This is a genomic window from Sphingobium sp. TomMM7A, from assembly GCF_055397305.1.
Genome location: NZ_AP027311.1, coordinates 380,396 through 609,751, shown reverse-complemented (window position 1 = coordinate 609,751; position 229,356 = coordinate 380,396). Strand labels below are relative to the sequence as shown.

The 229,356-nt window shown below is 61.9% G+C and carries 208 protein-coding genes, 3 tRNA genes and 2 other RNA genes (2 of these 213 only partly in view); 61 read left to right on the top strand and 152 right to left on the bottom strand.

Annotation, left to right across the window (positions count from 1 at the left end; translation table 11 throughout):
• The 3 genes from ACZ5ZH_RS03170 to ACZ5ZH_RS03160 all read right to left on the bottom strand — a co-directional run.
• Positions 1–555, bottom strand: the 5' portion of a protein-coding gene (locus ACZ5ZH_RS03170; RefSeq protein WP_464772152.1) for a sigma-70 family RNA polymerase sigma factor. Its footprint begins 114 nt before the window's first position; 555 of the gene's 669 nt are visible here — the first part of the coding sequence; its start codon is at positions 553–555; its stop codon lies beyond the left edge, outside the window.
• A 107-nt stretch (positions 556–662) separates the two neighbouring features.
• On the bottom strand, positions 663–803 hold the full coding sequence (locus tag ACZ5ZH_RS03165; RefSeq protein ID WP_196226406.1) for a hypothetical protein: 141 nt from the start codon (positions 801–803) through the stop codon (positions 663–665).
• 95 nt (positions 804–898) lie between these two features.
• Complete coding sequence (locus tag ACZ5ZH_RS03160; RefSeq protein ID WP_196226407.1) at positions 899–1,693, bottom strand: response regulator; 795 nt, start codon at positions 1,691–1,693, stop codon at positions 899–901.
• Between the two features lie 297 nt (positions 1,694–1,990).
• On the opposite strand from ACZ5ZH_RS03160, the gene ACZ5ZH_RS03155 reads away from it, so the two are divergent.
• A complete protein-coding gene (locus ACZ5ZH_RS03155) occupies positions 1,991–2,215 on the top strand; it encodes a NepR family anti-sigma factor (RefSeq protein WP_449471862.1) in 225 nt (74 codons plus the stop codon).
• 191 nt (positions 2,216–2,406) lie between these two features.
• Positions 2,407–3,957 carry a sensor histidine kinase gene (locus ACZ5ZH_RS03150; RefSeq protein ID WP_464772151.1) on the top strand — a complete coding sequence of 517 codons (1,551 nt, stop codon included), beginning with the start codon at positions 2,407–2,409 and terminating at the stop codon, positions 3,955–3,957.
• Positions 3,958–3,960: 3 nt separating this feature from the next.
• Here the strand turns inward: ACZ5ZH_RS03150 and tgt are convergent, their stop codons facing one another.
• The gene (gene tgt / locus ACZ5ZH_RS03145) at positions 3,961–5,091 is read right to left on the bottom strand and encodes a tRNA guanosine(34) transglycosylase Tgt (protein ID WP_460987824.1); all 1,131 of its coding nucleotides are present in this window, start codon (positions 5,089–5,091) and stop codon (positions 3,961–3,963) included.
• Positions 5,092–5,152: 61 nt separating this feature from the next.
• On the bottom strand, positions 5,153–5,332 hold the full coding sequence (locus tag ACZ5ZH_RS03140; protein ID WP_449471859.1) for a hypothetical protein: 180 nt from the start codon (positions 5,330–5,332) through the stop codon (positions 5,153–5,155).
• 238 nt (positions 5,333–5,570) lie between these two features.
• On the opposite strand from ACZ5ZH_RS03140, the gene ACZ5ZH_RS03135 reads away from it, so the two are divergent.
• The gene (locus ACZ5ZH_RS03135) at positions 5,571–6,527 is read left to right on the top strand and encodes a crotonase/enoyl-CoA hydratase family protein (protein WP_460987823.1); all 957 of its coding nucleotides are present in this window, start codon (positions 5,571–5,573) and stop codon (positions 6,525–6,527) included.
• A gap of 3 nt (positions 6,528–6,530) precedes the next feature.
• Here the strand turns inward: ACZ5ZH_RS03135 and ACZ5ZH_RS03130 are convergent, their stop codons facing one another.
• From ACZ5ZH_RS03130 to groES, 3 genes are all read right to left on the bottom strand, one after another.
• Entirely contained in the window at positions 6,531–8,522 is a 1,992-nt protein-coding gene (locus ACZ5ZH_RS03130; RefSeq protein WP_460987822.1) for a putative bifunctional diguanylate cyclase/phosphodiesterase, read from the bottom strand.
• Positions 8,523–9,029: 507 nt separating this feature from the next.
• Positions 9,030–10,676: a chaperonin GroEL gene (gene groL, locus ACZ5ZH_RS03125; protein WP_460987821.1), complete on the bottom strand. Its 1,647-nt coding sequence runs from the start codon at positions 10,674–10,676 to the stop codon at positions 9,030–9,032.
• A 111-nt stretch (positions 10,677–10,787) separates the two neighbouring features.
• Entirely contained in the window at positions 10,788–11,075 is a 288-nt protein-coding gene (gene groES / locus ACZ5ZH_RS03120) for a co-chaperone GroES (RefSeq protein WP_167302842.1), read from the bottom strand.
• 95 nt (positions 11,076–11,170) lie between these two features.
• Between groES and ACZ5ZH_RS03115 the strand changes: the two genes are divergently transcribed.
• On the top strand, positions 11,171–11,434 hold the full coding sequence (locus ACZ5ZH_RS03115) for a hypothetical protein (RefSeq protein ID WP_460987820.1): 264 nt from the start codon (positions 11,171–11,173) through the stop codon (positions 11,432–11,434).
• A gap of 46 nt (positions 11,435–11,480) precedes the next feature.
• Positions 11,481–12,356, top strand: coding sequence for a glutathione-dependent disulfide-bond oxidoreductase (yghU, locus tag ACZ5ZH_RS03110; protein ID WP_464772150.1), 876 nt, complete (start codon positions 11,481–11,483; stop codon positions 12,354–12,356).
• Positions 12,357–12,473: 117 nt separating this feature from the next.
• On the opposite strand, the gene ligA is transcribed toward yghU, so the two are convergent.
• From ligA to rimP, 13 genes are all read right to left on the bottom strand, one after another.
• Positions 12,474–14,618 (bottom strand): NAD-dependent DNA ligase LigA, encoded by a 2,145-nt coding sequence (gene ligA / locus ACZ5ZH_RS03105; protein ID WP_464772149.1) that lies wholly within the window; start codon positions 14,616–14,618, stop codon positions 12,474–12,476.
• 60 nt (positions 14,619–14,678) lie between these two features.
• Entirely contained in the window at positions 14,679–16,340 is a 1,662-nt protein-coding gene (recN, locus tag ACZ5ZH_RS03100; RefSeq protein WP_464772148.1) for a DNA repair protein RecN, read from the bottom strand.
• 110 nt (positions 16,341–16,450) lie between these two features.
• The gene (locus tag ACZ5ZH_RS03095; RefSeq protein ID WP_196226413.1) at positions 16,451–17,236 is read right to left on the bottom strand and encodes an outer membrane protein assembly factor BamD; all 786 of its coding nucleotides are present in this window, start codon (positions 17,234–17,236) and stop codon (positions 16,451–16,453) included.
• Between the two features lie 67 nt (positions 17,237–17,303).
• Positions 17,304–18,320 (bottom strand): sensor histidine kinase, encoded by a 1,017-nt coding sequence (locus ACZ5ZH_RS03090; RefSeq protein ID WP_464772147.1) that lies wholly within the window; start codon positions 18,318–18,320, stop codon positions 17,304–17,306.
• A 145-nt stretch (positions 18,321–18,465) separates the two neighbouring features.
• Complete coding sequence (gene pnp, locus ACZ5ZH_RS03085; RefSeq protein WP_464772146.1) at positions 18,466–20,796, bottom strand: polyribonucleotide nucleotidyltransferase; 2,331 nt, start codon at positions 20,794–20,796, stop codon at positions 18,466–18,468.
• Between the two features lie 176 nt (positions 20,797–20,972).
• Positions 20,973–21,242: a 30S ribosomal protein S15 gene (rpsO, locus tag ACZ5ZH_RS03080; RefSeq protein ID WP_167302834.1), complete on the bottom strand. Its 270-nt coding sequence runs from the start codon at positions 21,240–21,242 to the stop codon at positions 20,973–20,975.
• Between the two features lie 19 nt (positions 21,243–21,261).
• Positions 21,262–22,284, bottom strand: a complete 1,023-nt coding sequence (gene truB / locus ACZ5ZH_RS03075; RefSeq protein WP_464772145.1) for a tRNA pseudouridine(55) synthase TruB — start codon at positions 22,282–22,284, stop codon at positions 21,262–21,264.
• 17 nt (positions 22,285–22,301) lie between these two features.
• Entirely contained in the window at positions 22,302–22,700 is a 399-nt protein-coding gene (gene rbfA, locus ACZ5ZH_RS03070) for a 30S ribosome-binding factor RbfA (protein WP_449471844.1), read from the bottom strand.
• 127 nt (positions 22,701–22,827) lie between these two features.
• On the bottom strand, positions 22,828–25,416 hold the full coding sequence (gene infB / locus ACZ5ZH_RS03065) for a translation initiation factor IF-2 (protein ID WP_464772144.1): 2,589 nt from the start codon (positions 25,414–25,416) through the stop codon (positions 22,828–22,830).
• Between the two features lie 68 nt (positions 25,417–25,484).
• Positions 25,485–26,141 (bottom strand): DUF448 domain-containing protein, encoded by a 657-nt coding sequence (locus ACZ5ZH_RS03060; RefSeq protein WP_460987811.1) that lies wholly within the window; start codon positions 26,139–26,141, stop codon positions 25,485–25,487.
• Between the two features lie 197 nt (positions 26,142–26,338).
• Positions 26,339–26,575 (bottom strand): tautomerase family protein, encoded by a 237-nt coding sequence (locus tag ACZ5ZH_RS03055; RefSeq protein ID WP_449471841.1) that lies wholly within the window; start codon positions 26,573–26,575, stop codon positions 26,339–26,341.
• Between the two features lie 7 nt (positions 26,576–26,582).
• Complete coding sequence (gene nusA / locus ACZ5ZH_RS03050) at positions 26,583–28,154, bottom strand: transcription termination factor NusA (protein ID WP_449471839.1); 1,572 nt, start codon at positions 28,152–28,154, stop codon at positions 26,583–26,585.
• Between the two features lie 12 nt (positions 28,155–28,166).
• Complete coding sequence (gene rimP / locus ACZ5ZH_RS03045; RefSeq protein WP_464772143.1) at positions 28,167–28,691, bottom strand: ribosome maturation protein RimP; 525 nt, start codon at positions 28,689–28,691, stop codon at positions 28,167–28,169.
• A 212-nt stretch (positions 28,692–28,903) separates the two neighbouring features.
• Here rimP and ACZ5ZH_RS03040 point away from each other — a divergent pair, with 212 nt between their 5' ends.
• Positions 28,904–30,175 (top strand): serine hydrolase domain-containing protein, encoded by a 1,272-nt coding sequence (locus tag ACZ5ZH_RS03040; RefSeq protein WP_464772142.1) that lies wholly within the window; start codon positions 28,904–28,906, stop codon positions 30,173–30,175.
• Positions 30,176–30,403: 228 nt separating this feature from the next.
• Here ACZ5ZH_RS03040 and ACZ5ZH_RS03035 read toward each other — a convergent pair whose 3' ends face one another.
• The 3 genes from ACZ5ZH_RS03035 to tpiA all read right to left on the bottom strand — a co-directional run bounded on the left by ACZ5ZH_RS03035 (position 30,404) and on the right by tpiA (position 33,472).
• On the bottom strand, positions 30,404–32,035 hold the full coding sequence (locus ACZ5ZH_RS03035; protein ID WP_464772141.1) for a CTP synthase: 1,632 nt from the start codon (positions 32,033–32,035) through the stop codon (positions 30,404–30,406).
• A 91-nt stretch (positions 32,036–32,126) separates the two neighbouring features.
• Complete coding sequence (secG, locus tag ACZ5ZH_RS03030; protein ID WP_449471833.1) at positions 32,127–32,504, bottom strand: preprotein translocase subunit SecG; 378 nt, start codon at positions 32,502–32,504, stop codon at positions 32,127–32,129.
• 224 nt (positions 32,505–32,728) lie between these two features.
• On the bottom strand, positions 32,729–33,472 hold the full coding sequence (gene tpiA / locus ACZ5ZH_RS03025; protein ID WP_464772140.1) for a triose-phosphate isomerase: 744 nt from the start codon (positions 33,470–33,472) through the stop codon (positions 32,729–32,731).
• Positions 33,473–33,643: 171 nt separating this feature from the next.
• On the opposite strand from tpiA, the gene ACZ5ZH_RS03020 reads away from it, so the two are divergent.
• Both ACZ5ZH_RS03020 and trpE read left to right on the top strand, forming a co-directional pair.
• A complete protein-coding gene (locus tag ACZ5ZH_RS03020) occupies positions 33,644–35,596 on the top strand; it encodes a peptidylprolyl isomerase (protein ID WP_464772139.1) in 1,953 nt (650 codons plus the stop codon).
• A gap of 1 nt (position 35,597) precedes the next feature.
• Positions 35,598–37,121, top strand: a complete 1,524-nt coding sequence (gene trpE / locus ACZ5ZH_RS03015) for an anthranilate synthase component I (protein WP_464775207.1) — start codon at positions 35,598–35,600, stop codon at positions 37,119–37,121.
• Here the strand turns inward: trpE and ACZ5ZH_RS03010 are convergent, their stop codons facing one another.
• From ACZ5ZH_RS03010 to ACZ5ZH_RS03000, 3 genes are all read right to left on the bottom strand, one after another.
• Complete coding sequence (locus tag ACZ5ZH_RS03010; protein WP_196224035.1) at positions 37,122–37,394, bottom strand: DUF4242 domain-containing protein; 273 nt, start codon at positions 37,392–37,394, stop codon at positions 37,122–37,124. It lies immediately after the preceding gene.
• Between the two features lie 160 nt (positions 37,395–37,554).
• Complete coding sequence (locus ACZ5ZH_RS03005; RefSeq protein WP_464772137.1) at positions 37,555–38,325, bottom strand: NUDIX hydrolase; 771 nt, start codon at positions 38,323–38,325, stop codon at positions 37,555–37,557.
• A gap of 68 nt (positions 38,326–38,393) precedes the next feature.
• Positions 38,394–38,469: transfer RNA gene (locus ACZ5ZH_RS03000), tRNA-Ala, on the bottom strand.
• A gap of 199 nt (positions 38,470–38,668) precedes the next feature.
• On the opposite strand from ACZ5ZH_RS03000, the gene ACZ5ZH_RS02995 reads away from it, so the two are divergent.
• Together ACZ5ZH_RS02995 and ACZ5ZH_RS02990 are read left to right on the top strand one after the other, a co-directional pair.
• Entirely contained in the window at positions 38,669–39,589 is a 921-nt protein-coding gene (locus tag ACZ5ZH_RS02995; protein WP_464772136.1) for a DUF2171 domain-containing protein, read from the top strand.
• Between the two features lie 199 nt (positions 39,590–39,788).
• Positions 39,789–40,127, top strand: coding sequence for a DMT family protein (locus ACZ5ZH_RS02990; protein WP_449471805.1), 339 nt, complete (start codon positions 39,789–39,791; stop codon positions 40,125–40,127).
• A gap of 14 nt (positions 40,128–40,141) precedes the next feature.
• Here the strand turns inward: ACZ5ZH_RS02990 and queA are convergent, their stop codons facing one another.
• The 5 genes from queA to ACZ5ZH_RS02965 form a co-directional block, all read right to left on the bottom strand.
• Positions 40,142–41,170 (bottom strand): tRNA preQ1(34) S-adenosylmethionine ribosyltransferase-isomerase QueA, encoded by a 1,029-nt coding sequence (queA, locus tag ACZ5ZH_RS02985; RefSeq protein WP_464772135.1) that lies wholly within the window; start codon positions 41,168–41,170, stop codon positions 40,142–40,144.
• A 69-nt stretch (positions 41,171–41,239) separates the two neighbouring features.
• Positions 41,240–41,998, bottom strand: a complete 759-nt coding sequence (locus ACZ5ZH_RS02980; RefSeq protein WP_460987798.1) for a peptidylprolyl isomerase — start codon at positions 41,996–41,998, stop codon at positions 41,240–41,242.
• A gap of 94 nt (positions 41,999–42,092) precedes the next feature.
• Positions 42,093–42,605 carry a pantetheine-phosphate adenylyltransferase gene (coaD, locus tag ACZ5ZH_RS02975; protein ID WP_464772134.1) on the bottom strand — a complete coding sequence of 171 codons (513 nt, stop codon included), beginning with the start codon at positions 42,603–42,605 and terminating at the stop codon, positions 42,093–42,095.
• 3 nt (positions 42,606–42,608) lie between these two features.
• The gene (locus tag ACZ5ZH_RS02970; protein WP_449471800.1) at positions 42,609–43,517 is read right to left on the bottom strand and encodes a polyprenyl synthetase family protein; all 909 of its coding nucleotides are present in this window, start codon (positions 43,515–43,517) and stop codon (positions 42,609–42,611) included.
• Between the two features lie 11 nt (positions 43,518–43,528).
• Positions 43,529–43,789, bottom strand: a complete 261-nt coding sequence (locus tag ACZ5ZH_RS02965; RefSeq protein ID WP_196224044.1) for an exodeoxyribonuclease VII small subunit — start codon at positions 43,787–43,789, stop codon at positions 43,529–43,531.
• A gap of 170 nt (positions 43,790–43,959) precedes the next feature.
• Here ACZ5ZH_RS02965 and ACZ5ZH_RS02960 point away from each other — a divergent pair, with 170 nt between their 5' ends.
• On the top strand, positions 43,960–44,343 hold the full coding sequence (locus tag ACZ5ZH_RS02960; protein WP_464772133.1) for a hypothetical protein: 384 nt from the start codon (positions 43,960–43,962) through the stop codon (positions 44,341–44,343).
• 49 nt (positions 44,344–44,392) lie between these two features.
• On the opposite strand, the gene ACZ5ZH_RS02955 is transcribed toward ACZ5ZH_RS02960, so the two are convergent.
• Positions 44,393–44,764, bottom strand: coding sequence for a DUF805 domain-containing protein (locus tag ACZ5ZH_RS02955; protein WP_464775206.1), 372 nt, complete (start codon positions 44,762–44,764; stop codon positions 44,393–44,395).
• A gap of 179 nt (positions 44,765–44,943) precedes the next feature.
• On the opposite strand from ACZ5ZH_RS02955, the gene purL reads away from it, so the two are divergent.
• Positions 44,944–47,121, top strand: coding sequence for a phosphoribosylformylglycinamidine synthase subunit PurL (gene purL, locus ACZ5ZH_RS02950; RefSeq protein WP_464772131.1), 2,178 nt, complete (start codon positions 44,944–44,946; stop codon positions 47,119–47,121).
• A 38-nt stretch (positions 47,122–47,159) separates the two neighbouring features.
• Here purL and ACZ5ZH_RS02945 read toward each other — a convergent pair whose 3' ends face one another.
• Complete coding sequence (locus tag ACZ5ZH_RS02945; protein WP_464772130.1) at positions 47,160–47,927, bottom strand: methyltransferase domain-containing protein; 768 nt, start codon at positions 47,925–47,927, stop codon at positions 47,160–47,162.
• A gap of 59 nt (positions 47,928–47,986) precedes the next feature.
• Between ACZ5ZH_RS02945 and ACZ5ZH_RS02940 the strand changes: the two genes are divergently transcribed.
• From ACZ5ZH_RS02940 to bfr, 3 genes are all read left to right on the top strand, one after another.
• On the top strand, positions 47,987–49,231 hold the full coding sequence (locus tag ACZ5ZH_RS02940) for a DUF418 domain-containing protein (protein ID WP_464772129.1): 1,245 nt from the start codon (positions 47,987–47,989) through the stop codon (positions 49,229–49,231).
• Positions 49,232–49,286: 55 nt separating this feature from the next.
• On the top strand, positions 49,287–49,457 hold the full coding sequence (locus ACZ5ZH_RS02935) for a (2Fe-2S)-binding protein (RefSeq protein WP_449471793.1): 171 nt from the start codon (positions 49,287–49,289) through the stop codon (positions 49,455–49,457).
• Positions 49,458–49,615: 158 nt separating this feature from the next.
• Positions 49,616–50,095, top strand: a complete 480-nt coding sequence (gene bfr, locus ACZ5ZH_RS02930; RefSeq protein WP_464772128.1) for a bacterioferritin — start codon at positions 49,616–49,618, stop codon at positions 50,093–50,095.
• A gap of 36 nt (positions 50,096–50,131) precedes the next feature.
• On the opposite strand, the gene ACZ5ZH_RS02925 is transcribed toward bfr, so the two are convergent.
• Positions 50,132–50,539 (bottom strand): (deoxy)nucleoside triphosphate pyrophosphohydrolase, encoded by a 408-nt coding sequence (locus tag ACZ5ZH_RS02925; RefSeq protein ID WP_449471791.1) that lies wholly within the window; start codon positions 50,537–50,539, stop codon positions 50,132–50,134.
• 80 nt (positions 50,540–50,619) lie between these two features.
• On the opposite strand from ACZ5ZH_RS02925, the gene ACZ5ZH_RS02920 reads away from it, so the two are divergent.
• Together ACZ5ZH_RS02920 and ACZ5ZH_RS02915 are read left to right on the top strand one after the other, a co-directional pair.
• Entirely contained in the window at positions 50,620–50,805 is a 186-nt protein-coding gene (locus ACZ5ZH_RS02920; RefSeq protein ID WP_449471790.1) for a Flp family type IVb pilin, read from the top strand.
• Positions 50,806–50,941: 136 nt separating this feature from the next.
• Complete coding sequence (locus tag ACZ5ZH_RS02915) at positions 50,942–51,100, top strand: Flp family type IVb pilin (RefSeq protein WP_464772127.1); 159 nt, start codon at positions 50,942–50,944, stop codon at positions 51,098–51,100.
• Positions 51,101–51,256: 156 nt separating this feature from the next.
• Here the strand turns inward: ACZ5ZH_RS02915 and ACZ5ZH_RS02910 are convergent, their stop codons facing one another.
• Genes ACZ5ZH_RS02910 through ACZ5ZH_RS02895 form a run of 4 tightly spaced genes read right to left on the bottom strand, consistent with a single transcriptional unit; the run spans position 51,257 to position 55,139 of the window.
• Entirely contained in the window at positions 51,257–52,201 is a 945-nt protein-coding gene (locus ACZ5ZH_RS02910) for an acetyl-CoA carboxylase carboxyltransferase subunit alpha (RefSeq protein ID WP_464772126.1), read from the bottom strand.
• Between the two features lie 11 nt (positions 52,202–52,212).
• On the bottom strand, positions 52,213–53,130 hold the full coding sequence (locus tag ACZ5ZH_RS02905) for a tyrosine recombinase (RefSeq protein ID WP_464772125.1): 918 nt from the start codon (positions 53,128–53,130) through the stop codon (positions 52,213–52,215).
• A gap of 4 nt (positions 53,131–53,134) precedes the next feature.
• Positions 53,135–54,946, bottom strand: coding sequence for a hypothetical protein (locus ACZ5ZH_RS02900; protein WP_464772124.1), 1,812 nt, complete (start codon positions 54,944–54,946; stop codon positions 53,135–53,137).
• 4 nt (positions 54,947–54,950) lie between these two features.
• Positions 54,951–55,139: a hypothetical protein gene (locus ACZ5ZH_RS02895; RefSeq protein WP_196224058.1), complete on the bottom strand. Its 189-nt coding sequence runs from the start codon at positions 55,137–55,139 to the stop codon at positions 54,951–54,953.
• Between the two features lie 82 nt (positions 55,140–55,221).
• Here ACZ5ZH_RS02895 and ACZ5ZH_RS02890 point away from each other — a divergent pair, with 82 nt between their 5' ends.
• Together ACZ5ZH_RS02890 and aroB are read left to right on the top strand one after the other, a co-directional pair.
• Positions 55,222–55,770, top strand: coding sequence for a shikimate kinase (locus ACZ5ZH_RS02890; RefSeq protein ID WP_464772123.1), 549 nt, complete (start codon positions 55,222–55,224; stop codon positions 55,768–55,770).
• Complete coding sequence (aroB, locus tag ACZ5ZH_RS02885) at positions 55,761–56,870, top strand: 3-dehydroquinate synthase (RefSeq protein ID WP_464772122.1); 1,110 nt, start codon at positions 55,761–55,763, stop codon at positions 56,868–56,870. Before ACZ5ZH_RS02890 ends, aroB begins: the two co-directional genes overlap by 10 nt.
• 210 nt (positions 56,871–57,080) lie before the next feature.
• Here the strand turns inward: aroB and rpmE are convergent, their stop codons facing one another.
• The 12 genes from rpmE to rpsB all read right to left on the bottom strand — a co-directional run bounded on the left by rpmE (position 57,081) and on the right by rpsB (position 68,399).
• Positions 57,081–57,305: a 50S ribosomal protein L31 gene (gene rpmE, locus ACZ5ZH_RS02880; RefSeq protein ID WP_066861944.1), complete on the bottom strand. Its 225-nt coding sequence runs from the start codon at positions 57,303–57,305 to the stop codon at positions 57,081–57,083.
• A gap of 104 nt (positions 57,306–57,409) precedes the next feature.
• A complete protein-coding gene (gene fabZ / locus ACZ5ZH_RS02875) occupies positions 57,410–57,892 on the bottom strand; it encodes a 3-hydroxyacyl-ACP dehydratase FabZ (protein WP_449471779.1) in 483 nt (160 codons plus the stop codon).
• An 8-nt stretch (positions 57,893–57,900) separates the two neighbouring features.
• Positions 57,901–58,563 carry an OmpH/Skp family outer membrane protein gene (locus tag ACZ5ZH_RS02870; RefSeq protein ID WP_464772121.1) on the bottom strand — a complete coding sequence of 221 codons (663 nt, stop codon included), beginning with the start codon at positions 58,561–58,563 and terminating at the stop codon, positions 57,901–57,903.
• Positions 58,563–61,199: an outer membrane protein assembly factor BamA gene (gene bamA, locus ACZ5ZH_RS02865; RefSeq protein ID WP_464772120.1), complete on the bottom strand. Its 2,637-nt coding sequence runs from the start codon at positions 61,197–61,199 to the stop codon at positions 58,563–58,565. The genes ACZ5ZH_RS02870 and bamA overlap by 1 nt, the downstream gene beginning before the upstream one ends.
• 93 nt (positions 61,200–61,292) lie before the next feature.
• Positions 61,293–62,426: an RIP metalloprotease RseP gene (gene rseP, locus ACZ5ZH_RS02860; RefSeq protein WP_464772119.1), complete on the bottom strand. Its 1,134-nt coding sequence runs from the start codon at positions 62,424–62,426 to the stop codon at positions 61,293–61,295.
• Entirely contained in the window at positions 62,423–63,583 is a 1,161-nt protein-coding gene (locus ACZ5ZH_RS02855; protein WP_464772118.1) for a 1-deoxy-D-xylulose-5-phosphate reductoisomerase, read from the bottom strand. The genes rseP and ACZ5ZH_RS02855 overlap by 4 nt, the downstream gene beginning before the upstream one ends.
• A complete protein-coding gene (locus tag ACZ5ZH_RS02850; protein ID WP_464772117.1) occupies positions 63,580–64,350 on the bottom strand; it encodes a phosphatidate cytidylyltransferase in 771 nt (256 codons plus the stop codon). The genes ACZ5ZH_RS02855 and ACZ5ZH_RS02850 overlap by 4 nt, the downstream gene beginning before the upstream one ends.
• A 3-nt stretch (positions 64,351–64,353) precedes the next feature.
• Positions 64,354–65,097: an isoprenyl transferase gene (locus tag ACZ5ZH_RS02845; protein ID WP_464772116.1), complete on the bottom strand. Its 744-nt coding sequence runs from the start codon at positions 65,095–65,097 to the stop codon at positions 64,354–64,356.
• A gap of 43 nt (positions 65,098–65,140) precedes the next feature.
• Positions 65,141–65,698, bottom strand: coding sequence for a ribosome recycling factor (frr, locus tag ACZ5ZH_RS02840; RefSeq protein ID WP_464772115.1), 558 nt, complete (start codon positions 65,696–65,698; stop codon positions 65,141–65,143).
• 6 nt (positions 65,699–65,704) lie between these two features.
• Complete coding sequence (gene pyrH, locus ACZ5ZH_RS02835; protein ID WP_196224070.1) at positions 65,705–66,430, bottom strand: UMP kinase; 726 nt, start codon at positions 66,428–66,430, stop codon at positions 65,705–65,707.
• 161 nt (positions 66,431–66,591) lie between these two features.
• Entirely contained in the window at positions 66,592–67,524 is a 933-nt protein-coding gene (gene tsf, locus ACZ5ZH_RS02830) for a translation elongation factor Ts (RefSeq protein WP_464772114.1), read from the bottom strand.
• Positions 67,525–67,640: 116 nt separating this feature from the next.
• Positions 67,641–68,399 (bottom strand): 30S ribosomal protein S2, encoded by a 759-nt coding sequence (rpsB, locus tag ACZ5ZH_RS02825; protein WP_196224072.1) that lies wholly within the window; start codon positions 68,397–68,399, stop codon positions 67,641–67,643.
• A 244-nt stretch (positions 68,400–68,643) separates the two neighbouring features.
• Here rpsB and ACZ5ZH_RS02820 point away from each other — a divergent pair, with 244 nt between their 5' ends.
• Entirely contained in the window at positions 68,644–68,871 is a 228-nt protein-coding gene (locus ACZ5ZH_RS02820; RefSeq protein ID WP_196226556.1) for a hypothetical protein, read from the top strand.
• Between the two features lie 12 nt (positions 68,872–68,883).
• On the opposite strand, the gene ACZ5ZH_RS02815 is transcribed toward ACZ5ZH_RS02820, so the two are convergent.
• Both ACZ5ZH_RS02815 and ACZ5ZH_RS02810 read right to left on the bottom strand, forming a co-directional pair.
• Entirely contained in the window at positions 68,884–69,660 is a 777-nt protein-coding gene (locus ACZ5ZH_RS02815) for a CDP-alcohol phosphatidyltransferase family protein (RefSeq protein WP_464772113.1), read from the bottom strand.
• Positions 69,657–70,391: a phosphatidylserine decarboxylase gene (locus ACZ5ZH_RS02810; protein ID WP_464772112.1), complete on the bottom strand. Its 735-nt coding sequence runs from the start codon at positions 70,389–70,391 to the stop codon at positions 69,657–69,659. The genes ACZ5ZH_RS02815 and ACZ5ZH_RS02810 overlap by 4 nt, the downstream gene beginning before the upstream one ends.
• A gap of 165 nt (positions 70,392–70,556) precedes the next feature.
• Here ACZ5ZH_RS02810 and ACZ5ZH_RS02805 point away from each other — a divergent pair, with 165 nt between their 5' ends.
• Together ACZ5ZH_RS02805 and ACZ5ZH_RS02800 are read left to right on the top strand one after the other, a co-directional pair.
• The gene (locus tag ACZ5ZH_RS02805; protein WP_464772111.1) at positions 70,557–71,777 is read left to right on the top strand and encodes an NADP-dependent isocitrate dehydrogenase; all 1,221 of its coding nucleotides are present in this window, start codon (positions 70,557–70,559) and stop codon (positions 71,775–71,777) included.
• Between the two features lie 85 nt (positions 71,778–71,862).
• On the top strand, positions 71,863–73,476 hold the full coding sequence (locus tag ACZ5ZH_RS02800; RefSeq protein ID WP_464772110.1) for a GNAT family N-acetyltransferase: 1,614 nt from the start codon (positions 71,863–71,865) through the stop codon (positions 73,474–73,476).
• Between the two features lie 175 nt (positions 73,477–73,651).
• On the opposite strand, the gene ACZ5ZH_RS02795 is transcribed toward ACZ5ZH_RS02800, so the two are convergent.
• The 4 genes from ACZ5ZH_RS02795 to ACZ5ZH_RS02780 are packed head-to-tail and all read right to left on the bottom strand — an operon-like array spanning position 73,652 to position 76,636.
• Entirely contained in the window at positions 73,652–74,005 is a 354-nt protein-coding gene (locus ACZ5ZH_RS02795; protein WP_464772109.1) for a dihydroneopterin aldolase, read from the bottom strand.
• Positions 73,998–74,903, bottom strand: a complete 906-nt coding sequence (locus ACZ5ZH_RS02790) for a bifunctional 5,10-methylenetetrahydrofolate dehydrogenase/5,10-methenyltetrahydrofolate cyclohydrolase (RefSeq protein ID WP_464772108.1) — start codon at positions 74,901–74,903, stop codon at positions 73,998–74,000. The genes ACZ5ZH_RS02795 and ACZ5ZH_RS02790 overlap by 8 nt, the downstream gene beginning before the upstream one ends.
• Positions 74,872–75,732, bottom strand: a complete 861-nt coding sequence (gene purU / locus ACZ5ZH_RS02785; RefSeq protein ID WP_464772107.1) for a formyltetrahydrofolate deformylase — start codon at positions 75,730–75,732, stop codon at positions 74,872–74,874. Before purU ends, ACZ5ZH_RS02790 begins: the two co-directional genes overlap by 32 nt.
• A gap of 25 nt (positions 75,733–75,757) precedes the next feature.
• Positions 75,758–76,636 carry a methylenetetrahydrofolate reductase gene (locus ACZ5ZH_RS02780; protein ID WP_464772106.1) on the bottom strand — a complete coding sequence of 293 codons (879 nt, stop codon included), beginning with the start codon at positions 76,634–76,636 and terminating at the stop codon, positions 75,758–75,760.
• A 134-nt stretch (positions 76,637–76,770) separates the two neighbouring features.
• Between ACZ5ZH_RS02780 and ACZ5ZH_RS02775 the strand changes: the two genes are divergently transcribed.
• Positions 76,771–77,505, top strand: a complete 735-nt coding sequence (locus ACZ5ZH_RS02775) for an alpha/beta fold hydrolase (protein ID WP_464772105.1) — start codon at positions 76,771–76,773, stop codon at positions 77,503–77,505.
• A complete protein-coding gene (gene desA, locus ACZ5ZH_RS02770; protein ID WP_449471745.1) occupies positions 77,502–78,896 on the top strand; it encodes a syringate O-demethylase in 1,395 nt (464 codons plus the stop codon). The genes ACZ5ZH_RS02775 and desA overlap by 4 nt, the downstream gene beginning before the upstream one ends.
• A gap of 191 nt (positions 78,897–79,087) precedes the next feature.
• On the opposite strand, the gene ACZ5ZH_RS02765 is transcribed toward desA, so the two are convergent.
• From ACZ5ZH_RS02765 to ACZ5ZH_RS02740, 6 genes are all read right to left on the bottom strand, one after another.
• A complete protein-coding gene (locus ACZ5ZH_RS02765; RefSeq protein ID WP_464772104.1) occupies positions 79,088–79,837 on the bottom strand; it encodes an IclR family transcriptional regulator in 750 nt (249 codons plus the stop codon).
• A gap of 37 nt (positions 79,838–79,874) precedes the next feature.
• Positions 79,875–80,279 carry a nuclear transport factor 2 family protein gene (locus ACZ5ZH_RS02760; RefSeq protein WP_464772103.1) on the bottom strand — a complete coding sequence of 135 codons (405 nt, stop codon included), beginning with the start codon at positions 80,277–80,279 and terminating at the stop codon, positions 79,875–79,877.
• Positions 80,280–80,382: 103 nt separating this feature from the next.
• The gene (locus ACZ5ZH_RS02755; protein WP_460987764.1) at positions 80,383–80,919 is read right to left on the bottom strand and encodes a 2,4'-dihydroxyacetophenone dioxygenase family protein; all 537 of its coding nucleotides are present in this window, start codon (positions 80,917–80,919) and stop codon (positions 80,383–80,385) included.
• 35 nt (positions 80,920–80,954) lie between these two features.
• Positions 80,955–83,552, bottom strand: coding sequence for a TonB-dependent receptor (locus tag ACZ5ZH_RS02750; RefSeq protein WP_464772102.1), 2,598 nt, complete (start codon positions 83,550–83,552; stop codon positions 80,955–80,957).
• Positions 83,553–83,706: 154 nt separating this feature from the next.
• Positions 83,707–84,465, bottom strand: a complete 759-nt coding sequence (locus ACZ5ZH_RS02745; protein WP_460987762.1) for an SDR family NAD(P)-dependent oxidoreductase — start codon at positions 84,463–84,465, stop codon at positions 83,707–83,709.
• Between the two features lie 82 nt (positions 84,466–84,547).
• Positions 84,548–85,480, bottom strand: a complete 933-nt coding sequence (locus ACZ5ZH_RS02740) for an AraC family transcriptional regulator (protein WP_449471735.1) — start codon at positions 85,478–85,480, stop codon at positions 84,548–84,550.
• 310 nt (positions 85,481–85,790) lie between these two features.
• Between ACZ5ZH_RS02740 and pabB the strand changes: the two genes are divergently transcribed.
• A complete protein-coding gene (pabB, locus tag ACZ5ZH_RS02735; protein ID WP_460987761.1) occupies positions 85,791–86,999 on the top strand; it encodes an aminodeoxychorismate synthase component I in 1,209 nt (402 codons plus the stop codon).
• A 222-nt stretch (positions 87,000–87,221) separates the two neighbouring features.
• Here pabB and ACZ5ZH_RS02730 read toward each other — a convergent pair whose 3' ends face one another.
• The 4 genes from ACZ5ZH_RS02730 to ACZ5ZH_RS02715 all read right to left on the bottom strand — a co-directional run bounded on the left by ACZ5ZH_RS02730 (position 87,222) and on the right by ACZ5ZH_RS02715 (position 92,505).
• Positions 87,222–89,399, bottom strand: coding sequence for a TonB-dependent receptor (locus ACZ5ZH_RS02730; protein WP_464772101.1), 2,178 nt, complete (start codon positions 89,397–89,399; stop codon positions 87,222–87,224).
• A 33-nt stretch (positions 89,400–89,432) separates the two neighbouring features.
• A complete protein-coding gene (locus ACZ5ZH_RS02725) occupies positions 89,433–90,656 on the bottom strand; it encodes a serine hydrolase domain-containing protein (RefSeq protein ID WP_464772100.1) in 1,224 nt (407 codons plus the stop codon).
• A gap of 136 nt (positions 90,657–90,792) precedes the next feature.
• Entirely contained in the window at positions 90,793–91,941 is a 1,149-nt protein-coding gene (locus tag ACZ5ZH_RS02720) for a helix-turn-helix transcriptional regulator (protein WP_464772099.1), read from the bottom strand.
• Positions 91,942–92,025: 84 nt separating this feature from the next.
• A complete protein-coding gene (locus ACZ5ZH_RS02715; protein WP_464772098.1) occupies positions 92,026–92,505 on the bottom strand; it encodes a MarR family winged helix-turn-helix transcriptional regulator in 480 nt (159 codons plus the stop codon).
• Between the two features lie 74 nt (positions 92,506–92,579).
• On the opposite strand from ACZ5ZH_RS02715, the gene ACZ5ZH_RS02710 reads away from it, so the two are divergent.
• From ACZ5ZH_RS02710 to ACZ5ZH_RS02680, 7 genes are all read left to right on the top strand, one after another.
• On the top strand, positions 92,580–94,031 hold the full coding sequence (locus ACZ5ZH_RS02710) for an aldehyde dehydrogenase (protein ID WP_464772097.1): 1,452 nt from the start codon (positions 92,580–92,582) through the stop codon (positions 94,029–94,031).
• Between the two features lie 114 nt (positions 94,032–94,145).
• The gene (locus ACZ5ZH_RS02705) at positions 94,146–95,006 is read left to right on the top strand and encodes a p-hydroxycinnamoyl CoA hydratase/lyase (RefSeq protein ID WP_449471723.1); all 861 of its coding nucleotides are present in this window, start codon (positions 94,146–94,148) and stop codon (positions 95,004–95,006) included.
• Positions 95,007–95,076: 70 nt separating this feature from the next.
• On the top strand, positions 95,077–97,227 hold the full coding sequence (locus tag ACZ5ZH_RS02700; protein WP_464772096.1) for an acetate--CoA ligase family protein: 2,151 nt from the start codon (positions 95,077–95,079) through the stop codon (positions 97,225–97,227).
• Between the two features lie 47 nt (positions 97,228–97,274).
• Positions 97,275–98,609, top strand: a complete 1,335-nt coding sequence (locus tag ACZ5ZH_RS02695) for an MFS transporter (RefSeq protein WP_464772095.1) — start codon at positions 97,275–97,277, stop codon at positions 98,607–98,609.
• Positions 98,610–98,670: 61 nt separating this feature from the next.
• Positions 98,671–99,924: a cytochrome b/b6 domain-containing protein gene (locus ACZ5ZH_RS02690; RefSeq protein WP_464772094.1), complete on the top strand. Its 1,254-nt coding sequence runs from the start codon at positions 98,671–98,673 to the stop codon at positions 99,922–99,924.
• A gap of 396 nt (positions 99,925–100,320) precedes the next feature.
• Positions 100,321–100,611, top strand: a complete 291-nt coding sequence (locus ACZ5ZH_RS02685; RefSeq protein ID WP_449471718.1) for a hypothetical protein — start codon at positions 100,321–100,323, stop codon at positions 100,609–100,611.
• 383 nt (positions 100,612–100,994) lie between these two features.
• On the top strand, positions 100,995–101,405 hold the full coding sequence (locus ACZ5ZH_RS02680) for an energy transducer TonB (RefSeq protein WP_464772093.1): 411 nt from the start codon (positions 100,995–100,997) through the stop codon (positions 101,403–101,405).
• A gap of 12 nt (positions 101,406–101,417) precedes the next feature.
• Here ACZ5ZH_RS02680 and ACZ5ZH_RS02675 read toward each other — a convergent pair whose 3' ends face one another.
• The 13 genes from ACZ5ZH_RS02675 to ACZ5ZH_RS02615 form a co-directional block, all read right to left on the bottom strand.
• Positions 101,418–102,167 (bottom strand): prepilin peptidase, encoded by a 750-nt coding sequence (locus tag ACZ5ZH_RS02675; protein WP_464772092.1) that lies wholly within the window; start codon positions 102,165–102,167, stop codon positions 101,418–101,420.
• On the bottom strand, positions 102,164–102,886 hold the full coding sequence (gene gspN, locus ACZ5ZH_RS02670) for a type II secretion system protein N (RefSeq protein WP_464772091.1): 723 nt from the start codon (positions 102,884–102,886) through the stop codon (positions 102,164–102,166). The genes ACZ5ZH_RS02675 and gspN overlap by 4 nt, the downstream gene beginning before the upstream one ends.
• Complete coding sequence (gene gspM, locus ACZ5ZH_RS02665; protein ID WP_464772090.1) at positions 102,883–103,368, bottom strand: type II secretion system protein GspM; 486 nt, start codon at positions 103,366–103,368, stop codon at positions 102,883–102,885. Before gspM ends, gspN begins: the two co-directional genes overlap by 4 nt.
• On the bottom strand, positions 103,365–104,474 hold the full coding sequence (gspL, locus tag ACZ5ZH_RS02660) for a type II secretion system protein GspL (RefSeq protein ID WP_464772089.1): 1,110 nt from the start codon (positions 104,472–104,474) through the stop codon (positions 103,365–103,367). The genes gspM and gspL overlap by 4 nt, the downstream gene beginning before the upstream one ends.
• A complete protein-coding gene (gene gspK / locus ACZ5ZH_RS02655; protein ID WP_464772088.1) occupies positions 104,471–105,460 on the bottom strand; it encodes a type II secretion system minor pseudopilin GspK in 990 nt (329 codons plus the stop codon). The genes gspL and gspK overlap by 4 nt, the downstream gene beginning before the upstream one ends.
• Positions 105,453–106,118 carry a type II secretion system minor pseudopilin GspJ gene (gene gspJ, locus ACZ5ZH_RS02650; RefSeq protein WP_464772087.1) on the bottom strand — a complete coding sequence of 222 codons (666 nt, stop codon included), beginning with the start codon at positions 106,116–106,118 and terminating at the stop codon, positions 105,453–105,455. Before gspJ ends, gspK begins: the two co-directional genes overlap by 8 nt.
• Positions 106,118–106,444: a type II secretion system minor pseudopilin GspI gene (gspI, locus tag ACZ5ZH_RS02645; RefSeq protein ID WP_464772581.1), complete on the bottom strand. Its 327-nt coding sequence runs from the start codon at positions 106,442–106,444 to the stop codon at positions 106,118–106,120. The genes gspJ and gspI overlap by 1 nt, the downstream gene beginning before the upstream one ends.
• A 91-nt stretch (positions 106,445–106,535) precedes the next feature.
• Positions 106,536–106,943 (bottom strand): GspH/FimT family pseudopilin, encoded by a 408-nt coding sequence (locus ACZ5ZH_RS02640; RefSeq protein ID WP_464772580.1) that lies wholly within the window; start codon positions 106,941–106,943, stop codon positions 106,536–106,538.
• A 118-nt stretch (positions 106,944–107,061) separates the two neighbouring features.
• Complete coding sequence (gene gspG / locus ACZ5ZH_RS02635) at positions 107,062–107,598, bottom strand: type II secretion system major pseudopilin GspG (protein WP_464772086.1); 537 nt, start codon at positions 107,596–107,598, stop codon at positions 107,062–107,064.
• A gap of 9 nt (positions 107,599–107,607) precedes the next feature.
• A complete protein-coding gene (gspF, locus tag ACZ5ZH_RS02630; protein ID WP_464772085.1) occupies positions 107,608–108,825 on the bottom strand; it encodes a type II secretion system inner membrane protein GspF in 1,218 nt (405 codons plus the stop codon).
• Positions 108,818–110,356 (bottom strand): type II secretion system ATPase GspE, encoded by a 1,539-nt coding sequence (gspE, locus tag ACZ5ZH_RS02625; RefSeq protein ID WP_464772084.1) that lies wholly within the window; start codon positions 110,354–110,356, stop codon positions 108,818–108,820. Before gspE ends, gspF begins: the two co-directional genes overlap by 8 nt.
• A 52-nt stretch (positions 110,357–110,408) precedes the next feature.
• Positions 110,409–112,592, bottom strand: a complete 2,184-nt coding sequence (gspD, locus tag ACZ5ZH_RS02620) for a type II secretion system secretin GspD (RefSeq protein WP_464772083.1) — start codon at positions 112,590–112,592, stop codon at positions 110,409–110,411.
• Entirely contained in the window at positions 112,589–113,413 is an 825-nt protein-coding gene (locus ACZ5ZH_RS02615; protein ID WP_464772082.1) for a type II secretion system protein N, read from the bottom strand. Before ACZ5ZH_RS02615 ends, gspD begins: the two co-directional genes overlap by 4 nt.
• A gap of 168 nt (positions 113,414–113,581) precedes the next feature.
• Here ACZ5ZH_RS02615 and ACZ5ZH_RS02610 point away from each other — a divergent pair, with 168 nt between their 5' ends.
• Positions 113,582–114,229: a prolyl hydroxylase family protein gene (locus tag ACZ5ZH_RS02610; RefSeq protein WP_464772081.1), complete on the top strand. Its 648-nt coding sequence runs from the start codon at positions 113,582–113,584 to the stop codon at positions 114,227–114,229.
• Positions 114,230–114,232: 3 nt separating this feature from the next.
• Here the strand turns inward: ACZ5ZH_RS02610 and ACZ5ZH_RS02605 are convergent, their stop codons facing one another.
• The 7 genes from ACZ5ZH_RS02605 to ACZ5ZH_RS02575 all read right to left on the bottom strand — a co-directional run bounded on the left by ACZ5ZH_RS02605 (position 114,233) and on the right by ACZ5ZH_RS02575 (position 122,465).
• On the bottom strand, positions 114,233–115,687 hold the full coding sequence (locus ACZ5ZH_RS02605) for a CYTH and CHAD domain-containing protein (protein WP_464775205.1): 1,455 nt from the start codon (positions 115,685–115,687) through the stop codon (positions 114,233–114,235).
• Between the two features lie 122 nt (positions 115,688–115,809).
• On the bottom strand, positions 115,810–118,488 hold the full coding sequence (locus tag ACZ5ZH_RS02600) for a TonB-dependent receptor domain-containing protein (RefSeq protein ID WP_464772079.1): 2,679 nt from the start codon (positions 118,486–118,488) through the stop codon (positions 115,810–115,812).
• 92 nt (positions 118,489–118,580) lie between these two features.
• Entirely contained in the window at positions 118,581–120,173 is a 1,593-nt protein-coding gene (locus tag ACZ5ZH_RS02595; RefSeq protein ID WP_464772078.1) for a hypothetical protein, read from the bottom strand.
• 270 nt (positions 120,174–120,443) lie between these two features.
• Positions 120,444–120,827: a tetratricopeptide repeat protein gene (locus tag ACZ5ZH_RS02590; protein WP_449471698.1), complete on the bottom strand. Its 384-nt coding sequence runs from the start codon at positions 120,825–120,827 to the stop codon at positions 120,444–120,446.
• 306 nt (positions 120,828–121,133) lie between these two features.
• Positions 121,134–121,478, bottom strand: a transfer-messenger RNA (tmRNA) gene (gene ssrA / locus ACZ5ZH_RS02585).
• Between the two features lie 5 nt (positions 121,479–121,483).
• Positions 121,484–121,996, bottom strand: a complete 513-nt coding sequence (locus tag ACZ5ZH_RS02580; RefSeq protein ID WP_464772077.1) for a hemerythrin domain-containing protein — start codon at positions 121,994–121,996, stop codon at positions 121,484–121,486.
• Between the two features lie 67 nt (positions 121,997–122,063).
• On the bottom strand, positions 122,064–122,465 hold the full coding sequence (locus ACZ5ZH_RS02575) for a DUF6766 family protein (RefSeq protein ID WP_464772076.1): 402 nt from the start codon (positions 122,463–122,465) through the stop codon (positions 122,064–122,066).
• 118 nt (positions 122,466–122,583) lie between these two features.
• Between ACZ5ZH_RS02575 and ACZ5ZH_RS02570 the strand changes: the two genes are divergently transcribed.
• The 5 genes from ACZ5ZH_RS02570 (at position 122,584) to ACZ5ZH_RS02550 (ending at position 126,711) form a co-directional block, all read left to right on the top strand.
• A complete protein-coding gene (locus ACZ5ZH_RS02570; protein WP_464772075.1) occupies positions 122,584–123,174 on the top strand; it encodes an anthranilate synthase component II in 591 nt (196 codons plus the stop codon).
• Positions 123,175–123,288: 114 nt separating this feature from the next.
• Positions 123,289–124,281, top strand: a complete 993-nt coding sequence (gene trpD, locus ACZ5ZH_RS02565) for an anthranilate phosphoribosyltransferase (RefSeq protein ID WP_464772579.1) — start codon at positions 123,289–123,291, stop codon at positions 124,279–124,281.
• Positions 124,278–125,069 carry an indole-3-glycerol phosphate synthase TrpC gene (gene trpC / locus ACZ5ZH_RS02560; RefSeq protein ID WP_464772074.1) on the top strand — a complete coding sequence of 264 codons (792 nt, stop codon included), beginning with the start codon at positions 124,278–124,280 and terminating at the stop codon, positions 125,067–125,069. The genes trpD and trpC overlap by 4 nt, the downstream gene beginning before the upstream one ends.
• The gene (gene moaC / locus ACZ5ZH_RS02555; protein ID WP_464772073.1) at positions 125,066–125,536 is read left to right on the top strand and encodes a cyclic pyranopterin monophosphate synthase MoaC; all 471 of its coding nucleotides are present in this window, start codon (positions 125,066–125,068) and stop codon (positions 125,534–125,536) included. The genes trpC and moaC overlap by 4 nt, the downstream gene beginning before the upstream one ends.
• On the top strand, positions 125,533–126,711 hold the full coding sequence (locus ACZ5ZH_RS02550) for a molybdopterin molybdotransferase MoeA (RefSeq protein ID WP_464772072.1): 1,179 nt from the start codon (positions 125,533–125,535) through the stop codon (positions 126,709–126,711). The genes moaC and ACZ5ZH_RS02550 overlap by 4 nt, the downstream gene beginning before the upstream one ends.
• Before the next feature lie 54 nt (positions 126,712–126,765).
• On the opposite strand, the gene ACZ5ZH_RS02545 is transcribed toward ACZ5ZH_RS02550, so the two are convergent.
• A complete protein-coding gene (locus tag ACZ5ZH_RS02545) occupies positions 126,766–126,918 on the bottom strand; it encodes a hypothetical protein (protein ID WP_196225777.1) in 153 nt (50 codons plus the stop codon).
• A 152-nt stretch (positions 126,919–127,070) separates the two neighbouring features.
• Between ACZ5ZH_RS02545 and lexA the strand changes: the two genes are divergently transcribed.
• Positions 127,071–127,742 carry a transcriptional repressor LexA gene (lexA, locus tag ACZ5ZH_RS02540; RefSeq protein WP_464772071.1) on the top strand — a complete coding sequence of 224 codons (672 nt, stop codon included), beginning with the start codon at positions 127,071–127,073 and terminating at the stop codon, positions 127,740–127,742.
• On the opposite strand, the gene ACZ5ZH_RS02535 is transcribed toward lexA, so the two are convergent.
• Positions 127,703–129,877, bottom strand: a complete 2,175-nt coding sequence (locus ACZ5ZH_RS02535; RefSeq protein ID WP_464772070.1) for a ComEC/Rec2 family competence protein — start codon at positions 129,875–129,877, stop codon at positions 127,703–127,705. The two genes, lexA and ACZ5ZH_RS02535, sit on opposite strands and share 40 nt — an antisense overlap.
• Before the next feature lie 35 nt (positions 129,878–129,912).
• Between ACZ5ZH_RS02535 and gltX the strand changes: the two genes are divergently transcribed.
• Both gltX and ACZ5ZH_RS02525 read left to right on the top strand, forming a co-directional pair.
• Positions 129,913–131,376: a glutamate--tRNA ligase gene (gltX, locus tag ACZ5ZH_RS02530; protein WP_464772069.1), complete on the top strand. Its 1,464-nt coding sequence runs from the start codon at positions 129,913–129,915 to the stop codon at positions 131,374–131,376.
• Positions 131,377–131,386: 10 nt separating this feature from the next.
• Positions 131,387–132,673: a citrate synthase gene (locus ACZ5ZH_RS02525; protein WP_449471612.1), complete on the top strand. Its 1,287-nt coding sequence runs from the start codon at positions 131,387–131,389 to the stop codon at positions 132,671–132,673.
• 53 nt (positions 132,674–132,726) lie between these two features.
• Here ACZ5ZH_RS02525 and ACZ5ZH_RS02520 read toward each other — a convergent pair whose 3' ends face one another.
• The 4 genes from ACZ5ZH_RS02520 to ACZ5ZH_RS02505 all read right to left on the bottom strand — a co-directional run bounded on the left by ACZ5ZH_RS02520 (position 132,727) and on the right by ACZ5ZH_RS02505 (position 136,793).
• On the bottom strand, positions 132,727–134,109 hold the full coding sequence (locus ACZ5ZH_RS02520; RefSeq protein WP_464772068.1) for a sensor histidine kinase: 1,383 nt from the start codon (positions 134,107–134,109) through the stop codon (positions 132,727–132,729).
• Positions 134,109–135,200 carry a DUF2336 domain-containing protein gene (locus tag ACZ5ZH_RS02515; RefSeq protein ID WP_464775204.1) on the bottom strand — a complete coding sequence of 364 codons (1,092 nt, stop codon included), beginning with the start codon at positions 135,198–135,200 and terminating at the stop codon, positions 134,109–134,111. The genes ACZ5ZH_RS02520 and ACZ5ZH_RS02515 overlap by 1 nt, the downstream gene beginning before the upstream one ends.
• Positions 135,201–135,245: 45 nt before the next feature.
• Positions 135,246–136,412 (bottom strand): hypothetical protein, encoded by a 1,167-nt coding sequence (locus ACZ5ZH_RS02510; RefSeq protein ID WP_460987728.1) that lies wholly within the window; start codon positions 136,410–136,412, stop codon positions 135,246–135,248.
• 78 nt (positions 136,413–136,490) lie between these two features.
• On the bottom strand, positions 136,491–136,793 hold the full coding sequence (locus tag ACZ5ZH_RS02505) for an Hpt domain-containing protein (protein WP_449471605.1): 303 nt from the start codon (positions 136,791–136,793) through the stop codon (positions 136,491–136,493).
• 79 nt (positions 136,794–136,872) lie between these two features.
• Between ACZ5ZH_RS02505 and ACZ5ZH_RS02500 the strand changes: the two genes are divergently transcribed.
• Complete coding sequence (locus ACZ5ZH_RS02500) at positions 136,873–139,545, top strand: coiled-coil domain-containing protein (protein ID WP_460987727.1); 2,673 nt, start codon at positions 136,873–136,875, stop codon at positions 139,543–139,545.
• Between the two features lie 135 nt (positions 139,546–139,680).
• Here the strand turns inward: ACZ5ZH_RS02500 and ACZ5ZH_RS02495 are convergent, their stop codons facing one another.
• From ACZ5ZH_RS02495 to wecB, 4 genes are all read right to left on the bottom strand, one after another.
• A complete protein-coding gene (locus ACZ5ZH_RS02495) occupies positions 139,681–141,792 on the bottom strand; it encodes a GumC family protein (protein WP_460987726.1) in 2,112 nt (703 codons plus the stop codon).
• Positions 141,792–142,502: a polysaccharide biosynthesis/export family protein gene (locus ACZ5ZH_RS02490; protein ID WP_460987725.1), complete on the bottom strand. Its 711-nt coding sequence runs from the start codon at positions 142,500–142,502 to the stop codon at positions 141,792–141,794. Before ACZ5ZH_RS02490 ends, ACZ5ZH_RS02495 begins: the two co-directional genes overlap by 1 nt.
• A 122-nt stretch (positions 142,503–142,624) precedes the next feature.
• Positions 142,625–143,920 (bottom strand): UDP-N-acetyl-D-mannosamine dehydrogenase, encoded by a 1,296-nt coding sequence (wecC, locus tag ACZ5ZH_RS02485; RefSeq protein WP_460987724.1) that lies wholly within the window; start codon positions 143,918–143,920, stop codon positions 142,625–142,627.
• 136 nt (positions 143,921–144,056) lie between these two features.
• Positions 144,057–145,202, bottom strand: coding sequence for a non-hydrolyzing UDP-N-acetylglucosamine 2-epimerase (wecB, locus tag ACZ5ZH_RS02480; protein ID WP_449471597.1), 1,146 nt, complete (start codon positions 145,200–145,202; stop codon positions 144,057–144,059).
• Positions 145,203–145,362: 160 nt separating this feature from the next.
• Between wecB and ACZ5ZH_RS02475 the strand changes: the two genes are divergently transcribed.
• Together ACZ5ZH_RS02475 and ACZ5ZH_RS02470 are read left to right on the top strand one after the other, a co-directional pair.
• A complete protein-coding gene (locus ACZ5ZH_RS02475; RefSeq protein ID WP_464772066.1) occupies positions 145,363–146,679 on the top strand; it encodes a UDP-glucose dehydrogenase family protein in 1,317 nt (438 codons plus the stop codon).
• On the top strand, positions 146,679–146,804 hold the full coding sequence (locus ACZ5ZH_RS02470) for a hypothetical protein (protein WP_460987722.1): 126 nt from the start codon (positions 146,679–146,681) through the stop codon (positions 146,802–146,804). The genes ACZ5ZH_RS02475 and ACZ5ZH_RS02470 overlap by 1 nt, the downstream gene beginning before the upstream one ends.
• Positions 146,805–146,825: 21 nt before the next feature.
• Here ACZ5ZH_RS02470 and ACZ5ZH_RS02465 read toward each other — a convergent pair whose 3' ends face one another.
• A complete protein-coding gene (locus tag ACZ5ZH_RS02465; RefSeq protein ID WP_464772065.1) occupies positions 146,826–147,674 on the bottom strand; it encodes an ABC transporter permease in 849 nt (282 codons plus the stop codon).
• Between the two features lie 115 nt (positions 147,675–147,789).
• Between ACZ5ZH_RS02465 and ACZ5ZH_RS02460 the strand changes: the two genes are divergently transcribed.
• From ACZ5ZH_RS02460 to ACZ5ZH_RS02450, 3 genes are all read left to right on the top strand, one after another.
• Positions 147,790–148,470 carry a GcrA family cell cycle regulator gene (locus ACZ5ZH_RS02460; RefSeq protein WP_449471591.1) on the top strand — a complete coding sequence of 227 codons (681 nt, stop codon included), beginning with the start codon at positions 147,790–147,792 and terminating at the stop codon, positions 148,468–148,470.
• A gap of 103 nt (positions 148,471–148,573) precedes the next feature.
• Positions 148,574–150,547 (top strand): DNA topoisomerase IV subunit B, encoded by a 1,974-nt coding sequence (gene parE / locus ACZ5ZH_RS02455; RefSeq protein ID WP_464772064.1) that lies wholly within the window; start codon positions 148,574–148,576, stop codon positions 150,545–150,547.
• Positions 150,548–150,663: 116 nt separating this feature from the next.
• Entirely contained in the window at positions 150,664–151,689 is a 1,026-nt protein-coding gene (locus ACZ5ZH_RS02450) for a transglutaminase-like cysteine peptidase (protein WP_464772063.1), read from the top strand.
• A gap of 13 nt (positions 151,690–151,702) precedes the next feature.
• On the opposite strand, the gene ACZ5ZH_RS02445 is transcribed toward ACZ5ZH_RS02450, so the two are convergent.
• The 12 genes from ACZ5ZH_RS02445 to recO form a co-directional block, all read right to left on the bottom strand.
• Positions 151,703–152,977, bottom strand: a complete 1,275-nt coding sequence (locus ACZ5ZH_RS02445; RefSeq protein ID WP_464772062.1) for an HlyD family type I secretion periplasmic adaptor subunit — start codon at positions 152,975–152,977, stop codon at positions 151,703–151,705.
• Positions 152,974–153,993, bottom strand: coding sequence for a cell wall hydrolase (locus ACZ5ZH_RS02440; protein ID WP_464775203.1), 1,020 nt, complete (start codon positions 153,991–153,993; stop codon positions 152,974–152,976). Before ACZ5ZH_RS02440 ends, ACZ5ZH_RS02445 begins: the two co-directional genes overlap by 4 nt.
• Positions 153,990–156,149: a type I secretion system permease/ATPase gene (locus ACZ5ZH_RS02435; RefSeq protein ID WP_464772060.1), complete on the bottom strand. Its 2,160-nt coding sequence runs from the start codon at positions 156,147–156,149 to the stop codon at positions 153,990–153,992. Before ACZ5ZH_RS02435 ends, ACZ5ZH_RS02440 begins: the two co-directional genes overlap by 4 nt.
• A 53-nt stretch (positions 156,150–156,202) precedes the next feature.
• Positions 156,203–157,597 carry a TolC family protein gene (locus tag ACZ5ZH_RS02430; protein WP_464772059.1) on the bottom strand — a complete coding sequence of 465 codons (1,395 nt, stop codon included), beginning with the start codon at positions 157,595–157,597 and terminating at the stop codon, positions 156,203–156,205.
• Positions 157,598–157,610: 13 nt separating this feature from the next.
• On the bottom strand, positions 157,611–158,318 hold the full coding sequence (locus ACZ5ZH_RS02425) for an OmpA family protein (RefSeq protein WP_464772058.1): 708 nt from the start codon (positions 158,316–158,318) through the stop codon (positions 157,611–157,613).
• Positions 158,319–158,365: 47 nt separating this feature from the next.
• A complete protein-coding gene (locus ACZ5ZH_RS02420) occupies positions 158,366–166,582 on the bottom strand; it encodes a VCBS domain-containing protein (protein WP_464772057.1) in 8,217 nt (2,738 codons plus the stop codon).
• 714 nt (positions 166,583–167,296) lie between these two features.
• Positions 167,297–167,860 carry a tetratricopeptide repeat protein gene (locus ACZ5ZH_RS02415; RefSeq protein WP_464772056.1) on the bottom strand — a complete coding sequence of 188 codons (564 nt, stop codon included), beginning with the start codon at positions 167,858–167,860 and terminating at the stop codon, positions 167,297–167,299.
• Between the two features lie 65 nt (positions 167,861–167,925).
• On the bottom strand, positions 167,926–168,717 hold the full coding sequence (locus ACZ5ZH_RS02410) for a LysR family transcriptional regulator (protein WP_464772055.1): 792 nt from the start codon (positions 168,715–168,717) through the stop codon (positions 167,926–167,928).
• Complete coding sequence (apaG, locus tag ACZ5ZH_RS02405; protein WP_449471576.1) at positions 168,714–169,112, bottom strand: Co2+/Mg2+ efflux protein ApaG; 399 nt, start codon at positions 169,110–169,112, stop codon at positions 168,714–168,716. The genes ACZ5ZH_RS02410 and apaG overlap by 4 nt, the downstream gene beginning before the upstream one ends.
• Positions 169,113–169,145: 33 nt before the next feature.
• A complete protein-coding gene (metZ, locus tag ACZ5ZH_RS02400; protein WP_464772054.1) occupies positions 169,146–170,354 on the bottom strand; it encodes an O-succinylhomoserine sulfhydrylase in 1,209 nt (402 codons plus the stop codon).
• Positions 170,355–170,364: 10 nt separating this feature from the next.
• Entirely contained in the window at positions 170,365–171,411 is a 1,047-nt protein-coding gene (gene leuB, locus ACZ5ZH_RS02395) for a 3-isopropylmalate dehydrogenase (protein WP_464772053.1), read from the bottom strand.
• Between the two features lie 52 nt (positions 171,412–171,463).
• Complete coding sequence (gene recO / locus ACZ5ZH_RS02390) at positions 171,464–172,198, bottom strand: DNA repair protein RecO (protein WP_464772052.1); 735 nt, start codon at positions 172,196–172,198, stop codon at positions 171,464–171,466.
• A 163-nt stretch (positions 172,199–172,361) separates the two neighbouring features.
• Here recO and ACZ5ZH_RS02385 point away from each other — a divergent pair, with 163 nt between their 5' ends.
• Both ACZ5ZH_RS02385 and ACZ5ZH_RS02380 read left to right on the top strand, forming a co-directional pair.
• Complete coding sequence (locus ACZ5ZH_RS02385; RefSeq protein ID WP_464775202.1) at positions 172,362–174,038, top strand: sensor histidine kinase; 1,677 nt, start codon at positions 172,362–172,364, stop codon at positions 174,036–174,038.
• Positions 174,035–174,691 (top strand): response regulator, encoded by a 657-nt coding sequence (locus ACZ5ZH_RS02380; RefSeq protein WP_449471570.1) that lies wholly within the window; start codon positions 174,035–174,037, stop codon positions 174,689–174,691. The genes ACZ5ZH_RS02385 and ACZ5ZH_RS02380 overlap by 4 nt, the downstream gene beginning before the upstream one ends.
• A 114-nt stretch (positions 174,692–174,805) precedes the next feature.
• On the opposite strand, the gene ACZ5ZH_RS02375 is transcribed toward ACZ5ZH_RS02380, so the two are convergent.
• The 25 genes from ACZ5ZH_RS02375 to ACZ5ZH_RS02255 form a co-directional block, all read right to left on the bottom strand.
• A complete protein-coding gene (locus tag ACZ5ZH_RS02375) occupies positions 174,806–175,066 on the bottom strand; it encodes a DUF1467 family protein (protein ID WP_460987705.1) in 261 nt (86 codons plus the stop codon).
• An 11-nt stretch (positions 175,067–175,077) separates the two neighbouring features.
• Entirely contained in the window at positions 175,078–176,715 is a 1,638-nt protein-coding gene (locus ACZ5ZH_RS02370; protein WP_460987704.1) for a ribonuclease J, read from the bottom strand.
• Positions 176,715–177,494 (bottom strand): type III pantothenate kinase, encoded by a 780-nt coding sequence (locus ACZ5ZH_RS02365; RefSeq protein WP_464772050.1) that lies wholly within the window; start codon positions 177,492–177,494, stop codon positions 176,715–176,717. Before ACZ5ZH_RS02365 ends, ACZ5ZH_RS02370 begins: the two co-directional genes overlap by 1 nt.
• Positions 177,495–177,510: 16 nt before the next feature.
• Positions 177,511–178,170, bottom strand: a complete 660-nt coding sequence (locus tag ACZ5ZH_RS02360) for a biotin--[acetyl-CoA-carboxylase] ligase (protein ID WP_464772049.1) — start codon at positions 178,168–178,170, stop codon at positions 177,511–177,513.
• Between the two features lie 44 nt (positions 178,171–178,214).
• Positions 178,215–179,651: an NADH-quinone oxidoreductase subunit NuoN gene (nuoN, locus tag ACZ5ZH_RS02355; protein ID WP_464772048.1), complete on the bottom strand. Its 1,437-nt coding sequence runs from the start codon at positions 179,649–179,651 to the stop codon at positions 178,215–178,217.
• On the bottom strand, positions 179,651–181,225 hold the full coding sequence (locus ACZ5ZH_RS02350; protein WP_449471562.1) for an NADH-quinone oxidoreductase subunit M: 1,575 nt from the start codon (positions 181,223–181,225) through the stop codon (positions 179,651–179,653). The genes nuoN and ACZ5ZH_RS02350 overlap by 1 nt, the downstream gene beginning before the upstream one ends.
• Positions 181,225–183,261 (bottom strand): NADH-quinone oxidoreductase subunit L, encoded by a 2,037-nt coding sequence (nuoL, locus tag ACZ5ZH_RS02345; protein ID WP_464772047.1) that lies wholly within the window; start codon positions 183,259–183,261, stop codon positions 181,225–181,227. Before nuoL ends, ACZ5ZH_RS02350 begins: the two co-directional genes overlap by 1 nt.
• A gap of 6 nt (positions 183,262–183,267) precedes the next feature.
• A complete protein-coding gene (gene nuoK, locus ACZ5ZH_RS02340) occupies positions 183,268–183,552 on the bottom strand; it encodes an NADH-quinone oxidoreductase subunit NuoK (protein ID WP_019053664.1) in 285 nt (94 codons plus the stop codon).
• Between the two features lie 17 nt (positions 183,553–183,569).
• Complete coding sequence (locus ACZ5ZH_RS02335) at positions 183,570–184,181, bottom strand: NADH-quinone oxidoreductase subunit J (protein ID WP_464772046.1); 612 nt, start codon at positions 184,179–184,181, stop codon at positions 183,570–183,572.
• Between the two features lie 33 nt (positions 184,182–184,214).
• Positions 184,215–184,700, bottom strand: a complete 486-nt coding sequence (gene nuoI, locus ACZ5ZH_RS02330; RefSeq protein WP_097091199.1) for an NADH-quinone oxidoreductase subunit NuoI — start codon at positions 184,698–184,700, stop codon at positions 184,215–184,217.
• On the bottom strand, positions 184,697–185,746 hold the full coding sequence (nuoH, locus tag ACZ5ZH_RS02325) for an NADH-quinone oxidoreductase subunit NuoH (RefSeq protein ID WP_464772045.1): 1,050 nt from the start codon (positions 185,744–185,746) through the stop codon (positions 184,697–184,699). Before nuoH ends, nuoI begins: the two co-directional genes overlap by 4 nt.
• Positions 185,743–187,749: an NADH-quinone oxidoreductase subunit NuoG gene (gene nuoG / locus ACZ5ZH_RS02320; protein ID WP_464772044.1), complete on the bottom strand. Its 2,007-nt coding sequence runs from the start codon at positions 187,747–187,749 to the stop codon at positions 185,743–185,745. The genes nuoH and nuoG overlap by 4 nt, the downstream gene beginning before the upstream one ends.
• Before the next feature lie 280 nt (positions 187,750–188,029).
• Complete coding sequence (gene nuoF / locus ACZ5ZH_RS02315; protein ID WP_464772043.1) at positions 188,030–189,340, bottom strand: NADH-quinone oxidoreductase subunit NuoF; 1,311 nt, start codon at positions 189,338–189,340, stop codon at positions 188,030–188,032.
• 109 nt (positions 189,341–189,449) lie between these two features.
• Complete coding sequence (gene nuoE / locus ACZ5ZH_RS02310) at positions 189,450–190,118, bottom strand: NADH-quinone oxidoreductase subunit NuoE (RefSeq protein WP_449471553.1); 669 nt, start codon at positions 190,116–190,118, stop codon at positions 189,450–189,452.
• Positions 190,118–191,353 carry an NADH-quinone oxidoreductase subunit D gene (locus tag ACZ5ZH_RS02305; RefSeq protein WP_449471551.1) on the bottom strand — a complete coding sequence of 412 codons (1,236 nt, stop codon included), beginning with the start codon at positions 191,351–191,353 and terminating at the stop codon, positions 190,118–190,120. Before ACZ5ZH_RS02305 ends, nuoE begins: the two co-directional genes overlap by 1 nt.
• On the bottom strand, positions 191,353–192,264 hold the full coding sequence (locus ACZ5ZH_RS02300; RefSeq protein WP_464772042.1) for an NADH-quinone oxidoreductase subunit C: 912 nt from the start codon (positions 192,262–192,264) through the stop codon (positions 191,353–191,355). Before ACZ5ZH_RS02300 ends, ACZ5ZH_RS02305 begins: the two co-directional genes overlap by 1 nt.
• Before the next feature lies 1 nt (position 192,265).
• Entirely contained in the window at positions 192,266–192,820 is a 555-nt protein-coding gene (locus ACZ5ZH_RS02295) for a NuoB/complex I 20 kDa subunit family protein (RefSeq protein WP_380800685.1), read from the bottom strand.
• The gene (locus ACZ5ZH_RS02290) at positions 192,811–193,185 is read right to left on the bottom strand and encodes an NADH-quinone oxidoreductase subunit A (RefSeq protein WP_097091191.1); all 375 of its coding nucleotides are present in this window, start codon (positions 193,183–193,185) and stop codon (positions 192,811–192,813) included. The genes ACZ5ZH_RS02295 and ACZ5ZH_RS02290 overlap by 10 nt, the downstream gene beginning before the upstream one ends.
• 126 nt (positions 193,186–193,311) lie before the next feature.
• Positions 193,312–194,127: an inositol monophosphatase family protein gene (locus tag ACZ5ZH_RS02285; protein ID WP_460987694.1), complete on the bottom strand. Its 816-nt coding sequence runs from the start codon at positions 194,125–194,127 to the stop codon at positions 193,312–193,314.
• 153 nt (positions 194,128–194,280) lie between these two features.
• Positions 194,281–194,844 carry an elongation factor P gene (gene efp / locus ACZ5ZH_RS02280; RefSeq protein WP_449471547.1) on the bottom strand — a complete coding sequence of 188 codons (564 nt, stop codon included), beginning with the start codon at positions 194,842–194,844 and terminating at the stop codon, positions 194,281–194,283.
• A gap of 98 nt (positions 194,845–194,942) precedes the next feature.
• Positions 194,943–195,527 carry a M23 family metallopeptidase gene (locus tag ACZ5ZH_RS02275; RefSeq protein ID WP_464772041.1) on the bottom strand — a complete coding sequence of 195 codons (585 nt, stop codon included), beginning with the start codon at positions 195,525–195,527 and terminating at the stop codon, positions 194,943–194,945.
• Positions 195,524–196,621: a L,D-transpeptidase family protein gene (locus ACZ5ZH_RS02270; RefSeq protein WP_464772040.1), complete on the bottom strand. Its 1,098-nt coding sequence runs from the start codon at positions 196,619–196,621 to the stop codon at positions 195,524–195,526. Before ACZ5ZH_RS02270 ends, ACZ5ZH_RS02275 begins: the two co-directional genes overlap by 4 nt.
• Positions 196,622–196,728: 107 nt before the next feature.
• Entirely contained in the window at positions 196,729–197,670 is a 942-nt protein-coding gene (locus tag ACZ5ZH_RS02265) for an IS110 family RNA-guided transposase (RefSeq protein WP_464771013.1), read from the bottom strand.
• Between the two features lie 292 nt (positions 197,671–197,962).
• The gene (gene thiE / locus ACZ5ZH_RS02260) at positions 197,963–198,655 is read right to left on the bottom strand and encodes a thiamine phosphate synthase (protein ID WP_464772039.1); all 693 of its coding nucleotides are present in this window, start codon (positions 198,653–198,655) and stop codon (positions 197,963–197,965) included.
• A 262-nt stretch (positions 198,656–198,917) separates the two neighbouring features.
• Positions 198,918–199,148, bottom strand: a complete 231-nt coding sequence (locus tag ACZ5ZH_RS02255; RefSeq protein ID WP_464772038.1) for a hypothetical protein — start codon at positions 199,146–199,148, stop codon at positions 198,918–198,920.
• Between the two features lie 548 nt (positions 199,149–199,696).
• On the opposite strand from ACZ5ZH_RS02255, the gene ACZ5ZH_RS02250 reads away from it, so the two are divergent.
• On the top strand, positions 199,697–199,936 hold the full coding sequence (locus ACZ5ZH_RS02250; protein ID WP_464772037.1) for a hypothetical protein: 240 nt from the start codon (positions 199,697–199,699) through the stop codon (positions 199,934–199,936).
• 422 nt (positions 199,937–200,358) lie between these two features.
• On the opposite strand, the gene ACZ5ZH_RS02245 is transcribed toward ACZ5ZH_RS02250, so the two are convergent.
• The 4 genes from ACZ5ZH_RS02245 to tkt all read right to left on the bottom strand — a co-directional run bounded on the left by ACZ5ZH_RS02245 (position 200,359) and on the right by tkt (position 205,700).
• Positions 200,359–201,255 (bottom strand): fructose bisphosphate aldolase, encoded by an 897-nt coding sequence (locus ACZ5ZH_RS02245; protein WP_464772578.1) that lies wholly within the window; start codon positions 201,253–201,255, stop codon positions 200,359–200,361.
• 93 nt (positions 201,256–201,348) lie between these two features.
• Complete coding sequence (locus ACZ5ZH_RS02240; protein WP_464772036.1) at positions 201,349–202,581, bottom strand: phosphoglycerate kinase; 1,233 nt, start codon at positions 202,579–202,581, stop codon at positions 201,349–201,351.
• Between the two features lie 111 nt (positions 202,582–202,692).
• A complete protein-coding gene (gap, locus tag ACZ5ZH_RS02235) occupies positions 202,693–203,703 on the bottom strand; it encodes a type I glyceraldehyde-3-phosphate dehydrogenase (protein WP_449471538.1) in 1,011 nt (336 codons plus the stop codon).
• Positions 203,704–203,732: 29 nt separating this feature from the next.
• Positions 203,733–205,700 (bottom strand): transketolase, encoded by a 1,968-nt coding sequence (gene tkt / locus ACZ5ZH_RS02230; protein ID WP_464772035.1) that lies wholly within the window; start codon positions 205,698–205,700, stop codon positions 203,733–203,735.
• A 174-nt stretch (positions 205,701–205,874) separates the two neighbouring features.
• Here tkt and ACZ5ZH_RS02225 point away from each other — a divergent pair, with 174 nt between their 5' ends.
• From ACZ5ZH_RS02225 to ACZ5ZH_RS02205, 5 genes are all read left to right on the top strand, one after another.
• Positions 205,875–206,072 carry a hypothetical protein gene (locus tag ACZ5ZH_RS02225; RefSeq protein WP_460987686.1) on the top strand — a complete coding sequence of 66 codons (198 nt, stop codon included), beginning with the start codon at positions 205,875–205,877 and terminating at the stop codon, positions 206,070–206,072.
• A complete protein-coding gene (locus tag ACZ5ZH_RS02220; RefSeq protein ID WP_449471534.1) occupies positions 206,065–206,400 on the top strand; it encodes a cell division protein ZapA in 336 nt (111 codons plus the stop codon). Before ACZ5ZH_RS02225 ends, ACZ5ZH_RS02220 begins: the two co-directional genes overlap by 8 nt.
• 11 nt (positions 206,401–206,411) lie before the next feature.
• A non-coding RNA gene (ssrS, locus tag ACZ5ZH_RS02215) (6S RNA) lies at positions 206,412–206,568 on the top strand.
• A gap of 86 nt (positions 206,569–206,654) precedes the next feature.
• Positions 206,655–207,233: a 5-formyltetrahydrofolate cyclo-ligase gene (locus ACZ5ZH_RS02210; protein ID WP_464772034.1), complete on the top strand. Its 579-nt coding sequence runs from the start codon at positions 206,655–206,657 to the stop codon at positions 207,231–207,233.
• A gap of 47 nt (positions 207,234–207,280) precedes the next feature.
• A complete protein-coding gene (locus tag ACZ5ZH_RS02205) occupies positions 207,281–207,469 on the top strand; it encodes a DUF2842 domain-containing protein (RefSeq protein WP_464772577.1) in 189 nt (62 codons plus the stop codon).
• Between the two features lie 197 nt (positions 207,470–207,666).
• Here ACZ5ZH_RS02205 and ACZ5ZH_RS02200 read toward each other — a convergent pair.
• Positions 207,667–207,743: transfer RNA gene (locus tag ACZ5ZH_RS02200), tRNA-Asp, on the bottom strand.
• A gap of 41 nt (positions 207,744–207,784) precedes the next feature.
• Entirely contained in the window at positions 207,785–208,939 is a 1,155-nt protein-coding gene (locus ACZ5ZH_RS02195) for an AI-2E family transporter (RefSeq protein WP_460987683.1), read from the bottom strand.
• Positions 208,940–209,098: 159 nt separating this feature from the next.
• Here ACZ5ZH_RS02195 and ACZ5ZH_RS02190 point away from each other — a divergent pair, with 159 nt between their 5' ends.
• A complete protein-coding gene (locus ACZ5ZH_RS02190) occupies positions 209,099–209,566 on the top strand; it encodes a hypothetical protein (RefSeq protein WP_449474600.1) in 468 nt (155 codons plus the stop codon).
• A 123-nt stretch (positions 209,567–209,689) separates the two neighbouring features.
• Here ACZ5ZH_RS02190 and ACZ5ZH_RS02185 read toward each other — a convergent pair whose 3' ends face one another.
• From ACZ5ZH_RS02185 to thyA, 4 genes are all read right to left on the bottom strand, one after another.
• Positions 209,690–211,123 (bottom strand): dihydrolipoamide acetyltransferase family protein, encoded by a 1,434-nt coding sequence (locus ACZ5ZH_RS02185; protein ID WP_464772033.1) that lies wholly within the window; start codon positions 211,121–211,123, stop codon positions 209,690–209,692.
• A gap of 3 nt (positions 211,124–211,126) precedes the next feature.
• Positions 211,127–212,131, bottom strand: a complete 1,005-nt coding sequence (locus tag ACZ5ZH_RS02180; protein WP_464772576.1) for an alpha-ketoacid dehydrogenase subunit beta — start codon at positions 212,129–212,131, stop codon at positions 211,127–211,129.
• A 217-nt stretch (positions 212,132–212,348) separates the two neighbouring features.
• Positions 212,349–213,701, bottom strand: a complete 1,353-nt coding sequence (locus ACZ5ZH_RS02175; RefSeq protein WP_464772032.1) for a thiamine pyrophosphate-dependent enzyme — start codon at positions 213,699–213,701, stop codon at positions 212,349–212,351.
• Between the two features lie 104 nt (positions 213,702–213,805).
• Entirely contained in the window at positions 213,806–214,696 is an 891-nt protein-coding gene (gene thyA / locus ACZ5ZH_RS02170; protein WP_464772575.1) for a thymidylate synthase, read from the bottom strand.
• 244 nt (positions 214,697–214,940) lie between these two features.
• On the opposite strand from thyA, the gene ACZ5ZH_RS02165 reads away from it, so the two are divergent.
• The gene (locus ACZ5ZH_RS02165) at positions 214,941–215,222 is read left to right on the top strand and encodes a JAB domain-containing protein (protein ID WP_464772031.1); all 282 of its coding nucleotides are present in this window, start codon (positions 214,941–214,943) and stop codon (positions 215,220–215,222) included.
• Between the two features lie 99 nt (positions 215,223–215,321).
• Positions 215,322–215,398 (top strand) — tRNA-Pro (locus tag ACZ5ZH_RS02160).
• 148 nt (positions 215,399–215,546) lie between these two features.
• On the opposite strand, the gene purB is transcribed toward ACZ5ZH_RS02160, so the two are convergent.
• Positions 215,547–216,863 (bottom strand): adenylosuccinate lyase, encoded by a 1,317-nt coding sequence (gene purB / locus ACZ5ZH_RS02155; protein WP_464772030.1) that lies wholly within the window; start codon positions 216,861–216,863, stop codon positions 215,547–215,549.
• Between the two features lie 267 nt (positions 216,864–217,130).
• On the opposite strand from purB, the gene ACZ5ZH_RS02150 reads away from it, so the two are divergent.
• Positions 217,131–217,517, top strand: a complete 387-nt coding sequence (locus tag ACZ5ZH_RS02150; protein WP_464772029.1) for an EF-hand domain-containing protein — start codon at positions 217,131–217,133, stop codon at positions 217,515–217,517.
• A 102-nt stretch (positions 217,518–217,619) separates the two neighbouring features.
• Here the strand turns inward: ACZ5ZH_RS02150 and ACZ5ZH_RS02145 are convergent, their stop codons facing one another.
• From ACZ5ZH_RS02145 to ku, 3 genes are read right to left on the bottom strand one after another with little or no spacing between them, the layout of a single operon-like run.
• A complete protein-coding gene (locus ACZ5ZH_RS02145) occupies positions 217,620–217,805 on the bottom strand; it encodes a hypothetical protein (RefSeq protein ID WP_464772028.1) in 186 nt (61 codons plus the stop codon).
• A gap of 59 nt (positions 217,806–217,864) precedes the next feature.
• Entirely contained in the window at positions 217,865–220,360 is a 2,496-nt protein-coding gene (gene ligD, locus ACZ5ZH_RS02140; protein ID WP_464772027.1) for a DNA ligase D, read from the bottom strand.
• A 3-nt stretch (positions 220,361–220,363) separates the two neighbouring features.
• Entirely contained in the window at positions 220,364–221,230 is an 867-nt protein-coding gene (gene ku, locus ACZ5ZH_RS02135; protein WP_464772026.1) for a non-homologous end joining protein Ku, read from the bottom strand.
• A 167-nt stretch (positions 221,231–221,397) separates the two neighbouring features.
• Here ku and ACZ5ZH_RS02130 point away from each other — a divergent pair, with 167 nt between their 5' ends.
• Entirely contained in the window at positions 221,398–221,733 is a 336-nt protein-coding gene (locus ACZ5ZH_RS02130; RefSeq protein ID WP_449471517.1) for a hypothetical protein, read from the top strand.
• Positions 221,730–222,404, top strand: a complete 675-nt coding sequence (gene pyrF, locus ACZ5ZH_RS02125; protein WP_196225707.1) for an orotidine-5'-phosphate decarboxylase — start codon at positions 221,730–221,732, stop codon at positions 222,402–222,404. The genes ACZ5ZH_RS02130 and pyrF overlap by 4 nt, the downstream gene beginning before the upstream one ends.
• Positions 222,405–222,452: 48 nt before the next feature.
• Here the strand turns inward: pyrF and ACZ5ZH_RS02120 are convergent, their stop codons facing one another.
• The 3 genes from ACZ5ZH_RS02120 to ACZ5ZH_RS02110 form a co-directional block, all read right to left on the bottom strand.
• Positions 222,453–223,106, bottom strand: coding sequence for an outer membrane protein (locus ACZ5ZH_RS02120; protein ID WP_460987673.1), 654 nt, complete (start codon positions 223,104–223,106; stop codon positions 222,453–222,455).
• Between the two features lie 131 nt (positions 223,107–223,237).
• Positions 223,238–227,413, bottom strand: a complete 4,176-nt coding sequence (locus ACZ5ZH_RS02115) for a translocation/assembly module TamB domain-containing protein (RefSeq protein WP_464772025.1) — start codon at positions 227,411–227,413, stop codon at positions 223,238–223,240.
• On the bottom strand, positions 227,413–229,356 hold the 3' portion of the coding sequence (locus ACZ5ZH_RS02110) for an autotransporter assembly complex protein TamA (RefSeq protein WP_464775217.1). Its footprint extends 66 nt past the window's final position; only the last 1,944 of its 2,010 coding nucleotides appear in the window; the start codon falls outside the window, past its right edge — the gene reads right to left on this strand; the stop codon is at positions 227,413–227,415. Before ACZ5ZH_RS02110 ends, ACZ5ZH_RS02115 begins: the two co-directional genes overlap by 1 nt.

The following is a 229,356-nucleotide window of genomic DNA, read 5'->3' as shown; positions in this document are numbered from 1 at the left end:
CCGCCGCGACGGCAGATCACCGCTTTCGAGAATCTGTTCCAGCGCGGCGCGTCCACGCGCCACCCGGCTCTTGATGGTTCCAACCGCGACGCCGCAGATTTCGGCGGCCTCTTCATAGGCAAAACCGCCCGCGCCGACGAGGATGAGAGCCTCACGCTGCGGCTGAGGCAATTGCAACAGGGCACGCTGCATGTCGGAAAGCTCGACATGCTTGTCCTGGCCAGCAGGCGCCGCCAATATGCGATCAGCCGTCAGGTCATCCCAATCGCCACGAAAGCGCGAGCGCCGCATCTGCGAAAGATAATGGTTTCGCAAAATTATGAACGTCCAGGCGCGCATGTTGGTGCCCGCCTGGAAACGGGCACGGGCCGCCCATGCTTTCAAAAGCGTTTCCTGAACGAGGTCATCGGCGACATCGCGATTACCCGAAAGGGACCGGCCAAACGCGCGCAAGTGCGGGATCACCGCAGCCAGTTCACGTTTGAAGTCCGAATCCGAGAGCGACTGCCGCTCCTCTTCCTGGTGCTCCGCCTCCTGGCCAAGCCCTTCGCTCATGGGAACAACCCTCTTACTGGCTGTCGCCCTCGCCTCATGAACCGAAGCCGTCAAAGCCATATGTGCGTCCGCATCCTATACCCATTGTTCCACGGAACCAATGTTGTTTACCCGTAATAGCTCCACAGCACGATCAGCATGCCAATAATTACCAGAGGCAGCGAAATGCCGAGAATGTAACGGACGATGTGTGGCGTCGATCCTGACCTGGCGTCTTCGGCAGCAACGTGCTTTTCCTCTTCCGCCATAATTCACCTCCCGATCGTTACGCATGAATAACGCGGGGGGATGAGCCGGGTTCCGCCACTCATTCAGTCTTTTATGGCACGTCGGCTTTGCCCCATCATACCGGGGCGGTAGCCTCGTCAAAGAAAAGGGCTTGCGAAATGGCCGCTTTGACCGTCGAACGCTGGAACGGCTTGGTGATGAGGAATGTCGGTTCGGGACGCTCGCCAGTCAGCAGGCGCTCGGGGAACGCGGTGATGAAAATGACCGGCACGGAGAACTCCGCCAGAATATCCTTCACCGCATCAATCCCACTGGAATCGTCCGCCAGCTGAATGTCGGCCAGCACCAGCCCCGGCCGCTCCGCCATCGCTTCACGCACCGCATCTTCACGCGTCACGGCAATCGCCGTCACTTCATGACCAAGGTCGCGGACAATCGTTTCGATGTCCATGGCAATGATCGGCTCGTCCTCGATGATCAGGACCTTGGCGCGCGTCTGCGCCTCGATCTCGCCCAGCGCTTCTTCCACTAGGGCTTCGACATCGGCCGGGTCCAGACCGATCAGATAGCCGACGTCATCGACCGTGAAACCTTCCAGCGCCGTCAGCAGCAGCGCCTGCCGGGGGAGCGGTGTCAACCTCGCGAGGCGTGCCTGCGCGACCGCTTCCTGCCCGTCATTGCCCGTCAGGACCGGACCATCTTCCAGATGGGATGACGACCAGATCGCGTGGAAGGTCCGGTAAAGGCCAAGCCGCGGATCGACATCGGCCGGAAACTCTTCGGGCGCCGCGACGATCGCTTCCAGCGTCGCGCGCACATAGGCGTCACCATGACCCTGGCTGCCCGTCAGGGCGCGGGCATAGCGGCGCAAGAAAGGAAGATGGGGGTGCAGTTGCTGTCCAAGCGACATCTGTAAATCTTCTCCCAGCCCATAGGGCGCATTGCTACTAAACACTCGCTGCGCGAAAGGATGGATTGCTGATGCCGATGTGGCAAGCCCCCGCCCCTCTCGGTCGCCTTTCACAAGGCCACAAAAAATGCTTCGAAGTGCGGAACCAACGACGAAAAGATTTGTTTCACTGCCGTTCGGTTTTTTAACTGAAATCTGGATTTTGATGTAAAGGTCCGCTGGCGGTCAATTGACGTCGTGCGGGAAAGCCGCAAAAGAAATGTCGATTGACATGTTAGCGTTGCAGAGGGGCGTATTTTGGTTGCTTCAACGACGGAACGGGATGTGAAGGGAGGGGACAAGAAAGATGTCGGCGCCAACACCCCGGATTCGGGCGTGACTGGCAGCGCCCCCCGAAAACGGCGGTCCTCCCCGGCCAAGGGTGACGGACAAGTCGCCAACGCGCTGCGCTCCGTTTATCAGCGTGCGGTGGATGAAGACATTCCCTCCGAAATGCTCGACCTACTGCGGAAGCTGGACTAAGCGTCGGTTCAAGGATCGACGTCATTGAGGCGTCCCGGACGGAGGGCAGACTGGTGCTTTTCGAAAATGGAATATGCGCGGGCCGACCCGTTGCTTGGGCGGTACGTGCTTGCGTGCGCCAGACCTTTCCTGTCGACACACTCCTGATTATCGCATGAACGGGACGGCCAGTCCCAGCCAGTTGATTGCTCATGCGTAACCTGAACAGCCTGATCCAGTCCACCGGCGTTAAGATGTTCCTCATCCTGACGCTTGCCCTGCTGCCGCTGGGCCTTATCGCCCTTGTCGCGTCGTTGCAGGCCATCCGGACGTCCGACCTGGAAAAGGAAGCGCTGCTTCGCGTGTCCGTGACGCAGAGCGCACGGAAGTTGACCGAAGATCTGGCTTCGGATCGAACGGCTTTGATGCTTACCGCCAACGCGCTGTCCACCGGCAGCGAGGGGCCGGAAATGTGCCAGCGGCTGTCGGTCTTCCTGACGTCCCACGACCGGGAAGGCGGCCGATATTATATCTACGATCGAAAGGGTCGCCGCATCTGCGGATCGTCCCAGCCAGAACCGCGCGGCCTGACCACGGCGGCACGTTTTCACACGGCTCCGGCGCTCCTGCTCCCAGCATCGGGCTATCTCGTCAGCCGCGTGGTCAGCGACAACAGGCAGGTGGCGGCAATCGCCTATTATTCGCGCTCCTATCTGGAAACGATCGCCAGCCCGACCACCGCGCTCCAGAACCGTCAGTTAAGCTTGCAGCAGGGCGATCAGCTTCTGGTGGTCAGTCGTCCAACAGGCAATCTGCGGGGCAAAAGCACCAGCCTGTCCGCGCGGCTTGATCCGCCGGACATCCTGCTCACCATGACCTTGCGCGATCCGCCGGTCACGCTTGCGCGCATGCTTTCGCTGTTCCTGCCGCTGGTAATGTGGTTCGCGGCGGCGGCGATCGGCTGGTTCGTGGTCAACCGATTGCTGATCCAGCCGCTAGTCGCGCTGCGCCGCGCCGTAGCCGCCTATCATCCCGGCGAAGTGCTGGAGCCGATGCGCCGTATACGCACTCCCGCGCAGGAAATAGTGGCGCTGGGCGAAACCTTCCGCGAAATCAGCGAGGATGTAGCAACGCATGAGGCCGAGATGGCCGAAGGGCTGGAGACCCAGCGCAAATTGACGCGAGAGGTGCATCATCGCGTCAAGAACAACCTCCAGATCATCGCCAGCCTCATCAGCCTGCACGCCCGCGCCGCGCACGAGCCTGAAGCTGTGGAGGCCTATGCGTCGATCCAGCGCCGCGTCGATGCATTGTCGGTCGTCCATCGCAACCATTATGCGGAATTGGAGGAGCATCGCGGCGTTGGCGTGCGGTCACTGGTCAGCGAATTGTCCGCCAGCCTGCGCGGCACTGCTCCCGCAGAAGCGCGTCGGTTCGGCATCCAGATTGACAGCGACAATCTGCACATCAGTCAGGACGTTGCCGTTCCCATCGCCTTCCTGCTGACAGAACTGGTAGAACTGGCGATGCTGTCCGATCCCAAGACAGGCATGCGCATAACGGTGCAGCTCGAACCCGGACGGGAAGACCGCGCGATCCTTCACGTCAGTTCCCCGGCATTGCGCGCTTCCGATACGATGGGCGAAAGGATCGAGGAACGTTATGGCCGGGTACTGACGGGCCTTTCCCGCCAGCTGCGCGCTCCGCTGGATCATGATCCCGTCGCTGGCGACTATGCCATCGCCATCACCGTCATTCCCTGATCATCAGACCCGCTGATAGTCGCGCCGGAAATCCGCCGCGAAAGCAGCGAACCGGCCTTGTGCGATATTGTCGCGGATCGCCTGCATCAATGACTGGTAAAAGTGGATGTTATGCTGGGTCATCAGCATCGCGCCCAGCATTTCTCCGGCTTTTACCAGATGATGCAGATAGGCGCGGCTCCATGTTGCGCAAACCGGGCAGGTGCAGCGCGGATCGAGCGGCGAAAGATCCTCGGCAAAGCGGGCGTTGCGAATATTGAGCGGGCCTGCCCAGGTAAAAGCCTGTCCGTTGCGCCCACTGCGCGTCGGCAGGACGCAATCGAACATGTCGATGCCGCGTTCGACGGCACCAACAATGTCGTCGGGTTTCCCCACCCCCATCAGGTAGCGGGGCTTGTCCTGCGGCAGCATATCGGGCGCATAGTCGAGGCAGCCGAACATCGCCTCCTGCCCCTCCCCGACCGCCAGGCCGCCGACAGCATAGCCGTCAAAGCCGATCTCGATCAGCTTCTGCGCCGAAATACGCCGGAGATTTTCGTCAAGCGACCCCTGCTGGATGCCGAACAGCGCGGCGCGCGCCGCATGTTCGCCGCCCGCGTCAAAGCCCTCGCGCGACCGCTTCGCCCACCGCATCGACCGCTCCATGCTGTTCGCGGCTTCGTCGTGAGTGCAGCCATTTTTCGTGCATTCGTCGAACGCCATGACGATGTCGCTGTCGAGCAGGCGCTGAATCTCCATCGAGCGTTCGGGCGTCAGCATATGACGGGACCCGTCGATATGGCTGGCGAAGGCCACCCCCTCCTCGCTCATCTTCGTGAGCGCGGACAGGCTCATCACCTGATAACCACCGCTGTCCGTCAAGATCGGCCGGTCCCAGCCCATGAAGCCATGCAGCCCGCCCAGCCTTGCCACACGTTCGGCGCCCGGACGCAGCATCAGATGATAGGTATTGCCCAGGATGATGTCGGCGCCAGTCGCGCGGACCTCGGCGGGTCGCATGGCCTTTACGGTCGCGGCGGTGCCCACCGGCATGAAGGCGGGGGTTCTGATCTCCCCACGGCGCATCTGGATCGTGCCCGTGCGGGCCTTGCCGTCCGTTGCGGCGATAGCGAAGGAAAAGCGGGATTGAGTCACGCTGCGCGCTCTAGAACATCGCGCGAAGAAGTGGGAACCGCTTTTTGAAAATTATGCGGGATCAACCAGCCTTGCGCAGGCCGTCGAACGCCACGATCGCATCGATGTCGAAACCCTCCACACGGCGGTAATTGCCGATGAAGCACAGGCAATCAGCCGCCAGGTTAAGAGTCCAGCTCGTCCCCTCTTCATCATGAAGCAGGAGCGTCACAATCTGTGGATCGGTGCGATGTCTGTCCATGCACCATTTCATAATTAATAAAGGTTAACAAAGCCCTGAGACGATCTTCATCTGCAAATTGGTTAACGGCATTTGTTGCATTAATACAACGTTAACCATAATGATCGCGTCATTTCTGCTACTTAGAGGCAACAGTCGGCGATAAAAAGGGTTAATGAAGCACTCTTCGGGTTCGCGGTGGTTGCATAGGTCTGACAATATTGTTTTCCTCGGCGTGTATCTAAATGCGGGGGCACAGATGATTGATTCCGGACGCTTTAATCCGGCACGTGATGAGGTGGAGGACGCTTCGCCCGTGCATCTGCATGTCGAAAGCATTCAGCCATTTGCCGCTACGGAAGCTGCGCCTCAGGCACGCGAAAACGGCCATTCGATGCTGTTCGACCTGGGTCAGGTCGACGTCAGCTTTGAAGAATCAACCGACACATTATGGGCGTTCATGACCCCCGCGAATCGGCCAAACTACAATTTGCCGATGCTGCGCGACATCCGGCTCTGGCAGACAGAGGCCAAGCGGCTGTTTGATGAAGGCGCTCTGCCGCTCAAATATATGGTGCTTGGCTCACGTTTTCCGGGCGTTTTCAACCTTGGCGGCGACCTTGAGCTGTTTGCTGGCTGCATCGAGCGGGGCGACCTGCCCGGACTCGTCAAATATGGCCATGCCTGCATCGACGTTGTCCATCGCGCCTGGCGCAATGCGGACATGCCGCTAATCTCTATCGCGTTGGCGCAGGGCGATGCACTTGGCGGCGGCTTCGAGGCGCTTCTCTGCTTCGACGTCGTCGTGGCCGAGCGGAGCGCTCGTTTCGGCTTGCCCGAAATGCTCTTCGGCCTCTTCCCCGGCATGGGCGCCTATTCCATTCTGGCGCGCAAGCTCGGCCGTCGCATGGCGGAGCGCATGATCCTGTCGGGCAAGGTCTATACCGCTGAAGAGATGTACGACATGGGCGTGGTCACCATCCTTGCCGAGGATGGAGAGGGCGAACAGGCCGTGCGTGACTATATCACCGGCAACCGTCCGCACCATGCGGGCCATGTCGGCGTGTTCGAAGCGGGCCGCCGCGTCGATCCCCTCGATTATGCCGAGCTTAAGGACATTGTGGAAAATTGGGCGGCAACCGCGCTCAAGCTCGATCCCAAGGACCTGCGCATGATGCGTCGGCTCGCTTCGGCCCAGACGCGCCTGACCAAATAGCCGTCAGGCGCGGCGACGGCTCTGCATGAGCGTGACGACGTTGCTTTTCTCACGCCGCATGTCACTCATCATCTTGAGCAGGTCCTCGGCTGGCATGGGGCGGCTGAGGACGAAGCCCTGCACATTGGTGAAGCCCATCTCACGCGCATAACGCAACTGCTCTTCGGTCTCGATACCTTCCGCCACCGTTTCGACGTCCAGCGAATGGGCCAGATAGGCAACCGACTGAGCGATCGCGCGATCCCGTCCCTCTTCACCCACGCTGCGCATGAAGCTCTGATCGACCTTCAGCGTGTCGAAGGAATAGTCGCGCAGATAGCCGAGCGACGAATAGCCCGTTCCAAAATCATCAAGGGCCAGCCGCAACCCGATACGCTGAAGCTCCGACAGGATGAGGCTGGTCCGGCCACTATCCTCCAGGAAGATGGATTCCGTCACTTCCAGTTCCAGCCGCTTGGCCTTCAGGCCCGATCCCATCAGCGCCGATATGACAGCGCGCGGAAGCCCGTCGCTCTTGATCAGCGCGGGCGAGATGTTGACGGCGACGCGGACATGATCGTCCCACAGCATGGCGTCACGGCACGCCTGCTCCAGCGCCCATGCAGTGATCGGTTCGATGAGGGAGCTGCTTTCGGCGACCGGTATGAATTCGGCCGGCGAAATCCGGCCCATGGTCGGATGATCCCACCGCATCAACGCTTCGCAGATGGCGATCTTGCCGGTGACGGTGTCAAAGATCGGCTGATAATGCAGTAGCAGCTCACCATTCGCCATGGCGCTGCGCAGCGCCATTTCCAGCTCATAGGTCCGGTTCTGGCGCTCCTTCATCGTCCAGTCGAACTGCGCATGGCGGTTCCGCCCTGTGCGTTTCGCCTCATACAGAGCCATGTCGGCGTGCTGGAGCAGTTCTTCGCTATCGCGCCCGTCATCGGGCGCAACCGCAATGCCCATCGATGCAGTGACCGTCAGATGATAGCCGCTAACGTCGAAGTCGTGGCTGAACTCTGTCATCACATCGTGCGCGATCTGCTCGGCAATGGAGCGATCCGCGCCGGGGCAAATCACGATAAATTCGTCTCCGCCAAAGCGCGCGACATGGCCACGGCTATCAAGCGCATGGGAAAGCCGGGCAGCTACCGTGCAAAGCAGCTGATCGCCAATGATATGGCCGAGCGAATCGTTGATCTCCTTGAACCGGTCCAGGTCCATCCAGAACACGGCCATCGGATCCTGATCGGACTGACGCTTATCGAACAGTTCCCGCAAGCGCATCTGCATCGCCATCCGGTTTTCGACGCCGGTCAGGCTGTCGAACCGCGCCAGCCGCTCGAACTTCGTCGCCAGCTGCGACTTTTCATAATTGCCCTGCAATGCCTCCACGACGATTCTGTGGGTGGTGCGCGTGATCTCAGCCATGGCGAAGATCATCAGGAACAGCATGGTCGCCAGAACCCAATAGCCGAGCCCGCCCGCGATGCAGAGACCAAGGGAGGTTGGCAGCAGCGCGAAACATGTCTGGCCGATGGCGATATGAATTCGGCCCGCATTGCGGCCCGCGATGCCGCCTGAATAGGCCGCGACCAACGTCACGCTCAATATGTGCAAAGATGCGTCGCCGGTGAGGACCAGAGTGGCAAAAGCGAGCAGACCAAGCAGCGCCGCATAGCCCCACGCACCCAGTTCATAGGCAAGGCCCCATATTTGCTGCGTGGGTCCTTGATGGTCTGCCAACTGCCGCAGAAAATAGACTGCGGAGATCGACCGGCTCACCGCAACCAGGAAAATCAACGCTGCGATCGTGGTGATTTCGGCGCGGCCAGCATGGTAGGCGACGACGAAACTGAGCGCTCCGCCAGCCAGTGCGCCGATCATCAGCGATTTGGGCGAGGCGTAGAGCGATTGGACAAGGCTGTCCTGCACCTCAGCGCTCTGCTGAGTATCGGGCGCGAGATGCGCGCGCAATTTTGCGCTCCAATGATGGAAGAGGCGTGACACGTCTCCGTCATCTTTGGCCAAACATGATTTCTATTTGGTAAATTCAGACCCGGTAAGATGCCCGAAATGGAGGTTTCGAGCGGCTGTCGGATGTGGGGCTGCTCCCTTCATTTTCCGTCCTTTTGTCGGGTCGCTTAACCTTCAGACTTCCCTACAGAATGCTCGGAAGGGCAATCCCGCCAGCCCTCCTGCGCAAGCTGGAGCAGCATAGCTTTTATCCGAATACCCTGCCCCGTTCGGGCTGAGCTTGTCGAAGCCCTCTTCTTCCTGAAAAAAAATAGAACCCTTCGATAGGCTCAGGGCGAACGGCAATAGGAGGCTATGCCGATTTGAAGCATGATGCCCTAACATGTCGCGAAATTGCGCCATGCCTCTTGCGGGAAATGCCAATTCTCGATGGCATCAGCCACGGCCCGACGCCTGAAATTTCCTCGCTCCGGCAGACCCAAAGAAAAAGGCCGGTGGATCGCTCCACCGGCCCTTCTCGTTTTCGCGTGAGCGAAGGACTTAGAAGTCCATGCCGCCCATGCCACCCATGCCGCCGCCGGGCATGCCCATCGGCGCCTTGTCGTCGGCGGGCGTTTCGGCGATGCACGCTTCGGTGGTGATCAGCAGACCGGCGACCGAAGCCGCGTCCTGCAGGGCAGCGCGAACGACCTTGGTGGGATCGATGACGCCAGCGGCGACAAGGTTCTCATAGGTGTCGGTCGCGGCGTTGAAGCCCTGGGTCTCGTCATTTTCGCGCAGCAGGTTGCCAGCGACAACCGCACCATCGACGCCCGCATTCTGGGCGATCTGGCGCAGCGGCGCTTCGATAGCCTTACGGATGATGTCGATACCACGGGTCTGGTCGTCGTTCACACCCTTGAGGCCTTCGAGAGCCTTGGTTGCGTACAGCAGAGCCGTGCCGCCACCGGGGACGATGCCTTCTTCAACGGCTGCGCGGGTTGCGTGCAGCGCGTCGTCGACGCGGTCCTTGCGCTCCTTGACTTCGACTTCCGAAGCACCGCCGACCTTGATAACTGCAACGCCGCCAGCCAGCTTGGCCAGACGTTCCTGCAGCTTTTCACGGTCATAGTCGGACGTCGTCGTCTCGATCTGCGCACGGATCTGCTCGGTACGGCCCTTGATCGCTTCGCCATCACCGGCGCCATCGACGATGGTCGTGTTGTCCTTGTCGATGGTGACGCGCTTGGCGGTGCCGAGCATGCCGAGCGTGACGTTCTCGAGCTTGATGCCGAGATCTTCGGAAATCACTTCGCCCTTGGTCAGGACGGCGATGTCTTCCAGCATGGCCTTGCGGCGGTCGCCGAAGCCAGGCGCCTTGACCGCAGCGACCTTCAGGCCACCGCGCAGCTTGTTGACGACCAGGGTCGCCAGCGCTTCGCCTTCAATGTCTTCGGCGATGATCAGCAGGGGACGGCCCGACTGAACAACAGCTTCGAGGATCGGCAGGATCGACTGAAGGTTGGACAGCTTCTTTTCGTGGATCAGGATGTAGGGATCAGCCAGTTCGACTGCCATCTTTTCCGGATTCGTGACGAAGTAAGGCGACAGGTAGCCGCGATCGAACTGCATGCCTTCTACGACGTCCAGCTCGAATTCGAGACCCTTGGCTTCCTCGACGGTGATCACGCCTTCCTTGCCGACGCGCTCCATCGCTTCGGCGATCTTTTCGCCAACGACGGTGTCGCCATTAGCCGAAATGATGCCGACCTGGGCGATTTCCTTCGTGCCGGCAACCGGCTTGGAACGGCCCTTGAGGTCCTCGACGACCTTGGTGACAGCGAGGTCGATGCCGCGCTTCAGGTCCATCGGGTTCATGCCAGCGGCAACCGACTTCATGCCTTCGCGAACGATGGCCTGGGCCAGAACGGTCGCGGTGGTGGTGCCGTCACCGGCGATGTCGTTGGTCTTCGAAGCGACTTCGCGGACCATCTGCGCGCCCATATTTTCGAACTTGTCCTTCAGTTCGATTTCCTTGGCGACGCTGACGCCGTCCTTGGTGATGCGGGGAGCGCCGAAGCTCTTGTCGATGACGACGTTGCGGCCCTTGGGGCCAAGGGTCACCTTGACCGCGTCGGCCAGGATGTCGACGCCGCGCAGGATGCGCTCACGAGCGTCACGCGAAAACTTTACGTCTTTTGCAGCCATGATTTTGTTCCTCTGTCCGTCATCCCAGCAGAAGCTGGGATCTGGTGCGGCTAGGTGCCGCGTTTAAAGGCCTGAAATCCCAGCTTTCGCCGGGATGACATCAATGATCGGTTAGGCGACGACGCCCAGAATGTCCGATTCCTTCATGATCAGCAGGTCTTCACCGTCGACCTTGACTTCGGTGCCCGACCACTTGCCGAACAGGATGCGGTCGCCAGCCTTGACGTCCAGCGGGGTCACCTTGCCATCTTCGGCCTTGGAGCCGGTGCCGACGGAAACGACTTCGCCTTCCTGCGGCTTTTCCTTGGCGGTGTCGGGGATGATGATGCCACCGGCAGTCTTCTCTTCCGCTTCTACGCGGCGAACGAGAACGCGGTCATGCAACGGACGAAATGCCATGTTGAGTTGCCTTTCCCTCTATTGGGTTGGGTCGGACGTCCAATCGCGGGGATTTCCCTATCCGCGAATCTGCTGAACGCCGTTCCTTCTCCCGTATGAACCAGATGCTGTTAGCACTCTCTTTTGAAGAGTGCCAGCGCCGCGGAATATGGAGCGATGAAATTGCCGGTCAAGAGATGGATGCAGATTTTTTATGCATTCCGTCACAGGCGGAAAGCGTGCGCTTTGTGCGCGTTGGGAGGCCATTTGTCACCTATGCAGCGCCAATGCGCGGGATTGTTGCGACCATTGGCGGGTCGAATGCGCGCGGCAAAACCGTTTCCCTTGAGCTCCCCCGTAACAGTTGCGGCACAGGATGATGCTTCCTACCTGCGGGGCGACATCGCCAAGGGAGCACTTTGCCAAATGATTGAAAGCTATACTCCGCCCCGCGTCTGGACATGGGACAAGGACAATGGCGGTGCCTTCGCCAACATAAACCGGCCGATCGCGGGCGCGACCCATGACAAGGAATTGCCGGTCGGAAAGCACCCGCTGCAACTCTACTCGCTGGGCACGCCCAATGGGCAAAAGGTCACGATCATGCTGGAGGAGCTGCTGGCGGCGGGCCATCCGGGCGCCGAATATGACGCCTGGCTCATCAACATCAGCGAGGGCGACCAGTTCGGCAGCGGCTTTGTCTCGGTCAATCCGAACAGCAAAATCCCTGCCCTGATGGACCACAGCGTGTCCCCACCCCAGCGGGTGTTCGAATCCGGCGCCATTCTGGTCTATCTGGCCGAGAAGTTCGGGGCGTTCCTGCCCTCGGACCCGGCGAAGCGTACCGCGACCCTGTCATGGCTGTTCTGGCAGATGGGCAGCGCACCCCTGTTGGGCGGCGGCTTTGGCCATTTCTTCGCCTATGCACCTGAAAAGATCGAATATGCCATCAACCGCTATGCGATGGAGGTCAAGCGGCAGTTTGACGTGCTGGACCGCCAGCTTAGCGAGAATGAATATGTCGCTGGCGATGAGTTTACGATCGCGGATATCGCGATCTGGCCCTGGTATGGCGGGGTGGCACTTGACCGGACCTATGTGGGGGCAGGCGAATTTCTGGACGTGCAGAGCTATGCCAATGTCCAGCGCTGGGCGAAGCAGGTCGATGCGCGCCCTGCCGTGAAACGCGGCCGGATCGTGAATCGTGCCAGTGGTCCGCTGGAGGAACAGCTTCGGGAACGGCACGACGCCAGTGATTTCGATACGAAGACGCAGGATAAGGTGGAAGGGGTGGGCAGCTAAGCATCGAGGCCTTCTTTTCCGTCACCCCAGCGAAAGCTGGGGTCTCGTTCGACCTTTGCCGTACCCTCCTGAGATCCCAGCGTCCGCTGGGATCTCAGGAGGTGGCTAGTGCTGCCCCTACCCCGCTGCCTTCACTATTTCAGCCCAAGCCGCTTCATCGATTACCTCGATCCCAAGCGAGGCTGCCTGTTTCAGCTTCGATCCCGCGCCGGGGCCAGCAACTACCAGGTCCGTCTTTGCGCTAACCGACCCTGCGGCCTTGGCGCCGAGGCGCTCGGCCTGCGCTTTGGCCTCATCCCGGCTCATGGTTTCGAGCTTGCCGGTGAAGACCACGATCTTGCCCGTCACCGCGCTGGCGGTGGTTTCAACCACATAGTCGGGCGGCGAAACTTCGGACAGCAGGTCATCCCACGCCTCCCGATTATGCGGTTCGTGGAAGAAGTCGGCGAGCGCATGGCCAACCGCCGAACCCACATTTTCGACGCCGATCATCTCCGCGATCGCCTTGTCCAGCCGATTGCGGAAGCGTGCTTCCTCCTCACCCTCGGCGCAGATGGTGGCATCGCGTAAGGCGATAATCTCCTCGGCCAGCGCTCTGACGCCGGGCAGGCTCGTGTAGCGTTTCAACAAATCGCGCGCCGTGACCGCACCGATGTGCCGGATGCCAAGGCCGAAGAGCAGGCGCGCAGCGTCCGGAACGCGCTTCGCCTCGATCGCGGCGAACAGGTTATCGACGGACTTCTCCTTCCATCCCTCGCGCCCGAGCAGCGCGGCGCGATGCTGTTTGAGGCGGAAGATGTCGGCCGGTTCCGTGATCCAGCCAAGATCGAGAAATTCCTGAATGGTTTTCTCGCCCAGCCCTTCAATGTCGAGCGCACCACGGCTGACGAAATGGCGCAGCCGCTCGAACCTTTGCGCGCCGCAGATCAGGCCGCCGGTGCAGCGGATATCGACCTCGCCCTCTTCGCGCACGGCTTCCGATCCGCATACGGGGCAATGATCGGGGAAGAGGAAAGCGGGGCGCGCTTCGTCGCGTGTCAGATTATCCACCACCTGCGGGATGACGTCGCCAGCACGCTGCACCACGATCCGGTCGCCCGGCCGCACGCCCAGACGCTCGATCTCGTCGGCATTATGCAGCGTCACGTTGGACACGACCACGCCGCCCACCGTTACGGGGGTCAGCCGCCCGACCGGCGTCAGCTTGCCCGTGCGGCCGACCTGAATGTCAATCGCCTCAAGCGTGGTTTGCGCCCGCTCCGCCGGGAATTTATGCGCGATCGCCCAGCGCGGCGCCTTGGCAACAAAGCCCAGCCGCTGTTGCCAATCGAGCCGGTCCACCTTGTAGACCACGCCATCAATGTCGAACGGAAGGTCGGCGCGCGCCGCCTCTATCCCGCGATAATGCGCGATCAATCCGTCAAGCGAGTCCACGCAGGTCAGCATGTCCGACACCGGCAGGCCCCAGCGGGCGATTGCCTGCATGACGCCAAGCTGAGTCTCTGCCGGAAGGCTACTCGCCTCGCCCCAACCATGGGCCAGGAAGCGCAGCAGGCGGCTGGCGGTGACAGTGGCGTCCTTCTGCCGCAGCGATCCCGCGGCAGCGTTGCGGGGGTTGGCGAATTGCCGCGCCTTTTCCGGGTCGTCAGCATCTGCCAGCAGGCGCTGATTGAGCGCCACGAAATCCGCCTTCGCCATATAGACCTCACCCCGGACCTCGAATAGGTCGGGTATGTCCTCGCCGGTCAGCCGGTCGGGAATGTCGCCGATGGTGCGCACATTGGCGGTCACATCCTCACCGGTCGTGCCGTCACCACGCGTCGCGGCGAGCCGTAGCTCTCCCCTTTCATAGCGGAGCGAGCAGGACAGACCGTCGATCTTCGGTTCAGCCGTCAGCGCGATAGGCTCACCGTCCGGCAGCGCCAGAAAACGCCGGACACGCGCCAGAAATTCGGCGATGTCCTCGTCCGAAAATCCGTTGTCGAGGCTCATCATGCGAACCGCATGCGGGACCTTCTTCAACCCCGAAGTCGGCGCGGCGCCGACCTGCGCATTGGGCGAATCAATGCGGACAAGCTGCGGAAAGGCAGCCTCCAGCGCTCCATTCTCGCGGATCAGCGCATCATAAGCAGCGTCCGTGATCTCGGGCTGATCCTGATCATGGTAGAGCCGATTATGCCGCGCAATTTCCCGGGCCAGCCGCATCAGGCGATTGGCAGCTTCAGCTTCAGTCATCTGGGTCGGGTCGATCGAGTCACTCATATCTGCTCCATCCCCGTTCAGGGCGGGCTTGTCGAGAAGCGATCATTTGCCCGCAGCAGTTCAGACTTCGAGCAGCCGCTCCGCCTGCGCCCGCGCCTCGGCGGTGATCTCTGCGCCGGAGAGCATTCGGGCAATTTCCTCGCGCCGCTCACCATCGCTCAGCGCATGGACGCCGGTGCGGGTCACGGTGCCGTCACTGGCCTTGGCGATCAGCATATGTCCAGCGCCGCGCGCGGCCACCTGAGGGCTGTGCGTGACGACAAGTATCTGGTTGCTCTGCGCCAGCCGCGCCAGACGGTCGCCAATGGCCGATGCCACCGCCCCACCGACGCCCCGGTCAATCTCGTCGAAGATCAACGTATCCGCCCCGCCCCGCTCCGCCAGCGCGACCTTGAGCGCCAGGATGAAGCGCGACAATTCGCCGCCCGATGCGATCTTCACCAAAGGCGCAAAGGGCGCGCCGGGATTGGTGGAAATTTCAAACTCCACCCGATCCATGCCCTGCGCGCTCCACTGCCCTTCATCGAGCGCGGCGACGGTGGTGCGGAAGCGGGCAGCGTCGAGCTTCAGCGGCGCGAGTTCCGCCGCCACGGCGGCATCGAGCCGCGCAGCAGCATCCTTGCGCTGAGCGGACAGCGCCTGCGCCGCCTCGCGATAGGCGGCGGCGCTGGCCGCAACGTCGGCTTCCAGCACGGCGATATGCTCCTCTCCGCCCTCGATGGCGGCCAGCTTTGCCGCCATCTCATCGCGTAAGGCAGCAAGGTCATCTGCGGCGACCTGATGCTTGCGCGCCAGTCCGCGCAGGTCGAACAGCCGCGTTTCGATCGCGTCCAACCGCGCCGGATCAAAGCTGAGCGCATCTGCTGCCTTGGCCAGCCGGTCCTCCGCCTCGCCCGCCTCAATCACCGCCCGGTCGAGGGCGGCGAGCACTTCGGCAAGTGGCTCATATTCACCCACCATGCGGTCGAGCCGCCGCGCCGCCTGCCGCAACTGCGCCAACCCACCGTCCGAGCCGGTGAGGCAATCCGTCACCGTCGACAGGTCATCGGACAACCGCGCGCCCTTTTGCATGGTCGCGCGCTCTTCAGCCAGCGCCGCTTCCTCGCCGGGTTCGGGGCCAAAACGCGCCAACTCTTCAACAGCATGCGTCAGATAGTCGCGATCCCGCGCCGCCACCTCGACCGCCGCGCGGCTTTCCGCTAGCCGGTCGGCCGCCGCACGCCAGGCAGAATGGGCAAATGCCACCGACGCGCTGTCGCAACGGCCATAGACGTCCAGCAACTGACGATGCCCACGCGGATTGAGCAGCCCGCGATCGTCATGCTGCCCATGTATCTCAACCAGCGTGCCGCCCAGGTCACGCAGCAATGCGGCCGAACAGGCCTGATCATTGATGAAGGCCCGGCTTCCCCCGTCAGCCTTCAGCGTGCGGCGAATGATGAGCGGTTCGCCCGCATCCAGTTCGATGCCATTGCTGCCGAGAAGTTCGGCTGCCCTGTGATCGGCGCGGGGAATATCGAAGGTCGCGGTAACGCTGGCCTGCGCCTCTCCGTTGCGGACGAGACCGCTGTCGGCCCTCGCACCCAGCGCCAGCCCAAGCGAATCGAGAAGGATAGACTTGCCCGCCCCGGTCTCCCCCGTCAGCACGCCAAGGCCCGTGCCGAACTCCAGGTCCAGCGCCTCGATCAGGACGACGTTGCGGATGGAAAGATTGGTCAGCAATGCGGCCGCTCTCCAGACGTCATCCCAGCGGAAGCTGGGATCTCGTGCCGCCGGGTCGTGCCCAATGGCCTGAGACCCCAGCTTCCGCTGGGGTGACGGTAAATCGGCAATTACGCCTTCGCGCCATGTTCCCGCATGAGCTTGTAGCTACGCTCATACCATTTGGAGCCAGGATAGTTCTTGCCCAGAACAGCTGCAGCCTTCTGCGCTTCCTCCGGAATGCCGAGCGAGAGATAGCTTTCGACCAGACGCTCCAGCGCCTCGGGCGTGTGGGTGGTCGTCTGATATTTGTCGATGACCACGCGGAAGCGTAGCGTCGCTGCCAACCACTGCCCTCGACGCTGGTAGAAACGGCCGACTTCCATTTCCTTGCCCGCCAGGTGATCGTTGACCAGGTCCAGCTTCAACCGCGCATCGGCGGCATAACGGGTGTCGGGATAGCGGCGGATCAATTCGCCCAGCGAATCCAGCGACTGCTGCGTGATCTTCTGGTCGCGGGTAACGTCGGCGATCTGCTCATAATAGCAGAGCGCGATCAGATAATAGGCGTAGGGCGCGTCCTTGTTGCCCGTATGAATCGCCAGAAAGCGCTGCGACGCCGCGATCGATTCACTATAGTCCTTGTTCATATAATAGCTGAACGCGGACATGAGCTGCGCCCGGCGCGCCCAGGGGGAATAGGGATGCTGGCGTTCCACCTCGTCAAACAGGGCGGCGGCCATCTTATATTGCCCGCGATCGAGCCGATATTTGCCCGCATTGTAAAGCGTGGACACGTCGCGGGCGACATATTGCGTGTCGGCCTTGTTCTTCGACGTGGCGCAGCCGGCGAGCAAGGCGGCAAGCAGAACCGGGGCGGTAGCAGCGCCAATGCGCGTCATGGTTTTCGTCAGCATGGCCGGGTCATAGCGGAGCGAATGGCACTCGCCAAGCGGCAGAATAGCGTGCGGACGCTTCAGGCTCTCAACGCGCCTGCGCGGGCAGGTCCAACCGGACGATCGCGCCGCCTTCCGGCCGCGCGTGCAGGCCGAACTGTCCGCTGAGCTGGCTCGCCAACGCACTTGCAATGCGCAGGCCGATGGAATTGCCCTTCTCGATCTCGAAATCGGGAGACAGGCCGTCGCCATCGTCAGCGATCTTCAGCGACAGCGTCCCGCTCGAATCCTCCAGAGACACCTCGATCGTCCCGCCACGATGGGGCAAGCCATGTTCAATGGCATTGCTCACCGCCTCCGCCACGATCAGCGCGAGCGGCACGGCGACATGGGATTCCAGCGTCAGGCCCGGTGGAGCGCTGACGGTAACGCGAATGTCATCCCGCCCGCTCGCCTCCAGCACATCCGCCGTCAGCCGCGTCAGAAAGGCATGCAGGTCCTGCCCATCCTCTGCCGGATCATATAATGCACGGCTGATCCGACCGATCAGCGCGAGGCGGCTGGCGGCATCGTCCAACGCCCTGCTCGCCAGCTCATCGTCTACATGGCGCCGCTGTAATGACAGCATCGCGGCCACGACCTGCAAATTGTTGGAAACGCGATGCTGCAATTCGTGGAACAGAAGTTCCCGGTTTTCCGCCAACGTACGGCTGCGTTCCCGTTCCACGGCAAGGTTGAAATTGGCCCGCTGCATCAGGTGAATGAGCGCGATGTCGATGGCGATCACGGCCGCATAGAAAATAAGCGCGAGGATGACGCCACCACTAAGGATGCCGCCAGCGCCCGCCGGGATGAAGAAATACCAGGACAATATTCCGCAAACTATGCCCGCAAATATCCCGGGACGCAGCCCGAACAAAAAGGTCGAAAGGATGACAGCGGGAAAGAAAGATACGAAAGGATAGCCGATCGGCAGGAAGTCCTGCGCGGACAGCCTGAGGGCAAGGGCGATGCCGCAAAACAGGGCCGATACGGCATAGGCATATACTGGCCGCCGAAGCACGAGAGGCAGGCGCTCGACGAACCTTTCATTGGAACGCTGCATCTTATCTCCCTGAAATCGCGCCGCACAGTAACAGAAGTTTGGCCATCTCCAATTGATCGAAGTCAAGGAGTTTGGGCTCTAACGAAAAAGGGCGCCCGGCGGGGGCGCCCTTCTCATTTTGCTTAACCTGATGGGTTGGAACCGATCAGTCCTGAGTCAGGAAGTCCGGCAGACCAGCGTTGGAGCCGTCGTCATCGCCGCCACGGCCTTCGCTGCGGGGGCCACGGTCACGGCGCGGACCGCGATCGCCACCGCGATCACCACCACGGCCACCACGGTCGCCGCCATCACGGCGCGGGCCACGGCCACGATCGCCACGGTCGCCGCGATCACCACGGGGTTCGCGCGGTTCGCGGGCAGGACGGGTGTCCTCCAGCTCTTCGCCGGTTTCCTGATCGACGACGCGCATCGACAGGCGAACCTTGCCGCGCGGATCGATCTCCAGGACCTTGACCTTCACTTCCTGGCCTTCCGACACGACGTCGGTTGGCTTTTCGACGCGCTCATTCTTCATTTCGGAGACGTGGACGAGACCGTCCTTGCCACCCATGAAGTTCACGAACGCACCGAAGTCAACGATGTTGACGACCTTGCCGTTGTAGATCTTGCCGACTTCCGCTTCCTCGACAATGCCGAGGATCCACTTCTTGGCGGCTTCGATCTGGTCGATGTCGGACGAGCTGATCTTGATGATGCCCTCGTCGTCGATGTCGACCTTGGCGCCGGTTTCCGCGACGATCTCGCGAATGACCTTGCCGCCGGTGCCGATGACGTCACGAATCTTCGACTTGTCGATCTGGATCGTCTCGATACGCGGGGCGTGAGCCGACAGCTCGGTGCGGGTCGAGGACAGGGCCTTGTTCATCTCACCCAGAATGTGGGCGCGGCCTTCCTTCGCCTGACGCAGAGCGACTTCGAAGATTTCCTGCGTGATGCCGGCAACCTTGATGTCCATCTGCATGGTGGTGATGCCCGCTTCCGTGCCCGCCACCTTGAAGTCCATGTCACCGAGGTGATCTTCGTCGCCCAGAATGTCGCTGAGAACAGCGAAATCCTTGCCGTCGAGGATCAGGCCCATCGCGATGCCCGACACTGGACGCTTGAGCGGAACGCCCGCGTCCATCATCGAGAGTGAACCGCCGCAGACCGTCGCCATCGACGACGAGCCGTTGGACTCGGTGATGTCCGACAGAACGCGGATCGTGTAGGGGAACTCATCCTTGCTGGGCAGCACGGGGTGCAGCGCACGCCATGCGAGCTTGCCATGACCCACTTCACGACGGCCCGGCGCGCCGAAGCGGCCGACTTCACCGACCGAATAGGGCGGGAAGTTATAGTGCAGCATGAAGTTTTCATAATAGACGCCGTTCAGGCCGTCGATCATCTGCTCAGCGTCCTTGGTGCCGAGCGTGGTGGTGCAGATCGCCTGCGTTTCACCGCGGGTGAACAGCGCCGAACCATGGGTGCGCGGCAGGAAGCCGACCATCGCTTCGATCGGGCGGATCTGCGTGGTGGTGCGGCCGTCGATGCGCTTGCCATCCTTGATGATGGCGCCACGGACGATTTCGGACTCCAGCTTCTTGGTCAGCTTGATGCCAGCCATGACGGTCTGGGCATCGAGACCTTCTTCGGTGAAGAATGCCTTCGCCTTGGCGCGGGCATCGTTGATCGCGTTCGAGCGTGCCGACTTGTCGGTCAGCTTGTAGGCAGCCGTGATGTCCTTGCCGATCAGCTTCTTGAGCTTCTTCTTCAGGTCGTCCAGGTCCTCGCCCTTGGCGACTTCCCACGGGTCCTTCGCAGCCTTTTCAGCCAGCTGGATGATCGCGTCGACAACCTTCTTGCTCGCTTCATGGGCGAACAGCACGGCGCCGAGCATCACGTCTTCCGAAAGCTCCTTGGCTTCGGATTCGACCATCATCACGGCGTTGCCAGTGGCGGCCAGGACCAGGTCGAGTTCGCCTTCCTTCACCACGTCCATCGACGGGTTCAGCTGATATTCTCCATCCTTGTAACCGACGCGAGCAGCGCCGATCGGACCCATGAAGGGCACGCCCGACAGGGTCAGCGCGGCCGAAGCGGCGATCATCGCAACGATATCGGGCTCGCTCTCGCCATCAAACGACAGCACCTGAGCGATGACGTTGATTTCGTTGTAGAAGCCTTCGGGGAAGAGCGGGCGGATCGGACGGTCGATCAGGCGGCTGGTCAGCGTTTCCTTTTCGGTCGCGCCACGCTCACGCTTGAAGAAGCCACCGGGGATACGGCCAGCTGCGGAATATTTTTCCTGATAATGGACGGTCAGCGGGAAGAAATCCTGTCCTTCCTTCACCGACTTGGCGGCGGTCACGGCGCACAGCACCACGGTTTCGCCATAGGTCGCCAGCACGGCGGCGTCAGCCTGACGCGCAATACGGCCGGTTTCGAGCGTGAGGGTCTTGCCGCCCAGCTCGATTGATACCTTCTTTACATCGAACATAATATTTTCCTTCGCCCGCCTGGCCCTATTGCCGGGCGGGGCCTGTGATGCGGGCTAAACCGGCCCGCAGCGGTTTCGGAGCATCGTCTGGCCCCTTGAATGAAACAGGGCGCCGAATTGCGCCCCATTCCAGAATCGGAAACGGCCCCGAATGGGGCCGTCCCTTTGTAGCAGGCTTACTTGCGCAGGCCCAGCTTGCCGATCAGGTCAGTATAACGCGACCCATCTTTTTTCTTCAGATAGTCCAGCAGCGAACGGCGCTTGTTGACCAGCATCAGCAGGCCGCGACGGCTGTGGTTATCCTTGTGGTGACCCTTGAAATGCTCGGTCAGGTTCGAAATGCGCTCCGAAAGGATCGCGACCTGTACTTCCGGCGAACCGGTGTCGCCTTCGGCGCGGGCATGTTCCTTGATCAGCGCTTCCTTGCGCTCAGCAGTAATCGACATCGGCTTCCTTTCGTAACATCTAGAGATTGAAGCCGCGCACCACCCGGATTTCCGGGCCACTGGCCTCCACCAGCGCGACGGGCGTGTCGCCCTCCATCGCCAGCATGAGACCGGTATGCGGTTTCCCCACAAGCACCTTCCCCTGTCGGAGAGCCAATGCATCGTCGGGAGAGACTGCGAGAGCCGGGATGTCGTCCAGCCCTGCGGTCAACGGCAGCATAAGACCGCCGAAGCCGCCGCCCTTAGCAGCATCGTCCAATTTGTCCAGCGAAATAGCGGATTCGAGGGTGAATGGCCCTGCCTTCACGCGGCGAAGCATGGTCACATGGCCGACCGTGCCGAGGGCGAGGGCGATGTCACGAGCGAGGGAGCGTATATAAGTACCCTTGGAGACATGGGCGCGAAGGGTGACTTCATCGATCCTCTCTCCCGAGAGGGGGAGAAGATACGCAGGCTTGGCAGCTCGCTGCCTAGCCGGAGTTGGAGAGGGGCTCGGCGCACCCTGCCCCTCTCCAACTCCGGCTAGGCCGCTTTGCGAGCAAACTTCGCTATCCTCTCCCCCTCGCGGGAGAGAGGATATGGTGAGCGCGTGGATAGTGACGGCGCGCGTCTTCATCTCAACATCCTGCCCAGCGCGCGCAAGATCATATGCTCGTTGCCCGTCGATCAGGATCGCTGAATAGGCTGGCGGCGCCTGCTCGATCGGGCCTGTAAAGCGGGGCAGTACCGCCTCCACTTCCACGAACGTAGGCAGCACGTCGCTCTCCGCAATCACCTTTCCTTCGAGGTCCAGCGTGTCCGTTTGTGCGCCAAATGCTATCGTGAAGTCGTAAATCTTATCGCTGTCGAGCATCCGCCCGGCGAGCTTCGTCGCTTCCCCCACCGCGATCGGCAGCACGCCGGTAGCGAGCGGATCAAGCGTGCCGCCATGGCCGACCTTCCACTTGCCAGCACCACTTTGGCGAAGGGCGCGCTTGACCGCGCTGACCGCCTGCGTCGAGCCAAGCCCGTGCGGTTTATCGAGGATGATCCAGCCGTGCATCGGATCAACGCAGCGCGTCAGCCCTCATCATCGGGCTGTTCAAGATCCTGCGCGACCTTGGGATCACGCAGCAGCTTGTCGATATGGCTACCCTCGTCAAAACTCTCATCCGCCAGGAATTTGAGCTTGGCCGCATATTTGAGGCGAATCCGGTGAGCCACCTCGCGCTGGAGATAGGCCGTATTGGTACGCAGCGCCTTCAGCACCGCCTCCTCATCCTGACCCAATAGCGACTTCACGAACACGGTGGCATGCCGCAGGTCTGGCGACATGCGAACCTCGGTCACGCTGACGACATGCTTGGCGAGAACATCGTCATGCACGTCGTCGCGCTGCAGAATGTCTGACAGCACATGGCGCACCTGTTCGCCCACACGCAGCAGGCGGACGGAGGGGCCTTCATTAGGAGCGGGCATTATATCCTCCCCTCCCGCAGGCGGGAGGGGCCGGGGGTGGGCTCTCCCCATCGGCCATTACAGTTCAGGAGAGGGCGAGCCCACCCCCTGCCCCCCTCCCGCTTGCGGGAAGGGGAAAGCTAGATCATCACAACGTCCGGGCGCGTTCCTCGACCTCGAACAGTTCCAGCGTATCGCCAGCCTTGATGTCGTTGGTGTCCTGAAGGACAGCACCGCACTCCATGCCCGCACGCACTTCGGACACATCGTCCTTGAAGCGGCGCAGCGAAGCGATGTGAGTACGCGACACGATGACATCATCGCGGGTAAGGCGCGCATTGAGCCCCTTGCGGATGATGCCGTCGAGGACGAGCAGACCAGCCGCCTTGTCCTTCTTGCCCGCCGGGAACACCTGAAGCACCTCGGCCCGGCCGACGATGGTTTCGATGCGCTCTGGAGCCAGCTGGCCCGCCATTTCGCCGCGAACTTCCTCAAGCAAGTCGTAGATCACGTCATAATAGCGCAGCGAAATCTTCTCGCGCTCCGCCAGCTGACGCGCCTTGGCATTGGGACGGACGTTGAAGCCGATCAGCGGCGCACGGCTGGCAGCGGCCAGCGTGACGTCGCTTTCGGTGATCGCGCCAACGCCTGAATGCAGGACGCGGACCTTGATCTCGTCGGTCGAAATGCGGTTGAGCGCCGTGACAATAGCTTCGACGGAACCCTGCACGTCGCCCTTCACCACCACCGGATATTCGATGACGGTCGTGTTGAGCGCCGAGAACATATGTTCAAAGCTGGTCGGGGCGCTGGTGGTGCGCTTCTTCGTCGCCTGTTCCTGACGATAGGCGGCAACTTCGCGAGCGCGAGCCTCATTCTCGACGACCGTGAGTTGATCGCCCGCCAGAGGAACACCCGACAGGCCCAGAACCTCAACCGGGGTCGAGGGACCGGCGATCTTCACATTCTGGCCCTTGTCATTGACCAGAGCGCGAACCTTGCCGCTCTCCGCGCCGATGACAAAGGTGTCGCCAACCTTGAGCGTGCCCTTGCGGACCAGCACGGTGGCAACCGCGCCACGGCCCTTGTCGAGCTGCGCCTCGATCACATTGCCTTCGGCAGGGCGATCGGGGTTGGCGCCCAGTTCCATGACTTCCGCCTGGAGCAGGATTTTCTCGATCAGTTCGTCAAGGCCGGTCTTTTTGAGCGCCGAAACCTCCACGTCCTGAACATCGCCGCCCATATCCTCGACGACAATCTCTTCGCTCAGCAGACGCTCGCGCACCTTCTGCGGATTGGCTTCCGGCTTGTCGCACTTATTGATCGCGACGATCATCGGGACGCCCGACGCCTTGGTATGGTTGATAGCCTCGATCGTCTGCGGCATCAGCCCGTCATCGGCCGCCACCACCAGGATGACGATGTCCGTGACGTTCGCGCCACGCGCACGCATTTCCGAGAAAGCCTCATGGCCCGGCGTGTCGAGGAAAGTGATGACGTCGCCACCCTTGGTCGTCACCTGATAGGCGCCGATATGCTGGGTGATGCCGCCGCTTTCGCCCGCGACCACATCTGTGCCGCGCAGTGCGTCAAGCAGCGATGTCTTGCCATGATCGACATGACCCATGATGGTCACGACTGGCGCGCGGGGCTTCAGCGTCTCTGCCGCATCGACTTCACCCTCGATGCCGATTTCAACGTCGGCATCGGAAACGCGCTGGATGCGGTGGCCGAATTCCTCGACCAGCAGTTCCGCCGTATCCTGATCGATCGGCTGATTCAGAGTGACGGCGGTGCCCATCTTGAACAGAGACTTCACCAGGTCCGCACCCTTTTCGGCCATGCGGTTGGCGAGTTCCTGCACCGTGATGCTTTCGGGCACGACGACGTCGCGAACCTGCTTTTCACGTTGCTGCGCGCCACCGGCATAGTGAGCGCGACGTTCCTTTTCGCGGGCACGCTTCAATGCGGCGAGCGAACGGGCACGAGCGCTGTCGTCGTCCGCAAGCGCGCGCGTTACGGTCAGCTTGCCCGACTGGCGGCGATTGTCCTCGCCCGCACGCTTGGTCCGATCCGGCTTGGCCGGTTCGGGACGCTTGATCGGGGTAACCGGCGTGAAGCGGCGCGGCGGCGGCGCAGCAGAAGCGGTAGCAGCCGGAGCGGCAGCGGGACGCGCTTCGGGGCTTTCCTCGGCGACAGGCGCCGCAGGAGCTTCGGGCTCGGGCTTCTGCTCGGCGACCTTGGCTTCTTCTTCGACACGGCGCGCGGCTTCAGCCTCAGCAGCTTCCGCAGCCAGGCGATTTTCCTCGGCGCGGCGCTTTTCATCCTCGCTCGCGGCATTACGCTGCGCGTCTTCGCGGCGACGCGCATCTTCCAGCGCGGTCATGCGGGCTTCTTCAGCCTCGCGCAGCAGCTTTACCTGCAATTCCTGACGCGACATCAGGCTCTGCGGCGGAGCGGGACGCGCGGGCGCGGCAGGCTGAGGCGCGCGAGCCTGCGGCTGCTGCGGCGCGGGTGCCGCTGCGGCGGGTGCCGGAGCCGGATCAGCCTGAGGCGCAGCCGCAGGCGCACCGGCTTCACCCGGCTTGCCCAGAATGCGGCGCCGCTTCACCTCAACCACGACCGTATTCTTGCGGCCATGGCTGAACTGCTGCTGCACCTGGCCGGATTCAACGGTCCGCTTGATGCCCAGCGGCTTGCGGCCCAGAACCGGCTTGTCTTCCTTGCTGTCACTCATACGACTGAACTGTACCCTTCACTTACATCCGACCGGCAAGGCCCGTCGGCGCCTTCATTCCATGCTCGTCAGGCGCCCAGCACACCGGCGGAGTCATGCTCCCCATGCACGGGCGCCTCGCTAGCGCAACCCAGATAGCTTTCCAAGCGGCCGATGGCCGTACGCAGACGCGACGCGGCACGCGAGTCGGTCACTGCGATATGGACGACATTGTCCCGCCCCATTGCCATAGATAGGGCCTGTCGGTCCACAGGCAAGACGACGCCCGCCAATTCGGTGCCTTCGGCTTCCTGTCCGACCCGCAGCGCCTGGTCGAGCTTTCGATTGCCGTCGGCTGCGGCATCACTGGCGTGGAGCAGCAGTTGAACCTTGGCCTGACGGCAGGCGACGTCGATCTTTTCCGATCCGGTGAGGACCATGGATGCCTTCGCCTCCAGCCCCAAGCGGTCCAGCAAAGCCTTGCGCAGGCCATCTTCGATCAGGTCCGGCAAATTGTCCGGGATCTGCAACTCACCCGTTTTGAATGCCCGCGCGAGTGCACCCGTCAGCTTACCCTTGGCGAGCGCCTGCTCAAGCTCAGCGCGCGGAACGCCGATCCACGCGCCACGGCCCGGCGCCTTCGCGCGAATGTCGGGAAGGACCTGACCTTCTGGTCCAACGGCGAGGCGGATCAGCGTCTCGGGATCGGCCCGATCGCCTGAGAGGATGCATTTGCGTTCGGTCACGACTTTAGCCCCTCCCTTTCAAGTTCAATCGAGGCACGTGACTCGATTGAAGGATGGGGGTGGGTCGCGCGAAGCGCGCTACGCCCTCAGCCCTAATACGGGTGCTAGCGATTGCTGCCGCGATCGTACCCGCCCCAACCTTTCTTTTGAAAGGGAAGAGCGAGGATAAGACAGCGCTATATGACGGCGTCAGCCTCTCATCGGGAAGTGACCGCGGCATTGGCGTCCTCCCCAGGGCTGGAGGCAGGCGCGCGGTCAGCGATCAGCTGCCCGCCCGACCCATAATTCTCCGTCGAGATTTCGGAAATCACCACCTGCACGGCAGCGGCCGACTTCCCCAGCCGCTCAACGAGCGACTGGGTGACGTCGGCAACGATCGCTGCCTTCTGTTCACGGGTGGCGTTTCCGGCCAGACGGATATCGACGAAAGGCATGGGGCGCTTAAGCTTCCTCGCCTTCGAACCAGTGTGCGCGGGCGGCCATGATGATCTCATTGCCCTGCTCTTCACTAAGGCCATATTCGGCGAGAATCCCGCCCTTATCCTCGGACGTCTCACTGCGGCGGCGGCGCTGATCGACGCGCTTCTTCGCGACCAGTTCGTCCGTCGCTAGATCGGCCAGATCATCCAACGTCTTGATGCCCGCCTTGCCCAGCGTCACCAGCATGGCTTCAGTGAGGTGTGGCATCTCTGCCAACGCATCCTCGACGCCGAGCGCCTGACGCTCCTCGCGGGCAGCGGCTTCGCGGCGGTCCAGCGCTTCCTGCGCACGGCTTTGCAGCTCGGCGGCCAGATCCTCGTCGAAGCCCTCGATCGCCGCCAGTTCCTCGACGCCGACATAGGCGACTTCTTCCAGCTCGCCAAAGCCTTCGGCCACCAGCAGCTGCGACAGCGTCTCGTCCACGTCCAGCTCGTTCTGGAACAGTTCGGAGCGGGAGACGAATTCCTTCTGGCGCTTTTCGGACGCGTCGGCCTCGGTCATGATGTCGATGGCCTTGCCCGTCAGCTGCGAGGCGAGACGGACATTCTGCCCGCGACGGCCGATGGCGAGCGACAACTGATCGTCGGGAACGACGACTTCGATACGCTCTTCTTCCTCGTCGATAACGACGCGAGCGACCTGCGCGGGCTGGAGCGCGTTGACGACGAAGGTCGCCGTATCTTCCGACCAGGGGATGATGTCGATCTTCTCGCCCTGCATTTCCTGCACGACGGCCTGCACGCGGCTGCCCTTCATGCCGACGCAGGCGCCGACGGGGTCGATGCTCGAATCGCGGCTGATAACGCCGATCTTGGCGCGCGAGCCCGGATCGCGGGCGGCTGCCATGATGGTGATGACGCCGTCGTAGATTTCGGGCACTTCCTGCGCGAACAGCTTCTTCATGAACTCGGGATGCGCGCGGCTGAGGAAAATCTGCGGCCCGCGATTTTCGCGGCGCACGTTCAGGATCACCGAGCGGATGCGGTCGCCGACGCGGACGACTTCGCGCGGGATCTGCTGGTCGCGGCGGATCACGCCCTCGGCGCGGCCAAGGTTCACCACGACATGGCCGAATTCGACCGACTTCACGACGCCGGTGATGATTTCACCGACGCGGTCCTTGAATTCCTCATGCTGACGCTCACGCTCAGCGTCGCGGACCTTCTGGAAGATCACCTGCTTGGCGGACTGGGCGTCAATACGGCCCAGGTCGATCGGGGGCAGCGGATCGACGATGAAGTCGCCGATCACGGCATCCTTCTTCAGCTTCTGCGCCTGCTTGAGGTCCACCTGTTTGAAATAGTCGTCCACGGCCTCGACCACCTCGACGACGCGCCACAGGCGCAGGTCGCCGCTGTCGGGGTCCAGCTTCGCGCGGATGTCATTCTCCGCACCATAGCGAGCGCGAGCGGCGCGCTGGATCGCGTCTTCCATCGCCTCGATGACGATCGCCTTGTCGATCATCTTCTCGGTGGCGACGCTGTTCGCGATCGCGAGCAGCTCGGCCTTATTGGCGGAAATGGCGTTGGCCATGGTCGTGAACCCTTACTCTTCGGTTTCGAACTCGTCCGCCCCATCGGAGGAGAGCGGCATGCTAGCAGAAATGAGCGCGTCGGTCAGTATCAGCTTGGCATCGCCGACCAGCGCGAAGGGGATGGAGACATCCCCGGCCTTGTTATCCTGGAACTGGACATCATCGCCCTCGACACCCTTCAGGATGCCGCGAAAGCTCTTGCGCCCCGCCACCGTTTCGCTGGTGGCGATCTTCGCCTCATGCCCGGCCCATTCCATGAAGTCATGGAGGCGGGTCAGCGGCCGATCGATACCCGGCGAGCTGACCTCCAGCCGATAGGCTTCCTCGATCGGGTCAGCCTCATCCAGCACATCGGACAGGCGGCGCGAGATGGTCGCGCAATCCTCGATGACGAGCTGCTTGGTCGCGGGATTTTCCGCCATGATCTGCAACGTATATTCATCGCCAGACCCGAACAGCTTCACGCGCACAAGGTCGAACCCCAAGGCTTTCACCTCCGGTTCGATCAGCGCGGTCAGTTCGGCGATGTCCGCCATGCAGTCTCCAACAGAATATGTGCGCTCCCGCCGCCGCAAGCGTTCCCACCTGCGACCCCGACATGTTTGACGATGTAAGGAAGCAAGGGCGATATAGGGGGGAAGATATAATGCTGCAACATTATTCGTGCGGGAGAATTTTGATGAAGCGTTGACCGCCCCTGTATACCATCTACACCGTAGAGAAAGCGACAATAAGGGGGAGGACGGCCATGCCACATTCGGTATTCTTACGGCGCGATCTGCTGAAGGGAGCAGCCTGCCTCGGTCTTATGAGTGCCGCGCCGGTACGCGCGCGCGCCGCTGCCGAACGCTTCCCCACGGTTAGGGGCATGGTGAACGGCGTGATCGGGGAACCAGCCGCCCCCGGAGCAATCGTGGCGATTGGTCGCGCAACTGATCGCCCAGCCTATGTGAGCAGCGGAACGATCGCCCTGGACAACCCGCGCCGGGTGGATGAGCACACGCTGTTCCGCGTTTATTCGATGACGAAACCCATCACCGGCATGGCGGTGATGCTGCTGATCGCCGAGGGCCGGATGAAGCTCGATCAGCCTGTTGCCGATTTCATCCCCGGCTTTGCGAATATGCGCGTCCTGACCAACCCCGGCCAAAGCCTCGAAACGCGCCCCGCCGCTTCTGTCATGACGATCCGTCACCTGTTGACCCACACTGCCGGCCTTGGTGGTGGGCCTTCGATGAGCGGGCCACTCAAGGCGGTATATCAACAGCTGGGACTGACGCAGAACCTGCTCAGCAACGCTGAACGGCTTGAGCAAGCGCCGCCCTCAAGCCTCAAGCAATTCGCCGAGCGGCTGGCGGCAGCTCCGCTTCTTTCAGACCCCGGCACAGCTTGGAGCTATTCGGTCGGGCTGGATTTGCTGGGCCGCATCATCGAGCTGGTGGCAGGCATGCCCTTTGAACAGTTTCTGGAGCAGCGGTTCTTCGCACCTCTTGGCATGAACAGCACCTTCTTCGATGTGCTAGCAGACAAGAAGGCGCGTCTCGTCACAAGCTATACGGGCAGAGGCGCCAAATTGGCCGTGGTCGATGCAGGTCCGACCTCCATCTTCCTGAACAAGCCCGCATTTCCTTCGGGCGGGGGCGGCCTCATCTCCTCGGCCCATGATTACGACCGTTTCCTGGCCATGCTGACGAATGAAGGCCGTTTGGGCAGAGCTGAGGTCCTGCCGCCTACCGCTGTGACGGTTGGAACCTCCAACCTCCTGCCGCAGGGCGTGAACATGCGCGGCTATGTCGGCATTCCTGGTGTGGTCGGATTCGGCGCGGGCGGCTGTCTTGCTGATCATGGCGGGTTCAAAGGCTTGTTCGGCTGGCTGGGCGCCGCCGGGACGATCGGCATCATCGCGCCCGCGCAGCGGCTTCGGGTGACCGGCTTGATCAACAACCTGTCCGTCTTCGACTTCGCGATCAATCTGCCAAAGGCCGTCCATGCGGATTTGGCCTCGGCCAGGACATTATAAGAGCTGACGAGCAAATAGCTGCTCGCTTGTCTAACCGCGGAGCTAGGCGGGACCCCGGATCAAGGTCCGGAGTGACGAAGTCAGAAAATCAGTAGCCCATATCGGCCAGACCTCGACCTGGAGCAGATCCCGATCCGATTACATCGGCCCAGATGCTCCAGGATTTTATTCTGCCGCATTTTCCGAGCCAGCAGATGATTCCATCTGCTTAGAAAAGGCTCGAGCCGATCACACCAACCGGCTCTGCTTCACCGCCGCCTCAATAAAGCTAGCAAACAGCGGATGCGGATCAAACGGCTTGGACTTCAGCTCCGGATGGAACTGCACGCCGACGAACCAGGGATGGTCCGGCCGCTCGACAATCTCCGGCAAGGTTCCGTCCGGCGACATACCCGAGAAGATGAGTCCGCCCTTCTCCAGCGCCTCGCGATAACCCGCGTTGACTTCGTAGCGATGGCGATGCCGTTCGCTGATCTCGCTCGTGCCATATATGCCCGCGACCACGCTGTTGCCGGTGAGCTTGGCGGGATAGGCGCCCAGCCGCATCGTGCCGCCAAGGTCGGTTTCGGCCGTGCGCTTCTGCAAGCCTTCGCTGCTCATCCATTCGGTGATGAGGCCAACGACAGGCTCTGACGTCTCGCCAAATTCGGTGGTGGACGCCTCGGCGATACCAGCCGTGTTCCGCGCGCCTTCGATGCAGGCCATCTGCATGCCAAGGCAGATGCCGAAAAAGGGCACGTTGCGCTCACGAGCGAACTTAACCGACGCGATCTTGCCCTCCGACCCGCGCACGCCAAAGCCGCCGGGGACCAGAATGCCGTGCATGGGCTCAAGGCTGGCGGCGACATCATCGCCCTTCTCGAACAATTCGGCGTCGATCCACTTGATCTTCACCTTCACCCGATTGGCGAAACCACCATGGGTCAGCGCCTCGTAGAGCGACTTGTAGGCGTCCGGCAGGCCGACATATTTGCCGACGACGCCGATCGTCACTTCGCCTTCGGGGTTCTGCTGGCGGTCCATGATGTCCATCCAGCGATCGAGCGTCGGCTTGCGCGCGTCGTCGATGCCGAAAGCGCGCAGCACTTCCTCGTCCAGCCCTTCGGCATGATATTGCGCGGGCACCGCATAGATGCTGCTGGCGTCGAGCGCGGGGATCACCGCTTCCTTGCGGACGTTGCAGAACAGCGCGATCTTCGCCCGCTCGCTGTCGGGCAGCGGATGTTCGCATCGGCACAGCAAAATATCGGGCTGGATGCCCAGCGACGTCAGTTCGCGCACGCTATGCTGCGTCGGCTTTGTCTTCAGCTCACCCGCCGCCGCGATATAGGGGACCAGCGTCACATGGACGAAGATCGACTGGCGGCGACCAAGGTCATTATGCAGCTGACGGATTGCTTCCATGAACGGCAGCGATTCGATGTCGCCGACCGTCCCGCCGATTTCGCACAGCACGAAATCCAGATCGTCTGACTCGGCTATCGCGAACGCCTTGATCTCATCCGTGACGTGCGGGATCACCTGCACCGTCGCGCCCAGATAATCGCCGCGCCGCTCGCGCTGGATGATCGTCTGATAGACGCGGCCCTGCGTCACGTTGTCCGATTGGCGCGCCGAAACCCCCGTAAACCGCTCATAATGGCCAAGGTCGAGGTCGGTTTCCGCCCCGTCATCGGTCACATAGACTTCGCCATGCTGATACGGACTCATCGTGCCCGGATCGACGTTGAGATAGGGATCGAACTTCCGGATACGCACACGGAAACCTCGCGCCTGCAGCAGTGCTGCGAGCGATGCGGCCATAAGGCCCTTGCCAAGCGAGGAGACCACGCCGCCGGTGATGAAAATATACCGCGCCATGGGAGAGGAGGCTTAGCCTTTTACAAACAAGTTGGGCAAGCGCGCGAATCCACGCGCGAGCAAAAAAAGATCGAAAATGTGATCGAAAAGATCAGTTGGCGAGCGGAACCGCGCCATTTGCCGCCTGGCCATTGCTCGCAGCGCCTGCTGCCCCGGCCAACGGATCGGCACTACCGGCAGGCGCAGGGGCCGACGGAGCCGCCGGAGCCTGCTTCACCAGCGAGGTATCGATATCGCTCGGCGCGTGCTGCACCGATGCGATCACCGCCAGAACGACCGACAGCAGCACGAAGATGGTGGCCAGCACCGTCGTCGACCGCGTCAGAAAGTCCGCCGCGCCCCGCGCAGACATCAACCCCGCCGGGCTACCCCCCACGCCCAGACCGCCGCCTTCCGACTTCTGCATCAGGATGACGGTGACAAGCAGAGCCGCGACAATGGCCTGCACGACGAGGATAAAGGTGAACATGCGAGAATATCTGTCCGAATGGGGTGCGTTGTGGAGCCCATAGCGTTGAAGCGCCGCCGGGGCAACCGGCGCTGGAGCATCGTGTGGCTCTGGAGATCACCTCAGGAGACGCCTCCGCTGAAAGTTACTCCTGCTGACCACCCTCTCCCCGTTCGGGCTGAGCCTGTCGAAGCCCTCTTCTTTCAGGCCCACCAGCTCCACCTCCAATCGCCTAGCGGCCCTTCCTAACCCGCAGCCGCAATCACCGGCCCGAATTTCGCCGCGGTCAGGCTCGCTCCGCCTACCAGACCGCCATCGACATCCTCGATCGCCATCAACTCGGCCGCATTCTCGCCATTCATCGACCCGCCATAGAGGATGCGCATGGCACCCGCTTCGCCATCGCCGATCCGGCCAGCCAACGCAGCCCGCAGCGCCTTATGCATGGTTTCGACCGCTTCCATCGTCGGGATGCGGCCCGTGCCGATCGCCCAGATCGGCTCATAAGCGATCGCCAGCCAGTCCGCCGCCGCGCCTTCCGGCAGCGAGGCCAGCAACTGCGCCGACACAATGCCTTCGGCCCCGCCAGCGTCGCGTACCTCAAGGCTTTCGCCGACGCACAGGATAACCTTCAGACCCGCAGCCTTAGCCGCCAGCGCCTTACCCGCGACATCGGCGTCCGTTTCGCCCTGATCCTGCCGCCGTTCGCTATGGCCAACAATCGTCCAGCTCGCACCCGCTTCGGCCAGCATCGCCGCCGACAGGCAGCCAGTATGCGCGCCGCTATCGTTCATGTGGCAATCCTGCGCGCCGACAAAGGCGCCGCCCTTCACCTGATCGGCCGCCGCAATCAGCGTCGCGGGCAGGCACAGCCCCACCTCGACCACCGGACGCTCAGCCGCCAGGGCGCCGATCGCTTCGACTTCGGGCAGCTGTGAACGGAGGCCGTTCATCTTCCAGTTGCCGACCACCAGCTTGCGCCTGCCCATCAATCCATACCCCTTCAGTCATTCGTCTATCCGCCAACCCGCGCCGAGCCAGCCCCGACAGGCCGATGGACAAAGGCACGGCATTTGTCCAGCCAAGCCGCACTTGCCGCCGCGACGATCCGCCCCTAAAGCGGGCCGCCCGTAAAAGTCTTTCTATTCTGGACTTACTTCATGCTTTCAAACTTCCGCCGCTTCATCCACTCGAAATTCGGCGCCCTCTTCGCGCTCCTTTTCCTAGGCGTCATCGCGGCGGCCTTCATCATGGGCGACGTCATGAGCGGCAAGTTTGGCACCTCTCTCGGCGGCGGCGGCGAGACTGTCGCGAAAGCAGGCGGCACCCGACTGACCCTGCCCCAGTTCCAGGAACGGGTTCAGCGCGTCTTCGAAAATGCCCGCCGCGCTACCCCGGGTCTTCAGATCGGCGATTTCCTCGCCCAAGGCGCCGCTGGCCAGATTTATGATCAGCTGGTCGCCGCGATGACGCTGAAAGAATATGCAAAGGATCAGGGCGTCCACATCTCCAAGCGTCTCGTCGATGCGCAGATCGCCCAAATCCCCGCCTTTCAGGACGCGGCAGGCAATTTCAGCCAGGATAATTTCCGCCAGCTTCTGCTCCGCGAACGCATCACCGAACAGGCCCTGCGCGAAGACATCACCCGCGAGATCCTCGAACGGCAAATGCTCGCTCCGCTCGGCCTTGGTGTGAAGCTGCCGAACAGCGTCATCCTGCCCTATGCCTCGCTGCTGCTGGAGGCGCGCCAGGGGACGATCGCCGCTGTCCCCGCCGCAGCCTTTGCGGACATTAAGGACCCCACGGACGCACAGCTCGCCACCTATTATCAGCAGAATGCCGGGCGCTTCACCATCCCAGAGCAGCGCCGCATTCGCTACGCCGTGATCGATGGCGAACGCTTCGCGCAAGCCTCGCAGCCGACTGACGCCGAAATTGCCGCATCCTATAATCAGAACAAAGCGAGCTACGCCGCCAAGGAAAGCCGCAATTTCGAGCAGCTCATCCTGCCCAGCGACGCCGCCGCGAAAAAGATCGCAGAGCAGGTAAAGGGCGGCAAGTCGCTCGCAGCCGCTGCGCAGGGCGCAGGGCTGGAAGCGTCGGCACTGGTGGATCAAAGCCGTGAAAGCCTGACCACCACAACGTCCGCCGCGATCGCAAATGCGGGCTTTGCGGCCAAGCAAGGCGAGCTTGTCGGCCCGATCCGGGGACCACTCGGATGGATTCTGCTGCGCGTATCGAACGTTAAGACCGTTCCCGCGCGGCCGCTGTCAGCCGTGCGCGACGAAATCGCAACGACGCTCCGCTCGCAAAAGCAAAAGCGCCTGCTGAGCGAATTCACCGGAAAGGTTGAAGATCAGATCGCCGATGGCGGCAGCTTTGAGGAAGTGGTGAAGGACAACGGCCTGAAGCTGGAAACGACGCCATTCCTGATCGCAAACGGCAAACAGGTCGAGGATCAGGCCTATCAGGCTCCGACTGATGTCCGTCCGCTCCTAGCTCCCGTGTTCCAGATGAGTCAGGATGATGACGCGCAACTTGTGCCCGTCACGCCCGACCAGCGCTACGCTCTCGCCGCGCCCGCCGAGATTCGCGCCGCCGCCCCGCCGCCGCTGGAAAAGGTGAAGCCCCTGGTACTGGCCCAGTATAAACTGGCGCAGGGCAACGCCAAGGCGAAGGCCGTGGCCGAGCAGATCCGCGCGAAGGTCGCCAAGGGCATGAAACTTGCCGATGCCGTGGCCCAGGCTGGCGTCCGCCTGCGCGCGCCGCAGACCGTGGGCGGGCGCCGCGCCGATATCATGCGGGAAGGTCAGCGTCCCCCCGCAGAGGTCGCGATCCTCTTCTCCATGGCAACGAACAGCGTCAAGACGATGCCGATCGGTCAGGATCGCGGCTATTTCGTCGTGCAGCTGAACGGTATTAAACATGGCGATGCGGGTGGCCAGACCGCCCTGCTTGATCAGGTCCGCAGCCAGCTTGGCGATGTCGTCGGTCAGGAATATGGGCAGCAGTTCGAACGGGCGGTCGAAAAGCAGCTTGGCGTGACCCGGAACCCGTCAGCTGTCGCCAGCGTCCAGCGCGCGCTTGCCAGCACCAATGGCGGCGCACAGTAACATGGTTGCGGGCAGCGCAGGCAATGACGGGATAGCGGCTGCTCATGCCGCACTGGCCGCTGGCAATTCGGCGCTGGTGTGGCGCCGCCAGATCGCGGACACGGACACGCCCATCTCCGCCGCGCTCAAGCTGTTCGTAGCCGATCGCGGCGATTTTCTGCTGGAATCGGTCGAAGGTGGTGCGGTTCGCGGCCGCTATAGCCTGATCGGCCTCGCGCCTGATCTTGTCTTCCGCGCGCAGGGACAGGCGGCGGAGATTAATCGTCATTGGGCGACTGACCCACAGGCATTTGTTCCGGAAGCAGCGGGGGCGCTTGATGCCTTGCGCGCGCTTGTGGCGGAATGCCGGGCTGATCTTGACCCCGCCCTTCCCCCTGCCCTCGCCTGCCTCGTGGGCTATTTCGGTTATGAGACGGTCGGCCTTGTCGAAAAGCTGCCCCGGCCAGCGCCCAATCCGCTTGAACTGCCTGACATGCTGTTCGTGCGGCCGACCATCATCCTTGTCTTCGATCGGCTGGCTGACGCGCTGTATCTTGTCGCCCCGGTCTGGAAGGGCAGCTTCAGCGATGCCGACGCGGCGATCGCGCAGGCTCTGGAGCGGATCGATGCAACGGCGGCGCGTCTGGCGGCGCCCTTGCCCCACGCGCCTGCTCCCCAGGACATTACCGATGTCGATGTGACCCCCGCACTGGAGCCGGGTCGCTACAAGGCCATGGTCGAGCGGGCCAAAGACTATATCGTGGCTGGCGACATATTTCAGGTGGTGCTCGCCCAGCGTTTCACCAGCCCCTTCACCCTTCCGCCAATCTCGCTTTACCGGGCGCTGCGACGGATAAATCCTTCGCCTTTTCTTTATTATCTCGATCTGCCCGGCTTTGCCCTGATCGGTTCCAGCCCCGAGATTTTGGTTCGTGCACGGGATGGTGAAGTCACCATCCGCCCGATCGCGGGAACGCGGCCACGCGGCAAAAATGCTGTCGAAGATGCTGCCAATCGCGAAAGTCTGCTCGCCGATCCCAAGGAACGGGCAGAACATCTGATGCTGCTCGACCTCGGGCGCAATGATGTGGGGCGGGTCGCTACCGCCGGATCGGTGACGGTCACCGACAGCTATAGCGTCGAATTTTACAGCCACGTCATGCACATCGTGTCGAATGTCGTCGGCCGTCTTTCGCCGGACAAGGATGCGCTGGACGCCCTTTTCGCGGGCTTCCCGGCAGGCACGGTTTCGGGTGCGCCCAAGGTCCGCGCTTGCGAGATCATCGCGGAACTGGAACCGGAAACGCGCGGCGCCTATGCAGGTGGCGTCGGCTATTTCGGACCCGACGGCAATATGGACAGCTGCATCGTGCTACGCACCGCCGTGCTCAAGGATGGCATCATGCACGTCCAGGCAGGCGCGGGCATCGTCGCCGACTCCACGCCGGAATATGAGCAGCGCGAATGCGAGGCGAAGAGTGGCGCACTCCTCGCGGCAGCGCGGGAGGCCGTCGATCTCGCGCGGCAGGCTGGCTTCGGGCAATAACTACTCGGCGGTCGTGGGATCAATCGTCGACCGAACTCTGGCGATGCTGTTGGCGGGAAGCCCCGCAAGCTCGGCATGCTGCCGGATCAACTCTTCGCTGGGCGCGCGGTAGAGACAATAGATCTTGTCGTCCGTCACATAGCTGTGGACCCACTGTATCTCGGGTCCAAGTTCGCGCAGCACATTGCACGAACCTTGTGACGCGTTCCTGAGCTCATCGCCCCGCAGCCTTCCCGCGCCGGGCATCTCTCTTTCTATCACGAACTGCGGCATGACCACCTCCATGCGTGAAGAGCGCCGAATCTATGCCTGTGTGCGGCGCGAGTCCATAACGGCGCTAACGGCATGGCCTCCCGCCAAACACGCGGCGATTTAGTCGCGCTGGAAGATCGCTGAAATAAGCGGGAATGCGCCAGCTGAGACAGCGCATGGCCTAACCACGCTGCACACGCTCCATCGGTTCCGACGTCACGGGATAGCCGAGATAATCGGGGATGCAGAGATGGCGCACGCCGCCTCTCTCTTCCAGCCAGGGACTGATCTTTTCGACGGGAAAGCACCCGGCGTGGGCCGCCATCGCGGCGAAGCTGTCGAACAAGGCCAATCGCTCAAGATTGCGGCGGGTCGGGAAAATGATGCGCCCCCCGCCCGCGTCGCATAGAGCAATCGTGTCACTCGCGCTCATCCAGAACAACCGGACATTCTCGGTCGTATCCGCACTTGCGACCTGCCCTTCTGGCGCCTGCACCAAATAGAAATGCGTGTCATAAATGCGCGCGGCCATTTCCGCATCCGCAGGATGCCAGCGGCTGAATGGCACCAATTGATCGAGGGCGAGCCTGATCCCATGCGCTTCGATGATCGCCGAAAGACCTGCGCCTCCCGTCAGGGCGCGCCGCATTTCGAACAATTGCGCCGGATCGGGCCGCACCCCAAAACCGATGCCAAGGCCGCTTTCCTCCAGCGTTTCACGGATCGCCGCCAGCCGAGCGGCGGTCTCCTCCACGTTGCCGGAAGCGTCCACGGCGCGGGCCAATTCCCGATCCGCCTCATCAACCGCGCCTCCCGGAAACACCAGCGCTCCCGCTGCAAAAGCCATGCTCCCAGCGCGTTCCATCATCAGGATATGCGGCGGCCCATCGGGCATGTCGCGAACGATTACAGCTGTCGCCGCTACCCGGCCTTCACTTTTGGTCGATGCCATGAGAGCCGCCATAGGCGCGTATAATGCTAATGGTAAAGTCCTTCTGGATCACCCCGTCACTGGAGGGGTGGTGGAGCCGAGGGGGATCGAACCCCTGACCTCGTCATTGCGAACGACGCGCTCTCCCAGCTGAGCTACGGCCCCAAAGGAGCGCTGCCTATAAGCGAGCGGAGATTCCCTTGCAACGGGCTTTTTCGGAAAAGCTCGGCCTTGCAGCAACATCGGCAGCACGGTGCGGAAGAGCGATGTTACCCGCACGTAACATCCGGAACGATGCGCCCTGCTGCTCATTGGTGATGCAACGGCTTTTATGCCGTAGCAACAGCAGCCAAGGAGAAGGACGATGGGCTATCAAGGCGGACGTCGCTATGGCGACGATGACAGGGCTCGGAGCGACTGGGATCGCGGATCCGACCGCCATCGCGGACAGCGTGACTGGCGCGATGATCGTAGCTATCGCTACGGCACGCGCGGCCAGTTCAGCGGTCCGGATTCTCGGCGGTCACCAGAACAGTATGATCCGGAAGAGCGCGGCTTTTTCGATCGCGCCGGAGATGAAATCCGCAGTTGGTTCGGCGATGAGGAAGCAGAACGCCGCCGCGAATATGACGAATATTATAATCGCCCCTATGGCGACCCGCGCGATGAAAGCAGCCGCATCGGGTTCGCCTCGGCATCACGCAGCAACCAATATCTGCCGAACCGCGGCTATGCGCCCTATACGGGGGAACGCAGTGGCTATGGCAGCGAGGATCATGGCAATCGCGTACGCGCCTACGGCCCCACGCATGATTATGGCGAGCATCATGACGCCAACTATTATGCGTGGCGACAACAGCGGATGAATGAGCTGGACCGCGACTATGCTGAATATCAGCGGGAGCATCGCGATCGTTTCAACAGTGAGTTCGGAACCTGGCGCACGCGGCGCACCGAACAGCGCCAGGCGGCGCAACAGGTCCGCGAACATATGGAAGTCGTCGGAAGCGACGGCGCTCATGTGGGTACGGTCGATCGGTTAAGTGGCGATCGCATCATCCTGACCAAGAATGATCAGGATGCCAGCGGCGTGCACCACTCCGTACCTTCGTCCTGGATCAGGTCGGTGGACGAACAAAGGGTGACACTGGAAAAGACGGCCGATGAAGCGCACCATGCTTGGCGAACCGAACGCGAGCAGAATGCTCTCTTTGGCGAAGGGCGCGAACAGAGCGGATGGAACGCTGGCGGCGTCAGTTCGCGCAATACGGAACGCAATCGCTAATCGAAGACAAAAATAGGCAAGGGGTCCGGCGGATGTCCGGACCCTTTGCTTGTCCGAACGCGCTCACGCGCAACGGTGCGCCGGCCCCACCTTCAATGCGTCCGGCATGGAGGGAGGATGATATAAGGTCGATCAAGCCCTTGCCCTTGGGCCTCAAGCAATGCCAGAGCGCAAACTGCAAGCGTTACGAGGCCCTTTCATGCCAACCATATTGCTGCTGGTCATTTCCAACCTTTTCATGACCATAGCTTGGTACTGGCATCTGAAGGGCGGGATGGGAAAGCCGATCCTGTTGGTCATCCTGATCAGTTGGGGCATCGCGCTCGTCGAATATTGTTTCGCCGTACCCGCAAATCGCATTGGGTTCGCCAGCGGCTGGAGCCCAGGTCAGTTGAAGATCGCACAGGAAGCAATCGCCCTGATCGTTTTCGGAGGCTTCATGGTGACGGTTTTGGGTGAACCACTCCATTGGCGCCACGCGGCCGCTTTTCTGTGCATAATGGCGGCGGTCGGCTTTCTGTTCGTAGGGCGATCCTAAAGCGAATCTGCGAGCTAAGGCAGGAGAAGCGACGAGTCCCCATAGGAGTAAAAGCGGTATCCGCTTTCTATCGCATGAGCATAAGCCGCCTGCATGCGCTCCCGCCCCATCAAGGCACTTACCAGCATAAACAGGGTCGATCGCGGTAGATGGAAGTTGGTCATTAGCCCATCCACTGCGCGGAACTGGTAGCCCGGTGTTATGAATATGCGGGTCTCGTCCGCGAACGGGCGGATCACTCCATCTTCCCCGCAGGCGCTCTCAAGCAGGCGCAAGCTGGTCGTGCCCACTGCTATAAGGCGACCGCCAGCTTGGCGCGCAGCATTCAGCCGGTCGGCGGCGGCTTGCTCAATCCGGCCCCATTCCGCATGCATGCGGTGATCATCGGTATCCTCCGCCTTCACGGGCAGAAACGTACCGGCCCCCACATGAAGCGTCAGCGTTTCAGACATGACGCCCGCCTTACTGAGCGCCGACATCAGCGCGGGCGTAAAATGCAAAGCCGCCGTCGGAGCCGCCACCGCCCCGTCCTCGCGAGCGAACATGGTCTGATAGTCACTGCGGTCTCGGGCATCCGTTGGCCGCTTGCTGGCAATATAGGGCGGCAACGGCATGTGCCCCGCCCGCTCCAATAGCACCTCGACAGGCTCATCGCCCTCGAAGGTCAGCGTGACCCCGCCATCGTCATCACGCGCGCCCGCCAGAGCGGTGACGTCTGCACCGAAATCTATCTGGTCCCCCTCGCGCACCCGCTTGGCATTGCGAAGGAACGCCTGCCATTGACGCAGGCCAAGGCGCTTGTGGAGCGTGGCGCCGATCTTCGCCTGGCCGCGAACGCCCTCCAATTGAGCGGGAATGACCTTGGTATCATTGAACACCAGCACATCACCGGCGCGCAGCAAGGCGGGCAAATCCCGAACGGTACGATCTTCGAAAGGCTTTTCGCCATCGACCAATAGCAGGCGCGCCGCGTCGCGTGGCGACGCGGGCCTTAGCGCGATGCTTTCAGGCGGCAGTTCGAAATCGAAAAGATCTACGCGCATGCGGGCGCTGTCCTCAAGGCACGGCCATCAGGCCGATGCGACATCGGCATGATCCACTTCAGGTGCGACTTATCGCTTCTTCTGTGATGACGCTTTCTTCACCGGTGCGGGTGCGGGCGCAATAATGGAAGGCGCGGGCGGCGTGGGAAGCGCCATGACTGGCGGCTTGCCGTCGCTTTCAATCGATGCCTGCAGGATCGTGGTCGGGTTTGCGGGGGGCTCGCCCGGCGTGATGGCATCGACATATTGCATGCCTTCGATCACGCGACCGAACACCGTATATTTCTTGTCGAGCTGCATGCGGGGCAGGAACAGGATGAAGAACTGGCTGTTGGCGCTGTTTTCGTCCTGCGCGCGGGCCATCGACACGGTACCGCGAAGGTGCGGCATCGGGTTGAATTCCGCCTGCAAGTCGGGAAGCGATGATCCGCCGGTTCCGTCATTCTTCGGGTCGCCGCCTTGCGCCATGAAGCCCGGGATTACACGGTGAAATTTCAGGCCGTTGTAAAAGCCCTGCCGCGTCAACTGCTTGATGCGTTCGACATGCTGGGGAGCGATGTCCGGACGCAGCTGGATGCGAACACGGCCGCCGCTCGACAGGTCAAGATCCCAGACATCCTGCGGGTCCACGGGCACCGAAGCAGGCGGCAGTTTCGCGCTGGGATCCTGTCCCATCGACTTGGCATTCTGCTCGGCCCGCGCGGCAGCCTCGGCCCTTTTTGCCTCTTCGGCATTAGCGCCGCCGCCACCCTGGGCCAGCGCCACGCCGCCCGACGCATAGAGAGCGATAGTGATCGCCACGGTCTTGAACGCCGAACTGAACCGCATGAATGAGCTTTCCCTAATATCTAAAGCCTGGTGGCGAAGCTGCTCTGATAACGCGCTCGTCGCGATTGGCAACTGAACGAAGGCTGAGCGGCCCTTATTGGTCGCCCTTCTTTCCGAGGCGCGCCACCCGGGCGACCACATCATCCCGCACGCTGGGGCTGACAAACTTGTCGATCGGCCCGCCGTAAAAGGCGATTTCCTTGACCAAACGAGATGCGATCGGCTGAAGCGAGACGTCGGCCATCAGAAAGGCGGTTTCGACCCGATGGTTGATCTGCCGGTTCATACCGGTGAGCTGATATTCATATTCGAAGTCGGTGACGCCCCGAATGCCGCGAATGATCACGCTGGCGCCTTGCGATTCGGCGAAATCCATAAGCAGTGAATTGAAGCCGGTGACCACGATGTCCGCGTCGATGCCAACGCATTCACGGCGCACCATCTCCAGCCGCTCTTCATCGGAGAACATGGGCGATTTGGAAATGTTGGTGGTCACGCCGATCACTAGCTTGTCGACCAGCTTGGCCCCTCGGCGAATAATGTCCATGTGACCCAAAGTGATCGGGTCGAACGTGCCGGGATAGACCCCCACCCGCTGCCTGCTCATGCCTTACCGGTCCCTTTCCACGATATAATCCGCGATCGATCGCAGCAAATCGGCCTCCCCGCCGAACCCATGAAGATGCGCCTTGGCCTGATCCACCAGCAAGCGCGCCTGCTCACGCGCGCGCTCCACTCCCAGCAGGGACACGAAGGTTTCCTTGCCCGCCGCCGCATCCTTGCCCAGCGCCTTGCCCGCCAGGTCCGCGTCACCTTCGACGTCCAGCAGATCGTCGGCAATCTGGAAAGCCAGGCCGATGTCGCGCGCATAGCCATGAAGGCTGGTGCGAGCATCGGCCGGAATGCGCGCCATGATTGCGGCCGCGTCGACGCAAAAGGCGATGAGCGCCCCGGTCTTGAGCTGTTGAAGGCGCGTTACGGTGACAAGGTCGAAGCTGGTACCTTCCGCCTCCAGATCCATCATCTGCCCACCCGCCATACCTGCGGGACCGCTGGACAGCGCCAGCGCCTTTACCAGCTCCACCCGCACGAAGGGGTCAGGATGAGTCTCTTCATCCGCCAATATTTCGAAGGCGAGATCATGAAGACAGTCCCCGGCCAGGATCGCCGTCGCCTCATCAAAGGCCTTGTGGATCGTCGGCTTGCCCCGCCGCATGTCATCATCATCCATCGCCGGCAGATCGTCATGCACCAGCGAATAGACATGGATGCATTCAACAGCCAGCCCGACACGAAGCAGCGAATCCTGGGAGATGTTAAACAACTCGCCCGCCGCTTGCACTAACAGAGGACGCAATCTCTTGCCGCCGCCTATGGCCGCATGGCGCATGGCCTCATAGAGACGCGCACGCGGATCATCGGGAACGGTCAGCAACAGCTCGAACGCGCGATCAATGTCTGCGGCGACGGCAGCCGCTCTAACAGTTACTACCGCTGAACCGGAGGTCAGCCCCTCCATGGCCACGGCGCTCAATCCGCGCCGAACGGCTGGGCGCCCGTGACGGCGCCGCTGGGATCGATGGTCAATTTCTGGATGCGGGCCTCTGCCGCCTGCAAGCGTTCAAGGCAGCGCTTGCGCAGCTCTTCACCCTGAGCATAGAGCGAGATCGACTCGTCGAGCGGCACGTCACCGCTTTCCAGCCGACGAACGATCGACTCCAGCGCCCGCAGCGCATCCTCAAACGACAATTGGGACAAATCGCCCGGCTCTGTCTTGCTGTCTTCGGCCATGCCCCCTGCATTGGCGGGCACCGGTGGCCGGGTCAAGTCTGCACCGCGCCATAAGGCGGATTCCGGGCCTGCTTGTAACAAAAGCGTCATCAAAACCCGCACAAAGCTGGCGGGATTTTGGCAGTTTTGCGTTGACGCTCGCGCCAGCAAGTGCACATAGAAGGACCGCTATGAAATATTATCTCCCCCTGATTTCCGCCGTTGCTCTCAGCATGCTCTCCGCTTGCAACAAAAATGATGAACCCGAAGTCGTCGGCGGCCCTGCCGATCCGATGGCTCAACAGCTCGCGAATGCCGCACCTGTCGAACTGCCGCCTTCGGTGAAGGTAAGTCGCCAGTATCGCTGCAAGGATAACAGCCTCATTTTCGTCGACTTCCTGAGCGACGACAAGACCGCGAACCTGCGCACTGAAAAGAATGGCGCGCCGACAAAGCTCGTCGCCCCCGAAGCTGGCAAGCCCTTCACGGCCGAAGGTGGCTATGTGGTCGATGGCAGCGGCAAGCAGATCACCGCCACCCTTCCGGGCAAAAGCGGCCTTAGCTGCAAAGCCTGATCAACATTTCCATGTCTTTCACAGGCCGGGCTCAACAGCCCGGCCTTTTTTATTTCCCTATCCGGCCCACCAGTTCGGGTTCACCAACCTCGACCGGGTCGGGACCAAAGCGGTTGGGACCACGCGTCCCGCTCATGATGAAAAAGACCAGCAGAACCAGGCTTCCGATCAGCGGGAAGAAAATTATCAGCAGCCAGAAACCGCTCCGATCCGTGTCATGCAACCGCCGCACCGCCACGGCGAGCCAAGGGATTAAAATAGCCAGGCCGAACAGGCCGGTGAGCGACCCTCCCCGCGTGTGATAGCCGGTATCGAACCACCAGGGACCGCGCCGTACCCAATGTTCGGTGGTGCTCAGGCCCAGCAGCCCTTCGACAATGCCGATCGCGATGAAGCAAAGCAGAAGGAAGAGGATGAACATCCAATACTCCTTTGGCCGCGCACGACCGGAAAAACGGGCATAGCGGCGCAGCGGCAACAACATCCATTCCATATGTCCCGTCCTCCGATCGGTGTTCCAACGCATATAAATAGCATGTTTTCCCGACTTGGGCTGGCCAAGGATTGTCTATCCGCCCCTCCCCGGTTAAAGGCGCGCTCATGTCGACCACAGCCACTCAGATCACCCCGGAAATCGTCGCCGAACATGGCCTTTCGCCGGAAGAATATGACCGCGTTCTGAACGCCCTCGGCCGCGAGCCGAATCTGACGGAACTGGGCATCTTCTCGGTCATGTGGTCGGAGCATTGCTCCTACAAGTCGAGCCGCATCCACCTGAAGAAGCTGCCGACGGAAGGCCCGCAAGTCATTTGTGGCCCCGGTGAGAATGCGGGCGTCGTCGACATTGGCGACGGACAGGCGGCGATCTTCAAGATGGAGAGCCACAACCACCCGTCCTACATCGAACCCTATCAGGGCGCGGCAACGGGCGTGGGCGGTATTCTACGCGATGTCTTCACCATGGGCGCGCGTCCAGTGGCGAACATGAACGCGCTGCGCTTTGGCCGCCCCGATCATCCGAAGATGAAGCATCTCATCAGCGGCGTGGTGCATGGCATCGGCGGCTACGGCAATTGCGTGGGCGTGCCCACCGTGGGCGGCGAGGTGAATTTCCACCCGGCCTATGACGGCAACATCCTGGTCAATGCGATGACCGTGGGCGTCGCGGATACCGACAAGATCTTCTATTCGGCCGCCAGCGGCATCGGCAATCCGATCGTCTATGTAGGATCGAAGACCGGCCGCGACGGCATTCATGGCGCGACCATGGCCTCTGCGGACTTCGGCGACGACGCCGACGCCAAGCGCCCGACCGTGCAGGTCGGCGATCCCTTCACTGAAAAGCTGCTGATCGAAGCATGCCTTGAACTCATGGCGTCCGACGCGATCGTCGCGATTCAGGACATGGGCGCGGCGGGCCTCACCTCTTCCTCGGTCGAAATGGCGTCCAAGGGCGGCGTCGGCATTCAGCTCAACATGGACGACGTGCCGCAGCGGGAAACCGGCATGACGGCCTATGAAATGATGCTGTCGGAGAGCCAGGAGCGCATGCTCATGGTACTCCAGCCGGGCAAGGAAGCTTTCGCCGAAGCCATTTTCCGCAAGTGGGAACTCGATTTCGCCGTCATCGGCCATGTAACCGACACGGGCCGCATGGTGCTGGTCCACAAGGGCGAAACGGTGTGCGACATTCCGCTCGCCCCGCTGGCCGACGATGCGCCGCTCTATGATCGCCCATCGATGCCGAAGGATGACTATAAAGCGTGGGCCAAGGTCCAGCCGCTGGGCGAGATCGCCGAAAGCGCCGACATTGGCGCCGATCTCGTCAAGCTGATGGGTTCTCCCGACATCGCCAGCCGCCGCTGGATCTGGGAGCAATATGACCACATGGTCGGCGCCGACACGGTGCAGCGCCCCGGCGGCGACGCGGCAGTGGTGCGCGTCCACGGCTCGCAAAAGGGCATCGCGATCAGCACCGACTGCACCCCGCGCTATTGCTATGCTGATCCCTATGAGGGCGGAAAGCAGGCGATCGCCGAATGCTATCGCAACATCTCGGCCGTCGGCGCGACACCGCTTGCCGTCACGAACTGCCTGAACTTCGCCAATCCGCAACGCCCGGAAATCATGGCGCAGCTGACCGGCTGTCTGGAAGGCATGGGCGACGCCTGCCGCGCGCTCGACTTCCCCATCGTGTCGGGCAACGTCTCCCTCTACAATGAATCCAAGGCGACGGGCGGCGGCTCGGCAATCCTGCCCACCCCCGCCATCGGCGGCATTGGTCTGTTGAAGGACGTCGATGTGATGGCGACCGTCGCCTTCAAGCAGGAAGGCGACGCAATCTGGCTGATCGGCGGCGAAGGCTCACATCTCGGCCAGTCCATTTGGCTGCGGGAAATTCAAGGCCGCGAAGCTGGTGACGCGCCGAAGGTAGACTTGACCGCCGAACGAACCAATGCCGAAGCTGTCCGCACGTTGATCGCGCAAGGCAAGGTCAATGCCGTTCATGATATTTCAGATGGCGGCCTGCTGGTCACCATCGCCGAAATGGCTCTGGCAGGCGGAATGGGCGCGCAGCTCGACATCGAATTGAACACCGCAGCGGCCTTTGGCGAGGATCAGGGCCGCTATGTCGTAACAGCGGCGGCGGGTACGGAGATCGCCGGGGCAGTCAGGATCGGGACGGTCGGAGGCGACAATGTGGCGGGCGTGAAGCTCGTCGACCTGCGCTCTGCGCACGAGGGTTTCTTCCCCAACCTGATGGACGCTGAACTGTAAGTGCCAACGAACATGGCTCCTGCCCAGCGGGAGCCATTTCAGGCGGGCCGGGTCACCCGTCCGAACAATATCTGATAGGCGTCAGCGCCATCTCCGGCGTCGAACGCCGCCATCACCTTCTTCAATTCTTTTGGCGAAAGCGGTTTCCGGCCCTCGCTCGACACTACCGCGCCAATGCCTTTCAAATGAGAAATCAGGCCACGCGCCCCGGTGCAGCTGAGCGGACAAGTTTCATCAAAGGCGAAGGCATCCTCATATCGGCGCAGCATTGAGGACAGTTCATCGAGCGAGGGATAATCGGGCACGCCGGGAACGAGGTCGCAAGCATGATGAGCTGCTCGCCATTGACCAAAACTCTCCTTTCCCATGGTAGAAAAGATCAGGCTGCCCCCCGGTCTCAACAACGCAACCAAGCGAGCGATGGCCTCTTCCAGATCATCGAACCATTGAAAGGCGAGGCTCGACAGGATGAGGTCGAACCACTCCCCCTCGAACGGCGGCGCTTCGCCATCCATGGCAAGAAACGTCCCCGCGACGAACGCCCCTGTAGCCGTTCGAGCAAGCATTTCCGGCGAAATGTCGGTGACCAGCAGCTCCGCCCTCGGCCAGCGCTGCTGAATATCGCGAGTCAGCAGGCCCGTGCCGCAACCGATCTCCAGGATGCGCCCCACCCCGCTGGGCTTCTGCCGCTGAGCAAGGTCGGCGACCAGCGCCGCCGCCGCGCGTTGGGGACCGGCATGATCTTCGTAATGGCCGACCGCCGCGCCGAACGCTTCGCTTATCCGTTGCTTGCGGCCGCTGTTCATGGCTAGTCGCATGACAGAGCCCCGCCGACTTTGCCAGCGTCTTTAAGGAACCTCGCCGCATGCCTCCTCCTTCATCCCGGATTGCCGCCATGGACGTGCTGCGCGGGTGCGCCGTCATGGGCATATTGTGGATGAACATCAGCGCCTTTGCCCTGCCGCAGACGGCCTATTTCAATCCGACCGCTGTTGGCCCGCTGTCCATCGGCGATAAACTGTTCTGGCTCATCAGCTTCCTGTTTTTCGACGGAAAGATGCGGGCTCTTTTTTCGATATTGTTCGGCGCTTCCATGCTGTTGTTGATTGATCGGGAAGAGATGGAGGGGCGTGATGGGCAGCGAGCGCAGATCATTCGGGCGGCTTGGTTGTTCATCTTCGGCCTTGCCCACTATCTGCTGCTATGGGCAGGCGACATATTGATGAACTATGCCCTGATCGGGCTGGTCGCGATGCTGTTCGTCCGCAAGGAACCGTTGGCGCTCATCAAATGGGCCTTCTTCTTCTTCCTCGCGCATTTTCTGATCTGCGCGCTGTTCATATTCAGCATCCACGGATGGGCAGACGCTGCCTTAGCGCCAAACGGAACCACCAGCATCCGGGATAGCTTCGCGCAATATATAGGGCCATTCGCCAACCCCGATGACCCCGCCATCCGGCAGGAGATCGCCACCTATCGCGGCAGCTTCGCAATTATCCTGACGCATCATTTGTACCTTTTAGTCCAGGATTGGTGGTGGACCTTCTTCATGAGCGCATTCGACACTCTTGGGTTCATGCTCATGGGCATGGCGATGTTGAAGGGCGGATTCCTGACCGGACGATGGGAAGCGGAGCAATATTGGCGCACTGCCCGCCATTGTTTCCTGGTCGGATTGCCACCCATGGCCGCGCTAGCAGGCTGGCTGCTCTGGCAAAACTTCCCTGTCGTTCCGTCCATAGGTGTGTCGCTTGCCTGGTCATTTCCTTTTCGCATCCCGCTTGCAGCCGGCTGGGCGGCACTGATCCTGTGGGTCTTCACGCGACATCGCCAGAGCCGCATGACGATGGCAGTCGCGCGCACGGGGCGCCTCGCTCTCAGCAACTATCTCGGCACCAGTCTCATCATGTGCGCTGTCTTCTATGGATGGGGACTAGGGCTATTTTCGCATCTCCGGCCGTTGGAACTGCCGCTGGTGGTGCTGTGTGGATGGCTGTTCATGCTTGCTTGGTCCACAGCCTGGCTATCCCGATTCGCCGTAGGACCCCTGGAATGGCTGTGGCGAAGCTTGGCTCGCGGCAAAGCGCAAAAGATTCGCAACAGCATCTAATATTCTATTGCGACCCATTATCACTTGAGATATTTCCCGAGTCAGGGAGAGCCTCATGGTCGTCTGTGTCTGCAATGCCATTCGCGAAAAGGATCTGAAGGAAGCCGTGCGGGGCGGTGCCGATACCCCTTGCAGCGCCTATGCTCGCCTCGGCCGTCGGCCCAAATGCGGCCAATGCGTACCTTTCGCCCGCACGCTGATAGCTGCCGAACGCGCTACCGCCTGATCCGATTGCGTGACATCCGCAGCGGGCGTCTCTCTTTTGCCGCGAACTCGACGCAATAGCTGCTTGCAAAATCCCCCTTTTCTGCGGCTTTCCGGTTAACAAAGCTCCGCGATGGCCCTATAGTTACGGCTTCATTCCAATAGCCCGAGGACAGCGCCATGAAGGGTGACTCAAAAGTCATCGACTATCTCAACGAGGTCCTCAAGAATGAGCTGACCGCGATCAATCAATATTTCCTGCATTACCGTATGCTCGATCATTGGGGCATCGAGAAGCTCGCCAAATTCGAATATGAAGAGTCGATCGATGAGATGAAGCATGCCGACAAGGTGGCGGCACGCATCCTCTTCCTCGACGGCTTGCCCAATTTCCAGCTGCTTGGCCGCCTGAAAATCGGCGAAACGGTCGAAGAAGTGCTGAAGGCCGATCTTGAGCTGGAATATGAAGCACTTCCCGTTCTGAAGGACGCCATCGCCCATTGCGAGACAGTGCGCGATTATGTCAGCCGCGACCTGTTCCAGTCGATCCTCGAAAGCGAGGAAGAGCATGTCGATACGCTGGAAACCCAGTTTGAAATGATCGAACGCATGGGCATTCAGAACTACATTCAGCTGCAGAGCAAAGCCAGGGAAGAGTGATTCGGCGGGCGGGCCATGCCGTTAGCCCGCCCTATTTTAGATCAGCGAATCGAGCAGGCCAATCAACGGCAGGTCCGCCGGCGGCATATCCAGCGCATACATCTGGTTGGGCCTGACCCATTTAAGTTCCGTGGCATGCCGCGCCTCGGGCAGGCCCTCCCATTTTCGGCAAACATAGAGCAGAAGCAACAAGTGCCGGTCTCCTAGCGCCTCACTGGCGAAAGCTGCGGGCGCAAGGCAACTTGTGTGCGTGCGGATGCCGAGTTCTTCTTCTAACTCTCGAACAAGTGCAGCCTCCGGGGTTTCGCTTTCCTCCAACTTGCCCCCAGGAAATTCCCACAGCCCCGCCATCGCCTTACCAGGCGGGCGTTGCTGAAGCAGCACCCGGCCATCGGCATCGACAAGTGCTGCAGCCACTACCAACAGGGGATGAATTGTCGTCATATTCGTCCAGCAAAGGGGTTTGTTAACTCTGGCTCTTTTACAAGGCTAAACGGGACTGTCTGCAATAAACGGGTGATGCAATGCGCGGGTTGATCAAACGCCTATCCCGATCGAGGTTGTTGCAGTGTCAACGGGGAGCAACCGCAGTTGAATATGGGCTGATCCTGGCCTTGGTCTGCCTGGCCGCACTCGCGGCGATATCGAATGTCGCAAACAAGACCGTAGGCATGTGGAACAACGTCGCCACAGAGGTTCTCGCGCATTAACCATCAATATCTGACACTTCCTTCGCGCCATTAAATCTTTGTCAACCTAACTCCCATAAACCGTCCATAGCTGACCTATTTCAAGCGGGGCGGCCGGGTAGTTAAACGGGATTTTTTCTAGTCAAGGAGACTTCACATGAAGTTCGTTCGCAAGATGCTGAAGAATGAAAAGGGTGCAACCGCCATCGAGTATGGCCTGATCGCAGCTCTGATCGCTGTCGCCGCCATCGGCGCAATGACCAGCCTCGGCGGCAAGCTCACCAACACTTTCAACAAAGTTTCGGGCAACATGTAATTAATTCCGAAACGGTAACAAAAAGGGCGGCCGGAGAAATCCCGCCGCCTTTTTTTGTGCATGTCCAAAACGAACGTCACACTAGCGCCAAGTGATGATCTGTTACCGAGACGAAACGACGATCCCGGATGCATGTTCCCAAAGAGCAGTCTTAGATCAAGCGCCGATGGCGAGGAACTTGTCGGCTCGGTCAGTACGAAGATCCTGCGGGCTCAATCCGGCAAGGGAATCCAACTCTTCGCCAATGGCAGCACCTAAACTGGCGATCGCCTGCACCGGCTCACGATGCGCACCGCCAATGGGCTCCGCGATGATCCGGTCGATGACGCCCAAATCCTTAAGATGCTGGGCGGTGACCTGCATGGCGGTGGCGGCATCGCTCGCCTTGTTGGCAGTGCGCCACAGGATGGACGCACAGCCTTCGGGCGATATGACCGAATAGACCGCATGTTCGAACATCAACACCCGGTTCGCAGCGGCCAACGCCACCGCGCCGCCGGAGCCCCCCTCACCCACTACCGCCGCGACCATGGGCACACCCAAGGCCAGACACTGTTCGGTCGAGCGTGCAATCGCCTCAGCCTGACCGCGCTCTTCCGCCTGTACGCCCGGGAACGCCCCCGATGTGTCCACCAATGTGACGACCGGCAGCCCAAAACGGTCAGCCAATTGCATCAGGCGGATCGCCTTGCGATAGCCTTCAGGCTTCGCCATCCCGAAATTGTGCCGAACGCGGCTGGCGGTGTCGTCACCCTTTTCATGACCGATCACCATGACGCGCCGGTCACCCAGCATCGCCAGACCACCAATGATCGCCTGATCATCCGAAAACGCCCGGTCACCGGCAAGGGGCATGAAATTGTCAAACATCCCCGCGACATAATCCTTGAAGTGCGGGCGGTCGGGATGCCGGGCCACCTGGGTCTTCTGCCAAGGCGTCAACTTGGCATATGTGTCCACAAGCACCTTGGTCGCGCGCTGTTCAAGCTTGTCGATCTCATCGCCGATATCGATGTCGCCGGCGCTAGCCGTAGCGCGCAATTCGATGACACGCGCCTCTAGCTCGGCGATAGGTTTTTCAAATTCCAAAAAGCTGACCATGGCCGACGGCGTTAGGGGGCAGACGCTTCTTCGTCAACGAAACGATGGCGCATTGTCGCCAGGGGATGACGGGTGTTGACCAGTTCGACCAACCGGCGGCTATCGACATGGGTGTAGATTTGGGTCGTTCCGATATCGGCATGGCCAAGCATCGACTGCAACGCGCGTAGGTCCGCTCCCCCTTCCAGCAGGTGCGTGGCGAAGGCATGGCGCAGCACGTGGGGACTGACCCGCTGCGGGGCGATGCCAGCGGCGGCGGCCAGCTGCTTCACCAGCTGATAGAGCCGAATGCGGCTGAGATAACTCCTCCCCGACGGAAACAGCCAGGGACTCTCAGCAGAGACATGCGGCAACCACTTGGAAACGGCGGCCCGCGCCCGATCCGATATCGGCACCAGTCGCTCGCGCGCGCCCTTGCCCTTCAAAATCAGGAACGGCCGATCCGCTGCCAGCGCGCGACGGGGCAAGGATACCAGTTCGGTAGCCCGTAAACCGGAACCATATAACAACTCGATCAGGGCGGACAGACGAAGATCCAACGCGCTGGGATGCTCGACCGCCAGTTTCTGTTCGATCAGGGCAAAGAGTGATTCGACTTCCTGCGCGGACAATATCTTCGGCAGGGACCTTCGCGTTGCGGGGCGTGGTAGCGCCGTGGAAGGATTGTCGGCCCGCAGCCCCTCTTCTTCCAGAAAGCCGTAAAATGCGCGCAGTGCCGAGACTTTGCGCGCAACGGACGAAGCCGCCAGCTCTGCCCAGGCTGTAGCCAAGCCCCCAACGTTTTCCTTAGTCGCGATCGAGAGGCCACCCAAAATCGCCGCCGCGCCTTCCAGATCGGCGCGGTAGGCCAGCAAGGTGTTGCGCGACGCCCCCCGTTCAGCCGCCATCATTTCCAGAAAACGACCGATCAGCGCGCCATCTTCTCCCATGAGATTAAATCCGCGTGATCGCCTCCGCCGCGATCATCCGCGCTTCGGGATCAAGCCCGACCTGATGCAGAGCAGCGACGATATGATAGAGATGAGCGGGCGGCAGACGATTCCACTCCGCCGTTTGCATGCCCACTGCCGCGAGCAGGGCGACGGTGGCTTTCTCCCCCCTCGCCGCCGCCTGATGGATCGCCCTCGCCCACCGGCTATTCACCGCCAGGTTGAGCCCCTTATCCTGCGCCAATGAAGCGCTTGCTTGCGAATTGATGCGAGCAAGGCCCGCCAGCGCAGCAATCAGCATCTGGCCTTTTTCCGCGCCCGCTTCGTCCGCGAAGGAAGAAATCCGGCCTTCGCTAATATCGACAACTGAACTGGGCGCGCCCACCGCCAGCAACGCCCAAAGGTCGCCAGCGCCGTCCCCCTCCGCCTGACGAGCCACCCCGCTCCAGCGCGCCGCGCTGCGATCATAGCCTGCGGTCAGCATGGCCGCGACCAGGTTGGCGGCCTCTCGCGCATCGACGTTGGCGACCGGCAAAGCGGCGGCGGCTTTGGCCGTGGCGATCAGGCCGACATAATCGGGCCTGCCATTGTCCCGCCAAAGCATCTGCATCGCCTGGACCCGCTCTTCGGGCGATCCACCCCGATAGGCGGTGCGCAGCGCGTCGATCCGGTCGGCAATCTCGGGCGACGCGTCGCCGTCAGCGCCAAGCTGACTGTAGAAACCTACCAAAGCCTGGCTTGAAAACACGCCAAGGCGCGCTGCCGCCTCACTGCCTGGCAGGCGACGAACCGCGCTAAGCGCGGGCGCGCGCGCTTCCCACGCGCGGACGTGGCGCCCGGCGGTGGCATAAAGCGGTTCGGGAATTTCGACATTGAGCGCGGTTGCCAGGCCAAAGCGCCATGCGGTCAGCCCATCGACCCCATCCCATTCGATCTTCACCGATCGCCGCGCGTCAAAGCCGGTGCCCACAACCTTTTCCGCGAGCCGATAATCTATACCGCGCACCACGCCGCGCCGCTGGGCCTGATTGAGCGCAGCGCTCGCCGACCCCTGATCGCCCGACAATGCCGGGCAGATCGCCCGCGTCATGTCCCACCCCGGCTCCTTGCTGTAACGCAGCGCGCCAGCCGACAGAGGGCACAGGCCAGCCGGGTCCGCCGTGGCCAGATAAGTCTGCATCGCCACCGCATAGAGGTGTGGCGTGAACTTGTCCGAATCGACGCTCTGCACCAGTAGCCGCGCACTGTCCGCCTCGCCCATGCGCAGCAGCAACCATGCCCGCTCCGCAACCCAGTCGGCACCGTCGATATCACGAGGCGTGTCGGTCGCGGAGAGCAGCGCACGCCGCAGCAGGATAGAGGCCCAACGCGACGTGATCGGCGCTCGCGTTTCCTTCATCAGCGTGGCGAGAAATTGCCCGGACTGTGCGCCGAAGGCATCAGGCGCCATGCCACGCCGTTCCGGCGTCAGCGGCCCAATTCGATCCAGCGACCGATGCGCGCCTTCAGGAAGGTCATATTTCTGCTTTTGCGCCGCCAGCTCTTCTTCTGAAAGCGCTTCGTCCGGGCCATTCCCCACTGCATTATTGGCAGGAGCCATAGCGCTGCCGGACGGCAAGGGCTGAATCATCGGCACGGGAGCAGCCGGACCCACCGGACGCGGCGTTTGCGATCCGGTGGCTGGCGGCGTCTCGGGCGCCTCTCCAAAGCCGGGGGGCAGAAGCGATTCAGGCGACTCCTGCGCAATCACCGGCAGCGTGAGAGCGAGCGCAAGCGTTCCAAGCGCCCATTTCGCATTCAACCGGCCTTGACGCATGCCTTTATTTGCCCAGCTTTTCGGCGGGAATGGCCTTTTCCACTCGCTGCTGCGGCCGTTCTCCGCCGCGCGACCAGAGCAGCGCGACCAGACCGATCACCAGGACGATCAGGACGATGGGAATGATGGGCAAGCGCGTGCCGCGACGACGCGAACCGCTCTCGAAGGTGCTGAAGGAACGATTGCTTCTCATGAATCCTTGTGCGGCCGAGCCGTGAAGTTGAGGAAAGTTGCGATTTGCCTCTGCGACGGGGGGATGTATAGCCCCCTCCGCAATGCAGCGAAACAGCAAATCCGTGCCTCCGCAGTCAAAGCGCGGTTCCATCGTCCTCATCGGGATGATGGGCGTCGGCAAATCGACGGTGGGGCGCCGGTTGGCGACGCGGCTTGGCCTTGCCTTCGTGGACGCGGACGAAGAGATCGAAAAGGCCGCTGGCATGACGATTTCGGAAATGTTCGAACGTTATGGCGAAGGATATTTTCGCGATGGCGAACGCCGGGTGATCGCCCGGCTGCTGGATGACGAGCCAAAGGTGATCGCAACAGGCGGCGGCGCGTTCATGCAGGAAGAGACACGCGCGCTTATCCTCGATCAGGGGACTGCGATATGGCTCGACGCCGACATCGACACTTTGGTCGATCGGGTGTCGCGGCGGGAAGGACGTCCGCTCTTGAAGGGCAAGGATCCTCGCGTCGTGCTGACCGAACTGGCGGCGGTGCGCAATCCTGTCTACGCGCTCGCGCCCATTCATGTGAAGAGCATCGCCGCCCCGCACGAAGTGGCGGTCGAGCGAATCCTGGAGAAACTGGCCGCATGGCAATAGTTCGCGTCGCGCTGGATGCGCGCAGTTACGATATCGTGATCGAACAAGGCGCGCTGGACCGGGCGGCCGATCATCTTGCGCCCTATGCCCGCGGCGGCCGGCTGATCGTCGTGACGGACGCCAATGTCGCAAAGGCGCAACTGCCCCGGCTCGAAACCAGCCTGCGCGGCGCCGGTATCGCCGTCGAACCTATCATCCTGCCCGCAGGCGAGCAGACGAAAAGCTGGCGACATCTTGAGCAATTGCTCGACCAATTGCTGGCCCTGGAAGTGGAACGTGGCGATCATGTCGTGGCGCTTGGCGGCGGGGTGATCGGTGATCTCGTCGGGTTCGCCGCGTCCATCCTGAAGCGCGGCTGCCACTTCATCCAGGTGCCAACGACGCTGCTCGCCCAGGTGGATAGCTCCGTCGGCGGCAAGACCGCGATCAACGCGAGCGCGGGGAAGAACCTGATTGGCAGCTTCTATCAACCCAGCCTTGTCCTCATCGACCCATCGACGCTCGACAGCTTGCCCGCGCGCGAGACCCGCGCAGGCTATGCCGAGGTCGTGAAATATGGGCTGATCGACGACCCGGATTTCTTCGCATGGTGTGAAGCCGAAGGGCAGAAACTGCTGGCGAGCGATCGCGACGCACGCGAATTCGCAATCGAACGAAGTGTTCGAGCAAAGGCCGCTATCGTGGCGGATGACGAAAGGGAAACATCCGGCCGCCGTGCGTTGCTGAACCTTGGCCATACTTTCGGGCATGCGCTGGAGGCGGATACGGGCTTCTCCGACACGCTGCTGCATGGCGAAGGCGTGGCGGCGGGCATGGCGCTCGCGTTCCGCTATTCGGCTCGGCTGGGTATATGCGCGATGGAGGATGCAGACCGGGTGACGGAACATCTGAAATCCGTTGGCCTGCCCCATGATCTTGAAAGTGCTCATGTGAAAGCCGACGGCGCCGCTTTGGTCGCCCACATGCTGCATGACAAGAAGATGGCAGCGGGAACGCTCCCCTTCCTGCTGGCGCGGGGGATTGGAAAGACATTCCTGTCAAAGGATGTGGCGCTGGATGATGTGGCCGCGTTCCTCGACGAGGACCGGGCGGCAGGCTGAGACTGACTGCTCCCCTCCCGCAAGCGGGAGGGGCCGGGGGTGGGCTAGCGCAAGGTAGCTTCTTTTAGGGCGAACTCAAAAGCTCACTCCTCTCGCGCCCTCCCCTAACCCCTCGCGCCTCAGGGAGGGGGACGTCTTGGAACACCGCCGCACCCAACAAAAAAGGGCGCCCATAAGGCGCCCTTCCCATTCGTTCCACGAAGGAACCGATTACTTCTTCAGCGTCAGGCCGCCAAAGCGCTTGTTGAAGCGCGCCACCTGGCCGCCGGTGTCCAGCTGGCGGTTGCCGCCCGTCCAGGCCGGGTGAGACTTGGGGTCGATGTCGAGCGCCAGCGTGTCGCCTTCCTTGCCCCAGGTCGAACGGGTCTGGAAGGTGGTGCCATCGGTCATCTGGACGGTGATCAGGTGGTAATCGGGGTGGGTATTGGCCTTCATGAGTCTGCTCCGTCAATGGGCCGGTTTCCGACCGGCCATGGATGCGAATTCTTGCGAAGGCGCGCGGTTACATGGGATCACGCGCGAAGGCAACCCCTCCCGGCCTAGTCCTCCGGCGGATCGGCGATCATCGCGACGAAGTTCGCCTCGGCGCACAGCTTGCCATCCACCGTTGCCTTGCCCACGAACTTGCAGACGCGGCCACGAATCTGAAGCAATTCGACGTGAAGGTCCAGCAAGCAACCCGGCTCCACCGGATTGCGGAACTTCGCCCCGTCGATGCTCATGAAATAAACGAGCTTGCCCGATCCTCGCAGATCGAGCGTTTCGACCGTCAGCACGCCCGCAGCCTGCGCCATCGCCTCGATGATCAACACGCCCGGCATGATTGGGCGGCCAGGAAAATGCCCTTGGAAGAACGATTCATTGATCGACACGGCTTTGACCGCATGGATCCTCTCTCGCACCACGAGAGAGGCCACGCGGTCGACGAGCAGCATCGGATAGCGGTGCGGCAGCGCCGCCATGATGCCACGAATATCGATGGCACCCACGGCGGCGGTGGCCGCTTCAACTTCCCCCGTCATCGCTGCGATCAGCGCGAGGTCGGCTGCTGCGACGGGTTGGCGGGAGCCGCTGCGGCAGGCGTCGGCGCCTGACCACGAGCGCCGCCGGGTTGCCAGCCAGCGGGCGGCACGATGCCGACGCTCGGCACCAGCGCGTTGAGTTCGGTCACGACCTGTTGCGTGATGTCGACGGTCGGCTGGTAGGACACGGTGGCGTCGGGCGCCAGGATCAGGTCAACCTTGGCCTTCGTCATCGCCGACTTGAGCGCGTCCGACAGCTTTGCCGAAATCTGCTCTTCGACATAGGCGTTGGCGAGCGCGATCGGCTGGCCCAGGCGCTGCAGTTCGGCCTGACCGCTCTGCCCGGCCTTCTGATAGGCTTCATACTGGGTCTGGATCGCGGGCGTAGGCTTGTTGCCCGCCGCCTTCATCGCTGCCTCAAGCGCCGTGCCCTTGGTCTTCAGGTCAGCGTCGATCGCATTCTTGCGCGCGGTGAAGCTGTCGATCTGCGCCTTGTAGGTCGTCTGAATCTGTGAGCGAGCCGTGGTGTAGGCCGAGCTGGTCGCTACCGCACGCTGAAGGTCTGCAACAGCGATCCCAATCTTCGACTGGGCTGCGGCAGGCACGCTGGTCAGCGCGATGGCAGTCATGGGCGCAAGAGCAAGCGCCGCGGCCTTGAGCATCTTATTCATTAGAATTGAGTCCCTACGTTAAAGCTGATGAGCTGAGTGTCGTCCCCTGGTTCCTTGAGCAGGGCCTTGGCAATGTCGATGCGGAACGGCCCGAACGGCGAGTTCCAGTTGACGCCAAAGCCCACGGAAACACGCGGCTTGAGCGTGTCGCCGAGATATTCTTCTGTAAAGCCCGTGCCGCTGACGTGCGTTGTTCCCGTGGGGCAAGTCGGCGCTTGCGGGGTGCCGCCAGCATCGGGAGGCGTGGTGCCCCCACTCGGCGTCGAACAATAACCAGCGAACGAAGTTGGAACAGGATCGCGAAGTCCGCCGACTGCACCCGCATCTACGAACACAGATGGACGAAGGCCCATCTCCCGTGCGCCAGAACCCAGTGGAATTTCAACCTCTGCACGAGCAAGATAATAAATCTTGCCACCTAGTGCGTCATCACGCCGGTTATTGTTGTCTGTCGATAGTACGCTGGTGATCACACCAGTCGTCGCGTCGGTTGTGGTGGTGTAATAGCGACGAACAACACGTGGCCCAATCCCGCGGATGTCAAAGCCACGAATTTGGGGATTACCCAAAAAGAAGCGGTCTGTCAGGCGAACTTTATCGACCAAATTTCCCGAGGCATCGCGACGCTCACCCTCCAGCGAGTGGATATAGCCTCCCTCGCCCGATATCGAGAAAATGAAGCCTCCACCTAACGGCCAATATTTCGAAGCATTCAGTCGCGTGCGAACATATTTAACGCTACCGCCCAGCCCGGCGAAATCCTGGTTCAGAACGACGTTTTGGCCCCGTGTCGGCCGAATGCGGTTATCACGATTGTCGTAAATCAGCGAATAGCCGAGAGAAGACGTGGTCCGTTTGCCGATGGCATCACACAGATAGCGGCCAGCAAGGATGGCGCTACAGACACCGTTTCTGTAATAAGTATCCTTATCCAGGCTCACATCATCCAGGTTGAGGCTGTAGCGCAGCGCCAGCGACATATATTCGGTGATCGGCACGCCCGCGCGAATTTGGAAGCCCGTCGTCGTCTGCTTATATGTCGTATCGCGATCGTTTCCATTACCCGTGTATCGGAAGCTGTTCAGGTCGCGACGATAAATATCGCCACCCAGCGCGATATTCTTGTCCATGAAATAGGGCTCGGTGAAGCCCACTTCGACAGACTTCGAATAGCTGGAATAATTGACGCTGGTGCGCAGTTCCTGGCCCTTGCCACGGAAATTGCGCTGCGTGATCGATGCCGAGACGATGAAGCGTTCGAGCGACGAGAAGCCCGCCGACAGCGACAGTTCACCCGTCGATTTTTCCTGGACGTTGGTTTCCAGCACGATGCGATCAGGCGCGGAGCCCGGCTTCTGCTCGATGTCGAGCTTCTCCTGGAAGAAACCGAGCGAGTTGATGCGGTCCTTCGAACGCTTGACGAGGAAGCTGTTGAACGCGTCACCTTCCGCCAGACGGAACTCGCGGCGGACCACCTTGTCCTGGGTCAGCGTATTGCCGTTGATGTCCACCCGCTCGACATAGACGCGCGGCGCATTGGCGATGCGGAAATTAATCCCCATCGTCAGGGTGTCCTTGTCGCGGTTGAAATCCGGCTGAACGTCGGCGAAGGCATAGCCGAACAGGCCCGCCGTCTCGCTCAGCGTGTCGACAGTATCCTCGACCTGCTTGGCGTTGTACCAATCGCCCTTTTTCATCGGCAGCGTCTTGGTAAGCGACGCACTCGACAGGTCGCGAATGTCGGATTCTACCTTCACGTCGCCGAACTTATAGCGCTTCCCTTCCTCAACCACATAAGTGATGATGAAGTCCTGCTTGTCCGGCGTCAGTTCCGCCACGGCTGAGATCACGCGGAAATCGGCATAGCCTTCGGTCAGATAATATTGACGCAGCTTCTGCTGGTCATAGGCGAGGCGGTCGGGATCGTAGCTGGTGCCCGAGGAGAAGACGCGGAACCAGCGCGACTGTTTCGTCACCATCTGGCTACGCAGGTCGCCGTCGCTGAACTTCTCGTTCCCGATGATGTTGATCTGGCGGACCTTGGACTTAGGCCCTTCGGAAATCTCGAAGACAATGTCGACGCGGTTCTGGTCGAGCTGCACCATCTTGGGCTCGACCGTCGCGGCAAAGCGGCCCTGACGACGATAGAGTTCGATGATGCGGGCGACGTCGGCGCGAACCTTCGACCGGGTGTAGATCTGGCGAGGTGCGAGCTTGATCTCGGGACGGATCTTGTCTTCCTTCAGCCGCTTGTTGCCTTCCAGCACGATGCGGTTGATGACCGGATTTTCCTTCACCTCCAGCGTCAGCGCACCATTGTCGTTGCGGATTTGGACGTCGGCGAACAGCTCGGTTTCATACAGGTCGCGCAGCGCCTGATCGAGCGACTCCTGCGTAAAGGGCTGGCCAATGCGCAGCTTGGTGTAAGACAGCACTGTATCGGGTTCGAGCCGCTGTTGCCCCACCACGCTGATGCTGCGGATGGTTCCCGCAGCCGGCGCCACGGCGGGGACAGGCGCGGGCGCGGCGGGCTGCGGCGCGTCCTGCGCCAGCACGGGAACCGCGGACAAGCCGCCGATCATCGTCGTTGCCAGAAGGGCCGCGACAACCGGGCGCTGTCTCTTGCTGCTCATCATCGCTGTCACCCGCTCTACCCTTTTACAAAAAAGCATATGTTCGTTCACGCCGGGAAACACGGCGCTAAATCGCGCCTCCCTGCCCGATACGGCTTAGCCGATCAAGCCGGACAGGCGTTCCCAGAGCCCGAAAGAAGATAAATCGTTGAAAGTCACCAGCATCATCATGGCCAGGAGTACCGCCAGACCCGAACGATACGCCCAATCCTGCACGCGCGGACTGACGGGCCTGCGCTGTATAGCCTCCACCCCGTAAAACAGCAGATGTCCGCCATCCAGCATGGGAATTGGCAACAGGTTGATGAACCCCAAGTTAATCGAAATGAGGGCCATGAAGAATACGAAACTTTCGACCCCCAAAGTCGCGGCCTGACCCGAAACCTCCGCGATCTTGAGTGGTCCGCCCAGTTCCTTATACGACCGGCCACCGCCCAATATCTGCCCCAGCGTCTCGACCATCGTACGAATGATCTGCCCCGTTTGCTTGAGAGCAACCGCAGGCGCGCGCCAAAGCTCGACAGGCTCAATTACCGGCTGTCCAGGAGCAATGCCCAGCCGTCCGACCTTGAAACTGTTGCCGAAGCCGTCACGCTCCTGAACGGCGCCGACGCTACCCTGCTTCTTGACGGTCTTACCCGCCCGCTCGAGCAGGATCGTCACCGGTTCACCGGGACGGATTTGCGCATAGAGGCGAAGGTCGTCGAAGGTCGCCATCTCCCGCCCATTGAGCGACAGGATACGATCTCCGGGCTGGATACCCGCCGCCGCCGCTGCGCTGGCTGGCTGCACCTTCCCCACGACCGCCGGGGTTCGGCTCTCGCCATAAGCGAAGGCGAATGTGGACAGGATCAGGATGGCAAACAGGAAATTGATGAATGGGCCTGCCGCGACGATTGCCGCCCTTTGCCACAGCGGCTTGGCTGGAAAGCTTTCGGCGCGCTCGCTCGCGGGAAGCTGCAACCATGCGGGGTCTATCTGGCTGGCGGCGTTCATATCGCCCTTAAAGCGGACATAGCCACCCAGCGGCAAAGCGCCGATGCGCCAGCGCGTTCCGCGCCGGTCTACCCATGCGGCAATCTCCGGGCCAAAGCCGATCGAAAAGGCTTCCGCCTTCACGCCGCACCAGCGACCGACCAGATAATGGCCGAGTTCATGCACGAAAACGAGCGGCCCGATGACCGCTACAAAGGCGAGGACCGTCAACAGGAACCCGGGATTTTGGATCAAGCCGTCAATCTTTCCATCACTTGGCCCGCCATGCGTCGAGCCTGTGCATCTGCTTCCAGCACATCGTCGATCCCGCTTGGCACTGGCGCGCTATAGCGGTTCAGAACGTCCTCCACAATCATGGCGATATCAAGGAAGCCGATGGCCTTATTCAGGAAGGCCGCCACCGCCACTTCATTGGCGGCATTCAGGATCGCAGGCGCCAGCCCACCCTGCTCCGCCGCCTGCCGCGCCAGACGAAGCGCAGGGAAACGGCTGTCGTCCGGAGCCTCAAAATCAAGCCGTCCTGCCTGTGCAAGGTTCAGTGGCTGGCAGGGCGTTTCCATCCGATTGGGCCATGCGAGAGCGCTGGCGATAGGAATACGCATATCCGGCGATCCAAGCTGCGCGAGGGTCGAGCGATCCCGATATTCGACCATCGAATGGATGATCGATTGGGGATGAACCAAAATCTCGATGCGCTCCAGCCCCACGGGGAACAGATGCGCCGCCTCGATCAGTTCCAGGCCCTTGTTCATCATCGTGGCGCTATCAACGCTGATCTTCGCGCCCATGGACCAATTGGGATGCGCCACGGCCTGCGCTGGCGTTATGTGACGCATCTCTTCACGGCTGCGCGTGCGGAACGGGCCGCCACTCGCCGTCAGGATGATCCTTGCTACATCATCCAAACGACTTCCGGCAAGGCACTGAAAAATAGCATTATGCTCGCTATCGACCGGCAGCAGTGTAACACCCGAATGCTCCGCCGCGTCCATCATCAGCGCGCCCGCTGATACAAGCGATTCCTTGTTGGCAAGGGCAACCGTGCCGCCCGCCTTCAGCGCCGCCATTGTAGGGCGCAGGCCCGCACAACCGACGATCGCAGCCATTGTCCAGTCCGCCCCCGCCTCTGCCGCCTCGACCAGAGCAGCTTCGCCCGCGGAGACCCTGATCCCGGACCCCTGCAACGCCGCCTTTAATGCATCGTAGCGCGCGGGGTCGCCTATCACAGCCATTTGGGCATTGCACCGGCGCGCCACCGTAGCCAGCCCGTCAACGTCGCTATGCGCGGTCAGCGCCACGACCTCAAACGCATCGCGATCACGCTCGATCAGATCGAGTGTCGACATGCCGACAGACCCTGTCGCACCAAAGATGGAAATCTTGCGCGTCATGGGAACACCAGCAAAAGATAGAGGGCAGCAGCGAGCGGCGCCGCCGCAACGACCCCGTCCAAACGGTCCATCACGCCGCCATGGCCCGGCAGCAGGCTTCCGCTGTCCTTGACACCCGCACGGCGCTTCATCGCGCTTTCCAGCAGGTCGCCGAGCTGCGCCGCCACCGCCAGCAGCCCGCTCGCAGCGGCAAGCTGGATCGGCAACCCTGCGAAACGATGCAGGACGAAACCCAGGATCAACGCCGCCAACACGCCCCCGCCCAGCCCCGCCCAGGTCTTGGACGGGCTTACCCTTGGCGCCAGCTTCGGGCCGCCGATCGAACGCCCCGCGAAATAAGCGCCGATGTCGGTCGCCCACACCAGCGACAATGTCCAGAAGGCGAGCAGAAGCCCGCCCGGCTGCTGCTGACGCAGAAAGATGAGCGCCATCACCGGCACGAAAACGTAGAAAATCCCCAGCGACAGCCGAACCGATCGCGTGACCAAAACCACAAAGAAGAAAGCGGCGACCGCAAGCGTGAAGGCTGTCCAAGACAGGCCCGCCGCCAGCGGACAGAGGAGCGCCAGCGGCACCGACACCGCAAACATCGAAAGCCGCCGATGCTCAGGCGAAGCGCCCGTAAGGTCTGCCCACTCCCCCTGTATCAGCACACCAGCGACGACGAGCAGCAACCAGAAGAAAAAGCCCCCGAAAAAAAGGGCTGCGGAAGCCAGGGCTATAAGCAGCAGTCCAACGACCGCGCGGGTGCGAAGCTCACTGGACATCGGTCAAAGCCCGCCGAAGCGGCGGTCCCTCAAACGGAAGGCGTCAAGCGCCTCGGCAAGCGCCCGCCCATCGAAATCGGGCCAAAGCATATCGGTAAAATATAGCTCGGCATACGCCGCCTGCCACAGCATGAAATTGCTCAGCCGCTGCTCTCCCGACGTCCGGATCAGCAGGTCGAGCGGCGGCAGATCGGCCGTGTCCAGCCCGGCTTCGACATCTTCCAATCTCACGGCTTCGGGATCGATTTCGCCAGCCCGCACCCGTCGCGCGATAGTCTGGACCGCCCGCACCATTTCATCCTGCGCGCCATAGTTAAGCGCGATCGCGATGATCGGTCCATTGTTGGACGCGGTTCGCGCCACTGCACGCTCAATCAGATCGACGAGAGACGGATCAAGCGCCTGATAGTTGCCGATCACCCGCAAGCGCACACCATTGGCGTGAAATTCGTCTAGGTCCGACTCGATGAAGCGCCGCAGCAGCCCCATAAGGTCCGCCACTTCATTTGCCGGCCGCTTCCAATTCTCCGAGGAGAAAGCGTAGAGCGTCAAACATTCCAGCCCAAGGTCTCGTGCGGCCCTAGCAACCCTGCGGACCGCTTCGACGCCAGCCCGATGCCCTGCGATGCGCGGTAGGAACCGTTTCTTCGCCCAGCGGCCATTACCATCCATGATGATGGCGACATGGCGCGCGCCATGACCGGACGCGCCGTCATGAGCGAAGTCGGATTTGGCTTGGCTGGCCATCAAAGTTGCGCGCGAGCGATGAGCACGGAGGGAGCGTCCCGGCTTACTGGCCGAGAATTTCCTTCTCCTTGGCCGCTGTGACCGCGTCGATATCCGCGATGGTGCTGTCCGTCAGCTTCTGCACCTCTGTCTCCAACCGCTTGCGTTCGTCCTCGCTGATTTCGCCCTTCTTTTCGTCGCCCTTGAGATGGTCCATGCCATCGCGGCGAACGTTGCGGACAGCGACGCGGGCGCCCTCGGCATATTTGCTGGCGAGCTTGGCCAGTTCCTTGCGCCGTTCCTCGGTCAGGTCGGGGATCGGCAGGCGCAGCGTCTGGCCGTCCATGATCGGATTAAGGCCAAGGCCCGCCGAACGGATCGCCTTGTCGCAGGGGCCGACATTGCTCTTGTCCCACACCTGCACCGACAGCATGCGCGGCTCGGGAGCGGAGACGGTGGCTACCTGGTTGAGCGGCATATGCGCGCCATACACTTCGACCGTGACCGGATCGAGCAACTGGATATTGGCCCGGCCGGTACGCAGACCCGCCAGATCACCTTTCAGCGATTCGACGGCGCCGTGCATGCGGCGTTCGAGGTCGGCCTTGTCATATTGAGCCATGGTATTTCAGCGCTCCTGATTTTGCACGATCGTCGCAACTCCGTCCCCGGCCAGCACCTTTGTCAGATTGCCGGTTTCGCGGATGTTGAAGACGACGATGGGGATATTGTTTTCGCGACAGAGAGCAATGGCACTTGCGTCCATGACCTTCAGATTGTCGTTCAGCACCTTGTCGAAGCTGATCTCATCATAACGCGCAGCGTCGGCTACCTTCTTGGGGTCGGCATTATAAATGCCGTCCACGCTGGTGCCCTTGAACAGCGCGTCGCAGTTCATCTCGGCCGCGCGCAGTGCCGCGGTCGTATCGGTGGTGAAGAAGGGGCTACCAGTGCCCGCCGCAAAGATGACGATCCGGCCCTTTTCCATGTGCCGCACCGCTTTGCGCCGAATATACGGCTCGCACACGGTCGCCATCGGGATCGCCGACTGCACGCGCGTGTCATAACCGATCTTTTCGAGCGCATTCTGCACCGCCAAAGCGTTCATGACGGTGGCGAGCATGCCCATATAATCGGCGCTTGTGCGGTCGAAGCCCTTGGCGGCTCCCGCCAGGCCACGAAAGATGTTGCCGCCGCCGACAACGACGCAGATTTCAAAGCCCGCATCCTTCGCCGCAGCGATTTCGGATGCGACACGGTTCACGGTTTCCGGCTCGATGCCGAATTGCCCCTGCCCCATCAGCACTTCGCCCGAGAGTTTCAGCAAGATGCGCTTGAACGGCGGACGAGTCATGCGGGGTAAAATTCCATCAATTGGAGCAGACAAAGGAATGGCGCGCACCTTAGGCAGCGCGCGCCATTCTGTGAAGTCCTTAGCGTGCTTGGGCAGCTTGTCGAGAAGCGTTGCTCCCCGCATGCCGCCCTAAGCGAACATTCTGTCGGATCAGGCCCGGATCAAACGCCCGCAGCCGCGGCGACTTCAGCGGCGAAGTCGCTCGTTTCCTTCTCAATGCCTTCGCCGAGCTGGAAGCGGACATAATTCTTCAGCGTGATCGAAGCACCTGCATCCTTCGCCGCCGCCGCGATGACGTCCTGTACCGGAGTTTTGCCATCCATCACAAAGGCCTGCGTCAGAAGAGCGTTTTCCTTGCGGAACTTTTCGACCGGTCCATTGATGATCTTGGCAGCGATCTCTTCGGACTTTCCAGCAATCTTATCGGCGTTCTTTTCACGCGCGATCGCAGCTTCGCGCTCGATGATCGCAGGATCGATGTCATCGGCCGAAAGCGCCAGCGGGAAGGCGGCGGCGATGTGCATCGCGATCTGCTTGCCGAGCGGCTCCAGCACGTCAGCAGGCGCATCGCCTTCCAGCGCGACCAGCACGCCGATCTTGCCGAGGCCCGGCGCAGCGGCGTTGTGAACGTAGGGAACAACAACACCCTGGCTCACTTCCAGCTGACCGATGCGGCGCAGGGTCTGGTTCTCACCAATGGTGGCGATGTTCGACACCAGCTTCTCGGAAATCGTGCCGCCAGCCGGGTGGGCCTGCGACGACAGCGCTTCGGCGTCGGTCGCGCCGCTGTTCAGGGCAACCTGAGCCACGGTCCGGACGAAGTCCTGGAACTGGTCGTTCTTCGCTACGAAGTCGGTTTCGCTGTTCACTTCGACGGCAACGCCCTTGGTGCCAGCGACGGCAACGCCGACCAGGCCTTCAGCAGCGGTGCGGCTCGACTTCTTCTGAGCGGCGGCGAGGCCCTTGGCGCGCAGCCAATCGACGGCGGCTTCCATGTCGCCATTGGCTTCAGCGAGCGCCTTTTTGCAGTCCATCATGCCCGCGCCCGAACGGTCGCGCAGTTCCTTGACGGCAGCAGCGGTAATCTCGGCCATGTTTCGGCTCCTAAATTTCGATGGGGTTCAAATAAACGGGGTTCGAATAAGCACTAGGGCGCGTTCCGGTGGAGCGCGCCCTAGCCTCTTAATCTTGCAGTTCGAAGACCGCGGGATCAGGCCTGAGCGGCGACCTCTTCAACTTCGGGCTCGTCCAGAGCACCGAGGTCAACGCCCGAAGCCTGCTGCGCACCGCGGTTGCCCTTGGTGGCTGCGGCGGCGATGGCGTCGCAATAGAGGCGGATCGCGCGGCTGGCGTCGTCATTCGCCGGAACCGGGAAAGCGATGCCGTCGGGCGAAACGTTCGAATCGAGGATCGCGACGACCGGGATACCCAGCGTGTTGGCTTCCTTGATCGCCAGCTCTTCCTTGTTGGCGTCGATCACGAACATGACATCGGGGATGCCGTTCATGTCGCGGATGCCGCCCAGCGACAGTTCGAGCTTCTCGCGCTCGCGGGTCATCTGAAGGACTTCCTTCTTGGTGAAGCCGTGGGTGTCGCCCGACAGCTTCTCTTCGAGGGTCTTCAGACGCTTGATCGAACCCGAAATGGTCTTCCAGTTGGTGAGCATGCCGCCCAACCAGCGATGGTTGACGAAATGCTGGCCCGACTTGCGGGCGGCTTCAGCGATCGGATCCTGCGCCTGGCGCTTGGTGCCGACGAACAGAACCTTACCACCGGCGGCGACGGTCGCCGACACGAAGTCCAGCGCGCGGCCGAAGAGCGGCACGGTCTGCGACAGGTCAAGGATGTGGATGCCGTTGCGCTCGCCGAAGATGTACGGCTTCATGCGCGGGTTCCAGCGGTGGGTCTGGTGGCCGAAGTGGGCGCCAGCCTCGATCAATTGGTGCATGGTGACGACAGGAGCCGCCATAATATTTCTCCTTCCGGTTTAACCTCTGGGAATCAGGAACTGGGGCGTCACGCCGTCAGCACCGGATATGTGCGATTCCCATGTGGAATGGCGCGGCCCTTAGCGCGGCGCCACGCGCGATGCAAGGGCTTGACGACGCCCGCGAAGTGGAACATATGGGGAACATGGGAACAAATCGGACGTTCGGCCGGTTTGGACTTCAATCAGGACCTACGGTTCTCAGCACAGGAAGAGTGAGCGATCTATGTTCACCATTGTTGCAGCTACGGTTTTCTTCGCGGCCTTTCTGCTCGCCGCCAGCGTGATAATCGGGATGTTCGCGCTCTATCATGAAAAGATGGTAGCCGCCCTGTTGTTTGAGCCCATCCCTCAAGAGCCGCCAGTATATCGCCTGCGGATCAGCCGCCGTCGTGCCGCGCCAAGCCGTCCGCTTGCTCCCACTGCAACACGGCCGCACGCTTTCGCCGCCTGATCCGGTTCGGCACTACCCGGTGGCGGTCGCTTGTTGTCGTCGGACCTTGGCGTAAGACATCATCCCAAACGGGATCGTCATGAGATATATGGCGCACAGGAATAGCAGCGTCAGCCAGGGATCGGTGATCAGCAACGCGGCGAGCAAGCCAGCGACGGCGATCGCCTCCAATCTGATCCTCTTGCGGAGCCGCAGCGCCGACCAGGTATAGGTCGCAATGCTGGAAATCATCAGGAAGGCAATGAAGGCCGTCCACGGCGCAACCACATACCAGGCCCGAAAAATTTCCTGCCCTGTGACCAGCCACAAATAAAGTGGCACGAACGCCAGTCCCGCTCCCGCAGGCGCTGGCACGCCCGTGAGGAACCCAGCCGATTTATGCGGCTGTATGTCGGCGTCGATATTGGCGTTGAAACGCGCAAGCCGCAGCGCGCACGACAGCGCATGTGCCAGCGCGAATATCCAGCCGAATTTCGGCATGGCATGCAGCGACCAGAGGTACAGGATCAGCGCTGGCGCAACACCAAAGGCGATGGAGTCGGAAAGCGAATCCAACTCCGCGCCGAATCGGCTTTCCCCACGCAGCAGCCGAGCGATGCGACCGTCGAGCCCGTCCAGCACGCCCGCGATCAGGATGGACAGGACTGCCCTCTCCCACTCTCCGGAAATGCCATAGCGCACGCCCGTCAGGCCGAAGCATAGCGCCATTGCAGTGACGGCATTGGGCGCGACCATCCGCAGCGTGATGCCCCGGCGAAGCCCACGCGGGATAGCGCGCCGCTGTCTCATTGCTGGATACTCGAAATGACCCGCATGTCGCCAATCTGGCCGAGGATGGTCTCGCCTGCAACGGTCCTTTGCCCCAGCACCACGCGCGGCGCCGTTCCAGCGGGCAGGTATACGTCCACGCGGCTGCCAAAGCGGATGAGCCCGATCCGCTGCCCCGCCGCGATCATGTCGCCCGGTTTCACGAACGGCACGATCCGTCGCGCCACGAGCCCCGCGATCTGGGTGAAGCCGACACGCACGCCGTCATGGCGCTCCACCAATATGTGCTGCCGCTCATTATCCTCGCTCGCCTTGTCGAGGTCAGCGTTCAGGAACTTGCCCGAAATATAGACGACCGACTTCACCGTCCCGCCGATCGGCGTGCGGTTGATGTGGACGTCGAAGACACTCATGAAGATCGACACGCGGATCATCGGCTGATCGCCAAGGCCGTCCGCCCCAGCCATCTCACGCGGCGGCGGCACGCGCTGGATCAGCGTCACCAGGCCGTCGGCGGGCGCCACGATCGCCCGCTCATCCTGCGGCACGGCGCGCACCGGGTCGCGGAAGAAAGCGAAAACCCAGATCGTCACCATCACCATCAGCCAGCCGGGTATTGTCCAGCCGACCAGGAACAGCACTATCGTAATCGCCGCAGCAATCAGGCCGAATTTCATCCCCTCCGGATGCACCGAAGGGAAGCGCCACTTCACATTGCCGCCCAAGGCGACGGAGATTTCGTCATTTTCCATGGCACCTGTCTTTAGGGACAGTCACTTGCAGTGACAACGGCCGATCCTGCACTGAACGCACGGCAAGCCTGACGTCCTGCGACCGCCAATGCGCAGTTGAACATTGCCGCCGCTTTCCCTAGGGCGTGTCGCAATTGCATCCAAACAAAGAAGGCGAAGAGGCGCATGGCGAAGATCAAGGTCAAAAACCCTGTCGTGGAGATCGACGGCGACGAAATGACGCGGATCATCTGGCAGTGGATTCGTGAGCGCCTCATTCTCCCCTATCTCGACATCGACCTCAAATATTATGACCTGAGCGTCGAAAAGCGCGACGAAACCAACGACCAGATCACCGTCGATTGCGCCAATGCCGTCAAGCAATATGGCGTCGGCGTGAAGTGCGCCACCATCACCCCGGACGAAGCGCGCGTCGAGGAATTCGGCCTCAAGGAAATGTGGAAGTCGCCCAATGGCACGATCCGCAACATCCTGGGCGGCGTCGTGTTCCGCGAACCGATCGTCATCAAGAACGTGCCCCGCCTGGTTCCCGGCTGGACCGACCCGATCGTCATCGGCCGTCACGCGTTCGGCGACCAGTATCGCGCCACCGACTTCCTGGTTCCCGGCCCCGGCAAGCTGCGCATGATCTGGGACGGCGCGAATGGCGAGAAGATCGAGAAGGACGTCTTCAACTTCCCCAGCCCGGGCGTCGCCATGGGCATGTACAATCTGGACGATTCGATCCGCGACTTCGCTCGCGCCAGCATGAACTATGCGCTCGATCGCGGATGGCCGCTGTACCTGTCGACCAAGAACACCATCCTCAAGGCTTATGACGGCCGCTTCAAGGATCTGTTCCAGGAAGTGTTCGACAATGAATTTGCCGATCAGTTCAAGGCGCAGGGCATCGTTTACGAACACCGCCTGATCGACGACATGGTCGCCTCCGCCCTCAAGTGGAGCGGCAAGTTCGTGTGGGCGTGCAAGAATTATGACGGCGACGTGCAGTCCGACACCGTCGCGCAGGGCTTCGGCTCGCTGGGCCTCATGACCTCCGTCCTCCTCTCGCCCGATGGCAAGACCGTCGAAGCGGAAGCCGCGCACGGCACCGTCACCCGCCACTATCGCCAGCACCAGCAGGGCAAGCAGACGTCGACCAACCCGATCGCGTCGATCTTCGCCTGGACGCAGGGTCTGGCCTATCGCGGCAAGTTCGACGACACGCCGGAAGTCACGAAGTTCGCCGAAACGCTGGAACGGGTCTGCATCGAAACCGTGGAAAGCGGCGCGATGACCAAGGATCTTGCCTTGCTGATCGGTCCGGATCAGGCATGGATGACCACCGAGCAGTTCTTCGAGGCGATCCGCGCGAACCTCGAAACCGCCATGGGCAATTGGAACTGATCCAGCCTTTTAGGCATTCAGTACGGAAACGGAATAAGGCGGCGCCGTCCAACGGCGCCGCCTTTTCCATGGCGGGAGATCGGCGATGACGACAGCAACACGCAAACGGCTGGAGGTCCGCACCGCGGTGCCCGCCGACGTTCGCGGCATCCAAAGGCTGATCGCCCGCGTCTATCCCGGCATGGCCAACTATTCGCTCGCAACCCTGCGCGGCCAGATCAACAATTTCCCGAACGGCTGCTTCGTCGCCCTCTACGACAACAAAATCGTCGGCTATTGCGCGACCATGCGCGTCAGCCGGTCGATGGCCTTTTCCTTCCATGATTGGGAAGAAATCACCGCCAATGGCTTTGGCACCCGGCACAGCGCGGCTGGTGAATGGCTCTACGGCTATGAAATGGCGGTCGATCCCAAGCTGCGCGGGCTTCGCATCGGCCAGCGCCTCTATGACGAACGCAAGGAACTGGCCGAAGAGCTGGACCTGCACGGCATCGTTATCGCCGGACGCATGCCGGGCTACATGCGCGCCAAGCGCCGCGTGGACGGTCCCGCCGATTATTTGGAAAAGGTGGTCCAGGGCAGGCTGCGCGACCAGGTCATCAGCTTCCAGCTCAAGAACCAGTTCGAACCGCTCGGCGTCCTCGAAAACTACCTCCCCGAAGACAAGCAATCCGACGGCCACGCCGCGCATCTTGTCTGGCGCAACCCCTATGTCGATCCCGACGAAGCGCCCGAAATGCGGGTGCCGCGCGGCGTTGAGAGCGTTCGCCTAGCCACCTGCCAGCTTCAGGCCCGCGCCGTTTCCGACTTCGATGAATTTATTCGCAACATCGAATATTTCGTTGATGTTGCAGCAGATTATCGTTCCGACTTCATCGTCTTTCCGGAACTGTTCACCCTCCCCCTGCTCTCATTCGAAACCAAGAAACTGTCCCCACTGGAGGCGATCGACAAACTCACCGGCTACACACCGCGTCTGACGAAAGAACTGACGCGCATGGCGCTGGAATATAATATCAACATCATAGGCGGCTCCCACCCGACGCGCGCCGACGATGGCGACATCCAGAACATCGCCTATGTCGCCCTGCGCGATGGATCGGTGCATACGCAGGAAAAAATCCACCCGACCCCCAACGAAGCTTTCTGGTGGAACATCAAGGGCGGCGATTCGCTCGACGTGATCCAGACCGATTGCGGCCCGATCGGCGTCCTCATCTGCTATGACAGCGAATTTCCGGAGCTAGCCCGCCGCCTCGTGGATCAGGGCGCGCGCATCATCTTCGTTCCCTTCTGTACCGACTCGCGCCTCGGCTATATGCGCGTGCGCTACTGCGCGCAGGCGCGGGCGATCGAAAACCAATGCTATGTCGTCATGTCCGGCAATGTCGGCAATCTGCCCAACGTCGACAACATGGACATCCAATATGCGCAAAGCGCCATCCTGACCCCCTGCGACCTACCCTTCGCCCGGGACGGCATAGCGGCGGAGTCCACCGAGAATGTCGAAACGCTGACCATGGCCGACGTCAACCTCGCCGACCTCAGTTGGGCGCGAGCGGAAGGCACGGTGCGCAACCTCCGCGATCGCCGGTTCGACCTTTATCATATCGACTGGGACAGCAGCCCCGATCATGCCCATGCCCCCAGCGGCGGCCCGGTGCCCGCTGGCGGCCACAATGCGCCTGGTGGTGGGTGAGAGGATCGAAGCTTGGCTACCTTTTCGCTCCCCACCTCATGCAAAGGAATGTCTCGAAGGGATGGTTTTGGGCTTTCCTGCCCTTAAGAACAAGAAAGGGGCTTCGACAAGCTCAGCCCGAACGGGGAGAATATGAGCTGTTTCAAGGCATGATAGTCTCACGCCTATCAGCTCCTCACTTCGACATCGATATTGTGACCGACGCCATCCCCGAAGGCAGCGCGCGGGGCTTGTCGATCACCACCTCGGCCTGCCGCACATGGTCGAAGGCGAGGCAGGATCGCGCCAGTTCCGCGCCGAACGTCTCGATCAGCCCGATGCGCTTTTCCGCCAGCATCCGCGCCAGTTCATGGACGCGGCGATAGTCGATCGTTGCGCCCAGCATGTCCTTGGTCACAGGATCGACCAACAGCGTGATGCTGACCACCAGCGGCTGGAACGTGCCAATCTCGTCGGGGTTGATGCCAATGTCCGCCATCAGCGGCAGTTCGCGCACGGCGACCCGCGTGGTGGAGCAGGACTCAGCCAAGAGCCGCCGCCCGCTTCGCCGCCTGCACCGTATTGGCAAGCAGGCAGGCGATGGTCATCGGCCCCACCCCGCCCGGCACTGGCGTCACCGCTCCAGCATGGCCGAGTTCGTCAAAGGCACAATCGCCCACTAGCTTTTCCTTCCCATCCTCGTCCATCACGCGGGTGATGCCGACATCGATCACGATCGCGCCAGGCTTTATCCAATCACCTCGCACCAAACGCGGGCTGCCAGCCGCGGCGACGACGATGTCGGCGGTGCGCACGATATCGGCCAGGCCCTTGGTCGCGATATGGGTGACGGTGACCGTGCATTCGCGCTCCAGCAGCAGCATGGCGACAGGCTTGCCGACGATGTTGGACTTGCCGATCACCACGGCGTTGAGGCCGCGATAGTCATCCACCACCGTGTCGAGCAGGCGCATGCAGCCAAGCGGCGTACATGGCACCAGTCCACCGATCCCGGTCGACAGCCGCCCGACATTCACGGGGTGGAACCCGTCCACATCCTTGGCCGGATCGATCGCGTCCAGCACGCGCGTCGCGTCGATCTGCCGGGGGAGAGGCAACTGCACCAATATGCCATGAACGCCCGGGTCGGCATTAAGCGACGCGATCAGCGACAGCAACTCGGCTTGCGCGATGGAAGCGTCCAGCCGATGCTCGATCGACCGCATGCCCGCCGCGTTCGTCTCCTTGACCTTGCGGCGGACATAGACCTGGCTTGCCGGATCATCGCCCACCAGCACGACGGCGAGCGTCGGCAGCACGCCGGTGCGCGCGCGCAGTTCCACCGCCTGGCGCGCCGTCTCCGCGCCGATCGTGCGGGCGAGCGCCTTGCCGTCGATGGTCAGGGCCACGCGCGGATCAGTTGCGGAAAACGATTGTGCGGCTGTCATTGACCAGAACCCTGTCTTCCAGATGATATTCAACCGCCGTCGCCAGCACGCGCCGTTCGATGTCGCGGCCCTTGCGAACGAGGTCGTCGGGGCTGTCGGCATGGCTGATCCGCTCGACATCCTGATGGATGATCGGCCCTTCATCGAGGTCGGCGGTGACATAATGCGCGGTCGCGCCGATCATCTTGACGCCGCGTGCATGGGCCTGGTGATAGGGTTTGGCGCCCTTGAAGCCGGGCAGGAAGCTGTGATGGATGTTGATGCAGCGACCAGACAGATAAGCGGCCAGATCGTCCGACAATATCTGCATGTAGCGGGCCAGCACGATCAGTTCCGCGCCGGTTTCCTCCACCACCGCCTTGATCTGCGCTTCCTGCTGCGCCTTGGTGTCTTTGGTGACGGGCAGGTGATGATAGGGAATATCGCCGATCATCGTGGTGTTCAGCGCCGCCATCGGATGGTTGGACACAATGCCGACCACATCCATCGGCAATTCGCCGATGCGGTGGCGATAAAGCAGGTCGCCCAGGCAATGGTCGAACTTCGACACCAGCAGCAGCACCCGCCGCCGCTCTGCCGCGTCGCGCAGACTCCATTCCATGCCATGGTCGTCTGCTACCGGCTGAAACGCCGCGCTCAGCTTGCCCATGTCGTTCCACGGCGCAGTCAGGTCGACCACCACCCGCATGAAGAACAGGCCACTTTCACGATCGTCGAACTGCTGCGCCTCAAGGATATTGCCGCCATGCGAAGCGAGGAAGGCGGCGACGGTGGCGACCAGGCCCGGCCGGTCGGCGCAGGACAAGGTCAGGATGCAGGTCTGGGTCAATCGATCCCCCTATGGATGATGTGCGTTAATTCTGGTTCGACCGGTGTTGCCCAATCCACTCCGCCGTCCGCGCCAAGCCGCCGAACGGATAGAAGTGCAGCCGCACCGGCCCATGGCCGGGATGCAGGCCAGCGGCGATGTCGCCCACCAGCCGGTCTGGCCCAGCCGCGCCCAGCAGGCGCGACAGGGAAATCCCGTATTTGGCAAGCACCGAAGCGGACGCGCCCACGCCGCAATGGGCAGCAAAACGCAGCAGCGTCTTGATCCCCGCCGGCCCCGGCACACCGATCCGCACAGGCGCATCGATGCCCCGCCGCCGCAGTTCGATCAGCCAGTCGAGCACCGGCGCCGCATCGAACCCGAACTGGGTGACGATCAGCGGGGCCATGCCGCGATCCGACACCTCCGCGCACTTCGCCAGAAGCGCGCTCCACCGGGCCTCTTCGTCCATCACCGGATGTCCTTCCGGATGCCCCGCAATACCGATCGCCTTCACGCCATGCGTTTCGAACAGGCCGGTGCGAAGCAACGAAAGCGCATGCTCGAACGGCCCCGCAGGAACGGGAGGATCGCCCGCCACCAGGAACATGCGGCGCACGCCTGCTTCCTCGGCCGACCGGCGCACCGTCTGTTCCAGCTCCTCAAAGGACCCGATCCGCCGCGCCGACAGATGCGACATGGGTTCAAAGCCAAGGTCACGGACCAGCTTCGCCGCGTCGATCCGCGCATCGATCGTCTCGCCCGGCAGGAAAGTTATGGCGATCGGCGTTTCCGGCGCCAGCATCGACGCGGCGGAACGCAGGGCGTCGCAATCCTTGGCCGTCATCTCGATCGAATAGCCATCCGTGATCCGCTTGGGGATATGCTGTTCCCAGTTCGGGTGGATCGTCGCCGCGCCCGCCATGACCGCTCTCCTGAAGTGTTTGGGCTTTGCCGAGCAGCGTCGGCCACTCGATCTTTTTGCCATTTCTTCTCTAGCGCCTTTCCTTTAATTCGTATATAGGAAATTTCACGAATACGAATTAAGGCGATTTCATCGTGTCCGCTTCCACCGCAAATCTTGTCCTTCTGCCCGGCCTTCTCTGCGATTCCCGCATGTTTGGCGCGCAGCTGAAGCGTTTCCCCGACGCCTTCGCAATCGATGGCTTTGGCGCGTGTGACAGCATCGCGGAGATGGCGCAGCGCGTGATCGCCTCTGGCCCCGAGAAGATGGCGCTGCTCGGCCATTCTATGGGCGCACGGGTCGCACTAGAGGTTGTGCGGCTTGCCCCTGAGCGCGTGGAAAAGCTCGCTCTGATTAGCACCGGCACACACACCGTCCGTGAAGGAGAGGCAGAGAAGCGCCACACCCTGCTGGCGCTCGCCCGGGCGGAGGGCATGGCCGCACTGGTGGACCGCTGGCTTCCCCCCATGGTCGCCCCTGCCCGCCGCGCCGATCAAGAGTTGATCGCGCCGCTGCACCTAATGGCGACACAGGCCGGGATCGAAACCTATGCGTCGCAGATCACCGCCCTTCTCGGCCGCCCGCAGGTCGAATCGCTGCTGCCGAACATCGCCTGTCCGACGCTGGTCGCGGTGGGCGACGCTGATGAATGGAGCCCGCCCGAACAGCACCGCGCCATAGCTGCGCGCATCCCCGGTGCGCACCTCAAGATCATCGCCGGGGCGGGCCACATGCTGCCCGCCGAGGCGCCTGATGCCCTTAACGAAGCCATAGCCGACTGGCTGGACATGCCCGTCGGCTCCAATACCATGATGGGAGACGATGAATGACTGAAAGCCTGCAAAATCTGGTCGAAGGCAAGGGTGACCTCGTTCACTTCCTGCGCAACCAGCAGACCGGCCCCAACGCCTATCCGGGCGTTCCCGCGGAATATTCCAACTGGCGCAACGAACAGACCGCATGGGCGCAGAAGGCCGTGCTGTTCAATCAGTCCTATCACATGGTCGATCTGGAAGTCAGTGGGCCCGACGCCTTCGCGATGCTGAACCATCTCGGCATCAACAGCTTCAAGGGCTTCATTCCCGATCGCGCCAAACAGTGGGTGCCGGTCACGCCCGACGGCTACGTCATCGGCGACGTGATCCTCTTCTACCTTGAAGAAAACCGCTTCAACCTGGTCGGCCGTGCCCCCGCCATCGAGTGGGTGGAATATCATGCCCAGACCGGCAAGTGGAACGTCACCGTCGAACGCGACGAGCGCACCGCCGTCCGCCCTGACCCGGAAAACCGCAAGTCTTACCGCTATCAGCTGCAAGGGCCGAACGCGATGCAGACGCTTGAGGCGGCAATGGGCCAGACCCCGCCCGACCTCAAATTCTTCCATATGACCACGCTCGACATCGCCGGTTGCAAGGTGCGCGCGCTCCGCCACGGCATGGCGGGTCAGCCGGGCTATGAGCTGTTCGGTCCCTGGGCCGAGCGCGAAACCGTGCGCCAGGCGCTGATCAAGGCGGGCGAACCCTTCGGCCTGACGCTGGTGGGCGGCCGCACCTATTCGTCCAACACGCTCGAATCGGGCTGGATCCCCTCCCCCCTGCCTGCCGTCTACAGCGGCGAAGCGCTCAAGCCCTATCGCGAATGGCTGACCGCCAACTCCTACGAAGCCAAGGCGTCGATCGGCGGCAGCTATGTCCCCGACAGCATCGATGGCTATTATCTGACCCCCTGGGATCTCGGTTATGGTCTGTTCGTGAAGTTCGATCATGATTTTATCGGCCGCGAAGCGCTGGAGAAGATCGCGGCCGGACCGCATCGCAAGAAGGTGACGCTGGCGCTCGACAGCCAAGACGTCGCCCGCGTCATCAGCTCCGCTTTCCAGAAGGGCGACCGCGCGAAATATTTCGAATTCCCCTCGGCGGTCTATTCGATGCACCCCTATGACTCGGTGCTGGTCGATGGCAAGCAGGTCGGCCTGTCCACCTGGGTCGGCTACAGCGCCAATGAAGGCCGCATGCTGACGCTGGCGATGTTGGACGCCGAATATGCCGAGCCCGGCACGAAGGTGACGCTGCTGTGGGGCGAACCCGATGGCGGCACCAGCAAGCCGACCGTCGAGCCGCATATCCAGGTCGAAATCCACGCCACTGTCAGCCCCGCGCCCTATTCCGAAGTCGCGCGTGACAGCTATGCGGATGGATGGCGGACCCGCAAGACCGCCTGATCATCCAACCGGCGGGGTGTTTTTCTCCCGGCATCCCGCCGGATTTTTTGGGGGGCAGTGCTGCTGTGCTCCTGCAAAGGCAAGAGCCTAATTCGGCGCTTGGACCTGGGCTCCTGCCTTCGCAGGAGCACGGCGTATATCCTTCACCCGTTTGCCCTGAGCGCGAACGGCGCCGGGATCAGCGGCATGCTTCAAGCAATATCGAACAAGGCCGCCGTCCGTGTCAGCGCGGACACCACGCGCCGGTCGAGTTCCTCATCGAACCGCACTACCGGCACGGCGACGCTGAACGCCCCGGCCACTTCCCCATCCGCGCGCGCCACATAGGCCAAGCCGTAAATGCCGGGCGTGCTTTCTTCCCGTGTGCGCGCCACGCCCGTCTGCTGCACCAGCCTGATCTCCTGCCGCAGGGCATCCGCATCCGTGATCGTCGTGGGAGTCAGCGCCTCGCGACGGCTTTCCTCCAGATAGCGTTCGAATTCTTCGTCCGGCATCGCCGCAAGCAAGGCCTTGCCCGCCGAAAAACAGTGGAGCGGCGTGCGACGGCCGGTCTGCACGGCATAGCGCAGCGCATGGTCGCTGGTTTCGGTGATCAGCGCTTCCATCTCCCACCCCTTGCGCACGAAGAAGGAGCTGGTCTCGTTCAGCTGGACGCGGAGCGACCGCACCAGCGGCGCGGCCCGTTCGGCGAGAGAGAAGGCAGGCGTCGGCCCCTGTAACCGGGCCAACCCCGGCCCGGCGCTGTAGCGGCGACCTTCGCGTTGCAGATAGCCGCGCTCCGTCAGCGTCGCGAGCAGGTAAGACAGGCTGCTGACCGGGATCGATAGCGCCTGCGCGATCTCCTGCGCCACTAGTGGGCGGCGGCACGAGACGACATATTCGATGATGTCGATCGTGCGCATGGCGGATTTGACGGTGGGCGATAGCGTCTGTTCGTTCATGGCCCGACTTTAGCATCAGGAATGAAATGGAATAGCCTCATGCCGAAAAGATGAGCGATCCGCTGCGTTCCAGGAAACGCCATCCTCCAGTGGTGCGGATGAACCTGTCCTTGAATGATCCCACCAACGGCGTGCCTGGGCCGACGAACAACAGCATAGCGCTTTCGCCTGTGGCCTCATCTGTGCTGAGAACGTCGATGACGACATTGGCGCAGACATGGCGGGTGGTACGCGGCGGGCGGGCGAGAAAGGCGGCCAATATAGCTTCGCGGCCAACAATCGGCTGATCGGGCGCGGTTGGCCGGGATAACCGGCCATCATCCGTGAACAAGTTCGCTGCGGCTTCCCATTTCGCCGCATCGTTGAGATTGGCATAATGGTGGACGAGACGGGTACAATCCCACTCAATTGCGCGGCGCTGGTCAGGGGTTGGGAAGCTCATGAGGTCTTCGGCGCTGCGGCGTTACGTGGCAGGGGCCTGCTCTTGGTCATTTTGCAATCCATCCGCCGGGAGGCGGGCTGCTCCTCCCGGCGGACGCCCCCGCTCAGAGGTAGAGTTGCGGGTTGATAGGCAAGTTGTTTTCCCGACAGTAGCTCTCATAATGGTTGATGAACCACCATACGTCGGCCGTCTCCACGAACTTGCCATCCTCGTCGTAGAATTCGATCGGCCCCTGCATCCATCCCCACAGCTTGCCACCCTGGGGATGCTCGCTGACCAGTGTGTGCCGTTCGCCGGGCACTTCCAAGAAGAAGTCGCCTGGGCCTGCGACCCAATCATGCTCCAGATAGCGCAGGCTGCCTTCCAGGCACATCATGACCAGCCGCCCGCGATGCTTGTGCGTGCCAACGACGCCCGGTCCTTTCAACCAGAGCACATTGCAATAGATGTTCTGGCGGACGTCGAACGCGAGGTGACGAATGGCGGCGTTGGGGCCGAACGGCACCCAAGGACTTTCCTCCTCCGACGGCCCGATGAAGCTGCCCTTGACGCCATGCGCCTCAATCACATGAGACAGGTTTTCGGGGACATCGACGATCTTGAAGGCGGTCGATGGGGGGGCGGTCATTACAGTGGACATGATGATGCGATCCTGTTTCCGTTATGTGGGGTTGATCAGAACTTCACGCCCAGCCTGGCATACCATTCGGCCGGACGATTATAGGTGCCGTAGAATTGCCCCCCGGCGATCTGCGCCTGACCCGTGGTCAGGAAACGTTCGTTGAAGACGTTAGTGCCGCCCACCGTGACGCTGTAGCGGTCGTCAGGCAGGCGCAGCGTGACGTTGGCATTGACGACGTTCGAAGCCTTGCGGTTGAGCAGGAAGGTCCCTTCGGTGTCGTTGCGCATCTGCGACGTGTAGGTCCAGTCGGCCAACACGATGAGCTTCGCGCCGCTGCTGCCCACATCCAGCTCGACGCGCGGGCTGACATTGACCTTCCAATGCGGCGTCTTGGGCAGTTCGGCACCCACGAACACACCGCCCTGGATCACGCTGGGCGCGACAACCGCGCCCGGCAGTACCGAGGTATATTTGGCGTCGATATAGCCGAGCGATGTCGTCAGGGCGAAGGCGCGGATGGGCGCGAAGACCGCTTCGGCCTCGAAGCCCTTGATGCGGGCGTCACCGGCGTTCTGGATGGTGGGGGACACGCCCTGCTGGAAGTTCAGCTGGATGCCCTTATAGTTGGTCGTGAAGGCCGCGAAGTTTAGCTGCAGACGCCGGTCGAACAGCTTCGACTTGAGCCCGATTTCCCAAGTCGTCGCCTTTTCCTCGTCAAAGTTCGGAGCATCGGGCAGCGGGTTCGATAGGCGCGTCGTCCAACCGCCGGTCTTGTACCCTTTCGACCAGGAAGCATAGGCCATAAGGTCGTCGCTGGGATAAAGCTGGACGCCGATCTTGGGCGAGAAATTGTCGAAGGTCTTGCGGTTCACGCCACCGGGATAAAGCTGCAGCGGGGCGTTGGCGTTGGGGAAGCCTGCCGCGATCCGGCAATCGTCGCTGATCGGGGTCAGCGATGCGCAGGGCGGGACGCCAAAGCCGTTCAGGATCTTGTAGGTCAGGCCGTTGAGATCGGTCTGAAACCCTTCGAACGACTTCTTTTCCTTGGTATAGCGCGCGCCGACCGTGATGCCGATCAGGTCGATCGGCTTAAAGTCCAACTGCCCGAACACAGCGCCATTCTTGGTGCTCAGAAGGTTATTGCCGTCGATAGACAGCAACCCTTCGGCGAAGGTCACATATTCATGAAGGTTACCCGACTCTTCGAAATAATAAGCGCCAAGAACATACTTCAGCCGTTCGTCCAGCGCGTTGCCTAGCATCTGGAACTCCTGGCTGAACTGCTTCTGATTCATCTCGAAACTGATCTGAAGCATGTTGAGCGGCGACCCGTCATTATCCAGCCCCGCCTTCCAGTGCAGTTCGCGATAAGCCGTAATGGATTTCAGCGTCAGGCTGTCGGACAGATCATATTCGATCGTTCCTGCGGCGCCGTAGGATTGCATGCGCGAGAAGTTGGATCCCGTTGCGTAGCTGCTGTCCTTGTCGCCCGTCACAAAGCGATTGTCGTAAGGTAGGCGGTTGTTGTCGGGATTGGCGTCGGCATTGACGCCGAAGATCGCGGGCAGGTCAAACAAGCCGGTGCGCCCGGCACGCCGAAAGGCATAGACGAAAGACGGCGGGCCGTTGCCGCACCCGGTCGATTGGCCCGCAATGGCGCAGTTATAGCTGCCCGCGAACACATCGAACGCGCCGCCCGCGACATTGGGTGTGGTCGCCAGCAGCGTGTTGGGGAGCTGTTCCTGCTTGCTGTTGCTATAGTCCCCGGTCAACGACACGCGCACGGCATCGCTCGGTTCCCAGCGCAGCTTGGTGCGCAGGCTCCAGGCATCTTCGCCGCCCTCACGGCCGATCCCGGCATTTTCATAACCGGACGCGGAATAGGCGGTCGCCGGTTCGACCTGATAGGTGCCCGGCTGCGCGCCCGGGAAAGGCTTGCGCTTAAAATAGCCGTTGCGCGTCTTGACGGAAAAGGACACCGAGCTCGCCAGCGTGTCGCTGATCGGAATGTCCGCCGTGCCGCGCGCCTGGAACAGCCTGTAGCTGCCCACCGTCGCATCGCCGATGAAGCGGAACTTGTCACCCGGATCATGGGTGACAATGGAAATCGCGCCGCCGATGGTGTTGCGGCCGAACAGCGTGCCCTGCGGACCTTTAAGCACTTCGATCCGCTCGACGTCGCCCAGTTCCTGGTTCGCGCCGACCGAACGTGCCAAATAGACGCCGTCCAGATAGACGCCGACGCCCGGATCGATGTTGAACGCGAAGTCGTTCGATCCGATGCCGCGGACATAGGCTGCCAGCACCGATGACGACCCGGAAAAGGGCGTACCCGCATCGAATGTCACATTGGGGGCCAGGCCCGAAAGCGACGCGACGCTCTGCACCGCGCGCTCCTGCAATGCATCGTTGGTGAAGGCGGTAATCGCGATCGGCACCTTCTGCACATTTTCCGAACGACGCTGGGCCGTGACGACGATGTCCTGGACGCCACCGGTCTGGGGCACTTCCTCAGCGGCAGGCACTGGATCGGGCGTGGCGGCGGCGCCAGTGGGTGCGGGCGTCGCTTCCTGGGCGTACCCCGGCGTCAAAGTCCCGGCCGCTATGGCCAGCACCGACGCAACGGGCAATGCGGCTATCATCTTGATCATGGTTCCTCCCCTCGGCAATGGACGCTTTTCGCGCTCCCCATCGAGATGACAGAAACCCGCCTCTCCCGCTTGCACTGGAGCGCTACCGATCAGGACTCCAGCGCAATTTGATTCATTTCCGCGAATTTTTCACGGGTGCGAATTATCGCCTTGGTCAGTTTGCCAGATAGCCGCCATCGATCGGGATGCACGCGCCGGTGATGAAGGCCGCCCTGTCCGACAGCAGGAAGGCCGCAAGGTGCCCGCACTCCTCCGGCTCGCCCAGCCGCTTGATCGCCTGGGGCGCAAGCAGCGCTTCCAGGAACTCGGGCGAAGTGCCGTCGAGCAGCTTGGAGCGGATCGCGTTGGGCAGGATGGCATTAACGCGCACATTGACGTCGCCATTCTCCCCCGCCGCCGTTCGCGTCAGACCAAGGATCGCATGCTTGGTCGCCGCATAGACGCCTGCTTCGCGCAAGCCCACCGCTCCCGCGATGGATGAGACGTTGACGATGCAGCCGCCACCCTGCCCCCGCATGACGGTCAAAGCGCCGCGCATGACGCGGAAACAGCTTTTGAGATTCACATCGTTCATCTTGTCCCACAGGTCATCGCTGCTGTCCGCCAACATGGATTTAAGGCCGATGCCCGCATTATTAACGGCGAAGTCGATACGCCCGTTGATCTCGCGCGTCTGCGCAATCAGCGCGTCGATATCCGCCGCGCTGGTAACATCGGCCGCCATGAAGCATGCGACGCCGCCCGCCGCTTCGATCTCCGCGACCGCTTGCGCGCCTTCCTCGGCTGAGGAGGCAAGGTCACTCAACACGACGTTGGCTCCTTCCGCCGCCAGCACCTTGGCGATGCCGCGCCCAATGCCGCTGGCAGCGCCAGTGACAAAGCCCGTTTTCCCGGCAAGCAATCCGTTGGTCATCTGCGTCACTCCTGCATGCTGATGGTAGGCGCGCTCCTGCGATCGGAGCGGCCGATGGACGATCTTTGGAAATTACCGCTGGTCAGGCGCGCGCGATCTGGCGCCCTTCGCGAGGTGAATAGCCGTGCCGCTTGCGGAAGCAGCGCGCGAAATAAGCAGGGTCGTTGAAGCCGAGCTCGAGGGCGATCGCGGTGATGTTCGCCGCCCGGTCGGCCGCAAGCATTTCCAGCGCCCGTTCCAGCCGCCGGTCCAATATATAGGCGCGTAGCGTCGTGCTTTCGGCCGCGAACCAGGTTTGGATCGTTCGCGGGGATATGCCGACTTCGCGCGCGATGGATTCCGTGTCGAGGTTCGGATCGCCCAGCCGTGCCTCCACTATCGCCTTGACCCGCGCCAGTCCCCGGCCATCGACATTGGGACCGCCGCGCACAGCGCTGCGCAAGGCAAGGCCCAGCAGGTCCAGCATCAGCGTTTCGGCGCCCTCGGCCCAGCTTGGATCGGGCGGCGCGGCACGGCTCTCCGCCTCTCGCCACAGGGCAAGGGCGAGTTGGTGAAAGCTGTGGACGGTCGGCGAATTGCCGGGCGTCGGACTGCCGATATGGAGGTCCAGCTGCGGCACCCGCTGTTCCAGTTCATGGCGGGCGACATCGACCACCATCATTTCATGGGATGCAACCTCGATCCGCATCGGCGCTGCGGTGGTGCAGATGGAAAGGTCGCCGGGCCGCAGTACGCATTCGCGGCCGGATTGGCGCTGCTCACTGAGGCCAAGGGTCTGGAGGTGCACCAGCAGCCGCTCTTCGCCGTGGTGGCGGGCGCTGCGCGACACGACCGACGATTCCGCCCGCGCCTTGAAAATGGTGAGGTCGCCCAGCGTCCAACAGCCAAGCTGACCTAGAAATTCGCGATTGGAACTGTCGATCATCAGCCCGGCGGACCGGCCAGAGGCGATCCTGTTCCAGTAAGCCAAGCGATCACGCCTGGCGACGTCCTGCGTCGAGAATTGCTCGATCATCCACCGCTCTCCTGACTGGAACAGTTTCACATAAATTATGAGAAGGAAATAGTGGCGGTCGTCGTCCCCATGGCCTTCATCCTGCTCGTTGCAGGTGATGGGGTCATTATCATTTTCAAGAGACTGATAAATATGATTTTATCTCCGCTACATTCCCTCCCGTGGAATATATCTTCAGACCAAGACTTAGAAAAAATGAATATCTGCGGATCAGTTCGAATGATCGCCACGGCGCGATGTGGGGCCACAGCAGACCTAAAGCTCGTTCGGAGGCCGAAGATTTCTCGGCGCGTGCGAGGTGGAGCGTGCAATGAACCATCTTCTTACTGTGCCGCCGCAATCGGCCCGACCAGAATGTGGTGTGAAGGCCTTGGGTTTCCTGTCGGCCTTCGATCAACCCTATGTGCTTTTAGACGACGCATCCTCGCCCAACGGCGACGTCACACTCTTCACCCATCCGATGCAAGTGATCGAGGCTGCGACGCTCTCGGAAGTCGCACCTGCACTGGAAGCGGTGCGCGCAGCTACGAGACAAGGCGCACACGCCGCCGGGTTTGTCAGCTATGATGCCGCTGCCGCCTTCGATCCCGCCATGCCGGTTACCCCCTCCTGCGGGCCGCTCCTCTGGTTCGGGATATTCGGGACCCCATTGGTGCTTCCGTCACAAATGTTCGCAAACCTGCTCCCCACCGATGCGACGTTCCGCATGGGGCCACTGACGCCCTCCAGCACGAAAGAGCAGCATATGGGGCGGATCGCAGACCTGCTCGAACTCATTCGTGCAGGCGATCTGTATCAGGCCAACCTCACTTTCCGCGCCGGGATGGACTTCGACGGTGATCCGCTGGCGCTCTACACCCGGCTGCGGCAGCGCCAGCGTGCTCCTTATGGCGCGATCATATCCACTGGCGCAGACCTCATCTTCTCCTTCTCGCCGGAGTTGTTCTTCACGGTGACTGGGCGCGACATCGCCTGTCGTCCGATGAAGGGTACGGCGGAGCGACATGCCGATCCCGGAGCGGACGCCGCTGCCGCGCAGTCGCTCGCCGCTGATCCCAAACAGCGCGCCGAAAATCTGATGATCGTCGACCTGATGCGCAATGATCTGTCGCGGGTGGCGGAGCCTGGATCGGTGAAGGTGCCGCAGCTTTTCTCGGTCGAAACCTATCCGACGGTCCACCAGATGGTCTCTGCCGTGACGGCGCGTCGCCGCGAGGATGTGGACGCTTTCGACATCCTCGCCGCCCTGTTCCCCTGCGGCTCAATCACTGGAGCGCCCAAGATCCGTGCGGCGCAAGTGATTGCACAGCTGGAAGACAGACCGCGCGGCATCTACACAGGATCAATCGGCCATTTCACCCCGGACGGTGACGCGCGTTTCAACGTCGCGATCCGTACCCTGACCGTCTCACCGGCAGAACGGCGGCTGACGATCGACCTCGGGTCCGGCATCGTCGCTGACTCCGATCCCCTCGCGGAATGGGAGGAATGCCTGACCAAGGCACGATTTCTTGACTAGAGCATTTTCGAAGCAGATGGCATCATCTGCTGGCTCGGAAAATGCGGAAACAAAAGACAAATGGAGCATGATCCGATCCAGTCTGATCGGATCATGCTCTAGGATTTGCTTGCGGCGATGCTGCCGGGGTAAGTGGAGCTTGTTCAATCTGGCCGGATCGAACAAGCTCCAAAGCACCAATCCTGAAACCCGCCACCCGATGGCGGCGGGTTTCCCTCAACTTCAGAAGGTGAAGCCTGCGCGAATGCCATATTCGCGCGGCGCACCGTAAAATTCATTGAGACCAAACTGGCCGCTGACATAGCGCTTGCCGGTCAGGTTGGTGCCATAGGCCTCGATATGGAACTGGCCGGTGCGCAGGGTGACAAGGCCGGACAGCAGGCCATAGCCTTTGATCCGGTCGGTCACCGGTGAATAAGCGAGATTGGTGAAGCGCGGGCCGACATAGGAATAGCTGACGCGCGGGGTCAAAGTCACCTCGTCTCCCAGCTGGAATTCATAGGCCGCCGTGCCGCCGTAGGTCCATTTGGGCGAATAGAGGTTGGGGCCGCCATCGGTGGTGACGATGTCGGGAGTATAGTTGTAGCAAGCCGGAGGCGCCGAGCCGACACCCGGCGGGCATTGCGGACCCAAGCTCCCGGGCGGAAGGGCGCGGATATTGATGAAGGTCAGGCCGGCCAGCTTCGAATGGACATAAGCGACATTGGCGTCGAGACTGAAGCCGCCGAACTTGCTCTGCAACTGGGCTTCAATGCCCTTAATCTTGCCTTGCGAGATATTCTGGACGCCGTTGAAGCCGGTCGTCGGTTCGATCACTTCGAACTGGAAATCGGAATAGTCATTGTAGAAAGCCGAAATCTGCGTGCGGACATGCTTGTCGAACAGGCTCGCCTTCCAGCCAATTTCATAGTTCCACACCATTTCCGGCCGGAACTCGGAATCCACCGCGTTGAAGCCGCCGGGCTTATAGCCGCGAGCGACGAAGGCGTAGAGCAGATGGTCATCATTGACCGTCCAGTTGATCGCCGCCTTACCCGTCACGCGACCATCCTTATGCGATCCCGCAAGGCTCGCCACCGGCAAACCGCCGGGCGGGAAGCCGGGGATGCCAGCGCCAATGCGCACATCGCCCACGCCGCTTGCCTTATAGTGCGAATAGCGCGCGCCCAGCTGCAACTGGACATCAGGCGTCACGCGGTAGCTGCCCTGCGCGAAGATGCCCGTCGTGGTGCGCTTGTTGTCCGGGTCGATGTCGGTCGGAAAGCCAAAGGTCGTTTCGCGGATACGCACCTTGATTTCGTTCCGTTGGAAATAGCCGCCCAATATCCATTCCAGCGTTTCGCCGGTGGGAGAGATAAGGTTGATTTCCTGACTATATTGCCGTTCGCGAGCATAATAGTCCTGGGCGATGCCCTCTGGAGCAGGCGAGGCATCGACATCGTTGACACCTTCGATCTTCTTGCTCTGATAACCGCTGATCGACCGCAGCACGATGCCGCTGGCGAATTCCTGCCGCAGTTCCAGGCTGGAAATAAACGCCTTTTCACGGATCGCCACCGGTGTGTCGTAGTTCAGCGTGTAAATGTCGCCGGTCCGGTAGGAACCAAATTCCGTCCCCTGGATCGGACGATAGGCATAGCCGCCAATGTCGCGATCATTATACTGAACCTTCAGCAGCGCGCGGAAATTGCCCGGCTGCCACAGCACGCCCAACCGTCCGCCCTTTTCGTCGAGCTTGCCCGCCTTGTTGTTGAAGGGGCCGACATCCTTGAAATAGCTATCATGGCCCCGGTAGAATCCAGCGCCGCGCACAGCCAGCGTGGAGGATAGCGGCACGTTGACCGCGCCTTCCAGCCCGAAATTCCCCCGGTTGCCAGCGCTGCCTTCCGCATAGCCATTGATGCCATTCAGATCAGGATTGCGCGAATTGATGAAGATCGCGCCACCGGTCGAGTTGCTGCCGACCAAAGTTCCCTGCGGACCGCGCAACACTTCAACGCTCGCCAGATCATAGAAGCTGTTCGCCTGGACGATCGGCGGCTGGAACAGCCCGTCGATATAGGTGGCGACACCTGCGGTCACATTGGGCGAGTTGCTGGCAAGGCCGATGCCGCGAATGTTGACCGCCGACGTGATACCCGCGTCGGAAATCGACAGCGCAGGCGTTGCATTTTGAAGGTCGTTGAGGCGCACGACGGCGTTCGCCTTCAGGTCATTAGCGTCCAGCGCACTGGCGGCAACCGGCACCTTCTGCAGATTTTCCGTCCGGCGCTGGGCCGTCACGACGATCTCGCCCAGCGTGTTGGACGATCCCGCCTGCGGGGCCGCTTCCTGCGCCCAGGCGGATGACGTCCACAAGGACATGATGGCGGTGGAGCCCGTCAGCAATATGCGTTTCATTCTTCCCTCCCTATTTTTTGGATGTTCTTCCGGTCATTTCGGAGACCAGGCCGACACGGCCTTCAGGAAAGCGCCGGTTTCCGCCGTCGGCTTTTCATCGCCGGGCGGAAAATAGCTGATCTTGACGACGACGGTGCGGGATCGCGGATCGACGTAGATATATTGGCCTTGCAATCCCACCGCGCTGTAAGCGCCACTATTGTCCAGCAGCCACCATTGCATCGCATAGCCGGTCGGAATGCCTGGCATCTTGTCATCGGCTGGCGCGGACGGCGCCGTCGATGTGCGGACCCAGTCGGCGGGCACCACCTGCCGCCCGTTGGCGCGGCCGCCGTCCAGCATCATCTGGCCGATCCGCCCATAGTCGCGCAGCGTGGCGTTGAAGCCAGCGCCGCTGAATTCGCGGCCGGTGCCCGGCTGCCCATCCATGATGTAGAAGCCGTCCTGCTCCGCGCCCAGCGGTTCCCACAATTTCTGCGCGGTATAGCCCGCGACGGTCGTGCCGCTGACCCGTTCGATCAACCAGCCAAGCACAGCGGTGTCGAGCGTCTTGTACTGGAACACGCTGCCCGGTGCATGCAGCCGCTTCACCGTCCGCGCGGCATCGGCAAAGCGCGCGACATTCTTGACCAGCGCGTCGACATGATTGCGCGCCGCGATGCCGGGATTGGCGAAGTCGTAGCGTTCCTCATAATCAACGCCAGACCGCATCTGCAGGATCTGCCGAATGGTTACGCCGTCATATCCGCCGCCCTTCAATTCGGGCAGGTAAGCGGTGATGTCATCGTCCAGCGACTTGATCCGCCCTTCCGACAGCGCACAGCCAACCAGCAGCGACGTGACCGACTTCGTCATGGACCAGCCGATGAAGCGGCTGTTTTCGTCGCTGTTGTTGCGGTAGATTTCGCTGACGATCTTGCCGTCCTTCATCACCAGCAGCGCGTTGGTGTAGGTGCGATCGAGGAAATCCTGCGCCGTGTAGCGCTTACCCTCGAAAGTGTAGCTGACATCCAGCGGCGCGTCGGCGCGCGGCAGCCGCCAGGGCGTCCCCGCATGGGCGACGATGCGCGTGGTGAACAGCCGGTCCATGCTGCGGAAGGTCAAGGAATTGATATCGCCATCCAGCATGTGCCAGCGGGCGATCTGGACGGCAACCGGCACCGTGGATGGTTGTCCGTCGGCCAGCACGGGCGGCAACGTCTGCTGCGCCGACACAGGCTGAGCCGCCGCGCATATGGCGCCAGCAACGAAACTCACAAGATACCCTGATGCTTTGTGCACACGCACATCCTCTGCTTTGGACGAATGATGATTGTCGGTCGCTTCGTGCTTTTTCTGGACCGATGATTTGAAGATCGCGGCTCCCAAATGGGATACGCCGCGCAACCGCCGCTCAGTGCAAATTGCCATGCACCTGAGCGATGACGGAACCGTACAGCTTGGCGACAAGGTCCGCCTGACGGCGACTGTCGGTCTTTTCCAGGATGCGCTTCATCTGAATGCGCACCGTGCCGACCGACACGCCACGGCGATCGGCATAGGCGTTGATCGATGTGCCCTGTGACAAGGCGACGGCCAATCGCGCCTCCGCAGGCGTCAGGCCAAATAGCGAGGTGACGTGCCCGGCCGACAACATCGGCGCCTGTGACGGATCGATCAGGATCAGCGCCACGCCGTCCCGGTCATCATCCCATCCCTGCGCCACCGTCGCCTTGAACGCACCGTTGGGCAGTGCAATCGCCTGCACCATGCTGTCGTCCAGCTCGCCGAACGCCGCCGTGACCATGTCGTCATCGCAAGGAGACGACAGAAGCCGCGCCAGCCGCTGGCGGCTTTCGGCCGACACCCCGCGCAGTTGGCCATGGTCCAGCGTCAGCGGCGCGCCGTTCGCCAGCATCGTGGCCGCCGCGAGATTGTGCCAGCGGACCTCGCCGCTGGCGGTGCAGAGAATGACACCGGGGCGCAGACGATCCATGATCGAGGCTAATGTGGCTTGCGCGGCACGCGCCGCCCGCACGGTGGCCGAGACGCGCGACAGGGTCAGAAGATGCGGCGCGATGTCCGACAGGAAAGCAGCATCCTTGCCGTCCCGCTCCACCGTGTCGCTGATCTGCCTGTGCAGGATCAGGCTGAACCAGCGCGAGGGTTCGAATTCGAACAGCAGGCCCGACCCGCCCCTAAGGCCAATCTGTGCCAGGCGATGCCGCGTCTCCTGCAATTGCGGCGATGTGGAATCGAAACGCTGCGCGTCGGTGCGGACGGAGAGCTGTGCTTCCAGGCGATCGCGCGGGACGATGGCGAGCCGGGGATTGTCTGGATTGTTGATCCACCGGTCATGCAGGGCGGCGTTCGCGTGGGAATAGCTATCCCGCTCCTGCCACCGCTGTATCAGATGGCCGCCCTCCTGCCGGTAAATCTGCACCGCCGCGCTGCGAACGCCAAGGCCAGCACAAATCTGGTCCAACAGCGGCCTCCAGTTTTCTGGACGGTCGCAGCATCCGTAAAGGGCGGGCAGTATCTGCGCGCTGAGATTAGCCTCCATTGCATCTCTCCCTGCTTGCCGCGCATTATTTTTGCTGCGGCGTTAGGCTCCCAAATGATGTACGCACTGCGGAGATGGCGCGGCCTAGATGACTGCCGCTTCCCCCTCCTCATGCGTGGCATTTTCTTCCTGCTCCAGGACGTCCAGCACGATGCGCAGCGCATCCTGATATTCGGGCGTCAGCAAGCGTGTGTAACGGCGGTCATGCGCGGTCATGATCGCGTCCGCCTCGCTGCGCACATCCTCTCCCTCGGCGGTCAGGCTCAGGGCGAAGGAGCGTCCGTCTACCGGCGACTTCTGCACCAGATCCTTCTGGATGAGACCAGTGATCAGCGGCACCATATTAGCACGCTTGATCCCCAGCATGCGGCCGATGTCGCTTTGGATGCAGCCCGGATTGGCGCCGATCGTCAGGAGGATCGTCGCTTCCACCGGCCGCAGCCCGACCAGTTCCAACCCGGCGCCCAGCGTCGCCATCATCGCGGAGGAGGAACGCCGCAGCCGATATCCCAGTCGTGATGCGACGGGATTGATCAGCCTGTTGCCTGAGGGACTCATGCTCATGACTCCCTCATAATGTTATTGCTCAGAACAATCAACATTGATATGCAACATAACATTAGGAGAGGACCTGACACATGTCCGCATCGGAAATTTCCCTGATTATCGGCGGCGAATCGCGCAGTGCCGCATCGACTTTCGAACGGTTGAACCCGGTCACTGACGCGGTCGCCACCCGGGCCGCCGCCGCCAGCGTCGAAGACGCCATTGCCGCGGTCGACGCCGCCAAGGCAGCATTCCCCGCCTGGTCGCAAACCGGCCCCAATGCCCGCCGCGCCTTGCTGATGAAGGCCGCCGACGCGCTCGATGCCCGCGTGGACGATTTCATCAACGCGATGATGGAGGAAATCGGCGCGACCGAGGGCTGGGCGCGCTTCAACCTGATGCTATCCAGCTCTATGGTGCGCGAAGCGGCCGCCCTCACCACCCAGATCGGCGGAGAGGTGATCCCGTCCGACAAGCCCGGCTGCATCGCCATGGCGATCCGGGAACCGGCGGGCGTGGTGCTGTCGATGGCGCCGTGGAACGCGCCGATCATCCTCGCCACCCGAGCCATCGCCGTGCCCCTCGCCTGCGGCAACAGCGTGGTACTCAAGGCATCCGAACAATGTCCGCGCACCCATGGCCTGATCGTCCAGGCCTTTGTGGAAGCGGGGTTCACCGGTGGCATCGTCAACCTGATCACCAACGCGCCACAGGATGCGGCCGATGTGGTCGGCGCGATGATTGACCATCCAGCCGTGCGCCGGGTGAACTTCACCGGATCGACGCCGGTCGGCCGGATCATCGCGAAACGCTGCGCTGAACATCTGAAGCCTGTGGTGCTGGAACTGGGCGGCAAGGCGCCGCTGATCGTGCTGGAGGATGCCGATCTTGACGAAGCGGTGAAGGCCGCCGCGTTCGGCGCCTTCATGAACCAGGGCCAGATTTGCATGTCGACCGAGCGGATCATCGTGGTCGATGCCATCGCCGAAGCCTTTGTAGAGAAGTTCCAGGCCAAGGTCGGCACCATGGCGGTGGGCGACCCGCGTGAGGGCAAGACGCCGCTCGGCGCGGTGGTCGACAACAAGACAGTTGCTCATGTCCGTACGCTTATCGATGATGCGTTGGCGGCAGGCGCGACACAACTGAACGGCGGCGAGGCGAATGGCGTCTTGATGCCCGCCCATGTCATCGACCGCGTCACGCCGCCGATGAAGCTGTTCCGCGATGAGAGTTTCGGCCCAGTCGTCGGCATCATCCGCGTCCGCGATGAAGCGCATGCGATCGAACTCGCCAACGATACCGAATATGGCCTGTCCGCATCGGTCTTTACCCGCGACACGGCGCGCGGCCTCAGGGTCGCGCGGCAAATCCAGTCCGGCATCTGCCATGTGAACGGCCCGACCGTCCATGACGAAGCGCAAATGCCCTTCGGAGGCGTCAAGGCGTCGGGATACGGCAAGTTCGGCGGCCGCGCCGGGATCGACAGCTTCACCGAATTGCGCTGGATTACGATGGAGACCCAGCCCGGCCATTATCCGATTTAACGCTCACTCCCTTCGTCATCCCAGCGGAAGCTGGGATCTCAAGCGGAGAGGCACGATCCAGCCGCACGAGATGCCAGCTTTCGCCGACATGACGACCAGAACAAGGACTTTACCATGACCAATTTCCTGCAAGCCGATGGCGTCGAGCAGGCCGAAATCGAAACCGTCGCCTTCACGGTGGAGGACGGCGTCGCCTGGGTCAGTCTCAACCGCCCGGACAAGCGCAATTGCATGTCGCCGCGCCTCAATCGCCAGATGATGCGCGTGCTCGACGAACTTGAGTTTCGCGACGATGTCGGCGTCCTCGTCCTGACCGGCGAGGGTACGGCGTGGAGCGCGGGTATGGACCTCAAGGAATATTTCCGCGAAACCGAGGCGCAGGGCCTGAAGGGCACACGCGACGCGCAGCGGGAAAGCTATGGCTGGTGGCGCCGCCTGCGCTGGTATCAGAAGCCCACCATCGCGATGGTCAACGGCTGGTGCTTTGGCGGCGGCTACGGCCCACTCTTCGCCTGCGACCTCGCCTTCGCGGCGGAGGAAGCGCAGTTCGGCCTCAGCGAAATCAATTGGGGCATCCTGCCCGGCGGCGGCGCGGCCAAGGTAGCTACGGAACTTACCAGCTTCCGCAACGCCATGTACCACGCCCTGATGGGGGAGAATGTGGACGGCAAGACGGCGGCGGAATGGGGCTTCGTCAATGAAGCGCTGCCGCTTGGCGCACTGAAGGGCCGTGTGTCGCAGGTTGCGCAGACGCTGCTGACCAAGAACCCCGTGGCGCTCAAGGCGACCAAGGACGCCATCCGCCGGGTGCGCGAAATGACCTATGACAATGCCGAGGATTATCTGATCCGCGCGCAGGAAGCGGCCAACAGCTTCGACAATGAAGGCCGCAAGGAAGGCATCAGGCAGTTCATCGACGACAAGAGCTACAAGCCGGGCCTTGGCGCTTATGACAAGTCGAAACAGCAGGCCTGAACAGCGGTAAACTGGCGGGACCGACCGAAAAGTCGGCCCGCCCAACAGAGCTTTTGGAGAGACGGACCCAATGACGGCCGATACCCTCAATCCGCTCGTCGCCGCCCGCACCGGCAACGCGCTCGACCGGCTGCTCCGCCCGCGATCGGTGGCGATCGTCGGCGCATCGGACAAGCCGGGTGCGCTGGGCGCATCCGTCCTGTCCAACCTGACGCGCAACGGCTTTTCAGGCGACATCCACCTCATCAATCCCAAGCGCGCAGAGATCGGCGGACGGCCATGCCTGCCGTCGGTCGATGCTTTGCCTGATGGCGTCGACGCCGCCGTCCTCGCCATCCCGCGCGTAGCGGTGCTCGATACGGTGAAGGCGCTCGCCGCACGCAATGTCGGCGCCGCCGTCATCTTTTCCGCCGGATTTGCCGAAGGTGGTGAAGAGGGTTTAGCGGAGCAACGGGAGATTGCCCGCATCGCGGCTGAAAGCGGCATGGTCGTCGAAGGGCCAAACTGCCTTGGCATGACCAACTTCATCGAACGCGTACCACTGACCTTCGTTGAAACCGACGCGAAGCGGCTGGGCGATCCTCCCGGCATCGGCGTCGTGTCGCAAAGCGGGGCGATGGCTTGCGTGTTGTGCACCACGCTCGCGTCGCGCGATTTGGGCCTGTCCTTCTCGATCTCGACCGGCAACGAAGCCGCATCGGGCGTCGAAGATTATGTCGATTACCTGCTGGAGGACAGTTCCACGCGCGTCATCGCCATGATCGTGGAACAGTTCCGCAAGCCCCAGCGCTTCCTCGCCGCCGCCCGCCGCGCCCGCGCGCTGGGCAAGACCATCGTCCTCCTGCACCCCGGCCGCTCTGCCGCCGCACGTGAATCCGCCGCCACCCATACCGGGGCGATGGCAGGCGACTATCAGGTCATGCGCATAAAGGTGGAGCACGCGGGCGTCATCCTGGCCGAGACGCTGGAGGAACTGGGCGACATCGCCGAAATCGCCTTGCGCTGTCCAACCATCCCGACTGGCGGCGTCGCGGTGCTGGGCGAAAGCGGCGCGTTCAAGGCGCTGACCCTCGACCTGTGCGAAGCAATCGGCCTCGACCTGCCGCAGGTCAATGACGGCAATGCCCCTGCCCTGCGCGCGGCGCTGCCCGACTTCGTGCCCGTCTCCAACCCGCTGGACCTGACCGCACAGGGCCTCGTCGATCCCGACCTCTATCGCCGGACGCTGGCGGCGCTGTTCACCGACGACCGGTTCGGCAGCATCGTCGCGGGCATTATCCAGACCGATCCCGTGACCGTCGGCATCAAGCTGCCGCCCATCCTGCGCGCCGTTGACGAATTGCGGCCGGACAAGCCGATCATCTTCGCCGGGCTGGACGAAGGCGCTCCGGTTCCGTCCAATTATCTAGATCAGTTGCGCGCGCTTGGCATTCCCTATTTCCCTTCGACCGAACGCGCCTTCCGCGCCCTGAAGCGCCTCAACGACCATGCGCGCCGGGACTTCAGCGAAGCGCCGACCACCCCCCTGCCCGCCTCCGGCCTCGCCGGGCACAGCGGCGTCATCCCGGAATATCGCGCCAAGGCGATCCTCGCCCCGCTCGGCATCCCGTTCCCGCAGGGCGCCTTCTGCACCAGCATCGACGACGCGCTCCGCGCTGCGCAAGCGGTCGGCTATCCGGTCGCGCTCAAGGCACAGTCCACCCGTCTAAGCCACAAGAGCGATGCGGGCGGCGTGGTGTTGAACCTCTCCAACGCCGACGAACTGCGCGCGGGCTGGGACCAGTTATATGCCGATGTCGCCGCCTATGATGCAACCATCGCGCTCGACGGCGTCCTGCTCGAAGCCATGGGCGAACGCGGCGTCGAGCTTATCATCGGCGCGAAGAACGATCCAGACTGGGGGCCAGTCATCCTGTGCGGGTTCGGCGGGGTCACGGCGGAAATCCTGCAGGACGTGCGCCTGATCACGCCCCGCATCTCAGTCGATGCCATCGCCGCTGAACTGGACCAGCTCAAGCAAGCGCCCCTGCTGCGCGGCTTTCGCGGATCGCCTCCGCTGGATGTGGAGGCGGCAGCGGGGATTATCCATAGGCTTGGCCGCATCCTTCTCGCCGAACCTTCAATTCGGGAGATCGATCTTAATCCGGTGATCGTCTATCCGCAGGGCAAAGGCGCAATCGCCCTCGACGCTCTCATGCTGACAGCCCCGGAAGACGCCTGACCAACAAGGCAATAACCAGATCGACAATCATTCCAGGGGAGGTGAGGATGGCGCAGAACGGAACGGACATCAGGCGATCACTTGATGAAGCGCCCATGGGCCGCCTGCAAATCGCGGCTGTAGCGCTGTGCATCATGTTGAACGCGCTTGATGGCTTTGATGTTCTGGCAATCAGCTTCGCCTCGCCCGGCATTGCCGCAGAGTGGGGCATCGACCGAGCCGCCTTGGGCGTCGTGCTTTCGATGGAACTGATGGGCATGGCTGTGGGGTCCGTGCTGCTCGGCGGCCTTGCTGATCGCATCGGCCGTCGGCCCACCATCCTGCTCTGCCTCGTGGTCATGGCGACGGGGATGTTGGCCGCGACCTTTTCATTCAGCGTTGTCTCCCTGTCGGTGATACGGCTTGTCACTGGCCTCGGCATCGGCGGCATGCTGGCTTGCACCAACGCCATCGTGGCAGAGCTTGCCAACGCGCGCACCCGCAGCCTGGCCGTTGCCCTCATGGCGGCGGGCTATCCGATCGGCGCGATACTTGGCGGCTCGGCCGCTTCGATGCTGCTGATGTCGGGCGAATGGCGCGACATATTCCTGCTTGGAGGAGTCGTCACTGCAATCTTCTTGCCGCTGACGTTCCTGCTGCTCCCTGAATCGATCGGCTTCCTCCTTCAACGACGCCCGGCCAATGCGCTGGACCGGATCAATCAGCTGATGGGCCGGATGGGACACAATGCACTGGATGCTTTGCCTGCTTCAAATGCAGCGGCACCCAAGGCGTCCTTTGCCGCGCTGTTCAGTCCCGGCCTCGCACGCACGACGGTGCTGCTGACGGCCGCCTATTTCTTTCACATCATGACCTTTTACTTCATCCTCAAATGGGTGCCCAAGATCGTCGTGGACATGGGTTATGCACCCTCGTCCGCTGGTGGCGTGCTGGTATGGGCCAATGTAGGCGGCTTGCTGGGCGCGCTTTCGCTCAGTGCCCTCAGTTGGCGGCTGGACGTCCGCATATTGGTGATCGCCGCCCTCCTGCTGTCGATGGCAATGGTGACTGTCTTCGGACAGGGACAAGCCAGCCTTTTCGGCTTGGCCCTGGTAGCTGCGGCGGCGGGATATTTCACCAACGCGGCCGTCGTCGGCCTCTACGCCATCATTGCGCAATCTTTCCCAACGGCCGTCCGGGCAGGCGGCACGGGAATAGTGATCGGCCTCGGCCGTGGAGGAGCTGCTTTAGGTCCCATCCTTGCTGGTTTCCTTTTCACTCTCGATTTCAAGCTTCCCGCCGTGGCGCTGACCATGGCATCAGGGTCGCTGACCGCGGCATGCGCATTAGCCCTTCTCGTGACTGGAGGACGGCACAGCAATTCGTCCAAGGTTTACGAATGAACCGCTTGCCCGCCCGCCGCTCGCGCTCTTCTCTGACATCGCCATAAGGAAAAAACTGCCCATGTCGCCACAGCGCTATTCCATGACGGCGATCGCGTTGCATTGGTCGATCGCGGCAGCCCTGAGCTTTCAACTCGTCCTGGGCTGGCAATTGTCCGGCATCACGCCGGGGCTGGGCCAATTTGCCGCCTATCAGCTGCACAAGTCGATCGGGATCGTCATCCTGCTGCTCACCCTTCTGCGGGTTGGCATCCGCCTGGCCCACCCCCGCCCCCCGGCACTGGCGGATGATCGGATATCTGCGTTCGCGGCAAAGGTGACGCATCAATTGCTCTACGCAGTCATGCTGCTCGCCCCGCTCAGCGGCTGGGCGCTCGTCTCAACCAGCAAGCTGCGGGTGCCGACGCTGCTGTTCGGCACGATTGCCTGGCCGCACCTACCGATCCCTCTTGGCCTCAATGGAATAGCCTATGACACGCATCGCCTGGCCGCTTATGTCCTGGCCGGATTGGTCGTGCTGCATGTCGCTGGAGCTATTCGCCATCAATTCTACAAGCGCGAGGATCTGCTTGCTCGCATGATCCCGGGCTTGGCGCCGGGGCTTGCGCTGCTGGTTGCGCTAGGAACAATGGCATTGGCAGGTGCGGCATCATTCTTTCTTACCGGAACGCCCACCAGAGCCGTGGCGCAGCGGCAAGCAACGCCCGCGCCAATCAAGATAGCGCCACCTTCACCCGTTTCCACCCCAGCGCAACGGCCTGCCACGACCCCGACGGCCCCAAAAGCTACGCCGGTGCCAACGGCCAATTCGCAACACCTTCCATTGTCGCGGTGGCGCGTCATGGGGCAGGGAAAGCTCGGCTTTATCGCCATGTGGAGCGGCGCGGCGGTGGACGGATCCTTCCTTCACTGGAAATCGGACATCCGCTACAGTCCAGACGATTTGCCCGGCAGCGCAATCCTGGTGACGATCGACCTGGCCTCCGCCGTCACGGGCGACGCACAACGCGACGAAACGCTGCGAGGCCCCGATTACTTCGACATATCCGCGCATCCGCATGCTGTGTTCCGCGCCAAGGGTTTCCGGCCACAGGGCGGCGACCTGTACGAAGCCAGAGGCACGCTCGACCTGAACGGACGCCGCCGCCCGGTCACGTTACGCTTCACGCTGCATCAGGATGGCGACACGGCCAGAGCCGAAGGCCGAGCAGATCTCGACCGGAACATGTTTGATGTCGGTTCACCCACTGATGAAACGATCGCTGCGAAGGTCACAGTAAACTTCGCCTTGACCGCGCACCGGCAGGACCTGTGATCAGGCGTGTTTCGACGCAATTCCCAGGGAGCGCCTTGTCATTCAGTTTGCTCAAGACGAAAAATTGCCATTCTTCTCCTACGTCGCACCGCTTTTAGGGGCAAGCCGACGTGATTTTTCGTAAATGACGTCTGCGCCGCTTGGGAACGACGATTGTAGTCGATCTCGGCCGCTTGAATGACTAACCGGCTGACGCCGATAGGATCAGGCGGAGAGGCTGAGGCCGTTTTGCGGCTATTCTTTATTGAGTCCAACCCCACCCGTACGGGTCACCACTCTCTCATAGATACACATCGAACGCTCGTAATTTCAGCGCCGTTAGGCACGTTTGTGACATATGGATCGAACTAACTTGCGTCTCTGTCGTTTGATGTTGGGCAATTGTGGAGACGAACCATGCGTAACACATTCTTATTGATGGCAGGATTGGCAGCCGCTGCCAGCGTTGGCGGCTGTTCTCGTGAAACGACGCGCGATGGACTGCGGGGTGCAGGCATCGGCGCAGTCGGTGGTGCGGTAGCAGGTGCGATCGTGCCCGGGCTTGGCGTTGCCGAAGGCGCGGCGATTGGTGCTGCCGGTGGTGCTGTCGTAGGTGCGGCCACGTCCGATGGACAACGCCGGTGGGAACGTGACCGTCGCGGTCGCGAATATTATATCGATCGCAACGGCAACCGCGTTTACCGCTGACGCCATCTCGCCGCGCGTTACACGCGGCATTCAATGACATGACAGCATCTTGGGCGCAGCGATGGCAGGGCCGGGACAGAATCGTCCCCGCTATTGCGGCGCTCTTGGTGAATGCCGTGATCGGCTATGCATTGATAATTGGCCTTCGAGCGCCTTCGCTATTACGCTCGGCGATAGATAGCACCCCCTTGGCGTTGTTCGATCTGAAGCCCGCCATGCCGGACCAACCCAAACCTCCCCCGCCTAAAGAAGCTCGCGAATCCAAACGCGAAGGCGGCGCTGCGTCCGGATCTCCTCCCCGCGCCGAGAAGGTGCGAGATCAACCGCCGCGCCCTCCCATCGTTGTCGCCCCGTCGCCCATGATACATACCCCTGCTCCGATCATGCCCACCGCGCCGACAACCGCCATGACGAGCGGCGCAGGCGGCGCGGGTAGTGGCGCTACTCCCGGCTCTGGCAGCGGGTTCAGCGGCACTGGAACCGGCACTGGCCGGGGGGATGGCGAGGGAGGCGATTTCTCGCGAGCGCGCCAAACCGGCGGCCGCTTTCGCAATTCGGATTTCCCTGGCTCCTTGCGCGGCGTGGGCCGCGTGACGATCGGCGTGCGATACGCCATCGGTCCTTCGGGACAGGTCGATAGATGCGAAGTTATCGAAGGAAGCGGCTATCCGGAGATTGACGCAATGACGTGTCGCGTCATCATGGAACGATACCGTTTTCGCCCTGCTCGCGATCCCGAAGGATATGCCGTCACTGAGGTACGGGAAGAGGATTATCGCTGGCGTGTGCGCTAAAAGCGACAGCAACTAGACAACCAGCATCGACACCCACCACCCGGGGAAGGCCGCGACCGCCAGACATGTGCCGAGCGGCACCCGCGTCGCTGCCGTTATCTTGCGGCCCAACGCGACACTTGCCAGCACCGCCACCAGACCAATCCCCGCAGCCATCAGCAGGATGAACGGCAGCGCCTGCCATCCGAACCAGGCCCCAAGACCGCCCATCAGCTTTGCATCGCCCAGGCCCAATCCTTCGCGCCCCCGCGCCATCCGATAGCTGACCGCCACCGCCAGCAGAACGCCATAACCTGCCGCAGCTCCGATCACTCGAGCGGACAGCGCCGCATCCGTCACCCACAGGCCCAGTGTCAGTCCAAGGAACGCCAACGGCAACGTCAGCGCGTCCGGCAACCAGAAATGCCGCCAATCCAGGATCGCCAATGTCAGCAGCAGCCATCCAAGCAAAGCCCATCCAGCCCCCACCAGCCCTGGCGCCAGACCGCAGGCGAGCGCCCCGATCACCGCGCACCCCGCCTCCATGCGCCCGTGCAGCGGTGCAATCTTCCCGCCGCAAGTCCTACACCTGCCCCGCGACAGTAGCGCGCTTATCATCGGGACAAGGTCGACCGCTCCCAGCACTCGCCCGCAGCTATCGCAGGCCGACCGTCCACGCATGACGCCGCGACCCTCGGGCCAACGCAATATCAGCGTTCCCAAAAAGCTGCCCGCGATCGCCCCTGCAACCGCGCCCAGCCCCGCCCACAGCGGATCGATCACAGCGTTCCTTCGACCTTCAGCACCCGCGCGCCGCTTGTCCCCGCAAAGCCAACCTTCGCCAGCGCATCGCCGAGCGCCGCGTCCGCCGTCTCCACCCGCATCTCGGCAACATAGCGTCCCGACCGCCATATCCGCAGGTTGATCTTCTCCAGCCCAGACTGGCTGACCAGCGGCAGCAGCAACGCCTCGCCATCACAACTCGCCACGCCGGACAGCCCTTGCGTCAGGTTGAGACCCGGGAATTGCCCCGCCAATTGCGCCCGCACCCGACCCTCGGCATGGCCGCAGCGATCGCCGGAGAAATAAGCGGTCACATCCTCCATCGCCAAACTCGCGATCGGCAGCGGCGCAAAGCTGCGCCCGAGCGGCACCGTGCCCGTCACATCATCAATGCCCGCGCGTCCAAAACCCACGGTCAGCGCGCCGCTCAGATCATCCGCCGCGCCCTGCCGCCGCCATATGTCGAACCGCGCCCGCCCCATCAGTAAAGACACCGGCGATAAAGCGGCATTCACCGACCCGACCGGCATCGTGCCCAGCATCAGCTGATCGATCCGCCCGCTCCAAAGCGTCCCTCGCACCTCCCGCGCGGCGACGCCCAGTCGTTCCAGCCCAGAAAGCCCCAGCGCAATCCGCATCGGCATGAACAGGATAAGCCCGAACGCCAATAACAGCACGATCGCAACCCGCGTCCGCCGCGACCAGCCCAGCCGCGTCATTGCCCAGCCCCCCGCACAAGCACCGCCTGCACCGAAACGCTACCCGCCGTCGGGGAAGGCCGCGCGCTCATCGTCTCCACCTGCACGCCCTCCGCCTCCAGCGCCGCAAGCCAGGAAAACAGCGCAACCGGCCGCACAGACGCCATCGCAATCTCGATCCGCGCGCTGCCCTGCGCCTCCGCCCGCTCCAGCGTCAGCCCAGCCTCGCCCGCGCTCTGGCTCACAAGCTGGTCGATCGCCGTCCTGGAACTCGCCGCAACCCGTAGCGGCAATGTCTTGAGCAACTTCACCTTCGCCCGCATCGCCGCATTGCGATCGGTCGCGGCGAGCAGCCCCTCACGCGCCGACCGCTGCGCCGAAGCCAGCGGCCCCACCACGCCCAGCCACAGCACCACCACCGCCAGCAGGGCGAACATCACGCCCAGCATCCATTGCTCGCGCGGCGATCTCTCGCCCCACATGGTTCTTACCGATTCCATCATGATCGCACCGTAATATCAGCCAGCGCTCGCCCGCCCGGATCCTGCGAAGGCGTCGCCGTGATGGTGAAACCCGCGCTCTGCAACGCCAGCAGCACCGTATTGATCTCATCCACCTTCGCTGCTGCCAGCGTCGCCCGGATCATCCCGTCCGGATCGCGCGACAGCGCCGTCATCGACACGCCCGGCGCCTCCTGCAAGGCGCTCAGCAAGCCCGCAACCGGCGCGGTAAAGGCATAAGCCCCCGCCCCGCGCTCCGCCAGCTGCCGCTCAATCTCCGCCTCGGCCTGAGGCAAGTCACCCGCACCCGGCACCACCTGCCGCGCCAGCGCCAGGCTCTCCGCATCCAGGCCCCGCGCCGCCACATGCTGCCGCACCATCACAGTCAACGAAATCATCAGGCTGATGAGCAAAATCAGCCCGCTCCACAGCAGGATGCGACGCAGCACCGCCTTATCAGCCACCCGCCGCACCCGCTTGGCAAAATCCCCCTGCCGCAGGTCCAGCGGAGGCCGCTCCAAAGCCTCAACCGCCCGCGCCTGCAACAGATCGGCAGGCACATCCTCAATCACCGCATCGGCCGCCAGCACCGAAGCCAGATCGCCGCCAAAAGCAACGTCCTTCCCCCGCAACATCGCCTCGCCATCCAGCGCGCCACGCACAAAACCCTCAACCGGCTCCGGCAGCAGCAACGGCGCAGGCACGATAATATCCGGGTCCAACCCATGATGCTGCGCCCAGAGCAGCCAATGCTGCATGTCACTCCTCGCCGCGACCGCAACGACATGCGGCCGCGCCGGATCGTCATTCTCATCCCCCGCCGCAAACAGCTGATCGGAAGGCACGATCCCCCCCGCCAGCGCCTCCAGCCGCGCCGCCGCCCTACCCTGCCGGGGCGCAAGCTCGGGATACTCCGCCCAATACAAAGTCACCATCGAAGCAGGCGGCACCAGCATCACCACTGTCTCGGCAGGCAGCGCCGTCAGGCCACAAGCGGCCAGCCAGTTCGCCCCCCGGCCGCTCTGCGCCACAACGCCATCGACAGTGCGCATCCACAACGGCTCACCCTGCTCGGGCAGCGCCACGATAAGTCCGTCACGCACGCTCACGCGCCGCTCCCCCAGCTACGGCGGATCAACCTCGCCGGGCTCTGCCTGGCATCGATCAGCGCCCGCTCCACCACCTGCGCTCCCCCAACGTCCACCGTCACTTCCACCCCGAAAAATCCTGTCGTCAACTTGACCTGATTGGCCGCTTCCTCAAGCGGATTGATGCCTTGGGCAGCAAGCGGCGCCCAGAATTGCACCGTGCTGCCGTAACCCTCGGCGGGCCGCTGCGCCAGATATTGCCGCGCCTGCGTCACGCTCACCTGTCCTTGCAACAGCATCGCGAACAGCACCGCCTGACCGGGCAGCAGCGTGTTGACATTGATCGGCGACAATTCCGCCGTCGGCAGCGCACACACCCAAGGCCGCGCCAGATCATAGATGGCCGGCGTCACGCCATGCACAGCGCGAAGCTCGCTGGCATCCACCATGAAGCGGTTGGCCGTGCGATAGGGCCGCGACGCCTGCGCATAGACCTCATCCTCCGCCCCGCCGGGCTGCGGCACGCTGTCGCTATCGATCCAGTCGGCCAGAGACGTCGCCGCCACCTGCGCCTGCCGCGCATCAACGCCCAGCGCCTGCAACAGCGCCTGAAATTGCGACACACCGACTGGCCGAACCTTCAAATTGGACTCATTCTCACCAGCCACCACGCTGTTGAGGTTGAAGCAGTTGCCCGCATCACTCACCCGCGCGCTCGCGACACCACCGGGAACAGCGACCGGCTGCGGCGTCCCCATCCAGTTTCCCGCCAACGTCGTCTTGCCCGGATTGGCCGCGACCAGATCACCGATCCGCAACCGCGCCATCTCCGCCCCGGCATCAGCAAAGGCGCGCGCCTGATCCACCGCGCCACTATTCCCAGTCATCCGCGTAGCCAGCGCCAACCGCTCCAACGCCGTAGAGGCAACCACAGCCATCACCGCGACCAACAGCAATACGGTTAGCAACGCGGCCCCCCGCTCGCCCCTTTTCCCAGGATCAGGCACCAGCCATCTCCCCTTCCAGCTTTTCGGCAGGGCCAGGCCCCACCAGAAAGCGCAGCGTCACCGGCGGCTCTCCCGTGCGCGTGACCGTCATCTCAACGGCGCGCGGCATCAGGTCAGGCTGCGTCGGTATCCACTCGCCACGCCACTCCCCCTGCGCATCGCGAAAGCGCAGAGCGACATCATCGACATGGTCCAGCAGGGTAGCCGGCTCATCCCCGACGGCACCATCCACCTGCGCATAGGTCCGCCGCTCGAGCCGCCCCTGCCGCACCCAATATTCAGCCTTCTGGAGCGAGGGCCTTGGCAAATCGCCCAGATTGTCCCAGCCCCCCCGCACGAACTGCATCACCGGCACGCCCTCGCCCTCGCGATGCGACCAGAATGCAGGCGCCAACGTCCCGCTTTCCGTGCGGCTGATACGCGGCACCGCCTGCCCAAGATCGGCCGCCAGCGCACCTCCTGCCCGTTGCACGGCTGCCATGTCATCCAGCCGCGCCTTCACCTGCGCCTGCGCCGACACGCTATTCCCCAGCAAGAGCACGCCCGCCGCCGCCAGCATCGCGAATATCATCAGCGCGACGAGCAGCTCGATCAGCGTGAAACCCGCCTGCGCGCGCCCTTCCCCATTCGCGCCAATCCGCCCGGATGCGCAGCCCATCACTGCACCACCCGCACAAAGCTAAGCACAACCGGCGAAGCCCCCACCTGCCCATTCACGGTCAGATCAACCTGCAACAGCCGCTTGTCGTTAGTAGCCTTGACCGTCCGCACCCAATGCCAGCGCCGTCCGCCATTATCGACATCACCCTCTTCGCTGCCCAGCGAGGGCGGCGCAGGATCGGTCTGCACCTCCACCATCAGGTTACGCGCGACAATCTGCCCCAGCGCCTTGCTGTCGAGATCGGCCGCCGTCCGCAACGTCACCCCCTGCAACCGCACCAGCGCCAACGCAGCCAGACTGAACACCGCCAACGCGACGAGCATCTCCAACAGCGTGAAACCCGCCTCAGGGTTCCCACGCCCCACACCCGTTCGGGCTGAGCCTGTCGAAGCCCCTCCCTTCTTTCGCACAAACCTACCCACCGACCATGACCTTCCCAGCCATATCGACAGTCACGGAAACCCGTTCCACCTCCCGCGCCAAAGTCACCGTCATGGCGTCAGTAGGCAGGCCAGTCCCATCAAAACCGATCTGCTGCCGCCCATCCTTGCCAACCAGCGCCCGCGTCCCGGCCTTCCAGTTGGCCGTCACGAAGGGCTTCTCCTCCAACGGCACCCACTGCGCCCCATCACGGCGCTGAAAGCCATAGCCCGACGCGGAAACCCACACCCCCATCGGCCGCGCGGTAACAACCGCTTCGTCGCGCGCGGCCGCAACGCGCGCGGCAAAGCGGTCGGCATCCTCGACAACCCGCCCGCGCGGGTCCGGCATGGCAAGCACCACCGCAGCCGAAATGAAACCGATGATCGTCAACACGACCATCAGCTCGATGAGGGTAAAGCCGTTGGCGATAGGGCGCTTATCCTCGTTCAGGCTGAGCCCTCCGAGAGGCTCAGCACAGGCTTTGCCGAAGCTCCCCAAGAACGGAACAAGCCGCGCCTTAAAGCTCGCTGGAATAAATATCCGCATTCTCGCTCTCGCCGCCTGGCTGGCCGTCCGCGCCCAGCGAACTGATATCGAACGCACCCTTCCGCCCCGGCACCGCATAATTATAAGCCCGGCCCCACGGATCATCCGGCAGCTTCTTGATATAACCGCCCCGGCGATACCGCTGCGGCTGCGCCAGCGATGCGGGCGGATTGATCAGCGCCTGCAACCCGTCGGTCTGCGAAGGATAGCTCAGATTATCGAGCCGATACTGCTCCAGCGCCTGCTCGATCGTCGCAATATCCGCCTTCGCCTTCTCCACCCGCGCCGTGTCCGTCGCCGGAATGACGTTGATCGCAACGATCGTCGCCAGCAGTCCGATGATGACGATCACCACCATCAGCTCAACCAGTGTGAAGCCATTTTCGATCGGCCGACGAACCAACCCCTCCCCGTTCGGGCTGAGCTTGTCGAAGCCCTTTTCTTTTGAGGTAAAGGAATGCCCTTCGACAGGCTCAGGGCGAACGGAGTCTGGCTTCAATCTAGACATAATCACTCCTCAAGCCCCGGTAAGGCTCTGCAATTGCAAGATAGGCAGCAGGATCGACAAGATAATCACCGCCACGATCCCACCCATCAATATGATGATCACCGGCTCCAGCATCGCCAGCGCGGCGGAGGTAAAGCTGTCAAACTCCCGCTCCAGATAGTCCGCCGCCCGCTCCAGCATCGTATCCAACCGCCCCGCGCTCTCGCCGCTCGCCGCCAGATAAACCAGCAGCGGCGGAAACACCCCAGCCCGCCGCAGCGCTGCCGACAGGCTCCCGCCCCCACGAATGGCCTCGACAATCTGCTCGGAAGCCTGCCGCAACACCCGATTGTGCACCGTCTGCGTGGTCAACGTCAGGCCCTCCATCAACGGAAGTCGGCTCGCCACCATAGTCGACAAAGTCCGCGCCATCCGCGCCGCATGCAAGTCGCGGATCAACCGCCCCAGCAGCGGCAGTCGCAGCATCGTCCCGTCGAAGCGATAGCGGAAAGCTTCAACCTTCAACGCGCGCCAGAAGGCAAAACCGCCCAGCAGCATAAGGATCGCCAGCAGCCACCAATAGCCTGCCAAAAAGGCCGAAATCCCCATCACCATCCGCGTTAGCAGCGGCAGATCCTGCCCCACCGTGTCGAACTGCTCCACCACCTTGGGCACCACAAAGATCATCAGCGCCGCGACGACGCAGACGGCAAAGACTGCCAGTACGCTCGGATAAGCGATAGCGATCAACACCTTCGACCGGATCACCGCCTGCCGCTCCATCAGGTCGGACAAGCGCTCCATGATCGTCGGCAGGCTCCCTGAACTTTCACCGGCGGAAATCATCGCCCGATACAGCGCCGGAAAGCTCTTCGGCTCGGCGCCCAGAGCATCCGCCAGCCGCCGCCCTTCCAACACACCCGAATGCACCTTGCTGACGATCGCGCGCACATGCTCCTGCTCGCTCTGCCGCCCAATGGTGCGCAGCGATTCCTCCAGCGGACTGACCTGGATCAGCGTCGACAGCTGGCGCGTGAACAGCGTCAGTTCCTTGGCCGACAGCCTCGGTGCGCGCAGCGACAATCCGGCGCGCTTGGCCGCCTTCTCCACCGCGCCGGGCTCGATCCGCACGATGAACAGCTTGCGCGCGTCCAGCTTGGCCCGCGCATCATCGACCGTCTCGGCCTTGATCTTGCCGCTGCGTTCCTTGCCCGCCGGATCGATGACCAGATAGTCGAACTCAGCCATCGACGATGGTTTCCACCTCCGCCGCATCGCGCCGCGACACCCGGATGGCCTCTTCCGCCGTCGTCTGCCCATCCCGCACCAGCGCCCGCGCCGCTGACCCCAAATTGGGTGCATTCAGGAAAGCATGGCGCGCGATCAGCGATTCATCGCCACCATCATTGATCAGGCGGCGGATCGTGTCATCCACGCGGATCGCCTCGAACACCCCGATCCGGCCCTTATAGCCGCTACCGTTGCACTCCTCGCACCCTCGCGCCCGATAGATGATCGTTCCGGGATCGAAACCAAGCAAAGCGCTAGCCGACTTGTCCGCCTGCACCGGCTCCCGGCAATGCTGGCAAAGCCGTCGCACCAGCCGCTGCGCGATAACGGCGCGCAGGGTCGAGGCAAGCAGGAACGGCTCGACCCGCATATCCCTCATCCGGGTAATCGCGCCCACCGCATCATTGGTATGCACGGTCGACAGCACCAGATGACCCGTCAGCGACGCCTGCACCGCGATCTCCGCCGTCTCCCGATCACGAATTTCGCCGACCATCACCACATCGGGGTCCTGCCGCAAAATCGCGCGCAGCCCGGCGGCAAAGGTCAATCCGACCTTCGCATTGACCTGAGTCTGCCCGACCCCTTCGACCGCATATTCGACCGGGTCCTCCACGGTAAGAATATTGCGCGTCCCATCGTTCAACTGCCTCAAACCGGCATAGAGCGTAGTCGTCTTCCCCGACCCGGTCGGTCCCGTGACCAAGATAATCCCGTTCGGTTCGTGCAATCCTTCACGAAAAATCCGATCCGCCGCCCCCGCCATGCCCAGTAGGTCGAGGTTCATGCCCGCATTCTCCTTATCGAGAATACGCAGCACCACCCGCTCACCCGCCCGGCTCGGCAGTGTCGAAACGCGCACGTCCAGCAGCTTGCCGCCCAGCGTCAGCCCAATGCGCCCATCCTGCGGCACGCGCCGCTCGGCAATGTCCAGCCGCGCCATCACCTTGATCCGGCTCACCACCACCGGCGCGACATGGGGCGGCATCCGCAAAGTCTCGCGCAGCACTCCGTCGATCCGCATCCGCACGATCAGGCCGGTTTCATAAGGCTCGATATGAATATCCGAAACGCCCTGCCGCGCTGCTTCAGCGATGATGCCGTTGATCAGCCGGATTGCAGGCGCATCATCGGCGCTGTCGAGCAAGTCGTCGGCAGTCGGAATGTCGGCGGCAAGAATATCCAGCTCATCCGCGCCGACTTCCAGCGAACCCGCCATCGCTGCCGCGCTACCCTCCATCGCATAATGGTCTGACAGGTGCCGATCGAACTGTGGCCCATCAACAAACCGCACATCGAAACTGCGCGCCAGATGCCGCCGCACTTCCAGCAATACCCGCGGATCGCTCCCCTCCCGAACTGCAATCGTGAGCCGGTCTCCGTCCAGCGGCAGCATGACGACGCCATGCTTGCGCGCAAAGACATAGGGAATGTCGACAGCGCGGGGCGCACTGTGCGGCACGTCGAGATCGGAGTGGGACTCGCTCACCCTAAGCTCCGTTCGGGCTGAGCATGTCGAAGCCCTCCCTTGGGAAAACGGTTCACCGCCGATCTCCATTCGCCGCACCGTCCACCGGCCGCACCACGCCGCTCGATTGCCGCACCGTCGGTTCAATCACTTGCGCCGGGGCAGCACTTGGCTGCGCCACCGCATCGCCCGCCTGCGTCACAGCGGCGGGCGGTTCCGCGCCCATATAGTCGCGCACCAACTCGTCGATGCTCGGTTCCTGATCGGGGTTCCGCGCCAACTGCATGTCCCGCACATAGCCATAGCGTTGCTGCGTCAGGCGCTGCGCATCCTCCTTCGACCGCAGGATGGTGGGCCGGATGAAGACCATGAGGTTGGTCTTGCTCCGGCTCTTGCTGCGCGACTTGAAAAGCTCGCCGATGCCCGGAATATCCGATAGCAGCGGAATACGCTCGATCGTCTTGCGCTCATTATCGTCCAGCAAGCCGCCAAGCGCCAAAATCTCGCCATCATCCACCGTGACCGTCGTCTCGATCTCACGCTTGTTGATGATGAGGTCGCTATTATTGTTAGACACCGGCCCGGCGACGCTCGACACTTCCTGCCTCAGGAACAGCTTGATCGCGCCGCCCGTGTTGATCTGCGGCTTGACCTCCAGCTTGATGCCGACATCCTGCCGCTGGACAGTGCGGAACTGATTGTCGAAATTCTGGCTGAGCGCCTCGCCGGTCGTGATCGGCACCTGCTGCCCGACCAGGATCGACGCCTTCTGATTGTCCAGCGTCATCACCGAAGGCGTGGACAGAATATTGCTGTCAGTGTCGGACCTGACCGCGTTGATGATCGCCCCGAAAATCCCGTTCCGCCCGATCTGCGTCGCAACCCCGCCAAAGCCGCCCGTCGCGTTCATCAGGCTATCGACCGCCGCCTGCTGCAAGGTGTTCGACAAGTTGCTATTCTCGGTCGAGGTGGTCGTCGTGGTCACGCCGCCGTTGACGACCGTCGTGGTCGTCTTGCCCAACTCGTTCGCGCCAATCGCCCCGGCCAGCGTCAGCAAATTGGGAGAAGCGTTGGAATAATTGGTCGCCGCAAAGCCCGTCTTGGTGCTGCCGATCAGGAACTGCACACCCAGTTTCTTGGCGGCGGCATCGCTGATCTCGACGATGATCGCCTCGACCAGGACCTGCTCCCGCCTCGTATCGAGTTGCCGGACGGTCTCACCAAGCATGCGCTGCACATCGCTATTGGCCGCTACGATGATCGCATTGGCCCCCTCATAGCGGGTAACGATTGCAGGCCCGCGCGTCGAAATGCCACCACCCGAAGAACCGGCCGAGTTCACCACCGCAGGCGCCGCCGCGACCGGAGCAGCGCCATTGGACGCCGGAGCAGAGGACGTCACGGCAGAGCTGGACGATTGTCCAACCAACTGCTGCAACACAGGCAACAGCTTTTCGGCATCCGCATGTTCCAGCCAATAGACACGGATCTCCGTCCCGCTCGCCGCCTGCCGATCAAGATCGCGTGCCATCTGCGCCAATCGCGTCACCGTCCCGGCATCGCCCCGGATCGCGACCGAATTGCTGCTGTCGATCGGCACGATAGTCGCCGCCCGCTGCGCGCCTTCGCCGCCGCTTTGCACCAGCGCTTGAAGCGAAGTCGCGATTTCCCGCGCGCCCGCATTCCGCAGCATCACCGTCTGTGTCGCCGCCGTATCGCGATCGATTCGCGCAAGCACCTGGCGAATACGCCCAATATTGTCGGCATAGTCGGCAACGACCACGCTGTTCCCGGCGCGATTGGCGGTCACCGAACCGTCCTTGCTGACCAGCGGCCGCAAAGTCTCCAGCGCGCTCGCCGCATCGATCGAGCGCAGGCGGAAGACCTCGGTCACGAACTGGTTGCGATTGGCCCCCCGTCCAACAACGCTAGGCTGCCCGGCCGCCCCGTCGGCAGGCTGAATGCGATAAGCACCACCCGGCGCTGGCACCGCCACCAGCCCGTTCGCCCGCAACGTCGACAGGAAAATCTCGAAATATTCCGATCGCGACAGCGGCCGGTCTGTCACGACCGAAACCTTCCCCTGAACCCGGTTGTCTATGATGAAGGTCCGCCCCGTCACACGCGCGGCGTCCTGAATGAAGGCGCGAATATCGGCGTCGCGCACATTCAGCGTCTGCTGTGCCATGACAGGCGACCCAACAGGCGCGGCCAGAGCGAGGGCGGTCGCGGCGGAAAGAAGGAATTTTCTGGTCATTGGCCTTGCAGAGTAAGGTTGATCGTCGAAAGGCTGGCGCCCCGCTCAACGGTCAGGGAAATGCGCGCGCCGGGCATGATCTTGCCCTGCAGCGCCTGGAGATCGCTAGGCGAACCGACCGGCTGCCCATCAACCTGGGTGACTATATCGCCGGGCTGGAACCCGGCATTCTGGAAAGTCGGCCCCTTGGCGGTCAGGATCAGCCCCGTGATCCGGCCATTCTGCATGCGCGGCGCAAAGCCGACATCACGCTTCAGCCCGTCCGCAGTCGGATTGTCGATCCCAGCCACAAGGCTTACGACACTCCCCTCTCCCGGCGCGGCCGACGCAGATGCGGGCTGCGACTGGTCGAGGAATATCTGCTCTTCCGATCCGCCCCGGTCGATAGTGACATGATCGAACGCCACGCCCTTCAGCAGCACGCCCGGCAATATCTCATCACCCACGGCAAAGCTGTTCTGCACCCCATCGGGTCCAGCGATGATGGCCGATCCCAGCCCCGACCCTTCGTTCAACCGAATGCCGTAGACAGTCAGCGCCAGCGAAGTGACGACCCCACCGCCCGCCGCCTGCTGCGGCCCAGCCCGGTAAAAGGGGTCAAAACTGGAAAATAATGTCTGACGCGCCGCGAAATCCGGAAATTGCGCTTGCCGCCCTTCCCACGGTCCAAAGCTCCCGATCGGCGTCAGCACGGCCCAAACCAGCCTTGCACATTGCAGCGCCAGCAGGCCCAGCAACAGCTTCTCGGCAACCCGCGCCCAGTCGATCGGCGCGAGGCGGCTGCTAAGGTCCTGAAAGTTACTGCGAAACGCCACGCGCATGAACCTGGTAATCCCCCTTGATACCCGCGCTGCTAGGCAATTGTTTTTACTGCCGGATGACAGAAATGTGACCTATCCATGACAACGGCAATCCGCAAGCGATGACACTTGCATTTCGAGCGCCGAGCGATAGCAGAAAGGCTGCTTTCTCGCCCTAAAAGGCCGTCCATGCCTAACCAACCGATTGTGAAATCAGCCGATGCCGATCCGGCCTGGATCGCATCCCATCCACGCGTCCAGCGGGTGCCCAGCCGCGATCTGACGCTCTTCATCCAGCGCGATTTCCTGACAGCGGAAGAATGCGATGGCCTGATCACACGGATCGAGGCGCGCCGACGCCCTTCCACCATCGCCGACGCCAATGGCGACACAGGCTTCCGCACCAGCGAGACCTGCGATCTCGACAACGCCGATCCCTTCATCGGGGCCATAGATGAAAAACTCGCCACCTTCGCCGGGATCGACCCATGTTTCGGCGAACCGATACAGGGGCAACGTTACGCCGTGGGTCAGGAATTCAAGGCGCATACCGACTATTTCGATCCTGCTGGCCTCGACTTCGCCCGCTACTGCTCCGTCTCGGGCAACCGGACATGGACGCTGATGGTCTATCTCAACCAGCCCCCCGCAGGCGGCGCGACCCGCTTCATCAAGATCGGCAAGACGGTGCAGCCGGAGCGCGGCAAGCTGCTCGCCTGGAACAATCGCCTTGAACCCGGACGCTATAATGGGGCCAGCCTGCACCACGGGATGAAGGTACGCAGCGGCGTTAAACACATCATCACCAAATGGTATCGCGAAAAACCCTGGGCCTGAGCTTCAGCGCCAGAAATGCTTGGCATCCGCCAATTCATCATAGGCTTTGCCGGCCGCCGCCAGCAGCTTCTTCTTGCTCCGACCGCTCTTCACCAGATCGGCATCGACCGGCAGGCCATACTGCGCCAACAAGGCGCGCACGTTGACCAGATCATTGAGCGCGCCCAGTTCGTCCTGCAACCCCTCCAGCGCATCGATGTAGCGCGCGTGCCGTCGCCGCTGTTTCTTGGCGTCGAATAGACCCCCGAAAAATTCGGCGGCGTAGCGCAGCTTCTTCGCCTTCTTGCGCACTTCGTGACGGTGCGCGTCATCCAGCTTCGCCAGATGCCGTGCATGCTTCATCTGCCAGCGATGAAAATGCTGCAAACGGCGTGCGGCAAACGCCTCCGCAGCCTCATCGCGCAACCTGCGGCCCCCAGCATCCGGCCCGCCCATGCCAAGCGTCAGCCATTCCACGATGTCGATCATCAAGCCCCGCGCCTGATCAGATTCCAGCGCATCGATCACCTTCGCATGGATCACTGAGCGAACAGCAGCTAGTTGCTCGTGCAGTTCGCCCGGCTTCATCCGTTCGATCAGCACATCCAGATCACGCGCCTCTCCCAGCAGCTGCGCCAGCCAGCGAAGCTCATCCTGAAATCGGGTCACGTCTTGCGCCGCCAGCATTGATCTGAACAGCGTCAGCGCCGAACGCAGCCGCCGCACGGCTACGCGCGCCTGATGCACAGCCTGTGGATCATAATGGTCGAGCAGCAAATCTTCGTTCAGGCGGTATTGCCGCACACAGTTACGAATAATCGCCGCGAACGCCGCCTGCGCACTGATACCAGGCTTCAGCGCCAGTCTCTCCGCCTTGAAGCAAGCAGGCGCGGGAGCCAGCAGCCGATAACCTCGTTCCGACTTTGCCGCGACGCCCAGCCGCACCGGCACTGCCGCCTCGATCTTTTTTCCGAGCGCAAACAGGGCGGCGGGCTCTCCTGTCTTCAGCTCCAGTTCGACTTCACAGATGGGCGACTGCCGTTCACCAGCGCGGACCCATCCCCTGTCGAGCACCAATTCAATCTCCGCCGCACCCTCGGCAATCTGCCATGTGCGCCGCTCGACCTCGACCTTGAACGCGGGCTCGATCATCTCCGCTGCATCACCCAGAACGCCCGCAATGGGTGTGCGACTATCGATCACCGGCTCATCCTGCCTGACCGGCATTTCCCATTCCGCCCGCGAGAAAAGGGCTCCGCCGCGACCTTCACTACCGGCCTTGACGGTTTGGACGCACTCCTCCCCTGATCGGCGGATGCGCAGCGTATATCCTCGCGCATCCAACTGCCTGTCGGGCGTATCGAAATAGACGGCCTGAAGTTGCGCCCGGCCTCCCTCAGCGGGCAGCAGCGCCAATTGCTCAAAGGCCTCCGCCGCCTGCGGCGACAGCTCCAGTTTCAGCTCGACTTCCTGCTTCACCGCCTGCCTCCGCTTCAGGCCAACCCCTAACACGGCGCAGGAAAACGCGCGAATCACAGATGGCAAAACGGCCGATCCGCGCGAAGCGGATCGGCCGCCAAGCCTCATCAAAGAAAGTTAAATCAGAGCGCGACGGTCAGCGAAGCCGCGAAGGTCGTGCCGATCTTATAGCGATTGTAGAATACCTTGTTGCCGCCCAGTTCCTGGAACTCCTGGAACTTGCGCCCCGTGATGTTACGCGCCTCGAACTTGAACTCGCTCTTCACCCCGCCCGGCAGGGTCACACCCTGCCGCGCCACGAAGTCCAGAGTCAGGCCCGGCTTTTCCTTGATATCGGGCTGAAGGTTGGGACCACGGCTAGTGACGCGCGGGCTGGCATAGGTCAGCAGCAGTGTCTGCTGCGACAGCTTGTCGGTGTCTTCAAGACCAAGCTGCAGGTTGACCAGATGATCCGACTGGCCGGTCAGCGGCACCCCATCCTGGAAATAGTCGGACGCGGCGGGCAGCGGGCCAGCGGTATAGCTGTAGGGAATGGTCGTATCCCCTTCGCTCACCTTCAGCTTCGACTGCGTGTAGGTATAGTTGCCGATCAACACGATCCGACGGGTCTGGAAGAACGGGCTGCTCATATTGTCGAGCGGCAGATATTTCTGCGCCTCGAACTCGACACCATATAGCGTCGCTTCAGGCGCATTGGCGAAGCTGGTGGTCACATCATATTTGTCGTTGATGGTCGTGTAAGTCTCGATCGGATTGTCGATCTTCTTCCAGAACGCCGCCGCCGTCAGCCGCTCGTCCCGGCCCATATACCATTCCGCGCGCAGGTCTGCGTTCCACAACTCGCTATCCTGCAGGAAGGGGTTGCCGCGATAGAAGCGGTTGGAATCGGTATCGATGTAGGGCTGGGCGATCAGCTCGCGGAACTGCGGGCGTGCGATCGTCTTGGAACCGCTCATGCGGAACTGCAAACCCTTGGCCGCTTCGAACGTGATTGTCGCGGCGGGTAGCCAATATTCCTTGTTGATGGCGTTCACCGGTTCAACACCCGTATTATAGACGTCCACGCCGGTCACCGACTGGCGGCCCTTCTCATAACGCACGCCAGCGTCCACGGTCACGCCCGCTAGAGGCTGCACCTTCAGCTGCGCATATCCGGCATGCGTGCGCAGCGCCGCATCATAGACGGGATAGTTGCCCGAAAAGTCCAACAGCGACATGTCGAACAGCTGGATTGACGCGTCCGACAGCAGGTAGTCAGGCCGCAACTGCTGCACCGCGATCGGCAGGTTGGTCGCGTCGAAATGCAGTTCATAACGGGACGATGTGCGCTTCGTATCGCTGAACGCATAGCCCACCGTCGCCGTCAGATCGGGCGAGAATTTGTAGCTGAGATCCCAGCCCGCCGACCACAAATCTTCGTTGAGATCGCTGAAGGTTATTGAAGCATCGCCCCGCTGACGGTTCAGCGCGTTGACGAAGCGATCGCCCACGGGATCGACCGCCAGATCGCGATTGGTCCGCACATATTCGAACTCCCGCTCATAGGGCGCTTCCCGCTGCGAATTGGCATAGCCGCCGCGCAGGTCGAGGCTGAGCCCCTCCATCAGCTTGAACTCGCCGACCATCTGGGTGTCGATCAGCTGCCGCTCATACCAGGCGGTATTCTGCTTCATATAATCTGCGCCCGCGATCGCGCCGTCATTCTGCCCCAGCGTCAGGGCGCCGCGCTTCAGCGTGTCGCGAATATAGACGTTGGTCCAGCGGATCTTCTGATCGCCCAGTTCCAGGCCCAGCCCGAACAGGCTGTTGAACGTCACCTCATTATCCGTCGACACCTGAACGCCGTTCTTGCCCGGCGCCTGCTCCAGATTGATCGACGCCTGCTGCAGCGAGGAGCGTGTCCGCCACTTGTTGCTGTAGGATGCGGTGAACAGCACGCCCAACCGCCCATCACTACCCACATCCATCGCCGTTCCGGCGTTCAGCGAACCCGAAAAGTTGAACGGCAGGCTGTTGGTCCGCTGGAGCACGGAAGTCTTCGCATTCAGGAGCTGCATCGAAATCGCCTGCAGGTCACCGCGCGTCATGTTGGAGAAGGGCACCCCGCTACCAAACGCCTGCGCCAGCAATGGCGGCACGTCGCGCGACCCATCGTCAAAGCCGGTCCAGTCCGACTTCGACCCATAATAAGTGTAGCCCATGTTGCCCGACGTTTCGGTATTGGCCGAACTTCCAATTCCCAGCTCAAGATAGCTTTCAACCGGGATAGCCTTGGTCGTCAGGTTGATGACGCCGCCGCCAAACTCGCCAGGGAAGTTGGCCGAATAGCTTTTCTGCACCATCGTGGACGCAATGACGCTGGTCGGGAAGATGTCGAGCGGCACAACGCGCTTCAGCGGCTCCGGGCTCGGCAAAGGCGATCCGTTGAGCAGCGCCAGCGAATAGCGGTCACCAAGGCCACGCACATAAACATAGCCGCCCGACACGACCGACAGGCCGGTCACGCGCTGCAATGACCCGGCGATGTCGCCCTCGCCCGTGCGCTTGATGTCGGCGGCCGACAGGACAGTCACCACCTGCGGAGCGGCCTGCGACACGTTGCTGGTGCGGCGGCCGGTCACGATGATGTCGGAACCCGGCACGGACACATCGACATTGCCGGTCTGTGCATCGGCTTCCTCGGATGCGGTCGGCACGCCTGACGTGGACGCTGTATCGGTGGTGGTCTGCGCCATCACCGCCGGAGCGGAAAGGGCGGTCGAAATCAGGAGCATGCGCGCCAGGCTGAGCGGCTTCGACATGGCTAGGAGTCCCCCTTGGGAAAAATTCTTTTGCAAAGAGAGCGGGGAAGCGGCTGTGCACGCTCCCCCGCCCTGTTCAGGGTTCAGGCCGATCAGGTCGTCGGGATGGCGGTGCAGCTCGCGCTGCTGCTGCCGAAGCTCGCCGTAACCGAGTTACAGGTCCAGCCCGCATACCAGGTGTCGTTGCTGTCCTTCACCGCGCCGATATAATTGGTGGTGATGAAGTTGCTGTCGATCGTCTTGGGGTCGATCGCGGTGCGGGCCGTTTCCGTCGCGCCGTTGATGAACAGGCTGGTCAACGACGGCGTATAGGCAAAGCTGCTGTTCGGATCGGTCGAGAAGATCGACTGGACCGTCGCCGCATCGACGCCGCCGGTGCCCTTGAACGGGGTAGCGTTGCACTGCATCACTACCGACAGGTAACGCGGCTTCCCCGCATCCTGCAGCCCCGCGTCAGCGTCACGTACCGTGGCGGCGCTGTTGATGCGCAGGCAGCTCTGATCAGGACTGACGATGATGCCGTTCACCATGGCAAGGTCAGCACCGCCCCGAAGCATCATGGTCGCGCCATCATCGCCGGTGTTCGACCGCTGGATGTGCGTGAAGTTCGCAACCTTCAGATACTGGCGGGGCAGCGCGTCTTCGGAGAAGCTGGTGCCGGTCGTCGAACCGTTCGAGTCCGTCTCGGTGAAGGTATCACCGATATTGTTGTTCGCACGCTGCACGGAGATAACGAACTGCGCCGTGCCGCGGAAGCCGACGTCCGTATCCAGATTGTCGTCCTCATTGCCGGTCAGCACCAGATATTTCATGTGGGTCGAACCACCGAAAGCCTCGATGCCGTCGTCCGAGCTGTTGTGGACCTGGATGTGATCAAGCTGCGTGCCGGTTCCGACGCCCGAAGGGGTTAGGCCCTGCAATTCCTTGCCGTTCGCCAGAACGAAACCGGAATAGCGGATCTGGACATAGCTCATGCGGCCCGAATTGTCGGCGTCATTGTCGCCGCCATAGAGCGCGCCGGTCGTGCCTTCGGTGTCGCGCTGACAGGCGGTGGTGCCCGGAGCCGCGTTAGGCGCCTGATCGCAGTCGGTGATCTTGGCGCGGCCGAGCAACACGATGCCACCCCACTGGCCCGACGACTGATCGGTCGCCGACCCGGTGACATTCTCGCGGCTGGTGAAGACGATGGGCTGTGCCGCCGTGCCGACAGCATTGATCTTGTTGCCGCGATTGACGGCCAGGAATGCGCTGCCAGTGCCAGCGAACACCACAACGCCCGGATCGATCGTCAGCGTGACGTTGCTCCCGGTGCTCGCAGCGCCCTGATCGGTGCCGACATCAACGCGGCCGGGCAGCGAATAGATGACGCCCGCCGTCTTGGCGATCGCGGTCGAGCTGTTGAAACGCGCGGGGAAGCCGCAATTGCGCCACGTGTTGGTGCCATCGCTGATGGTGCCAAGGTTGGTCAACTGGTCCGCACCCGAGATAGTCGGACAGTCGGCCGCAGCGGTCACATTGCCCGGCGTAGGAGTGGGCGTCGGCGTCGGACTCGGCGAAGGCGTCGGCGCGGGCAGGACGATCGTCCCCTCGCCCGGCGAAGCGATATCGTCCGCGCCGCAAGCGCTCAGAGCAGCGCAGGCGCAACCCGCCATCAGGATGGTAGTGATACGATTAGTCTTGACCATGTCGTCTCCGCTCCGGCGATGCCGGTTTGTGTTAAGGTGCGGAGCGAAGGGGATTCACGAATCGGACAACGCCCCCTGCCGCCCTCAGTCGCCGCAGCTAGGCGCGCCAGATGACAGAGACATTTTGCTTCCGTGACGGCAGAGTGACTTTAAAATGACAGTTCAGAGACTCTTGTTTCACTTTGATGATTGCGAAAGCCGTCCACGCAAAAAGAAAGGCGCCGTCCCACCGGACGACGCCCCACTGTTCAATGACTTAACGGGCCGAAGTCAGCGCATGGCATAGCTCGCTTCAAGGCGACCGAGCGCGCGGCGGGCAACATCCCGCGACGATGCTTCTTCGCCATTCGCGAGCAGCAATGTCGACTCCGGCGCGAAGCGGGCCGCGCCATAAGCCTCTCGCGCATCCTTCATCCTCCCCAGTCCCGCATAGGCGTTGCCAAGGTTGATCAACCGAGCCGGATCGTTCGCCCCGTCCGGCCACATAGGCGCAAGGCGGCGGGCGGCTCTCTCATAATCCTTCGCCACCAAGGCCGGAGCGGCCAATTGCCCATCGGGAACACCGACCACAACCACTTCATCGGATGCAGCCACGGCCGCGCCTGACATGCCCCCCGCCAGCATCAGCCCGACGATCGCCGCTACCTTCATCATCCAATTTCTCCCGAAAAAACTTTCTATAATAGCCGGGATTATTTCATCTTGATGACATCTAAACAAGCAGCGAACTGCACCCAAAAAAGGATTTTTACTTCCTATAATTCAATATGTTATAAGTTTTTCTTTTAACTGTCATAAAACTGTAATTGAACCGTCTTGGTTCATGCCATCCGATTTGCAGCTACAGATTCAGCCTGCCAGCCCATAGCAAGCGCCACCCGCCACGTAGGACGGCCGCCAAAATCACTTAAATGAAGAAAGGTCCGGAGGATTCTGTTGCCCGGCTCCTCCGGAAGCCGCTGAATTCCCTTCTGTTGCCCGGTGGGTTCAACCGCGTTCTTTTTGGGTAATGTCAGGCCGTGAGGCCATCAATTACGCAGCAAGAGCAAGAGCCTCGTTATCGTTGGCACTTACGTGTTTTGAACATTTTTACGGCTTACTCAGGCCGGGTGAAGACATCGCCTTTCAACACACGTCGATCCTAGTTCGGCCCCGTCAGACACCCCGTACAAGCCGGGATATGTGGTGGAGCCGCCGGGTACTGCCCCCGGGTCCGCTGCGCCTATTACACGACACGATTTATCACCATAGCCGGGCGAACCCGGCAAAACCCATATGGGGCAGCGCTCCCCATTTATCAACCTTTTCGGTCAGGCCGGGACCAGATGGACGGCCTTGGGCTTGGCGACCGGCAGTCCGCTCGCCTTCGCCTGCGCCATCAGTTCCTGCTTGCGCGCCATCATCCTGTCACGCAGCACGACCAGATCCACATCCGTCTTGCGGCACCGGGCGAACATGCCGTCAGACTGCCTTTCCTCTTCCTTCACATGATGCTTGATCTCTTCGGACAGCACCTTGACCTTGGCATCGTAGAAATCATCTTCCGGCGATCCGGCCTCGATATCATTCACCAGCACCTTCGCGCCGTCATGCTCGACATAGGCTTCATCGAGCGTGTCGTCCTCGATCTTGCCGCGAAAGGTGGGGTAGAAAATCTCCTCCTCGATCGTGGTATGAATCTTCAGCTCGGTGCAGATCTGATGCGCGATTTCCTGCTTTCGGTTCGCAGCCTTCGCCTTTTCGAACTGCTCGAACAGGTCCTCGACCTTGCGATGATCAGCTTTCAACAGGGCGATCGCATCGGTAAACTCAGCTTTGGCCATTTCCGTCCTCCTCACGAACACATATCGTCAAGAAGCAGCTGACAAGCCTCCGGGTTCCGTCTCGCTATCATTCATAGCCCAGATCATGGCCGTGCGGCTTCGCATGACCACCGGCGCGCAGATAACGGCTGTCTATTTCGTTGATCAACCGCTCGGCATCCTTGCCCCCCGCCATTTTCAGCAGTTCGTCGACCTTCACTTCCAACCGGTCGTCATTCTCCTTGGAGGCTGGCGAGCCGACATAGAGGAAATAGGCCAGGCCTACGACTTGCCAGATCAGCTGGAGAAATTCCGACTGCCAATTCTCGAACGTATCCCGGCCCATCTCGATGGCATAGGCCGCCAGTTCAGGCACCTGCCCGTGCGTCTTTGCGTCATCCACATAGGCCCACCAGCCAAACACCCAATGACCCACGATCGACACCAGGAAGAACAGGGCCGTGATCCAACCATAGGCGTAGCGCTTCATACCATCCTCCCTCATGTCACTCCGGAGGGACAACGCAAAAGCATGTAGCCGGTTCAGCCAGCTACAAACGCCGATTCCGATTGGCCCGGCGCGCTTCGCTGTTTATAGCCATGGTCCCATGATCCTCGTCATCGACAATTATGACAGCTTCACCTGGAACCTGGTCCACTACCTCATGGAACTGGGCGCAGAGGTGGAGGTCGTCCGCAACGACGCCATTTCGGCAGGCCAGGCCCTCTCCAGCGGCGCCAGCGCCTTCCTGCTTTCGCCCGGTCCCTGCACGCCCAATGAAGCAGGCGTCAGCCTTGAACTCGTAGCGGCCGCCGCCGACGCGGGCGCACCACTGCTGGGCGTATGCCTCGGCCACCAGGCGATCGGCCAGCATTTCGGCGGGCAAGTCGTTCGGGGCGGCCTGATGCATGGCAAGACCTCCCCCGTCACCCATGACGGAACGGGGCTTTTCGCGGGCATTCCATCCCCCTTCACAGCGACCCGTTATCATTCGCTCATCGTGGATAACATTCCGCAGAGCCTCATCGTGAATGCGACCAGCGAGGATGGCTCAGTCATGGGCTTCCGCCATCAAAGCCTTCCGATCCACTCGGTCCAGTTCCATCCGGAAAGCATCGCGACCGAATACGGGCATGAGATGCTGGCGAACTTCATGCGGATCGCCGGGATTCCGGTAAAGGAGCGCGCAGCCGCCTGATTTCGGTTTCGCGGCCGAGCGAACGAAGCACAAGGCTTCGCCGTGCTATGTGCGAAAGACTTTCCCGCACCCTCCCCTCGACTCCGGCGCGGCGTCGTGATTAAGGCAAAGGCGATGACCCGCCTGCCCGATCCCGCAGCGCCATTGAGCGCAACCGAGGCCGCCGCCGCCTTCGACCTGTTGTTCGACGGCGACCTTCCAGAGGCGGAGATCGCCGCCTTCCTAGTCACCATGGCCCAACGCGGCGAGTCCGCGACGGAGATCGCCGCCGCCGCCCGCGCCATGCGCGCGCGCATGATCCCCATTGCCGCCCCCGCAGGCGCAATCGACGTCTGCGGCACAGGCGGAGATGGCCACCACACGCTCAACGTCTCGACAGCAGTGAGTCTTGTGATAGCCGCCGCCGGAGTGCCCGTCGCCAAGCATGGCAACCGCGCCGCTTCATCCAAGGCCGGGGCCGCCGACACGCTCGAAGCGCTCGGCCTCGATCTTGATCGCGTCGCCGATACGGCGGAGGCAACGCTGGCCGATCTCGGCATCTGCTTCCTCTTCGCGCAGAAGCATCACCCCGCGCTCAAACGCTTCGGCCCGATCCGCAAGGCCATCGGCCAGCGCACCATCTTCAACCTGATGGGTCCGCTCGCCAATCCTGCCGGTGTGCGCCGTCAGCTCGTCGGCATCGCCCGCCCCGCCTATGTACCCATCTATGCCGAGGCACTGGCGGAACTTGGCGTCGATCGCGCCATGATCGTTTCGGGTGATGAGGGCCTCGACGAACTGTCCCTCGCGGGCGGCAACGACGTCGCCGAAGTCACCGCGCAGGGCATCGTCGCGATGCGCCGCCTCACCCCTGGCGACGCTGGGCTTCCCACGCACCCGGTTGAGGCGATACGCGGCGGCGATCCCGCCCATAATGCCGCCGCTCTGCGCGCCCTGCTTCAGGGCGAGCCGGGCGCCTATCGCGACGCCGTGCTGCTTAACGCAGCCGCTGCCCTTGTCGTAGCGGACGCTGTTGCCGATCTGCGCGCGGGTGTCGAGGAAGCTGCCGAAACCATCGACCGCGGGCTTGCTAACGCGCTGCTCAATTGCTGGATTGCCTATAAATGACGAACAAGCTGATCGAAATCTGCGACACGAAACGCGAGGAAGTGGCCCGCCGCAAGGCCGCCATTACCGTCTCGACGCTCCACGCCCGCGCAGCCGAACAGACACCCCCGCGCGGCTTCCGCCAGGCACTGGACAGCGCCGCTCGCTCGGGCTTCGGGCTCATCGCGGAGATCAAGAAGGCCAGCCCATCGAAAGGTCTTATCCGCGAGAATTTTGACCCGCCCGCCCATGCTCAGGCCTACGCCGCCGCTGGTGCCGCCTGCCTCTCGGTCCTCACGGACGAACCCTATTTTCAAGGCCATGACGATTATCTCATGGCCGCCCGTTCCGCCTGCGCGTTGCCAGTCCTGCGCAAGGATTTCATGGTCGATCCCTGGCAGGTCCTGGAAAGCCGCTCGCTCGGAGCCGATGCCATCCTCATCATCGCCGCCGCGCTGGACGACAATCAGATGGCGGAAATAGAGGATGCCGCGCTTGGCCTTGGCATGGATGCCCTCGTCGAAGTCCATGATGCCCATGAACTGGAACGTGCGCTCAAGCTCCGCTCGCGCCTCATCGGCGTCAACAACCGCGACCTGCGAGACTTCAGCGTTGACTTCGCCCGCACCTATGAACTGGTCGGCCACGCGCCGGAAGGCTGCACCTTCGTCGCCGAAAGCGGCCTTGGCAGCCACGCCGACCTGATCACCATGTCCGAACATGGCGTCCGCTGCTTCCTGGTGGGCGAAAGCCTGATGCGTCAGCCCGATGTCGAAGCCGCCACCCGCGCGCTGCTGACCGGCGCATGAGCAAGCTCACCCATCTTGATGAAGATGGATCGGCCCATATGGTCGATGTTTCCGCCAAGGCCGTGACCGCCCGTGAAGCCATCGCCACCGGCCACATCGCCATGAGCGCTGAAGCTGCGACCGCCATCGCCCAGGGACTGGTAAAGAAAGGCGATGTCCTCGCGGTAGCGCGAGTGGCGGGCATCATGGCGGCAAAGCGTACCGCCGACCTCATCCCCCTCTGTCATCCCATCGCCCTGACCTCTGTCACGATCGACTTCGATCTGGAAACAGAGGGCGTCACCGTGACCGCTACCGCCAGAAGCGCGGGCCAAACCGGCGTTGAGATGGAAGCACTTACCGCGACCTCTGCCACGCTTCTGACCATCTACGACATGGCAAAGGCGCTCGATAAGGGCATGGTCATCGGCAACGTCCGGTTGCTCGCAAAGTCGGGCGGCAAGTCGGGCGACTGGCGCGCCGCATGAGTTTGCTCCCGGTCGCGGAAGCCCAGGCGCGCCTGCTTGCGCTGGGTAGCCGCTTGCCGGAAGAGGATATCCCGGTTTCCAACTGTGCAGGCCGATGGCTCGCGCGCGACGTCGTCGCCCTCCGCGATCAGCCTTGGGCAGATCTATCGGCCATGGACGGTTACGCCATTTGTGCGGCAGAATGGCCTGGCCCTTGGCGCCTAACCGCTGAAAGCACGGCGGGCGGCTCCCTTCCCTCCGCTTTGGCTCCGGGGGAATGCTGCCGCATCTTTACCGGCGCACCACTTCCGCCAGGCGCCGATACCGTCCTGATCCAGGAAGATGCCCAGCTGGACGGCCAGCTCGTGCATCCCCTCGGCTCTCCATTACCCACAGGACGAAATGCGCGCCCGGCGGCAAGCGACTTTGGCGCAAATCATCTATTGCTGCCTGCCGGTGCCGCATTGGGTCCCGCGCAGATTGCTCTCGCCGTTCTTGGGGGCCACGGAACCCTCCCGGTCGGCGCCCGTCCGCGCGTTGCCCTGATCTCCACCGGCAATGAACTCGTTCCCCCTGGAGCGCCCACGCCCTCTGGCCGCTTGCCGTCCTCCAACGCGCCCATGCTTGCGGCCATGCTAGGCCAGGCAGGCGCGGAGGTGATCGACGTCGGCATCGTTCCCGACGATCTCGACGCAATGGTCCGATCGCTCAAAGAAGCCGCCGGGGCCGACATCATCGTCTCGACCGGAGGTGCCTCGGTCGGCGATCACGACTTGGTGAGGCCAGCTTTCCAGGCGGCAGGCGGCACTCTGGATTTCTGGAAGATTCGCATGCGACCCGGCAAGCCGCTCATGGCGGGAACGCTGGGCGACGCCCTATTCCTCGGCCTCCCAGGCAATCCCGTATCCGCCTTCGTGACCGCAACGCTGTTCCTGCTGCCGCTCGTCCGGCACATGGCCGGAGCCGCCAGCCCGCTCCCGCGTACAATGATCGCGGAACTCGCCGCCCCACTTCCTGCGACCGGAGAGCGCGACGACTATCTTCGCGCCTACCTTACCGGCGCTGGTTTGGTCTCTGTCACCTCGCAAGACAGCGCCGCCACCGCAGCATTGGCTCAAGCGGACTGCCTGATCCTTCGCCCTGCCAATTCCCACCCCGCTGCCACAGGCGACCAAGTAACCATCGTGCCGCTCTGACAATGAGAAAGGGGCCGCAAAGCGGCCCCTCCCCGTGATCCAATCGAACGTAGATCAGCGCTGCTGCTTGCTGTGATCGCTCTTGTCCTTGCGGCTTTCGCCCATTTGACCCTGGCGATTTTCCTGCTGCTGCTGACGCCCGCCCTGGCTTGAGCGGTCACCACCTTGCTGGCGGCGCTGTTTGTCCTGATCGTTCTGGTTCGCCATCTTACTCTCCTATTCACCCTCTTTGGGAAGGCCGCTACTGAACGGCTGTGACGCAGGTCCGTTCCTTTCGTTACGCTTGGCGTAACCCTGCTTGACTTGCCTCCTTACGTTTCCTATGCGTTCTCCATCCGTTCCATGGAGGATAAGTCGGCATGCTGACGCCCAAGCAACAGGAATTGCTCAGCTTCATTCAAACTCGGCTCGAGGAAGGCGGGGTTTCGCCTTCGTTTGAGGAGATGAAGGAAGCGCTCGATCTTCGATCGAAATCCGGGATTCACCGGTTGATTAATGCGCTGGAAGAACGCGGATTCATCCGCCGCCTGCCAAATCGGGCACGAGCACTGGAGGTTTTGAAACTTCCTGAAGCGATGCATCGCGCGCCTAAGGTCGCATCAACACCCAAGCCGCAACTATCGGCCAAGCCCCCGGTCGCAGCCAATGACGTGATCGACATCCCCCTTCACGGGCGGATTGCAGCAGGCGTTCCGATCGAAGCCATGGAAGGACAGAATATGCTGTCCGTTCCTGCGGCTCTACTGGGTGCCGGAGACCATTATGCTCTTGAGGTTTCGGGCGATTCGATGATCGATGCGGGCATCCTCGACGGTGACTTTGCACTGATCCAGCGCACTGAAGTCGCGCGCGAGGGACAAATCGTGGTCGCACTGATCGAGGATAGCGAGGCGACGCTGAAATATTATCATCGCCAGGGACCTAAGGTCAGGCTCGATCCGGCCAACAATGCTTATGAGCCGCAAATCTACGATTCGCAGCAGGTGCGCATTCAGGGAAAGCTGGCTGGTCTGCTCCGGCGGTACAACTGATCGGATCGGCGGCGCGACGGTAAATAGAAAGGGCGGGCGACCCACGGATGTGCGTCGCCCACTGTTTTCCCGGTTCGCACGGTTCCTCCATCAAGATCGATCGCCAGCCCGCCGGTATGTGCCAACAACCGCCGGTCGGCTTTCAGCCAGCGGGGCCGACACCATGGCGGCAGGCGGCGGTCAGCGATAACGATGTCGGCGCGCGCGCAATCGCGTGCCAGGATGTCCTTGGGTACGACAACCCCGCTTCTCGTCACCAATAGCTGCCATATGCGCCCTCCTCCGGTTAGGGCCACCATGCACAGATCCATGGAACAACGCGCCTCAGGCAGGTCTGCAAGAGCGCCCAGTGGACCTCCATAGCCTGCACTCTCTGCGATCATATCGCGGACAAAATCTCCGGCCCGTTCGCGCAGAAGAGCCATGTCGCCGTCCTGCCCCCGGACGGCCACATGGCGCCCATCCGCGGTCACCAGAATGTCGGGAGGCGAACTCATCACGATGATGGCCATCCCCAGCGTCACGGGGACCATTCCCGCCCATCGCCAAGCGCTTCGCCACAGCAGGCACCAAAGGCCGCCCAGCACGATGATCCCGAAAATCAGGTTGGACACGGAAGGCGCGGTGACGATCGCCCATGGACTTGCCGCCACCCAATGCGCGATCAGCAGCAGCAGATCGAGCGCATGGCTCGTCAACCACCAGGCAGGAGCCCCAAGACCGGCAACATCCAACAGCAGGGCCAACGCCTCCAGCGGCATGACGACAAAGGTCGTCAGGGGAATAGCCACAAGGTTTGCGAAAGCGCCGATCATCCCAGCCTTGTGAAAGTGGAACAACGCGATCGGCGCCAGAACCATTTCCACCGCAAATCCTGAGAGAAGCAGGACGGCAAGGTGACGCCCCAGTCGCCGAAGTGCTGGTTCCTCACGGGATGCCGCGAACGCCCGAAAGCGGTGATGCTCGCCCAAGGCAACAATGGCGATAACAGCGGCGAAACTCATCTGGAAACTTGGCCCCGCCAGCGCCTCTGGCCATGCCAACAGAACCACCAGTGCACCGGCGGCTATCAGCCGCAAGGTGATGGCCTCGCGCCCTAGCGCAAGCCCGCCCAGCACCAGCAGTGCCGCGACGCAAGATCGAACTGTCGGCACCTCCGCGCCCGTCAGCAAAGTATATCCTAGGCCCGCCAGCGCGCCACCGGCCGCAGCGATCAGCATCAATGGCCGATCCAACGCCGCACGCCGACTAAGCGCCATGATCCGCATCAGTAGAAAAATGACCGCGCCGATAAGGGCGGTGACGTGCAGCCCGCTGATCGAAAGCAGATGGGCAAGGCCGCTGCGGCGCATCGCGTCGGCGTCCGCCTCGCTGATGGCGCCCTGATCCCCCGTCGCCAGCGCTGCTGCGATCCCCGCTCCGTCCCCATTTGCGTTCTTCAATATGTGCGTGAAAAGACGATTGCGCAGAGGCGGTGCCTCCGTTGACGGACGTAGCACGACGATGGGCTTGAGCGCCCGTCCTGTTGCCCCAATCCCCTGAAAATAAGCTCGACGCGAAAAATCATAGCTGCCGGGCAGGCTCGCTTCGGCAGGAGGCATCAACCGGGCGCGAAAGCGAATGATGGCACCTTTGCCAACCCCTTCGGGTAGGTCCGCCGCAGCTATGTTCACCCGGATCAGGGAAGGCAGCGCAGGCATGTCGATCGGACGGATCGATACGCGACTCATCTGCTGCGCGGGCACCGTGTCGGCTGACCTGACTTCGCCAGTCACTTCCACAAATGCGGCACGCGGCAATGGGGTCGTGCCGACAATCAGGGCTTTCCCCCATATCAACAGGCAACCTGACGCCGCGAGCAGACCGCCCAATATGATCGCATGGCGTATCCGGCCGCCCTCCGGCAACATCAATCCGCCACTCGCAATTGCAATCGCGCAACAGCAAAAAGACAACCATGTCAGCTGGTTAGGTAGAAAGAACCAAGCCGCTATGCCCAACCCAAGGCCCACCGGCACCCAAAGCGCAAGTTGCTCCCGCTCAGCCTCCAATGCCTGTTCCAGGCGCGCGAAAAGCCGATGACCGCTGCGCCCTATTATCGGGGCAACGGACGTTTGTCGTGGCTCAAAAGCCATGCTAGGGGGCGTCGCGTTCATGAATGAGCAAGGCGATGTCGAGGAATAAAGCGGTGAGTGCAACGGGTTTGAACAAGCAGGTCGTAACCCGTTTCGCGCCATCGCCCACGGGATTTCTTCACATCGGCGGCGCGCGCACCGCGTTGTTCAACTGGTTATTCGCCCGGCACCATGGCGGCAAGTTCCTGTTGCGCATTGAAGATACCGATCGCGCCCGTTCGACAGAGGAAGCTGTCGCCGCGATCTTCGACGGCCTTGAATGGCTCGGCCTTGCAGGCGACGAACCCGCCGTCTTTCAGTTTGAGCGATCGCAGCGGCACGCAGAGGTCGCTAACCAGTTGCTCGCCGCTGGCCATGCGTATCGCTGCTACGCGACCCCCGAAGAACTGGCTGAACTGCGCGAACAGCAGCGCGCCGCAAAGCAGCCGATGCGTTATGATGGCCGCTGGCGGGACCGCGATCCTTCGGAAGCTCCAGCCGATGCCCCGTTCGTCATCCGGCTCAAGGCGCCACGCGAAGGCGAAACGGTCATCGACGACGCGGTCCAGGGCCGGGTAGTCGTGCAGAATGCGGAACTGGATGACATGATCCTGCTCCGCTCCGACGGAACGCCGACCTATATGCTCGCCGTGGTTGTCGATGATAACGACATGGGCGTCACACATGTGATCCGTGGCGACGATCATCTGAACAATGCGTTTCGCCAGCTCGGCATTATTAAGGCGATGGGCTGGGAAGAGCCAGTCTATGCCCATATTCCTTTGATCCACGGATCGGACGGCGCAAAGCTATCGAAGCGGCACGGAGCGCTGGGTGTCGATGCCTATCGCGACGAGATGGGCATGCTGCCCGAAGCCGTGCTCAATTATCTTCTGCGTCTCGGCTGGGGCTATGGCGACGAAGAAACCATCTCACGAGATCGCGCAATCGAGCTGTTCGACATAAGCGGCGTCGGCCGATCGCCCTCCCGCTTCGACATCAAGAAGCTTGAAAATCTCAATGCATTCTACCTGCGCGAGGCCGACGACCAGCGCCTGGCGGAACTGGTTATGCCGCGCGTGGCGCAACGGCTCGGCACGACCCCGTCGGTCGAGGCGATGGCGCTTCTTGCGCAAGCCATGCCTTCGCTCAAGCCACGCGCGAAGACACTTAACGAGATTGCCGAGGGCGCCGAGTTCCTGTTCAAGGCAAGCCCGCTGGATTTTGACGACAAGGCTATTGCTCTGCTAGACGACTCGGCGCGCGAGCTGCTTGGGAAGACCGCCGACGCTCTTGATTCCGTCCCATCCTGGACGGTCGAAGCGATCGAGGAAGCGATCCGCCGCGTGGCAGAGGAAGTCGGATTGGGGCTGGGCAAAGTCGCTCAACCTCTACGCGCGGCGCTAACCGGTCGCACGGTTTCGCCGGGGATATTTGATGTCCTTTTCCTTCTTGGAAAAGACAGGAGCTTGGAGCGGCTCGCGGATGCCAGGCAGGCATCGCGCGCTGTTGGCAATTAAGGAGAACGAGATGTCGGACAATAATGCCACTTTGACAGTCGGCGGCGATACCAAGGACTATGGTATCCTGAGCGGTTCCGTCGGCCCCAAGGTTATCGACGTTCGCAAGCTCTACGCCAACACCGGCATGTTCACCTATGATCCGGGCTTCACTTCTACGGCCAGCTGCGATTCCGGCCTGACCTATATCGATGGCGACGCCGGCATCCTGCTGCATCGCGGCTACCCCATCGATCAGCTGGCAGAACAATCCAGCTTTATGGAAGTCAGCTACCTCCTGCTGAATGGCGAACTGCCTTCGAAGGCGGATCTGGAAGATTTCACCCGCACGATCACGCGCCACACCATGGTGCACGAGCAGCTCACCACCTTCTATCGCGGTTTCCGCCGCGACGCGCACCCCATGGCCATCATGTGCGGCGTGGTCGGCGCTCTGTCCGCATTCTACCATGACTCGACGGACATCAATGATCCGGAACAGCGCAAGATCGCCAGCCACCGCCTGATCGCCAAGATGCCGACAATCGCGGCCATGGCGTACAAATATTCGGTGGGACAGCCTTTCGTCTATCCCCGCAACGACCTCAGCTACACCGCCAATTTCCTGCGGATGACCTTCTCGGTCCCCGCCGAGGAATATGAGCCCGATCCGGTCATCGTGGACGCGATGGACAAGATCTTCATCCTGCATGCGGACCATGAGCAGAACGCATCGACGTCGACCGTCCGTCTCGCTGGCTCGTCGGGCGCCAACCCCTTCGCTTGCATCGCCGCTGGCATCGCCTGCCTCTGGGGTCCGGCCCATGGCGGCGCGAACGAAGCCGCGCTCAACATGCTTCGCGAGATCGGCACGGTGGACCGCATTCCGGAATATATCGCCCGCGCCAAGAACAAGGATGATCCGTTCCGCCTGATGGGCTTTGGCCATCGCGTGTACAAGAACTACGATCCCCGCGCGACCGTCATGCAAAAGACGGCAAAGGACGTCCTGGCAAAGCTGGGCGTCAACGATCCCGTCTTTGACGTCGCCAAGGAACTGGAGCAGATCGCGCTCAACGATCCTTACTTCATCGAAAAGAAGCTCTACCCGAATGTGGACTTCTATTCGGGCGTGATCCTGTCGGCGATCGGCTTCCCGACCGAGATGTTCACGGTGCTCTTCGCCCTCGCCCGCACGGTTGGCTGGGTCGCGCAGTGGAATGAAATGATTTCTGACCCAGCGCAGAAGATTGGCCGTCCCCGCCAGCTCTACACCGGCCCGGCAGAGCGCGACTATGTCCCGGTTAGCCAACGCTAATCGCGGTCAGCCGATAAAAAAGGAACGGCGCCAAATCGGCGCCGTTTTTTATTCTAGCTGCTTGCCGGTAGCGTCAGCGTAAATCGCGCACCCCCACCATGGGCATCGCCGATCTGAATGTCTCCACCCATGGCAAGCGCAAGTCGGCGAGAGATATAGAGGCCAAGACCGCTACCGCCAGGATCACTCCGGCCGAGCCGTTCGAACTTTTGGAAGATGCGCTCTCGACTATCTTCCGGGACACCTGCTCCTTGATCCATGACAGCGATCCAGGCTCGTCCGTCATCGACGCCAGTCTCTATCCGCACTTCGCTATCCTCGGGCGCGTAGCGCACAGCGTTGCCGACGAGGTTCATCAGGATTTGCAGGGCGCGCCGGAATTCACCCGTCGCAACGGTTTTGTGCTCCGCCTCTGGTGGGAAAAGCTTGATCTTGCGGCTCATCGCCTTGACCACAAACAGCCCTGCGGCCCGTCGTCCAATATCGGCCAGGTCCACATCCTCGGTCGCAACGGTGAAGTCCAGCCTGTCGATCGCCTGCAAGTCCGCCAGATCATCGATCAACGCCATCAGATGACGTCCGGCTGCCGCGATGTCGGAAGCATAACCCGCATAGTCCGGGCGCAACGGCCCATCGAACTGCGCGTTGATCGAATCCGCATTGGCGATGATCCGGCCCAGCGGCTGGCGCAGGGAACGATCGAGGCGCCGCCCGAACTCCGCCGGATATATGACAACGGCGGGCGCAGGCGGCACATGCGGGGCCAGAATGGCTCGGTCCAATGGAAATGCCTTGCCCCGGTAACCCAATAGCTGCCCCGCCAGATCGAACATCGGGAAGCCCGAAAGCCGAAAGCATTGCTCAGGTTCGGCAATCAAGGTCGCGATCTGGTCACGGAAGGCGCGACGCTGCGCAAATCCGCGCAGAATGGCCAGGTCACCCTCCTCATCCGGCCGCAGTTCGAAATAACTGGTCAGACGGCTACCGGGTATAGGCGGCTGCTGGGGCAAGGCACTTTCTGGCCCTACCCCTTCCAAAACCATCTGGAACCGTAGTTGCGTGTCGATCTGCCAGGTCCAGCCTTCCGCCACTGCGGCAATATCTGCTTCCCGACGCACCATATCGGCAGGAGCAGCAGTTGCTGGCCGCTCATTCCATTCGATCACGGATATCTGCACGCCGTCAGCTTCAGGCTTTGCCCGAACCCACATGTCGATGTCGCCGCGCCCGGCCGCCGCCGTTACCGATCGTGAAACGGTAACAGAAAGGCGCGACGCAAGCCGCGCCAGTGCTGCCAACTGAGGAATAGCCAGCACCGCGCCAAGATCGGAGCCCGCCTCACGCTGCAAGGCCAGCAAAGGCGCATCCGCGCTCAACAGCAATCCATTCGCCGCTACAGTCGCGCGGATAATGGCAGGATGCACCGGCATATTCATCAGACAGTGATCCGCCGCAGATGATCGATTTTCGCACGCAGTGCCCGAGGCGCGCGTAACGCGTCCACCAAACCGTCCGCCTGCGCCTCTGTCAACGCTTGATACCGCTCCGCCTCCACGATGATCGCAGCGTCCGTGAGCGAAGGCCGGACAGGCCGCAATGCCATCAGCAGATGACGATAGTCGGCATCCGATCCCCCTAACGATCGGCACAGCGCTGCCAGTTCAGGGACCGGCCCCATCACCAATATGTCGGCAACATGCGCGCTATCCATGCGCAATCGCCGAGCCGCGAGGGACGCAAATAGCAGGAATCGCCGCTGGCCCAGAGCAGCGCCCAGCAATTCGGGCATGTCGGCACGTTCGCCCAGGCGGCGCACCAACCTGTCTGCCGCTGCGATCGGACTCCGACTCTCGTCATGTTCAGCCAATAAGGCCCACCCAGCTTTTTCGACCGCGGGCAGGATTTCTCCAGCATCCAATAACGACATCCGCTGAACGACAGCCATCAGGCACGCGGCAGCGGTCCATAGGAGTTCCGCATAATGTTCGGCAGGAATATCCGGCTGCATTGGCTCGTCTTCCCCGCCCAGCGTCAGCCAACGTCCCTCCGCCATGGCAAGGGCGGCAAGCGCTTCCGTCACGGTTGGATCATCGGTGGGAAAGATGATCTCTGCTTCCGTCTCGTCCAATCGATCATCGGGCTGACCAAATTGCCGCAGCAATAGCGTAACACCTGCACGCATCTGCATGTGGGAGAGCAACGCCGGGCCGAGCAATGTTGGCTGAGCGCAAATGGTCGGCCAGCAAATCGCTTCGGGCTGCTGCGCCAGCAGGCTCGTCACGTCTGGCCGGTCGAGAGCGAATCGCAGGGCATGTTCGATGCCAGTGACGCAGCCGCCCAGATGGCGCCGCGTTTCGGCCATCAGCGCATCGTGACGTTCCCGCCCTTCATTGGGAAAGAAAAATGCCAGATCAATGGCATGACCCACGGGCACGGCGGACATGCCGGCCAGGACGCGTGCCGCAGGCCAACTGTCCGCCGCCGTTGGTCCGGTAAGGAACGAAAAGGCACTCATGGCGGCCAACATAGCCGCACGTCCTTAAAATGCACTAAACCCTATGCGTGAAATATATCAGGCGGGTTTGCGCAGGATGATCGCACCTGCGGATGCTATGGCGGCCAGCATTGCGACTTGAAAACCCATCATCGCCGCGCCCAGCGAAGTCGTCAGTAACAGAAGGATCACCGCGCTTGCGGGCGTGAAGATCATCCAGGCCCTCGCTCCCCCCGTCCTGTTCCAGCGGTCAGCAAATTGAATGATGGCAAGCAGCAGCGCGAGGCATGTCGCAAGCACGCTCCCTCCTGCGAGGGATATACCGCCAACCGCGAAGAAGGGGACAACGAATGCGGTCCATCCAGCCGGTGGCGATCGGAGGGCCAGTTCATCCAGCCGATCCGCGATTTCCGCGAGCCCTAATGCCAGCAATAACAAAAGGAACCCCGTCGCGGGCCAAAGCAACTCTATCGGCACTAGGGCAATCGCACCCAAAGCCATGGCTGCAATGCGCACTTGTGCCGCCGGGACTTGGGTGCGCATCAGGGCGGGGCTGAACAATCGAGCGGCAGGGCACAAAATATAATGTTCAGCCAAGCCCCGCATTCTCTTCGCCGACGAACCAGCGGACATCACCGCTTGAGCGACCAGATCCGCCTGCGCCTGCCCATCGACCAGCGCTACGCGCCCCGTCAGCAGATCATCCTGTGGAACAGTGATTCGGCGAGCGCCATTCTGCACGGCCGCTCGAACGAGTGTCAGCGACAGGTCCCAGTCACCGATCATGTCGAGCGTGCCGAAAAGCAGGTCTGGACTGATCCGGGCCAGGCCAGCCCATCGCTGACCTGCATCGATCCTTTCCAGCGGAGCGCTGGCATGACTGTCATCCGTGACCAGAAGGGCGTTGCCCTCCCGCTCGGCTATGGCATCGAAATGACCCTGTGCAATGACGACCCCGTCAGCAACCAGAACCACATCTGCATCGCGCGGCGCGTCCCGGACCATGGACACCATATCGCGAACCAGGGCGACGGAAATCCCGTCGGCACTCAACCTGTCCACCGCCTGTGAAAGGGCGGGCGTTATGACACTCACAAGTATCATGATGCGATCTGCCCCCGCCCGGGCAGCTTGGCGCGCCTGATATTCGACCAGCGTCTGCCCCGCAAAATGCAGGCTGGCGCGGAGGGCCGCCGAAGAATCGCTGGACGCCCGGCTGGCGCTGAGAATGGCCGCAAAAGTCATGCTGAGATGGAACTGACCCGTTCTTGTGTGAACCTGCCTTTTCGCAAGGCTGCCGCCATCACGCAAGCATGCTGCGATTCAGGTCTGCTGAAGACGGTCAATCGCCATCCGCAATTGACGAAGAATGCGGGGATCGCCCCTTGCACAATCCGCTGCCTCATCAGCCAATGCCATGAGGTGCGTAAGGCCAAAACTCGCCGCCAACCCCTTCAGCCGCCATGATGCGACTTCCCAGTTCGCGTCGGACTGCGCATTGCGGAGGAGGTCCAGCTGGCGTTCGGCGCTTTCCATGAAGGCCACACGAAGGTCCGCGATCAGCGTGAAATCTTCGCCGACAGCGGCAGCAAGAGCAGCATTCAGGGCACCAGGATCGTATGACATGGGCCGAACGCTATCGGGCTTGCGTTAAGTTTTGGTAACAGGGCATTTTGTTGCGCTGAAAAGATGGTAGGATGGGGTCATGACCGGGGGCAGCACCATCGTCGAATTTTGGCGAGACAAAAGCATCGCGACTTCTGACGAGTCGCGGAAGGACGATACACTGCTGTTGGAGCAGGTCGTCGATGACAGCGATGAAGACGTCGAGGCGGAGGAGCACGGCGATCCTTTCAGTCGGCGGACGCAGGCCATATTCGGCTTCGCAGCTCTGCTGTGGCTTGGCTTTGCTGGATGGGCGACAGTCTCGACGAACCAATGGCAGGCAGGCCCTGCTGCGTGGCCTGGCCTGATCACGACCATATTGCTGCCGGTCGTGGGGCTTGGCGTCTGCTATCTGCTGCTCGCTCGCACCAGCCGAGCCGAGTCGCGCCGCTATCTCGACACGGCGCGCGCGCTACACGCGGAGGCGGAGCAGCTGGAAGCCCGGCTCAGCCGCATTAACAATCAGCTGGCTACCGCCCGAGAGGCCATGCAGGACCAGGCCGAACTGCTCGACAGCTATGGCGCGGCCGCCAGCAGCAATATGGAGGCCTCTGCCGAACTTATCGCCAGTCGCGCCCACAGCACGACCGAAAAGGCGGAAGCTGCCGAGCGCGCAGGAGCCGCCCTCGTTACGCGCATGGATGCCCTGATCTCTGCCATGCCGGAACTGGAGGATCGGGCCAGTCGCATGGCAGCGCAGATCATCGATAACGGCCATGCGCTGGCGGAACGGATCGACACGCTGGAGGCTCGGCTTCACGCTCTTGGCGAACTGTCCGACGATGCCCGCGCCCGCACACTGACCGCTACGAAGAGCCTGTCGAGCCAGCTCACCCAGTTGCAGGAGGCTACCCGCTCCGCGACCGAGGAAGTGAACGGCATGGCCGACATTGCGGCTGGGCGGATCGACGCCACAGCGCAAAGCGCCCGCCTGACGATGCAGGAAGGAGCAGCTGAACTGGATCGGCAGGCAAGCACCCTCGCCAGCCTGCTGGAACGCGCACGCGCTGGCATAACCAATAGTGCCGAAGCGACGATCGAATTGCTCACGCAAAACCTTGACCGGGTTGAAGGGGACGTGCGGCAGCGCCTTGAAACGACTGTGGCGCATGCACAGCAGAGCATGGCGGCGGCCGATCGTGATCTGACGGCGCAAGCTGAGGCGCTCCGCGCGCTCGTTGAAACGGCTCAGGCGGGCATTGCCGCGACGAGCCAGAACGCTCTCGCTGCTCTGTCACATGACTCCGAACAGATCGAAACTCAACTTCGTGAACGCACTGAAGCCGCCTTCGCCCGCGCGAAGGAAGGCGTGACCTTCACTGAAGAGGGTCTGGCGCGACAGGCGGAGGCTCTCGACGCGCTGGTGACGCGCTCACGCGGCGATATCCAGAGCATCGGCGACGAAACCGTCTCGGCCATTTCCGATCACATGAGCGAGGTCGAAAGCCGCCTCCACCAGATCAACGATCTGGTCGAAGGACAACGCGCGCTCGTGTCCGGCCTGCATGCGACGCTTGGCGAGGCCATCGAAAGCGCGCAGTCACGTTTTGCCGCGCTGGAAGAAAGCGCCTTGTCCCGCAACGATCGGCTTACCGAGGCACTTTCCCGCCTTACCGTCGAAACGCAGCGGATCGATGACGCCCTGGCTGCCGGTGGGGTTACGGCGGAAAAGCTGATCAGCTGTGCGGAAACCCTACTTGTCGCCCTTGATTCTAGCGTCCGGGAGCTGGACGAAACCTTCCCCGCCGCATTGCAGCGCTTCGACACGCGCATTTCCACGAGCCGCGAACTGCTTGATAGCGCGGCACCGGAAATGGAGCGGCTGGAGGCCATTTCCGAAGCGCTGGTCGGCCGCACCCAAGAGGCTGAGGAACTGCTACGCGGTCAGGGCCGCCGCCTTACCGAATGGCTGGAAAGCACGCAAAGCGGGGTGGAGGCCAACCGCGAACTGGTTGAGAAGCTCCGCACAGCCCTCGATCACGCTCATCAGGACGCGACGCGAATCACCGAAGGCGCTGGCCCATTGCTGGTGACCGCATTGCTGCGCGTCAAGGATACCGCCGATCAAGCTGCCGAGCGAGCGCGCCAAGCACTAGGCCGTGCCATCCCGGACGCCGCGCAGTCTCTTGCTGAAGCCAGCGAGGCCGCCCTTCAGCAGGCAGTCGATGACAAGGTAACGGCGCAGATCGAAAAGCTCGCTCAGGTCGCGGAGGAGGCTGTTCGCGCTGCGCACCAGGCATCCGATCGCCTTACGCGGCAGCTGCTGACAATTGCCGACACAAGTGCGAGCGTTCAATCCCGGATCGAGGAAGCGGAGCGGGCCGCCGAAGACCGCGACCGCGATCATTTTGCGCGCCGATCGGCCCTGCTTATCGAATCGCTCAACAGCACCTCGATCGACGTCGCCAAAATCCTGTCGAACGACGTGACAGACTCGGCCTGGGCCTCCTATCTCAAGGGCGATCGCGGTGTTTTCACCCGCCGGGCGGTCAAGTTGCTGGATGCAGGGGAATCGCGTGAGATCGCCCTGCACTATGACAATGATGCCGAGTTCCAGGAGCATGTGAACCGCTACATCCACGATTTTGAATCCATGCTGCGGATCATCCTTTCCGCGCGGGACGGCAATGCGCTTGGGGTGGCGGTGCTTTCGTCCGATATGGGCAAGCTCTACGTCGCGCTAGCTCAGGCGATTGAACGGCTGCGTCAGTAAAATTCGCGGACAAAGACCGAGGAAGCCATCGCGAGGATGGAACCGGACCATGCCGGGCGTCAAAAGGGTGATGCCCTAGCTGGCATCGCAAGTCCGGCCCCTCACTCGATGAAGAGCGACGGAGACAGTCAGCCCCTACCCGTTCCTATGATACTCATATTCAAACGCGCGGCCCTGTTGCTTGGTCAGCACTGCGCCAATGATGGCGCCGCCCGCCCGGCGCAAGCGGTCTACAGCCACTCTCAGGCCACCATGATGGTTGCGCCCCCACTCCACGATCAGCACCGTCGCCTCCGCCTTCGACGCGAGTAGCGAAGTATCCGGGACACCCAAGATCGGAGGTGCATCAATCAGCACCGTGTCATAACGTCCCTGAACGGCCGCGAGCAGCACGTCCAACGCGGACGTAGATAGAAGTTCAGCGGGATTAGGCGGGATCGCGCCGCTAGGCAGAAGCGATACCCCAGGGACATCGCTACCGACGATCACATCCTCCGCCTTGGCCTGTCCCGTCATGACTTCGCTGAGGCCGCGTTCGGGCGTGACATGGAACAGGCCATGCTGTCGCGGCCGACGCATGTCAGCGTCGATCACCAGCACTCGGCGATCGAGCTTGGCAAGGGCGAGAGCCAGTGCGTGGACGGTCGAAGATTTGCCTTCACCTTCCTGCGCGCTGGTGATCAGGATGGAAGCAGGCAACCCCGCCGAGGATGCGAGCAACAGCGAGGATGCAATCGGCACATAGGTTTCCGCAGCCGGCTTGTCGGTAACCGGAACCGTCCCCAGCAGCGGCATGTTCGCACGCTCCGCCAGCGTATCGGCAGACGTCACGGCGTCATCGAACACATGGCGTCCCGCGACCATCAGCAAACCCAGCAACAGACCGCCAAGCGAAGCCATCAGCATCGTGATGCCGATATTCGGCGACGATGGCCGTGAAGGGACGGCGGCACGGTCCAACGGCTGTATGCGCCCCGCCTGAAAACCAGCTTGCGATGCCATGTCACGATAACGCTGAAGCAGGCTGTCATGCAGCAGCCGATATGTATCGACCGAGCGCTCGAGGATGCTCATCTGCACGCCCCGTCCACGCTCTGCCTGCGCCTGGCGCTCCACGCCTGCGATCTCAGCCTCGATCTGCTTCTCACCATGTACGGCAACTTCAAACTGCTCGTGCAAGGAGGCGCGGATGCTGTTCGCCATTACAATCGCCTGATCGTCCAGCGCGGCCAGCCGTGCCCGGGCCTCCCGCATTTCGGGATGGGCGTCCTTGCGAAACTGCCGCTCCTCCACCACCGCTGCCCGCGCTTGCGCCCGTTGCGTCATCAGCTGCTGCATCGCGCCGTTGTTCAGCACTTCAGGCAGCGTCTCGACACTGGACAGGCGGGCGCTTTCCCAACGCTTCTGCGCTGCGATGCGATCTGCGGTCGCCTGAGCGCGAAAGGCATTCAACTGCGCAAGCCGCGTCGCGGTCGTACCGTTCGAGTCGGCGGACCTTTCGCCTCCATCCACATCCGTCGCTGAAGGCACCCCGGTCTGAGCGGCATAGGCGGCAAGGTCTCGTTCGGCGCGCTCCAGATCCCGTCTCGCACTGTCCAGCTCCCCCAACAGAAAACGTCGCGCCTGAACGCCGGATTCAAATCCGCGCTTCAGGTCCGCTCTGATCAGACTGTCGGCATAGCTGTTCGCGACCCGCGCCGATAATATGGGATCGGCACTTGTGAAGCTGATGCGGATGACACGGCTTTTGCCGGGCAACTCCACTTCCAGGTTGTCGCGCAGAAGGCCGATGATGGCTTCGGTTTCGACCTGTCGCTGGCTGAGCGATCCGGACCCGCGCTCGGGGCGCCGTTCATTCATACCATCAAAAAAGGTTCGGCTGCCGACCAACGCCAACTCGCGGGCCACATCTTCGGCCAAGGCGCGGCTGCGGAGCACCTCCAACTCGGTCTGCATCAGCGCTTCATTGTCAGCGGGCGCGGCCGGGCGCTGGATTGCTCCTGCTCCCGCCGCGCCTGCGGGTACGTCCTCGACCTCGACCGAAGCTGTAGCGCGGTAATCAGGCGTCGAAAGAAGTATGAAAATGGTGCCCGCCAGCACACAAAGCGCCATGGTGACCAACAGGATGATACGATGACGCCATATCGCCGTCCAGGCAGCGCGGGCGGCCGTCACAATGCGAGCGCTGCGTCCCTCCGGTCCAAAGGGCGCATGGTCGTTATCGATGCGGATCGTACGGCCTGCCATCAATGCTCTCCGTCGAGAGACACAAAGGCCGCCCCCAGCACAGGCAGCGCCAGCAATGTCCCGCCCAGAATGGCCTTCGCTCGTGATAGCCCAACTATGATCGTATCGCCCGGCAGAATTTCAGGGTCCAGCGCCTCGCCCCGGCGGATCGCGTTCAAGTCGAACATCGCCGCTTTCCGTTCGCCTTCCACCAGACGAACGACGACGATCTGCTTCAGGCTGGCAAGGCGGCTCGGCCCCCTCGCCAACGCGACAGCTTGCAGCAACCCGACGCGTCCTTCGACGGGATAAAGCCCTGGCTGCCTCACCTCGCCATCCACAGTGATGCGACGACCGACGGCCTTTTTGACGAAGACGGTAACTTGAGGGGAAACCAGATAACGCTCGCCGAGCTTTCCAGCGATCACGTCTGAGGCCTCGCTGGCGGACAAGCCTGCGACCGGCACATCGCCAATCAACGGCAGACGCACCATACCCGCCGCCGTGACCGCCGCATCCTCCAGCGACAGGCCGGGTTCATGATATATCTGCACCCGCAGCACATCATCAGGAACGATGTGATAGTCCAGGCCGACAGCCTGCGGGGCGGGTATCACCGCATAGGCGGCCGCTTCTCGGGGGGCGTCTTCAACCGTTGCACAGCCGCCAAGCGAGGCAGAGGCCAGAATGATGGCCAGAGCCCTATGCTTCCTGTTGGTCGGCCAGCCCATTGGTGAAAATTCCCCACGCCTTTCAAACAGTCCGCCGAGGGGCGAAACGCTTGGGCGGGGTTAGCGAGGCTAAATGGCCATGGCAACTGCGGCCAAGGCGCTCTGGGCCAAGCAGCTCTCGGTCAACCCGCCATACGCCCCGGCTGATCGTGCGGCAGGCGGCGCGGCTGGTCCGGCCATACGCCGCGCGTATCGTAAACCGCCTTGCCAAAACGCTCGTCCACCGGGACTGATTTGAACATATCATGATCAACCAGAATGACGAAAACGCCGCATTGTTCCAGAGCCGTATCGAGATCGATGAGTTCCGCCCCGGTGCCCGCAAACTCCATGGGCAAAGCCTGCGCGTAAGGCTCAACCAACTTGATGCGGCGGCCGTAACGGCGGGCCAGACGGCTTGCCACTTTCACGGCGGGACTTTCGCGGAAATCGTCGATATTTGCTTTGAAGGCCAGGCCGAGGCAGGCGACGTCCTCGCCCGGAAACTCGTCTATCAGGTCCGATACCTTTGCAACGACATGGTCGGTCTTTGCATCATTCACCTCGCGCGCGGCGCGGATCAGGCGGCTATTCTCCGGATCGCCATGGACGATGAACCAGGGGTCCACTGCGATACAGTGCCCGCCCACTCCCGGTCCGGGTTGAAGGATGTTCACGCGCGGGTGACGGTTGGCGAGGCGGATCACTTCCCACACGTCAATGTCCATGCCTTCCGCAATGACGGACAATTCGTTGGCGAAGGCGATATTGACGTCGCGGAAGCTGTTTTCGACGAGCTTCACCATCTCGGCGGCACGCGCGCTGGTCGTGATGCAGGCTCCCCGCACGAACTGACGGTAAAAGGCCAATGCCTTGCGCGCGCATCGCGGCGTTATGCCGCCGATGCAACGGTCATTGTCGATCAATTCGACCAGAATGCGGCCCGGCAGAACGCGCTCCGGGCAATAGGCGATTGCGACGTCCCCGGCCGTGCCCGGTCCTGGCATTTTGAGGTCAGGGCGAATCTTCGCGAACAGGTCCCGCATGGCCTCAGTGGTGCCGACGGGTGATGTGGACTCCAATATTACCGTGTTGCCCGCTTTCAGTACCTCAGCAACGGTTCGCGCCGCGTTCAGCACATAGGAGATATCCGGCGCGCGATCTTCCGCTACCGGCGTGGGAACAGCGATGATGAAAACGTCGCTCGGTTCGACAGTCAGGCTAGCCCGCAGGTTCCCGCGCGCGACCACGCCCTGCACCAGGCCATCCAGATCGACTTCCTCTATATGCACTCGGCCCGAATTGACGGTTTCAACGACATGAGCGCTGACATCGACGCCCACGACATGCGCTCCGCCGCGGGCGATAAGGGCCGCAGTCGGCAGCCCGATATAACCCAGCCCGATGACGGAAACCTTCTGCTGCTTGTCGATAGGCATGCAATAATCCCGGAAAATCTATCAGTTGCCCCTGTTTTTGAAGGCAAATGCTGAAGATTCCGGTAACGAACGATCCCCGGACGATGAGGTCGAAAACTGTTGGCGAACGCAGGATCAGCAGACGGGCGCGGCCAAGCTATGCCGCCTCCTCCAGACCTTCCGCCTCGACGCTTCCCGACGCGATGACAGCCGCGATCCGCTGCGCCGCGCGGCCATCGCCAAAGGGATTATGCGCCCGTGCCATCGCCCGATAAGCCTCGTCATCGTCGAGCAACGCCAACACCTCACCAACAATGCGGGCACGGTCGGTGCCCACCAGCTTGGCCGTCCCGGCCTCCACGCCCTCAGGTCGCTCGGTTGTTTCGCGCATCACCAGCACCGGCTTGCCAAGCGACGGCGCTTCCTCCTGCACGCCGCCGCTGTCGGTCAGGACCAGATGGCACATGTCGAGCAGTCGCACGAAATGCGGATAATCGAGCGGTTCGATCATCGCGACGTTCGGCAGCTTCCCAAGGACCGCCTCCATAATCGGGCGCACATTGGGATTGGGATGAACGGGGAAGATCACCGCCACATCCGGACGAGCCGCAATGTCGGCGATGGATCGGGCAATCGCTTCCATGCCCCCGCCGAAATTTTCCCGTCGATGGCTGGTGACGGCGATGATGCGCTTCCCTGAAAAGCGCGACGCCAGTTCATCAAGGCCCGCCGCGAGGGCTGGCGTGCCCGCAATCCGCTCGCGCGTCGCAAGCAGCGCGTCGATCACCGTGTTGCCGGTGATGTGAATGCTGGCCGCATCGCGATTTTCCCGCATCAGGGCATCGGCCGCCGCGCCGGTGGGCGCAAAGTTCATGTCGGCCACGCAAGCGACGACGCGCCGGTTCACCTCTTCAGGCCAGGGATGATAAATATCCCCACTGCGCAATCCCGCTTCCACATGCGCGACCGGAATTTGCCGATAGTAGGCGGCAAGGCTCGCTACCATGGTCGTCAGCGTGTCACCATGCACGACGATCCGATCCGGCTTCTCCGCATCGAACGCCTTGCCCAGATCGACGATCAGCTTTGCCGTGAGACCATCCAGAGTCTGGTTCGGCGTCATGACGTCGAGGTCGATGTCCGGCTTGATACCCGCAATGTCGAGTACCTGATCCAGCAACCCTCTATGCTGCGCCGTGACGATCACGCGCACGTCGACATGATCCCGCGCGCGCAACGCGTGAATGACGGGAAACAGCTTGATCGCTTCGGGGCGGGTCCCGAATACCACCGCAACTTTCATCTTTGCCCCCTGATGCGAGCCTTTAAGGCTACCCCCTGCCAGCAAATCGTAACCATCCCCTGAACAAGGGGTAATTCCGACGCGCGCTTTCGCAGGTGCGATGACCTATGCTAGGGCGCAGTCAATCCTTCATTTTTTCGAACGAGGCAGCGGGTAGTTTATGAAGATCACGATGATCGGCACGGGATATGTCGGCCTGGTTTCGGGCGCGTGTTTCGCCGATTTCGGCCATGACGTCGTGTGCGTCGACAAGGACGCTGGCAAGATCGATGCGATCTTGTCCGGCCGTATGCCGATCTATGAACCCGGCCTTGATCAGCTCGTTGCCAACAACGCGACAGCCGGTCGGCTCACCTTCACCACCGACCTTGCTGCGGGCGTGAAAGGCGCGGACGCGATCTTCATCGCCGTGGGTACGCCCTCACGCCGCGGCGATGGCCATGCGGACCTCAGCTACGTCTACGCCGCCGCACGCGAAATTGCCGAAGCTGTGGACGGCCCGACGGTCATCGTCACCAAATCGACCGTGCCGGTTGGCACGGGTGACGAGGTTGAGCGCATCGTCCAGGAAGTACGCCCGGACCTCGATATCCAGGTGATCTCCAACCCGGAATTCCTCCGTGAAGGCGCTGCGATCAGCGATTTCAAACGGCCGGATCGCGTCGTCGTGGGCACCACCGGCAACGAACGGGCCATGACCGTCATGGCGCAGATTTACCGGCCGCTGAACCTCAATCAGGCACCCGTCATGTTCACTGGACGGCGCACGGCGGAATTGATCAAATATGCCGCCAACGCCTTCCTCGCGACGAAGATCACCTTCATTAACGAGATGGCCGACTTGTGCGAAGCTGTCGGCGCCGAGGTGCAGGACGTGTCGCGCGGCATTGGCCTCGACAACCGGATCGGCAGCAAATTCCTCCATGCAGGCCCCGGCTATGGCGGCTCCTGCTTCCCGAAGGACACGCTCGCGCTGGTGAAGACGGGGCAGGATTACGACACGCCGATCCGCATCGTGGAAACGGTGGTGCAGGTCAACGACCTGCGCAAGCGTGCAATGGGTCGCAAAATCGTCAAGGCGTTGGGCGGCGAAGCGCGCGGCAAGACTGTTGCGCTGCTTGGCCTAACGTTCAAGCCCAACACTGACGACATGCGCGATGCGCCCAGCCTCGCCATCGTCCAGGCTCTGGAGGATGCGGGCGCACGGATCGTCGCCTATGATCCCGAAGGCATGGATGTCGCCCGACCGATGATGTCGGGCGTCACCATGGCGAAAGATGCCTACGAGGCCGCGACTGGCGCCGACGCACTCGTGCTGGTCACGGAATGGGACATTTTCCGCGCGCTCGATCTCAAGCGTCTTGCCGCTTCGATGAACAAGCCTCTGCTCATCGACCTGCGCAACATCTATCCGCGCAGCGAAGCCGAAGCAGCAGGCTTTGCCCTAACCCGCGTGGGCGGCAAGGGCGTCATCTGATGAATGTTCAACCGGAGGGGGGCCGGGATGACATCGGCCTTCCCCGTCTCCATCATTGGCTGATCGCGGCAGGGGGCCTGTTCGTCATGACCCTGACCATTCCCGTGATAGCCGGGTTCATCTGATCCATTAACGCCGAGGCTAAATCAGGCTTTGAGCTTCCATCCACGCTTCAACAGCACATAGCACAGCAGTGCCAGAGCCACGTTGAGCACCAACAGCACGATGCTCCCCACGACAACATCCCCATCCGCCGCCGCGACGAAGCCATAACGAAAGCCCGATATCGCGTAGAAAAACGGATTTGCATGGCTGATTGCGCGGAACACGGGCGCCAGCCGGTCAATGGAATAGAAGGTGCCCGACAGCAGCGTCATCGGCCCAATCACGAAATTGGTGATCGCGGCGGCATGATCGAACTTTTCCGCCCAGATCGATGTCAGTACCCCGATAAACGCTGTCAGTGCCGCCCCCATCAGCCCAAACCAGACGATCGCCCAGGGATGCGCCGGTGTTACATGGACGCCCGGCCACAGCGCCATCGCGCCCCATAACGCCAATCCCACACAAAACGCCCGCGTCACCGCCGCGCCTGCCAAAGCCAGCAGCAACTCGCTATTGGAAAGCGGCGGCATCAGATAGTCGATCAGCGTACCCTGCATCTTCCCAGCCAGCAGGGAGAAGCTGCTATTTGCAAAGGCATTATTCATCATGCCCATGATCATCAGCCCCGGCGCGATGAAGTCCGCGAAGGGGACGCCCAGCACCTGCCGGTTCGCCCCGCCCAACGCGATCGAGAAAATAATGAGGAACATCAGCGTGGTGACGGCAGGCGCCCAGATGGTCTGGAGCTGCACTTTCATGAAGCGGCGCACCTCTTTCTGGTAGAGCGCTCGGGTGCCCGCCCAGTTGACGTTGCGAATGACAAGCTCACCCGGCTCATGAAAAGGAGGAGGCGAAGAGGCGGATACGGAAAATTGGGGCTGTTCGTTCATGCTTCGATCGACTATCGGCTGGTCTGTTGTGCCGCAAGGGCGTTGTGCATGGGCTTTAACCTGTGCAGGCGCGTCCCATATAGGGCGCTAGCCAGAGAATTTGAGGAGTCATTCATTGTCCTGGACCGACGAGCGTATCGACCAGCTCAAGGGAATGTGGGAAAAAGGCCTGACCGCCAGCCAGATCGCAGACGAACTGGGCGGTGTCAGCCGCAATGCCGTGATCGGCAAGGCGCATCGCCTTGGCCTGCAATCACGCCCTTCGCCCGTAAAGCCGAACGAGGCGCCCAAAAAGGCTGCCCCCGTCCGCAAGCCTGCACCTGAGGCCGAAGCGCCCAAACCTGCCGCGCCCGTGCAACATAGCGCGCCGGCGCCCGCACGCCCCGCGCCGTCGGTTGCGCCCGCGCCCGCACAGTCTGCCGCAGCTCCTGCCGCAGACGCTCCTGCACCCGCGCCGCAGCCACGCATCATATCGGTTGGTCCGGGCGGCTTCCTTCGCCAGGGTCCCGGCGACCAGCAGGCACCGATCCCACCTGCCCCTCCCCGCCGCCTGGTCCCTGCAAAGCCTAGCCCGGAAATCGCAGGCAAGACGTCGCTGCTCGATCTGACCGAGCGTATCTGCAAGTGGCCGATGGGCCATCCGGGCGAACCGGACTTCCACTTCTGTGGTGAAACAGTGAACCCCGGCTTCCCTTATTGCGTGGAACATTGCGGCCGGGCCTATCAGGCTCAGCTGCCGCGCGGCACGCGCCGTCCGCCTCCGCCTCTGCCTTTCGGCGGTCCGCGCGTTCGCTGACCTGCATTCAGCTCTGAAATTTGAAGGGGCCGGTCGATGAGACCGGCCCCTTCTTCATAGCTCCTGCTTGCGCCCGCCGCCGACCCGCTTATAGCTTGTGCGCATGTCCGATCTGTTCGCGAGCCAGCCGCTTTCCTCCTCCGATTACGATGCATCCTCCATCGAAGTGCTCGAAGGACTGGAGCCGGTTCGCCGCCGTCCGGGCATGTATATCGGCGGGACGGACGAGCGGGCGCTCCATCATCTCGCCAGCGAAGTGCTCGACAACAGCATGGACGAAGCGGTCGCGGGACACGCCACCCGGATCGAGGTCACGCTGGAGCCCGGCAATAAGTTGACCATCACCGACAATGGCCGGGGCATTCCGGTTGGCATGCACCCCAAATTTCCCGGCAAATCGGCGCTGGAAGTGATTCTCACCACGCTTCATTCGGGCGGCAAGTTCACCGACAAGGCTTATGCCACGTCCGGCGGCCTGCATGGCGTCGGCATCAGCGTAGTGAACGCGCTTTCGATCGTGACCGTGGTCGAAGTCGCGCTCAACAAGGAATTGTTCCGTCAAAGCTTCGCGCAGGGCTTGCCTACCAGCGGCCTTCAGAAGATTGGCGGGGCACCTAACCGGCGTGGCACATCGGTCAGCTTCATCCCCGATCAAGACATTTTCGGCGAGCAGAAATTCAAGCCCGCCCGCCTTTACCGGCTTGCCCGTTCCAAAGCCTATCTGTTCGCAGGCGTCGAAATCCGCTGGAAATGCGCGCCCGAACTCATAAGCGACGACACGCCAGCCGAGGCCGTGTTCCAGTTCCCCGGCGGTTTAGCCGATCATTTGAAGGAACAGATCGGCACACGCGAATGCGCCACCAGCGCCTTCTTCTCTGGCAGCCAGGATTTTCCTGACACCGCAGGCCGCGTCGAATGGGCGATCGCCTGGCCGCTTTGGTCGGACGGCAGTTACAGCTGGTACTGCAACACCATCCCTACACCCGACGGCGGCACGCACGAGACCGGGGTGCGCGCCGCTTTGGTCAAAGGTATCCGCGCCTTCGCCGAACTGGTCGGCAACAAGAAGGCGAAGGACATCACCGCAGACGACATCGTGACCTCTTCGGAAATCATGTTGTCCGTTTTCATCCGCGATCCGCAATTCCAGAGCCAGACCAAGGATCGCCTGACCAGTCCGGAAGCCGCTCGCCTCGTCGAGAACGCGGTGCGCGACCATTTCGACCATTATCTGTCGGACCATATGGAGCGCGGCAAGGCGCTGCTCGCCTATGTCATCGACCGCATGGACGAGCGCCTGAAGCGCAAGGCGGAAAAGGAGGTCAAGCGCAAGACCGCGACCTCGGCCCGCAAGCTGCGCCTGCCCGGCAAGCTCACCGATTGCTCGACCGACGATCCCGAAGGCACGGAAATCTTTTTGGTCGAAGGCGATTCGGCAGGCGGGTCGGCCAAACAGGCGCGCGACCGCAAGACGCAGGCGATCCTGCCCCTACGCGGCAAAATCTTGAACGTCGCTTCCGCCAATAACGCAAAGATCCTGGCGAACCAGGAAATCGCGGACATGATCCTGGCCTTCGGTTGCGGCACGCGGAAGGACTGCAATCCCGACAATCTCCGCTACGAACGCGTCGTCATCATGACCGACGCTGATGTCGATGGCGCGCATATCGCGACGTTGCTCATGACCTTCTTTTTCCAGGAAATGCCGGAACTGGTGCGACGCGGGCACCTCTATCTCGCCCAGCCGCCGCTTTATCGCCTCGTCGCCGGGGGCAAGAGCCTCTACGCCCGCGACGATGCCCATCGCGAAGAATTGTTGCGCACCGAGTTCAAGGGCAAGAAGGTCGAAGTCAGCCGCTTCAAGGGATTGGGCGAGATGAATCCGGGCCAGCTGCGCGAAACCACCATGGACCCCAAGACCCGCAGCCTCATCCGCATCACCCTGCCCGACGACATCGAGGATCGCCAGCAAGTACGCGAACTGGTCGAGCGCCTGATGGGAACCAACCCCGCCCACCGCTTCGCCTTTATCCAGGAAAATGCCGCGACGGTGGACGAAGAAGCGATCGACGCCTAACCCTCTCGCGGGCAAGCATCGCCGCGCGACAGTGCCCCCTCCAGATTTAGTGGCTACCGCAGCATTAACCACTGCGGGCGACGGGATGTTCAATCTTCCGCGCGATACGGGCAAGCATGTCAGGCTTCGCCCAGATCCTTCGCATCGCACCGCTTGCCGCACCGGCTCTGCTGCTGTCGGTTCAGAGCGGCGCCGCGCTTGCGCAAACCCTTACGCCGACCGGCATCACCAGCGCCGCGTTGAAGGGCGCAGACTATGGACAGACCGATCGCCTGGCGTCCACCCTGCTCGCAGGCGGCGTGAGCCGCCTCGCAGCCATCAGCGCGCAGCAGGGCAGCACGTCATCCTTCAACTGGGCCCCGCCAGTCGCGGAACCGCAGGCTATCGTCAACGACAGCCGCGTTGACCGGACGCTGTGGCGGATGCCCGGATGGGAATTGCAAGGCATCCGCCTGACCCTCAGCCAGCCTGCACTGAGCTATAAGCAGCCCGACCTCGTGCCCACCTTCATGCGCGACCTCATCACAGCGCCTGCGGCCCCCTTCGCCATGCCCAAGCCCACCCCGCTGCCATCTGCTCCAGCGCCGCGCGCGGGACAGCCGGACATCTTCGGATCGGTTGCGATGGCAGTCAGCCGGACGCCGCTCGACGACAAATGGGCCGCCGCTGCCCGCTCCGCTCCGGCTACGGTCCTGTCGGCCAGCCTCTTGCGGTCGGCGCGCGCCGCCGCCGGACTACGGCAGGTGGAAATGGTAAATAGCTGGGTCAACAGCCGCCTACGCTTCGTTGACGATCGGCAGGGCCGCGACAGCTGGGCTTCAGCCAGCCAGTCGCTCCAACGCGGGGCTGGCGATTGCGAAGACTACGCCATCGCCAAGATGCAGCTTCTGGAAGCAGCTGGCTTCGATCGCCACGCCATGTTCCTCGTCATCGCACGCGATCTGGTGAGGCAGGCCGATCACGCGGTGCTGGCAGTGCGTGTAGGCAGCGACCTGATGGTCCTAGACAATATGACAGATCGGGTGCTGCCTTCTTCAGAGGTCAGCGACTATCGGCCCATCATGAGCTTCAACGCCTACGGACGCTGGACCCACGGCTATCGCGTGAAGACGCCGCAGCCGGTCCAGTTCGCCGCTCGCTGAGCGCGCTCACTGCTTACCGCTCCCGCAGAGCCTCCGATCGCGCCTTCATGATGGGCTTGAGCAGATAGGCCAACACCGACTTGCGGCCCGTCAATATCTCCACATCGCACACCATGCCCGGCGTAATGGGCAGCTTGTGCGCGCCCGTGCCCAACCACGCGCGGTCGGTTTCCACGACCACCGTGAAATAGGCCTCCCGCGTCGCTTCATCATAGACGCTGTCGGCCGACACCTGCTGCACGGTGCCGCTCAGGCCCCCATAGATGGAAAAGTCGTAGGCGGTCACCTTGATCACCGCACGATCACCGGTCTTTATGAAGGCGATGTCGTTCGGCTTCACCCGCGCTTCCACCAGCAACTTGTCGCCGATGGGAACGATCTGCATGATCTTCTGGCCCGCCGTCACGAAGCCGCCGATGGTCGTCACCTGCACATCGTTGACTACGCCATCGACGGGCGAACGAATTTCCGCGCGCTGCGCCCGGCCCTTCGCGCCGCGCAGGGACTCGCTATTGACCGCAATCTTGGCCTCCAGCTGGCTACGTTCGTTCAGCGCATCCTGTTTGAACTGAAAATTCGCCTCGGACAATTGCGCCTGTGCCTCGCGAATCGCGGCCGATGCACGCGACGCCTGCTGCTGCGCCGCGTTGAGCCGCCCTTGCGCATCCACCAGCTCACGCCGGGCGTCGAGCAATTCGGTCTGCGGGACAATGGACTTGGCCGCAAGCGGCTCCAGCATCGCCACCCGCTGCCGCGCCAGCTGTACGCTGCCGCCCAGGCTCTCGATAGTCGCCTGCGCCTCGCCCAATTCCCGGCGGCGCTGCTCCACCTGGGCCGAAAGCCCATCCTGCTTGCTGCGAAGCGCAGATTGCCGGACTGCGGCCAGCGCCTGCTCCTGCTGACATTCGGGGCCGCCCGTGGCGCAGTTGGCGCCCGTACCGGTGCCTTCTTTCTCCAGCCGTCCCGCCCGCGCCGTCAGCGATCGCGTCTCCGCCTGCAACTGTCCCAGTTCGGACGCCAGCATCGCGTCATCCAGACGCACCAGCAACTGGCCCTTGCTGACCTTCTGCCCCGACCGGACCAATATCTCCTCGATCGTGGTCGGCTCGGCGGACTGGATGACCTGCGCTTTGCTGGACGGGATCACCCGCCCCTGCCCGTGCGTCACCTCATCCACCGGCGCAAGGCTGGCCCACAACAGGAACGCCAGCATGCCTCCGCCGCTATACAGGATGACCTGCTTGTTGCCCGGCTGCCCCCGCAGCCAGCTGATCCAGCGCCCCATCATGGTTTTGCCTCTTGCATTGCATGTTCATCGGCAGCGAGCGCCACCGCCTTCGCCTTTTCCTGCGCGGCCAGCATGTTGGTGAGAGCGCCGCCCCCTTGCGAAGGATCGGGAATGGACAGCTTCCATCCCTTGGACGGGTCCATCCGCCCGCCCACATCATTGGCCGCCCGGCGTTCGGGCAGTGCCGCCACCGAGGGATAATCGATCTCCGGCGCTTTCATCGCCACCATCTGCGATGGATCGAAGGCAGGGATATATTCACCCCCCGCATAGCGCCCCGTAAAAGCACGCGGCAGCCCCCACGCGCCCGGCCAGCGATAAAAGATGTGCGCACCAATCTTCACCAGCTTCGCCAGATGCGGCGCCCATCCAGGGAACACATAATCGGCATGGTAATGGGTCGCCGTGCCAACGCTCGGTTCGACGTGGCCTGCCAGCGCCGCCGCCGCGATCCGCTGCGCCCGGTTCCAGAGGACGGCCATAGGTCGCCGCGCAAGTGACCCGTCACATACGAAACTGAACTGGCACACTGACGCGTTAAAACGCTGATACACCACGCCGCACACCGTCTTGGCGAAGGCGGGATGACGCACACGGTTGAGCACGACCTGCGCCACCGCGCGCTGGCCGCTTTCCGGTTCGGCCGCTGCTTCATAATAGATCGCCTGCGTCAGGCATTGCAGCGCGCGGCTCCTGTCCTCGCCTGCGGATTGAAGCGTTCGGAAAGGCGATGCTGCGGCAATCGCTCCGGACGCAAACCGGAGCCTGCCATTCTGCACCGCCGCCTCCTGCCCAGTCGTTAAGGGCGCGGCTTCGCTCTCTGTGATCTCCACCAGCGCGCGATACTCACGGGGTATGGCGGGCGCACCGTCCATGATCTTCGTTTCGACCGCAGCCTTGGGAACGTCGTGCCCGCGCCAGCCAACCGTTCCCGCCGCCAAGGCTATAACAAGCGCGCCCCCGAGGCCGAGCATGCAAGCTTCAGACGCTGGCAACCTCCATGCCCGCCCGATCATTGGACCGCTCCTTTTTGCAGCTGTCCGATAACCTCATCGCGCGGCCCGTCCGCCAGAACCACACCCTGGTCGATCACGATCAACCGATCCACGATCCGCAGCAGTGCATGGCGGTGCGTCGATACGATCAGCGTCTGTTCGGGCTCCAGCGCCTTTGCCAGATGGTCGACAAACAGATTTTCCGTCTGATTATCCATCGCCCCGGTCGGTTCATCGAGGAAGAGCAGCCTGGTCGGCTCCACCAACGCCCGCGCTAACACCAGGAAGCTCCGCTGCCCGCCCGACAGGCGACTGCCGCGCTCACCGATATGAAGGTCGAACCCGGCGGCATCCCGCCCGAAGAAGCGCGACGCGCCCGAGCGCTCCAGCGCGTCCAGCAACTTCTCATCGTCGGCGTCCCGCGCGCCCAGCAGCAGATTTTCCCGCACCGACCCGCTAAACAGCTCCGCATCCTGCCCGACATAGCGGAAGGCAGCGCGCAGTTCGTGCGGATGATATTGGCGGCTATCCACATCATCGATGGTCAGCATGCCACCGCCCGGAGGATAAAGACCGCACAGCACCCGCCCCAGCGTCGACTTGCCCGACGCCACGCGCCCGATGATACCGATCCGTTCGCCCGGTTCGATGCGCAGGTCGATGCCCTTCAGGCTTGGCTGCGACGCGCCCGGATAGCTGAACTCCAGCCCCTTGGCGACGATCGCGCCCTTGCGCACCTTCGGGATGATACCACGCGCTCCGTCCAGCCGCTCGTCCGGCTGATCGATCAGCGTCTGCAGGCTGCCTAAAGTCGTCATCGCCTGCCGTGCTCGCACGATGACGAAGGCCAGCTGTCCAACCGGCGCCAATGACCGGCCAGCCAGCATGACGATAGCGATGATCGCACCCATGGTGATCTCGCCCGCGGCGAACATGTAAAATCCGCCGATCACCAATGCGATGCTCGTGACCTGCTGGCATAGCGACGCAAGTGTTACGCTGGTCGAGCTTAGCCGCCGCAGCTTTTCCTGCGTCGATGCACTCATCCGGGCGTAACGGCGCCACCGTTCCAGCATCCGCCCTTCGGCGCGGCATGCTTTCAGCGTTTCGATGCCCCCGATCGCTTCCACCAGCGCGGCGCTTTGCAGGCTCGCATCCGCTTGCGCATCACGCGACAGACTGGCCATGGAGCGCTGAAGGAAGAACCCGGCCGTGGCCATGATGCCGATCATGACGACAGGCACGACCGCGAGCCATCCGCCCAGCAGCGCGATGATGCCGACAAACACGAACAGGAAACTGATATCCACCACCAGCACCACGGTGGTCGATGTGAAAAATTCCCGGACGCTTTCAAATTCCGACACGCGCCGTGCCAGCGCCCCTGTGCTGCCCGCACGGCTGGCGAGCGGCACGTTCATCACCTTCTCGAACAACCGCTGCGACAGCCGTTCGTCAATTTCCCGGCCAGCCTCGTCAACCAGCCGCGCCCGGGCGAGCCGCAAAGCAAAATCCAGCCCAAAGGCCAGCATGACGCCCGCACCCAATACCCACAGGCTGGAAGCGGCCTTGTTCGGAATGATCCGGTCATAGACGTTCATCGTGAACAGCGGCAACGCGAAGGCGAGAAGGTTGATGATCCCCGCCGCCAGCATGACATAGCCAAAGGACCCACGCGCCCGCCAGACTTCGCGCCAGAACCAATGCTGCCGCGCCCGCTCGTCCCATGGCCTTTCCTCGGCCCGTTCGCGGCCGTGATCGGCCATGACCGCCAGCGCTTCACCGGTAAAATAGGATTCCAGGTCGGAAAGCCGCGCCCATACCGGCTCGCTCGCATGCGGCAATTGAACCAGCGCATCGCCCTGCTTGATGTCCAGCAGGAGGAGAAAACGCTCGCCCCTTAGCGGCAGGATGGCTGGCAGGTTGGCGGGCCGCCATTTGTCCAGCCTCCCGCGGACATGGTCGCTCAGCAGGCCGATCTGATCCAGCGCGGATTCCGCCTGATGAAAGGGCAAACGCCCGGATTCATCAACGGCAAGACCCGCCCGTAGAGCCACGATCCCCGGCGATCGATCGAAATGCCGCGCCACATGGGCGATGCATTCGGTCAGCTCGTCACCGGGCGAACTCTGATGGTCCAGCCATTCGGCCAGACTTAATGTGCTTCGTCCCAACATTGTTTACCCCGCGCCACCCCGGCCGAAGCCGGGGTGACCCCAAAGATGGAAACTCAGCCCGGATAGCGCCGCCGCTGCAATTCGGCGGGCGGCAGATCCGGGACATCATATTTCTTGCGCGCATAGGGATTGGCGCCCGAAGGCTGGGCTATCCCCAGAGTATCGAGCAACTGATTGGTCGCCGCCAGAATCTGATATTGCGCGAAGATTTCAGAGAAGCGGGCGGTTTCCGTCCGCACCTGCGTATTGAAGCGGGTATTCTGCGTATCCAGCACGTCGAGCAGCGAACGGCGTCCAACGTTGAACTGCTCGCGATAGGACACCAGCAGGGAATCAGACACCGTGCCCTGACGCGACAAGTCGGTCAGCCGCTTCTTTTCCGTATCCCAACGGTTCCAGGCAGTACGCACATCATCTTCCGCCTCACGCTCACGCTGGCTGAGCCGGAAACGCGCCTCGCTGGCCCGACGGGTCATTTCCTGGACCTTCGCCCGGTTGATACCGCCATCGAACAGCTGCCAGCGCAGGACGACACGGCCCTGCACGTCATTGGTGCTGCCACGGAAGCCGTCCACATCCTCACCGACGCGGCCGCGCCCTTCCAGCACAACCTTGGGTCCAAGCTCGGACTCCGCCTCGTCGACGACTGCATGGGCCGCCTGGATGTCAGCCTCAGCTTCCCGAATGAGCGGATTGTTGGTGCGCGCGCCCGCAATCGCTTCGTCCAGCGTCGGCGGTACAGCGCTCGTCACCGCATCCGGCATCGACACCTGATCGATCGAAAGACCGGTCAGCGTGCGGAAACTGATCGCTGCGTTGGTCAAGTCCTGCTCAGCTTCGCTCTTGCGGACAAGCGCGGATTGCAGCCGCTCTTCGGCCTGCTGCTGGTCGGCGATGCTGATCGACCCCTTCGACACGCCCTCGCCCAGATCGCCGAGCAGCTTGCGGTGGAAAGCGATATTGTCCTCAGCCGCCGCGACGACCCGCTGTTGCAGCATATAATCCAGATACTGCCGCGTGACGTTCAGCGCGACGAACTGTGACCGTTCGCCCACGCGCAGCGCAGCTCCGTCGATCCGCGCGGCCTGACGCCGCTTTTCGGCGCCGCGATAGCCCGAATCGAACAGCGTTTCTTCGGCCAGCACACTTGCTTCCAGCGGGTAGAGCGTCTGGTCGCCAAGGCCAAGCGTCCGGCGCGTGTTATTCTCCAACCGACGAATGCCAGCCGATCCTTCCACGCTGACCCGGGGCAGATACAACCCCTTCGCCTGTTCGCGTTCGAACTCAATCGCTTCCTTGTTCTGGATCGCCTGGTTGATTTCCGGATGACTGTCGATCGCGGCCGCAATGGCGCTCTTCAGGTCCGTGGTCTGTGCCCAACCGGTCGTTGCCATGGTCGCGGCGCACAGCGCCATCAGGCTGCCGCATGTCTTGCGCAGGATTGTCATGATTGCGCTCCCCTCAATTGGTGCTGGCAGTGACTTCGACCCGACGGTTCATCGGTTCGCGCACATTGTCGGCAGTTTCGATTTTCAGCTGGGTCTCGCCCAGCCCGCTGACGGTCATCGCGTCCATCGCGATGCCACCCTGGCTCATCAGCCCGGCGACATTCTGCGCCCGGCGCAGCGACAGGCCGTCATTATAGCCCTTGCCGCCCGACGTATCGGTGTAGCCGGTGACGCCGAACCGCGTCCAACCGCACTGGGCGGCCGATTGCGTGATCTGGTTGATCGTCGCCGCGCCCTCGGGCAGCGGCGTGTCCATGTTCCAGTCGAAGAATATGGACACCGCCGGTGCCGTGCAGTCCAGCGCGGGTGGGGCTGAAGCTGCGGTCGGCACCGGCGGCGGTGGCGACGCCGAAAGGCGTGCCACAAAGTCGTCGCACTTATTGATGCTGTCCGCATCCTTAGTGCCGGATTTCATGAAGCCCAGCGCAATGCCGCACTGGTTCTTGGCCTCTACGGCCCAGGTCCAGCGGCTGTCCTGCGCTGCCCGTAAGCTTGCGTCGCCCGCCGCCGCAACGGCCGTGTCATAACGGCTCTTGAGCGCGCCTTTGAGCTCCGAATTGCCCATCTGCATCAGGGGCGAAGCGGGTGCCGCCAAGGCCCCCGTCGACATCATCCCCGCCGCTAGGCCGAAGGAAGCGATGCTTCTCAACCTGTTCCGCATAATCATTCTCCCCCAAATATTCCCGCGAGAAATCCGAACCATGGCGATCACCCGTGAGCGACCGCCATCGCTTCATGCGCGACCATCGCCGCATCGAAGACACTGGCCGCCATCGCCATCAGATGGCCTGCATCGGCAGCGTCGCCCGCAACAGAATTGAGCAGCACTGGCGCATGCTCGCCCCCCGGCAACGCGGCCAGCAGCGCATCGATGTTTGGCGTCCCCGCATGGCCCAAAGCTTCGGCTACCACCTGTGCTGCTTGAGCATTCGGAGCCGCGTCATGCGCCGCAACGAGCGCCGCCGCATTGCCGTCGAAGACCGGGAGATTAACCGCCTGGGCGAGCAAACCCTGATGATCGTCCAGCGCGGGCTGCGCTTGGCCATCATCATTGGCGGCATGAACCGGTGCATCATCGCCGCCCGAAAGCGTTGAATGATCTGGAGCCGAATCGTCGCTGCCGCTGTGGCTCGTCTGCTCGACCGGCTGATCCGCAACATGGCTATCCTGGCTTTCGCTCGACACCGATGTGCTTGCGTCGCCTTCGTTGGCAGGCTCGGACGCCGTGCTGGTTGTAGCCGTCGGTGCGGTATCCACCGTCGTCTCGGCCTGAGCGACGACCGGGGCAGGCGCCTGCTCCAACGTCTCGACAGCACCGGCCACCGCCACCAGGCTCGCCGCTATCAGCGCCTGGTTGAAGCCGCTGGTGGTGCTTTCCGTCTTGGCGAGATCGACATCCTTGGAGGTGGCGAACACCACGTCACCGACAGTGCCCGTCGTGCCGTCAGTACGGGTGAAGGTCGCTTCCCCCAGCACTGTCACGTCGCCGCCCGCCGCCTGATAGCTCTGGCCATCAGAGGTCAGCTTGATCGATGCGATGCCCATGTCGGCCAGCGACTTGAACTCGCCGCCATCGACCACACCGTTGCTGTTCAAATCCTGCCAGACGCCGAATTCGGAATAGGCGGCATCATGGGCGTCGAACACACCATCGCCATTACCGTCATATGCAAGGCGCAGACCCTCCAGATCGCTCTTCGCCCCCGGCGCATCGTCCGCGAAGACGATGTCGTAAGAACCGCCCGTCGCATGAGCGAGCAGGCCGTCGTCGGAAGAGACCCAGGCCGTGCTGACCGTGCCGCTGCCATAATCGTGGGTGACACCCAGCGAACGATCGACAAATTCCAGACCGTCGCCGTCCAGATCTATCGCGACCGGCGGAACCGGCGCTCCGCCTTGGAACGTAACATCAATCGTGGTGGTGGGTGTCGTGCTGGTGACAATGTCGCCATCTGCGTCCTTCACCGTGACTGCGAACTGCAGCACCTGATCGTCAGGAATGACCTGCTGCGTTACGCTGAAATTTTCAACGCGCGCCGCTGGATTGCCGCTCTCGCTGTAATCGAAGCGGACAACCATGTGATCGAAATCGAGTGTCGGATCGATATCGACATGGGTGATCCCGTCAGCATCCTTCGTGACGAGGAAAGTCCCGGTTTGAAGTGGCAACGCACCAGCTGTCGGCGTGCCGCCCGCATAGGTCGCCCAGCTCACCGTCACCGTCGATGTGTTCGGCTGGAAATTAACGTCGAAGCTCAGGGACGAAGAGTCGTGATTACTGAACAGGAAGCCTTCATTGTCATTGATGAGGTTGTTCGCCACGCCAAAACCGTTGCCCGACGGATTGATCGTCGACCCATCGTTGGTGAAGGCTTGGGCGGTCGTCGTTGCGCTACCGTAAGAAACGCCGTCGAACACCTGCCCGCCGGGCAGGGTAACCGTCGTGTAATTGCCAGGCGCAATATTGCTAAAGCTGAGCGGCGTATCGACCACTGGTCGTGTAGTCAGCACGTCCACCGTATAATCGCCTGTCGCCTGATCAACGGATACCGTGAAATAGGGATTGCCGTTCACGCTGGCCGTCAACGTTCCGGTGCCGTCGCCCGTGTAAACGATGCCCGCTATGTCAGTCAGGTGGGTGAGCGTGATGCTGCCCGCCTGATCGGCACCATAGGTGAAGCTGACGTCATTCCCGCTGTAGGTGTGAATGGAATTCGCCACCGACAAATCGGTAACGGAAGACAATGTCGGAACATCATCCACGATAGAGACGACGATGGATCCAGGCGTCGCATCGCTGTCGCCAGTGGCGTCGGTCACCGTCATGCTGATCGTGTCGGTCAGCGGGTTGATCTCGCCCTGACCGCTGTGCGTCAACGCATGATCCAGCGTATAGCTGTAGCCATAGGTCACGACGCCGTTCACATCTGGCGCCGAGATCGAGGTGATCGTCAGCACGCCCTTGCTCGTGAACACCTGCTGCCCCACCGCCGTGATCGCCTGCGCTGGGTTGAGATCGCCATCGAGCGTCAGCGTGTAGCTCTCGCCATTGGCATTGACCGTGAACTGGCCAGTCGTATCGGTCTCGCTGGCCGCGCCATGCTGCAAACCGTCGGCCAGGCCATCCTCATAGACCGTGCTCGTGTCGCCCGTCACATCGGGCACGCGGCCATCCTGGTTCAAGCTGATCACCAGCTGGGCCAGGTCTGTGTCGCCATCCCCATCCTTGATCTGGTAGGTGAAGGTCTCGCTCGTCACGCCCGCCGGGATCGACGCGGTATTGAGCGTATAGGTATAGCTGCCATCCGACTTGATCAGCAGATCGCCATAGGTGCCACTTATCGTCGTACCCGCAGCGCTCACCCCCGTCAGCGCACCGCCTCCGGCTTCCGTGCCGACCCGAGCCCCCGTGACCGCGCCGCCAGGCGCCGCGCCATCCGCGCCGATCGTGTCCGCCGTGCCATCGGTCGAGTTAGCATCCGTGCCGCCAACCCCGGTGAACACATTGCCGTCCGCTTTGTTGCCAAGACCCTCCGTCACGCTGTCCGCATCATTGACCGCCTGCGGTACATCATCGACGATCCGCACGATCAGCGTGTCGCTGCCACTGGTGCCGCTGATGCCGGTCACGCTCACCGTGACGCTGTCGTCATATTCGGTGAGGGTCGCGCCCGTCTTGCTGTCATTGTCGATCGTCGCCAGCAGCGTGTAGCTGTAGCTCACCGCCCCCGTCGCGGCATTATAGCCGGTCAGCAGCAGCGTCCCCTCGCCCGTATTCACAACGCCATTGGTCGTGCCGAACGCCTCCATCTGCGCCAGGGTGAAGCTCGTGCCCCCCACCGTGATGCTCGCGATCCCGTCGGTCGCAGACACCGTGAAGCTGCCGCTGGTCACATGGCTGCCGTCATGCGCCGTGCCGCTCGGCAGGCCCGCCTCATAGACGGTCGCGTCAGGGCCGTTCAGCGAGGCCGTCACCACGGTCGCGCTGTCATCCGCGCCCTTGACCGTGATCGTCAGGGTCGCGGGCGACTGGTCGCCATCGGCATCCTGCATCGTGTAATGGAGCGTGAAGTCCTGGCTGAACCCGCTGCCCAGCGCCTGCGTCGCGGCCCGGCTGTTGTCCAGAACATAGCTCCAGCTGCCATCGCTGTTCTGCACCAGCGTGCCGTAGCTGTTGAGCTGCGCCACCACCGCTGCGTCCGCACCCCAGGCAACAAAGCTCTTGGGCGTGTCCGCGCCAGACACATCATTGGTCAGCACATTGCCAGACAGGCTACCCGCCACATCCTCGGTCAGCGTGCCACCCGCATCATTGACCGCATGCGGCGCATCATCGACGATCCGCACGACCAGCGTGTCGCTGCCGCTGGTGCCGCTGATGCCGGTCACGCTCACCGTGACGCTGTCGTCATATTCGGTGAGGGTCGCGCCCGCCTTGCTGTCATTGTCGATCGTCGCGAGCAGCGTGTAGCTGTAGCTCACAGCCCCCGTCCCGGCATTATAGCCGGTCAGCAGCAGCGTCCCCTCGCCCGTGTTCACAACGCCATTGGTCGTGCCGAACGCCTGCATCTGCGTCAGGGTGAAGCTCGTGCCCCCCACCGTGATGCTCGCGATTCCGTCGGTCGCAGACACCGTGAAGCTGCCGCTGGTCACATGGCTGCCGTCATGCGCCGTGCCGCTCGGCAGGCCCGCCTCATAGACGGTCGCGTCCGGACCCTCCGCCGATGCCGTCACCACGGTCGCGCTGTCATCCGCGCCCTTGACCGTGATCGTCAGGGTCGCGGGCGACTGGTCGCCATCGGCATCCTGCATCGTGTAATGGAGCGTGAAGTCCTGGCTGAACCCGCTGCCCAGCGCCTGCGTCGCGGCCCGGCTGTTGTCCAGAACATAGCTCCAGCTGCCATCGCTGTTCTGCACCAGCGTGCCGTAGCTGTTGAGCTGCGCCACCACCGCTGCGTCCGCACCCCAGGCAACAAAGCTCTTGGGCGTGTCCGCGCCAGACACATCATTGGTCAGCACATTGCCAGACAGGCTCCCCGCCACATCCTCGGTCAGCGTGCCGCCCGCATCATTGACCGCCTGCGGAACATCATCGACGATCCGCACGACCAGCGTGTCGCTGCCACTGGTGCCGCTGATGCCGGTCACGCTCACCGTGACGCTGTCGTCATATTCGGTGAGGGTCGCGCCCGTCTTGCTGTCATTGTCGATCGTCGCGAGCAGCGTGTAGCTGTAGCTCACCGCCCCGGTCGCGGCATTGTAGCCGGTCAGCAGCAGCGTCCCCTCGCCCGTGTTCACAACACCATTGGTCGCGGCGAACGCCTGCATCTGCGCTAGGGTGAAGCTCGTGCCCCCCACCGTGATGCTCGCGATCCCGTCGGTCGCAGACACCGTGAAGCTGCCGCTCGTCACATGGCTGCCGTCATGCGCCGTGCCGCTCGGCAGGCCCGCCTCATAGACGGTCGCGTCAGGGCCGTTCAGCGAGGCCGTCACCACGGTCGCGCTGTCGTCCGCGCCCTTCACCGTGATCGTCAGGGTCGCGGGCGACTGGTCGCCGTCCGCGTCCTGCATCGTATAATGGAGCGTGAAGTCCTGGCTGAACCCGCTGCCCAGCGCCTGTGTCGCCGCCCGGCTGTTGTCCAGCACATAGCTCCAGCTGCCGTCGCTGTTCTGCACCAGCGTGCCGTAACTGTTGAGCTGCGCCACCACCGCCGCATCCGCACCCCAGGCGACAAAGCTCTTGGGCGTGTCCGCGCCAGACACGTCGTTGGTCAGCACATTGCCAGACAGGCTCCCCGCCACATCCTCGGTCAGCGTGCCGCCCGCATCATTGACCGCATGCGGCGCATCATCGACGATCCGCACGATCAGCGTGTCGCTGCCGCTGGTGCCGCTGATGCCGGTCACGCTCACCGTGACGCTGTCGTCATATTCGGTGAGGGTCGCGCCCGCCTTGCTGTCATTGTCGATCGTCGCCAGCAGCGTGTAGCTGTAGCTCACCGCCCCCGTCGCGGCATTATAGCCGGTCAGCAGCAGCGTCCCCTCGCCCGTATTCACAACGCCATTGGTCGTGCCGAACGCCTCCATCTGCGCCAGGGTGAAGCTCGTGCCCCCCACCGTGATGCTCGCGATCCCGTCGGTCGCAGACACCGTGAAGCTGCCGCTGGTCACATGGCTGCCGTCATGCGCCGTGCCGCTCGGCAGGCCCGCCTCATAGACGGTCGCGTCCGGACCCTCCGCCGATGCCGTCACCACGGTCGCGCTGTCATCCGCGCCCTTTACCGTGATCGTCAGGGTCGCGGGCGACTGGTCGCCATCGGCATCCTGCATCGTATAATGGAGCGTGAAGTCCTTGCTGAACCCGCTGCCCAGCGCCTGCGTCGCCGCCCGGCTGTTGTCCAGCACATAGCTCCAGCTGCCATCGCTGTTCTGCACCAGCGTGCCGTAGCTGTTGAGCTCCGCCACCACCGCTGCATCCGCGCCCCAGGCAACAAAACTCTTGGGCGTGTCCGCACCCGACACATCGTTGGTCAGCACATTGCCAGACAGGCTACCCGCCACATCCTCCGTCAGCGTGCCGCCCGCATCATTGACCGCATGCGGCGCATCATCGACGATCCGCACGATCAGCGTGTCGCTGCCGCTGGTGCCGCTGATGCCGTTGACGCTCACCGTGACGCTGTCGTCATATTCGGTGAGGGTCGCGCCCGTCTTGCTGTCATTGTCGATCGTCGCCAGCAGCGTGTAGCTGTAGCTCACCGCCCCCGTCGCGGCATTGTAGCCGGTCAGCAGCAGCGTCCCCTCGCCCGTGTTCACAACGCCATTGGTCGTGCCGAACGCCTGCATCTGCGCCAGGGTGAAGCTCGTGCTCCCCACCGTGATGCTCGCGATCCCGTCGGTCGCAGACACCGTGAAGCTGCCGCTGGTCACATGGCTGCCGTCATGCGCCGTGCCGCTCGGCAGGCCCGCCTCATAGACGGTCGCGTCAGGGCCGTTCAGCGAGGCCGTCACCACGGTCGCGCTGTCGTCCGCGCCCTTCACCGTGATCGTCAGGGTCGCGGGCGACTGGTCGCCGTCCGCGTCCTGCATCGTATAATGGAGCGTGAAGTCCTGGCTGAACCCGCTGCCCAGCGCCTGCGTCGCCGCCCGGCTGTTATCCAGCACATAGCTCCAGCTGCCATCGCTGTTCTGCACCAGCGTGCCGTAGCTGTTGAGCTGCGCCACCACCGCTGCGTCCGCGCCCCAGGCAACAAAGCTCTTGGGCGTGTCCGCGCCAGACACATCGTTGGTCAGCACATTGCCAGACAGGCTGTTGGTGGCAGCATCCTCGACGACAATATTGCCGACATCGTCAACCGCCTGCGGCTGATCATCGACGATGCCGATGGTCAGCGTCGTGCCTGCGGTGTCTCCATCGCTGTCGGTAATGGTGACGGCGAAGCTATCCTTGGTGTTGTCGCCCGAGGTGGCCGTTCCCAACGTGTAGCTATAGCTGTATCCGGACGCCGGGGACCCGGTCACGGTCAGGGTGCCGAAGCTGCCCTGGACGGTCCCGCCATTGGTCACATCCACATTATTGATGACCAGCGAGCCGACCGTGTCGTTTCCTGTCGTGACGATCAGAGTTCCGGCGGCGGTCTCCGCGGTGGAGTCAGCATTAGAACCATTGGGGTTGAGCGCAGACTCATCGACCAGCGTGTCCGATCCAGCCTGAACCTCAACGGTCGGCGTAGAATCGGGCTCCAGGGTGACAGTGACTGTCGCCTGGGAGGTATCGCCATCGCCATCCTGAATCTGGTAGACAAAGGTTGCCGTGCCTTCCTGTCCAGCCGCCGGGGTGAAGGTGAACAGCCCGGTCGCGGGGTCGTACACCACCGCTCCTTCTGCTGGACCGTTGACAATCGTCACGCGTACGGCGGGATTATTGTCGATATCGACCCCATCTGCGCCGAACACATCATTGGTAAAGGCGTTGATGACGACCGGCGCACCCTCTGTACCCTGGTGAGCCAGGTCATCGTGCGCGGTAGGCACATCGTCGATGACGTTGACCACCAGCGCCTTGGTGACGCTGTCCCCGTCAGCATCGGTAACCGTCACCGTGAAATTATCGGTCACGGTATCGCCCGAAGTATTGTCGGCTAATGTATAGCTGTATTCGATCGTACCTGGAGCAACACTGGTGATCGTCAGCGTGCCGTGGGCGCCGGTGATCGTTTGCCCCGGTCCAGTGACGACCTGGCCGTTGATGCTGATCGTCGCGGGTGTATCGACCGCGACATAGGTGATGGTGCCGGCTGTCGTCTCGACCGGGGCCGGTTCGTTCGAACCAGGAGATCCGCCAGGACGGTTTACCGTTCCCAGGCCGGACTCGTCCACGACAGTGCCAGGGCCGGAGGTGGGGACCTCCAGTTCAGGCACATGATCTTCCTCATTCGGCGCGATGGGGAGGATTTCACGCTGTTCAGGCTGCGTAAAGGCCAATTCGGTCGGCGGGAGCAGATCGCCCAGGCCGTGAGGATTTCCGACGTCGCCCTCGGCTGCCAGGAAATTGCCGCCAGAGCTGCGAGCCGGACCAGCAGCGGGCTGCGGTTCCTCGCCGATCAACAGCGCCGCAAGGTTGACCGAAGGGATTTCTACGTCGCCGACAACGATGTGCGGCATTACGACCGCGCCGTCCAGGATCACCATCTGAGTGCCGTCCGGCAACGTGACGATCAGGTTGCGGCCATCGACCTCAATTTGATTGATGTCGGTTCCGGCAGGAAGGACGACAACGCCGTCCGGGCCAGCGGCCACCGTGCGCATTGTGCCTGGCTGGATATGGTGCCCCTTCACCCGAGCGGCGAGTGAATCCAATACCGGGTCATGCGCTTGCTGACGGTCAGCGGCGGCATCGACATTCCATTCGCGCTCGAAATCCATCTTTCCATCCCACCTGTCGTCATGGGACGGTTCAAAGAAGTGCGCAGAAGACCGCTTCCTCAACGCGCATGCATCGAGAAATTCCATCTTCATCGACTCATGGCATTAGCGGATCAGCTATTGCCCATTGTCTGCGATCTTCCGTTGGCAAGGCCTTATCGGCCCTCCCCGCCCCGGATTAATACTATCGTCTTATGCTTCTGACCCGATGAGCAATCATATTAGGCGGGGACAAATAGAGTCACCTAAAATCAACTTTTGTTAACCATTTAAATACGATAGCGGCCGAAAAATAACCCATGCTCTATTACGATAGATATATGCATTTCACATGCAGTATATCGTTGGTCTTATACCCTGCACTTAATGCAGGCTAATGATCGGAGTGCTGTCCGGCAACGACTCGGAACGCATCGCTGAAGCTATAGAGCTACTTTCGGGTATCCTGGGGGCCAGGAATGTCTCGGAAACAATAAGCGGACGGCCAGCCCTTCGGCCAGCCGCCCGCTCATTTTTGCGACCCAACGGAATTATGTCCGGTGCCAGCGCCCAGTCCCCCAACTCACGCCAATGCACGCACTGACCAGATATTGGGGGAAATGAACGCCGCCGTCCGATGGTGGAGTGGGGATAGCAGCGGCGGATGGTTTAGCAATTCACCCTAAGGACTATAATCATCGATATAGTCGGCGAATGGAGGCGGAAACGCGATCGTCAGTTCACCGGAATAACTGGATCGGGCTTGGGCATTTGCGCCGCTATTTTTTCCATGCGCTGCGTGCGCTCGCTGGCGGTGCCTGTTGTCCGGCGAAAGAGATTCAATGCATAGCCCACCAACGGCCCAGCTGCGTCCGTCCGTTTGCGCGCCAGATAGAAATCGATCAGGTTTTCCAGCGCCATCTGGCAATTGGGGTCATCTTCGCCCCGCGTGCGCAAATAGCTGTCGAATACTCGGCGGAGCAATTGTTCAGCCTCGCGATGACTGCCCATCCCCTCCAGCAACAGAGCCAGATCATTTGCGGAAATCAGCGTGCGCGGATCATCAGCACCGAACAGTTCATCAGCCAGCGCCAGCGCCTTGCGCGCGGGTTCTGTGCCTTCAGACAGTCGCCCGCCTGTGTAAGCGGCCTGCGCTTCCGCCACCAATGATCGCCATTGCTTCTCTCGCGCCTCGGTAACATCGGCAACATAGGGTGCTTGCCCCCATGCGGGAGGCGCCAGGCAAAGCAGCAGCAGCGCACATGCTCGCCCGCTATGGTTGAAGCCGCGAAAGGTCATCCGCCTACTCCTCGATGCGCACGACGGCCTCGCCCCAGCTAAAGGCCGGAAGCGAAAGCCTCGGTTCAGGAGAGAAGCGCCTCGATCAGCGCCTTCACCTTCTTCTGCCGCCATTGAGGCAGCGGCGCGATCAACCAATAGGCCAGCGTAGACGCCTCCGGCTCCCCCACTTGCCGCACCCTACCCGCCTCGATATCGGCCTGTGCGAGCAGCAGCGGCACGGTTGCTCGTCCAAAGCCGTTGATCGCGGCTTCGATGGCGAGCCCGGCGTCAGCAACCCGGATCGCCGCCGGTTCGCTTGCCGTGGGACAGCCCGGCCAATCGACGCGATGCGCCGGACTTCCCCCAGCCGCTTCGACCGTAACGAAACTCGCCTCGCCCAGCTTCACCCCTTCATGTTCGCCTGGCCCGTCGGCCAGCCGCAATGCGAGGTCCAGATTAGCCTCCGTGAAATCCAGCGTCTCGTCCGCCGCTACCAACGCGAATCTGAGGTCGGGCTGGTTCGCCACATAGCTGGCGAGGCGCGGTTGCAGCCATTTTGCCGTGACGTCTCGCGGAGCTGCGATGGTCAGCGAAGAACTGGATTGTCCCGCCTGCATCGCTCGCACGGCTTCTTCAAACTCCAAAAAGCCCGCGCGCAAGGCTTCGAGGCCCGCTTCGGTTTCCGGGGTCAGTTCCAGACCTTTGGGCGTCCGGCGGAACAGGACAACGCCCAGCAAATCCTCCAGCGCCCGGATCTGCTGGCCAACGGCTGCCGGGGTCACCGCCAGTTCATCGGCCGCCCGGGTGAATGACAAATGCCGCGCAGCCGCATCCAGCACGCGCAGACCGTTCAACGGCAAATGCGTACGCTTCATTCGGCAATCGCCGGAGCTACGAGCGCGAAATGAGGGATAGCGATGTCGAACGTCTCCCCGCTGGCGCCGATCATATGATAATGCCCGCGCATCGATCCTGTCGGCGTGTTGAGGGGGCAACCCGAAACATAGTCATAGCTTTTCCCCGGTTGCACCACCGGCTGCTCGCCCACGACGCCATCGCCATCCACCCGATGCTGTACGCCACGCCCGTCGGTGATCACCCAATGGCGCGTCAGCAATTGCACGGGCTGATCCCCGCTATTTTCGATACGGATATGGTAGGCCCAAAACCAGCGCCCCCGGTCAGGCTCTGACTGTTCCGGCAGGAACGTAACGGCAACATGCACGTTGATATCACGTGTGGTCGCATGAAAGGGAAAGAGCGCGTTCACGTTAAAAGAAATGCGCCTTTCCCCCTGCTTTCGTCAACGGCCTATCGACTTCAGAGCGCGATCAAGATCCTCGATCACATCATCCGCATCTTCAAGGCCGACATTCAGCCGCAGCATGTCCTCGGTGATGCCCACTTCCAGCCGCGCCTCTTCGGCCATGCCGAAATGCGTCGTCGAAGCGGGATGGGTCATCAGCGACCGGGAGTCCCCGATATTATTGCTGATATCGACCAGCTCCAGCCCGTTAAGCAGGCCATGGGCCTCTTTCCGTCCGCCACCGACATAGAGCGAGAAGATAGGTCCTGCCATCTCCATCTGCTTTGCCGCCAGAGCATATTGCGGATGGCTTTCCAGCCCCGGATAAAGGACCTTCGCCACCCGGCCCTCCAGAAACTTCGCTACCTTAAGAGCGTTCTCGCTCTGGCGGCGGATGCGCAGGTCCAGCGTCTCCAACCCCTTCAGCACCACCCAAGCGTTGAACGCGCTCAGCGTCGGTCCGGTGTTGCGGTGGAACGGCAGCAGTGTGTTGATGATGAAATCCTCGGTGCCACAGATCGCACCGGCCAGGACACGGCCCTGCCCGTCCATCATCTTGGTCGCGCTATAGGCGACCACATCCGCCCCGAATTCCATCGGCCGCTGAAGCGCTGGCGTCGCAAAGGCATTGTCGACGACGCTCGTGATCCCATGCTTCTTCGCGATGCCGCACACCGCCTCCAGGTCCACGACATCCATCGTGGGGTTGGCGGGCGTCTCGAAGAAGAACACCTTCGTGTTGGGCCGCACAGCCGCTTCCCAGGCAGCATTGTCCGTTGCATCGACGGTGGTCGTCTCGATCCCGAACTTGGGCAGCAGCGTGTCCGTCAGCCAGCGGCATGACCCGAACAGCGCCTTGCCAGCAACCACATGGTCGCCCGCCGACAACTGACACAGCAGTGCCGCCGTCATCGCCGCCATTCCAGTGGCGGTCGCACGGCACGCTTCGGCGCCTTCCAGCAGCGCGATGCGCTTTTCCAGCATCTCGACCGTCGGGTTTTGCAGGCGGCTGTAGGTCATGCCCTGCTGCTCGCCCGCGAAGCGCGCCGCAGCGTCTTCGGCGCGATCGTAGCAATAGCCGCTGGTCAGAAATAGCGCTTCGGACGTTTCGCCCCATTCGCTGCGCGCGCTGCCGCCCCGCACCGCAAGCGTAGCGGGTCGCCAATTCTTGGTGATCGCCGGGTCCTGCCCGCTCCTGCGCTTCATCGCTTCTTCCTTACTTCAGAGCCGCCAGCACCGCGTCGCCCATCTCGACCGTAGTCATGCTTCCGCCAAGGTCGGGGCTGCGCGCGCCATTGGCAAGCGCCTTGGCAACCGCAGCCTCGATCCGGTCAGCCTGTTCCGGCATGCCCAGCGAGTAGCGCAGCATCATCCCCGCCGACAGGACCGTTGCCAGCGGATTGGCCTTGCCCTGCCCGGCGATGTCGGGAGCGGACCCATGGATCGGCTCGTACAGGCCCTGCTTGCTGTCGTTGAGGGTCGCTGATGCCAGCATGCCGATCGATCCGACGCACATGCTCGCCTGATCCGACAGGATATCGCCGAACATGTTGCCCGTAACGATCACATCGAATTGGCCCGGATCGCGCACCAGCTGCATCGCGGCATTATCGACATACATGTGAGACAGGGCAACGTCGGGATATTCGGCCGAAACCTCGATCATCACGTCACGCCACAGCTGGCTTGTTTCCAGAACATTGGCCTTGTCCACGGAGCAGAGCTTGCCTCCGCGCGCGCGCGCCGCCTGGAAGCCCTGATGCGCGATCTTGCGCACCTGCTCTTCATTATAGGACATGATGTCATAGCCCTCGCGCAGCCCTTCGGCCGTCTTGCGCATGCCCTTTTCGCCAAAATAGACGTCGCCATTGGTTTCACGCACGATCAGCAGGTCGATGGCGCTCGCCACCTCCTTCTTCAGGGCAGACGCGTCCGCCAGTTCCGGAAAGACCTTCGCGGGACGCAGATTCGAAAACAGCCCCAGCGCCTTGCGCAGGCCAAGGATCGCCTGCTCAGGCCGCAAATGCCGCTCCAGCGAGTCGCAATCGGGATCGCCGACCGCGCCAAACAGGATGGCGTCCGCGCGGCGTGCGATATCCAGCGTCTCGGGCGGCAACGGGTGGCCCACGGCCTTGTAAGCAGCGCCGCCAACCAGCCCTTCCTCATAGGTCAGGCCATCAATCGCCAAGGCGTCGAGCACGCGCCGTGCCTGCGCAATGATCTCTGGGCCGATACCATCTCCGGGGAACAGGGCGATCAACATGGCGCGAAAACTCCTTCAATGTCGTGGCCGCCCCTTATGAAGCCGCCGCGCCTCACGCAACCGCTCTTTTCAACCTGTCGACCAGCCTTTCGCGCGCGGCCAGCGTGTCGGCCCTCCAATCGGTCAGCACCGATCGTTCCAGAAAAAAGCCGGTCAGCCGTAATCCGTCCAATATGCCGGGCCAGTCGCCGCTGCCTCCCTCCAGCAGAAAAGGCGGCAGCGGCAGCAACCGGCTCTCATATCCCGCAGCGCCCGCCCTGCTGACCGCCGCCGCGCTGCGCGGGCTTACAAAGGCCAGATCTTCGGCACCACCTGTCGCTGCGCATCGGCCGAAATCGAGGCCAAAGCCCAGTTCTGCCAACAACAACAATTCGTAGCGCACCAGAGCCGCCGCCCATCCCCGCGCGGCGGGCGCCGCGTCGATCGCGCCCAGCACGCCATCCAAAGCCTGATAGAGCGTCGGATATGGCGTCCCTTCCGGTAGAGCAGCCGCCGTTAGCGCGCAGACCCAATCGATCGCGGCGGCAGGCAAGGGCTCGGATAGCAAAGGCGCGCGGCTATGCTCCATTTCGACGGTCAGCCCGGCAAGCTGCTCTTCGGTGCGGGCACGGAACTCCGCCTTTACGCTATTTCCGGGCAGCAGCACCGGGCGCAAGGCGCGGGATCGGCCTCCCCTCACATAGCCCGCCAACAACCCATGGTCTGGCGTTAGAAGACGCGCAATGGCTCCATGTTCACCATGGGAACGGACCCCGCAAACCAGGGCATGAGTGATCAGCACGGCCATGCGTCATCCTTAACCGTGCAGAACCCTGCGCGCCACTGCTGGGGACGCACCAGATGCCGGCTCGATATAGGTTGTTTCTGTTGCCTGCCTGTGGTGAAACATCCATGTGGGAGTCGGGGGACAAGCCACCATGTTGAATATGCCCAAGGCGTCATCTTCCGCGATGGACCGCCTGGTGCTCTGGTTGGGTCGATCGCCGACGCTGGGTTTTGCCGTATCCCGCGTCGCCTTTGCCGTTGCCGCTGCGTGGCAGATCGGCGCGATGTTCAACAACGAACCTGACTTCGCGCGCACCATCACAGTTTTGCACGGCGGTGTCTGGCTCTGGACGCTGTTCGGCATTGTGCAGCATATGCTGGCGCCACCGCTTGGCTTGCTGCTCCGGCCCCTGTCACTGGTCCTCGATGCGATCATCTTCCTGACGGTGATCGCCCTATGCCAGCCTTTGCAGATGGCAGCCCTCGCCTGCCTGTTCTTCGTTGCCTGGTCGGCGTCGGAGCGTTTCGGCCGTGGCTCGATAATCGTCCTTGCTCTTTGCCTCGTTCTCGCTTTCCTGGCGCGGGGTTCCTACGAAAGCTGGGCTGCCGAACGGCATGTGGCGGAGGTGGATCGAGCGATCGATGGGATCACGGTGATCATCGGCTGCACGATCGCTGCGGCGATGCTCAGCATGTCGATCCTGGAAAGGCGGCTGATCGATTGGTCGGAACGATTGCAGGCCGTCGGGCTGTCTTTCCAAAAATCTCTTCCGCGCTTCGTGGTGGAGCAGATATCGGAACTGATGGCGGCCCGCTATTGCGCTCTCGTCTGGCAGATGGACGATGGCCCCATCAACTGCGAGCTTATCAATGGCGACGGCGTCCATGCCATCAGCCTGCCGCAGCCCCAGGTCGAAGCATTGCTGGGCATCGCACCGCCGGAAGCGCCCTTTCTCTATTCCGGTCAATCAAGCCGCCTGTTGCTGCGCAACCGCCTCGGCATCACGCGCAATGAAAAGGCTTCTCACCTGACCGAAGCGATATCCGACCTGCTGGGCGCAGGGCAGGGTTTGAGCTTTCAGGTGCAGGCCGGTGAGCTGCGCGGCCGCATTTTCGTCGGCACGCGCCATGGCTGGTCCCCTGCCGCCCTGCTCCGCGCGCTCCGCATCCAGGAGGGGCTGGAACTCTTCCTGGAAAGGCATTTTTTCCTGCTCGCCTGGCGCGATCGAACCTTTGCCGAAGCACGGCTCGCGCTCAGCCGCGATCTGCACGACAGCGTTCTTCAGACCCTTGCCGCCCTTCGCGTTCGCCTTGTGACCGCGCAACATGGGCTTGCCGCTATCGATGCCCCGCATCACCTGGCCGAACTCCATGCGATGGAAGAACTCGTCACCGCCGAACAGGCTCATCTGCGCCGCCTGCTCAATGTGACCGGGAACAGCCCGGACGATGTCGATCTGGTCCGCGATGTCGAAAGCTGCTGCCGCTTCATTGCCCTGCAATGGGGAATTGAGTGTCGGCTGAACCCGGTAGACCATCCCATGATGGTCACATCTGAAACGGCAGCGGAAGTGGAGTTCCTGCTCCGGGAGGCTACCGCCAACGCCGTAAAGCACGCCGCCGCCCAGCATATTACCGTCTCACTTGCTCAGGCCGATGATGAGATAATGATCGCGCTCAAGGACAATCCGGGCGACCGGGGGATCGAGCAGCAAAGCTATACTGGCGACTTCGAACTGCAATCGCAGTCCATCATGAAACGGTTGGGCAAGATCGGCGGGACCGCCTATTTCCACAACTTAAGCATGAATTCATTAATTTCGATTAGATTACCTTCATCCTTGCCGAGGTCCCCAATATGATGGCTCAGATTGCGATAGTCGACGACCACCCCATCTTCCTGGATGGCATGGCGCAGTTTCTGAGTTCGCACGGGCATGACGTCGTCTTCTGCGCGCGTTCTGTCAGTGAAGCCATCTCCCGCCTTCAGGATGATCAGCCGGACCTGCTGGTCCTGGATGTGAGCATGAAGGACGGTGGCGGCCTCGCGATCCTGTCTGCCATCCGCGACAGCGGTAGCAATGTTCCCGTGATCTTCATGACCGTCCACATCCGCCCTGATCAGACGCTGGAGGCGATTAAGCTCGGCGTGGATGGCGTGGTGTTGAAGGACAGCGATCCCAATGAACTGCTCTCCTGCATCACGCAGGTTCTGGGCGGCAACAAAAGCATTGCGCCCGCCGTGATGGAACAGGCCCTTGTGCACAGCATCTCGGCCCCGCCCAACGACAACAACGCGCTTTCCAGCCTGACCGACAGGGAAATGGAGATCGCCGGACTTATCCGGGCCGGCCTCCGCAATCGCGAAATCGCCGCGCGGTGCGGCCTGACCGAAGGAACGGTCAAGGTGCACCTGCACAGCATCTTTCAGAAGCTCGGCATCAAATCCCGGTCGGAGCTGATCATCATGATGTTGTCGATGGACAGCGCTATACCGGCGGTCGGCCTGCACTGAACCGGTCAGCTACCGCCACCAGAGCATCAAGTGAGCTGTCCGGACAACTCATCCGTTCGGACTGCGCTTGCCAAAGCTCGCGACGGTCTCTGCACCAACGCTATCTTACGGCCATCACGAAGGATACGTCAGCCGCTCCAGCGTGACCCAGCCCTCGACATAATTGGCATAATATAGCCCGAACAATAGCGCCGACAGGACCGTCGCACGTAACGCAACGACACCTGGCCGGAAGTTGCTGGGCGCGCTGTCAGCCTGTCCTTTCAGCATCACCTCACCCGTTTCGTCGGGCGTCCGGATGCCGAAAGGCAGAACGATGAACGCGCTGATCACCCAGAACAGCACATAAATAGCCAGGATTGCGTACCAGTTCATGATGCGGAGCCTTAGGCGCGAATGAGCAGGACGTCCACCACCGGCTTCTTACCTGTCCAGCGCGTGGCCGTCCGCCGCACCGCCAGCCGTACCCGCTCGCGCAACGCCTCTTCCTCTAGCGGCCCCTTCGACACAGCCTGCGCCGCCTCGTCAGCCGCCTCCGCCAAGAACGCTGTCTTATCCTCTTCCACCGGCACGCCTTGGGTACGCAACGCGGGCTCACCCATCAGCTTGCCCTTACGGTCCAGCGCCACCGCCACGCTGATCTGCCCATGCAGCGCGACCTTGCGGCGCTCGTTCATCGTGGAACCGTCCGCAGGCAGGATCACATCGCCATCCAGAACGAGCCGCCCCGTGGCCTCATGCCCGATGATCTCGGGACCATTGGGCGCCAGCCTCAACATATCACCATTGGACTGCACGATGGCGCTGGGGACGCCACTTGTCAGACCAAGCCGCGCCTGCTCCGCCATGTGCCGCCGCTCGCCATGGACGGGCAGCAAAATCTGCGGCCGGACCCAGCGATACATGGCTTCAAGTTCGGGTCGCCCCGGGTGGCCCGAAACATGGACCTCAGCTTGGCGATCCGTCACCATCAGCACGCCCTTGGTCGCCAAAGCATTTTGAATACGCCCAATCGCGATCTCATTACCCGGTATCTGCTTGGACGAGAAAACCACCAAGTCCCCGGTGTCCAGCTTGATCGGATGACTGTCGAAAGCAACGCGAGACAAGGCCGCACGCGCTTCACCCTGCCCGCCCGTGGCGATGATCATCACCTCGTTGCGGGGGAGCGCCATCGCGTCATCCCAATCGACCGTCGGCGGGAAATCCTTGAGATATCCTGCTGCCTTAGCGGTCGAGATGATCCGGTCCAGCGATCGCCCGGCCACGCACAGCTTGCGTCCGACTGCATTCGCCACTTCGCCGAGCGTCTGCAAACGCGCCGCATTGGAAGCGAAAGTAGTAACCAGCACCCGCCCCTTCGCGCCGGTGATCGTCTGCATCAGCCCTTCGCGCACATCAGCTTCGGAGCCGCTCGCCTCGGAATTGAACACATTCGTACTGTCGCAAACAAGCGCCAGCACCCCCTCATCACCGATCGCGGTCAGCTCCTCGGGGGTCGAAGGCTGGCCCAGCAATGGCTTCTCATCGATCTTCCAATCGCCCGTGTGGAAAACACGTCCATAAGGCGTGTCGATCAGCACGGCATTGCCCTCGGGGATCGAATGCGCCAGCGGCACATAGCGGAACCCGAACGGCCCCAGTGCAAAGCTGCCTTCATTGTCGATGACATTCAGCTTGACCTCTTTGGTCAGCCCCTCTTCCTCCAGCTTCAGCCTGATAAGGCCCGCCGTGAAGGGCGTCGCATAAAGCGGCACGCCAAGGTCAGCTGCCAGATAGGGGATGGCCCCGATATGATCTTCATGCCCATGGGTGAGCACGATGCCGAGCAGGTCGTCGCGCCGCTCCTCGATGAAGGACAGATCGGGCAGCACCAGATCAACGCCGGGATAAGCCGGGTCGGCGAAGGTCAGGCCAAGATCGACCATCACCCACTTGCCCTGGCAACCATATAGATTGACGTTCATGCCAATCTCTCCCGACCCGCCAAGGGCCAGGAAGAGCAGCTCGTCTTTAGGTATCATCAGTTCTTCAAACTCCGTTCGTGCAACAGCGCGAGACCCAAAATGGTCAGGTCCGGCGCGATCGCATCGAAAATTTCACTATTCTCATCAAACAGGACAGCCAGGCCCCCTGTTGAAATCACTTTGGCCGGGCGGCCAATCTCCGCCCGCGTTCGGGCAACCAGCCCCTCCATCATCGCGACATAGCCCCAGAAAACGCCGATATGCATCTGCGCTTCCGTCGTACGACCGATAACCGATCGGTTCTCCGGTGGCGCGATGGCAATTTTCGGAAGCTTGGCAGCGGCCGCGACCAATGCATCGAGCGACAGGTTGATCCCCGGCACAATGATGCCGCCCTTGTAAGTCCCCTGATAATCGATGACGTCGAAGGTAGTCGCGGTTCCAAAATCGATGACGATCAAATCGCCTTCGTACAAATGATGGGCGGCGATGACGTTTACAACCCGGTCGGCTCCCACGGAAGCGGGCTCCGCCACGTCCAGTTCAATGCCCCATTCGACCGGCGCCTGCCCCGCGACCAGCGCGGCCGTCTTGAAATATTTCTCCGCCAGCACCTGAAGATTATGCAGCGCGCGTGGAACAACGGTGGCGATGATGACCGCATCGACATCCGCAAGGGCATAGCCTTCCAGCATCAGCAACTGGTTCAGCCACACGGCATATTCATCCGCCGTCCGTCGCGGGTCGGTCGCGATCCGCCAACGCGCGCGAATTTCCCGCCCGTCAAGCAGTGCGAAAACCACATTGGTATTGCCCGCGTCGATCGCGAGAAGCATGGCCCGTCCCCGGATATCAGATGAGAAGGATGTCGCCCGCATGAATGGCACGGGTATCGCCATTCGCCAAGCGGAGGATCAGCATCCCTTGCTGATCAAGCGTATCGAAACTGCCCTCGACGGTCTCGCCGTCAGGCTGAACGACCCGCATCGCCGTGCCGCTGGGATGCGCGTTCAGCAACCAATGCGCCCGCACCGGCTCCAGCCCTTGCGCGCGCCAGATGGCCAGCCAATGTTCGAATAATTCCGCCAATCTCTCCAGAAGCGGGCCAGCTTCTGCATCCTCGGCCCCCTGCGCCGCCAGACTGGTAACAGGCCGGTCCAGCCCAACCGGGTGGCCCTCCACATTGATGCCGATCCCCACGACGATGGCATCTCCCGCACGTTCGAGCAGAATACCCGCGATCTTCGCGCCATCGACCAGAACGTCATTGGGCCATTTGATCCGCGCTTGCCCCTCGCACAATGGTGCAACCAGCGCATGCACCGCGTTCGCTGCGACCAGAGCCAGCAGATGGGCAGGCGGATCCCCCGCTCTCAGCCGAACCAGCGTGGAACAATAGAGATTGCCCGCAGGACTTTCCCAAGTCCGGCCCATGCGGCCTCGACCACCCACTTGTCGTCCCGCGCGCAGCCACGTCCCTTCGGCCACGCCCTGCTCCGCCAACGCCAGCATGTCGGCGTTGGTGGAGCCAGTCTCTTCGACGAAGCGAATATCGCTCAGAATAGCGACGCCGCCGCTGCTGCGCTTGCCTTGTCCAGCACGGGGTTCAACAGATATCCGACCACGATCACAGCCGCGCAGGCAGTCAGGATGATATTTTCGACCGCCCCGCCCCGCGCTTCGTAAGCTGCGGCAGGCTCATCGAAATACATCGTCTTGATGATCTTGAGATAATAGAATGCACCTATCACCGAAGCCGCGATGCCGAATGCGGCCAGCGCGGTCAGCCCCGCAGCCACCGCCGCATCGAATACCAGGAACTTCGCCCAGAAGCCGAACAGCGGCGGGATACCCGCCATGGAGAACATGAAGATCGCCAGCGCAGCAGCCAAGCCCTTACGCGACTGCGACAGACCCGCAAGGCTCGCGATGCTTTCCACCGGACGTCCTTCGGCATCCCGCATCTGCAAGATACAGGCAAAGCCGCCGATCGTCATCACGACATAGATCGCCATATAGCTCATCGTCGCCGCCACGCCCGCAGGCGTCGCCGCGGCAAGGCCGATCAGCGCGAAGCCGACATTGTTGATCGACGAATAGGCCATCAGACGCTTGATGTTGGTCTGGCCGATGGCCGCCACCGCGCCGAAGATAATCGAAGCCAGCGCCACGAAGATCACGATCTGCTGCCAGTCGAGGCCGGCAGGACCAAGCGCCTCTATCGCAACACGTACCGTCAGCGCCATAGCAGCCACCTTGGGCGCGCTGCCGAAGAAGGTCGTAACCGGCGTCGGCGCACCTTCATAAACGTCGGGCGTCCACATATGGAACGGCACCGCGCTCATCTTGAAGGCAAGACCAGCCAGCAGGAACACCATGCCGAACAGCTCGCCCTTACTGACGCCATCGCCCAACGCGACGGCGATGCCATCAAAGCTCGTGCTGCCGGTAAAGCCATAAAGCAGCGCCGTGCCATAGAGCAGGATGCCACTCGCCAGCGACCCGAGCACAAAATATTTAAGGCCAGCCTCAGAGGACCGCTCATCCTGACGCATGAAGCTCGCCAGCACATAGGCGGCCAGGCTCTGCATCTCCAATCCGACATAAAGGGTCAGCAAATCACCGGCCGACACCATCATGCCCATGCCAATGCTGCTGAACAGAATCAGGACGGGATATTCCGGCCGCAACGCGCCATCGACGAGGAAGTAGCGCGGCGCCAACAAGATTGCGGCACCGGCCGAACCATAAATAAGTGCCTTGGCGAAAACCGAAAACGCATCGGCACGCACCAGCCCGTCAAAGGCGAGTGGCCCATGCGCCAGGGAAACCGGCAGCACCAAACCGGCGACGAGCAGCGTCAGCACCGACAGCCAGTTGACGACGCGCGCCGTCCCGTCACCGCCAAAAGCGGCGATCAGCAAGAGGACCAGCCCACCCGCCGTAAGGACAAGCTCTGGCAGAACGGCAAGAAGGGAAGCGGAATCAATCATCAGTGCGCCTCCCCCGACGCTTTTTCATGGGACATTGCACTATGGTCTTCGCCCTGATGAGCCGCCGCCGGTGGGACAGCCGGACCCATCTTGATCCTAGAATCGCCCACCGGAGCCGCAGAGGCAATACGGGCTTCCAGCGCCCGAATGTCAGACCGCATCGGCGCCAGGAAACTCTCCGGATAGATACCCATCCACAGGACGGCAGCAGCGATCGGCGCCAGCAGCCACATTTCCCGCATCGACAGATCCGGCATCGCCGCAGCGTCGGCATTCTTCTGCTCGCCATAGGCAATGCGGCGGTAGAGATAGAGCATATAGGCCGCGCCCAGGATGATGCCCGTCGTGCAAACCAACGCGACCCAGCTCGAAGCCTGATAGATGCCCATCAGCGCCAGGAACTCACCCACGAAGTTGCTCGTACCCGGCAGGCCGACCGACGCCATGGTGAACAGCAGGAACAGCACCGCATATTTCGGCATGTTGATGCTAAGGCCGCCATAGCGCGAAATCTCGCGGGTATGCAGACGGTCATAGATGACGCCGACGCACAGGAACAGCGCGCCAGACACCAGGCCATGGCCCAGCATCACCATCATCGCGCCTTCGATGCCCGCTTGGTTGAAGGCGAACAGGCCGACCGTCACGATCGCCATATGCGCAACCGAGGAATAGGCGATCAGCTTCTTCATGTCGGTCTGCACCAGCGCGACGAGGCTGGTGTAAACCACCGCCACCATCGACAGGCCCCACACCAGCCACGCCAGCTGCGCCGAAGCTTCCGGGAACATGGGCAGCGAGAAGCGGATGAAGCCGTAGCCGCCCATCTTCAGCAGCACGCCCGCCAGAATGACCGAACCGGCCGTCGGCGCCTGAACGTGTGCGTCAGGCAGCCAGGTGTGGACCGGCCACATCGGCATCTTGACAGCAAAGCTCGCAAAGAAGGCCAGGAACAGCCAGACCTGCACATGCGGATCGAAATTATAGGCCATCAACGTCGGGATGTCGGTGGTGCCCGCGTCGTGGACCATCCACATCATCGCGATCAGCATCAGCACCGATCCGAGCAGCGTGTAGAGGAAGAATTTGTAGCTGGCGTAGATGCGATCCGCGCCGCCCCAGATGCCGATGATCAGATACATCGGGATCAGGCCAGCTTCAAACATTACGTAGAAGAGGTACAGGTCCTGCGCCGTGAAGACGCCGATCATCAGCACCTCCATGAACAGGAAGGCCGCCATATATTCGCCGACGCGCTTTTCGATCGCCTGCCAGCTCGCCCCGATGCAGATCGGCATCAGAAACACGGTCAGCATGATCAGCACCAGCGCGATGCCGTCGATTCCTAGCGCCCAGGCGAAGCGGCCGAAAATCGGCGCATATTCCTGGAACTGCCACTGCGCCGCGCCGCCCGACTGGTCGAAATTCGCCCAGAGCAGGACGCCGAGCGCCAGATCGACCAGCGTCGCCAACAACGCGATCCAACGCGCCTGGTTCGCACCCGCATAGAGACAGGCGATGGCCCCCGCCATCGGCACTGCCATCATCAGGGAAAGGATGGGGAAGCCGTCCATTATCGTGTCATCGCCCAGGTTGCGGCCGCGGCGAGGCCGATCAGCATCACCAGCGCGTATGTGTAGAGGTAGCCGGACTGAAGCCGACGGGTGACTTTATTACCCTGCACGACCAACGCGGCGAGCCCATTCGGCCCGAAGCGGTCGATGAAGCCGACGTCACCGAACTTCCAGAAGAAGCGGCCGATGGCAAAGGCAGGCTTGACGAACAAGAAATGGTACAGCTCGTCAAAATACCATTTGTTCAGCAGGAACTGGTACAGAACCCCGAACTCCGCCACGAAACGGCGCGGCCAGTCGGTATTCTTGATGTAGCTGAGCCACGCGATGACGAAGCCGGTCAGCATCACCGTGAACGGCGCGAACTTGACCCAGTTGGGCACCTCATGGCTCGCATGCATCAGGTGACTGTCGAACGCCAGCGCCCCCTTCCAGAACTCGACGCCGCCTTCAGCCCCGATGAACTGGTCATGGAAGATGAAGCCCGCGAACACCGCGCCCAGGCTCAACAGCACCAGCGGCAGCAGCATGACCCAAGGGCTTTCATGCGGATGATAGCCCGCCGTGCCGGTCAACTCCGGCCCATGATGGCCATGATCGTCATGGGTTGTCTCTTCGTCCGGCGATTCATGGTGGCCATGCACCGCATGCTGGATATGCTCCGAAGCGGCCCAGCGCGGCTTGCCGAAGAAGGTCAGGAACACCAGACGCCAGCTGTAGAAGCTGGTCAGCAGCGCCGCGAAGGTGCCGACAAGGAACGCGCCCACGCCATTGCCGCCCGCCGCGAAGGCCGATTCCAGAATCGCGTCCTTCGAATAGAAGCCCGCAAAACCATAGCCTAGCAACGGAATGCCCACGCCCGTGATCGCCAGCGTTCCCAGCGTCATCGTCCAGAAGGTGATCGGGATCTCCTTCCGCAACGCGCCATAGTAACGCATGTCCTGTTCATGGTGCATCGCATGGATGACCGAGCCCGCGCCCAGGAACAGCAGCGCCTTGAAGAAGGCGTGCGTGAACAGGTGGAACATCGCCGCGCCATAAGCGCCAACACCCGCCGCAAAGAACATGTAGCCCAGCTGCGAGCAGGTCGAATAGGCGATCACGCGCTTGATGTCATTCTGTACCGTGCCGACCGTCGCCGCGAACAAACAGGTCGCCGCGCCGATGAAGGTGACGAAGCCCAGCGCCGTCGGCGAGGTTTCGAACATCGGCGACAGGCGACACACCATGAACACGCCTGCGGTCACCATGGTAGCGGCATGGATCAGCGCCGACACAGGCGTCGGACCTTCCATTGCGTCTGGCAACCAGGTGTGGAGGCCAAGCTGCGCCGACTTGCCCATCGCACCTACGAACAGAAGCAGGCAGAGCACCGTCATCGTGTCGAAACGATGGCCGAGGAATCCGATCGTCGAACCGGCCATGGACGGCGCGGCGGCGAGGATTTCCGGGATCGATATGGTGTTGAACACCAGATAGGTGCCGAAAATGCCCAGCATGAAGCCAAGGTCGCCGACGCGGTTGACGACGAATGCCTTGATCGCGGCAGCGTTCGCGCTCGGTTTACGGAACCAGAAGCCGATCAGCAGATAGGAGGCAAGGCCGACGCCTTCCCAGCCAAAAAACATCTGGAGCAGGTTGTTGGCCGTCACGAGCATCAGCATCGCGAAGGTGAAGAGCGACAAATAGGCGAAGAAGCGCGGCTGATCCGGCTCCTCCTCCATATAGCCCCAGCTATAGAGGTGGACGAGGCTCGACACGCTGGTGATCACCACCAGCATGACCGCCGTCATCGCGTCAACGCGCAGCGCCCATTGAGCATCAAAACTGCCCGACTGAATCCAGGTGAAGGCGGGCGCCACATAAGGTTCCGCATGCCCGGTCAGGAAGGCAATGAAGATCGGCCAGCTAAGCGCGCAGGAAACGAACAGCGCGCCGGTAGTGATGATCTTCGCAGGCAGCTTGCCCAGCGCCTTGTTGCCAAGGCCCGCGATGACAGCCGCGATGAGCGGGAGAAGGACGATAAGCTGGATCATCGAGCTTTAGCCCTTCATCCGGTTGACATCATCGACGGCAATGGTGCCGCGACCACGGAAATAGATGACGAGGATGGCAAGGCCGATGGCCGCCTCACCCGCCGCGACAGTCAGCACGAACATGCTGAACACCTGCCCCACCAGATCACCCAGGAAGGCGCTGAAGGCGACAAGGTTGATGTTCACGCTCAGCAGGATCAGCTCGATCGCCATCAGGATGATGATGACATTCTTACGGTTGATGAAGATGCCCAGCACCCCCATCACGAACAGGATCGCGCTGACCACCATATAATGCTGAAGGCCGATCACAACTCCACCCCCTGCCCCACGGGCTGATTGACGTTGCGCACGGCATCCTGCGGACGGCGGCGGTTCTGACGGGCAATATTCTGGCCCTTTACGCCGCCGCGTGCACGATGGGTCAGCACGATCGCGCCGATCATCGCCACCAGCAGGACGATGCCCGCCGCTTCGAACAGGAAGATATAGCGCGTGTAGAGCAGCGTCCCGATCGCCTGGATATTGGAAACCTCAGGGTTCACCGGTGCCGCGCGCTGCGCCAGCTCAATCGGCCCCGCGCTCCAGATGCCAATACCCAACACAATCTCAGCCAGCAGCACCAGCGCGACCAGCATGCCAAAGGGCAGATAATCGACGAACCCCGCCCGCAATTCCGCAAAGTCGATGTCGAGCATCATGACGACGAACAGGAACAGCACGGCGACCGCTCCCACATAGACGATGATGAGGAGCATCGCGATGAACTCGGCACCCAGCAGCACCATCAGGCCCGCCGCGTTGAAGAACGCGAGGATCAGCCACAGCACCGAATGAACCGGATTGCGCGACAGGATCGTCAGCGCGCCGCTGCACACCACCAAAGTGGCGAACAGGTAAAAGGCAAGCACGTGAATCACAGGATCATATATCCTCTTCGATCGGGTCGCGGCTTAACGATAGGGTGCATCGGCGGCAAGGTTCGCGGCGAGTGCGCGTTCCCATTTGTCGCCATTTTCAAGAAGCTTCGCCTTGTCGTAGATGAGCTCCTCGCGAGTTTCCGTTGAAAACTCGAAGTTCGGACCTTCTACGATTGCATCTACCGGGCAGGCTTCCTGACAGAAGCCGCAATAGATGCACTTCGTCATGTCAATGTCGTAGCGCGTCGTGCGACGGCTGCCATCGTCACGCGGCTGCGCCTCGATCGTGATCGCCTGCGCCGGACACACGGCCTCGCACAGCTTGCACGCGATGCAGCGCTCTTCGCCATTAGGATAACGGCGCAGCGCATGCTCCCCCCGGAACCGCGGCGAAATCGGGTTCTTCTCATAGGGGTAGTTGATCGTCGCCTTGGGCTTGAAGAAATATTTCAAGGTCAGGGCGTGCGCCTTCACAAACTCCCAGAGCGTGAAGGATTTGACATAATAGCCGAGGCTCATTGAGCGCCTCCGTAGCGCGTAAACATCAGGAAGCCCGATACCAGGAACACAAAGAAGAGCGACGTTGGCAGGAACACTTTCCAGCCCAACCGCATCAGCTGATCATAGCGATAACGGGGCACCGTCGCCTTCACCCAGGAGAAGACGAAGAAGAAGAACAGGATCTTGGCGAACAGCCAGATGATCCCGGGCACATAGTAAAGCGGCGCCCAATCGATCGGCGGCAGATACCCGCCCCAGAACAGGATTGCGTTCAGCGCGCACATCAACAGCACGTTGGCATATTCGCCAAGCCAATAGAGCGCGAACGACATGGACGAATATTCGGTCTGATAACCGGCGACCAGCTCGCTTTCCGCTTCGGTCAGGTCGAACGGGGCACGGCCCGTTTCCGCCATCGCCGATATCAGGAACATGATCGCCATCGGGAACAGCAGCGGATTGAACGCATGACCGTTGATGAAGCCATAATAGCCGCGCTGGCTTTCCACGATGGTCGTAAGGTTAAAGCTGCCCGCCCACAGCACGACGCAAACCAGGATGAAGCCGATCGATACTTCATAGCTGATCATCTGCGCGCTCGCGCGGATCGCGGAGTAGAAGGGATATTTGGAGTTTGACGCCCAGCCCGCGAGCACGATGCCATAGACGCCCAGCGAACTGATCGCGAGAATATAGAGCAGACCGACATTGATGTTGGCCAGCACCACGCCCGCCTGGAACGGGATCACCGCCCAGGCAATCAAGGCCACCGTGAAAGTAATGATCGGCGCGATCAGGAACAGCGCACGGTTGGCGGCCGAAGGAATGATGGTTTCCTGCAGGAATACCTTCGCCCCGTCCGCAAAGGACTGGAGCAAGCCGAAAGGACCTACAACGTTCGGCCCCCGGCGCAGCGCCATCGCCGCCCAGATCTTGCGGTCGGCATAGATGATCATCGCCACCGCCAGCATCAGCGGCAGGGCAATCACCAAAATGCCGATGACCGTGGACAGCAGCCACGCGCCGTTAAAGGGAAGCCCCCAATTTTGGAAGAAAGCGGTCACTCTGCGGCCTCCGCGAAGCTCTCACCGTGGATCAGCTCGGCCGAGCATTGCTGCATCGTCGGACTAGCGCGGCAGATAGCGTTGGTCAGATAGAAATCCTTGATCGGCGAACCGAACTCACCGCTGGCCCCGGTCGGCAGCGACGGTACAGACCAACCATAATCGGCGAGGCCTTCGACGCTCAGCGCCGGAACCGCCTTGGCCATCTCCGCCCGCAGCGCATCGAAGCTGTCGAATGGCAGCGTAGCACCCAGCACCTCGGACAGCGCGCGCAGGATCGACCAGTCCTCGCGGGCATCGCCCGGTGCGAACACGGCCTTTTCGCCGCGCTGCACCCGACCTTCCAGATTGACGTAGGTGCCCGCCTTCTCGGCATAGCTCGCGCCCGGCAGGATCACGTCCGCCGCATGCGCACCCTTGTCGCCATGGTGGCCGACATAGACCTTGAAGCTGTCGTCAAAGGCCGAATAATCGACCTCGTCCGCACCCAGCGAGAAGAGCAGCTTCGGCTTGGCCGCAGCCACAGCCTTGATCCCGCCCTGCGTCGCATAGCCGAGCATCAGCCCGCCCATCCGCGCCGCCGCGAAGTGCAGGATATTATAGCCGTTCCAACCGTCCTTGATCAGACCCAGCATCTCGACCAGCGCCAGCGTGTCGCCATGCGCGCCGTCCTTCGCCAGCACGCCGCCGCCCACGATCATCGCCGGGCGCGCCGCCTTGCCGAACGCTTGCGTTACCGCTTCAGGCAGCTTTGCCAGCAACGACGCGTCATTGCCCAGCCACTCGACCTTATAGGTAAGATCCACCTGCGGGCCGAGCGCAAACACCTTCGCCCCCCTCTTGATCGCCTTGCGAATGCGGGTGTTCACCAGCGGCGCTTCCCAGCGCAGGTTAGTGCCGACCAGCAGGATCACGTCCGCTGTTTCGATACCGTTTAGCGTCGTGTTGAAGTTCACCGCCGACAGGCTCGACACATCATAAGCGAGCCCCGACTGACGCCCTTCGAGCATCGAACCGCCCAGCTTCTCGACCAGTACCTTGCCCGCGAACATGGTTTCGCAATCGAGCAGGTCTCCGGCCAGCGCCGCAACCGAGCCGCCATGCTGAACCGCCGCGATCGCAGCGAAAGCCTCATTCCAGGTCGCCGGAACCAGCTTGCCATCCTTGCGGACGAAGGGCTTGTCGAGCCGCTTGCGCACCAGACCATCGACATTGTGCCGGGTCTTGTCGCTCGCCCACTCCTCGTTAACGTCATCGTTGATACGCGGTACGGCGCGCAGCACCTGACGGCCCCGGCTATCGAGGCGGATGTTGGTGCCGACCGCATCCATCACGTCGATCGCTGGGGTCTTGCGCAGCTCCCATGGCCGCGCCTCGAACGCATAGGGCTTCGACGTCAGCGCGCCCACCGGGCAGAGATCGACCACATTGCCCGACAGCTCGCTCTTGGCGGCATGCTCGAGATAGGTGGTGATCTGCATATTCTCGCCGCGATAAATGGCGCCGATTTCCGGCACCCCGGCGACTTCCTCGGCAAAGCGCACGCAGCGGGTGCACTGGATGCAGCGGGTCATGACCGTCTTGACGATCGGACCCATATATTTCTCGGTGACCGCGCGCTTGTTTTCATCAAAGCGGCTGCCGCCACGGCCATAGGCGACCGACTGATCCTGAAGGTCGCACTCGCCTCCCTGGTCGCAGATCGGGCAATCGAGCGGATGGTTGATGAGGAGGAACTCCATAACCCCTTCCCGCGCCTTCTTCACCATTTCGGTCTGGGTGAAGATTTCCTGATTTTCGGCAGCGGGTAGCGCGCAGCTGGCCTGCGGCTTGGGCGGCCCGGGCTTCACCTCGACCAGGCACATGCGGCAATTGCCCGCGATGCTAAGGCGCTCATGATAGCAGAAGCGCGGAATTTCCTTCCCCGCCATCTCGCAAGCCTGAAGAACAGTCGCCCCAGCGGGGACGTCCAGTTCTACGCCGTCAACTTTGACTTTAGGCATCAGTTGGATTGCCTCTTCGTTACCGCAGCAGGCTTCGCATCAGTCAGGATTTTGCGAAACCTAAATATATCGACTGCCGCTTGGGATTGCCCGCAAGCGGTGCCCCCCTTAGCCAATGCCTGCATAAACGCCCACTGATCCGCTGTGGTGATGATAACCTCTGCTTCGTTCGGCGCTTTCTCCCAAAGACATTTGGCTAACACCTTCTCATCCTGTTCAGGGGGAGGAGAGGAGGCACCAACTGCAAGGGCTGCAAACGGCAAAATTATGAAGGCATACCTCACTCCGCTGCCTCCATCACGGGCGCGCCGCGCTCATTGATCCGCCGCTCGATCTCGGGACGGAAGTGCCGGATCAGGCCCTGGATCGGCCAAGCCGCCGCGTCGCCGAGCGCGCAGATGGTGTGGCCTTCGACCTGCTTGGTCACCTGCTGGAGCATGTCGATCTCGCCGATGTCCGCTTCGCCTGAACGCAGCCGTTCCATCACGCGCCACATCCAGCCGGTGCCTTCGCGGCAGGGCGTGCACTGACCGCAGCTCTCATGCTTGTAGAAGTAGGAGAGGCGCGAAATGGCGCGGACGATGTCGGTCGACTTGTCCATGACGATGACGGCGGCGGTGCCGAGGCCGGAGCCCACCGCCTTGAGGCCATCAAAGTCCATCGGCGCATCCATGATCTGTGCAGCCGGAACCAGCGGCACCGACGATCCGCCAGGAATCACAGCAAGCAGATTGTCCCAACCACCGCGAATGCCGCCGCAATGCCGGTCGATCAGCTCCTTGAAGCTGATGCCCATCGACTCTTCGACGACGCAGGGCTTGTTCACATGGCCGCTGATCTGGAACAGCTTGGTGCCCTTGTTCCCTTCGCGGCCGAAGCTGGAAAACCATTCGGACCCACGGCGCAGGATCGTCGGCGAAACCGCGATCGATTCCACATTGTTCACCGTCGTCGGGCAGCCATAAAGGCCTGCCCCCGCCGGGAAAGGCGGCTTCAGGCGCGGCTGCCCCTTCTTGCCTTCCAGGCTTTCGATCTGCGCGGTTTCCTCGCCACAGATATAGGCGCCCGCGCCCCGATGGACGAAGACGTCAAAATCATAACCAGAACCGCATGCGTTCTTACCGAGGAAGCCCTTTTCATAAGCCTGCTCAACGGCGGCGAAGAGAACCTTCGCCTCATAAATGAACTCGCCGCGAATATAGATGTAGGCGGCACGCGCCCGCATCGCGAAACCGGCGATCAGCGCGCCTTCGATCAGCTTGTGCGGATCGTGACGGATGATTTCGCGGTCCTTGCACGAACCCGGCTCGGACTCGTCCGCATTGATGACGAGGAAACTCGGACGGCCATCCTTGCTTTCCTTGGGCATGAAGCTCCACTTCATGCCGGTCGGGAAGCCCGCGCCGCCACGGCCGCGCAGGCCGGACGCCTTGATGCGCTCGATGATCTCGTCCTGGCCGATCTCCAGTAGCTTCTTGGTATTATCCCAGTCGCCACGCTTCATCGCCGCGTCGATGCTCCAATCTTGGAAGCCATAGACGTTGGTGAAGATGCGATCCTTGTCGGCAAGGGGTGCGATGACGTCGCTCATGCGCGGCCTCCAGCATTCGTCATGCCAGCGAAAGCTGGCATCTCAGGCGTGCGCGCGCTGAGGATGGAGACCCCAGCTTCCGCTGGGGTGACGGAACAGGGATAAGCCATTACGCCCACTTCCCCCGATAATCGTGATTTTCCGAAACCATTTCCTTGAGCGTCGTCGGCCCGCCTTCGGGGCAGCTCGTCTGACGCTCAATCTGCGGCCCGATCTTGGGCTGCTTGCCAGCGGCGAGATCGTCAAGGATCGCGCTCATGCTGTCATAGGTCAGGTCTTCGAAATTATCGTCGTTGATCTGCACCATCGGCGCGTTGGCGCAGGCCCCCAGACATTCGACTTCGGTCAGCGTGAACAGGCCATCCGGCGTCGTCCCACCCTTCACCAGACCCTTGTTCTTGCAGGCCGAAAACACATCGTCGGAGCCGCGCAACATACAGGGCGTCGTGCCGCAAACCTGTACATGATAACGGCCGACCGGAGCCAGATTGTACATGGTGTAGAAGGTCGCGACCTCGTAAACCCGCATATAGGGCATTTCGAGCTGGTCGGCGATATATTCCATCACCGGCACCGGCAGCCAGCCATTGGTCTGCGTCTCCGCACCGACCTGACGCTGGGCGAGATCGAGCAGCGGCATCACCGCCGACTGCTGACGGCCTGCGGGATAGCGCGCGATGACCTTTTTCGCCTGCTCGGCATTCTCAGCGGTCCAGGCAAACGCGCCCCAGCGCGCGCGCGTTTCCGCTTCGTCAGGGATATGAACTGCGTCAGCCATTAGCGGTCACATTCTCCGAACACGATGTCCATCGCGCCAAGAACGGCGGTGGTGTCGGCCAGCATGTGGCCCTTCATCATGAAATCCATCGCCTGCAGGTGTGAGAAAGCCGTCGGGCGGATCTTGCAGCGATAGGGCGAGTTCGTCCCGTCGCTCACCAGATAGACGCCAAACTCACCCTTGGGGCTCTCGGTCGCCACATAGACCTCGCCCGCCGGAACGTGGAAGCCCTCAGTGTACAGCTTGAAGTGGTGGATCAGCGCTTCCATCGAGCGCTTCATCTCGCCCCGGCGCGGCGGCGCCACCTTGCGATCAAACGATATCACAGGGCCTTCCGGCATCTCATTCAGGCACTGCTTCATGATGCGTGCCGACTGGCGCACTTCCTCGACACGGACCATGAAACGGTCATAGCAGTCGAAATTGGTGCCGACCGGAATATCGAAGTCCATCCGGTCATAAACGTCATAAGGCTGCGACTTGCGCAAATCCCAGGGGATGCCCGAACCGCGCAGCATCGGGCCGGAAAAGCCCCATTTCAGCGCGTCTTCCTTGCTCACCACGGCAATATCGACGTTGCGCTGCTTGAAGATGCGGTTGTCCGCGACCAGCGAAATCGCGTCCTCGAACAGGCGCGGCAGGCGCGTGTCCAGCCAATCGGCAATGTCGGTGAGCAGCTTCAGCGGCACATCCTGATGGACGCCGCCCGGCCGGAAATAGGCCGCATGCATACGCGCGCCCGAAGCCCGCTCATAGAAATTCATGCAATCTTCGCGCAGTTCGAACAGCCACAGGTTCGGCGTCATCGCGCCGACGTCCATGACGTGCGAACCCAGGTTCAGCATGTGGTTCTTGATCCGCGTCAGTTCCGCGAAGAACACACGCAGATATTGCGCGCGCAGCGGTACTTCCAGGTTCAGCAGCTTCTCGATCGCCAGCACATAGCTGTGCTCCATCCCCATCGGCGAGCAATAGTCCAGCCGGTCGAAATAGGGCAGAGCCTGAAGATAGGTCTTATATTCGATCAGCTTCTCGGTGCCGCGATGGAGCAGCCCGACATGCGGATCGCAGCGCTCCACGATTTCGCCGTCCAGTTCCATGACCAGGCGAAGCACGCCGTGCGCTGCCGGATGCTGGGGACCGAAGTTGATCGTGTAATTCTGGATCTCGGTATCGCCCAGCGTCGGATCGTCCGCACTGGTCTTATGGTCGAGTTCTTCGAGATAGGTGGACATCAGGCGTCACCCCCCTCATCCTTGGCGGGAGTTTTCGGCTTGCGCGGGCGCTTCGGCTTGGCGGTGTCCGCTTCCCCGGTTTCGGCCTTCGCGGCACGGGACCGGCGCACCGGCGTCGTCTGCGCGTCGTTGGCAAGCGACTTCTCATCGGTCGCCTTGGCGGCTTCCTTGTTCGCAGCTTCGCCCGCGCCGGTATGCTCCTTCTTTTCCGTCACCTTGGGCGTCTCGCCAGCAGGCGCCCCTTTGGGCGCTGCGGCGGGTGGCGGCGGAGCGGTGGCGGGCGTGGGCGCACCCGGAGCCTGCGGCGCCTTCTCATCGCCCGGCAGCACATATTGCGCGCCTTCCCATGGGCTCATGAAATCGAACTGGCGGAAATCCTGGGCCAGCTGCACCGGCTTGTAGACGACGCGCTTGTCTTCCTCGGAATACCACATCTCGACATAGCCGGTCAGCGGGAAGTCCTTGCGCAGCGGATGCCCCTTGAAGCCGTAATCCGTCAGGATGCGGCGCAAGTCGGCATTACCCTCGAAGATCACGCCGTACATGTCGAACACCTCACGCTCCAGCCAGCCTGCAACAGGCCAGATGTGCGTGACGGTGGGAACCGGCTTATCCTCGTCGGTCGACACCTTGACGCGGATGCGATGGTTCTGCGTGACGGACAGCAGATGATAGCAGACTTCGAAGCGCTCGGCCCGCTCCGGATAATCGACGCCCGCAATCTCTATCAGCTGCTGATATTCGCCCTGTACGCGCAGCGCATCCAGCGCCTCGGCCAGCCGATCGCGCACGACGGTGAAGCTCAGCTCATCCGCGTGATCGACCGCTTCGATCAGCATCGGACCCAACAGCCCGGCAATCTTCTCCGCGAGCCCTTCCGGGTTCACGATCTTCGGTGCAGAATGACCCATATCAGCGCTCAATCGTCCCGATGCGGCGGATCTTCCGCTGCAACTGCATCACGCCATAAAGCAGCGCTTCGGCAGTCGGCGGACAGCCCGGCACATAGATGTCGACCGGCACGATCCGGTCACAGCCGCGCACGACCGAATAACTGTAGTGATAATAGCCACCGCCATTCGCGCAGCTGCCCATCGAAATCACATATTTCGGATTGGACATCTGGTCGTAAACCTTGCGCAACGCCGGAGCCATCTTGTTGCACAGCGTTCCCGCAACGATCATCACGTCCGACTGGCGCGGCGATGCGCGCGGCGCAGCGCCGAACCGCTCCATATCGTAACGCGGCATGTTGACGTGGATCATCTCCACCGCGCAACAGGCAAGGCCAAAGGTCATCCACCACAGCGAACCCGTGCGAGCCCATTGGAACAGCTCTTCGGTCGACGTGACGAGGAACCCCTTGTCACTGACCTCACTGTTCAGTGCGTTGAAGAAATTCTGGTCGGGCTGCGTCCCCGCGGGCAACATCGTGCCGGGCGCGGGACTGGTCAGTTCTACTCCCAATCTAGGGCTCCCTTCTTCCACGCATAAACGAGGCCCAGCACCAGCTCCGCTATGAAGATCATCATCGTCGCCCATCCGGCCCAGCCGATCTGATCCAGGCTGACTGCCCAGGGATAGAGGAAGGCGGCTTCCAGATCGAAGATGATGAAGAGGATCGCGACCAGGTAGAAGCGCACGTCGAACTGACTGCGCGGTTCTTCGAACGCTGGAAAACCGCACTCATATTCCGACAGCTTCGCCGGATCGGGCTGATGCGCGCCGGTCAGGCGGCCGACAAGCATCGGCAGGAACACGAATGCCCCGGAAAGCAGCAACGCGATCCCGAGAAAGATAAGGATCGGCAGATATTGGGCTAGATCGACCAACGGAATCCCCTGGGCGAAAATGACTATGGGCGCGCTTTAGGCCTGCCGCATAAGCGAAGCAAGGCCCCGAGGCATGAGAATGATTCGCAACAGTCTGCTTCTCTTACGCAGAAACAAATGCCTGCCTCAGCGCAGCGCGCCCGCTACAAGCTTGTGCAATTTGCTGTGGATGGCATCATTGCCCGCGATCACTTCGCGGCGCTCGATCGGCTGATCGCCGCCTCTGAAATCGGTGGCGAACCCGCCCGCCTCACGTACCAGCAGCAATCCGGCCGCGACGTCCCAGGGCTGAAGCCCGCTTTCCCAGAAGCCGTCATAACGACCGGACGCCACATGCGCCAAATCGAGCGAAGCCGCACCGAAGCGACGAATACCCGCGACGGAGGGCGCGACCGCGCCGAAGATGCGAGTCCACTGCGCCATGTCGCCATGGCCCATGAAGGGAATGCCGGTCGCGATCAGACAGTCGCCCAGGTCGCGGCGGGCCGATACCCGCAAACGCTGGTCATGCCGCCACGCGCCCCGGCTCTTTTCCGCCCAATAGCTTTCGTCGGTCGCCGGCTGGTAGATAAGGCCGGTCGTCACTTCCCGCTTGTTGCCGCCATAAAGCGGCTCTTCGACGGCGATGGAGATCGCAAAGTGCGGGATACCGTGGAGGAAGTTGCTGGTGCCGTCGAGCGGATCGATGATCCAGCGCGGCTTGTTGGGATCACCCTCGATCACCCCGCCTTCTTCCAGCAGAAAGCCCCAGTCCGGCCGTGCTTTTTGCAGCTCTTCGACCAAAGTGCGCTCGGCTTGCTGATCGGCCTTGGACACAAAGTCCGCCGGTCCCTTGCGCGACACCTGCAGATGTTCGACTTCGCCAAAGTCGCGGCGCAGCTTCGCGCCGGCCTTGCGCGCGGCGCGTTCCATGACGGTGAGAAGGCCGGAATGGGATACCATTTACTCAATCTCCCCCCTCCCGCTTGCGGGAGGGGCCGGGGGTGGGCACGATTGCGCAGCAATCGCATGCAACGCTTTGAATGAGGCGAGGGCTCGCTGACGCTCGCGCCCACCCCTAATCCCTCCCGCCTGCGGGAGGGAACAATTAGCAGTTCATTCCGCCCGCTTCACATACTCCCGCTCATACACATCAACGATGATGCGCGTGCCGGTGACGATGTGCGGCGGCACCATGACGCGCACGCCATTGTCCAGGATCGCGGGCTTGTAGCTCGCCGAAGCAGTCTGCCCCTTCACCACGGCGTCAGCCTCGACCACGGTCGCCTCGACCGTTTCGGGCAGCTGCACGGAAATCGGGCGCTCTTCATACATTTCCAGCATGACCATCATGCCATCCTGCAGGAAGGCCGAAGCCTCACCCACCAGATCCTGCGGTAAGTTGATCTGCTCATAGGTCTCGGTATCCATGAAGACGAGCATGTCGCCCTCGGCATAAAGATACTGGAAATCCTTGGTGTCGAGCCGGATGCGCTCAACCGTCTCCGCCGAGCGGAAACGGACGTTATTCTTGCGCCCGTCGATCAGGTTTTTGAGTTCCACCTGCATATAGGCGCCGCCCTTGCCGGGTTGCGTGTGCTGGATCTTGACGGCACGCCACAGGCTTCCGTCATATTCGATATTGTTGCCGGGACGAATCTCGACGCCACTGATCTTCATGGGAAGAGCCTGCCTATATGTCTGAAGGTGAAAAGAGCCGGCCTGTTTAAAAGGCTGGGCGCGCCTCTACATCGTGCCGCCGCGAAGGGCAAGTAGGCTCATCGGATGGGCCGCGCCAGCAAGGGGTAGGGATTGATCGCTCGCCCCCTGTACCATGGCTCGCCCGGCGCGATCTCGTTCACGGCAAAATGCAGATGCGGCGCTGCTGGATCAGCATTGCCGGTGCTCCCGACCGTGGCGATCTTCTGCCCCTGCTTTACCATCTGCCCCTCCGCCAGTCCGAGGGCATAGGCATCCAAATGCGCATAATAATAGATGCGGCGTCCGTCCTGCGACCGCTCATAGATGGTCAATCCGCCATCCGCGCTCGTGAACAGCTTCTCGATACGCCCATCCGCAGCCGCCAGCACGGCCCTGCCCCGCGCCGCCATGATATCGATCGCATCATGCGGCCGCGCACCACCTGCCCTCGCCTGCGTGAAAGTGTCGGTCAACGCGGTCGGCGGCACACCCTCAACCGGGATCAGCAGCGGCCCCGCCTCAGCCGCAGCCGGACGCTGAGGCGGCGAAACCGTCTTTTCCGGGTCCCCCGGAACGATCCGCACGCACATCTTCAGGAACAGGAGCAGCAGCAGGACGGCGACTATCACGCCCACCCATCCTCGCCGCCCCGGCCTCCTCATGCCTGGAATACCGCCTTCACCCCGCTCTTCACCATCTGCGCCAGCCGCGCCGCATCCCAGTTGGTCAGGCGAATGCAGCCATGACTCTCGGTGCGGCCTATGGTCTGCGGTTCAGGGGTGCCGTGGATGCCATAATGCTGCTTGGACAGATCAATCCAAACGACACCGACGGGTCCATTCGGCCCCGGCTTCAACACCGCCTTCTCGTCTTTCGCGTCGGCATCCCAGAACAGGTCGGGATTATAATGAAAATCGGGATTCCGGCTAATGCCCTTGATCTCCCAAGTGCCGAGCGGCAACGGATCATGTGCCGATCCCATGGTCGCCGGGAATTGCGCGATCAGCTTGTTGGCCTTGTCAAAAACGCGCAGCACGCCTTCGGACTTGTCGACCACGATATGATCGGCCTGCGGCTGATCCTTGGCGACCGCCAGGCTGGCTAGCGTATTGCCCCAGCCGCGCTCATCGCCCTCAATCTGCGCCACCGGCTGATTGCCCACGGCTGGCACTCGCACCGTAGCCCCCGGTCCAAGCTTTGTATTGGGCGCATTCAACGCCACCAGCACCTCGGGCTTGGTATGGAACCGCTCGGCCAACTTCTCGATCAAATTGCGATAACCGAGTGCAGGCAGCTTCGCCTGATCGGCATATTCCTTGGGGATCGCGGTGAACGGACCACGCGCAAAGCCCTCAGGGATCGTCACCAGCCATGTAGCGGTCGGCGGCTTGTCCCCCAGCAACGCCTTCGCAGTCGCCTCATCATATTTGCCGGTTTCCGGCAGGCCCTTCGCCTCTTGAAATCCCTTCAGCGCGGCGGTGAAGGACATGCCCTCCTTCCCGTCCAGCACGCCGGGAGAAAAGCCCGCCCGGTCAAGCGCCACCTGCGCCTGCAAGATCGAGTCCGCGCGAGCAGGCGCACCGCCCGGCTCGGGCACTATGGAGAAGGCATAAGGATCGCTGCCGGGCCTAACCGCCGCACCCTGCGCTACCTTTTTCTGATCTCCGGGAGCCATTATCCCGCTTTCATTGGCGTCGGTGACGGCAACCTTGCAAGCCGAGCAGAGCAGCGTGAGCGCGAGCAGATATGTCTTCAAGGCGATACTCTCCCGTTATTCGGGAAGAGGAACGCGCAAAGCTCAGGAAAGCTGCCTCCCGCCATTCACTAGCATCCGGCGAGACCTATTTAGAGTATCCGTGATGATCAAGCGCGTGATTGCTGCCAGAGGCGATCTGCTTTGAGCAGGGCATTGGCCGTGACGACGAGCTTTCGCATGACAGCAGTGATGGCGACCTTGGCTGGTTTGCCAGCGGCGACCATCTGCTGATATTTGGATTTGAGGTCGGGATTGAAGCGGGCGGCGATCAGCGCTGGCATGAAGAGGGCCTGCCGCACATTGGAGCGGCCGCCACGAATGAAGCTTTTCCCTTTCCATTGACCGGATTGGCGCGCGACAGGAGCAAGCCCAGCGAGCGACGCGGCTTCTTTGCCGTCAAGGGTGCCCAGTTCGGGCATGGTGACGATGAGTTGGTTGGCAGTCAGCGTTCCCAGGCCCGCGATACTGGTCAAGATTTGATGGCGGCGGGTTAATGCGGCATCGGCGGCGATGATGCTGGCGATCTGGGCGTCGAGCGCCTCGATATGTAGGTCAATTTGTTTGAGCCGCTGCTCGCACTGGCGCTTGAGCAATGTGATAGTGAGATTCTTCTTCCGGTTCTTGAGCGCGGTGCGATCGCGCACCAAGCCATCACGGGCATTGATGAGCTCAGCCAACTGAGCCTGCTGGGCGCTTCTTGCCGGTCGCACCGGAGGGCGCAGGGTAGCGGCCATGCGGGCAAGCAGCATGGCGTCAATGCGATCAGTCTTCGCCAGCGTACCGGTGGCCTGGGCAAAGCGCCGCGCGCGTTCGGGATTGAGCTTCACGCACGGCCAATCGGCCAGCGCCACCTCAAGCGCGCGGTGGTATGTTCCAGTGGCCTCGTACGCGATCCGTTCGACCTGCCATTGTCGCAGCCAGGCGATCAGGGTTTTGTGGCCTTTGGCCGTGTTGGCGAATTGGCGCTCTGCGCCGGCGGGATAGGCATGGCAATCGAGGCTCGCTTTGGAGATGTCGATGCCGATCGTCTGTGGTAGATTGTCGCTCATCTTTTCCGCTGTCCCATGCTTGTCATCCGGGCCTTGCAGCCCCGGTATCCGTTCGGGCCTGATGGAAAAGAAAGGGGCGATCCCACTCTAACCCGATCCCTCAACGATCGGCAGTTTCGCGATCCGTCCCCTTCCGCCCGTTCCGGGGTGGCCACCCCGGAACGGGCATCGCATCATGACCCAAACGGACGGCAAAGTCATAAGACAAGCACAATATGTTCGATCTGAATCACTACGTCCGTTCGGGCGAACGGCATCAGGAAGTGGCGCTGATCCATAAAGCCACGCTCCTCTAAGCCCCTCCCAGCACAGCCGAAAATGCCGCAACGCCCGCGCGCGGCCCGTCCGGATGCGCCCACACCGCGCTGCTCACCGCCAGAAAGTCCGCACCCGCCTCGACCAGCGGCGCGGCATTATCCGCCGTAATCCCCCCGATCGCCACGCAAGGCAGCTCGAACAGGGTCGTCCACCAGCCAAGGATCGACGGCTCCGGCCGGTGATGCGTTTCCTTGGTCGTCGTGGGATAGAAGGCCCCGAACGCGACATAGTCCGCCCCCGCCTCACCCGCTTCCATCGCAAGGTGACGGCTGTCATGGCAGGTCACGCCAATCTGGACCTTCGGCCCCAATATCTTGCGCGCCTCTCGCGGGTCGCCGTCCCCCTGCCCCAAATGCACGCCATCCGCGCCCAGCCGCTTGGCCAGCGCTACGCTGTCGTTGATAATAAAGGCGACCTCCCGCTCCGCGCACAGCTTCTGCAATGGCTCGGCCGCGCGGGCGATCGCGTCCTCGTCCACGCCCTTCAACCGCAACTGGAACGCCGCCACCTTACCGCCGTCCAAAGCCTCGGCCAGCTTTGCCACGAACCCCTCCTCGATCGCGGGCGGTGATATGAGGTAAAGCTGGCAGGGCGGGCGGAAGCCCTTGTCGAACTGGTCAGCAAAATGCGGATCGAGCGCCAGCTCTTCGTCAGTAAAATCGGTCATGCGCAGCCCTTAGCGCGTTTCGGCATCCAAGGAAAAGAATGGAACCACCTTCCGGCCCGGCGGCTTGTCTTCTCATGATCAGAATCGGCTGCTCGGGTGGGAGTATCGCCACTGGCCGGGTCTCCGCTATCCGGATGTCGGAAGACGCTAGTTTATTGATCCGCCGGGATGAGCAGACGGTCGAGCGCCGACCATTTTCGGTCATTGTCGCAACATAGCAGCATGCTTCATTGCAGACTTCGTCGATTCGACGAGTAGAATGTCAGAAAAATAGCAATTGCACTGCGCCACTGATCAGAAGCGCAACAGCACAAGCCCAAACAGCCATTATAATATTATAACTCACAGGCTGCTCAGCTTTTTTAATCCAAGTCCCTCGAGCGGGGGCCTCACCACGCTTGTAGCCGTAATAAGCTAAGCCGGAGAAGAAAATCGCGAACAAGAGCATTGTGAACGAGGCGATAACCCTCAACGCCAAATCATCGTTTATCATTGCTTCGTTCCCTCGCCTCCTACTCGGTCGGATTTTGCCACGCTCGCTGCCGACTTCCCATCCTGGAAAGCTCTCGTCCTACAATCCACCCCCGCCAGCCATTGGGAGCGCAGATACGCAAGCGACACGCTCCATTAGTGACATTCCGGTTTGAAGCGGGCAAGCTGCAGGACGGCACCCGACCAAAATCTGACATTCAAACCGGCATCGCAATTTCCAATTTGCGGATGTTGCTTCAATGACGGCGCAGCGGCATAATTTCGCCCATGGGCGAGTATTGAATGGGTTAAGAGACCCCCGAATATCTTCGAACGCATTATTGCTGGTGCGTTTGTCGCTGTGCTTCTCTTGGCGTCTGCAAGCTCTTATGCCGGATGGCACATTTTTTGGCGAACATGATGCTACGGTTGCCATAGGCGCCATCGTATTCGGAGTAATCTTGATAAGGCTTTTACCGCAAGCGAGGCGAAAGCCGCCAGTGATAACGACCAGAAGCGGACGATGTTGCTGACTTGCAGCCCTCTCGCAACAGCGGCATAGGTCTGTCCATGAAGCCGATGATATTGATGATCGCACTTGTTCCGGTTGGATTACTTCTGGCGATCCTATTCGGACGAAACGCTTTGATCGGGCTTCGAACAGGAGTGATCTACGCGCAGAGCCATCGGATCGAACGAAGGTTTCAGCCGATCAACTTCTGGGTCGCTTTCGTTTCCTCCATTGTGTTCGCAACCGGCAGCCTCGTGATGATCGGCGTCATCGGTTGGGCAATCGTCACCTTCGGATAGCGTCCGCTCTCCACCCATCCTAGACATTCCCCTCCCGCAGGCGGAAGGCGTTAGGGGTGGGGTAGCGAGCTTCTGCGTTAGCGCTGACCCAACGCCCGCCCTTAAAACGAGCCACGTACCTCGTTTGAGCACCTGCGGGAGGTGAGGACGACTGCTCCCACCTCATCCCACGACTTTCCACCAACCGGGCCGCTTATTTTCGCGTCCATGGCGGGCAGGGCAATGAGACCGCTATTCCAAGGTCATGTCCGGCCACCTCAAAAACTGACCTGCATCGCCTAACTGTATGGGTAAATGCCCAACCGCCTTACTCCGCTACAGCCCTTTCTGCCCCTGCCTTCTTATGGCTGTGAGACCCGGCCTTCGGCAGTGTCGCAAATGACGGCTGCTCGGCACATATCGCCAGCAGCCGTCATGTCACATCACGCCGCCTTCTTGGTCGAGGCGGTGTAGATTTCGTCGATCGCCTGACCCAGCGAAGCGTTGAACTCATCCTCGCTCATCTGGTGGCGCAGGTCGTTCAGCAGCGCGCGGCTGAAGCTGGCGATGATGCCGCGATTCTTCGCCAGTTCGACGCATGCCTCGGCGCGCGAGAAGCCGCCCGACAGCGCGACGACGCGCAGCACCTTGGGATGATCGACCAGCGCGTCGAACAGGCCAGCCTTTGCCGGGAGCGACAGCTTCAGCATCACCTTCTGGCCTTCCGGCAGCGCGTCCAAGCCCTTGAGCAGTTCCTCAAGCAGGATCTGGTCGGCGTCGGCGCGTTCGGGACTCTTGATGTTGATCTCGGGCTCCAGCATCGGCATCAGGCCGGCGGCGAGAACCTGCGCGCCTACCTCGAACTGCTGTTTGACGATCGCGGCAATGCCCTCGCGGTTGGCGAGATTGATAACCGAACGCTCCTTGGTCCCGAACACGCCGAGCGACTTGGCCCGCTTCAGCAGCGCGTCGAGTTCCGGCATCGGCTTCATCATCTGAACGCCGTTCGCCTCGTCTTCCAGGCCCTTGTCGATCTTAATGAAAGGCACGACGCCACGCTCGATCAGCGCCTGCGGCACGGACTTGCCGCCCGCCTGACCATCCATCGTACGCTCGAACAGGATAGCACCGATCACCTTTTCGCCGCTAAAGCAGGGCGAGGTGATGATGCGGCTGCGCATGTCGTGGATGAGGCCGAACATCTCCTCATCATTGCTCCATGCGCCTTCCTCGATGCCGTAGCCCTTGAGCGCCTTGGGCGTCGAACCGCCGCTTTGGTCCAGCGCGGCGATAAAGCCGTTACCGGCCGCGATCTTGTTCTTCATATCCTGATCCAGCATCTGCACATACTTTCTCTGTTGGGTTGCGCCGCACCTTGGCGGCTTCGGAAACAAGGGAAAAGGCTGCGACCATATCGACGCAGCCTTCAAAGTTCACACCATCAATGCGCTGACACCAGGCAAGTCCTTGCCTTCCATCCACTCGAGGAAAGCGCCGCCCGCCGTCGATACGAACGTAAAGTCGCCCGCCACGCCAGCATGGTTGAGCGCCGCAACGGTATCGCCGCCGCCCGCCACGGACGTCAGTTGACCTTCCTTGGTCAGTGCCGCCGCCGTCTTGGCCAGCGCCACCGTCGCCTTGTCGAACGGAGCGATCTCGAACGCGCCAAGTGGCCCATTCCACACCAAAGTCCGGCAGTTCTTGAGCGCGTCGCCCAACGCCTCGACAGCAGCAGGCCCAACGTCCAGGATCATCTCATCGGCGGCAACCTCATGCACATTGCATGTCCGCAGCGACGGCGGATTAGCCGCAAATTCCTTCGCCACCACCACATCATAGGGCAGGTGAATGGTGCAACCCGCAGCCTCGGCCTTGTCAAAGATCGCCTCGGCCGTCTCCGCCAGATCCTTCTCGCACAGCGACTTGCCGACATCGACGCCACGCGCGTGGAGGAAGGTGTTGGCCATGCCGCCGCCGATGATCAGATGATCGACCTTGGCGACGAGGTTGTTCAGCACATCGAGCTTGGTCGAAACCTTGGCCCCGCCGACGACCGCCGCGACCGGCTTCACCGGCTCGCCCAGCGCAGCCTGCAGCGCGTCCAGTTCCTTTTCCATGGAACGGCCCGCAAAGGCAGGCAGCTTGTGCGCAAGACCCTCAGTCGAGGCATGCGCCCGGTGCGCGGCGGAGAAAGCGTCGTTCACATAGAGATCGCCGATCGCGGCCATTGCATCGACCAGCGCCGGATCATTCTTTTCCTCGCCGGGATGAAAACGCGTATTTTCCAGGATCGAAATGTCACCCGGACGCATCACCGCGATGCCATCGACCGCCGCTTCGCCGCAGCAATCGGGAATGAACTGCACGTCACGCCCCAACACCTGCGTCAGCGGCCGGGTGATCTTCGACAGCGAATATTCCGGGTTCTTCTGCCCCTTGGGCCGTCCGAAATGCGCCAGGATCAGTACCTTGGCACCGCGATCCGCCAGCTCCAGGATCGTCGGCATCGCCGCCCGCAAGCGCGTGTCGTCGCTCACCGATCCGTCCTGCATCGGCACGTTCAAATCTTCGCGCACCAGCACGGTCTTGCCGCGGATGTCGCCCATATCGTCCAGCGTCTTGAAGGGCTTGGCCACCAATATGCTCCCAGCCACCCTACCCGTCATCCCAGCGAAAGCTGGGATCTCATGCCTCCAGGCAGGGACTTGATAAACAAGATCCCAGCGTTCGCCGGAATCACGAAAAAGGGCGGGTTTTTAAGGCCCGCCCCGCTTCTCTTACAGCAGCCCGGCGACCACGCCGGTCGTATCGATCATGCGGTTCGAAAAACCCCATTCATTGTCGTACCAGCTGAGCACGCGCACCAGATTACCGTCGATAACGGCGGTTTCCAGACTGTCGACCGTCGAGCTACGCGCATCGCCATTATAGTCGATCGACACCAGCGGCTCGTCCGAATAGCCCAGCACGCCCTTCAGCGGACCAGCTTCCGAAGCAGCCTTCAGCAGCTGGTTAACTTCGTCCTTGGTCGTACCGCGCTTGGCAATGAACTTGAGGTCTACGACCGAGACGTTCGGGGTCGGCACGCGTACCGACGAACCGTCCAGCTTGCCCTTGAGCTCCGGCAGAACTTCACCCACGGCGCGCGCGGCGCCGGTGGTGGTCGGGATCATCGACAGGGCGGCAGCGCGGGCGCGGCGCATGTCGCTGTGCAACTGATCCAGAGTGTTCTGGTCATTGGTGTAGCTGTGGATCGTCGTCATGAAGCCCTTTTCGATGCCGATGGCGTCGTGCAGGACCTTGGCGAGCGGCGCCAGGCAGTTGGTGGTGCAGCTGGCGTTCGAAATGACGATATCGTCAGCGCCCAGCGCGTCGTGGTTCACGCCGAACACGATGGTCTTGTCGACGCCGGTCGCGGGGGCGGAAATGATGACACGCTTGGCGCCAGCGGTCAGATGAGCGCTCGCCTTTTCCTTGGACGCGAAGATGCCGGTGCATTCGAGGGCGATTTCGACACCCTGCGCCGCGTGCGGCAGCTTGGCGGGATCGCGCTCGGCGGTCACCGCGATGCGCTTGCCGTTGATGATCAGCGCATCGCCATCGACGCTGACGTCGCCAGCCCAGTTGCCATGAACGCTGTCCCGCTTGAACAGCAGGGCGTTTGCCTTGGCATCGCCCAGATCGTTGATGCTGACCAGTTCCAGATCATGGTCGGTGCGCGACAATATGGCGCGCGCCACCAGCCGACCGATACGTCCGAAACCGTTAATTGCGACCTTCGTTGCCACTGCACTAGCCTCCTGATTGGTAGTTGTTCTCAATGATCGAGAGCGGCCGCAACCTGCGGCGCGATCTTGGCGGCCGTCAGGCCGAAATGGTCGTAAAGCGCTTCTGCCGGAGCCGAAGCGCCGAATGTGTCGATGCCGAAGCGTAAGCCGGCGATGCCGACATAGCGTTCCCATCCGAATGTCGTCCCTGCCTCAATCGAGCAGCGCAGCACATGGTGCGGAAGGAGATCATCCTTATACGCCTGCGGCTGCGCGTCGAAATGCGCCCAGCTCGGCATGGAAACCACGTCCGCGCCGATGCCTTGGCTCTCCAGCAGCTCGGCGGTGGCGACGGCAATCTCTACCTCGGAACCAGTGGCAATCAGCACGACCTTACGGTCGGCCTTCGCCGCGCGCAGGCGATAGGCGCCCTTGGCGCAGAGATTCTCGCTCTTCTCGGTGCGCAGCTGGGGCAGGTTCTGACGGGTCAGCGCCAGCACTGACGGACCATCCACGTCCTTCAGCGCCAGTTCCCAGCATTCCGCCGTCTCGACGATGTCAGCCGGGCGATACACGTCCAGGTTCGGGATCATGCGCAGCGACATGACATGTTCGATCGGCTGGTGGGTCGGACCATCCTCGCCAAGGCCAATCGAGTCATGCGTCAGCACGTGAATCACGCGCTGCTCCTGAAGCGCGGCAAGACGAATACCGCCACGCATATAGTCCGAGAACACAAGGAAGGTGCCGCCATAAGGGATGACGCCGCCGTGCAGCGCCATGCCGTTCATCGCGCAGGCCATGCCGAATTCGCGAATGCCATAATAGACATAGCGGCCGGAATAGTCGTCCTTCGTCAGCGGCCCCGTCGATTTGGTCTTGGTATTGTTCGACCCGGTCAAATCCGCCGAACCACCCAGCGTCTCGGGCAGCAGATCATTGATCGCGCCCAGCGCCAGCTCGCTTGCCCGGCGGGTCGCGACCTTCTGCGGATTGGCGATCAACGTGTCGATGTAGCTGTTGAGCGAGAAGTCGGCGGGCAGCTCGCCAGCCATCCGGCGCTCAAATTCCGCCTTCTGGCCATTGTCAGCCAGACGGCCTTCCCAGGCGGCCCGCACGTCCGAGCCCTGCGAACCAATGCGGCGCCACTCGGCGGCAATATCGTCAGGGATGATGAAGGGCTCGGCCGTCCAGCCCAGAAACTCGCGAGCCGCCGCAACTTCCTCAACGCCCAGCGCCGAACCATGCACGCCCGACGTGCCTGCCTTGTTAGGCGCGCCATAGCCGATCTTGGTGGCGCAGGCGACCAGCGACGGACGCGGATCGGCCAGCGCCTCGTCGATCGCGCGCCGCACATCGGCAACGTCATGACCGTCGCACGACACGACATGCCATCCTGTCGCGACATAGCGCGCCCGCACATCTTCGCTGCTCGACAGGTCGACCGAACCGTCGATAGTGATCTTGTTATCGTCCCACAGGACGATCAGCTGGCCAAGGTTGAGGTGCCCGGCAAGGCCGATGGCTTCATGGTTGATGCCTTCCATCAGGCAACCGTCGCCTGCGATCACCCAGGTGCGGTGATCGACCAGGTCGTCGCCGAACTGGGCATTCAGGTGCCGTTCGGCAATCGCCATACCGACGGCGGTAGCGAGACCCGAACCCAACGGCCCGGTGGTCGCTTCCACGCCCGCCAGCTCAAAATTTTCTGGATGACCCGCGCAAGGGCTGTGCAGCTGACGGAAATTGCGGATGTCCTCAATCGTCGGGCGCGCATAGCCGGTGAGGTGCAGCAGCGAGTAGATCAGCATCGATCCATGGCCCGCCGACAGCACGAAACGGTCGCGGTCGGCCCATTTGGGCTGGGTCGGATCGAACTTGATATAGTCCTTGAACAATACCGTCGCGACGTCCGCCATGCCCATCGGCATGCCCGGATGGCCGCTGTTCGCCGCCTGCACTGCGTCCATGGAAAGCGCCCGGATGGCGCTGGCGAGCGACTTTTCGGATACGGTCATCTAGGCTGGCTTCTTTCCTGCTTGACTAAGCGGCCCCCTGCTGAGCCGACGAATCGAAATCCGGTCCCCTTTGTCGCGTTGCACCCAAAGCGTCAACCGTGGCAGGACCGTGGAGAGCGCCAAGCCGTCCAATCACGGCTTTTGCAAGGCGAAAACTTTGTTTATGCGTGGGTCATGGCAAGCGATCGCATGATGCAGGCTATCGGCGCACTGGAGCGCGCGGTAAGTCGGTTGGAACAGGATGTGCAGGGTCTCGCGGTCGCGGGTCCGGCCTCTTCCGCCTCCTCCGGCATGGACCCCGTCGCCGCGCGCGCGGCGCTCCGGTCGCTCGATGAACTGATCGCCGATCTTAAAGGGGACTCGCGTGGCTGAAACGAACCTTCAGATCGCCGGGCGTCATTATGCAATCCGATGCCGCGATGGTGAGGAAGCCCATCTTGCCCATCTCGCCAGCCTGATCGAACGCAAGGCACGCCTTGCGCAGCAGAACACGCCGGGCCTTACTGAGGTACGCACCCTGCTGTTCGCCGCCCTCTTCCTGGCTGACGAACTTAACGACCTGAAGCGGGAAGCGATCGGCCGTCAGCAGAGCCTGGCCCTCGATGACGACGATGACGCGGCTGCCCGCGCGATCGAGGCGCTCGCTGCCCGGATAGAAAAGCTGAGCGACAGGCTTGCCGCACCGCCGCCGGACGCCTAGATAAGGGACGACGGGTACTGCCTCGTACGAGCTTTAGCGAACATCCCTGAGGCGATAATCACATCCAAGGGGGCTGTCCCTGGGCGGGTCCAGGCCCGATCTACATGGTCCCCACCTGACGTTGAGGCGTCAGAGGATATTCCAGCAAACGGCCAAGGCGGTCCCGTCACCCTCCTCGTTCTCTCCTCCGTTCGTTTCGAGCGCAGTCGAGAAACCGGTTTCCAGCCCCCTCCTCCAGGTCTAAACGCGGCCCCATGAGCGAAGACCTCGACAAGACCGCCCTGCGCACCCTCGCCCGGACACACCGCCGCGCGTTCGTCCAATCGCTCGATCCGCTGGCGCACAGGCTAGCCTTCAAGGCACTCCCCTCGCCGCTCGCCCGCAGGCTGGATAATGCGCAGACGGTCGCGCTCTACATGGGCCTGGACGATGAAGCGCCCGCCCAGCGCCTCGCCCCGCAACTCGCAAGTCTGGGCAAGACCCTCGCCCTCCCCCGCGTCATCGACCGGCTCGGCAGCATGGAATTCCTCGCCTGGACGCCGGAGGATCAGCTTCACCCCGGCCTCTACGGCACGCACCATCCCGAACCCAGCGGCCCGCCCGTCGCGCCGGACGTCATCATCGCCCCGCTGCTCGGCTTCGACCGTGCGATGAACCGGCTGGGCCAGGGCGGCGGCTATTATGACCGCGCCTTCGCCCGCTACCCCGATGCGCTGCGGATCGGCCTCGCCTGGTCGGTGCAGGAACAAGACGCCCTGCCCGCCGACCCGTGGGACCTGCCGCTCCACATCATCCTCACCGAAGTTGAATTGATCGAAGGACCCGACGCGTGAACCGCCAGCCTGCACCCTACGAACCCAGCTGGCGCAAGCCCGTCGGCATGCTCGCCATCGTCGGGCTCATCACGCTTTGGGCAGTCCTCGTCGGCAGCCTGTCGGGGCTCATCGGCAGCCTGCCGATGATCGTGCAGGTGCCGGTTTATGTCTTCCTCGGCATCGTCTGGATCTGGGTTCTGCCGCTGAAGCGCCTGCTCGCCTGGATGGAAACGGGCCGCTGGCGGCGCGGCTGACGCGCCATATTTTCGGCGCGGCCAAGGCATCCAACTCCGTCGTTAGTAGCGCCCACTTCGTCATCCCAGCGCAGGCTGGGATTTCGTGGGACGAGACCGCACGTAAAGACCTGAGATGCCAGCTTCCGCTGGCATGACAACCGTCATAATTTTCAGGAATTTTCGGCCCTTAAGGACCATCCACTCTTCAAAAAGAGTGGCGCGAGTGACGGGGCTCGAACCCGCGACCTCCGGCGTGACAGGCCGGCGCTCTAACCAACTGAGCTACACCCGCGTTCGGTGTGGGCGGGCATCTATGCGGGACCGCCGGACCTGTCAACCGGCTCTTTCGCCACTTTCTTCTTTCTCGTCATTTTCTTCGCGCAGCGCCACCGTCAGCGTCCCCCGCTCGAACAGGAAACCCGCGATATCCGGGGTCCCAGCAGCCGCCACCACGGTCTGGATGATGATCAGCAACGGCACGCCCAGCAGCGCGCCCGGCGTCCCCCACACCCATCCCCAGAAAGTCAGCGACACAAGAATCAGTAGCGGGTTCATCGTCAACCGCCGCCCCAGCACCATCGGCGTGATCACATTCGCCTCCACCAGATGAAAGCCGATCTGCGTCACCGCAGGCGCCAGCGCCCGCCACACGTCGTCAAACACCATGAGGCCACCTAGCGCCAGCAATGCCGCAGCCAGCATCGGCCCGAAATAGGGCACGAAATTCAGCAGCGCGACGATCCCGCCCCACATCAGCGGCGAAGGCATGCCGATCAGCCACAGCGCAAACGCAACCGCCAGCCCCAGGCACAGGTTGATCGTCGCGATCGTCAGCACATAGGCGGATGTCGCATCGACCACATTCTGGATCACCCGCGCCACCGCCATCGCGCCGTCGAAGCTGCCCCGGCTGTTGATCGTCCGCCGCCGCAGCCGCGTCCAACCGGCGAGGAAAAAATAGATGATGAGCAGCGCGAACACCATCTGGATGATCGCCGAAGGCGCGGAGGTCGCGGCGAATTGCAACAGTGATCGCGGCGCATCCACCGCCGCCGTCTGCGCCGCAGCAACTGGCCCCGTCGCCAGCATCTGCACCGTCTCGTCCACGAAATGCTGCAACTGGGAATAAAAGTCGATCAGCGGCGCCAGATTGTCCTGAATCTTGGGCAAGCGCTGCGGCAGCAGTCTGAACCAGTCGGTCGCCGGGACCACGATCAGCACCAGTGCCGTATTCGCCACCACCAAAAACGCGATCACTGCCGCCAGCGCCGCCACGGCCGAAGGCACCCGACGCCGCTCCATCCACTCCAGGAACGGCACCAGCGCAATGGCGATCACGATCGCTGCCGTCAGTGGCAGGAAAAACTCCGCCCCCTCGCGCAGGGCGAACGGCAAGGCAAGGAGCAGCCCAACGCCCGTCGTCAGCGCGATGGACGCCAGCAGCCGATCCCGCCGCCGGTTGATTTCCAGCTGTTCATGAGGTGTCACTGAACGATCGATCCTGCCCGCATGTCGACAATGTGTACCGGCCCGCCACAGCCCGTCAATTTCATTCATCGGCCCTGACATGACTAAGGCCCATTAACCAAATTTTCGCTCCCCTGTCCTAAGCAATAGCGAAACGGGGATCGGGGCTTTGAACGGATGATGCGTAAACTGGCGCTGCTGGGCATGGCTGGATGGGCGATGCTGCCCGCCACATCACTGGCCCGTACGGACCTGCGCATGGAAACCCAGATGTTTGTGGAGCGCGTCCATACCGACATCAACGGCCGCGCCCGCCGCACCCTCGCCAGCGCCACGCGCGCGGCGCCGGGCGACCAGCTGCTCTTCGTCGTCAACTGTCGAAACGAAGGGCGCGGACCAGTTCAGGGCATAGCCCTCACCAACGCCGTTCCCCGTGGCACCCTCCTCACGGCGCCCGATCCATCGATGCAAGTATCGGTGGACGGCGGCCAACGCTGGGGCCGCCTAGACGAGCTTTGGCTACCGACTCCACTAGGCGGCGTTCGCAGGGCCGTTCCCGCCGATATCACCCATATTCGCTGGACCAGCCCCACACGCCTGTCGCCGGGCGAGACCGCGCGTCTGAGTTATAGGGCCACGATGCGGTAACCAAGTTGATCATCGAACGAAAATGACCGTCATCCCAGCGAAAGCTGGGATCTCAGGCCAAGTCGCGCGTCGCTCCTGAGATGCCAGCCTTCGCTGGCATGACGGGAGTTGAACATGATCTGCTTACTCCGCAAACAATAACACCGGCGTCTCCAGCAACCGCTTCACCGCCTGCACGAAATTCGCCGCATCCCATCCATCCACCACTCGATGGTCGCAACTGATCGACAGGTTCATCAGCTTCGCCGCCACAACCTCCCGCCCACGAAACACCGGCCGCTCGATCACCCGATTTGGGCCAATAATCGCCACCTCCGGCCGATTGATCACCGGCGTCGTCGCTACCCCGCCCAGCGCACCCAACGACGTCAGCGTCAGAGTCGATCCGGAAAGCTCCTCTGCCTTCGCCTTGCCGGACCGCGCGGCCTCTGCCAGCCGCCCGATCTCGCTCGCCAATTGCCAGATATTCCGATCCTGCGCGTCCCGGATCACCGGCACCATCAATCCCGCGTCCGTCTGCGTCGCGATCCCCATATGCACCGCGCCAAAACGGGTCACGACACCCGCTTCGTCATCATAGCGGGCGTTCAGCATCGGAAAGTCCGGCAGCGCCCGGCAAATCGCCACGATCAACAGCGGCAACATCGTCAGCTTCGGCCGATCCCCGCGCTCGCCATTCAACTGCGCGCGCATCCGCTCCAGCTCGGTGACGTCGATTTCCTCGACATAGGAAAAGTGCGGAATATGCCGCTTCGACGCGGCCATATTCTCGGCAATCCGGCGGCGCAGGCCGATGACCTTCACCACCTCATCCTCCCGTCGCGCGCGCTGCCCCGCAGGCCGATAGCCCTGCCCAGCGCCGTAAAGGAGGAAAGCGTCGAGGTCCGAATGGCGGATATGATCGCCGGTGGGCTTCACTTGGGCGAGGTCTATCCCGAGTTCCTTGGCGCGAGCACGGACGGCCGGTGAGGCGAGCACCTTCTCCCCTTCAGGGGTCACTCCGCCCTGCTCCCTCTCCCCTTCAGGGAAGAGGGCTGGGGAGAGGGGGCTGCCCTGCGAACTGGGCATATCCCTCTGATCCCCCACCCCAACCCCTCCCCTGAAGGGGAGGGGCTTTTCAGCTTTTTCTCCCGCGGACGTTTCGCCTAGCTCCCCCTCTCCCAACCCTCTCCCCTGAAGGGGAGAGGGCTTTTCAGCCTTATCCTGCGAAGAGGATCCTTCCCCCGCAGCTTCAACCCGCTCAACCGACGAAACAATCCCATTCACCGACGAACCAGCCACCTCGCGCCTTCCCGGTGTCTCGGCTTCAATCTCCCCCTCAACCTCAATCTCCACCAACATCGCCCCGATCGCGACCTGCTCACCCGCCTCCCCGGCCAGCCGCGTCACCACCCCCGCAACCGGGCTCTCCATCTCGACCGTAGCCTTGTCAGTCATCATGTCGGCAATTGGCTGGTCTTCCTCCACCCGGTCGCCGACCTTCACATGCCAGCCGACAATCTCCGCCTCGGAAATGCCTTCGCCAATGTCGGGCAGCCTGAACGTGAACAGGGGCATCGCTCAATCCCTCATTATCTTCTTGATCGCTTCCCTGATCCGCACCGGCCCAGGAAAATAGGCCCATTCCAAACTATGCGGATAGGGCGTGTCGAAACCCGTCACTCGTTCGATCGGCGCTTCGAGATGATAGAAGCAGCGCTCCTGCACCAGGGCAGAAAGCTCCGCGCCAAAACCGCTGGTCCGCGTCGCCTCATGCACGATCAGGCAGCGGCCGGTCTTCTTCACCGACTGCTCGATCGCTTCGATATCCAGCGGCACCAGCGTCCGCAGATCGATGATCTCGGCATCCACGCCCATCTCCAAGACAGTGCTCTCGATCACATGCTCCATCGTGCCGTAGCAGAGGATGGTCAGCGCCTCGCCTGCCCGCACCGTGCGCGCCTGCCCCAGCGGCACGCGATAATAGCCCTCCGGCACCATCGCGCCGGGATGCCCCGCCCAGCTCTTCGCTGGCCGGTCATAATGGCCATCGAACGGCCCATTATAGATGCGCTTAGGCTCAAAGAAGATCACCGGATCATTATCCTCGATCGCGGCGATCAGCAGCCCCTTGGCGTCATAAGGGGTGGACGGGATGACAGTCTTGATCCCCGAAACATGGGTAAAGATGCCCTCGGGCGACTGGCTGTGCGTCTGCCCCCCGAAAATCCCGCCGCCAAAGGGCGACCGCACCGTCATCGGCGCGATAAACTCCCCCGCCGACCGATAACGCAGCCGCGCCGCCTCGCTCACCAACTGATCAAGCGCGGGGTAGATATAGTCGGCGAACTGGATTTCCGGCACTGGCCGCAACCCATAGGCGCCCATGCCCACTGCGACGCCGATGATCCCGGTCTCGGTGATCGGCGTGTCGAACACTCGGTTCTTGCCAAATTTCTTCTGCAACCCCGCCGTCGCCCGGAAAACGCCGCCAAAATAGCCGACATCCTCCCCCATCACGACGACATCGGGGTCACGCTCCATCATCACGTCCAAGGCGCTGTTGATCGCCTGGATCATGCTCATCTGGCGGGTGTCAGTCATTCCCCTCGCCCCTTCAGGGGAGAGGGTTGCGCAGACTTGGCGGCTCTGCCGCCTAGTCGAAGCTGGGAGAGGGGGAGAGCGACGCATCCCCCTCTCCAACCTCCGCTAGCTGGCAAGCCAGCAAGCTCCGTTATCTCGGCCAGAGTCACGTGCCTCTGGCCGACCCCTAAAGGGGCGAGGAAAAAGGACACAAACGCCCTCACAACCCAGCCGCCTTCGCTTCATCCAGCATCTGCCGCTGCTGCTCCCGCAGATGCCAGGGCATCTCCTCGAACACATCCTCGAACATGCTCTCCATCGGCTGATGGAGCCCATGCCCCAAAATCCCGTTCTTCTCCGCTTCCTTCGCAGCCTCACGCACCTGCTCGGCCAGTTCCTTGTCCATCGCCGCGTGCCGTTCTTCGTCCCAGATACCGATCGCGATGCAATGCTGCTTCAACCGCGCAATCGGATCGCCCAGCGGCCAGTGGCTCCCTTCGTCGGCCGACCGATAGGCGCTTGGATCATCGGACGTGCTGTGCCCCTCGGTCCGGTAAGTGAAATGCTCGATCAGCGTTGGCCCATGATTGGCTCTTGCCCGATCCGCTGCCCAGCGCGTCGCGGCATAGACCGCCAGCGCGTCATTGCCGTCGATCCGCAGCCCCGCAATGCCATAGCCGATCGCCCGCGCCGCGAAGGTCGTGGCCTCCGCGCCCGCAAAGCCGGAAAAGCTGCTGATCGCCCACTGGTTGTTGACGACGTTCAGGATCACCGGCGCGCGATAAACGCTGGCAAAGGTGCAGGCGGAATGGAAGTCCCCTTCCGCCGTCGATCCTTCCCCGCACCATGTCGCCGCGATCCGCGTGTCGCCCCGTGCCGCGCTCGCCATGGCCCAGCCCACCGCCTGCGGATATTGGGTGGCAAGGTTGCCGGAGATCGAGAAGAACCCCGCCTCCCGCGCCGAATACATGATCGGCAGCTGTCGCCCTTTCAGCCGGTCGCCCTTATTCGAATAAATCTGGTTCATCATGTCCACGAGCGACCAGCCGCGCGCGATCAATATCCCCTGCTGGCGATAGCTGGGAAAGCACATGTCATCGCTCGCCAGCGCCGCCGCCGCGCCAATCGACACCGCCTCCTCTCCAGTCGACTTCATGTAAAAACTGGTCTTGCCCTGCCGCTGCGCGCGGAACATGCGCCCATCGAAAGCGCGGGTCAGCGCCATGCCGCGCAGCATGCGGAGCAGCATCTCGGGTGGCAGCTTCGGGTCCCACGGCCCCACCGCGCGCCCTTCCTCATCCAGCACGCGGACAAGGTCATAGGCCATTTCCCGCATCGTACCCGCGTCCGCGGCCTCATCGGGCCTGCGCGAGGTTCCGGCGGGGGGAATGTCGAAATGACTGAAATCGGCGTCGTCGCCGGGCCGAAACTGCGGTTCCGGCACATGCAACCGCAATGGCGGCAGGTTCCGGCCGTCCGCCGAAAGCTGCTCTCCGCCGCGATCGCCGCCGTCGCCTGTTTGGCCGCCTTTAGCGACCGGCCTCTCAGCGCCCGAACCTTCCCGGTCGCCCATCCTGCCTCCTACTCGCATTTGCAATATTATTGCTTATTGCAATTATAATATTACAACGCTCGCAAAAAGCAAGAGTTCCGTTTCTCGCTATTTCCTTCTTGGATTCAAACCGCCACCGGCGCCGCAATGTGACTCTGCGGCGCATAATCCACCACTTCGAAATCCTCGATCCGATAATCGAAAATGCTTTCCGGCCGCCTCTTTATCTTCAGCTTCGGGGCACCTTCCGGCGTCCGGCCGATCTGCTCCTCAACCAGTGCGGCATGGTTCAGGTAAAGATGCACGTCGCCACCGTGCCAAACGACTTCCCCCGGCTCCAGATCGCATTGCTGCGCCAACATCCGCGTGATCATCGACAGCCCGAAGATGTTGAACGCAAATCCAAGGCCAAGGTCACAACTGCGCTGGAACAGCAGCCCGTTGAGCCGCCCATTCGACACCTGGAACTGATAGGTCATATGACAAGGCGGCAGAGCCATCTGCGCCACTTCCGCAACATTCCACCCGGTAAAAAGCAAGCGCCGCGACCCCGGGTTATTCCTGATCCCCTCGACCAGTTCAGCAATCTGGTTATGCCCCTTCTCCGCCCGCCGGAACAGCCCGTCACCAACCGCTTCATAGCGCGGCCAGTTCACCCACTGCGCCCCATAGACCGGCCCCAGATCGCCCCACCGTCCCGCAAAGGCCGCATCCTCGATAATCCGCGCTTCAAAATCGTCCCGGCTAATGTCCTCGCCTGTAGCCTTGCGATAGGCATCCAGCGGCCAGTCCGTCCAGATATGCACCCCTTGACGCACAAGCTCACGGATATTGGTATCGCCCGTCAGGAACCACAGCATCTCCCGCGCCGCCACTTTCCAGTAAACGCGCTTGGTCGTCAGCAACGGCACCGCATCATCAGCCAGCGAAAAACGCATGCTCGCGCCCAGCAGAGATCGCGTGCCCACTCCGGTTCGGTCGATCCGCTCGTCCCCCTCCGTCCAGATACGGCGCATCAGGTCCAGATATTGCTGTTCGTAATGCGCTTCGGCCGGGGTGACGGTACTGGTCAACGGGGGTTCTTTCCTGCTGCGACGATTCCAAACTCGCCGCCCCCGCTTTAGCCGAGCGAACAGCCGCTAGCCAATCTTGCTTTCGCTTCGGATCATTCTACCCGCCTTCCCCTCCACAGTGGAGACAGTTGGCAGTGATCACTGATCGGCCCGGCCGCATCCTGTCGCAATGACTATAACCGCAAGCATGCAATTCCTGCTCCTCGACGATGATTGGCGCCCCGTGCACCGCGTGGATAGCAATGAAGATTGGCATTGTATCGTGCAGGAACTGTTGCTGCGCGGTAGCCACTGGCTGGCAATCGAACAGCATCGCCCCGACCAGCGATCCCCCTATCCATGTTGGAGCGACATTCGCCTGTCACGAACCATCGCGCGTCGCTTCCGGCCCATGGAGGTCAAGCTCGCCGATCATATAATCCGGGGCACTGCGGACCAGTTCAGCTTTCGCGCGGCAGGCCTATTATGACCATGTCAAAAAAAGCACCCCCAGCCGCTTGCCAGCCCGAAAAGCCCCCTCTATAGACCCCGCCTGCCCAGCAGCGTTGCTCGCAACGCCGCTATCGGTCGGGGAGTAGCTCAGCCTGGTAGAGCACTGTCTTCGGGAGGCAGGGGCCGGAGGTTCGAATCCTCTCTCCCCGACCAATTTCTTTTCATATCAAAAGCCATTGAGGCGTCAGCCGCGCAACATGTGCTGCTGCCGACCGCCCGTAGTTTTTTGCTGCATCCCGACAGCACATAAAAAAGGGCGCGTTCCCGCGCCCTTTTTATCATATGAGCTTTTAAAGGCCTATCAGGCCTCTCCAAACACTCGGCGGAAGATGGTGTCCACCTGTTTGAAGTGATAGCCGAGGTCGAATTTCTCTTCGATCTGCTCCGCGGTGAGGGCTGCGGATACGTCCGGATCGGCCTTCAGCAGTTCGAGAAGCGAAAGCTGGCCATCCGATTCCCAGACCTTCATCGCGTTGCGCTGGACATAGCGATAGCTGTCCTCGCGCGAAACGCCCGCCTGCGTCAGCGCCAGCAACACCCGCTGCGAATGAACAAGACCGCCCATCTTGTCGAGGTTCTTCATCATGCGTTCGGGATAGACGAGCAGCTTGTCGATGACGCCGGTCATACGGCCCAGGGCAAAGTCGAGCGTGATGGTAGCATCAGGACCGATGTAGCGTTCAACCGACGAATGGCTGATGTCGCGCTCATGCCACAGGGCGACATTTTCCATCGCGGGCAGCGCATAGCTGCGCACCATGCGCGCAAGGCCCGTCAGATTTTCAGTCAGAACCGGATTGCGCTTGTGCGGCATTGCCGAACTGCCCTTCTGGCCGGGGGAGAAATACTCCTCCGCCTCCAGCACTTCGGTGCGTTGCAGATGCCGGACCTCGACGGCCAGCCGTTCTATCGAGCTTGCGATAACGCCCAGGGTGGCAAAGAACATCGCGTGGCGATCACGGGGAATGACTTGGGTCGAAACAGGTTCGACCGCCAGCCCCAACTTGGCCGCGACATGTTCTTCGACACGCGGATCGATATTCGCGAACGTGCCGACCGCGCCGGAAACAGCACAGGTCGCGATTTCCTCACGCGCCGCGACAAGGCGGGTCCGGCACCGGCTGAACTCGGCATAGGCCTCGGCCATCTTGAGACCGAAGGTGACTGGCTCGGCATGGATGCCGTGACTGCGCCCGATCGTCGGCGTCAGTTTATGTTCAAACGCGCGGCGCTTGATGACGTCGAGCAGCTGATCCAGATCCTCGATCAGGATGTCAGCCGCACGGGAAAGCTGCACGGCAAGGCAGGTGTCCAGCACGTCGGAAGAGGTCATGCCCTGATGCATGAAGCGCGCTTCGTCGCCGACCTGCTCAGCAACCCAGGTCAGGAAGGCGATGACGTCATGCTTGGTGACGGCCTCGATGGCGTCGATCGCCGGCACATCTATGGTCGGGTTGGTCGCCCACCAGTCCCACAGCGCCTTGGCAGCTGATTTGGGCACCACGCCCAATTCACCGAGCGCTTCGGTGGCGTGCGCCTCGATCTCGAACCAAATGCGAAATCGAGCCTCGGGCTCCCAGAGAGCTGTCATTTTCGGGCGGGCGTAGCGCGGGACCATCGAACGAATCCTGATTGCTGATAAAAGTTCGCGCGCCGCCTAGCAGTCCAGCCATTCAAGGGCAAATCGCGCCCTCATTTGGTTCGCGCGTCTGTACCAGCAACTTTTTACCCCGAATATCGCAGCGTTCAAGGACGGGATGAGCCGGTTTCGCAGGCGAATTGCCGACTCTGAATGGATATTCAGGAAACACAGTCGTCACTTATGTATTCATGGGTCAAGCTATCGAGCAACTGACCTGCTCGACCGCTGCCGAGGGAGAAAGTGATGTTACGCGGCCTTATATTGTCTGTTGCGCTGACTGCCGCCGTTCCGGCCATCGGACAGGTTGGCTCTGTGCCCGGTAGCCCACAGGCAGGTGCGAGCATATCTCCTCAAAGCCCGGCGGCAACACAGACAGATACCGTCGCATCCATCGTCGATAGCGAATTCCCGGCCTATGATGCCAATGGAGATGGTCAACTCGACAAAGCCGAGTTTTTACGCTGGATGGTTGCGCTCAAGGATCAGGAAATGAAAAGCAGCGGTGAAAAACTATCCGCCGCTGACGTCACAACTTGGGCTGATGGCGCATTCAAGACAGCTGATGCGGACAAAAGCACATCAGTGAGCAAGCCCGAACTCATCACCTATCTGAGCCGCGGCGCCGCTTAATCACCGCGCCACTATTATCGAAGCTGACAAGAACCCGGTCTATGGGCACAGCATGAGGCGGCGTGGAGCGAAGGCCATGCCGCCTCCCTTTTAGCCAATCAATCAGCCGCGTTTTTTATTCGTATACAGAAGCGCTGCAACGATGGCGGCCGATCCTATGCCGACTGCGGTGCCCATCCATACGCCTCGGCCCACTGTCTTTCGGGCAGCCGTTGCGAGATCGGGCTTTGCTTCTGTTGCCTGTTCGGGGGCGCCTGCATCGGGCGCGTCTTTGTCGGACTTGGTCATGGTGAATCGGCTTATGCAACAAGGTCGCGCCAGAGAAAAGATAGCTGTCAGATATCAGTTCAATAATCGGGCAGCGTCTGCCGCGCTTCTCCCCATCCCCGCATCTCTCGTGATGCCGCGCGGGTGATCAATTCATCCACGTCCGCGATAGTGAAAGCCCCCGGCCGATCAATATCCTCCAGTTCGTTCCAGTTGACGGGCACCGCCACCGGAGCATTTTCGCGCGCCCTGACGACATAGGGAAGCACTGCCGTAGCCCCCCGCTGATTGCGCAGCCAATCGATGAAGATCCGGCCCTTCCTCTTGGCCTTGCTCATCGTTGCCGTGAAACGATCGGGTTCGGCGGCGGCAAGTGCCCTCGCGAAGCGGTCTGCGAAATCCTTGACCTGCGGCCATTCGGCTTCGGGCGTAAGCGGGACAACCACATGCACGCCCTTCCCACCGGATAACATGGGAAAGCTGGTGAGCCCTATGTCCTCAAGCGTGCGGCGAATGTCGCGGGCGGCCTTCTTCACATCCTCAAAGTCGAGACCTTCGTCCGGATCGAGGTCAAAGATCAGCCGGTCAGGCTTTTCGACATCCTCCACCCGGGAACCCCAGCCATGGAATTCAATCGTACCCATTTGAACGCAAGCTATTAGCCCATCGATATCGTCCACATAAAGATAGTCCTGCTCATTACCGTCCTTCTCGCGAATGGGGACGTGCTTCACATGGTCACCAAAACTGCCGCTGTCATGCTTTTGGAAAAAGCATTTCTTCGCCCTTCCCTGTGGGCAGCGCACCAGGCTGATCGGGCGATGCGCAATCCAGGGCAGCATGATCGCCCCGGCTGCTTCATAATAGTCAGCCAACTGCCCCTTGGTCACCTTCGCCTCCGGAAAGATCAGCCGGTCACGATTTGAGACATGAACGTCGCTTTCCTGTTCGGGCACAGCCATCACCTTCTCCCGAGCTACTTCGCCCGCCTTCTTGTCTCCGCGAAGCCCAAGGAAGCTGCCGTGGCGCACGACATTATCGCTGGTGAATTCCGCGAAAGCGATTTCAGCTACCAGGTCAGGGCACACCCATTTGGCACCCCGAGTTTCGCTGCGTGGTACGTTCAAGGCAGGGGATTGGCGGGCTAGTGCTTTCAGTTGGCCAAGCAGTTGATCACTGTTCCGCGCATTGAAACCCGTCCCGACCTTGCCCGCGTAAAGGAGTCCCTGATCATCATTCTGCGCCAGGAGGATATTGCGGATCGCGCGCCCGCTTGCGGAACTGGGGGTCCATCCAACAATCACAAATTCCTGCCGACGGGTGCATTTGACCTTGAGCCAGTTCTTCGTTCGGGCGCCCCGATAAGCAGCATCCGCTCGTTTGCAGATTATGCCTTCCTGTCCAGCCTCGCACATCGTCCGGAACAGCTTTTCGCCAGCGCCGATAATATGATCGGAAAAATGCACATGTGCGCTCCCCTGACCTAGCAGTGCCGCTAGCTCTTCCTTACGGGCGATGTTGGGCTGCCATGTCAGATCCTCTCCTTCCAGTGAAAGAAGATCGAAGGCGAAGAGGTGGAGGGCGCCTTTACCCTCGCCCTTCAACGCCTGCTGCAATGTGGAAAAGTCCGGATTTCCGTCCGCCCCCAGTGCGACGACTTCTCCATCGATCAGCATGGGCGGAAGGTTCATGCCGCCTATTTCCTTCGCCAGTGGCGCGAAGCGGTCAGTCCAATCGAGGCCCGTGCGCGTGAACAGCTGAACGCGGCTGCCGGAAACACTGACCAAGGTGCGATAACCGTCATATTTGATTTCATGCAGCCAACCATTGCCCGTGGGGACGGCATCGACCAGCGTAGCGAGCTGCGGCGCCTGAAATGCCGGTGCTTTTTCCTGTCGGCGGCGCTTGGTGGAAGGCTGAACTGGCGTCGCCCTCTTCGCTTGGTCCATGGCGGCATCGAAAGCTTTTCCGCGCTTGCCCTTTAGAGAGATCGCTGGCGCGTTTGCGGCAATCTCGCCCATGGTCCTGCCACTCTTGATGCTGGTCAATTCCCGCCCGACCAGATCCTCGGCGGGGCCAGCATAGGCATCATCGATCTTTCGGAGCAGCCAATTCTCCCTCTTTCCTTCGCCGGGCCGGGGTTTCAGGCGGATCAGAAGCCACTCGCCCTTCATTCTCTTACCGTGAAGAATGAAGTGAAGATGGCCCTTCGCCAAGTCCTTGGCGCTTTTCCCGGGGACAGGTTCCCAACTGCCCTCATCCCACAGCATGACTGTGCCGCCGCCATATTCTCCCTTCGGAATTGTGCCTTCAAAGCTCGCATAGGATAGCGGATGATCTTCCGTGCGAACGGCAAGCCGCTTGTCGGCGGGGTCAAGGCTAGGGCCGCGTGTCACCGCCCAGCTTTTCAGGACACCATCCACTTCCAGCCGGAAATCATAATGTAAACGCGTGGCATCATGCTTCTGCACGATGAAGCTGTTGCCGCTCGTGCGCGTCCGTTTTCCCGCCGGTTCCTTCGTTCGGGTGAAATCGCGCTTGCGATTATATTCCTTGAGGGGGTCGGCTTCGGCCATATGTCACGCCCGCTTACGCGTTGTAGCCTTGGTGCTGGCGGCGCGGCGCGCGGCCGGTTTCTTGGCGGGCGCGCGTTTCGCCCCGGTATCGACGGATTTCTTCAGCGCCGCCATCAAATCGATCACGTTGCCGCTGCGCTTGACTGGACCCTCATCCTCGTCCTCGATGATGCGGCGGCCCTTGGCCTTCTTCTTCTTTTCGATCAGCCGCTCAAGCGCATCGACATAACGATCATGGAAGCTGTCGGGTTTGAACGGCGCAGTCTTCTTTTCGATGAGTGCTTCGGCAAGGTCGAGCAGTTCCGGATCGGGCTTCATATCCTCAATTTCGCGGAAGTAGGACTGGGCACGGTTGACCTCATCGGCATAGCGAAGCGTCTCCAGCACCATGCCCCGCCCGCAAGGCTTTAGCGAAACGATATATTCCCGGCCGCGCATGGCGAGTTGGCCCAATCCAACCTTCTTCGCGCGCCGCAATGCCTCGCGCAGGACGATAAACGCTTCTTCGGCAAGATCATCCGCGGGCACGACATAATAGGGCCGCTCATAATAAAGGACGTCGATCTCGTCAGCGTCCACAAATTGCGTGAGTTCGAGCGTTTTTTTGCTCTCCAGCTTGACCGCATCAATCTCCTCGGGCTGAAGCAGGACATAGTCGCCCTTGCTGACTTCATACCCCTTCACGATGTCCTCGGGCTTGACCGGACCAAGGCCGGGAACGGTCTTTTCGTAGCGCACGCGCTTGCCGCTGGGTTCGTGAATCTGATGGAAGGCTATCTGGGCGCCTGATTTGGTGGCCGCGTAGATTTCGACGGGAATGGACACGAGCGCCAGCCTGATTTGTCCCTGCCAATATGCGCGCGCCGCCATGTCCTGAACCTCCTTGCCGCAAGGAAAATGCGCAGGCGGGCACAAGGGTTCCGGCATGCAGTGAGGCGACTTTCTGTCCTCCCGACACCAGCAAATCCGACGAGGCGCTTCCGAACTACGCCGAAATGGCCTAAGCTGGTTCGATTATCAGCTAGAGGACATGCCGAATGCAATTCCTGCGGACTGCCTTCTGGGTTGTCTTGGCCGTCGCGATTGCCTTGTTCTGCAAGGCGAACAACCGGCCTACCGAAATCAAGATATGGGGCGACATCGTGTGGGAGACGCGTATCTGGTTCCCCATACTCATCGCCTTTCTGGTGGGTGCCGTTCCCTTCTGGATCATGGCCCGCACCACGCGTTGGCGGATGAAGAGGAAGCTGGAAAGCACGGAGCGGGCGCTGATCGCGGCAACCGCCACGGCTGCTCCCACCTTACCGCCTGCCAGCATCGCCGACGACCTTTCCATTTCTTCTCCTTCCCTTCCCGCTACAGGAACAGCATGAGCAGCCCAATTTACGTCGCCATTGATACGCCCGACCTCACCAAAGCCCAGGATCTGGCCCGGCGTGTGCGCGGACATGTAGGCGGGTTGAAACTGGGGCTCGAATTCTTCTGTGCACATGGCCACCACGGCGTGCGGGAAATGATGAAATTCGATCTGCCGATCTTTCTCGACCTGAAGCTGCACGATATCCCTAATACGGTCGCGAAGGCCGTTCAGGCGCTCCATGGCCTCGAACCAGCGATCCTCACCGTGCATGCGGCAGGCGGGCGCGCCATGTTGGAGGATGCAAAAGCAGCTGCCGGCGTCAATACAAAGGTCGTGGCGGTGACCGTGCTCACCAGCCTGGATAATAGCGACCTTGTGGATATAGGGGTGGGCGGCAAGGCTGAGGATCAGGTGACGCGGCTTGCCGACCTGGCGCGGAGTGCCGGACTGGACGGCATCGTCTGTTCCGGGGAAGAAGTCGCGCTAGCCAAACGTGCTTGGCCCGATGGCTTTTTCGTGGTGCCCGGCGTCCGGCCGCAAGGCGGCGCTCTGGGTGATCAGAAGCGCGCTGTCACACCTCGGGAAGCACTGGACCGGGGCGCATCGATCCTTGTCGTGGGACGGCCGATCAGCCTCGCGGAAAATCCTGATATGGCCGCACGGGAAATCGAAGCGACTTTATAGAGGGAAAGGCGTGATGGGAGGATCAGCAAAGCCGATCCCCCCGTCCCGTCAGAAGCGCCAGCCTACGCTGGCCACGACCTGATGACGATCGGTATCAATGTCGAATTCGCTGCTCGTCGCGCCATTCATGAAGTCGATGTGCGCGCTGTCATATTTTGAGTAGCGATACTCCAGCTTTCCGAACATATTTTGGTTGAAGGCGCGTTCAACGCCGCCACCGATCCTCCAGCCGTCGAGCTTGAAGGAGGTATCGGTCGTTTCGTCGGTGTCGCCTGCGAGCACGTTCAGCTTGGTGTTCGTGTAGCCACCCTTCACATAGACAAGGGTGTTGGGGCTGGCGAGTATGCCAGCACGGGCGCCGACGTATAGGTCACGGCCCTGGCTGACACGGCCGAAACCGAACTGGCTGGTGAAGGGGTTTCTGCTGCTCTTGGCGGTCGAATCCGTGAATTCGCCCTCGACACCTACGACAGCGCTGCCGAGATTGACATCGTAGCCTGCGCCTACGCCATACAGCAGCCCGTCGATCGACTGATCATCTCTGCTATTGTCATTGTCTACGCTGCTGCCCGCGCCGGTATGATCATAGCCCAAAATGGCTTCGACCCTTGGCCCGGTGAAAGTGGCGCCGGCATCCTGTGCCAGGGCAGGAGAGGCGACGGCCGATCCAGCCAGCAGGGTTGCGACCATTATTTTCCGCATAGGATACTCCATTGTCACTCACCTCCTTGAGGAGGAAGTGGTGGAAGTCCCACGGCAGGCAATGGTTTCATGAACCTAAGATAAACAGCTGAAATTGTGGTATTTCGGCAACGACAGGAAAGCAGGCAAAGTCAGTAATCTTTGGATATGCGGACGTTTGCGCTTTCCCGACCGAGAGTGGAAATCGACGCCAGCAGAGAAAGCCAACGGGTGATCTGATATTCCATCCGCGTCGCGGAATAGCCTTGGCCATCGGTTATGAGTTCAACATAGGTCTTGCGCGTCAGATATTTTCCGGCCGCAACTGAGGTTCCCTGCCCCTGCGTAGGATCGGCAGCGATAATGCGCAGCCGGTCAAGTCCGGCAGCCTTGCGCACTGCATTGATCGGATCAAGCCCTCCGCCACCCTGGAGCGATCCGACAGCAGAGGCGAGTTGCAACGCCTCCGGCGCGGAAAGATTGGTTATCGATGTTCCGAACAATATGCGGGAAAGCAGTTCATCCTGCGGCAGGGCGGGCACGCTGGTGAAGCTGATGTCGGGCCTGAGACCTGTACCACCCACATGGATCATCGCGGTGAGGTCGTTGACGTTGGCTTCCGCATCGATGTCGAGCGTGGGATTCGTTGGCGTGCGACCATCAAACTGAATCTTGCCTTCACGGAGTTCGAAACGACGCCCGGCGAAGGTGTAACCTCCACGAACGAGGTCTGCCGTTCCGGAGATTGCAGGACTGGTCACGGTGCCAGCGATATCCAGATTGGCACGCCACTCACTATCAAGGCCCAAACCTGTGACCGTCAGGCGATTACGCGCCCGCGTCTTGATAGCGAGAGCCCACGGCCTATTTGTGCGGGGCCGTTCGATCTCTTCGCCGTTACGGTTGACCTCTGTGACGCGAAGCTCCGGAATCTGGGCGATTGCGGCTGCACGACCCAAGGTGAAACGGCTGCGATTGAGCAGCAGGTCGCCACCAATGGTTCCGTTGACGCCGTCCGAAAGCAAGGTGATCGGGCCGGTGACCGTAGCGGCTATGTCGTCGCGGTCCAGCAGGGCAGCGTCATCTGCCTGCAAACGCAAGTCTATGCCCACCCCGGCAATTCCGGCGAAGGTGAAGCTGCCCGTCCCGCTGACCGTTCCGCCATTCTTTGCATTGGCGGTGAAACTCGACATGACCAATTGTGCGCCGGAAAACCGTCCACGCGCCTTCACATTATGTAGCCGCATACCGGTCACCGCACTGTTGATCACGGCCGTGTCAGTCGCGAGCGCGCCGGAAATCACGGGATTACCAAGCGTACCGCGCGCGTCAGCGGAGACACTCACGGGGCCGGAAATGTCGATTATCTCCACCCCGGTCAGGCGCCAGAGCGTATCCGCAGTCCCTCGGAATCGCAGCTGACCGAATAGAGGCGCCCGGTTCAGCCGCTCGATCAGGCTCCCTTGCGTGCCAAGCGGCGTCAGCAAGACCTGCGCCCGCCCAATAGTCTGGCCATCGGCGGCGAATAGCATGCGCGAAGCAAGCCGGTCATTGGTGAGAACCGCGTTCACCCCGGCATCGACGGGCCGGGAACTAAGCGATAATCCCGAACGCGACAGGCCGCGCACGCGTAGTTCCGCCTTCCCGGTGGGCATGCCGCCCCGACTATGCACGTAGCTGAGCGATCCTGTGGCGGTGCCGCCCAGGCCCAGATTATCATAAGCGATATCCAGAAGGGAAAGCGGCAGCTTCTGCACACGACCTTCGATTCGCGTCGTCTGGCCGCTTAGCTCTCCACCCAATTGCAGGGAGCCGCCAGCATAGCTGATGGTCGCCGGGGACAGTCGCCAACCGTCAGCACTGCGGGTGAAAAGCGCAGGCCGCGTCAGCCGGATCGCTCGCTTGTCCAGCGTACCTCGCGCTGCGACGCGGATGCGATCGGGTTCGACTTGCGCCTCACCTTGCAAGTCGAAAAGACGACCGCGCTGGCCCGAAAGACTGGCCTTCACCGTTCCGCGACCGCCCGTCAGATCAGCATTGGCCGCCAGTCTGCCGATCAGGATGCCCCCTACCCGCAAGCCTCTGGCCTGCGTCACGGCATTGATCGACGTCCCGGCGGGATCGAGCAGAACCGTCGCATCCAGCTTGCCGCGACGCACCGCGATTGCCGTGGGGCCATCGAAGCTGGCGTCTGTAGCGTCGAGCTTCAGGAGCAGTTGCTGAATGTCATTCACGGGGACAAAGACGATGCTTCCATTGACGGGGCCAGCGACATCCAGCTGCCCTTCAAGGCCGCCGATCACAGGACGCAGATCACCGCTGGCGGTTATTCCTGACACGGCGAGCTTCGCCACCCTCACCACCGCCTGAGCGCCGCGCGGCAACAGGATTTGGCCCTCGCCATTGAAGGCGCCCAGCGTCGATCCGCCTAGAGCTGTGAATTGATACCCGGCGTCGTCCGGGACCAGATGCACACGCATGTCGGCGACGCCCAATGCGTCAAGGGGTCGCTGAAGCAACAGGTCAATCGTCGGCTGTTCAATCTTGCCGTCAAGCGTCAGGCGTACCGGTCCATATCGCTTATGCGTGCCGCTGCCTTCAAAATGGAAACTTCGGTCGGGCCGACGATACCCATCAGCGGAAAGACTGAGCAGCGGCGCTTCAAGGCGCAGGCCCGTGAGCATGAGGCGTTTGTCGGCGCCAAGCGAAAGATTGCTCTTCACCACCGGCAGGCCACCGCCCAACCCCCGCAGGAAACTATTATCCAACCGGCGCATGCGCGCCATTGCCGTGCCGCTGAGGCTGAACGCGCCGCTTTTTCCCGGCACTGCCCGCAACTTGGACGTCAGATCCACGATGCCGAGACCAGGAATGGCAAGGCCGCGTATCTGTCCATCCAGACCGAAATCATAACGACCGGTCCTGAGATCGGCGAGCATGACCAGCTTGCCGCTGAGCTTGTCCGACCGGATCGGCATGGGATTGGTAAGGAGCTGCTGTCCCTTGATCTGCAACACGCCATCCAGCACGAAATTGCGGATGATGCCCTCGACAAGGTCGCCCTGCCCATCCAACCGCCGCGCACGCAGGCGCAGGGGGATCAGCAACGGCCCATTACCGACCTTGCGTCCTTTACCCTCTGCGCGCACATCGCTGATCACGGTACGGTCGAACGCAAGCTGCCTGGCTCTCAGCAAATATTCGTAGCCGACGCTGGAAAAGGCACCATCCAGCCGCACCCGCGCGGTGACGTCGCGTCCTCGCATCGACTTGAGCAAGGCTTGCGGCCGCGCAAGCTTCACATCGATCAGCAGATTATCAAATGCGGAGTTACGCAGATCGAGGGCGCCATCAGCACTCAGCGCGATGGCTTCCGAACGCAGGGACAGTTTGCCGTCCAGCACGCGGTCCTTCAGCTCTCCGTGCGCTTCCAGCGAAAGGCGCGGCGAAGCTAGACGCTGTACCAGCCCTTTTCCTGCTATGGCCGATGCTTCGACCGATCCGGTCGCGGAATAGGTGCCACTGCGGGCTGCAAGCGCCAAGTCGATCGCAGGATCACTGTCCAGCGTACCAGCCAGCCTGCCGTCCCAGCGTGTCCAGCTGCCCTCCCCCCGAATCCGCAGGTTGCCGTCCTGCCGCAACCCCACCATGGTCGCCAGGACGCCGCCAGCGGGCGCATTGACGGTTACATCCAGGTCGAACTGATCGTCATCCGGGCGACTGTCGAGCGCGAGGTTGATCGCATCCTCCTGCCCCAGAACCCGCGCGGAAAGGTCGATGACTGCTCTTCGGTCACGTATGTCGGCGTCACCGGAAATCGTCGCCTGCTGCACACGTCCGCTGATATTTTTGGCTATGACCAGTCGGCCTACCGAAAACTGCATCAAGCGGATGTCAAAGCCGGGAAGGATAGGCCCCTTCTGCTTGCCGGGGTTAAGGCGTGGCAGCTTGTGCAGCGTCGCCACCGGAATGTTCAGCCGGTCGATGTCCAGACGGTTTGAAAGCCACGCCAGCGGCCACCAATCCAGTTCTACGCGCGGAGCCGTTAGAAAGGCGCCCTTGGGATCGGACAGCGTCACGCCATGAAGGATGGCGCGGCGGTAAATGCTGCCTTCGATCCTATCGACATGGATACGCAGGCCAGAGGGGGGGCTGATCTTTTCAACACGCGCAACCAAGAAGCGGTGCCCCGCCGACGTATCGAGCCACACCAGCGCCGCCGCCGCTGCAACCAGGAGAAGGGCAAGCATGCCCACTATCCACCGCTGCCATCGCCCATCCCAAGCCCGATGACGCCGCTGCGGCCGCTGTACCTCATCCTCCGCCATCAGAAGGCCTGTCCGAGGGAGACATATACGGCAACCCGCGGATCACCCTTCTGCGGGTTCAGTGGCGTGCCGACGTCAATCCGGATCGGGCCGAAGCTGCTATAGTAGCGCAGCCCCATGCCCGCGCCGATGCGCATGTCTTTAAAACGTGGCAGGAAGCTGGTGGAGATATTGCCTGCATCCACAAATGGCACGACACCGAAGTTCCCGAAACGAACCCGGCTTTCCAGTGAGAATTCAGCAAGGCTTTTGCCGCCGATCGGATCATTGTTCGCGTCGCGCGGACCGATATCCTGATAGCCATAGCCCCTGACCGAAGCACCGCCACCGGCATAGAAGCGCCGCGACGGCGCGATCTGATCAACGGTGGACCCCAGGATCGTACCGAAGCGGGCGCGCGCCGCCAGCACGATCCGGTCGGTCACCGGTTGATAAACGCTGCCATCCAACTGCAGACGGGAATAGCCGAAGGTCCCATTCTGGAAGGACAGTTCAGGGCTGAACCGGCCGCCCAGACGGAAGCCTCGACTGGGGTCCAAAAGATCGTCGCTGCCATCATAAGTGAGAGTGAGCGGCACCGCGCCGATCAGAAAGGTGCGCCTGTTGCCGCCGCTGAAAGCATCCTTTTCATCCGACGCGATCAGCTCCGCCCCAACTCGCCAGACCCATTTCTTCTGAAACAAGATATTGGTTTGCCGTTCCAGCGCCCCCGACAGGGTGATCGTGCGCGCGTCGTAGGCATCCCGCTTGATATTGCTGATCGATACAAGCCCGGTCAGCACATGATCGCGCTCCCGGAAATTGTTGCGCCGGTAGGTGAAGGACGCGGTCTGTTCCTGCGTCCCAAGCACCCCGCGCAATGTGACGGCGCCTTCAGGGGGGAACAGGTTGCGGTGCTGCCAGCTTACGGCGGCGCGATAGCCTTCGCCAGTGCCATAGCCCAACTCGCCAGCGATGGTGCGCAGTGGCGCGGGCCGGACATCGACGGCCAGATCGACATGCTTCCCGTCACCAGCCTCTTTGGGCGTCAGCGTGACCGACGATACCAGACCGGTGGCAACGATCGCGCTTCGCAGATCCTCGACATCCGACGCCTTGTAAGGATCGTCACGCTCGAAGCGGGCGATGCTCTCCACATGGCGCGCGTTGAACAGCGTGTTGTCCTTAAGGATGACCGATCCAAAGGTGCGGTAGGCACCCGGAGTCACGATGATATCCAGATCGCCCTTGCGTTCTTCATGGTCGATCCGCACCTCCGGCTCTCCGACCTTTGCGAACGGGAAGCCATTTTCACTCATAGCAAGCGAAAGAGAAGCCTGCCCCGCCAGAATCGCGTCCGCATCGATGGGATCGCCCGCATGGAGAGGGAAAGCTTCACGCAGCGTCGTTTGCTGTTCGCCCGCTTCGGCCAAGCCCTGGAGATCGACCGAGGAAAGCAGGTAACGCGTCCCCGGCACTATCTCGAACCGCACGGCCAGCCTGCCTTCCTTTTCAGGCGAGACGGAAATGGCGCTACGAACGCGGGCCGCATAATAGCCCTTCGCACGCAGCAGACGGTCAAGCAGCTCGCTATCTTCCTTGATCCGCCGGTTTATCTGCGCGAGATTTGCGGGCTTCCCTTCTCCTTCCCGCAACACGGATAATTGTTTGAAGCGACTATCGAACTGTGTGTCCGCTATCCCGTCCAAACCATTGAGCTGAACGGAATAACGCTTTTCCTCACCCGAATCCGCGAAGGCCGCAGCTTCATCAGGCAAATCGACATCGGAATCCTGAAGCGCGGGGCTTGTGGCATCATCAGCAAGGTCGGGCGTATCGGCCGGATCGGGAGGCAGGGAGGCAACCGCGTCGGGCTGCCCCAGGTCAGGCCATTCCACGCCCAGGTCAGGCATGGGGTCCAGGGGAAGCTCCTGGTCAGCCACATCCGCCGGCGGTTCCACGAT

Bases quoted from the DNA above. Each gene is read 5' to 3' on its own strand.
- ACZ5ZH_RS03165 (WP_196226406.1), bottom strand. From the start codon at position 803: ATGGCGGAAGAGGAAAAGCACGTTGCTGCCGAAGACGCCAGGTCAGGA.
- ACZ5ZH_RS03160 (WP_196226407.1), bottom strand. From the start codon at position 1,693: ATGTCGCTTGGACAGCAACTGCACCCCCATCTTCCTTTCTTGCGCCGC.
- ACZ5ZH_RS03150 (WP_464772151.1), top strand. From the start codon at position 2,407: ATGCGTAACCTGAACAGCCTGATCCAGTCCACCGGCGTTAAGATGTTC.
- ACZ5ZH_RS03140 (WP_449471859.1), bottom strand. From the start codon at position 5,332: ATGGACAGACATCGCACCGATCCACAGATTGTGACGCTCCTGCTTCAT.
- ACZ5ZH_RS03135 (WP_460987823.1), top strand. From the start codon at position 5,571: ATGATTGATTCCGGACGCTTTAATCCGGCACGTGATGAGGTGGAGGAC.
- groL (WP_460987821.1), bottom strand. From the start codon at position 10,676: ATGGCTGCAAAAGACGTAAAGTTTTCGCGTGACGCTCGTGAGCGCATC.
- groES (WP_167302842.1), bottom strand. From the start codon at position 11,075: ATGGCATTTCGTCCGTTGCATGACCGCGTTCTCGTTCGCCGCGTAGAA.
- ACZ5ZH_RS03115 (WP_460987820.1), top strand. From the start codon at position 11,171: ATGAACCAGATGCTGTTAGCACTCTCTTTTGAAGAGTGCCAGCGCCGC.
- yghU (WP_464772150.1), top strand. From the start codon at position 11,481: ATGATTGAAAGCTATACTCCGCCCCGCGTCTGGACATGGGACAAGGAC.
- ligA (WP_464772149.1), bottom strand. From the start codon at position 14,618: ATGAGTGACTCGATCGACCCGACCCAGATGACTGAAGCTGAAGCTGCC.
- ACZ5ZH_RS03095 (WP_196226413.1), bottom strand. From the start codon at position 17,236: ATGCTGACGAAAACCATGACGCGCATTGGCGCTGCTACCGCCCCGGTT.
- ACZ5ZH_RS03090 (WP_464772147.1), bottom strand. From the start codon at position 18,320: ATGCAGCGTTCCAATGAAAGGTTCGTCGAGCGCCTGCCTCTCGTGCTT.
- pnp (WP_464772146.1), bottom strand. From the start codon at position 20,796: ATGTTCGATGTAAAGAAGGTATCAATCGAGCTGGGCGGCAAGACCCTC.
- rpsO (WP_167302834.1), bottom strand. From the start codon at position 21,242: ATGTCGATTACTGCTGAGCGCAAGGAAGCGCTGATCAAGGAACATGCC.
- truB (WP_464772145.1), bottom strand. From the start codon at position 22,284: ATGCACGGCTGGATCATCCTCGATAAACCGCACGGGCTTGGCTCGACG.
- rbfA (WP_449471844.1), bottom strand. From the start codon at position 22,700: ATGCCCGCTCCTAATGAAGGCCCCTCCGTCCGCCTGCTGCGTGTGGGC.
- infB (WP_464772144.1), bottom strand. From the start codon at position 25,416: ATGAGTGACAGCAAGGAAGACAAGCCGGTTCTGGGCCGCAAGCCGCTG.
- ACZ5ZH_RS03055 (WP_449471841.1), bottom strand. From the start codon at position 26,575: ATGCCTTTCGTCGATATCCGTCTGGCCGGAAACGCCACCCGTGAACAG.
- nusA (WP_449471839.1), bottom strand. From the start codon at position 28,154: ATGGCCAACGCCATTTCCGCCAATAAGGCCGAGCTGCTCGCGATCGCG.
- rimP (WP_464772143.1), bottom strand. From the start codon at position 28,691: ATGGCGGACATCGCCGAACTGACCGCGCTGATCGAACCGGAGGTGAAA.
- ACZ5ZH_RS03040 (WP_464772142.1), top strand. From the start codon at position 28,904: ATGCCACATTCGGTATTCTTACGGCGCGATCTGCTGAAGGGAGCAGCC.
- ACZ5ZH_RS03035 (WP_464772141.1), bottom strand. From the start codon at position 32,035: ATGGCGCGGTATATTTTCATCACCGGCGGCGTGGTCTCCTCGCTTGGC.
- secG (WP_449471833.1), bottom strand. From the start codon at position 32,504: ATGTTCACCTTTATCCTCGTCGTGCAGGCCATTGTCGCGGCTCTGCTT.
- tpiA (WP_464772140.1), bottom strand. From the start codon at position 33,472: ATGGGCAGGCGCAAGCTGGTGGTCGGCAACTGGAAGATGAACGGCCTC.
- ACZ5ZH_RS03020 (WP_464772139.1), top strand. From the start codon at position 33,644: ATGCTTTCAAACTTCCGCCGCTTCATCCACTCGAAATTCGGCGCCCTC.
- trpE (WP_464775207.1), top strand. From the start codon at position 35,598: ATGGTTGCGGGCAGCGCAGGCAATGACGGGATAGCGGCTGCTCATGCC.
- ACZ5ZH_RS03010 (WP_196224035.1), bottom strand. From the start codon at position 37,394: ATGCCGCAGTTCGTGATAGAAAGAGAGATGCCCGGCGCGGGAAGGCTG.
- ACZ5ZH_RS03005 (WP_464772137.1), bottom strand. From the start codon at position 38,325: ATGGCATCGACCAAAAGTGAAGGCCGGGTAGCGGCGACAGCTGTAATC.
- ACZ5ZH_RS02995 (WP_464772136.1), top strand. From the start codon at position 38,669: ATGGGCTATCAAGGCGGACGTCGCTATGGCGACGATGACAGGGCTCGG.
- ACZ5ZH_RS02990 (WP_449471805.1), top strand. From the start codon at position 39,789: ATGCCAACCATATTGCTGCTGGTCATTTCCAACCTTTTCATGACCATA.
- queA (WP_464772135.1), bottom strand. From the start codon at position 41,170: ATGCGCGTAGATCTTTTCGATTTCGAACTGCCGCCTGAAAGCATCGCG.
- ACZ5ZH_RS02980 (WP_460987798.1), bottom strand. From the start codon at position 41,998: ATGCGGTTCAGTTCGGCGTTCAAGACCGTGGCGATCACTATCGCTCTC.
- coaD (WP_464772134.1), bottom strand. From the start codon at position 42,605: ATGAGCAGGCAGCGGGTGGGGGTCTATCCCGGCACGTTCGACCCGATC.
- ACZ5ZH_RS02970 (WP_449471800.1), bottom strand. From the start codon at position 43,517: ATGGAGGGGCTGACCTCCGGTTCAGCGGTAGTAACTGTTAGAGCGGCT.
- ACZ5ZH_RS02965 (WP_196224044.1), bottom strand. From the start codon at position 43,789: ATGGCCGAAGACAGCAAGACAGAGCCGGGCGATTTGTCCCAATTGTCG.
- ACZ5ZH_RS02960 (WP_464772133.1), top strand. From the start codon at position 43,960: ATGAAATATTATCTCCCCCTGATTTCCGCCGTTGCTCTCAGCATGCTC.
- ACZ5ZH_RS02955 (WP_464775206.1), bottom strand. From the start codon at position 44,764: ATGTTCATCCTCTTCCTTCTGCTTTGCTTCATCGCGATCGGCATTGTC.
- purL (WP_464772131.1), top strand. From the start codon at position 44,944: ATGTCGACCACAGCCACTCAGATCACCCCGGAAATCGTCGCCGAACAT.
- ACZ5ZH_RS02945 (WP_464772130.1), bottom strand. From the start codon at position 47,927: ATGAACAGCGGCCGCAAGCAACGGATAAGCGAAGCGTTCGGCGCGGCG.
- ACZ5ZH_RS02940 (WP_464772129.1), top strand. From the start codon at position 47,987: ATGCCTCCTCCTTCATCCCGGATTGCCGCCATGGACGTGCTGCGCGGG.
- ACZ5ZH_RS02935 (WP_449471793.1), top strand. From the start codon at position 49,287: ATGGTCGTCTGTGTCTGCAATGCCATTCGCGAAAAGGATCTGAAGGAA.
- bfr (WP_464772128.1), top strand. From the start codon at position 49,616: ATGAAGGGTGACTCAAAAGTCATCGACTATCTCAACGAGGTCCTCAAG.
- ACZ5ZH_RS02925 (WP_449471791.1), bottom strand. From the start codon at position 50,539: ATGACGACAATTCATCCCCTGTTGGTAGTGGCTGCAGCACTTGTCGAT.
- ACZ5ZH_RS02920 (WP_449471790.1), top strand. From the start codon at position 50,620: ATGCGCGGGTTGATCAAACGCCTATCCCGATCGAGGTTGTTGCAGTGT.
- ACZ5ZH_RS02915 (WP_464772127.1), top strand. From the start codon at position 50,942: ATGAAGTTCGTTCGCAAGATGCTGAAGAATGAAAAGGGTGCAACCGCC.
- ACZ5ZH_RS02910 (WP_464772126.1), bottom strand. From the start codon at position 52,201: ATGGTCAGCTTTTTGGAATTTGAAAAACCTATCGCCGAGCTAGAGGCG.
- ACZ5ZH_RS02905 (WP_464772125.1), bottom strand. From the start codon at position 53,130: ATGGGAGAAGATGGCGCGCTGATCGGTCGTTTTCTGGAAATGATGGCG.
- ACZ5ZH_RS02900 (WP_464772124.1), bottom strand. From the start codon at position 54,946: ATGCGTCAAGGCCGGTTGAATGCGAAATGGGCGCTTGGAACGCTTGCG.
- ACZ5ZH_RS02895 (WP_196224058.1), bottom strand. From the start codon at position 55,139: ATGAGAAGCAATCGTTCCTTCAGCACCTTCGAGAGCGGTTCGCGTCGT.
- ACZ5ZH_RS02890 (WP_464772123.1), top strand. From the start codon at position 55,222: ATGCAGCGAAACAGCAAATCCGTGCCTCCGCAGTCAAAGCGCGGTTCC.
- aroB (WP_464772122.1), top strand. From the start codon at position 55,761: ATGGCAATAGTTCGCGTCGCGCTGGATGCGCGCAGTTACGATATCGTG.
- rpmE (WP_066861944.1), bottom strand. From the start codon at position 57,305: ATGAAGGCCAATACCCACCCCGATTACCACCTGATCACCGTCCAGATG.
- fabZ (WP_449471779.1), bottom strand. From the start codon at position 57,892: ATGACGGGGGAAGTTGAAGCGGCCACCGCCGCCGTGGGTGCCATCGAT.
- ACZ5ZH_RS02870 (WP_464772121.1), bottom strand. From the start codon at position 58,563: ATGAATAAGATGCTCAAGGCCGCGGCGCTTGCTCTTGCGCCCATGACT.
- bamA (WP_464772120.1), bottom strand. From the start codon at position 61,199: ATGATGAGCAGCAAGAGACAGCGCCCGGTTGTCGCGGCCCTTCTGGCA.
- ACZ5ZH_RS02855 (WP_464772118.1), bottom strand. From the start codon at position 63,583: ATGACGCGCAAGATTTCCATCTTTGGTGCGACAGGGTCTGTCGGCATG.
- ACZ5ZH_RS02850 (WP_464772117.1), bottom strand. From the start codon at position 64,350: ATGTCCAGTGAGCTTCGCACCCGCGCGGTCGTTGGACTGCTGCTTATA.
- ACZ5ZH_RS02845 (WP_464772116.1), bottom strand. From the start codon at position 65,097: ATGGCCAGCCAAGCCAAATCCGACTTCGCTCATGACGGCGCGTCCGGT.
- frr (WP_464772115.1), bottom strand. From the start codon at position 65,698: ATGGCTCAATATGACAAGGCCGACCTCGAACGCCGCATGCACGGCGCC.
- pyrH (WP_196224070.1), bottom strand. From the start codon at position 66,430: ATGACTCGTCCGCCGTTCAAGCGCATCTTGCTGAAACTCTCGGGCGAA.
- tsf (WP_464772114.1), bottom strand. From the start codon at position 67,524: ATGGCCGAGATTACCGCTGCTGCCGTCAAGGAACTGCGCGACCGTTCG.
- rpsB (WP_196224072.1), bottom strand. From the start codon at position 68,399: ATGGCGGCTCCTGTCGTCACCATGCACCAATTGATCGAGGCTGGCGCC.
- ACZ5ZH_RS02820 (WP_196226556.1), top strand. From the start codon at position 68,644: ATGTTCACCATTGTTGCAGCTACGGTTTTCTTCGCGGCCTTTCTGCTC.
- ACZ5ZH_RS02815 (WP_464772113.1), bottom strand. From the start codon at position 69,660: ATGAGACAGCGGCGCGCTATCCCGCGTGGGCTTCGCCGGGGCATCACG.
- ACZ5ZH_RS02810 (WP_464772112.1), bottom strand. From the start codon at position 70,391: ATGGAAAATGACGAAATCTCCGTCGCCTTGGGCGGCAATGTGAAGTGG.
- ACZ5ZH_RS02805 (WP_464772111.1), top strand. From the start codon at position 70,557: ATGGCGAAGATCAAGGTCAAAAACCCTGTCGTGGAGATCGACGGCGAC.
- ACZ5ZH_RS02800 (WP_464772110.1), top strand. From the start codon at position 71,863: ATGACGACAGCAACACGCAAACGGCTGGAGGTCCGCACCGCGGTGCCC.
- ACZ5ZH_RS02790 (WP_464772108.1), bottom strand. From the start codon at position 74,903: ATGACAGCCGCACAATCGTTTTCCGCAACTGATCCGCGCGTGGCCCTG.
- ACZ5ZH_RS02780 (WP_464772106.1), bottom strand. From the start codon at position 76,636: ATGGCGGGCGCGGCGACGATCCACCCGAACTGGGAACAGCATATCCCC.
- desA (WP_449471745.1), top strand. From the start codon at position 77,502: ATGACTGAAAGCCTGCAAAATCTGGTCGAAGGCAAGGGTGACCTCGTT.
- ACZ5ZH_RS02765 (WP_464772104.1), bottom strand. From the start codon at position 79,837: ATGAACGAACAGACGCTATCGCCCACCGTCAAATCCGCCATGCGCACG.
- ACZ5ZH_RS02760 (WP_464772103.1), bottom strand. From the start codon at position 80,279: ATGAGCTTCCCAACCCCTGACCAGCGCCGCGCAATTGAGTGGGATTGT.
- ACZ5ZH_RS02755 (WP_460987764.1), bottom strand. From the start codon at position 80,919: ATGTCCACTGTAATGACCGCCCCCCCATCGACCGCCTTCAAGATCGTC.
- ACZ5ZH_RS02750 (WP_464772102.1), bottom strand. From the start codon at position 83,552: ATGATCAAGATGATAGCCGCATTGCCCGTTGCGTCGGTGCTGGCCATA.
- ACZ5ZH_RS02745 (WP_460987762.1), bottom strand. From the start codon at position 84,465: ATGACCAACGGATTGCTTGCCGGGAAAACGGGCTTTGTCACTGGCGCT.
- ACZ5ZH_RS02740 (WP_449471735.1), bottom strand. From the start codon at position 85,480: ATGATCGAGCAATTCTCGACGCAGGACGTCGCCAGGCGTGATCGCTTG.
- pabB (WP_460987761.1), top strand. From the start codon at position 85,791: ATGAACCATCTTCTTACTGTGCCGCCGCAATCGGCCCGACCAGAATGT.
- ACZ5ZH_RS02730 (WP_464772101.1), bottom strand. From the start codon at position 89,399: ATGAAACGCATATTGCTGACGGGCTCCACCGCCATCATGTCCTTGTGG.
- ACZ5ZH_RS02720 (WP_464772099.1), bottom strand. From the start codon at position 91,941: ATGGAGGCTAATCTCAGCGCGCAGATACTGCCCGCCCTTTACGGATGC.
- ACZ5ZH_RS02715 (WP_464772098.1), bottom strand. From the start codon at position 92,505: ATGAGCATGAGTCCCTCAGGCAACAGGCTGATCAATCCCGTCGCATCA.
- ACZ5ZH_RS02710 (WP_464772097.1), top strand. From the start codon at position 92,580: ATGTCCGCATCGGAAATTTCCCTGATTATCGGCGGCGAATCGCGCAGT.
- ACZ5ZH_RS02705 (WP_449471723.1), top strand. From the start codon at position 94,146: ATGACCAATTTCCTGCAAGCCGATGGCGTCGAGCAGGCCGAAATCGAA.
- ACZ5ZH_RS02700 (WP_464772096.1), top strand. From the start codon at position 95,077: ATGACGGCCGATACCCTCAATCCGCTCGTCGCCGCCCGCACCGGCAAC.
- ACZ5ZH_RS02695 (WP_464772095.1), top strand. From the start codon at position 97,275: ATGGCGCAGAACGGAACGGACATCAGGCGATCACTTGATGAAGCGCCC.
- ACZ5ZH_RS02690 (WP_464772094.1), top strand. From the start codon at position 98,671: ATGTCGCCACAGCGCTATTCCATGACGGCGATCGCGTTGCATTGGTCG.
- ACZ5ZH_RS02685 (WP_449471718.1), top strand. From the start codon at position 100,321: ATGCGTAACACATTCTTATTGATGGCAGGATTGGCAGCCGCTGCCAGC.
- ACZ5ZH_RS02680 (WP_464772093.1), top strand. From the start codon at position 100,995: ATGCCCACCGCGCCGACAACCGCCATGACGAGCGGCGCAGGCGGCGCG.
- gspN (WP_464772091.1), bottom strand. From the start codon at position 102,886: ATGACGCGGCTGGGCTGGTCGCGGCGGACGCGGGTTGCGATCGTGCTG.
- gspM (WP_464772090.1), bottom strand. From the start codon at position 103,368: ATGATGGAATCGGTAAGAACCATGTGGGGCGAGAGATCGCCGCGCGAG.
- gspJ (WP_464772087.1), bottom strand. From the start codon at position 106,118: ATGGGCTGCGCATCCGGGCGGATTGGCGCGAATGGGGAAGGGCGCGCG.
- gspI (WP_464772581.1), bottom strand. From the start codon at position 106,444: ATGCTCGTCGCGTTGGCGGTGTTCAGTCTGGCTGCGTTGGCGCTGGTG.
- ACZ5ZH_RS02640 (WP_464772580.1), bottom strand. From the start codon at position 106,943: ATGGTCGTGTTGACGATCATCGGTTTCATTTCGGCTGCGGTGGTGCTT.
- gspG (WP_464772086.1), bottom strand. From the start codon at position 107,598: ATGTCTAGATTGAAGCCAGACTCCGTTCGCCCTGAGCCTGTCGAAGGG.
- gspF (WP_464772085.1), bottom strand. From the start codon at position 108,825: ATGGCTGAGTTCGACTATCTGGTCATCGATCCGGCGGGCAAGGAACGC.
- gspD (WP_464772083.1), bottom strand. From the start codon at position 112,592: ATGACCAGAAAATTCCTTCTTTCCGCCGCGACCGCCCTCGCTCTGGCC.
- ACZ5ZH_RS02615 (WP_464772082.1), bottom strand. From the start codon at position 113,413: ATGCGCGTGGCGTTTCGCAGTAACTTTCAGGACCTTAGCAGCCGCCTC.
- ACZ5ZH_RS02610 (WP_464772081.1), top strand. From the start codon at position 113,582: ATGCCTAACCAACCGATTGTGAAATCAGCCGATGCCGATCCGGCCTGG.
- ACZ5ZH_RS02600 (WP_464772079.1), bottom strand. From the start codon at position 118,488: ATGTCGAAGCCGCTCAGCCTGGCGCGCATGCTCCTGATTTCGACCGCC.
- ACZ5ZH_RS02595 (WP_464772078.1), bottom strand. From the start codon at position 120,173: ATGGTCAAGACTAATCGTATCACTACCATCCTGATGGCGGGTTGCGCC.
- ACZ5ZH_RS02590 (WP_449471698.1), bottom strand. From the start codon at position 120,827: ATGATGAAGGTAGCGGCGATCGTCGGGCTGATGCTGGCGGGGGGCATG.
- ACZ5ZH_RS02580 (WP_464772077.1), bottom strand. From the start codon at position 121,996: ATGGCCAAAGCTGAGTTTACCGATGCGATCGCCCTGTTGAAAGCTGAT.
- ACZ5ZH_RS02575 (WP_464772076.1), bottom strand. From the start codon at position 122,465: ATGAAGCGCTACGCCTATGGTTGGATCACGGCCCTGTTCTTCCTGGTG.
- ACZ5ZH_RS02570 (WP_464772075.1), top strand. From the start codon at position 122,584: ATGATCCTCGTCATCGACAATTATGACAGCTTCACCTGGAACCTGGTC.
- trpD (WP_464772579.1), top strand. From the start codon at position 123,289: ATGACCCGCCTGCCCGATCCCGCAGCGCCATTGAGCGCAACCGAGGCC.
- trpC (WP_464772074.1), top strand. From the start codon at position 124,278: ATGACGAACAAGCTGATCGAAATCTGCGACACGAAACGCGAGGAAGTG.
- moaC (WP_464772073.1), top strand. From the start codon at position 125,066: ATGAGCAAGCTCACCCATCTTGATGAAGATGGATCGGCCCATATGGTC.
- ACZ5ZH_RS02550 (WP_464772072.1), top strand. From the start codon at position 125,533: ATGAGTTTGCTCCCGGTCGCGGAAGCCCAGGCGCGCCTGCTTGCGCTG.
- ACZ5ZH_RS02545 (WP_196225777.1), bottom strand. From the start codon at position 126,918: ATGGCGAACCAGAACGATCAGGACAAACAGCGCCGCCAGCAAGGTGGT.
- lexA (WP_464772071.1), top strand. From the start codon at position 127,071: ATGCTGACGCCCAAGCAACAGGAATTGCTCAGCTTCATTCAAACTCGG.
- ACZ5ZH_RS02535 (WP_464772070.1), bottom strand. From the start codon at position 129,877: ATGGCTTTTGAGCCACGACAAACGTCCGTTGCCCCGATAATAGGGCGC.
- gltX (WP_464772069.1), top strand. From the start codon at position 129,913: ATGTCGAGGAATAAAGCGGTGAGTGCAACGGGTTTGAACAAGCAGGTC.
- ACZ5ZH_RS02525 (WP_449471612.1), top strand. From the start codon at position 131,387: ATGTCGGACAATAATGCCACTTTGACAGTCGGCGGCGATACCAAGGAC.
- ACZ5ZH_RS02520 (WP_464772068.1), bottom strand. From the start codon at position 134,109: ATGAATATGCCGGTGCATCCTGCCATTATCCGCGCGACTGTAGCGGCG.
- ACZ5ZH_RS02515 (WP_464775204.1), bottom strand. From the start codon at position 135,200: ATGTTGGCCGCCATGAGTGCCTTTTCGTTCCTTACCGGACCAACGGCG.
- ACZ5ZH_RS02510 (WP_460987728.1), bottom strand. From the start codon at position 136,412: ATGACTTTTGCGGCCATTCTCAGCGCCAGCCGGGCGTCCAGCGATTCT.
- ACZ5ZH_RS02505 (WP_449471605.1), bottom strand. From the start codon at position 136,793: ATGTCATACGATCCTGGTGCCCTGAATGCTGCTCTTGCTGCCGCTGTC.
- ACZ5ZH_RS02500 (WP_460987727.1), top strand. From the start codon at position 136,873: ATGACCGGGGGCAGCACCATCGTCGAATTTTGGCGAGACAAAAGCATC.
- ACZ5ZH_RS02495 (WP_460987726.1), bottom strand. From the start codon at position 141,792: ATGGCAGGCCGTACGATCCGCATCGATAACGACCATGCGCCCTTTGGA.
- ACZ5ZH_RS02490 (WP_460987725.1), bottom strand. From the start codon at position 142,502: ATGGGCTGGCCGACCAACAGGAAGCATAGGGCTCTGGCCATCATTCTG.
- wecC (WP_460987724.1), bottom strand. From the start codon at position 143,920: ATGCCTATCGACAAGCAGCAGAAGGTTTCCGTCATCGGGCTGGGTTAT.
- wecB (WP_449471597.1), bottom strand. From the start codon at position 145,202: ATGAAAGTTGCGGTGGTATTCGGGACCCGCCCCGAAGCGATCAAGCTG.
- ACZ5ZH_RS02475 (WP_464772066.1), top strand. From the start codon at position 145,363: ATGAAGATCACGATGATCGGCACGGGATATGTCGGCCTGGTTTCGGGC.
- ACZ5ZH_RS02470 (WP_460987722.1), top strand. From the start codon at position 146,679: ATGAATGTTCAACCGGAGGGGGGCCGGGATGACATCGGCCTTCCCCGT.
- ACZ5ZH_RS02465 (WP_464772065.1), bottom strand. From the start codon at position 147,674: ATGAACGAACAGCCCCAATTTTCCGTATCCGCCTCTTCGCCTCCTCCT.
- parE (WP_464772064.1), top strand. From the start codon at position 148,574: ATGTCCGATCTGTTCGCGAGCCAGCCGCTTTCCTCCTCCGATTACGAT.
- ACZ5ZH_RS02450 (WP_464772063.1), top strand. From the start codon at position 150,664: ATGTCAGGCTTCGCCCAGATCCTTCGCATCGCACCGCTTGCCGCACCG.
- ACZ5ZH_RS02445 (WP_464772062.1), bottom strand. From the start codon at position 152,977: ATGATGGGGCGCTGGATCAGCTGGCTGCGGGGGCAGCCGGGCAACAAG.
- ACZ5ZH_RS02440 (WP_464775203.1), bottom strand. From the start codon at position 153,993: ATGATCGGGCGGGCATGGAGGTTGCCAGCGTCTGAAGCTTGCATGCTC.
- ACZ5ZH_RS02435 (WP_464772060.1), bottom strand. From the start codon at position 156,149: ATGTTGGGACGAAGCACATTAAGTCTGGCCGAATGGCTGGACCATCAG.
- ACZ5ZH_RS02430 (WP_464772059.1), bottom strand. From the start codon at position 157,597: ATGACAATCCTGCGCAAGACATGCGGCAGCCTGATGGCGCTGTGCGCC.
- ACZ5ZH_RS02425 (WP_464772058.1), bottom strand. From the start codon at position 158,318: ATGCGGAACAGGTTGAGAAGCATCGCTTCCTTCGGCCTAGCGGCGGGG.
- ACZ5ZH_RS02420 (WP_464772057.1), bottom strand. From the start codon at position 166,582: ATGGATTTCGAGCGCGAATGGAATGTCGATGCCGCCGCTGACCGTCAG.
- ACZ5ZH_RS02415 (WP_464772056.1), bottom strand. From the start codon at position 167,860: ATGACCTTTCGCGGCTTCAACCATAGCGGGCGAGCATGTGCGCTGCTG.
- ACZ5ZH_RS02410 (WP_464772055.1), bottom strand. From the start codon at position 168,717: ATGAAGCGTACGCATTTGCCGTTGAACGGTCTGCGCGTGCTGGATGCG.
- metZ (WP_464772054.1), bottom strand. From the start codon at position 170,354: ATGAAGCGCAGGAGCGGGCAGGACCCGGCGATCACCAAGAATTGGCGA.
- leuB (WP_464772053.1), bottom strand. From the start codon at position 171,411: ATGTTGATCGCCCTGTTCCCCGGAGATGGTATCGGCCCAGAGATCATT.
- recO (WP_464772052.1), bottom strand. From the start codon at position 172,198: ATGGCCGTGCTGATCACTCATGCCCTGGTTTGCGGGGTCCGTTCCCAT.
- ACZ5ZH_RS02385 (WP_464775202.1), top strand. From the start codon at position 172,362: ATGGACCGCCTGGTGCTCTGGTTGGGTCGATCGCCGACGCTGGGTTTT.
- ACZ5ZH_RS02380 (WP_449471570.1), top strand. From the start codon at position 174,035: ATGATGGCTCAGATTGCGATAGTCGACGACCACCCCATCTTCCTGGAT.
- ACZ5ZH_RS02375 (WP_460987705.1), bottom strand. From the start codon at position 175,066: ATGAACTGGTACGCAATCCTGGCTATTTATGTGCTGTTCTGGGTGATC.
- ACZ5ZH_RS02370 (WP_460987704.1), bottom strand. From the start codon at position 176,715: ATGATACCTAAAGACGAGCTGCTCTTCCTGGCCCTTGGCGGGTCGGGA.
- ACZ5ZH_RS02365 (WP_464772050.1), bottom strand. From the start codon at position 177,494: ATGCTTCTCGCGATCGACGCGGGCAATACCAATGTGGTTTTCGCACTG.
- ACZ5ZH_RS02360 (WP_464772049.1), bottom strand. From the start codon at position 178,170: ATGCTGGCGTTGGCGGAGCAGGGCGTGGCCGAAGGGACGTGGCTGCGC.
- nuoN (WP_464772048.1), bottom strand. From the start codon at position 179,651: ATGATTGATTCCGCTTCCCTTCTTGCCGTTCTGCCAGAGCTTGTCCTT.
- ACZ5ZH_RS02350 (WP_449471562.1), bottom strand. From the start codon at position 181,225: ATGGACGGCTTCCCCATCCTTTCCCTGATGATGGCAGTGCCGATGGCG.
- nuoL (WP_464772047.1), bottom strand. From the start codon at position 183,261: ATGATCCAGCTTATCGTCCTTCTCCCGCTCATCGCGGCTGTCATCGCG.
- nuoK (WP_019053664.1), bottom strand. From the start codon at position 183,552: ATGGTGGTCAGCGCGATCCTGTTCGTGATGGGGGTGCTGGGCATCTTC.
- nuoI (WP_097091199.1), bottom strand. From the start codon at position 184,700: ATGAGCCTCGGCTATTATGTCAAATCCTTCACGCTCTGGGAGTTTGTG.
- nuoG (WP_464772044.1), bottom strand. From the start codon at position 187,749: ATGCCTAAAGTCAAAGTTGACGGCGTAGAACTGGACGTCCCCGCTGGG.
- nuoF (WP_464772043.1), bottom strand. From the start codon at position 189,340: ATGAGCGACGTCATCGCACCCCTTGCCGACAAGGATCGCATCTTCACC.
- nuoE (WP_449471553.1), bottom strand. From the start codon at position 190,118: ATGGCTGACGCAGTTCATATCCCTGACGAAGCGGAAACGCGCGCGCGC.
- ACZ5ZH_RS02305 (WP_449471551.1), bottom strand. From the start codon at position 191,353: ATGTCCACCTATCTCGAAGAACTCGACCATAAGACCAGTGCGGACGAT.
- ACZ5ZH_RS02300 (WP_464772042.1), bottom strand. From the start codon at position 192,264: ATGGGTCATTCTGCACCGAAGATCGTGAACCCGGAAGGGCTCGCGGAG.
- ACZ5ZH_RS02285 (WP_460987694.1), bottom strand. From the start codon at position 194,127: ATGGTATCCCATTCCGGCCTTCTCACCGTCATGGAACGCGCCGCGCGC.
- efp (WP_449471547.1), bottom strand. From the start codon at position 194,844: ATGAAGATCAGTGGCGTCGAGATTCGTCCCGGCAACAATATCGAATAT.
- ACZ5ZH_RS02275 (WP_464772041.1), bottom strand. From the start codon at position 195,527: ATGAGGAGGCCGGGGCGGCGAGGATGGGTGGGCGTGATAGTCGCCGTC.
- ACZ5ZH_RS02265 (WP_464771013.1), bottom strand. From the start codon at position 197,670: ATGAGCGACAATCTACCACAGACGATCGGCATCGACATCTCCAAAGCG.
- thiE (WP_464772039.1), bottom strand. From the start codon at position 198,655: ATGACCGATTTTACTGACGAAGAGCTGGCGCTCGATCCGCATTTTGCT.
- ACZ5ZH_RS02255 (WP_464772038.1), bottom strand. From the start codon at position 199,148: ATGATAAACGATGATTTGGCGTTGAGGGTTATCGCCTCGTTCACAATG.
- ACZ5ZH_RS02250 (WP_464772037.1), top strand. From the start codon at position 199,697: ATGAAGCCGATGATATTGATGATCGCACTTGTTCCGGTTGGATTACTT.
- ACZ5ZH_RS02245 (WP_464772578.1), bottom strand. From the start codon at position 201,255: ATGCTGGATCAGGATATGAAGAACAAGATCGCGGCCGGTAACGGCTTT.
- ACZ5ZH_RS02240 (WP_464772036.1), bottom strand. From the start codon at position 202,581: ATGACGGGTAGGGTGGCTGGGAGCATATTGGTGGCCAAGCCCTTCAAG.
- tkt (WP_464772035.1), bottom strand. From the start codon at position 205,700: ATGACCGTATCCGAAAAGTCGCTCGCCAGCGCCATCCGGGCGCTTTCC.
- ACZ5ZH_RS02225 (WP_460987686.1), top strand. From the start codon at position 205,875: ATGGCAAGCGATCGCATGATGCAGGCTATCGGCGCACTGGAGCGCGCG.
- ACZ5ZH_RS02210 (WP_464772034.1), top strand. From the start codon at position 206,655: ATGAGCGAAGACCTCGACAAGACCGCCCTGCGCACCCTCGCCCGGACA.
- ACZ5ZH_RS02205 (WP_464772577.1), top strand. From the start codon at position 207,281: ATGCTCGCCATCGTCGGGCTCATCACGCTTTGGGCAGTCCTCGTCGGC.
- ACZ5ZH_RS02190 (WP_449474600.1), top strand. From the start codon at position 209,099: ATGCGTAAACTGGCGCTGCTGGGCATGGCTGGATGGGCGATGCTGCCC.
- ACZ5ZH_RS02185 (WP_464772033.1), bottom strand. From the start codon at position 211,123: ATGCCCCTGTTCACGTTCAGGCTGCCCGACATTGGCGAAGGCATTTCC.
- ACZ5ZH_RS02180 (WP_464772576.1), bottom strand. From the start codon at position 212,131: ATGAGCATGATCCAGGCGATCAACAGCGCCTTGGACGTGATGATGGAG.
- ACZ5ZH_RS02175 (WP_464772032.1), bottom strand. From the start codon at position 213,701: ATGGGCGACCGGGAAGGTTCGGGCGCTGAGAGGCCGGTCGCTAAAGGC.
- thyA (WP_464772575.1), bottom strand. From the start codon at position 214,696: ATGCGCCGTATCTGGACGGAGGGGGACGAGCGGATCGACCGAACCGGA.
- ACZ5ZH_RS02165 (WP_464772031.1), top strand. From the start codon at position 214,941: ATGCAATTCCTGCTCCTCGACGATGATTGGCGCCCCGTGCACCGCGTG.
- purB (WP_464772030.1), bottom strand. From the start codon at position 216,863: ATGGTCCCGCGCTACGCCCGCCCGAAAATGACAGCTCTCTGGGAGCCC.
- ACZ5ZH_RS02150 (WP_464772029.1), top strand. From the start codon at position 217,131: ATGTTACGCGGCCTTATATTGTCTGTTGCGCTGACTGCCGCCGTTCCG.
- ACZ5ZH_RS02145 (WP_464772028.1), bottom strand. From the start codon at position 217,805: ATGACCAAGTCCGACAAAGACGCGCCCGATGCAGGCGCCCCCGAACAG.
- ligD (WP_464772027.1), bottom strand. From the start codon at position 220,360: ATGGCCGAAGCCGACCCCCTCAAGGAATATAATCGCAAGCGCGATTTC.
- ku (WP_464772026.1), bottom strand. From the start codon at position 221,230: ATGGCGGCGCGCGCATATTGGCAGGGACAAATCAGGCTGGCGCTCGTG.
- ACZ5ZH_RS02130 (WP_449471517.1), top strand. From the start codon at position 221,398: ATGCAATTCCTGCGGACTGCCTTCTGGGTTGTCTTGGCCGTCGCGATT.
- pyrF (WP_196225707.1), top strand. From the start codon at position 221,730: ATGAGCAGCCCAATTTACGTCGCCATTGATACGCCCGACCTCACCAAA.
- ACZ5ZH_RS02120 (WP_460987673.1), bottom strand. From the start codon at position 223,106: ATGCGGAAAATAATGGTCGCAACCCTGCTGGCTGGATCGGCCGTCGCC.
- ACZ5ZH_RS02115 (WP_464772025.1), bottom strand. From the start codon at position 227,413: ATGGCGGAGGATGAGGTACAGCGGCCGCAGCGGCGTCATCGGGCTTGG.